Source organism: Candidatus Mycobacterium methanotrophicum, from assembly GCF_023515995.1.
Taxonomy (GTDB): domain Bacteria; phylum Actinomycetota; class Actinomycetes; order Mycobacteriales; family Mycobacteriaceae; genus Mycobacterium; species Mycobacterium methanotrophicum.
Window position 1 is genome coordinate 110,949 of record NZ_CP097321.1, and the last position, 171,782, is coordinate 282,730.

Consider the following 171,782-nt stretch of genomic DNA (forward strand, 5'->3'; position numbering starts at 1 on the left):
ACAGGCTCGCGGTGCGCGGGCCGATTCGTGTCACACTGCACACCTCGGGTGACGAGATCGCCGCGGGCGGTGAGGTCGCAGACCCGAGGCGGCCGCTGCTGCCTGAGACGGCCGCGGGGCCCGTTACCGCCCGGCTGCGTGCTCTGGGCGCAACGGTCACCACCGGCGCGCACCTGCCGGACGCGCCGGGCGCGCTGGAGGCGGCGCTGGCCGGTGACGCAGATCTGGTGGTCGTCATCGGCGCCACCGGCCGAGGCGTCGCCGACCACCTGCGTGACGCTATCGCCCGCGCCGGCGGCATGGTCGTGGTCGACGGGGTGGCCGTGCGGCCCGGTGGGTCGGTGCTGGTCGCGATCCTGCCGGGTAATCAGGGCCGTCCGGGCGGGCGGGTGCTACTCGGTCTCGGCGGCAACCCCCTGGCCGCGGTCGCCGGTGTCGCGTTGCTCGGGCCGGCGGTCGTCGACGCCCTGACCGGGGCTGCTCCTTCCCCCGTCGACCTGTTCTCCGTGCGCGGCTTCCCGCCGACGAATCGATGGCGCGTCACCGCCGTCGAGCCCGACGGCGGTGGGCAGTGGGTGGCGCCCGGCCACGCCGCGACGTCGCATCTGGCCGCCCTCGTCGGGCGGCGTGGCCTCGCACTGATCCCGCCCGACACGGCCGACGGAGCCCTCGTCGAGCGCCTCACCTAGCCTTCCGCCCTCACGCGCCCACCCGGGACGAAGTGAGAAAGGCGTGACCGTGCGGCAACCGTATGCCACGCCGCCGCAATACCGGGCTCCTACCGTCAATCGACAAACCGGACGGGAGGAGCGAAAGGGTGCGCGTACGCACGGTCGTGGTCATCGGGCACGGCATGGTCGGACACCGATTCGTCGAGGCGCTGCGGACGCGGGACACCGACGGCGCCTGGCGGATCGTGGTCCTCGCCGAGGAGGCCGACGCCGCCTACGACCGCGTCGGCTTGTCGTCGTACGTGGGTGCCTGGGACCGCTCGCTGCTCGCGCTCACCGGCAACGACTACGCTGGCGATGCTCTGGTCGACCTGCGCCTGAGTACTACGGTCACGGGTATCGACCGGGATGCCAAGCGGGTGACCGTTGCCGACGGCTCGGCCGTCGACTATGACGCCCTGGTGTTGGCCACCGGCTCGTACCCGTTCGTTCCGCCGGTGCCGGGCAGTGACTCCGACGGCTGCTATGTGTATAGGACGCTGGACGATCTGGATGCGATCCGTGCGGATGCCGAAGCCGCGCTGGCCCGCGACCCCGAGGCCGTCGGCATCGTGGTCGGCGGCGGACTGCTCGGCCTGGAGGCCGCTAACGCGCTGCGACTCTTGGGGATGCGACCGCACATCGTCGAGTTCGCGCCGCGGCTGATGCCGCTACAGGTCGACGAGGCCGGCGGCGAGCACCTCATGCGCTTGGTGCGTGGACTCGGTATCGACGTCACCATCGGGGCTGCTACGTCCGCCATCGAACAGCTTGCCGATGCCGAGGGCGATGGCCTTCGGGTAACACTCAGCAACGACGAGGTGATCGAGGCGGCGCTGCTGGTGTTCTCGGCCGGGGTCCGCCCGCGCGACGAGCTCGCTCGCGAGGCCGGCCTCGACATCGGTGAGCGGGGCGGCGTGATGTGCGACCTGACCTGCGCTACCAGCGATCCCGCCGTCTATGCCATCGGGGAGGTCGCCGCGATCCAAGGCCGCTGCTACGGCCTGGTCGGTCCCGGCTACACCAGCGCCGAAGTGGTGGCCAGCCACCTCCTCGGCGGTGATGCCGAATTCCCGGGCGCCGACCTGTCGACCAAACTGAAGCTGCTCGGCGTCGACGTCGCCAGCTTCGGCGACGCGATGGCCACCACGCCGGGTGCGCTGGCGGTCGTAGTGTCCGATCCGATCGGTGGGACCTACTCCAAGCTGGTGCTCTCCGACGACGCCCAGACCCTGCTCGGCGGCATCATGGTCGGGGATGCATCCAGCTACGGCACACTGCGGCCGCTGGTCGGCTCGCGGCTGCCCGGCGACCCCGTCGCCCTGATCGCGCCTGCCGGCTCCGGCGACAGACCCCGGATTGGCGTGGCCGCGCTGCCCGACGACGCCCAGATCTGCTCCTGCAACGACGTTTCCAAGGGCGCGCTGCGCTCGGCCATCGCCGACGGTTCGCGCACCGTCGCAGACCTCAAAAGCTGCACCAAAGCCGGCACGTCGTGCGGCTCCTGCCTGCCCCTGCTGTCGCAGCTCCTGGCAGCCGAAGGCGTCGAAGTCTCAAAGGCATTGTGCGAGCACTTTTCCCAGTCGCGGGCCGAGTTGTTCGAAATCGTCCACGCGAGCGGTATCCGCACCTTCTCCGGCCTGATCGAGCGGTACGGCGCCGGCGCCGGCTGCGATATCTGCAAACCGGCGGTGGCCTCCATCCTCGCGTCCACCAGCTCCGACCACATCCTCGACGGAGAACAGGCCTCGCTGCAGGACACCAACGACCACTTCCTGGCCAACCTTCAGCGCAACGGCACCTACTCGGTGGTGCCGCGCGTGCCCGGCGGCGACATCACCGCCGAGCAATTGATCCTGATCGGCGAGATCGCCCGGGATTTCGGCCTCTACACCAAAATCACCGGCGGGCAGCGCATCGATATGTTCGGCGCCACCGTCGACCAGCTGCCGCAGATCTGGGCGAGGCTCGTCGAGGGCGGCATGGAGTCCGGTCATGCCTACGGCAAGGCGCTACGAACCGTCAAGAGCTGCGTCGGCACCGACTGGTGCCGCTACGGCCAGCAGGATTCCGTGCAGATGGCCATCGACCTGGAGCTGCGCTACCGAGGCCTGCGGGCGCCGCACAAGATCAAGATGGGCGTCTCGGGCTGCGCCCGCGAGTGCGCCGAAGCCCGCGCAAAAGACGTCGGCGTGATCGCCACCGAATCCGGCTGGAATCTGTACCTGGGCGGCAACGGCGGCATGACCCCCAAGCATGCCCAGCTGCTCGCCTCCGACCTCGACGACGAAACTCTGCTGCGCTACATCGACCGCTTCCTCATCTACTACATCCGCACCGCGGACCGGTTGCAACGGACCGCGCCGTGGATCGAGGGCCTGGACGGCGGCCTGGACCACTTGCGTGAGGTCATCATCGATGACTCACTGGGCCTGGCCGCGGATTTCGAGGCCGCGATCCAGCGACACGTAGCCGGCTACTCCTGCGAGTGGAAGGCCGTGCTCGACGACCCCGACAAACTGACCCGGTTCGTGTCGTTCGTCAACGCGCCCGACGCACCCGACCCCACCGTCGAGTTCACCCAGAAGAACGGCCGCAAAGTCCCCGTCCTGATCGGAACCCCCGCCGTCCCGTCCCGCCGAAATCCGTCAGGAGTTTCTCGATGACCGATGCATTCGACACACGCCGCTGGCGAGGCGACTGGACCGCCGCCTGCGCGCTGTCTAGCCTGCAGCCGCTACGCGGCGTGGCGGTGCTGCTGCCGAACGGCGCCCAGGTCGCCCTGTTTCTTTTGGCGGACAACAGCGTCCGGGCCATCGGCAACATCGACCCGATCGGCCGTGCCGCGGTGCTCTCGCGCGGCATCGTCGGCGACCGCGACGGCTGCCCCGTGGTGCAGTCGCCGCTGAAGAAGCAAGCGTTCAGCCTGCTCGACGGCCGATGCCTCGACGCCCAAGGCGTGTTCGTCCCGGTATACGACACCCGCATCACGGTGGACGGCGCCGTTTACGTCGCCAACTCCCCCGGCATCCGGTTCGGTCACCGCCGCGCGCGGCCGCCCGCCTGACCGACGGACATCGCCAGCGGCGGCCCGAATGGCCTGAAAGGTCAAGCGCACAACGTGCCGATCTCAGGCGTAGGCCGGAACTGCGGCACGCCGGCGGTCACCATGCTGACGCAAAAACTTTGTCAAAGTCGTTGTCAGGGACCGCGTCGCGGAGCCGGTGAGCTGCGACTCCTTGGCCTGCAACAGAACCGACCCGGCCACCCGCAGGGACGCGAAAGTGACGGCGTCGACGCCACCGAGTGCGACCTTTTCGACCGGAGCATCCAGCGCAGCCAGGTACAGGACTCAGCGGCAGGCGATTCTCCTCACGGCGGACGCATTGCGGCAGTGAAATCTTCGTAGCGCTTCGGCTATCCCTGGACAACCACTCGGCAATCGTCGTGTCGTCTGATGATGTGCAACAACAACGCCGAAAGGGCGAATGAATGTCGAGCATCTATATGCAGATCGGCGTCGCGGAGGCACTAGAGACGGTCGTCGAAGGCGTTTATGACCAAGCGCTCGCCGGGCACGTACTGGCCAACTCATCACCATGGCCGCGGCAGATTGGCGTGCGGCAGTCCCGGCATGTAATCGCTGCCGGCTGAGCAACTAGAGGTTAAGCACATGGATTTCGGAGTGTTACCGCCGGAGATCAACTCCGGGCGCATGTATGTCGGTCCGGGGTCAGGGCCGATGTTGGCGGCCGCGGCGGCCTGGGATGGGCTGGCCGCCGAGCTGCGGACAAACGCAGCCGCATATGGCTCCGAGGTCTCGGGTCTGACTGCGGGGTGGCAGGGTCCGTCGTCGGCGACAATGGCCGCCGCTGCTACCCCCTACACGGGGTGGATCAGCGCCACCGCTGACCAAGCTGAGCAGACGGCCGCTCAGGCTCGGGCGGCGGCGGCCGCCTATGAAAGCGCACTTGCTGCGATGGTGCCCCCGCCGGTGATCGCGGCCAACCGCAGCCTGTTGATGTCGCTGATCGCGACCAACATTCTGGGTCAAAACACCCCGGCGATCGCGGCGACCGAGGTCCACTACGCCGAAATGTGGGCCCAAGACGCCACCGGGATGTACGGCTACGCCGGCTCCGCGGCGGCCGCCACCCAGATGACGCCGTTCACCGCGCCGCCGCAGACCACTAACCAAAGCGGGGCGGCCGCTCAGTCAGCCGCAGTCGCCCAAGCCACCGGCACCTCGGCCGGCAGCAACGTGCAGTCGACGCTGTCACAGCTGGTCTCGGCGGTGCCGCAAGCGCTGCAAAGCCTAACATTGCCAGCCGCATCGACATCAACGGCGTCGGGACTGCAGTCGAGCCTGTCGAGCCTGGCCACACTGGTGACGAACCTCACCGGAGGTTACTCGCCGTTTACCCCCTTTGACGTGGCCGGCGCGCCTTACCTCTTAGGCATACAGAGCGTCCTCTTACCCCAAAACGCGCAAGGTGTAGCCACGGTGCTCGGCGGTGGGGCGATGAAGTCGTTGTTACCGGCTTCGTTGTTACCGCCGGCGGCTTCGGGGACCGGACCGCTGTACCCGGCGGGCTTAGGAGGGGGAGGGGTATCGGCGGGTATCGGCCGCGCGGGCTGGGTCGGAGGGCTGTCGGTGCCCAAGAGCTGGACCGCCGCCGCCCCGGCGATCAGGTCGGTCGCCGCGGTGTTGCCCGACGCCGACCCGGCGATCGCCGCAGACGGCCGGGGAGGCCTGTTCAACAACGCGGCGTTGTCGAGTCTGGCCGGACGCGCTATCGCCGGTACTGCCACACCCTCCATCGGTAGCACCGCTACCCGTGTTATCGGGGGCGCTGCCGCCCCAGGTGCCCCCACTACGGCCACCATCATCGTGATACCGCCGATGGAGACATGACTGTCGATATTACTGCGCACCAGCCACGCTTTTACCCGTTGGGAGAACATAGTCGATGACGATCTACGACCAGTCAAATGCGCACGACGTGCATCGCGGCACCCTCCGGGCGCACGAGATCGTTCGCAATGTGCTTGCCGCTGAGAGCTTTTGGGACGGTGACCAAATGGGCGCGAACCCATCGGAGAAGGAGGACAGATGTCTTTCGTGACAACGCAACCGGAAATGTTGGCGGCGGCAGCCGCCAATTTGCAAGGTATCGGCGCGACACTAAGTGCCCAGAACGCGACCGCGGCGACCCCGACGACGGGGGTGGTACCCGCGGCGGCAGATGAGGTGTCCGCGCTGACCGCGGCGCAGTTCGCCGCGCACGCCCAAATGTATCAGGCAGTCAGCGCCCAGGCCGCGGCGATTCACGAGATGTTTGTGAACACCCTGGGTACCAGCGCCGGGTCGTACGCGGCCACCGAGGCCGCCAACGCGGTGGCGACGAGTTAAGAGGTATGGCAATGGATTTCGGGGCGTTGCCACCGGAGATCACCTCCGGTCGAATGTATTCTGGCGCGGGATCGGGGTCGATGCTGGCCGCGGCGGTGGCCTGGGATGGGCTGGCCGCCGAGCTGCAATCCACGGCTACCTCCTACAGCTCGGTGATCTCGAGGCTAACCAGCGGGTCGTGGACGGGTCCATCATCGGCTTCCATGGCAGTCGCAGCCGCACCATATGTGGCGTGGATGTCGGACACGGCGGCACAGGCCAAGGAGGCGGCACTCCAGGCACGGGCGGCGGCAGCCGCGTATGAGACCGCGTTTGCCGCGACGGTGCCGCCACCGATGATCGCGGCCAACCGCAGCCAGCTGGCATCGCTGGTGGCGACGAACATTTTCGGGCAAAACACCGCCGCGATCACGGCCACCGAGGCTCAGTACGGCGAGATGTGGGCCCAAGACGCCGCCGCGATGTACGGCTACGCCGGCTCGTCGGCGGCCGCCACCCAGGTAACGCCGTTCACCGAGCCGCCGCAGACCACCAACGCGGCCGGGCTAGCCGCCCAAGGCGCGGCGGTCGCCCAGGCTGCCGGCAGCTCCACGGGCACCGGTGCGCAGTCGATACTGTCCGGGATCCCCCAATTGCTGCAAGAACTCGCATCGGCCAGCACGTCGTGGAACACAACGATCGGCGGACTCCTCAACAGCCTCACCGGGTCATCATCGGCGGCATCGGTCTATCAGTCCCTGTTCGCGATCGGCTCTGGGGCGAAGGCCGTCCTGCCGATTAATGACGCCATGATCTCCACCATCTTGGGCATGGTGGAGTTCCAGACGTTCTTCTACCCGCTCGGGTTGGGCGGGGCGCTGGGTGATTTGTTGCCGAAGCTGGGCGCCGGGATGGGTGAGGCCGGCGCGCTCGGCGCAGCGCGCCTGGGCGTGGCCGCATCGGCGAGTGTGGGCCGCGCGGGCTTGGTCGGCATGTTGTCGGTACCGCCCAGCTGGGCCGCGGCCACCCCCGCGATCAGAATGCTGGCCGGGGCCCTGGCGGACACCAATCTGACCGCCCCCCCGATGGTACTGGAAGCTGACCCGGGAGGGCTGTTTAGTCAGATAGGCCTGGCGAGCTTGGCCGGATGCGCGCTTGGCAGTAGCGCCTCCCGGGTGGCCGCGACCTCGTTCAAGGGAAGCGCCAAACCGGCGCGGCTTGAGCGCGTAGTCGCGGAGTTGGCGAAACAACCCGACAATCCGGCAGTGCAGCACTGGCATACCGACTCGGCCGGACTCGAGAGTCTGGTCGCCGAACTGTCGCAGAAACCGGGCATCCATGCGGTGCACCTGTCCTCGGGCACCCAGACCAGGCCCACGCCCAAGCCACAATTGTTTTAGCCACAATCCAATTCACGCTCCGAGCCCAGCCAGTTGAGGACTGGTAGCAGAGGACGCTGTCAGCTGTTGCCTGTCGGTCCGTCCCGTACTGCTGGGATCACTGCGGCGGCCGCGGGGATCGCCGCGCCGCAATCCGATGTTCGTCATGGGCCGACAGCCATCCCTCCAGACGTGATCGCGCTCATTCAAACCACCCAGTTCTGCTCATCGAGCGGATTCGCGCGCGTTGAAACGCTATTGGCGCGACCGGTTGATCACGATGCACTCGGTGGTCGCACTCGGGCGACGGCACACCAACCAACCTGGTGAGCGAGTCGACTGCGTATGCGATATGTGTGACCTGGATGCGTTACGGCACAGGGCCGCTGCGGTCGAAGCGCTCATGTGTCGCCTCGAGCGCGTGCGGTTGCCCGACCGGCCGCCGGAACGACTCGGGGGTTGGCGCGACCACAATCCCCTGCGGCACAAAATACGCCATGCATTATTAACACAATTAAGAGCATGTAAATACGTCCGCGAAAGGGTTTTCGTTGAAATCATCGCATAGTAGCGTCGGTATATAGGTGTCGGCGAAGGGAAACATCCCGAATGACAAGGCGTATGACTGACAAAGCATATGACAGTCGCATGGATCACATGCCGACTGGACGGGATCGGCACGTAAATGGTCAGCGGGGAAGACACAAGCGGAGGGAAGGAACCTTGAAAATCACGGCCCTAGCCTCGACGATAGTTGCGGGAGTCGCGCTAGTGGCCGGGACGGCAGCCGCTGCGTCAGCGCATGCCGACCCCGGTCCCGATATCGACGAAACAGGTTTCAACGAAGCAGGTTTCCTTGCCGCACTCAACAACGCTGGCATCATCTACCACAGCCCATCCCATGCCGTCGCAGCTGGCCAAGCGGTGTGCGGGCTGATGGACAATGGCTTGTCGGGCATCGAAGTCATCGACCACGTGAAGAAGGCCAATCCGGCATTCACGCTAGACGGCGCCGCCAAGTTCGCTGCGGTTGCAGCGAACGAGTTCTGCCCCCAGCGTATGCAACATGGGTAAAGGGGAGCAGGGGCTAAACGCGTCCAGCCATCTAGGCTCTTCAATTTTAAACGGGCGGTTGTGATTTCGCTCACATAGGGCGTGTCGCTGCATAAGGAGGCCCTTGGCCTTCCGAAGTCTGAAGGTAAACATTCAGCCCCGACGTTGACCTGTGGTTCGACTTGTGTGATTGCGCCCCGCGGCGCCCCCGCCGGAATGGTTGGATTCGGTGGTGGCGGTCGGGCCGCTGTCGCGCCGCGGTCAGGCCGGGGCTGGGTCGGGTGGCATCCAGGGTTGGCCGATGATGGCCTCGCGCAACGTGCCGAAAGTGTTGCGGCCGTGCTTGGCCGCGGTGGACAGGTAGCCGCGGATGCGGTAGCGGTCTTCGGTGCGTTTCTCGCTGGTGAGCCGCCCGGAGATGTTCTGCTGGATCTTGGCCGGCCGCAGGTCGCGTTCGGCCTGGTTGGAGGTGGGCGGCACACGCAGGTCGAAGGCGAAGCGCAGCGTGTCGGCCTCGCGGTCGCGCAGGGTTTCCAGCAGCAGCCGAGCCTTGCGTTCGCCCGGACGGTCGCCGCCGCTGGTTGTCTCCGAAAGCCCTACCAGCACTCCGTGTTTGAACTCGCCGACAAGGTTGTCACGCACGGCGGGGTCGATGCCGTCGGCACCGGCGGCGCGGGCGAGGTTGGCCTGGTGGATCAGCGAGCGCAGCGCCCGAGCGACCTGGGGCGGCCATTCCGCGTCGGGGTAGACCTCGCCGGCATCGCCCAGATCCCGCCCGAGGTGCTGACAGCACAGCTGATGGGTGTGATCGCCGAGCGCGGCAGAGTCGTAGTTCTGGTAGCGGTCGTGCACGAGCACCGCGCCGTCCAGCTCGGTGATCACGGACCTCTTGAACGTGTCCAGATCCCGGTCGCCGACCAGATAACTGGTGCACCACTCGGTGCAGGCGACCAGCAGATACTTCTCGGCCTTCTTCCGGCCGAGCTTGGGGGTCCTGGGTCCGACCCGCAGCGGGGTCTCGTCGCAGCACACCGCGTACGCCAGGGTGATCAGGGCGCGGATCCGTTTGTCCACCTCGGCCAGCAACGCGGAGGCGCGCGCGAGCATGCCGTGCACGAACCCCACCGAGGGGGCGGCGCCGGTCAGCGAGTCCAGCAGCTCCACCACCCGGTGCGCGGGGATGAACTGCACCACCATCAGATACACCGCGAGAGCCTGCAGGTTCGGCCCGTACCCGACCGGCCCGGACCGGGCACCGTCGGGGCGGGTCGCGGTGTGCACCCGGCCGCAGCCGCACATCACCCGATGCTGGTCGTACTGGGTGATCCGCACTTCGATCGCGGGGATCTCGTGCTGCTGGTAGCGGTCCACGATCCCCAGATCCGCCGCCCCGGCCAGCTCCGCGCCGCACCCGCACCGCCCCTGCGGGAACCGGTCCACTCGCTCAGCCGGGCCGTCGGTCCAGGCCAGATGCGTCCCCGGGGCTCCGGGCTGCTTGCCCCTCTTCCGCCCCGACCCGCTCCGACGCTTCGGCTTCACCGGCGCCACGCGGCCTGGGGCATCGTCCTGCGACGGCGGCATCGACGAGTTGCCGCTGTTGCGCGAGAGCAGATGCTCCAGTCTGGCCAGCCTCGCCGCGGATTCCTCGTTGGCCGCGGCCAGTTCGGCGATCCGCGCGTCCTGTTCGGCGATCCGCGCCGCCTGGCCAGCGACGAGCGCGATCAGCTCCTCACGCGACATCTCCTCGGGCGCGGCCACTCCGAGATCACACCAGCCCCACCACCAACATCACCGGCGACACGCCGAGACCACACCAGCCACACCAGCACCGACAGTCACCACTGTCGCAGCGGCGCGTTCACACCCCTGACGTCGACGCGGCTGCCAATCAGCCAGCGCATCGACCACTGCACGAGCTTCCCTGATAGCCACAAACACCGACCATAGCTACGACCCGTAACGGCCTCGGCGCCACCACCCAGGCGCAGATGCCGCGACCTCACCGCCTCCGCGAAACGGCTGAATGTTTACGTCTGAAGTTGCGAATTACTCAGGCGAAGGAAGGAAGCCAAGGGCCGTGATCGACGGTACGACATTGTTGTTTGGGCTGCCAGGTGTACAGGTTGAGCGTGTCGAGCGCTGGGCAGATGGGACGCGGGTGGTGCACGTGGTGACCGCGAGCGAGACCGCGGCGGCGTGCCCGTCGTGCGGGGTGGTGTCCACCTCGGTGAAGGAGCGGGTGAGCGCCTCGCCGCGTGACATCCCCTACGGCGAAGACCGAATCATGCTGCGCTGGAACAAGACCCGGTGGCGCTGCCGGGAAGACTATTGCGAGAAGTCCTCGTTCACCGAGGCCATCGCGCAGGTGCCGCCGCGGGCGCGCACCACCGGGCGGTTGCGCGCCGCGATCGGTAAGGCGATCGGGGATGCGGCCCGCTCGGTGGCCGAGGTCGCTTCCGCCCATCAGGTGTCGTGGCCGACCGCCCACCGCGCCTTCGTCGCCCACGCCGAGGCGCTGCTGGCCGAGCCCGAGCCGGTCCGGGTGCTCGGCATCGACGAAACACGGCGCGGAAAGCCCCGCTGGCAGCGGTGCGCCACCACGGGCCGCTGGGTGCGGGTCGACCCGTGGGACACCGGGTTCGTCGATGTGGCCGGCGATCAGGGCCTGCTGGGGCAGCGCGAGGGCCGCACCGGCGCCGCGGTGATCGACTGGCTGCGCGAACGCAGCGAGGAGTTCCGCGCCGGGATCGAGTTCGTGGCGATCGACCCGGCGGCGGTCTACGCGGCGGCGATCCGCACGCCGGGGTTGTTGCCCAATGCGACGCTGGTGGTCGACCATTTCCATTTGGTCAAGCTCGGCAACGACGCGCTGACCAAGGTGCGCCGCCGCGTCACCTGGGACCTACGCGATCGTCGCGGCCGCACACTCGACCCCGAATGGGCCAACCGGCGCCGCCTGCTGCGTGCCCGGGAACGCCTGTCGGACAAGAGCTTCGCCAAAATGTGGAACGCGATCCTCGCCGAGGACAACACCGGCCAGATCCTCTCAGCGTGGATCGCCAAAGAAGAACTACGCACCCTGCTATCGACCGTGCGCGTCGGCGGCGATCCGCACCTGACCCGGCACCGGCTGCACCGCTTCCTGTGTTGGTGCATCGACTCCCAAATCCCCGAACTGCTCACCCTGGCCACCACCGTCGACACCTGGTGGTCCGAAATCAACGCCTTCATCACCACCGGCATCACCAACGCGGCCACCGAGGGCTACAACCGGCTGGTCAAACAGGTCAAACGGGCCGCCTGCGGATTCCGCAACACAGAAAACTCGGCCCGCCGGATACGCTTCCACTGCACCCGCAGACAGCGGGCCGCAACCCAGACTTCATGCTGATTGCCCGGTCAAAATCGAAGAGCCGCCATCTATGCGCTTGTGCCCGATTGAGCCAGTGCCACGCTTCATTCTGCTCTTCGCTTAGTCGCTCTCGGCGGAGTTTCTAAACAGTTACGCGCTCACCTGTAAACGGTCTCGCACGATCTCATCCAATAGCGAGCGATCCGCATCCACGCCGTGCACTTGTCCACCAAAGGGCAAACCCGTGAAACGCACGTCCCAGTCGGGTCAGACAGCCGCCTGAGTCAGCGGTTGCGCATTGCGGCAAGCGCACACCATGGGTGCCGATCTCAGGCGTGGGCTGGGACGGGCAGCCCAGCGTGCCGGCGTCGCCGGCAGGCGAGCCGAAGCACCGCGGGATGCAGGCCGAGCGGCGCCCCCACCGCGTCGGCATCGGCGTCGTGCAGTTGTCCCTGAAACACGCCGTCGGCCAAAAGATATGACGCCACCGCCACCCGGCGGGCGCCCAAGCGGCGGGCCCGCGCCACGGCGTCGGGCACCGACGGGTACCCGGAGCCGTCGCGGCACGGCGCGGCGAAGGCGATCGAAACCCGCTCGCCGACCAGCGCAGACAGCATCGCGGCCGCGGCCCGCACCTCGCCTTGCGCGTGGGGGTCGCTGGTGCCGGCGGCGGCCAGGACCACGTGATCGTCGCGACGCCAGCCCGCCTCGAGCAGCCGGTCGAGCATCGCGCGGGCCAGCTCCGACGAAGGACCGAGCGCAGGCGTCACCGTGACTGCCGGATGCCCGGACGCCGCGACGTGCCGCGGCAAATCGCAGCGGACGTGGTAGCCGCTGGACAACAAGGCGGGCACGAGCACGATCGGCTCGTCGTGAAGGGTCCCGAGCAGGTCGGCGGGGGCAGGGTCGAGGACGTCGACGAACGCGACCCGCACCGTCTCGTTCAGGACGCCTGCCATGGCCGCCGCGAGGTCGCCGATCATCCTGACGCCCCGGGGGTTCCGCGTTCCGTGGGCCACGAGCAGCGTGGTCATCTCAGTTTCCCGATCCCAGGTCCTCGTCGGGCATGTATTCCACGGCGAGGCGGTATCCGCGCTTCACTGCCGTGGCGATGAGCTCCTTGGCGCCGAGCGCGGACCGCAGCCGGGCGACTGCGGCCTCGACTACGTGCGGGTCGTCACCGCCGAGCGCCTCGAGCAGCACATCCCGCGACACGACCGCGCCGGGCTCGCGCGCTAGCAGCTTGAGCAAGGTCAGCGAGTTGGGCGACAGGTCACGCACCTGGCCGTCGACGACGGCGCAGGTGGCGTGCACGCCGAGCGTGTGCCCCGCGACGGCGAGATCTGGTTGCCGGCGGGGAAGTTCGTCGGCGACGATGCGGGCCAGCGCCCCGAGCCGCATTCGGCCGGGCAGCACGGACGGCACCCTGACCTGCTCCAGCGGGCGCGCGGTCACTGGCCCGACGCAAAACGGTGTCACGGTCGTGGTCAGGGCACGTGCCACGGACTCGCTGAGCCGCAGCTCCTCGGCCCTCATCAAGAACGAAGCGACGGCCGGCGCGGACGTGAACGTGACAGCATCGACGCTGCCGAGTGCGACCTTCTCGACCAGATCATCCAGCGCGGCGAGGTCCGCGGGCGGCTCCCAGCGGTACACCGGCACCGCGACCACTGCGGCGCCCCGCTCGGAAAGTGTGTCGCGAAAGCCCGGCATGGGGTCCCAGGCGTCGACGGCGCCGTGTAGCTGCACTGCGACCCGCCTGCCGTCGAGATCGTCGGCGCTGAGATGCGCCAGCACCTCCTCCGACGACTCCGACACCGGCGACCACTCCTCTCGCAGACCGGCCGCGCGTAGGGCGCCGGCGGCCTTCGGCCCCCGCGAGATGATCCGGGCACCGCTCAAGGCGTCCAGCAGCGCCTCAGCGACGCCCCAGCCATGGGCCGCCTCGACCCAGCCGCGGAAACCGATGCCGGTGGTCGCGATGAGGACATCGGGCGGCGTCGCGATCACGTCGTCGGTGGCGGCGCGCAGACGGGTGTCGTCGACGAGCGGCACCATCTGGATGGCGGCGGCGGTCACGACGTTGGCACCGCGGCGACACAGCATGGTCGCGAACTCGCCCACCCGACGGGAGGCGGTGATGGCCACGGTGAAGCCCGTCAGCGAAGACGCTTCCGGGCTGGTCATACAGTCGCTTTCAGTCAGGAACCGAGGCTCCGGCAGCCGCCCGGTCGGGCGGCTGCCGGACCGGTCAATGGTAAGTGACCGCTCAGGCACGGGCCGGGGCCCGCACGGGCTGATCGGCAGCCGTTGCACCTTGGCGCAGCTGCACGTACACCCGCCAGGTGACCAGAGCTGCGATCACGTAGAACGCGCCGAAAGCCCAGAAGGCGACGGTGGCGCTGCCGTTGGCCAGATACGAGGCGCGGAGCACCAGATTGATCGCCACGCCGCCGAGGCAGCCGACCGCGCCGGCGATGCCGATCACTGCGCCAGACATCGAACGCGAGTAGTCGGCCCGGGTCTTCTCGTCGGCGTCCAGCGAGCGCGACGCGGCCTCGAAGATGCACGGAATCATCTTATATACCGCGCCGTTGCCGATGCCGCTGAGTAAGAACAGGACCACGAATCCGACCACATACAGGGTCATGGTCACCGCGGTGGTCTGACGGCCCGCGACCGTCGCGGTGACGCCGAGGATCCCAACGCCACCGATCATGCCCGCAAACGCCCATAACGTGACCGTTCCGCCGCCGATCCTGTCGGCGAACCGGCCGCCGTAGATCCGCGAAATCGAGCCCAGCAGCGGGCCGACAAACGCGATCTGCGCCGCGTGCAGCGACGCCTGCGCCGCACTCTGCCCGCCCGACGCGAACGAGATCTGCAGCACCTGGCCGAACGCGAACGAAAAGCCGATGAACGAACCGAAGGTGCCGATGTACAGCAGGCTGACCAGCCAGGTGTGGCGGTTGCGCAGCGCCGCCCGCATCGCGGCGGTGTCAACGGACACGATGTCGAGGTTGTCCATGAACCGGGCGGCGCCGATCGCGCCGATCACCAGCGCCACGAGGTAGAACGCGCACACCCAGTACGGCTGTCGGTTGCCCGCGATCGCGATCACGAAAAGGCCGACCAGCTGGACGGCGGGAACGCCGATGTTCCCGCCGCCCGCGTTCACGCCCAACGCCCAGCCCTTGAGGCGCTGCGGGAAGAACGCGTTGATGTTGGTCATGGACGACGCGAAGTTGCCGCCGCCTAGGCCGGTGAGCGCCGCGCACACCAGGTAAACCCACAGCGGCTGACCGGGATTCGCGACCACGACGATCGTCGCAACCACCGGCACGACGAGTACGCAGGCGGAGAAGATGGTCCAGTTGCGGCCGCCGAAACGCGCGGTGGCCATGGTGTAGGGCAACCGCAGTACCGAGCCGACCAGCGTCGCGGTCGCGGCGACCAGGAACTTATCCGCCGCGGTGAGACCGTACACGCTCTGCGGCATAAATAGGACCATCACCGACCACAGCGACCACACCGAAAAACCCACATGCTCCGCCACGACGGACCACAGCAGATTGCGCCGAGCGATCCTCTGTCCGCCCGCCGCCCATGCGGCCCGGTCCTCCGGGTTCCATCCTGTGATCGTGTGCGATCGCGCCACCGCGGTCTCCTCCTGGTTCGGCTGTCTCGCCTCTTGAAAGTAGGGACGCAATGTTGCTTCCCGGCTGCCCGCGGTGTCGCCCCCGTGAAATCACTCTCACGCCCGGGCGCGGCGCGTTGTGAGCGAGGCGTGCTGCTCGGTCCCGGATTGGCCGCAGCCATTTCATGTGTGGGCAAGCTAAGCCACCGGGACGGTTTCGCGCGCCGGGCGGCCGTGTGTGGCGGGGCGCACATATGCCAGCCACGTCAGGGCGACGCACAGCACATAGAAGCCGAGAAAAACCCAAAACGCCATCGTCGCCGATTTCGCCGCACCGGCGTAGGAGGCCCGAAGGACCAGGTTGATGCCGACGCCGCCGAGCGCTCCGACCGCGCCGGCGATGCCGATCAGTGCGCCCGACATGGTGCGTGCCCAGGCGGCTGCCTCGACCGAGGTCATATCGGTTAGCCGGATCGATTTGGCGGCGAAGATAACCGGGATCATCTTGTAGACCGAGCCGTTACCGATACCGGAGATGATGAACAACGCCACGAACCCGATGACGTAGGCGACCATGATGCCGCCGCTGGTTGCTCCTCGGGTGGTGCCGTCGTGGCGGGTGCCGGCGATTACCAGGATTCCGGCGAACACCGCCATGGCGACAAACGAGTACAAGGTGATTTTGCCACCCCCGAGCCGGTCGGCGAGCCAGCCGCCGATCGGCCGGCTGAGTGAGCCCAGCAGCGGGCCAATGAACGCGATCTGCGCCGCATGTAACGCGGCGCCGGCGGCGGTGGTGTCAGGGGCGGCGAGGAAATTGATCTGCAAGATCTGCCCGAACGCGAAGCTGTAGCCAATGAACGAACCGAAGGTGCCGATGTAGAGAAACGAGATCGCCCAAGAATCCGGGAAGCGTAGGACCTCCAGCATGGAGCGCGCGTTCGACTTCTGGTTGTCGAGGTTGTCCATGAACAGGGCTGCCCCAAGCGCCGCGACACCGACGAGCACCAGGTATACCGCGCACACCACACTCGGCGACCGGTTGCCCAGGGTGGCGATCACCAGCAGGCCGACCAGTTGGATCACCGGCACACCGATGTTTCCGCCTCCCGCGTTGAGGCCCAGCGCCCACCCTTTGTGCCGTTGCGGGTAAAACGCGTTGATGTTGGTCATCGAGGACGCGAAGTTGCCGCCACCGAAACCGGCGACGGCGGCGACGATCATGAACGTCGTGAATGAGGTGCCCGGATGCGCCATGAAGTACAGGGTCAGCAGCAGCGGGATCAGCAACACCAGGGCGCTGACGATGGTCCAGTTGCGCCCGCCGAACCGGGCCACCGCCGTGGTGTAGGGCAGCCGCAACACCGCGCCGACGAGCGTGGGCATGGCGACGAGCAAGAATTTGCCGGCGGCATCGATGTGGTAAACGGCGGTGGGCATGAACAGCACCATCACCGACCAGATAGACCACACCGAGAAGCCGATGTGCTCAACGAATATGGACCAGATGAGGTTGCGGCGGGCGATCTTCTTGCCGCCGGCCTGCCAGGCGGGGACGTCTTCGGGGTCCCAGTCAGCAATGTGATGCTGGCCCGGCCTGGTCCGGATTTTTGGAATCGTGTCGGTCGTGGCCACCGCGGGCTCCTTAGGGTCGAACACGTCAACCGTAGGAAGGCGGCGTTGCGGTGGCGTTGTCCGCGATGAATTCCAGGTGACGGTAACCGTGCGGTGTTACCGCCGTGTGTGCTCGGGAGGTGCAGCAGTTTCGACAAGAATGGTTCCGTCGTCGGCGGCGCTGACGGCGTAGGCGCACACCGCATCATCGCCGCCGACTTCGGTGCCGGTGATGAGGTCGTAGGTGTGGCCGTGCAGCGGGCACACCACGACCCGGCCGTCCATCAGTCCGTCGGCGAGGGGACCGCCCTTGTGCGGGCAGACCGCGGCGAGTGCTCGTAAGGACCCGTCGCGCAGGCGGTACACGGCGATCTCCGTCCCGTCGACCGCGAACGCGCGGCCCTCCCCGATGGGGATCTCGTCGAGGGTGCCGACGACGTGGGAGGTCATCGGACCGGCACCTTCGGCAAGACAGTTAGTGGTAGCGACGTGCGGAATTGGCCCGGCGTAACCGGGTTTGCGCCGTCCTTCCATGGATCGCGGTAGGAGTCGATCGCCCTCTGCATCTCGGTGTCCAATCGCTGGGCGATCCCGTCGCTGTCGTCGACGACGACCGCCCGGATTCTGTCGATGCCGAGCCGCGGCACCCACGCGTAGGTGCGTTCGAGCCAGTTGGCGTTCTCCCGGTAGTACTGCAGGAACCGCCCGGTCAGCGCGATCACCTCGTCTGGGCTGGCGACGGTGGCCAGCAGATCGCCCTTGCGCACGTGCGCGCCCGCGGCGCCACCGACATAGATCTCCCAGCGTCCCCCGTCTACGGCCACCACCCCGAGGTCCTTGCATAGCGCTTCGGCGCAGTTGCGGGGGCAGCCGGTGACGGCGAGTTTCATCTTTCCCGGTCCGGCGATGCCCTGAAACCGTTCCTCGATCGCGATGCCGAGCGCGGTGGAATCGCCGACGCCGAAGCGGCAGAAATCCGTTCCGACACAGGTCTTGACGGTTCGGAAACTTTTGCCGTAGGCGAATCCCGACGGCATGTCCAGGTCGGCCCACACCGCAGGCAGGTCTTCTTTCCGCAGGCCGAGCAGGTCGATGCGTTGGCCACCGGTGAGCTTGATCATCGGCACCGCGTACTTGTCGGCGACGTCGGCGATCTTGCGCAGCTGCGCCGAGTTCGTTACCCCACCCTTCATCTGCGGCACCACCGAGAAAGTGCCGTCGCGCTGGATGTTGGCGTGCACCCGGTCGTTGACGAAACGGGCGTCGCGCTCGTCGACGTACTCGTCGGCCCACATCATCTGCAGCAGCGATGCCAACCCCATCTTCGAGTGCGCGTCCTCGCGCCCGTCTGGTGCCAGCGCGGCGAACACCGAGGACACCGAGTGCAGTCCGAGGTCGCGGATCAGCCGCATCAGTTCCGGTTTGTCGTACGGGATCCCCGGCACGTACCAGTTCGCCGACGGGTCTTCCTCGGTCACACCGCCGGCCGCCCATTCGACGATCTGTGCCACGAGGCCCTTGCAGGAACCGCATCCCTTGCCGGCGCGGGTCGCAGTCATCACCCCGGCGACCGACTTCTCGCCACCGACCACGCAGGCGACCAAGGCGGACTTACTGACGCCGTTGCAGTTGCAGACTTGCGCGTCATCGGCCAGCTCAGCGGCGCCGACCGCGGCTTCGGGGGTGCCGATGTCGAACATCAGCGAGATGCGCTCCTCGGGCAGCGGCAGCCCGCGGTCGAAGGCCTGCATGAGGAACGCAACCTTGCGGACGTCGCCAACAAGGGTGGCGCCGACAAGTTTGCCGTCGCGGATCACGATGGTCTTGTAGATGCCGTGTTTGGGCTCGGAGAACTGGACGAATTCGTCGTCGTCGTGTTCGGGTGCTTTGAGTCCCATCGCGGCGACGTCGACGCCGGCGACCTTGAGTTTGGTCGCCATCCGGGATCCGTGATAGACGGCACGCTTGTCGGTTCCGGTCAGGTGGTCGGCCAGCACGACCGCTTGTTCCCACAGCGGCGCGACCAGCCCATAGACCTGGCCGCGGTGTTGCGCGCATTCGCCGACGACATAGATGTCGTCGTCATCGATCGAGCGCATGTGGTCGTCGACGACGATGGCCCGCTCCACGGTGAGGCCGGCGCGTTGGGCGAGTCCGACATTTGGCCGGATGCCGGCGGAGACGACGAGCATGTCGCAGTCGATTTCGGTGCCGTCGGAGAAGGCGATCCCGCACACCGAACCGTCGCGGCTGAGGGCCCGCGTCGTCCGCTTCTCGGTGTGAACTGTGATGCCGATGTTCTCCACTGACCGGCGCAGGATCGCGCCAGCAGCATCGTCGAGTTGCGCGTTCATCAGGGTGGGCGGGGAGTGCACGACATCGACCGTCAAGCCCCTGTTCTGCAGGCCGCGAGCAGCCTCCAGACCGAGCAGGCCACCCCCGATGACCACGGCCTTCGACTTACCTGCCGCGTAGTCAATCATCGCGGTGCAGTCGTCGAGGCTGCGGAACCCGAACACCCCCGACGTCAGCGTCGTGTTGTCGGCCCACATGCCGTCCATGGGCGGGAAGAAGGAGCGGCTTCCGGTGGCGATGATGAGCCGGTCGTAGCGCATCGACGTGCCGTCGTCGGCTTGCACGATGCGGGCGAACCGGTCGACCCGCACCACCCGGACGCCGGCGCGCAGATCGATGTCGTTGTCGGTGTACCAGTCGACCGGGTTGAGATAGATTTCGTCGGTGTCGTCGGCGCCGGCCAGCACGTTCGAGAGCAGGATGCGGTTGTAGTTGCCGTAGGGCTCATCACCGAACACGGTGATGTCAAACAGTTCTCGGCCGTTGCGGGTCAGGATTTCTTCAACAGCGCGCGCACCGGCCATGCCGTTGCCGATCACAACCAGCCGCGCTTTCGCGGCCGGCTGCCGGCCGTCATGGTTGGCGGAGGGTTGCAGGAGGGTGGTCATCTCGAATGTCCTTCCGTTCGCAGCAGTCTCAGATTTCGACCAGGCCGAGGTCGACGATCACCGTGCCGCTGGCCCCTTCAGGGGCAGCGATGAAGACTTCGATGACGGTGTCGGCCAGCAGATCCTCGACCACCCGCAACGCCACATGGGTGGCGCCTTTGGCGGCGATCGGGAAGTAGCGCATCGGTTTGCCGTCGCGGACCAGGATCACACTGATCATCTCGTCGGTGCTGTTTCCGCCGCGGAAGTACACCGGCTGCGCGGTCGCGCCCGGCGGCACCACATAGCTCAGCGAGCCGTCCAACAGAAACGGATCGTGCAAGCCCTTCCCTTCGAACTCGAAGATCCCTTGCAGGAATCGGGGGGTGCTGCTGTCAGGCATCGGCTGTCCCACTTTCGTAATAGGGGTCGGGGTCGGTGACGTCGGCGCGATCAAGGGCGACCGCGCACACCTTGAACTCGGGCATCCGCGAGTACGGGTCCAGGGCCGGGTTGGTGAGAATGTTGGCGTTGCCCTCGCCGCCCCAGTGGAACGGCGCGAATACGGTGTCCGACCGGATGCCGGACACGATGCGGGCCGTCATCACCGCGCTACCGCGCCGGGTCCGCAGCCGCACCAGGTCGCCGGCCTTGACGTCTATCCGTCGAGCCAGCGTGTCGTGCATTTCGACCACCGCTTCGGGTTCGGCCTCGGCCAGCGAAGCGACCCGCCGGGTCTGGGCACCGGACTGGTACTGGCGCAGCAACCGGCCCGTCGTCAGGTAGTACGGGTAGTCGGCGTCGGGCAGCTCGGCCGCCCCGATCTGCTCGACTGGATGGAACTGGGCCCGCCGGCCCCTGGTCGGGAAGTCCTCGGTGAACAACCGCGGTGTGCCGGGATGCAGGGGGGACGGGCAGGGCCAAAACACGCCCTGCTCGGTTCTGATGCGCCCATAGCTGATCCCCGCATAGTCGGCCTTGCCGCCCGCGCTGGCGCGACGCAGCTCGTCGAACACCTCTTCGGGAACGTCGGAAAACCCGGTCCTGCCCAGCCGCTCGGCGAGTGCCCGCATCACCTGCAGGTCGGTCCGGACCCCCGCCGGCGGGGGAAGCGCGGCCTCGCGCAGGATGACCCGGCCCTCGAGGTTGGTCATGGTGCCGGTCTCCTCGGCCCACTGCGCGCTTGGCAACACCACATCGGCCAACTCGGCAGTCTCCGAGAGGAAGAAGTCCGATACCGCCAGGAAATCCAGCGCCTGGATCCGCTCGGTGACGTGCGCCGAACGGGGGGCCGACACCACGATGTTCGAGGCCATCACCCACAGGGCGCGCACCCCGCCGTCGGTACCGAGTCGGTCGAGCATCTCGTAGGCGGACAGACCGGGCTGCGGCAGGTCGTCGGGATCGATGCCCCAGATTCGGGCGACGTAGGCGCGGGCAACCGGGTCATCCAGGCGTCGGTAGCCCGGCAGCTGGTCGGCCTTCTGCCCGTGTTCGCGACCGCCCTGCCCGTTGCCCTGTCCGGTCACCGTGCCGTAGCCGGAAAAACGGCGCCCGGGTAGCCCAAGGGCCAGAGCGAGATTGATGAATGCGATGACGGTGTCCGAGCCGGACCGGTGTTGCTCGGCGCCTCGCGCGGTGAGGATGATCGCGTGCTCGGCGTCGGCCAGTATTCGCACCGAGTCGTAAAGATCCTTCTCGGGGACGCCGGTGATTCGTTCGACCCGGTCCGGCCAGTACAGCCGCACCACACGGCGGACCGCATCGAAACCGGTTGTGCGGTCGGCGATATAGCTTTCATCGATCAACTTTTCGCGGATCGCGATATGCAGCATGCCGTTGGCCAGGGCCAGGTCGGTGCCCGGGACGGGCTGCAGGTGTAGCGCAGCGACACGCGCTGTGCCGGTGGCACGGGGGTCGATCACGATGTGGCGGGCGCCGCGGGCACGGCCGGCGTCGAGGAACTGCATCGCCGGTGGCATCGTGTCCGCCGGATTCGACCCCACCAGCAGCACCGCGTCGGCTTCGGCGAGATCTGCCAGCGGGAACGGCATCCCGCGGTCGATGCCGAAAGCGCGTGTGGCTGCGTTGGCGGCCGAAGACATGCAGAACCGGCCGTTGTAGTCGATCGCCGACGTACCCAAGGCCACCCGCGCGAACTTGCCGAACTGGTAAGCCTTCTCGTTGGTCAATCCGCCACCGCCGAAACACCCGACACTGTCGCGACCGTAAGTGTCCCGCGACCGGTTGAATGCCTCGACGATGCGGTCCAACGCGTCGTCCCAATCCGCCGGCCGCAACGGTTCACCGCGCGAATCACGCACCAACGGCTGAGTCAGGCGGGCTGGATGATCCAATAACTCCGCCGCGGTCCAACCCTTCGCGCACAACCCGCCCAGATTGGTCGGAAAATCCTCCTGCGCCGCCAAAGTTACTGGCGCGGTGGTGGCGTCGAGTGTGATGCCACACTGCAGCGAACAATATGGACAGTGCGTCTTAGTCGGCCCCGACACCGGCGTCACCACACCAATCTCCCGCACAGTGCTCTTGGGCCATGGCAGACGTCTCCGAAGTTCGAACGCGGGTGTATAGAAGCAAAGCTAGATCTGCGGCGTTTCCGCCGTGTTGCCTACACGAGTCGGAGATAAATCCAGCCGTTTGATCAGCCGCTATGCGACCCGTGCTCTATGCCACCGGACCGGGCACAACATCGACATCCATGCCTACCCGGTTAACGTGATGGTTCACGTCGGTCTCGCCGGTGAGGTGAGCAATTTTTATCGTGTCGATCACATTGCCGGAACGTTATCCGAACAATGCCGGTTCATGGTGGGACAACGCACCGCGACGGCTCAGACATACCGGACGCAGGGCGGCCAGAATACGAATAACCAACCGCCGCAGCAACATTCGCCGAGACAACGGGGTCCACAATCCTAGACAACGTATTCCTGACGGAGAAGGCAGGGGGCTTTGTTTGCAAGCCGGAGTTGCTGGCGGCGCCACTGATGAGATGTTCGTGACCGGTATGGGGTCAGTTCCGGTTCGTATGCGGCCCAACACGAATGCGCTCACGCCTCATGGCGAGAGAGCTGGCGCACCCGCGGCCGCTGCTGGGTTATCGAGTTGTCGGCCGTGACGAAGGTCGATCCCGCCGGCGTTGACGTCCTGGTGTTGGCCGCCGCAGCAGGCAGGCGAAGCGGACATCGCATTTTGCCTTGCCGGAGTCCGAGGGACGACCAGTTGAGACCGCACTGGTAACCGTTTCACCTAAAAGGATCTGTTCGCAATCTTCCATTCCGTCGAGGATGCTGACACGGTCCGCCGTGCCTGACGAGTCCTCAGATCTGACAGCAACGGTTCTCCTCACGGCGGACGCATCGCGGTGGTGAAGTCTTCGTAGCGACTCGGCTACCCCAGCACAACCACCCTGCAACCGCCGTGTCGTCTGCTAATGGGCATCACAACGCCAAAAGGATGACGAATGCCCAGCATCTATGCGCAGATCGGCGGTGCAGAGGCACTAGAGACGGTCGTCGAGGACTTTTATGACCGGGTACTCGCCGATGACGAATTGGCCAGCTTCTTCACCGGCACGAACATGGCGCGCCTCAAAGGTAAACAAGTGGAGTTTTTCGCCGCCGCCCTTGGCGGCCCCGAACCCTACACCGGAGCGTCGATGAGCCAGGTCCACCAGGGCCGCGGAATCACCATGCATCACTTCAACCTGGTCGCCGGACATCTCAGCGACAGCCTGAGCGCGGCCGGCGTTCCGGGTGACACCGTCGAACAGATTATTGGTGCGATCGCTCCGCTGGCCTCCGATATCGCCAGCGTGCACGCCTGACTGCCCAGGCGCTCACCACCGACTGCGCGATTCGACCCAGGCCGCGGGCTGTTCCTGACCACCGAGGCCATTGTTGCCGACAAGCCGGAGAAGGCGGCCGCTCCCGCGGCCGACCCGACCGGCGGCATGGGCGGCAAGGACTTCTAGGTTCGGCTACGAAAGCCCGGTCCCCATCTGGCGACCGGGCTTTCGTTTCGCGTCTAGCGCCGTGGACCCGCCGCTCTACGGCTCGGAGAACACCACGCAGTCGTGCAGGCAGCCTTTCGCGCTCGCGGGCGAGTCCGCGTTCCGATGCAGCAGCGCGCGGCTCGGCACGACCTCGAGCGCAGTGGTGTCATCACCGGAGTCCGTCACCTCGGCCCGTCCGTCGACGATGAGCGAGTAGCCGCCCGGCTCGCGCGGTGGCCACAACAGGGTGACGTCGTTACGATCGGCAAGGTTATTGCGGGTACGCCCCCTGATGAGCCCGACGTCCATTTTGCCGTCGCGCAGCACCGGTTCGACCGTCACCGTATGCACGCGATAGCCGTCATCGACGGTGATGAGATAGGCAAACCGGTAATCGCCCAAGGCAGCGGCCAGGCGTTTGAGATCCACTTTCTTCGCGCTCTTCGCGCCCATGTTGCAACCCTAGCTGTAGCTAGCGATCCTCGGTCGCTAGAACTTCGACAGTGCCTTGAGTTTTCCGCTGTTTCGGGTAGTAGGGCGAGCCTGGTCGATGGTGTCTGTGAGGTGAATGTCGATGGTGTGCAAGGCCTTTCGTAGCAATAGCGCGGCGAGGAGGGGGCGCAGCAGCCGGTCGTGCAGTTTGGTCTAGAAGATCGCGAACCGGAGTGCATCGCCGGTGAGCCGGTAGCGATTCTTAGCGGAGATGCGGGTGACGAGCCCGCTGATACGCAACCGGGCCAGATCGTAGCTGGGATGCGCGTGCCGAGTCTCGCCCGGGGGATATGCGATGGACAGCGTGAGTGTTGACTGTCCTGCCCGGATTTAGGTTGCGGTCGCGCACCGAGCGACCGTGATATCACGCGGGTGACCGACACTATCGGCGTGATCAAAAAGCGCCAGCCACACGTCGAAGTGTGCGTCTGCCGTGGAGTCCTCAAACCAGAGAAGGCCGAGAGACTGCGAGATGCCGGTGACCTTCCACAGTGTGGTGCCTGCCGACCCACACGGAAGCACTGTCGGTTGAAGTGAGCCTGTGCCGGCGGCGCCAGGGGCTACCCTCGCGGCCAATAAGCGCGGTAGGTGCGCCTGGCCTGCCACCGCGTGATAACGCCAGGCATCGCGGTATCGCTCCGAACTGCGGTCCGGCACCGCTTCGGCGTCAGCCAGGGGAAGGTTATGGGATGTCGATGACGGCGCGTCGAGGTGTGCGAGGGCCTTCGCGCCGCGCGAGAGCGGAGGCACGCACCGCCAGTCGGCTTCTGGCCACGGTGGTTTCGGTGGCCGGTCTTGTGGTTGCGGCGTGCGGTGCCCAAACCTCCGGCAGTGACCACCAGACCCGCCACCCCAGTGGCGCGGCGATCCTCAATACGACGACCGTCGGAGAGCTCGTGGCAGCCTTCACCGATGCGGGGCTCGCGGTGCCGAACGCCCACGATGTCGGGCCGCAGAAATGTCCGCAGATCGGCTGTATTGACGCCGTGGACACCGACACCGTCGATCGCCCAACTCGCCATGGGCGTGTCCGCGATGTATTGAGCAAGTTCTGAGAGGCGGCGAGACGAGTCTGTCCTACCACGTGGCGCGACTGCGGCACGGTCGAGGCCGAGGGTTGATATCGCGATCAGGACAGCCGCTGCAACTTGACGCGACCAGTCGGTGCGCCATTCCCAGCGCCCGGTCCGGATTCGACGGAACTGGTTCGACAGTGCGCTTGGCATAGCCACTGATCAACTCTTTCGCAAAGTCGATGGCACGGTCGTTGGTGGCCTGACGGGCGTCGACGAAGTGATCGTGCGCCACGTCGGCAGGCAGGGCTTCATAAAGCGCGTCCCCAACCTGGTGGATGATGTTCGCAGCAACAGCCTCTAACTGGCGATCACCGTCAGTCATTCGGGCGCCGTTCAGCTCATTCATCTTGTCTCCCTTCTGATCTACCGTTACCGGAGAGCTCATAGGCACTAGCGAGGCTGGCTGACGTTCGATCGACTGTCCAAAGACCGCATTCAGTACAGATGCCCGTATTGAAAGATCATCTCTCGCAGTCGTGAACATCTCGCCCAACTCCTGTCTTGTTGGTACCGCCACCGGAGCGGCGTTGAGTGTCCTCGACGAGGTTCGTCGAGGACTGCGGGGTCTATCGCTGATTTGGTGTAAGTGGTTCTGACCGCCCCGGCGTGGGGCAGAAGGAATCGCTGTGATGACGAACACACTCAAGGGCGTGGATGCCCAGGTGAAGGAGTCGCCGGCCCAGGCTGGCGAGAACGTGGATGAGGCGGCCGTTGCGGCCCGTGAGCTGTCCGGGGCCGAGCGGGTGCTGGTGGGCGATCTGGTACGCCAGGCGCGCGCCGAGGGGGTCGCGCTGACCGGTCCGGCGGGGCTGCTCAAAGCGCTGACCAAGACGGTGCTGGAAGCGGCACTCGAAGAGGAGATGACCGAGCATCTCGGTTACGACAAGCACGCCGCGGCCGGCCGCGGAAGTGGCAACTCGCGCAACGGCTCTCGCACCAAGAAGGTGATCACCGATGCGTGCGGGCAAGTCGAGATCGAGGTGCCCCGCGACCGCAACGGGACCTTCGAGCCGGTAGTGGTCGGCAAGGGTAAACGTCGGGTCTCCGACGTGGATCGGGTGGTGCTGTCGCTGTACGCCAAAGGCCTTACCACAGGCGAGATTTCGGCTCACTTCGCCGACGTTTACGGGGCCTCGGTGTCCAAGGACACCGTCTCACGGATCACCGACCGGGTGATCGAGGAGATGCAGACGTGGTGGTCACGGCCGCTGGAGAAGGTGTACGCCGCGGTGTTCATCGATGCGATCATGGTCAAGATCCGCGACGGCCAGGTCCGCAACCGGCCGGTCTACGCCGCGATCGGTGTGGACCTCGACGGCAACAAGGACATCCTGGGGATGTGGGCCGGCGACGGCGACGGGGAGTCAGCCAAGTTTTGGCTGGCGGTGCTGACCGACCTGAAGAATCGCGGTGTCAAGGACATCTTCTTTTTGGTCTGCGACGGGCTAAAAGGGTTGCCCGACAGCGTGTCTGCGGCGTTCCCGCTGGCCACGGTGCAGACCTGCATCATTCACCTGATCCGCAACACCTTCCGGTACGCCTCGCGCAAGTACTGGGACAAGATCAGCGTCGACCTCAAGCCGATCTACACCGCGGCCAACGCGACCGAGGCCCGGATGCGTTACGAGGAGTTCGCCGAGAAGTGGGGCAAGCCCTACCCGGCGATCAAGCGGCTGTGGGACAACGCGTGGGACGAGTTCATCCCTTTCCTGGACTACGACGTCGAGATCCGTCGAGTGTTGTGCTCTACCAACGCAATTGAGAGCCTCAACGCGCGCTACCGACGGGCGGTGCGAGCACGTGGACACTTCCCAAACGAGCAGGCGGCACTCAAGGCGCTCTACCTGGTGACCCGGTCACTGGATCCCAAGGGTACCGGGCAGACGAAGTGGGCCGTACGCTGGAAACCAGCGCTCAACGCCCTGGCGATCACGTTCGCCGATCGCATGCCAGCTGCAGAAGAACGCTGACCGAGAAAATCCGAGAAATGCCACTTACACCGAATATCGGACAGTCCCGGACTGCGATGCCAAGTGGCCTATGTAGTCGATCCTTGAGGCCTGTTCAGGCGGTTTCAAGAGGACCTTGCGGTGGCTCGGGGCCTGTCAAGGATCGTGTAGCAGGCGCGGCAGGATTGCTTGTTGCTTGTTGCCCGCGGCGGGTTGGGATCTGGTCGGGTAATTGCGTCAGGCCCGTAGCGCTGAGGTTGATGGTCATGCCCGGTTGGGACGTGTGCGTAGTCGATTGACGGCATATTTCGTGCAGGTGATACTGGCAGTGTGCTGGGCGGCTTTCTTGACCAGGTGGTAAGTGCTTCGGTGATTCGCCGTGCGTCGGGTCGGACGCGGTCCGCCGCCGCACCTCGGTTGGCTGGCGCGGTCGACGGCAGTGATTTCGCGTGGCCCCTGGCTGGCTGTGATGGTGAGTGGCGATGACGTTTTTTTCGGGGTCTGTCGAGGCGGTTATCGAGGCTGCACGGCAGCTCCTGGGTAGTGGTGAGGGCCCGGTGGATTGGCCTGCGGTCGGTGGTGGTCAGCCGTTGGTTGTTCCTGACGGTTGGGAGGGGCCCGCTGCCGAGGTTGTGGCGGTGCCGGCTGGGCGTCTGGCGGGGCAGCGTTCGGATCTTGATCTGGCCCGTAGTGGCGCGGCGGGGGCTGTCGCTGCCGCGGGGGCGATCTCACGGGAAGCGCATAGTGCTCTTGATGCGCTCGAGGCTGCGTGGGCTCAGGACAAGTCTGCTTTTGCTGAGCAGTCGGGTTCCGTCGCTGGTAAGGGTTCGTTACTCCAGGCTGGAATCGCCCGGATCGATGAGGCGCGCGCGATTGTCCGAGAGGCTGCGGAGCGGTTTAGCGATGCGGGGCAGCAGCTTCGGCGTTTTGCGAGTGGTGACCACTGATCCGATGAGGCAGTCTCGGATCGTTGATCATCGCGGGGCCGTGTAGCCCCTCCCCTACCGCCAGTAAGTGGGAAGTTGCTGGACGGTGTCGCGATAGTTGGGTTCTAGTGTCATGAGGTCGAGTTGGTAGTCGCGGCGGCGTGTGTCGGTCCAGTTGCCGACGCGGTCGATGAGCCAGTCGTACCAGTCGACGTCGAGGCCGCCGGCGGCCAGGCCGGCGCGGTAGGACGCCGTGGCGAGGTCTTGGTCGATGCTGGTGTTGACGATGTGGGCGGCGATGGTGATGCCGGTTTGAGCGCGGAGTTGCTGTTCGGTGTGTTCGATGTCGGTGAAGCATTGTTTGATGGCGTCGAACCATGCTTCCAGCGATTGTCGCCAGCCCACGCCCTGGTCAGGTTCCCAATCGGCGGGTGGGGTGGCCGCTAGGTCTTGAATGGCGTTGGCGTGGGCTTGGCGGTGTTCGTCGGGAAGGCTGTCGTTGGGACGGCTGCCGCCGGGGGGGTTTGCGGTCTTGGTGAGTTCGTCGCGCCAGGTGCCGGTCAGTGTTCCGTCGCGGGCGCTGAGGAGATGTAGGCGTAGGAGGGTGAGTTTTGTGCTGTGGTAATGGAATTCGGTGATCGATGCCTCGGTGTGGGTGAGGTGGCCGGCGAGGTCGCTGCTCCAGGTAGGTGGGGCTTGCTCGTCGTTGCTGGTCATCGCAGGTTGAGGCCTTCGATGGCGGTGAGGTTGTAGGGCGGCAGGATTGCGTGGGTGCGGCGGATGGCGGTGATGATGCGGGCGAAGGTGGTGGCGTGGTCGCCTCGGCGTTTGGGCGTGCTTGTGTCGAATTGGGTGTCGGCTTCGGTGAGGCCGAGTGTGGCGGGGGCGAGTGTTCCGCGTTCGCCTGCGGCGCTGATGAATTCGATGCGGTAGCGGCCTTTGTGGTCCCAGCGCACGTGCTGGCCGTCGGACTGGGTGGGTGTGCCGTTCCACCGTTGCGGGCAGTAGACGAGGAGTTTCTCCCCGGTGCGCTGATGGACGAATTCGGCGCCATCGGTATCGAGTGTGCTCACCGGCAGAGGGTAGTCGATGTCGTCGATGTTGTTGTTGAAGATGACGTCCCTGCTGGAGGTGATGGTTTCGGATTCAAACCATGTGCTGGCGGCCAGGCGGGCGGTGCGCCAGAGTTGCTCGATTTGTGAGCGCGATACGTTGTGTTCGAGGGTGAACCATCGGATTGCTTTGGCGTATGACTTGAGTTCGGTTGGTCTGTGACCAAGTTGGCTGGCGGCGTAGTGGTCGCTGAATCCGTGGCGGCGCATCGCCAAGTAGGCCAGGCCGAGGATCTCGCGTTCGACTAGTTCGGCTTCTTCGCGCCGTCGCTGGGCGTCGGCTGCGGCCGCGTGGACCGCGTTCACCGCGCCGCGCAGGTTGTCAGGGATCGCGGCGTCTGGGGCGGCGGGCATAGTTCTTGACGTTAAGCGCGTGATGGGGGGTTTTCCACAGGAGCTCGGCCGGGCGGGGGCTGGTTGTCCAACGGGGGCCGGCCGCGGTCTGTGTCATCGGAGCCGGCTTCGACGTCATGCCCGGCGTTGGGGGCTGTGGCTCTGTTTTAGTGTTTCACGCGGACTTCGACTTGCAGGCCCGCAAGAGTGGCCATATTCAGTAAGGCGTCGACGGTGAAGCGCTTTGTCTGACCGCTAACCAGGTGTGAAATCCGAGGTTGTTTGACGCCAAGACGCAGGGCTGCTTCGGCTTGGGTCCAGCCGTTGTTGACGATTTGCTGATTGATCGCCTCGGCGAGCTGGGCCCTGACGTCATCGCAGAGGGCGTGAATGTGGCCTGGCATCCGGCTTCCCGTGTCGTTTGACATCCTCCACCGCTTGAAAGCGGTGGATTCCCTTGGCCGTTAGGCGGCGTTGGGTGGTTTGCGGTTCATCGCAGATGCCGCCGGCCCAGGGGCCGGACCCGTGAGGGGGTCGGTCTTACTCTTGCTCCCCGCCTGGCTGACGGCTACGCCGCCCGGTGAGAAACCGGATGTCCCAGCCAGTTGTTCGGTTCGCTCCGCTGCCCAGCGTGTGAGGGCTTCCTCACGCACGTTCACCGCGGCGTTGGTGTCAGCGTTGCCGGTCCAGGCACACACCTTGCAGGAGAAGACTGCTTGGCTTTCGCGGTTCTCCCGTGCTGTGTGCCCACACTTGTGGCACCGCTGACTGGTGTAGGCGGGCGGCACCTCAACGAAAGCCACCCCCGCCAGATCGGCTTTGTACTCGATGCACTTGGCGAGCCGGCCAAGCGCGGCGCGCGCCAGCACCCGGTTGAGGCCGCGTTTGGCCGCGGCCCCTTTGCCTTTACCCCGCCGGGTCATCCGATCCAGCGACAGCTTCTCGATCCCGATGAAATCATGCCCACGCACCAGGCCGGTGCTGAGCTGGTGCGCGAATTCCTCACGCACCAGCGCCTGTTTAGCGGCCAGGCCCGCGGCGGCGGCCTTGTGCGCCTGGTAGCGTTTCGACTCCCAAAACCGGCGCCCCTGCACCGCGGCGACCTGCTTAGACTTGGCCATCCGCCGCTGATGAAACTTCCGCCGCTTCTCGAGGGCGGCGGTGTCGGGTGCGTCGTAGAACCGGCCGCGGTCATCGGCGGCGGTGTGCACCACACCGCGGTCGATCCCGATCACCTCACCCGTGCGAGCCTTGCCGGTGACCGGTAGCGGCTCGTTGACGAGCACCAACTCGCGGCGTGTCCAGTTCACCCGCACTGACGTGTAGTCCCGGATTGGTTGCGACAGCCGCACATGCAGTGTGACTTTCCAGGCCGGCTTGTGCGGCTTGCCATCCGGTCCAACCCCGGGTGCGCGGTGCGGTTTCGGGTTGGCCCCGCTGATCGTCACCATGCCAGAGCGGCGGCCCGTCTTGGTGAAGACCGCGTTGCGGCCACCGTTGAACCAGCACACAAACCGCCGATCAGAGTCCTTGCGCCGGAAGCCGGGCATCGCCCCGGCCTTACGGCCGTTAGCGACGTTGGTTTTGCGGCGTTTGGCCGCCGAAAACCAGTCCGTCGCCTCGGTTTTCAGTGTCGCTTCCAACACATAACCGGGCATCGCCGCCAGGAAACTGTGCCGGCTGCGGGCTTGCGCGTCGGTGATGTCGGTGACGGTGTTACCGATCGGCACCAGCACCGGCACGTCGGCCGGATCGCTCACCATCACCGGCTGCCCGTCGCGGTCCTCGCACGTTAGATACCGGCAGCGGGTCGAGCGGCGCTGGTTGAACCGGAACCGGAACCCATCACACAACCAGCCCACCACCCGAGCCGGATCCGCCGACCACACCGGCGCAACCGTGCCATCCGGCCCAGTCACATCGCCCAAGTACACGGGGCTGCCGTGCAGGCGGGCGCGGGTGATTTTCACCTTCTGGCTCATGACGCCAACACCGCATCCCACTGATGCTCGATGTAGCGGCGCACCGTCGTCTCCGACACATACCCGACCGAGGCGGCGAAATACGCCGGCGACCACAACACCTTCGCGCGGCTTCGCAGATACGGAAATTCTTGGCGCAACACGCGCGCGGTGCGGCCCTTGAACGCGCGCACCACCGACGCTGGCGCGTCGGCCGGCCCGACCCGCACAAACAGGTGCACGTGATCGGGCATCACCTCTTTGGCGACGATCTGCCAGCCGTGCTCGGCGGCGATCTGCTCCAGCAATTCGTCCAACCGGGCCGCTATGCGCCCGCCCAGAATCCGGCGTCGATACTTCGGGCACCACACCAAATGCAGCCCAAGCGAGCACACGCCTCCCGGCGTGCGACGAAACCGCTGACCTGACACACCGCGCAACGACACCGACAAAACTCGCCTCACCCCGCTGTTCACCTACGCCCCGATTCCCCCGGCCGCTAAAGCGACCGGCCCCCTCGGGGCTCACCGGTGGTACTTCACCGAAAACACCGCTTTACGCGTTGACCGGTACTGCATAGATCTCACGATAAACCGTTCCTAAGCACTGAGCGAAACTGAGTTTTGCTCGGTGTTGCGGCCCGAACGGTGTTGGCCGCTGGCGGTGGGTGTTGTCTGGTGGACCGGCATGCCTCGTCGTCGTGGTGGGCGTGTCGGTGAGCCAGAACTACGGCACCGTCGTGTGGTGCTCGGTGGCTGATCGGGTCTGGCCGGTGGAGTGCCCGCACGCATCCGCTGTTGGGTGCGGGGTCCTGCCGGCCGCCGCCTGATCGGCTGGCCGAGTCCACGTCTGCCGATCGCAGCCGCCGCACCGTGATGCACGGTCACGACGTCTGGATCGGAAGTCTGCTGCTGCAAGGGTTTCCGCCAATGTTGGCGGCCCCACATGCTGGTGTAAGCCGGGTCGACGCCGATCACCGCAACACCGCGGCGGGCGGCCATGGCGGTGAGCCGGTCCCGGAAACGCCGAGTGGGGATGCCGGCAACGGTGCGACGAAGTCGTTTTCCCCGCCTGCCGCGGCCGAGTGTTTCGCGTCCGGAGGAGCGGGCGTCGGCGAAATCGAGGTTCTCGACCACGACCGCGCTGCATTGCTGCCGATCAGCGATATCAAGCACCGCGGTAATCGCCGCACGGACCCGCCCATCACGCCGTGACGCCCGCAGCCCGGCAGTCTCGACCGCGATGGTTGCTGGTTCACCGATCGGATTTCCTGAGGAGTCCAGGGCACAGGCGGCTAGGTGATCGGCGTTGAGATCCACCCCGAGCACCCGGTGATCGCGTAGCTCGTCGAGTGTGGGGGCTGGTTCGCGGATTGTGATCCAGGAGGCGTCCAGATACCAGCGGCTTTTCGCTGGGTCGAAGCTGATGTCGTAGCGCACCGCCCGCCGGCCGGCCGCCCGGGCTGCCCACTCGTTGCCACGGTGGTTGAATGTCACCGGGTCGGCAATGTGTAGGTGCGTGCCGAACCGGATCGCGAGGGCGGCAGGAACTTTGATCCGGAGATGACCTGACTCGTCGACGCGGATCGTTTCGTTACCGCCGGTCTTGCCGGATTCACCGTCGGCGGTCAGGAACATGCGGGCGGCATCCCAACGGTCCCGCCACTGCTGCTCGCTGTACTGCGCGGCGGCCAGGTTCTGCCGGGTGCGCCATAACCTGTTCCCGCCCACGGTGATCGACGGCCGGCCCGCGGCCAACGCGGCCTGCGCGGCGGCCAGACGCCCGAGTAGGGCCGCCAGGCGACGGGTCTTGGAGAATCGCTCGGCCGCCGAGCGATAACCGCGCACCGCTCGCCGTGACCGCCGCCGCGGCCCACCAGCAACATCCCGATCCAGGCCGCCGACCTCACCCGGGCGCAGCGCACACCGGGATTCCAGCACGACGATCGCGGCCTGCAAATCGGTGACCTCGGCGTCCAGGGCGCGCATCCCGAGCTGGTACTGGTCTTCGACCGCGCGGGTGATCGCACCGGCCCACCGCGACGACGCCACCGCCGTCACCGCCTGCTTACGCTCGGCCCGCCAAACGCTGTGCTGCTTACGGTCCATGCGGCCCAGCGCGATCCGGTGCGTCAGCTCTCGCCGATATACCGAACCCAGGTACCGGCCAACCTCACCAAGAGCTGCAGCTTCCTCCTCGGTCAGATGCAGCCGGGTGCGCACGCGAACACCGCGGGGCCCGGCCGCCACCACTGGATCACCGATCCGCCGCAACGCACGTTTACTCACGGCCGTTATCTTTGCTCGCGGCACCGACAACCGCCTTCGGGCCGATATCACGCTGCGCGCAGCCGACCGCCTTCAACGCACGGTTTCGAGCACTGCGGCGACCATAGAGTCGCGCACAGAAACTTGTGAGCACCTCCACCATGTCGCGCACCAGATCGTCGTCGACCTCACCGTCGTCGAGCACTACCAGCCGGCGGCCGTGCGCGGAAAGTGCCGCCTCCACCAGCTCGGTGTTCATCCGCCCCAACCGATCCCGGTGCTCGACCACCACTGCGGTCACCTTCGGGTCGGCCAACAGCCGCCGTACTTTGGCGCGTGATCCGTTCATCCCGGACCCGACCTCAGCCTCCACCCGCACCACCGCACCCCCCGCCCCGGCGGCCCAGCTGGTCAGCCGCGCCACCTGACGATCCAGGTCTGCCTTCTGATCATGAGACGAGACTCGTGCGTACAACCCGAACGCGGCAACCGTCGAACCTAAGGACACTTCCGGGGACACCAACACCGTCCGGGCATTGACCCGCACCGCCGGCACCGGCAGCGTTCCCTCCCGAAACCAGCGATACGCCGTCTGCGGATGAACACCCTGCCCACGCGCCCACTCGGTCAAGTTCACGACGTCAGCATACTCACTAGAACGTCCGTACGCTCACTATCACTCAGTATTGACGGAACAGTTCGAACCCTGCCTACGACAACAACGGTCCGCTACGCGGACCCAACAGACGGGATCGGCTATCCCCCGACTTCGAGGGCTTGCGCCGAAGAAAATTTCGGTCAGCGGCGTCGTTGATCGCTTGGCGCATGGTGGCGGGCCAGCTGACGGCTGCTGCGCGAGAGCCATTGCGGCCGCGCAAGATTCCGACGATGACGGGCGTGGAGCCGGTGGCGTCGGTGTAGGTGAAGACTGGGCCGCCGGAGTCGCCGTGGTCGCTGGTCATGGTGCCGGCCTTCATGGTGAACCAGCCGCGGTGGACCTCGTCGATTTCGCCGCACGACGACGGGGTTGCAGCGCCGTGATGACAGACCACCATTCCGGGTGTGGGCACGACGCCGGGCTGTGTGATGAGGGGGTGGGCGAACGTGGGACCCATCTCGGTGGTGGCATCGACGTCTGCATTGAGGCTGATGGTTTCGTAGTCGACCACGGTGTCGTCTGGGCCGGTGGTGGCGTGGTTGGCCCGGTTGTTTCGCGACGACATCACGGTTCCGATGGTGTTGCCGTTCGCGTCGGTCACGGTGCTGGCTTCGTTGCAGTGGCCGGCGGAGTAGCCGATCTGGTGGATCGCGTCGATGAAGGCCAGCGTGCACTTGGCGTTGCCCTGGACGATCGTCATCCCTGGGTAGGCCATGACAGCGCTGTCGGTGATCGCGTCGGCCGGCGGGCTTGCGGCGAGGGTGAGCAGCGCCGTGGCTGCCGCAGTGGCGGCTAGCGTTCGGTTCATAGTGGAGGCTCTTCCCTCAGCTTGCTCTCTTCAGCGATGAATTCGTTGATTTTTTCAGTCAGGACCGATACTGCGGTTGCTTTCTGCTTCATGCGTACCGACCGATAGACAAGGGCGAGTTCGAACTCCCGCTTGAGGTCGGGGTCGACGCGGAAGCTGAGCTGGTTGTCCTTAGCCATAGGCGCATCTCGTTTCGGGGGCCGGGCGGCTACCCGCCGCCTCGGGTTTGCTTGCTTTCTTGCATGTCTACTCCCCCTTTTGCAGGTTTGCTAGAAGACTAGCGTGGCCCACTTGCTTGCCATCCCGTTTCATCGGTTACTCGCACCCCTGCTTACCAGTTTACGTGTTTGCATTGCTGCACAGTTACTGTCTTACGCTGTTTCATTGTTGCTGTCAATCCGTTTGTCTAGCTTGCTAGCACGCTGGGTGTGCAAAAGTGCTTTTTGAGCTGTCGGTGGTTGTTGGTTACGCCGCCGGCGCGAGCTTTAACCTTCCAGATACAGGCGTAGTGCCTGCTCAACGAGGGCGCTGCGTGATGGAGCTGACCAACGGCCGACCAAGTCGTCGAGGACTTTTGCGTCGGTTGGGTTCAGTCCGGTTAGCGGGACCCGCGCCGGGGGCTCCGCGTGTCGGCGGCGGCGTGCTGGTGCGGCCGGGCGGCGACTGAACAGACCCCCTCCCCCGCCTGCGGCGTCTTGGGTTGTCCAGTACGTTGAGAGGGCGTCTTGGTGGGCTTCGATCGCGTCAAGGACGACTTGGGCGTACGTGCGGGCAGTGATCGGGTCGCGACTCTTCTCCTTCGTCGTCAGACGCCGCAAATGCCGGTAAATATTCGGTGCGACCTCCGCTGTTGGGACGCTGACAGCCACACGGCGTCTCCGTGGCGGGGCGGGGCTGGTGACCGCGGCGCTACGCTGAGCCTCGCCAACATCGGTCGACGCGATGGACTCCTGCTCGGCCGGTTCGTCGTCGGGACGTGGAATCGGCGGTGGCATGATCTCATCGATGTCATCTAAACCGTCAACGAAGACCCCTTTTTTAGCCATCGGATGTCAATCCTTTCTTCAGACGGCGGTTTGCACAGATGCGGTGAAGACACGCTGCAGGATTTCGCGTGTCAGATTCCCGTAGTCGTTGGCGACGGGTACCGGATCCCGCGCGCGTAGCCGGGGCAGATCGGCACTGCGGCCATCTCTGAGCGCTGCCAGTATCTCCGATTGGCCCTGGTCGGCCATGCTCGCAAGTTCTTGCATCGTCAGATGTCGTTCACGAGCTTCCAGCGCCGGCGAGGGAGCGTGACGGATCGCCGCGGTAAATGGCTCTGCGCCGGAGCCCTCGAGCAAATCGCGGATGCGTCCGGTAATCACCGCATTGCGGGCTGTCGCGCGTGGGTTGACCTCGAATAACGCCACTCCCAGTAGGGAGATCCGCGAGCCGCGACTCTTAGCGCGTAGGTAGCTAGCGGCGAGCTGTTCGACACCCCTGAAAGATGCGGAGTCCTCTCGAGCCGGCACTACCAGGTGCGAGCACACCGCCAGCAGCGCCAATAGCAGCGTCACGTCACCGTGTCCGGAGTCGACCAGTACGATGTCGTACTCTTCACGCCGGCATAGATCATGTAGGGCGCGGCGGAAGTTGTCCGCGATGTCGATCCCAGCGTCAGCGGCGCGGTCGGCCGCGGTCGCGACCAGGCCTAACGTAGGCCCGCCCATGACAACGTCGAGATTTCGCCTGATGCCCTTGTAGGGCTTTAGGTCGGCCCCGAATTGCAGTACCGAGCCCAGGTTCTTGCCTCTGTCCCACTGGTCTATAGGGACACCGAGATCCTCCGTGGTCAAATTTCCCTGCTGGTCGACGTCGAAGACACACACTTTGCGGCCCTTGCGAGCGATAGCCGCAGCGACGTTGGCGACGATAGAGGACTTCCCGACTCCACCCTTCTGGTTTCCGACCAGAATCGTTGGCGGTCCTTCTGGCTCTGTCATGCATCACAATGTACAGCATCATGCGCATGGCACTGCCCCTATGGCATGGGTCTGTAATGCGTTTGTTGCGCGGTCGTTTCACTACGCATTTGCGTATGCATGCTTACTGTCGTTCTCATGGGCTCCTGCCGGTGTCTGGCACGTGACCTGTTTCAGCACCTGTGACCTGCCGTTTACTCGTGCGTTGCCGCGCCTGTGTTGCTGTGTACCATCACGTACTTGCCCGAGTAAATGTGCCCGCTCATGCCACCGCCCGTGCCGAATAACGTGCTGTTGGCCAATGTACACGTGCTCGACTCCGTACTTCTGCCGCCACGTGTCCTCGCGCGCTTACACGGTCCTTCTCTCCCACCTGTGCGCCCGCTGTGCCATCTCTTACCTTAGCAGCGTGACATGTGGCGGTTTCCCGCTTGTGTAGCTACCAATAGCCATGTGCATGTTCATGCGCGTTGTCATGCGCTTGGTGATGTCCGTTTGCATATGGTGCTTCAGTGCGTACACCAGGCGCTTTATCCTGGCCCTGCTCACGTCTATGTGCACATTCCTGGCCCCGTTACAGCCCAGTACCGTCCGCATGTTTAGCCGCCGGCCTCTCTCCCCGCCCGTTGCCGCTAACATTCGCTGCTCCAGTCCACCGCACGTGTTGCCCCGCCTTAGCAGCCCATTCCGCGTTCGCTGCGCCAGCCCCGTACCACGGCCTGTTGTACGTCGCATTGCCAGCTTCGTGGCCACGCCGCAAACCTCCAGATAGACGGCATAATCAGGGTCGTTCACGATGCACAACCCTACCCAAGTGCACGCTCACGTGCCGTGACGACGCGCCTGGTTCGGGAAGCGCGCGCCGCATACCTCCACGAGCGGTGTCGCGTTCTACGGCCAACCTGCAATCAACCGAACAGGTGTCAACCAGAACGCCCTATCGGCATCAACCCGCAGCGGGGGAGACACGCGCTGCCCGGACCATCAGACGCGGAATACACCCAGAACACCAGCACCGCCGGGTCTGTCTCCCGGGCCCAACATCTAACCGGTTGCTACCCAACGGGCCAGACCGCAGCCCGGCCCAGCCAGCGCCTATTCGTCATGACGCAGCCCACATCCTCGGAGGAGACCAGTTCGATATCGCGCGACGCCTGGCGCATCTACGCCATGCCGTTCTGGACGCACATTTGTTATCTGCCGCGACGCGCATCCGACGAAACTATCCGTGGGTAAATCCCACCTGTGGCATCAGCGACACGTCATGTTTGGTCTCGTCCGTGTCCAGGGGCTTCGCATGGGAACTGTTAGAGCTGCGCCGCAGTCACAGTTCACGTAACGCCGATCTAACAAGTCGCGATCCACAAGTGGCCCGAATAACTGCTCGCAATTCGCTGCGTGCTGATGGGCGGGTCGCTTGCACAGCGGGTGCCACCCGGCTGGTGGCGTGAGATGCTTGACGCCTCGCATCCTGGGTCGTGCGCGCACATCGGAACAGACGCATCGCGATATCGATCTCTACTTCCGGTGACGGGAATGATCAGCTCGTGTGCGTCAGGGGAGCGGACGCGGGGGCGGGGTTCGGTCACCGGGCGTCGGCGGATGCCCGAGTGGTGTGTTGGGCTTGGCCGGCGATGGACGACTTGGGGGGTTGCGTAGCCGCCATCACGTGCTCGTGTGAACCCCAGTCCGGGGTCCGCCGCGGTAGCCGGCTGGATCGACATGAATTCCACCCGGTTTGTGCGTCGACCTGGGGTTTTACGCCCGTGTCATCTGCCGATGTCGGTGCGCCGAGCCGGAGGCGCCCCTGACTGGCTCGGTGAGCGTCGAAACTGGCCCGCGGCTGCCGCTTGTCGACCGGGAGGCAGATCGGGGCGCTCCGTCGCGTTGAGCGGGTTTACGCAGGTCGCCTGTGCTGCGATGACCATCACTTGGGGCGTGAGCGCAGGTCGACTGGGCGTCCAGGTGATGTCCGGGCTCGTTAGACGACTCGTTTGACGACGAACGCGCTCGTGGGTGCGGGACTGTACTTGACCGGGACGCCATCTTGTTGCGCTTCGATCACGCGGCCATCGCCGGCATAGACCTGGACGTGTTCGGGAACGCCGGGTGCGGAGAAGTTGGAGAAGACGAGGTCTCCGGGACGCGCGTCGCGCGGATCCACTGTCTGGCCGACGTGGATTTGATCGTAGGTGGAGCGCGGGAGGATCACGTGGCCGTCAGTGGCTTGTGCGACCGCGAATTGGGCTAGGCCGCTGCAGTCGAATCCTCCGCCGGTCGGTCCGCCGGCGCCGCCGCCGCCCCAGACGTACTTGAGGCCGAGCGCGCGAGCAGCGTTGTCCACCACGCGGCTTCCGGTGCTGGGGTTGCTGTTTGTGTCGGCGTGGTCGGTGTCGTGGGTGCTCGAGTCGTGGTTGCTGGTTGCCGCCGATATTGCCTGAGTGAGCGGTTGTAGAAGTGACGCTAGGCCTGATCCGCCGGGCATTGCGCCGCCTGCCCCCATGGGCATGCCGCCGGTCGGCAGCCCCTGGGGCATCATCGCTGACATTGGCATCATCCCGGCAGGCGCGGCCAGGGTTTGTGACGGCGGCAGTCCGGATCGTGGAGTCAGGCCTGCCGAGGCCGCGGCGCCGGCCAGCGGGTCGTCGTCATCGGGGTCGGTGGATGCGGCGGGGGTGTCGTCGGGGCGGTGATCGGGGTCGCTCGGGTCGGTGTCAGTGGGGTGGTCCTCGGTGTGGGGGAGTTGGGCGGTGGCGTCTTTTACGCGGCGGGAGGCGTCGTCGTATTGGCCGGCAGTGTCGTACACCAACGCCTGGGTGTCAGTGATGCGTTGCATGCCTGCGCGGGTGAGAGCTGCTTGTCCTTCGGGGGTGTCGGCGTATGGGCCGAGGGTGTCTTTGTCGGTATTCCAGTCGGTTTCGATGGTGTCGAGGTTGCGGTGCGCGTCGGTGGCAATGTCGGTGCCTGCCGACATTGCGGAGGTGGCGGTGGTGTGGGCGGCGCCGAGTTGGTGGCGGTGCCGGTGTAGGCGATCCGAGGTTGTCTGGGCGTTATCGGCTGCTGTGCCGTCCCATCCGTGCGGTGGCGCTGGCGGTGGGCCAGGTGGCGCCGGCGGGGGAGGGGTGGCGGGCTGGCCGCTGCCCAGCAGGGTGCGTGCTTGGTGGATGACCGCATCGACGGCGTCGATGACTCCGGTCATGGCTCAGTACCCTCCGCCGGAGGAGCTGGCGTTGGCTTGTGCGACCTTCGTCGTGAGGTCGGCGCCAGTTGGGGAAACGCCGTGGGTGTGCATGACGTAGTTCATGGAGGCCGCGATGTTGGCGATGGGGTCGAAGATGTCGTCACTGGTACCGGGAACGTGGAAAGAGCGGAAGGTGCTCGGGGTTACTTGAGCGAGTCCGCGAGAGGAACCGCTGTAGCCGCCGTCGGTCATCATCGGTCCTGTGGCGTTGGAATCGCCGTTGTTGATCGCGCCGATCCGGTCGCTGGATTCCCGATGGACGAGGATTTCGTAGCCTTCGCGCCAGTTTTCGCGGGCTTGTGGGTCGGTGATGCCCAGAGCGTCGAGGGCGCCGTCAATGGCCTGGTCGATAGAGCCCGGCTGGGCTAAGTGGCGGGTGGTCGAGTGTGAACTGCTGGGCAGGTCGTGGTCGCCGGGAGAGCTGGTGGTGGCGCTTTGTAGGAGGGGGCTCAGGGCGCCGCCCAGGGGGGTTGCGGCGGCCGACGGGAGCGCAGCGGCCATCGGAAGAAACGAGCTGGGCAGGCCCATGGCGCTGCCCATCGCTGTTGGTAGCAGGCTTGCCGGCGACGTCGTGGCGTTGCCGGCGGAAGGTGTGGGTGCCGGTCCTGGCGTTTCTGTGGTGGCTGCCGCCAGATCGGATCCCGGCGGCGTGGGCTCGTCGTGGTCGGTCGGGGGCGTCGGGGGCGATTGGACGTCGGGGCCGTTGCCGGGCGCGGGCAGGTTGGCGGCATGTTTGCGGACGGCGGCGGCGGCGTCGGCGTATTTCGTGGTGGTTGTCGATATGAGTGCGACGGCGTCATTGATGGTGCGCTGGGCGTGGGGTAGCAGCGCTGCATCGCGTGAGCTTGGACTCGGCAGGGCGATCACCGAGGATTTGGCGTGCTCCCAGTCGGTCGTGATCGCCGCCAGGTGGGTGGTGGCGTCAGCGGCTATGTCACGGGCGGCTTGCGTGGTGGTTGCGACGTTATCGGCGGCCGCGCGTAGCTGGCCGCGGGCTTGTTGCAGCGCTGAGGTGGCCGCGACGGCAGCTCGGTGGGCGTCGCCGGTCCAGTCGAGGTCGGGGAAGGTCGGCGCCCGGTCCGGTGGCGGCGAGCTGGACCCGGGCGCGGGGGATGTCCCGATGATGTGACGCACGCCGCTGAGGTAGTCGTCAACGACCTGCTCAATGCTCATGGCTGGGCTGGTTGGACATTCCGAAGCCGGGATTTGGTGGCGTCTTGGCCTCGGGCGGTGCGGCGGGGCTGGCCAGGGTTGTGGTCTTGGGGTTGGTGGGGTCGCTGCTGTGCAGCGGCGGGGCGGTTGGGGTGGCCCCGGTGGTTTGGTCGGGTGCGTCGGCGGTGGCGGTGGGGTCAAAGAAGCCCTTGAAGTCGGGCCAGTCGTTGATTACGCCGAGTGGCTGCAGTTTTCCGTCCGGGCCGATGAGCTGGCCGTTACCGGCGACGATGGCGGTGTGGTCGGCGCACACGGCGATGTCGCCGGGTTTGACGTCGGCGGGATCGACTTTGCGGCCCGGGTCGGCGCCGTCGGTGGGGATGTTGACGCCGGTCCCGGCGTAGGCGGCCGTGGCGACGTCTCCGCTGTCTGCGGTGCGGGTCAGGGCTTGGCGGACTGCGGTTGCGCCTTGGGGGGTGCGCGCGGTGACCACCGTGCCGGAGGGCAGTGTGACGTCCTTTCCGGCCGGGGTGGTGGGGGGAGCGCCGGGCGGGGGTGCGGCTGGCGCGGGGGGCGCGGCGGGGCCGGCGCCTGGGGCTCCCGGTGGGGCGCTTGATCCTGTTGGCGCGCCGGCGGGCGGTGCGGCGTTGGGGTTGTTGACCGGTGAGGGTTGCAGCGGATTACTGGATGTTGTCAGGTCCGCTGGCTTGAGCGGGTCTCTTCCATCCGAGGGTGAGCTTAGGGGGGCCGGTGCGCCCAGGCCCGACCCGCCCAGCGGTGACAGCCCTGACCCTCCTAGACCACCCAGACCCGGGATGCCCAGGCCTGAGCCGCCGCCCAGACCGGGCAGGCCCCCCGTTCCGAGGTTGCGCAGGCCGTCGGCGATCCCGTTGGCGTTGCCAGCTTTGTCCTGCACGTTTTTTCTGAGCTCGTCGATTTGTTGTTGAACAGCGGCGAGCCTGCCGGCGTCGGATTCTGGCGTGCCGCCCTGCGCGTCTAGACCTGGACCTAGCTGGGCGCCGTCTCGCAGGATCTGGGCGTGGGCGTCGCGGCCGGCGGCGGAGTTGGCGGCGGCGTCTTTGGCTGCTTGTTCCCCCGCCTTGTGGAGGTCCTCGATCTGCTTTTGCATATCGGTAAGCGTTTTGGTGACCTTGTCGATCTGGTCTTGAGTGGGCCCTTGCCCGTTGGTCGGTGCTGGTGGCGGCGGTGTTTTCGGCGCGGCCGGCATGTTGGGGTGGCCACCGGACCCGAACAGCTTGCCTGCCTCCTGGAAAAGATGGGTCAGGCTCGGTACCAGCACCATGCCGGCCGGGCCGAAAATGGGTGCGGCGACGAGGGTGCCAAGCAGATCGCCGGGATCCAGCAGGTCATCCAAAGACATGGGGTTCGGTGCCCTTTCCTGATGGCCCCGCTGCCGGGTCGGGCGGGTTCGATTACGACGTTAAGGCTGCTAGCTGGGGGTTCTCAAGAGGAGTCACGCTGGACCGAGACCCGGCTGTCGGGGCTAAACGTCGACACGCACAGGCAGCCGTCTTCCTCGTCTTGCCACATCACCGTGACCACGCCGGCGTCGGCGATGTCGATGCCGTCAACTTCACCGACATGCCCGTCGTCGAATGACACGACGTCTTTGGGCTGCAGGTCTCGAGGCGCCAGTACCAGCTCGTCCATCGGGTGGTTCTCGGCTTCGCGGATGAGCTCGGCGACGTCGAACCCGAGTCGTGGATCCCCGTCGAACGACGTGACTTTCCGGAGGTAGTTCGTGGGATCGAGGTCGGGACGCTCCGACAGCGGAAACCATGGCGCGTCAGCAATCTCGTTCCACGTAATGCCTTTGAGCATCGGGGGTAGCTCTGGCACGTACCGTGGGACAAGCGTCACCGGCGGCCGGAGTTGCTCGATGACGGCCGCTTCCTCGGGGACCGTACTGTTCGCCGGCGGGGTGAAGTAGTACTGGGTTTCGCGGGGATCCTGGTGCGTGCCCGTCGCCATGCCGCGACCCTTGATCCGCGGGATGTAGCGGCCGATATAGCTGTCGTCCCAGAGCATTTCGGCCGCGATCCGCGATATCGGGCCGACCGAGACGCGGTTGCCGAAGTTGTCTCGCGATTCGGTGTCGATGAGGGTGTGGTCCGGGCGCTGCATGCCGAGAACGAGGTGCATACGCGCGCTACGCGCCAGGCGCGCCAGTTCGCCGAGCTCGGCCAATGTGGGGCATTCCTTGAGGCCGTCCTTCGGTTTCAGGTTGGCCCACAGCCGTTCAAGGACGACTTTGAACTGTGCTGCCTCGTCGACGATGATGAGGTAAGGCAGGTTGTGTTCCCACTGCGATTGGTCCCACCGTGCACGCGCGTTGCGTTCGTCCATCAGTTTGTACATGCGGTGGATGGTGGCGATCGACTCGAAGGGGTCGCTGCTGATGATGTGCACGTTGGGCCAGCCCACGAAGTCGGAGTACGAGCCGCCTTTGAAATCGACGAGAACAACCGCCCAGCCACGGAGCGCGGCCATCATGATCAGTCCGCGTAGGTAGACCGTCTTGCCGGCTCCTGTTTTCCCGCTGACGAGGGTGTGTGGTGAATCCAGCGGGTCCCATTCCTGGATGCCGAGGTCGAGGTCGACACCGTAGGCGAATCGTGTCTGGCGGTACTGGCCGATCGCTTCTTCGATCGTGCGGACAGCGGGAATTGGCTTGGTGAACAGGGGGAATGGCAGCACGGGTTTGGGGGCGAAGGTGACGGTGGAGTTGGGCATGTCCCATTTGACGCGCCATGTTCCGCCGACTAGTTCGGTGAGGTTCTGTTCGGCGACCCGCTTACGGAAGTCGCCCATCAGTTTCTTGGCGATCGTGTGCTTGATGGTGAAGCCATCGGAGCGGGTTCCTGTCACGGTGGCGGTGGAGTCGAAGACGTCGCGGGCCTTGCGGGTGAGGTCGGCTAGCTCCTCATCCATCTGCTCAGGTACGAACTGAGTGGCGGTGAACACCAGGGCTGAGGGGTCTGAGCTGACGCGGTAGTGGGCGCCGCAGTGGGTGTTGAGGAGCTGCCTGATGGTGGTGGTCGGGTCGGGACGCCGAAGCGCTGAGCCGGCCATGGTGTCGAGGTCGAGCTCGAGTCGGTGGTCATCAGATGTCTTAGGCGTTGTCGGTAGGGGGCGGGCCGCGCGGATGGTGATCGTCTGGGGCGCCGCCGTTGTGGTGTCCCACTGGGCGGCAGGGATGACGTTGGTGCAGGGTTGCTTGTGGCCGAGCGGGGTGTAGAGCGCCTGGATGAGGGTGGTGCGTAGGCGCATGCGGGCGCGGCGGGTATGGAATGGGTCGACGGTGAAACCTGCGCAGGCGGCGGCTGATGCGGCAGCGAGGCCGATAGCGAGCACGGTGGGCATGGTGAACAGCCATCGTGCGGCGGCGGCGGTGACGGCGAACGCTGCGGCCGTGGTGCCGGTTGTGGCGGTGATCACCGGTAGGTTCAGCGCCCACTTTTCCGGCTCGGACGGCGAGGGTTCGCCGGGGTGAGTTGCGCGCCAGAGCGCCAGTGCACTCACCGCGGCGATGAGCGTGGCGGTGGCGACCGCGATGGCGGTAGGGGCGTCGAGGCGGTGGAGCAGGTCAGGGTTCTTGGCGAGGTGACGATAGGCCAGCCATCCTGCGCCGGCGACTATCACGGTGATCGCCAGTAGCACGGCCCCGGCGTCCTCCTCGGCGTCGTGCGGTTTTTGTCCTGGTTGGGTGGCCATGTCAGGCGTTCTGTGGACGCCACACAGCCTGGTGGGTGGCGCGGTCCCAGGTCACGACGTAAGTGGGGGCGCTGGGGTGGCGCAGCCGATCTAGGACGTGTCGAGGTAGCTGGTCGGCGGGGACGCGGAATTCACGGGCCGGTAGGTGGGTCGGTTGCTGGGCTGGCGAATGGGTGTCTGCGGCGAGGTGGGCCCGGCGGGGAGATCTCATCTGAATAACTCTTGAGCCCACCGGCGTGGTTCTCAAGAGGACCGGGCGGTGCGGACGGTTCGGCGTGTGATGCGTTGGCGCGCTGTGGTTTTCGGGTGCTGCAGGCGCGTGCCAGGCCGCTACCGTTGTCGCGGGGGTCGGGGATGCTGGCGTGCTAGCGGTTGTCGAGAGTGGCCAGCAGCGCGCGTAGCGCCGCGTCGAGGCGCAGGGGTGAGATCGGCGCATAGGTCAGGTGTGTTTGGCGGTCCGGGCCGAGGTGGGGCCACGCTAGAACGCGGCCGTATTCGTTGGTGTCGAGCAGCGAGATGGCGGTTTTGGTGCGTCGGGTCAGGTTGTCGACGCGGCAGGCTGCAGTGATTTCGGTGGCCACATCGGGCTGGGAGCAGGCGTTGAGGATTGCGGCGTCCAGGGGGGTCAGCCCGTAATCGACGAGCCGGTCGGTCGCCTTCCCAGGTGGGGTCTCGGCGATGCGTGCGGCATCGGCGGCCGTGAGTTGTATGAGGTCGCTCAGCGGTGCCGGCGGGGTGTCGCCGAGTAGGACGGCCAGTACCGATGTGGTGGCGGTGAGCCAGTCGGCGGCCGGTACGCGTTGGACCAGCAGGATGTCTCGGGTGCGGCTGGCGACGACGAAGCGGTTGAACCGGGTGGCGATCGCCACGCGCAGCATGGTGTTGGGCTGGCGGAGGGGGATGATGCGCAGGCAGAGGGTTTCCTCGGCGTAGGCGATGGTGTGCATCAGGGTGGTGACGTCTGGTAATGCGCCGTCGGTGGTGAGGATGCCGCGTTCGGTGAGGCGGTTGTGTTGCAGTTGTTTCCAGGCCGCGGCCAAGTCGGGGCCCGTCATCGGGTTGTAGAGCGCCAGCACTTCCGGTAGCAGGCCATGGAGGTCGAGGTGTTCGACAAGGTAGGCGCCTTCGTCGACGCTGATTTCGAAGCCGTCGGTGGTCGTGTGTTCGTCGGCGCCGATCATGCGAGGGCCTTTCCCGGCTGGTGTTGCATCGTTTTGTTATAGAACGCGTCGGGCTTGTGCGCCGGAGGGCACGTTGCTGATGTGGACCGGGACACCGAAGGTGGGTGCTTCGATGACGTGTCCGTTTCCGATATAGATGGCGACGTGTTCGGGCACGCCGGGGGACGACCAATTGGAGAAAACGAGATCGCCGGGGGCCAGGGCGTTGAGGGGTACGGCGGTGCCGGCGCGGATCTGTTGGTAGGTGGTGCGGGGCAGGATCACCCGGCCGCCGGACGCTCGGGCGATCGCCCATTGAGTCAGTCCGCTGCAGTCGAATCCGCCTCCGGTGGGACCTAAGGGTCCGCCGCCGCCCCACACGTATTTCATGCCCAGGGCATCGTGGGCGATGCGGGCGGCGTTGGCGCCAGCGGCGCTGCCGAGCGCTCCTGCGTGCAGTGTGTCGGTGGGTCCGGCGGCGGCCAAATAGTTGTGGATCAGGGATCGGACGAATTGGGCGTCGGTCAGCTTGGCTTTGGCGGCGGCGCTGACGACGTCGCCGGCGTCGTTGAGGGCCTTGCGCGTGGCCGACAACACGGCTGCTTGGGCTTCGGGGGTGTCGCCTTGGGCGCCGGCTGAGGTCAGCGCTGTCTCGACGTCTCCGATGATGCTGTGGATTTTCGCGCGGTCACCTTCGGTGCGGGCGGTGGATAGCCCCAGAACGTCGCCGAGTTTGTGTTCGACGTCATGCAGCGCGCTGGCTTGGCGGGCGAGTGCCTCGTTTTTGGCGCGGGCCCGGTCGGCGGCGTCACCTTCGCCGAGCATCGATCCCATCGGGCCGGCTAGGGCGTCGGCGCCGCCGGGGTTCAGGTGTGGGTCAAGTCCTGCTGGCGGGGCGCCGCTACCGAGTTGGTTGGCCAGGGCTGCCAGTTGCGGTAGGACCGCTGCGGCAAGGGCGGGGATCAGGCTTCCCGCGCCTTGCAGGGCGGCCGCGGGCAGTGCGGTCGCCGCGCCTAAGAGCGGGCCGGCAATTTGTGGGCCGAGGTTGGCGAGTCCGTTGAGTGCGTCTGGGGTAGCCGGTGGCGCATCAGGTGAGGTGGCGCTGTCAGCGTCGTGGTCGTGGTCGCCGTGGTGGGTGGTGGAGTGGTCTTTGAGTTTCCCGTCGGTGGTGGCGCCGGGTTGCCCGTTGGGGTTGGGGGAGGCGGGGACGGTTCCTGTCCCGTTGGTGGTTTGTCCCGGCGTGTTGGCGGTGGCCCCTGGTGTCGTGGACGACGGCGCGGCGGGGCCGGTCCCCGCGGGGGCGCCGGGCGGCGGCGGCGTTTTGAGTGGTACCGGCCCTTGGGATCCCGGTGAGCGGGGCGTCGTGAGGGTCGTGGGGCTCGCGGGGTCGGCCGCTGGATCTTGCGCGGTGGCGATCGGGGTCATTCGGCGGAGCCTCGTTGGATGCGTCGGATAACCCGGTTGGGTCCGATGCGGGCCCATTCGGGGGTGTGGTGTCCGGGTAGCACGGTGACCATGGTGTCTGGGGCCACGGCGATGCCGGCCAGGTGTGGGCCTTCGTCGGCGCTGATGTCGGTGTAGACGACGTCGCCGGGTTGGGGATCGGCGACGACGCGGTATCTGAGGCGCAGTTGTTCGGTGATCGTCGCGGGGCAGACTGTGCCGAGGGTCGTGGACAGAATCGAGGCGACGAATGCGGCCGAGTCTCGAGTGGATTCGGCGGCGGGTTGCGCCCGTGTCGGCGGTGCTGACGGGTCATGGCTGGTGGCGGCGTGGTCTACGCCGACAGCATGTTGTGCGGCTGCGGCGATGTCAGGGCCAGCGGGGTTGCTGCTGCGGGCGAGTGCGGGCAGGGCAGTGGACAGCGCGTGCAGGCAGTTCGCGGCAGCTGGGGCCGTGGACAGCGCGGTGCTGGCTTGGGCGGGGTCGATCACGGGCGAGTCCGGTGTTGGGGACGGTGAAATCCGTGCCGGGGAAGCTGTTGGGCGCGTTGTGGTGGGGGCGGCCGAGGTCAGCATCGCCGCAGACGTTGGCGTGGTTGAGGCCTCCCGCGGCGCGGGTAGTGCCGCCAGGCGTGCCTGCGCTTGGGCGACCGGTTGCTTGAAGGTGTCTGCGCTCAGACCGGTGATGCGGGCCGCCAGGTCACTGGGATCGGTGTCACGCCAGCGCGGTTCAGCGTCGACCATGTGGTCGAGGGCCAGAGCTGTTGAGACTTCGGGTGTCATGATTTCAGCGGCGGTTGCCCACGGCAGCGGCAGCCCGAGTGCCCCGGCTCCGACGCGGAGCAGTGCACTGTGCGCGTAGCGCAGTGTGTCGCGGTTGGCCGGGTTCGCGGCGTTAGCCAGCCCGGTCGCGTGGATGGCGATCGCTGCGGTCACGGTTGCTCCCTGTCTGCCGAATCCCAGTGTTGTGGCGGTCTGGTCGATCTTCAACAGGACCTCGGCAGCGGACGGGGCAGTGCGCGGCGGATTTGCCACCACGGCTCCGCGGGTGCCGAGCGCGGCGGTGCAGGTGGCAAAAAACTGTTGGGAATCCTGGCCGGGCATAGCCATCGTGAAGATCACGATGGGCAGTGCCAGCACACATAGCAGGGCGGCCGCCGCGACGGCCAGGGCAATTTTTATCATGGCCGGGGTTACCGCTGGCCGATGAGTTCGGCGCGGATATCGGCGTAGATCGCGGGCATGGATTCTGGGGCGTCGTGCGCGAGGGCGGCGATAGCGGGGTGAATCGCGGGGGCGGGGTCGGTGCGGTGGTGGGCAAGGCGCTGCCGGTGCTCGGCGGCACTTGGCGGTCTGCCGTCATGTCCGTGGCGGGATTCCGGTGGTCCGGCCAACTGCGGCGGCTGGTCTGGGGTCGCGGCCGCGTAATCGGGCCCGGACGGTGCGGGAGCTGCCGGCGTCGGTAGCGGGTTGGGTGGTGGCGGGCGGCGGCCGGGCGCGGGGTGGGTTGGGCCCTCGGCAGGCGGGGCCGGCGCGCTGGCGGGGATGACTGGCGCGCTGGATCGCACGTAAGTGGTGGGTAGGTCGGTGGTGGTGGCGTCTGCTGGCGGCGCCTCATAGCCGCGTGGTGCGACGTCGTAAGCCGTTGACGGTATGTGGGCGCCGGGTTCTGCGGTGGGTTGGTGTCCGGATGTGTTTTCGGTGCGCCGGGCAGATCTGAGGTTTTTGATGTGCAGGCGCGACGCTAGCTGCTCGCCGGCGCCGAGGAACGGGGCGGCTTCGGGTGCCGCGATGGCGACGCCGAGCTTGGCGGCTGTGCCGGCGCCGTGACGCGTCAGGGTGGCCACGCGGTGAGTTGCGTTGGGGATCGCGGTGAGCGGGTCAAGGCGCGTCAGCGGGTCGACTGGGCCGCTGGTCGCGGCGGGCTGGTCGCCGGTGAAACGCCGGACAGCGCCCGCGGCGCGTTCCCGGGCGTTGACCAGGCCTTTGCGGACTTTCCTCAGGGCGACGAACAGGGCGACGAGCAGCAGCGATACCAGTGGCATCGCGACGACGAGGTCCCCGCCGGCCGCGGAGAACATCGCCGAGGCCAGGTTGCCGGTCAGACCGACAAGGGCGACCATCCCTGTCATGCCGAGGAACGAGAACAGTGCGTCGAGGGCGGCTTTGAGGGCGAGGGTTTGGCTGGCGCCCGGGATCCAGCCGGTGATCAGGGCGATAATGCCGACGATCGCCCAGAACACTGACGACAGTCCGAGAATGACCACCTGGGCGCAGAGGTAGGTGAAAACGACCAGAACCGCCAGCGCGAAGACGATGGCCACGAACGCCACGATTCTTCTGCTGGTGGGATCGCTCATGGCGTAGTCGTGCAGTGCCTGGCCGTCGGGGCAGGATTGGGCGACTTTGTCTTTGACCTCGTCGATCGGTCCGGAGACGATGGCGTCCGACCATGCCTGCCCGCAGTTGTACGGCGCAGCGTCGAGATCTTGGCCGAAATTCCAGATCAGAGTAGGTGTGCGGGCGAAGTGATCGACGAGCGAGGCCGCCATGGCGTCGACGGCTGGTTGACCTTCCAGTGACTTTCCGGAGAGCTCGCTGCTGATACCTACACCGAAGTCGCGGCCCATGGAAAGGACGCCATCGGGGCCGAGGAGGTCGCTGATGGGCTTGTTGGCCAGGGCGGCCGAGACGAGTGCGAGCGCGATGGCGACGGTGATCTGCGCTGCGGCTCTGCTGATCTTGCCCAGCGCGAAGGTAATCGCGATGACGCCTGCGGCGATGAGTCCGATCGCAGTCAGCACGGCAGGGCTGTGCACCATGGCGGTCATCTGGTGGCCCACGTAGTCCAGCGGCTGGGAGATCACGGCAAGCCACTTGAACGACACCACGTTTTCGACCAGCCAGATCGGCGTGGCGATGATGCACAGGAACGCGCTGTAGAACCAATGCGTGCACAGCGCCGCCGGGGCTGCGGTGGGATTGGTGAGCGAGCCGTTGTCCAGCGAGAGCCCGTAGGAGCCCAGTGGTACGTGTGAGCTGTCGGCGACACCGATCCACAGCATGGCCGCGGTGACGCCCGTGGTGGCCCAGGCCGGGGCGGCGGTGGCGATGTTCAGGATGGCCGGGGTCACGAGCAGCGTGATGCGCCGGCGGGCCGCAATGAATCGTGCAGTGGTGGGCATCAGGCAGCTCCCGGCGTGGTGTTGACCGCGGCGGCTCGTTCCCCGCGGGCCGGCATTTTGATGGCGATTTCGACCAGGCGGCCGCGCAGATCCTTCATTAAGCAGTCGCCTGGCTCCGCGTCGGTCAGCTGTTTGACCAGGTGGGGGTTACGCCCGGCGTCTTGGCTGGCCATCGCGAGTTGCTCGGCGGCCAGTCTCTCGTCGACCTGCCGGAACAGGAACAGCGTCGGGATGAGGCGGGTGAACCGCTTGAAGTGGGCCGGGTCCTGCGATGCCAGCCCGATCGCGCAGTGATGTTTGCGGCCGTCGATGACAAAGTCCTCGATGATGGCCTCGCCGATGGGGGAGCGGGTGAGGTGGCGGGCCTCATCGAGCAGGAACAGCCCGAAGCGCCGCTCAGGGTCGTCGGGCTCGGAGAACAAAACCTGTCGGGCGATGGTGGCAAACAATGTGTAGATGACGTCGCCGAAGAGTTTGGTGGGGTCGTGCGCGGCGCTGTCTTTGTCGTCGGGCAGGGACAGCTTGTTGGTGCGCAACACCACGAAGGGCGCATCCAGCGGTAGCGGTGGCAGGTCGTTGGCGAACAGCACGCGCGCGTAGGTGCGCTGCGACCAGAACCGCAGCTGGGACGCGACTTTCGCGATGACCTCGGGTGAGGCGTCGCCGATCGGGCCGCTGACTTGTGAGGGGTCTCGGACCAGGGTTGCGGTGTGGGTGACGAGTTCGGGTAGGCCGCGTAGTTTGTGGCGCGCACGGTAGTTGGGCTCGATCAGGTCGGACAGCAGCGTGGATTCGGGGCTGCCGGAGGCGATTTGGAACAGTCGCATCAGCACCGGCAGGATGCGTTCGGCGACGTCGGCGCCGGGCACGACGCGGAGCAGATCGAGTGTGTAGGCGGGGTTGGTGGGGTCGATCACGACTGCGTTGGCGACCGAACGGGCGAATGAGACGTATTCGCCCATCGGGGAGCGGTCAACGGCGAACGTTTGGCCGTCGTGGTCGACGGTGTCGCCGCCGAAAATCTTCAGGAACACCGATTTCCCTGAGCCGAGGTCTCCGATGAGGGCGAAGCTTGCGGATTTGTTGCGTGCGGTGACGCCGAGTAAGTCGAAGAAGACGGGTTCATGCAGGCCTGAGAGTCGGCATTCGCCGATGCACAGTCCGGCGTCGTCGCCGACGCGGGCGGCGGTGATAGGGGCGAATTTGGCGAAGAAGTCGGTTGAGGTGAAGTGGTCGTAGTCAGCGCTGACCCGTTGTTCGGGATATCCGGGTTGGCAGGCTGCCCATGCTTCCTCCTGGGCGCCGCGCGGAGCCACGAGTTTGATTGGGATGTCTTTGAACGTGCGTTCGATTTCCTGGACGCGGTCTTGCAGTTCGGCGTGGCTGGGCGCTGAGACCGCGATGATCGGGCGGAAGTGGATTTCGGTTTCGGAGGGATTGGCCTCGAGGTGGGTGTTGTAGGCCGACAGTTGATGGCCGCGTTCTGTGAGGAAGTTCTGGGCGAAGCTCAGTTCGCTGTCGCGTTCGTCCATCTGTTCGGCGAGCTGCTTGAGCGAGCTGGTGTTGTCGGCCAGGGCGTCGGCGCGGTTGCGGATCCAGGTGTGCAGTGTGTAGTCGACGCCGGCGCCCCGGAAGTGGTTGAGAAGGGCGAATATTTGGTCCGCGACGCCGGGCCAGGCGAGTTTGGCTGGCGGTTCGTCGAAGAATAGGAACGTCTGGTAGCTGGGCGGGATATCGCTGTTGGCGAATGACAGTTTGACCGCGCCGGGGAAGCGGTGGTCGAGCTCGCCGTCGAGGCGGAATCCGCGGCCGCGGTGTAGCGCAGTTGGGCCGGCGGTGAGGTGGGGGAATGGTCGGGGAGCCGACAGGTTGGGTTGGGCGCCGGCCAGGGTTTTGAGGTAGGTGCGGTGATCGACGCCGCGGGTGTGGCAGCGTTCCCACAGCCAGTGCATCTGGTTGTCGTTGACGCGTTGAGGCGCGAAGCCTGGGGGGATTTTCCGCTCCGCTTCAGCGCCCAGGACGCTGAAGGCGTGGACGTCATCGGCGGTGGGCCGGTAGCTGTCGGGCAGCTGCCCGCTGCGGGCCGGCCCGCACAGCGGTACCGATAGCCAGTGCAGCCGTTCGGCTGGCGGGGGGTCTTGTTTTTCGAGCTCGGCCAGGCGGGCGGAAGCTTCGATGACTGCGTCGGGAAACATCGTCAAGAAGTCCCCGGCGGTGGGGGCCCCCGCGCCGGTGCGGGCGGCGCGGTGCCGCGCGGCGCGTCGGGCCGGGGATGTGATGCGCTCGGCGATTGTGGGAATCCCGATGGGCGCGACAACGCTGGTCAGGATGGTGGTGCCCAAATCGGTGAACAGGTGGCGGTGTTGGTTGGCGATTTGGGTTTTTTTGCTGCGTTCTTCGTGGCCGTTGGGTAGTGCGTCGAGGAGCCACTCGGCGTAAACGACGCCGCTTCGGGTCCACCGCAGGTTGTCGGTTACCGCGAGGGTTGGTTGTTGCAGCGACACCATCAGCGGAGGAACTTCAGGTCCAGGACGTGGCCGTCGCCGCCGGTGGAGGTGGGGCCGGTGGATTGGCGTTGCGGTGGCCGGCCGCCGGTGCTGTGGGGCGTGCGTCGCAGCCAGGGCCGGATTAGCCAGATCGTGCGAGAGCTGGTGCGGGCCATGGAGAACCCGAGTCGTCGGGCCATGATGACTGACGGGATGGTGATCGCAGCTTCGATGAAGAGCGTGATCAGGATCGGTGGGTGGAGAAGTTCGAACACCAGCATGGACAGGCCTGATGCGGCCACGAGGACACCGCACTGGATTCGGGTGAACGGGCCGAACGGTATTGGTTGTCCGTTGGGGAATTTTCCGATCAGCTTCGGGAACTTGCGCGCCAGGGTGTAGATGGAGACGTAGACGATGTCGGGGGAGCTCATCGGTGGTGGACCGTCCTGTGGTCGGGGCGGGGTGGGCGGGGGTGTTGGGCGTCAGTCCGAATGCACACGGATTGGTCATTGAAGGCGATCATGTCCATTCCTCGATACGTGCCGCTTCCTGCCGCCGGGAGGAGGGAGTCAAGGTGGAGTCCCCGCAGCGTAGCGAGGAGAACCGACCTTGACGCCCGACGAATGGTGGCGATGATCGGCAGCGAGGAATGGCCTTGAAGGTGGTCGCCTTGAGTGTCCGTTGGTCGTCATTTTCAGCGTCGCGCAACAGCGGGGTTAGTAGCGGCTGTTGATGCCTGTCAGGCCGCCGCTGTCACTGGCAGCTCCGCGTAGGAGGTCGGGGAGGATGACGACGAGCATGACGGCGCCGACAGCGGCGCCGACGACGATGACGACTTTGGTGAGCGAGCCGTGGTGCTTGGCGTAGAGCAGGGCGATCAGACCCAGCGATACGAGGATGATGAGCAAAATGATGGTGGTCTTGCCTTGGGAGATGGTGTTGAGTAGCACCTGGTTGATGTAGTTCATTGTTGGTTCTCCAGTTTCTCTTTATCGATGGCTGCTGTTGCGTTACGCCGCAGTGCGCTGGCTTGTCTTTATTTAGTCGGCGTCGGTGTCGGCGTTGTTGGTTGTGTTGCGGTGGGTTTTGTGATGCGGCCCCCTAATTGCGGTGTGAGGTCGATATCGGAGATGAACCATTTGTCGCTTTGGCGCACCATCACGAGCGGGTAAGTGAGAGTTTGATTGGCTTTGTTGTCGACGGAGCCCTCGGCGGTGACAAGTATTTTTGTGGTGAAACCGTTTTTGGCGTCGGCCGGAATATCGCTTTGCGCGTCGATTGAATCGACGGTGACGTTTGTGAATGGGGCGTTGTCGAATGGCTGTATTTGCGGCGAGACGCTGTATCGGCTGATGTCACCGCTGGCCGGGTGCTGTGCGGTTCCTTTCAACCAGGTGCCCAAGAATGCCGTCACGGTGCTGTAGGCGTCGCTGTCCTGAGATACCTGTGAGGGATAGTTCAGGTCGGCGTCGTAGCCGATGTCGGGTCCGTTGATGAAGGCCGGCGCAGTGGAGGCCCGCGGGAGGCCTTGAACGACCACAACGGGCACTTGGTAGAAGCGCAGCTCCGGCGCTTTGGAGATGGGCTTGACGAACGCGCCGATCACCACCGACCAGTAGTCGACATTGGCGAATCCGCTGGACTGTCGAGTGACTGACCAGGGCGCGGTCTTGATCACGCTGACGGGAACCGGCGAAGGCTTGATTTGGGCTGAGGTGAATGCGGCCAAGGCGGTTGCCGATCTGCCGGCGAGGAACACGTTGACGTAGGCGTCGGCGAAGCCGCCCACCGAGGTGGCGCGGTTGAGCGTGGAGTCGAGTTGGCGTGCATTGACGACGTCCTCGCTGGAGCAGCTTGTCGCGATCTGGCCGACGCCGCCGATCGCGCCCAGGGCTAAGCAGGCGAGGACCGCGGCGCGCGACAGAGTCTGGCGGTCGGGGTGGTGCTGGGTCCACGCGTGGCGAAGGCGGTCACCGGTGCTTGGTCGAAAACTCACAGGTCAAACGATGCAGAAGGGTGGGCTGGTTTTCCAGAGGACCGGCGTTGACGTGCGGCGATGGGCGGGGTGTGAATCCGGTCGGCGCGGGCAGTCGTCAGGCCCCGACGTGGTGGCCGATCGCCGCGGTTTGGCCCGGAGTCGGCTCTGGGGACGTTGCTGGGCTTGACAACCAGTGTTAGGCTCGGCGCAACTGAGCCCCTAGGCGAAGGCAGCGCCGAGAGGTTCACACCGGAAATTTGCTGCTCACTTGCTAGCATTCTGTGTAGGTAGCGATGCCACAAGCGCGGGTGTCAGGGCTCTAGCTTGGGGGGCCGTGAGCATTCCGGCTGTGCTAGATACCTAGCTGACCAGCACCGATAGGTTATTACCTTGGTTGGCTGCACACAGCGTTAGCCTGCTACCAGATAAGCGTGGTAGCAGGCTAACGAAGCAGTAAACGGAAGCTCAGCCAGCCGAGGGGTGGCCGAGGATTTCAAGGTGGCTGACCGCGAACGCGGTGTAGTCCGCGTTCGTACTACCGCCGCTGGGTGTGACCACCGCGCTGGGGTTCGACGGCTGGTCGGTCTTGCGGATTGTGATGGTCACTGCGCTGGCCACTACCGGCTGCCAAGGGCCTTGGTGATAGCAGTTGGCCGCCGTGATATCCAGCGAAGCGGTTTGGCGCTGACTGCGGGTGTCCTGCTCGCAGCGGGTATGCGCGACGTCGTTAAACGACCAGGTCAGCAACCGAACCGTGCGGTACTTGTCCCACATGTCCTGGTCGCCGTCATCGCCGTCAGCGCCGGGCATGATGCTGACCTGCGAGATCACGTATGCCTTGTCGAAGACGATCTCGAGGATCTGGCCGACCGTCCCCCAAGCCTGCACGCAGATCCAGGGTTTGGTGCTGTCGGCACGCAGTGCGTTCATCGGGTCCGAACTCGGCGCTGGGCAGCGGGCGGTGGCCGTAGCGGCGACGATCGGCAGGTCGGCCGGAGCCGGGGCCGGGGTCGACGATGTGCCCTTGCTTGCCGATGGACTCAGTTGCGCGGTGGGAGCTTGTGGCCCTTCGCCGGCCGACAATGTCCACTGACCCAGCGCGGCGGCAGCAATGATCACGGCTGCCGCGGCGCCGATAGTGCGGGGGCTTTTCCAATTCCGGTTTTGTAGCCATTGGTGCGCGGTGACGAATCCGGCAGTCAGTGCATTCCGTTTCGCGGCGATGTCATCGAACGCTAAAGGTGCGGCGGCGGGATCCGTATTTTCGCCGTTGTGCGATTCGCTATCGGGTGGCGCACCTGCGGTCGCGTCGCCGTCCTCTGACGTTTCCGCGGTGCGGTGTTGGTCGTCTGGTAATTCGTCGACCGTCGGCGGCGGGACAAAGCCCAGTCGGTCGGCTTCAGGATCGCCGGATGACGGTGGGTGCCCAGTATTCTCGTCGAGGTATGGGCGCAATGCCTGAACCGCTGATTGGTGCTCGTCGTGGCGGTCCGCTGATATCGGCGGCGCCGTTTCTTCGAGCGCCGCGCAGGCGGGCGGCTGCGGTCCATCTGCGGTCTGTCCGGGCGGCTCGCCGTACCGCGGCCATTCGCCTAGCTCAGGGTCGGCCAGAATCTGCTGTAACAAGTCGGTCATGTATCAATGCTGGCAGCAGCTTTTATCGTTCTCCAGAGCATCTGGTAGAAGCCGCGCGTGTCGACGGTAGTGGCGCCGGCGCGCGGGGTTTGAGCTGGGCCGGTAGTCGCGGTAACAGCTGCAGTAGTCGGCGACGGACCGGGGTGGTCTTGCTCGTCCTTCGGGTGCGGCTATAGCCTTTTGACATGGCACTACGGGTAGATGAGGACGGGCTCCTTGTGTTCGCTGCGGCCAACGACCAGGTCGCCGGCGAGGTTGAAGCGGGCTGCCAGCCCGACCCTGAACTGATCGCGCAGATGGTGACCGGTTACGGCCCTGTCGGCGCAGAGTTCACCGCCGCTGTTGCAGACTTTCAGGCGGCGTTTCACCAGTCAGGGACGGCGCTCGCACGCCGCTTCTCGGCGCACGCCGAGGATATTCGGGCCGCGCACGGCCGCTACGTCGACGCCGACCAGTCCGGGGCTGACCGCGTCGCCGGTAGTTCCTCGGTGTGAAGTAGGACGGTTGCGGTGGCGCGCCGTTCGGTGGATGGGTGTTGCCGAACGATTGGCGCGTGATGGCGTCTGTCGGCCGGGCGTGGGGATGCGGACGTTAGATGGCTGACAACACCTCCGATTTTTTTTCGGCCGCGGCGTTGCGGCAGGCATGTAAGCGAGCCGGAACGACCCAGAAGGCGATCGCTGCGCAATTGGGTGTTACACCAACGACAATGAGCAGCCTTCTCAGCGGGCGATCGACACCTTCGATGAAGCTGTTAGCCAAGATGGTGGACGTTTTCGGCGGCAGTTTGGTCGATTTCTTGGAGATGCCGCCGCCCGGGAAATGGGAATTGAAGCACTATCGTGTGGCAGCGGGGCTGACTCAGGCGGCGCTTGCTCAGGAGTTGGGCGTTGCGCCCTCGGCGGTGTCGAGCTGGGAGCTGGGTAAATACCCGCCCTCGGCGGCGGTCATCCCTCGAATGGCCACGTTGTTCGGGATTACCGAGGAGCGGTTACGCGCGGTCGGAGGGGCCGGCGCCGCTGCGGCGGCGTCCGACGCCAGTTCGGCCGACGCCGCCGCGGATGCGAGGCTGACTCTCGCCGAGACGCTAGCCGAGACGGTTCTGGGTTTCGCCGCAACCGGAGCGGCGCTGGCCGCGTCGGTTCCCGATGAGGCACGCGAACAGATGGACGCCGAGATCCGCGCCCGCGCCGAAGACGCGCTGGCCTTGTTGGGTACTTTGATTCCGCAGCTCCCCGAATCCTCGAAATCCAAAGCCGTTGGCCTGGTGAAGCGGTTGACGGAAGTCCATGAACAAGCAACTTCGATCTAAGTGTTGCCAACATGTCGTTCACTTTGATACTTTGAGTCGGTACGGCCGTCTCTCGCGCCAACGAGGGGCACACCCCATCGAAGGGAGCCACACCCTGAGGACTCGCCAGTAGCCGCAGCCCGCGGAGCCGGTATCGCCACCTGAATGCTTTCCAGGCCAACCCCAACCGCGACTTCTTTTCTCTAGCTTCACGTTTCGCCCTCACGGTCGATTATCCGCAGGGCGGTGCCGCTTTCCCCGCGGTACCACAATTCCCAACCGCTTCAGTGTGTGGGGCCTTGCTGCGCCCAATCGGTCGATCGCCACTGTTCCATACTTTGAGGAGTACGTCTGTGTCTATTTCCCGACTAACCCCGGCATCAACCACGACTCAACCGCTTTCGCGGGGTGGCCGGCCGCCGAGCCGGCCGCACCAGGCAGTCCTACCTAATGTCTACGAGGAGCCAGAACGGCCCACCCCCTGCTTCTACGACCCCGAGCGCTGGCACCCTGATGCACAGCTTCCCGACCCTGAAGCCATGGCCGCGTGCTGGTCGTGCTTTTTCCAATCGCGCTGTGCCCTCAAAGCTCTGGCGACCGACGCGGAGTTTGGGATCTGGGCCGGCTACCGCCTCGCCCCTGGGCCCGGGCTTAAACGCAGCCGCGCACAGTTGGAGATCATCGCCGGCATGAAGATGGGGCCCCCCATGTCACCGGGTCGTGAAACTGACGAGGTGCTGGCCGCCAACCACCGCCGTGAGACACGCCGCAGCGAACCGCAGGAGGTTACTCCTGCAGCCCCACCGGAGCAGGACACCACCACCCCCGACATCAGCGCTGACGACACCGGCGACGAAACGTCTGCGGTGATCCCGCTCGGCGACCGACTCGCGCCGCCGCGCCAGTGCATGTCTTCTTCTCTGCAGTTGGCGCTGGCCCTGCACGGACAGCGTTCCTGCGCCCACGCCGGATAACACCACTGACCAGCCCGGCACACCCCGATAACGAGATCGGTAACTTCCATGAGCGTATCTACCGGCCACTCATCGCCCAGTGATGACAGGCGACAGCGTGAAAACCTCGCTGCGCCTGAGGGATTGACTAACGCAGATCTGCTGGCTTTTCTGCTCGAGCACCTGCGTGGCACCGATCGGGCCGTCTCCACACCAGAGCTGAGGCATCGCGCCGTCGAGCGGGGCTTCGCTCATGATTTGGCCGAGCACGTGTACCGCAACCTGCGGGCCCTGGAACATCAGGGCCAGGCCCGACGCGTCACCGCGCGCGGCCGCACAGTTTTCTGGGCTGCAAGCCAGGCGAACCCGCATCCCGCCGCGCTCCTCCAAAGGCCACCGTCATGACCGCGCCCGGCGGCCACCCACCCGGCTCCGCAGCCCCGCACAGCGCGGATCGGGAACTGTTTACGCCGTTGCTCGCTCAGCGAGTGCCAGAAGTCGCCAACGGCACGATCCGGATCGTCGACGCCGTGCGCTATGCCGGCTACTACGCCAAAGTCGCCGTCACGGCCACCGTCGAGGGTGTCAATGCCGCATCGGCCTGCATCGGCCCGCGGGGCTCGCGCATTCACGACGTGGAGGCCTTGATCCCCGGTGAACGCATCTCGGTGGTCAACTATGACCCCGATCCAGTTCGCTATGTCGCCAATGCCCTCGATGTGGAAATCGATTCCGTCACAGTGACTTCGATCGACCTTCGCGATATTCGTGCCGTGGTTTCGGTCGACCACTTCGCTACCGCCATCGGGCGCGGTGCGCGCAACGTCCGATTGGCCAGCGCCCTGACCGGGTGGCGCATCGCGATCTGCACGGCGCGTTGCACAGCACGCCGCCACGTCCACCCGCGCTTTGACAATGCGACGGGGGTTTCGGTGTGGGACCCGTCCGTCCTGACCGCCGGTCAGCCCGAAGCCGTCAGCGGGGGTCGGCCATGAGACACATCATCGACATCCACCACGACGGCGGTGGAGCGTGGGCGCCGCAGGTGCGCGGTGACGAGCACTATCGGTTCCGGTTGTCGCTGCAGTGGGATCGGGGCCCCGTTTTGGGAGTGGTCGGGTTGTATCCGACCCCGGGTGCGGTTCGGCGATGGGACGCCGGCCTGTGGCGGCTGGGCCGGATCGCGAAGTCCTGGGGCTATGCAGGGTTAGCGATCGCGAACCTGAACGCGCGCATCGTCGAGAGCAGCGATGAGCTGGCCAATGCCGACGACCCTGTCGGCCCGGGTAACGATGACGAGCTTCGTCAGTTGGCAGCCGAGCACGAATTTGTCCTCTTGGCCTGGGGTGAGCAAGCCGAGCCCGCCCGGGCGTGCAGTGTGGCCGCACAGTTGTGGCGCGAGCTGACGACCCACGGCGGGGCGCTGGGTGTGCTGGGTTGGGCTGCCAACGGGCAGCCGTGCGCGCTAGCCCGAGGCAGGACCGCGCCGATTGTCCCGCACAGTTTGACTGCAGGGGCGCATCCGGGATTTGTCGATGTCGATCAGCACTGGGCGAATCTATTCTGTGGCGCAACGTATTCCCCGGCGGCCGGCGTAGGCGGTGGTCGGTATGCCTAACGTTCTCGCGCGCCCGGGCGGGGGTGAGGCAGCAACTCGGTATCGGCCTACCCCCGGCAGCCGTGCTCGCTACACGCAACGCAGACGCCGATTTGTTCGAGCCAGCGACGGTGTCAGCCTGGCGGTCACCGGCCATGGGCCAGCGATATCTGGCTCTCCTGCCGTTGTTTTCGTGCACGGACTCTGCTTGTCACAGGCTGTGTGGGCACACCAGATACGGTTGTTGAGCAACTGCTACAACGGCGCGGTCTGGCCGGTGGCTTACGACAACCGCGGGCATGGCTGGTCTGGGCGGGCGCCCGGCGCCAGTTACCGCCCCGACCAGCTCGCTGACGATCTAGCACAGGTATTGCAAGCTCTCGACCTCAACGGATCACTTGTCCTGGTGGGACATTCGCTGGGCGGGATGGCGATACTCAGCTATATGGGCCGGCCTGCTTGGGCTCGCCCTGTTGAGCCGGACGGCCTGGTATTGGTCGCCACGGCGGCCGGGAGGATCGCCGAGCGTGGGCTGGGGCGGCTTCTGGCGGCGCCGGGAATCGGATCGCTGTGCCGGATCGGTGAGTACCTGCCCGAACGGGCGTTGCGTGCTGCTGCTTCACCGGTCTGTGCTGCCGTAGGTCGCTGGGCTGGGTGCGCCCCATACCAGCAGGCAACGATGGCAGGTGTCGTGGCGTCGGCGATCAAGACGACGCCCGTGGCGACCGCGTTGGGATTCTTGCCGAGCCTGCGGACTTTCGATGCTTATCGGGTTCTCGGCCAGATCCGGGCGCGGACGGTGATCATCAACGGCGATGGGGATCTGTTGGCCCCGGCTGAGCATTCCCGTGAATTAGCCGCCGGTATCCCTGGCGCCGAACTGGTTTCACTCCCAGGGGTGGGGCACATGGTTCCCCAGCAGGCGCCGCAGGTGATTCACCGCGCGATCAGATCAACTCTCGACAGCGCTGGGGCGAGCGCTCCGGCAGCGTGTTGCGCTGACGGGGACCGTGATTCGGACATCGCCGTAGCCGGGAGGACCTATGCCGGCATCTAAGGAGCAACCGCCTCGCCGCAGTGCCGCACGGCACGACGCCGCCGGCGGCGCGGCTCATAGGCGGTCCTGGCTGCCCTACGCGGGTGCTTCTGCTTGCGCTGCGGGACCGATGAATCGCAACGAGAATGCCCGCGTCGCAGGTGATTCGGCGCCCAACGACAACAGCCGCGGGAACATACCCCTTTCGTCCAAGCGCGAGAGCCAGAACGCGGCGAGGGTGGTGATGCCGCTGCTGGTGTAACCGCACCCGCCGTTGGCCGGGTGCATCGAGATGTCCACCAACAAACGGGGACCCGCCCCAGAAAAACGGAAACCCCCCGAAGGGGGTCCGCTGGATCGGACAGCAAGTAGACGCTTGATATCCGAGGTCTCCTCATAACAAGGAGAGATGACTTTGCCAGGTCGATCTCAGGGTAAAACGCGTGCGCCTGCCGACGCAAGCGTTTCGGCCCTTAACTCACAAATACCTGCCGCGACCTCACCGAACGGCGTCGCATCGCGCGGACACCCGGGCGCCGCTGGCGCAGCCGATGAGGTTCGCCAACCAACAGGCAGCCTCTTTGGCGGCTGCCCGTGCTGTGAGGGCGTCCCCCGCGAACCGGTGCTGCTGGACGGTCAGATGGCCTGCCGGGTCTGCACGTCGTCGTGCGAACTGTGCGGGCACGTGTGCTTTCCCGGCGATGAGGCCTGCAGCGAGTGCCGGCGGCATCTTGGGCGGGAGGTGGCGGCGTGATGAGGACACCGCACCTGCTGGCCGGGGCTTGCGCCACCAGTGATCTCGAGGCCCCGTACCGGCATGCCGAGCTCGCGGTGTGGGACGAGGTGCAGCGCTGCCTTCTCGCGTATCCGCGGGTCTGGGCGTCACTAGAGGAGGGTGCGATGCTGCTCGGTGAGGAAGTCGACGAACTGTGGGACGAGGTCCGGTGCAACCGGATCGGGCGGGCCCGGGCCGAGGCTGTGCAGGTCGCTGCGATGGGGATCCGGTTCGTCGCTGATCTCTGCTCGACGAGCACGGGCGCACCGATCCGCCGCTGCCGGCAGGCAGCTACGGCTGCCCGACGGCTGCGGCCGGCGCTAAACCCGACGCGGCCGTTCGCTTCCAGTCATGAGGCCTTCGGGTTCATCAAACGCGAGTACGACGCCTTGTGGCTGGCCGTCGCCTGCGGGGGCGACCCGCGGCCCGCGGCGGAGCGCACCGCAGCGACCGCAATCCGTTTTGTCGCCGAAATCCTCTCCGCTGAAAGGTCTTTGGCATGAGCGAGCGAACCGTTATCTCCTTGCAGGAGGTCGCCCAGCAGACCGAGGAACGGTGGCGGGATCGTGCGCTGTGCTGCCAAACCGACCCCGAAGCATTCTTCCCTGAGCAGGGTGGCTCCACCCGTGCGGCGGAACGGGTCTGTATGCGTTGCGAGGTCAGGTCCGAGTGCCTGGGCTACGCGCTGGCCCACGACGAGCGGTTCGGTGTTTGGGGCGGGCTCTCTGAGCGGGCGCGGCGCGGGCTGCAGCGGGGGATCGCATGACGGTTACCTCTGTCGGCGCCGCGGCGGGCCCCACCCGAATCCCGTAACGCGCGTGGCGCTGGCGCCACCGCCCAGGAAATAGGAAAGAAAGGACATCCCTTATGAGCGGCACTGAACTGGCGATCACTGGGTGGGCGCGTGACGCCCGCGGCGCCTACATCGACGCGTTGTCCCCCGAGCAGCTGTTCGTCGACTACACCTACCAACGTCCACCCGACAATGCGCGGGCAGGGGCGCTGGCGGCCGGGTGGAACCGCAGGTTGGCCGGGGTGATCGAAGTCAGCGATCGGGGCGGCGATCACCACCCGCGGTATGCCGTGATCGACGGCCAACACCGGTGGCTGGCAGCCCAACGGCTCTCACCGTCGCCCATGATGGTGGCCACCATCCACGACGGCCTCAGCGTGGCCGACGAAGCCCGGCTGTTCGATCGGCTCAACCGAGAGCGGCGTCGAACCTCCACATGGGATCACTGGCGGGCCCGTAAAAGCGCGGGCGATCCGCTGGTGCTGGACATCGAAGCGGCCGTCGCCGCCGTTGGACAAGCCCACCAACTTGAACTCCGGATCGACAACGCGCCTCGGGAAGGCAATGTGCGCTGCACCGCCACACTGGAAAAACTCGCGGCCCTCGGCGGTGTCGACCTGATCCGCGACACCATCGATCTGCTCGTCGACGTGTGGGACGTCCGCCAAGACGGCTTCGACGCGCCGATCGTGCACGGCATCGGGCTGGTGTTGCACCACCTCGAGGAGCGCATCGACCTCGAACGGCTCACCGACACCTTGTTGGGTGCGATGCCGCTGCAGCTGAAAACCCAGGCGCTGGCTTTGGTCACCACCGGGCGTCAACCGGTGCGGATCGCTCTCACTGTGATGGCCCTGTACAACCGCAACCGGCGTGTGCCCGGCGCTCGGATCGACGTGACGCCGCGCACCTTCGGAGGCGGGGCACGCAACGCCCGCTCGCTACCAGCGTTGCCCGAATCGGCCTGACCGTCAACATATTTCACTAGGGAGCGAACGATTATGGCAGACACACCCCGAGCCGTTATTTCCGTTCTAGCAGGCCCGTCGGAACGCGACCGGTGGCGGGATCGTGCGCTGTGCGCCCAAACCGATCCGGAGGTGTTCTTCCCTGTCCCGGGTGGTTCCACCCGTGCGGCGAAACGGGTCTGTATGCGTTGCGAGGTCAGGTCGGAGTGCCTGGACTACGCGTTGGCTCACGACGAGCGGTTCGGCGTGTGGGGCGGGCTCTCTGAGCGGGCGCGTCGGCGACTGCGGCAACACCCAGGGGCTGAAGTCGCATGAACGTCGGAACAGCTGCGTGTGGCCGGCGGGCGAGGACAGATCTGGTGGCCGCGGGCGCGGGCCCGGCTGGGCGGGGTGGGGATCGGCCGGTTGTGCGGCCGCATCAGGCTGAGGCGCTGGTCGCCCTGGACGCCGCTTTGGGTGTGGGGCCGCGCGCGCGTGTGATCATGGCGTGCGGGACTGGTAAGACGCTGGTCGGCCGCTGGTATGCGCAGCGGGTCCGTGCTGGTGTGACGGTTGTGGTGGTGCCGTCGCTGGGCCTGGTGGCTCAAACCCTGAGCGAGTGGCGGTCGGCGGCGGGGTGGCCGTTCGAGGCGTTGATCACCTGCTCGGATCCCAGCACCGCCGACGGGGTCGGTGAACGCGCGGCCGACGACGGCCGCGACGTCGGCGCGCCGTTCTGGGCGCGGCTGCGCGCTCGGGTGACTACCAGCGCCGGGGTGGTGGCCCAGCGCCTGGTGGCCCATGATGCGGCGCGGCCGCTGGTGGTTTTTTCGACCTATCACTCTGTGCATGTCGTCGCGGCCGCGTTGCGCTCGGCTGGTGTGATCGCCGATTTGGTGCTCGCCGATGAGGCCCACACGCTGGCCGGCCGGTCGCGGCGTGAGTTCCGGGTGGTCCTCACCGATGAGCTGCCCGCGCGGCGGCGGGTGTTTATGACCGCCACCCAGGTGACCGCCGCCGCCGGGCAGGGCGGCGCGGTGTCGATAGATGACGGTGAGTTGTTCGGTCCGGTGGCCTATCGCCTTGATTTCGGCGACGCGATCGCGCGCGGTCTTCTGGTCGACTATCGGGTGTTGGTGTATGAGACGCCCGGCCAGTGTTTGGTCCCGGATCTGTTGGCGGCGTTGGCCGCCGCGGCCGGCCATGGGGTCGGCAGGGTGCTCAGTTTCCATGGCCGGGTGGCCAAGGCCCGCGCGTTCGCCGCCGCGGCGGACGGAGTTGTGCTGGCCGATGGGCGCACCGTGGTGGCGCGGTCGGTGGCCGGCGCTGATCCGGTCAAGCAGCGTGAGCAGGCGTTGGCGCTGCTGGAGGCCGCCCGGCCCGATGAGCTGGTGGTGGTCGCCAGCGCCCGATGCTTGAGTGCCGGCATCGACGTCCCCGCCGTCGACGGGGTGTTGTTCGCCGACCCTAAGCACTCCGACGTCGACGTGATCCAGTCGGTGGGGCGTGCGCTGCGCACCGCGCCCGGTAAACACGCCGGGCTGGTGATGATCCCGGTGTGCGTGCCGGCGGGGCTTGATGACGACACCGTGTTGTCCACCGGGTCGTTCGCCCCTGTGTGGCGGATCCTTCGGGGTCTGCGGTCGATGGACCAACGGCTGCGCGCAGGCGTGGGTGTGGTGCAGTACAAGGCTTCTCGGCGCGGCGTGGCTGACGGTTCACGCGGCCCGTGTGTGCAGTTCGACATCCCGTCGCTTGATTTGGCCTGTTTGCAGGCCCGTGTCGTCGACTTCTTCTCACCGGCCTGGGATGTCGCTTTGCGGGAGGTGGAAGCATTCGCCAACCAGCACGGGCACCTGCGGATCGGGCGCGGCACCCGGTTGGGGCAGTGGTGTGACCGGCAACGCCGCGCGCAGCGGGCCGGGATGCTGGCGCCTGAGCGCGCCGAACGGCTCGGTGCGATACCGGGATGGGCGTGGGATCTCGCCGAGCAGCGCTGGCTCGAACAATGGGCCCAGGTGCTCGCTGTTGCCCGGGCCGGTGACGGCATCGACGTCGCGGATCCGCACACCGCGCAGCGCGAACTGAGCCTGCCCGAAGCCCGCTCCCGTGTGCGGACTGTCGGGCGGTGGTGTGCGCGGCAACGCCAGCTCGAGCGCCGCGGGGAACTCGACGAATGGCGGCGCGCCAAACTGGCCGACATCCCCGGCTGGGACTGGCGCTGTATCGGTGAGCAGGACGCTCGGGGGGTGGATCTGCTCGCCGAGTGGGTCGCCTGGAAGGGGGACGCCAACCCGGCGACCGATGTGGTCGAAGACGATGTGGCGCTCGGCGCATGGCTCAACGATGTGCGCCGCCGACGCGCCACCGGGGGGCTGTCGCAAGTTCTGCTCGACGAGCTCGCCGTCGTCACACCCAGCCCGGGATCCCCGGGCGCTTTGCGCTGGTATACGTCAGCGACCGTGTGGCTGCTCGGGCTGGAAGCGTCGCGGCAGTTCGTCGCCCGCGAAGGTCACTGCCGGCCGCCCTACTCCCATTACGAGGACCTGCCCGACTACGGTGTGCCGCTGTATGACTGGTGTGTCCGGCAGCGGCACCTCTACCGGCACGGCCAGCTGCTGGCGGCCCGCGCCCGGATGCTCGCCCAGGTACCTGGGTGGCGGTGGGAACGCCAGCCGACACCGCGGATTCTGCTCGACATCGGCGACGCCCGCCACGGCACCCGCACCGGCTACGCCAAAGGCTGCAAATGCGAGGCCTGCACGCAGGCTAACCGGGTCGCGCAGGCCCGGCGGGCCCAGCACCGACCTCGTCGACGCCGCAGCGGCCCGCGCCCACCTCGCCGGCCTGAAAAGTCCCGGCGTTACCCAGAAATCGTTGGCGCGCGCGGCCGGGGTGAACGTGAAAACGATCGCCGGACTGATGTGCGGTGATACCCGCCGCATCCTGCCTAAGACCGAGTCGGCGATTCGCGCCCTGACAGCCGCCGACGTTCGGGCCGCGGCCGCGCCTGGCACGCAGGTCGACGCGGCGCCGACCTGGGAACTGTTGGACGACATGATCGGGCGCGGCTGGCCTAAAGCGTGGATCGCCCGCGAACTGCGGCTCGGGGCTTCGTTGCAACTGAGCCGAGGCACCGTCACGGCCGCCAACGCCGGCAAAGTCGCCGCCCTGGCCGAGCGCCTGGGCGATCGTGTGCCGCCGCCGCGGCGGCGGCGTCAGCCCGCGCCGCCCCTCGACGAGATCCTGGCCACAGACACCCGGCAACCGGCCGGCGGCGGGGAAGCGGCCGCATGCGCGGCGCGGTCCTTGTTCGAGCACGGCCACCGCCTCGGCCAGGCCGCGCAACGCAACACCCTGTCCGTCGAGGCCATTGCAGCGTTGGGCGCCACCGCCACGTCACGCCGCGCATCCTAAGGAGGTTTGCCATGCGGCTTTTCGGCACTAAGAACAACGGCACACCCGTGCGGTCAACATCCAAATGCGCTGCTTCACACGCTATTCGGAAAGCGGGAAACCACCATGTCTGACGACAACGCGGCGCACCGGGATGTGTTCACAGCGGTGCGCCCGCTGCTCACACACCTGATCTACGCGGCGGCCGGCGCGTGGGTGGCTGCCACCGTGCTGACCGGCCGGTTACCCGCACCCACCGCGACAACGGTTCCGGCGCCACCTAATTCGGGTGTCGTTCGAGTCGTCGTCGTCGTCGACGCTCCGGGACGTGACCATGACATCTGCCCGGACCGGCCACTACCCCCAGTGACCCCGGGTCTGGTGATTGGCCGCGTTCCGGCCATGACGAGCCCGATTCCTCAAGCCACACCCCAATCCCGTAACGCGCGTGGCGCTGGCGCCACCGCCCAAGTAAGGAAGTAGAGAACCATGAACCCAGGAAAAACGGCTGCAGAGCCACCCGTGTACGGGGCGCCCCTCGGGGAGATCCTGGCGCACGTGTGGTTCGACGGCTTCACCTCCGGCGCGTCGAGTGGCTGCGGCCTTTTCTTGCCCGGTGAAGCGGCGGACATGAAAGCCGTCGAACTCGCATCCGCGGCAATCCGGTCACCAGAGATCCGCGCTCAGGTCCACGTCGAAATCCAAGAACGTATGCGCATTTTCATGGCACAAGCGATGAAAACCGCCGAAGCTGTCCCCGGCCTCAAACCATCAGACCTCGGACACTTCGCTCAGCAACCCACCACCGCGGACAAGGAGTCTCGATGAATTATGTAGTGCAACCGCACCACACGCCAATCACATCTGCTGCCGGCGGAGATGGCGCGGCGGGCTTGCGGCCGCTTCCCGCCGGCCTGTCCACCACTGCATTCCGATCGATGAGGGCAATAGTAGCAGGTGAGGCGGGCTTTCCTGACGTTGATCCGCTCGCACAGTTCGGGGTCAGCGCGTGAACGTGATCATCGATCAGCGCACCGGCCGCCAACTGCGCCGGTTCGCGTCCTACGCCGAGGCGGCGGCGTATCGGCGGGATGTCCTGCGCCCGGCGCTGGATCCGGATCAGCCGTGCCCTTTTTTGATCCGCGGGGTGCCGCCGGCATGAGCGACCACGCAGCACGGGATGTCAGCTGGGACACCTGGTCGTCCGGTGGTAACGGGGCGGGGTTTCTTCGATGGGCTGAGCACGCGGTGATTTGGCGGTGGTTCAGCTTGTTGGCCCGCGACTGCTACCAGGCGGTCGGGTTTGGCGGCGCTCTGGTTGTGGCCGTCGTTGTCGTCGGCGCGCACTTCCTGTGGCGATTCCGCCGGCGGGTTTCGGCTTACCTTCGCAGGAACGGCGTTCTGCGGTGAGGGGTATTCGGCACACCGTCGAGGATCGGCGGCTCATCACCGTGGAGTGCCCGCTGAACACCGAACGTGTTGTGCTCAGTCGCGCTGGGGGCCTATTCCGACCTGTGCGCATTGTCGCGGATTGGTCGACCCATCGGGTCGACAGTTGTACGCGTCACATCCCGATCTACACGCTCACTGGCCCGCGCATCCTCAAGAGCGGGCTCGAGGGCCGCAGCGTCTGCCGGGTGTTCTCGCTCACCGATGCTGAGCCGCACTGGATTACCGACTGCACCGACCGGCATCGGCCCTCATGGGCGATGCGATGAAAGCCCAAGCCCGTTCGGCGGCGAGTACCGGCATGACTTCTACAACACGAGGCGTCCAGTTCCCTAACCGTGCCGCTGCGGCCATCGATGAGGTTGTCGATGCTCTGGCCGGGTACCGGCACCGGGGGGCGACCGAGAGACATATCCAGGACTCTGTCGAACGTGTCCTCGCCCACCGCGGGTGGGCGTATCACCGCGAGCATGCCCTATCTGCCCACGACCGCCCGGACTTCTTTCTGATCGACAGCGGGGTTGTCATCGAGGTCAAAATGAAGGCGTCCCGCTCGTTTGTGCTGATGCAGCTTGGCCGCTACGCGGTCCACGACGAGGTGTCGGCGGTGGTGCTGGCCTCACCCCGCTGCACCGTTGTCGCCGGTCTTCCAGCGGCCTTGTACAGCAAGCCGCTTACGGGTGTGCGGCTGCCGGGGGTGGGTCTGCTATGAACCAGAGAATTTGCGGGGAGTTGTCGTTGAGGGCCGGCAGGTGCTGGCATATCCGTGCTGAGCCCGATGTGATGATCCGGATCAAGCGGATTTTCCCAAGGGTGCAGCCGACCAACAGGGGCGGGATTCTCCTTTCGGCCACACCGGAGGTTGCTCGTGATCTGGAATGGGTGCTGGATCGATGGCCGATGCAGGTCCGCGGCTGTGATCGGGATCTGTTGCGTGTTGCCGCCGAAGAGCACCGGCGCGCGGAGCGTCGCGTCCAGGAGGCTTTAGCTGGGCGACTTGCGCTCCCGCGCACGGCGGGGTGGGTGGAGTCGGCGGTTCCGTTGCGCCCGTACCAGATTCAGGGCCGGGACTTGGTGCGTGCCGCGGGCGCCACGCTGATCGTTGACGAACTCGGCCTGGGTAAGACCGCCACCGCATTGGCGTTGCTGGAAGACCCGGCGGCGCGGCCGGCGCTGGCGGTCACATTGACCGCGCTGCCGGGGCAATGGCTGCGGGAGCTGGACAAGTTCTATCCGGGCCTGGTGGGGACGCAAATTTGTACCGGCAAGCCGCATGGGCTGGCCGTCGATGGGAAGATGCCCGATCTGGTGGTGATCAGTTACTCCAAGCTGGCTAAGTGGCAGCACCACTTGGAGGGCTTGTTCAACACCGTGATATTCGATGAGATTCAAGACCTTCGGCGCTCGGATTCGTTGAAATATGCTGCCTCCCAAACGATTGCGGCGACCGCTAAATACCGGACCGGGTTGAGCGCGACACCTGTGTACAACTACGGCGGCGAGATGTACTCGATCATCAATGTCCTTAAGCCGGACGCGCTCGGGGATCCCGGCGAGTTCGGCCGCGAATGGTGCGGGTCTGCCTACGGGCTTGGCCCCAAAACGGGTATCGATGACCCTGCTGCGCTGCGCCAGCATCTGATGGCGCAGGGGCTGTTTCTGCGGCGCACCCGCGCCGATGCCGGCATCGACCTGCCGCCTATCGAGGTCATCGAACAAGACGTTCCCTCCGACCAGGAAGTCCTCCGAAAATTGGAGGGCGGCGCTATCGAGATGGCGCGTCTTTTGCTGGAGCAGAGCGCCACCCCGCAGCAGAGATGGCGGGCGGCAGGTGATTTCGACTGGCAGATGCGGCAGATCACCGGCATCAGCAAAGCGCCGTTTGTCGCCGACTTCGTGAAGTTGCTGCTCGAGAGTCAGGAACGCGTAGCGCTTTTCGGCTGGCATCGCGCTGTCTATGGAATCTGGATGGAGCGGCTGGCCGATCATAGCCCGCGGCTTTATACGGGGTCGGAAACACCCAAGGTCAAAGACGAAGCTGTGCAGGCCTTCGTCAAAGGGGAGAGCCGGGTGTTGATCATGTCGCTGCGGTCGGGCGCCGGCTTGGACGGGCTGCAGGACGTGGCCTCCACATGTGTGTTCGGCGAGCTGGATTGGTCGCCTGGTGTGCACAAGCAGGCTATTGGCCGACTGGGGCGTCCCGGACAGCGGCGTCACACCCTCGCCTATTTCTGCACCACCAACGACGGCGCGGATCCGGTGATGATGCAAACCCTGGACATCAAGGCGATGCAAGCCGACCTCTTGATCGAACCCGATGCATGCCGTGACCTTGAACCAGTCGCCCACGGCAACCGGATTCAGATGCTCGCCCAGTCCGTGCTCGAACGCCACAACAGCCGTGCCGCCGCCGACGCACTGGCGCTGTTCGAGGGTGTGGCGTAATGACCGAATACATCGACAGCCCAGCGCTCGCCAAGTTCGTCACCGGCGCAACACATCACCCCAGGGCTATCTACGCCGCCCGCGGCGGGGGCGTCATGGCGTCGGCTGTGATTGCCAGTGCTGTTGGGCTGCGGCGCTCTTCGCGTTTGCCCGACAAGTACGGCATCTACCGGACCCCGGTGTGCCGCGAGTGCGGCCGCGACGAGTGGCCATGTGCCACCGCCCGCCTGCTGGGAACGTGGCCGGGCACAAATCTCCCAGCGTCGATACCCGCCCGCGGTGTGCGGACCCGCACATCTACCCCCACCACGTCCACCTGCGCTCACAGAGAGGGTGAAGCCATGCCACACAGCGCATCCCGCATCGGCTGGCTCGTTGTAGATCCGGCCGGCCGGCCCTACGCCTGGTACAGCCTGGCACTAGCGAAGACTGAAGCCCGCGCGTGGCGACTCCTTGAGCGCAGACGAAAGGCGCGCGCGCAGATGGTGGCCGGGGGCTGGACGGTGCGCGCCGGTCACGCCCACGGACTCGTGCCCGGCGCTGCCGATCTCGTCAAGGCCACCGCATGACACGCCTCGCCGCGGCCCCGGCTCACGCCGGGCCCCTCACCGCCACCACATGCGGCAACCGGCCCGGTGCGACGGTTGGGCGCAGCGGGGATCGGCCGGTTCCACGGATGCATCAAACCGAGGCGATGAACGCCCTGGACAGCGCCTTGGGTGAGCGGCCCCGCGCCCAAGTGATCATGGCTTGCGGCACAGGTAAGACGCTCGTTGGTCGCTGGTATGCCCAGCGGATCCGCGCCGGTGTGACGGTCGTCGTGGTGCCGTCACTGGGCCTGGTCGCCCAAACCCTCACCGAATGGCGGTCACCGGCGGGATGGCCGTTCGAGGCGTTGATCACCTGCTCAGATCCCAGCACCGCCGACGGGGCCCGTGAACGCGATGCCGGTGACGGTCACGACGTAGCCGCGCCCTTTTGGGCGCGGCTACGCGCACGCGTGACCACCAGCGCCGGCGTGGTCGCCCGGCGCCTCGTGGAGCATTGCGGAGCGCGGCCACTGGTGATCTTTTCCACCTACCACTCCGTGCACGTCGTCGCCGAGGCGTTGCGTTCGGCCGGCGTGGTCGCCGAGTTGGTGGTCGCTGATGAGGCCCACACGCTGGCAGGTCGGCCGCGGCGCGAGTTCCGGGTGGTCCTCACCGACGAGCTGCCCGCGCGGCGGCGGGTGTTCATGACCGCCACCCACGTGGCGGCCGCACCGCAACCGGGCTGCCCCGTTACCGAGGCGGTGTCGATGGATGACGTCGAGCTGTTCGGTCCGGTCGCCTATCGCCTCGATTTCGCCGACGCGATCGCCCGCGGCCTCCTGGTCGACTACCGGGTGCTGGTATATGAGACGCCCGGCCGGCGCTCGATCCCAGATCCGTTGGCGGCGCTCGCCACCGCTGCCGAGCACGGGGTCAGCAGTGTGCTCAGTTTCCATGGCCGCGTCGCTAAGGCCCGCGCGTTCGCCGCCGCGGCGGACGGAGTTGTGCTGGCCGATGGGCGCACCGTGGTGGCGCGGTCGGTGGCCGGCGCTGATCCGGTCAAGCAGCGTGAGCAGGCGCTGGCGCTGCTGGAAGCCGCCCGGCCTCACGAGCTGGTGGTTGTCAGCAGCGCCCGATGCTTGAGCGCCGGCATCGACATCCCCACTGTCGACGGGGTGTTGTTCGCCGACCCGAAGCACTCCGACGTCGACGTGATCCAGTCGGTGGGGCGCGCGCTGCGCACCGCCGCCGGCAAGGATGCCGGGCTGGTGATGATCCCGGTGTGCGTGCCGGCGGGGCTTGATGACGACACCGTGTTGTCCACCGGCTCGTTTGCCGCGGTGTGGCGGATTCTTCGCGGCCTGCGCTCGATGGACCAGCGCCTGACCGCTGGACTGGATGTGTTGCAGTACAAGCCTTCTCGGCGCGGTGTGGCTGATGGGTCGCGAGGGCCGTGTGTGCAGTTCGACATCTCGTCGCTGGCGGATCCGGCTCGCTTCCGCGCCCGCGTCGTCGACTTCTTCTCACCGGCCTGGGACATCACCCTGCGTGAGGTGGAAGCATTCGCCGCCGAACACGGCCATGTCCGGATGAGCCGCGGCACCCGGCTGGGGGAGTGGTGCGAACGCCAACGGCGTGCGCAGCGGGCCGGGATGCTGCTGCCCGAGCGCGCCGAACGGCTCAGCGCGATGCCCGGGTGGGCTTGGGATCTCGCCGAACAACGCTGGCTCGAGCAATGGGCACAGGTCCTGGGCGTTGTCCAAGACGGCGCCGGACTCGACGTCGCCGATCCCGGCGCCGCGCAGCGTGAACTGCGCCTGTCAGAGCCCCGCTCCCGTGTCCGCACTATCGGGCGGTGGTGCGCCCGGCAACGCCAGCTGCGGCGCGGCGGCGCACTCGACGAGTGGCGGCGCGCCAAACTCGCCGAGATCCCCGGCTGGGACTGGAATTGCATCGCCGAGGACGACGCCCAGGCGGTGGACCTGCTCGGCGAGTACGTCGCCTGGAAAGGCGACGCCAACCCGCCCGCCGACGTCGTCGAAGACGATGTCGCGCTCGGCGCCTGGCTCAACGGCGCGCGGCGCCGGCACGCCACCGGCCGCCTGTCGCAAGTCCTGCTCGACGAGCTTGCCGTCCTGACACCCAGCCCCGGATCCCCGGGCGCTCTGCGCTGGCACACGTCAGCGACCGTGTGGCTGCTCGGGCTAGAAGCGCTGCGGCAGTTCGTCGCCCGCGAAGGCCACTGCCGGCCGTCCTACTCCCATTACGAGAACCTGCCCGACTACTGCCTGCCGCTGTATGACTGGTGTGCCCGACAGCGGCACTCATACCGGCATGGGCAGCTGTTATCGGCCCGCGCCCGGATGCTCGCCCAGGTCCCCGGATGGCAATGGGAACGCCGGCCCGCACCGCGGGTCCTGCTCGACATCGGCGACACCCGCCACGGAACCCGCGCCGGCTACGTCAAAGGCTGCAGATGCGACGCCTGCACGCAAGCGAACCGAGTCAGCCAGGCACACAGAGCCGCGGCCGCCGCCGCAGGCGGGCCAAGCACCGATCTCGTCGACGCCGCAGCTGCCCGCGCCCACCTCATCAGCCTCAAAGGCCCTGGCGTCAACCAGAAATCGCTGGCGCGCGCCTGCGGGCTCAACGTCAAAACGATCGCCGGCGTGATGTGCGGCGATACCCGGCGCATCCTGCCCGACAGCGAATCGGCCATCTGCGCCCTCACAGCCGCCGACGTTCGGGCCGCGGCCGCGCCCGGAACACAGGTCGACGCGGCGCCGACATGGGAACTGTTGGACGGCATGATCGCCCGCGGCTGGCCCAAAGCATGGATCGCTCGCGAACTGGGATTCGGCACCTCCTTGCGGCTCAGCCGAATCGCCGTCACCGCCGCAAACGCCGACAAAGTCGCGAAGTTGGCCCAGCGGATCGGCGAGCGTGTGCCACCGTCGCGGCGCGCGCGTCAGCCTGTCCCGCGGCTCGACGCGATCCTGGCCGCCGATACCGGGCACTCGGCTGGGATCAACGGCGAAGCGCTCGCATGGGCGGGGTCCTTGCCTGAGCAGAGCTACCACATCAGCCGGGTCGCACAGCGCAGCGGCCTATCCGTCGAGACCGTTCTAGCGGCGGGCGCCGACGTGTCTCGTCGAGATCAGCGCGCAGCGTCGTAAGGAGGTTTGTTATGTGGCTCTCTGACAATCAGGGCACCGTGGCCCACACGTTGGCCGATCAGGTCGTGCAGGCGCTGGCCGGCCATATCTACGTGGGACGCTGCGAGACCCGGCTCCAGGACCGGGTCGCCCAGGTCCTCGGCGAGGCCGGGCTGGTGTTCGAGCGAGAGTCCCGGCTTTCCGAGCGGGACCGCCCGGATTTCCTCATCGCCGGCACCGTTGTGGTTGAAGTCAAGCTGAAAACCCCGCGCAGCGCGGTTCTGCGGCAACTCGGCCGCTACGCCGGCCACGAGCAGATCGAGGCGATTGTCCTTGCGTCGACGTCGACTCGCGCTGGACGCAATTGGTGTGCGCTGCCCCACAATTCGCCTCGTCCGCGGTCGGTGGTGAGCGCTATGCCTGACGACTCTTCGCGGCTGTTGATTGCGTGCCCAAAGGCGGTTGCCAGTCTGTTGACTGCCCGGCCGGTCGCTGCGCTGCGCGGGCAGCGTCCCGATGCGATCGAGGACCGGTTATTGGCGGCAACCTCCGGTGCCGGCGACACAGATGCCGTTCACGACGCCGCCACTGTCGTTGTACGGCTGCGTATCCGTATCGAGGATGCCGCCAAGCAGGAGGCCGCGGCGATGGGCAGCCCTGTTGCGATCGGCGTGATCGAGGGGGCGCTGGTCGGCACAATCGTGAGCATCGTCGCCAACGCGGCCGCTGTCGCGCAGCTGCGCGACGGCGAGGGCACGGCGAAGGTGGGCTATCTCATGGAGCTCGCCAGGCTGGACGGCGGCGCCGACATGCTAGGTCAAGGCACTGAGTCCGATGACAACAGGATCGCCGAAGATCACCGGCGCGCGGATCGTCGCGTCCAGGAGGTTTTAGCTGGGCGGCTTGCGCTGCTGTCGCCGCTACCCAGCCTGGATCTCGATCGCATCGATTGGGTGATCACCGGCGGTGAATCCGGGCCCCGTGCCCGACCGATGGATCCGCAATGGGCGCGCACCATCCGACATCACTGCCGCGCCAAAGGCATTGCGTATCTGCATAAGCAAAACGGTGAATGGGCCCCCACCGGCAGCTTTGCCTGGGGACAGCTGCAGCACGGTGAAACCTACGGCTCGGCCTTCGAGGAACATCACGGCCTGCGCGCACACGAGGTACTCAAACGGGTCGGAAAGAAGCGTGCCGGCCACGCCCTCGACGGGCAAATCTGGGATGAGTTCCCCCGGACGGTTCCGCGATGACGACCACTGCGCCCCCGATGTCGTACTTCGGTGGGAAAACTCGGCTTGCTGACCGTATCGTCGCGATGCTGCCGACCCATCACCACTATGTGGAACCGTTCGCGGGCAGTCTCGCGGTGCTGCTGGCCAAATCTCCGAGCCGGATGGAAACGGTGAACGACCTTGACGGCCAGTTGATGACGTTTTGGCGTGTATTGCGTGAGCGCCCAGACGAATTAATGCGGGTGTGCGCTCTCACACCGCACTCTCGCCGTGAGCATGAGTTCGCGTTCGGTATTGACGTGGACGCCCTGGGCAACGAGGTCGAGGTCGCCCGCTTGACATGGCTGAAGATCACCCAGGGCCGCAGCGGGACGTTACGCAAGACCGGGTGGCGGCACTTCGTCGATCCACGCGGATCATCCAGGAGCATGCCTGGGTATCTGGACAGTTACGTGGAGCGCATGACGGTCGCGGCCGAGCGCCTGCAACGCGTCAGTCTCGAATGCCGGCCAGCACTGGACATCATCGATAAATACGGTGCGGCGCACCAGGTGTGCCTCTACGTCGATCCCCCCTATCTCGGCTCCACACGCACAACCAGTGGATACCGAACCGACATGCGCGACGCGGTCTCCCACACAGCGCTCATCGATGCCCTGCTGCGCGCACGGGCGGCCGTTGTGCTCAGCGGCTACGCCAGCGACCTGTACGACGCGGCGCTCGGGTCCTGGTTCCGGGTTGAGATCCCGACGATCACCGGCCAGGGCGGTACCAAACAGGCACGAACAGAGGTGATCTGGTCCAACCGACCGATCGGCCAATTCCATCTGTTCGACCAAGTCGAGGCCTGCGATGCCTGAGCGTATCCCGTTCCCGAAATCTCTGGACGTCGCCAAGGCAATCGACAAGGCGGCCGGCGCCCAACGCGACGTAATCGGCCGCGGCGCCCCAGTCAAGCGGATGATCCCGGGTGCCAACCAGAACCGCACGGGTTCCTGCATCAAAGATAACGGTCGAGAGTACGTGCCGACCCAGACTGTGCCTGCAACACCGGAAGCTGTGCGGTGGCAGGGATGGGGAACTGCCCTCAAGCCATCGTTCGAACCGATCGTAGTTGCTCGTAAACCGTTGGCGGGCAAGGTTGCTGAGAACGTGCAGGCGCACGGGACGGGTGCACTAAACATCGACGGATGTCGGGTCCCGACCGCCGGTGAGGTCAATCCGTCGATCGCTCGGCGCAAGGGCCCCGCGAATCGACCGCAGCGCCGTTCAGCTGTCGATTCCGAGGCGGCTGGACGCATCGAGTCGCGAACCTTGCAGGACCGGTTCAGCAAGCCTCGGGAAGGGGAGGAGATGGGTCGCTCGCCGATCAATGTCGTGCTCGATGAATCACAGGCCGCCGACCTCGATCAGCAGAGCGGCGCGCGAGCCGCTGGAAGAACACCCGGCAAGCGGGCGGGCATCGGCTATGGATCTGGTGCTCAGGGCACCACAGGCGAATTCATACAGCACGACAGCGGCGGTGCGTCCAGGTTCTTCCCGACGTTCCGCTACCAGGCCAAAGCCGATAACACAGAGCGTCCACGCGTCGACAACGGGCAGCGTCCAACCGTCAAACCGCGAGATTTCACCCGCTGGCTCGTGCGGCTCGTGACACCTCCGCACGGCATCGTTCTGAATCCATTCGCGGGATCGGGAACCGCCGCCGAGGCGTGCATCCACGAACACATGCGCTGCATCACGATCGAGCGTGAGGCCGACTACCCACCGCTGATCAAACACCGACTCACCAAGCCTATGGACATCGGATTCGACTTCGGAGAAGCCTCGTGAAGCGAGCATCTCTTGCCAGGCGGCGGGTCGTTCTGCGCCGCGGCGGGTGGTCAAGTGCAGAGAAACGGTCGAGGTGCATGAGGCGAATCGCCCCATGCCGACCCATTGGATCGCTGACCTCGTCGACACTGAAAATGCCGACTATCACTCGCCGCCGGACTTGCCTGCAGCGGACCTGTTCGCGGCCGGCATTTCGTGGGTCAATCAGTGGAACTCGGGCATCGACGTCGGCCTCCCAGCACGCTGGAGCTGCATCGTGAGCCGCACTGTCACCGCACGCACGGTCGCCGTTCGACACACCATCCTCGCCGTACTGCGATCTGAGTGGCCGTTGCCGGTACCTACGGGCACCGTGTTGCTCGGCATGGCTGAGGCGATCGGCAGTTGCAATCGCCCGCTGCGGGCCGACGCCGAGTGCCGGCTCCTCTCGTCGGGATCGAGCTGTCGCGCGTGGTGCTGGTACGGCCCTGTGTACGCCCAGTTGCGTGCACTCAGTCGATTGGGTCTCGCTGAGCAGATTCGGCGCTCCGAGATGCCCAGTGCCTATTGGCGATACGTGCCTGACGACCGATCTGACTCCTACTTCAACGCCGCCGTGGCCGAAGTGGCAGACAAGGAGGACGACTGATGGTGCGAGACGTGCCGAACTTGGACCAGCCCGTCCGCCGGCGACTCCACGGCAGTGTCCGATGACCGGCGTTGCGGAGTCCGCGAATGTGGACTGCCTAGTCGGTCAGGCGGTGCGCGTGCTCGCGACAGGCGAGGTAGGCGACGTCACCGAGGTGGTCCGCTTCACCGACACCGGGCAGTCGTTGTGCCGGGTGCAGTGGTGGGCACCCGACGACAAGACCCCGGGCAGGCAGCGCCAGATCACCGCCTACTGCTATCCCAACCACCTCGAGCTCGTCCAAGACTGTGCGGGCCGCTCGTGACCGGTCCGCACGCCAAACACCCAGAAAACCCTATTGCCGGTCGACAAGTCCGGGAAGTGAAAGGAAGACAGGTCGATATGAGTGAATTACCGCAGGCTGCAGTAACTTTCGGTGCCAGGCTGACGGGCGCACCACGCGAGATGGTGCTCGCAGGGTTCAAGCTGGGTACCGAGATCGATGCGCGCTACGCGGCGGGTCTGGCGGATGCTGATCGCTGCGAAACAGGCATCCCACGGGTCGGGTGGTGTTCGTGATGCGTATGGAGGCGGTGTGTCCTGCCGGGATCCGGGTCCTTCGCGTGCGACCATCACCTCGGATAGCGCTCACGGGAAGGAGACCCCACCAAGGCACGCGGCCCACCGGTTGGTGGCGCGTCGACACAATTTTCTGTCTTTTACCGCTTGCGGGCGTCGTGACAGCGCCTGGCTGGAGCGCGATTACGTTCACCATGCCTGCGTGTCTGGGCGACGGTGTTTTTCAGCGCGCAGTTTCGGGCCGTATTCGTTTTTGTGGCTCTATTGTGCGCTGTCACTGCGCATTTCAGCCAGAGGGACTGTCGCGGTGAGGGCTGCGTGGTTGTCGTGCGCCCGCAACCTGCATAACGCGCTGTCGTCAGTTATGGCCCAGGACAGGCGTTTCCGTTTCGCGTACTGGCCGCGGCGGCGGCGGATCGGGAGGTGACCTGCTGACGCAACTCCGGCGCTGACAAGCGCTTCACACAACTTCACAGTGAATCAGTTGAGATCCCCAACCACAAGCCCGAGTAGTTACGGGTGGGAGTCCGCACCAAAGCAGGGCGCCACGAACGCCCTGCGGGTGCCGACAGAACCGAAGTTCCGGGATCTCCGTAAACAAGGAGAGTTACCGTGACAGGTAGACTTGATGATAGCACGCGCCCTTTTTCGGGCGCGAAATGCCAGGTCAGCAGCGGCGAGGCGGTTTTTGGCCCTGTGCGGGCGGCTGCCCGCACGTGTGGTCGCGAGGGTGTTGCGGCGGCGGCCCCGCCGCGGGTCGGTTCGCTTAGCGGCGGCCTGCGCTCGCCGCGCTGGCGTGAGGGTCGGCGCCGGGCTCAGGTGTCGGTGGCGCGCCGTGAGTGGGTGTGCGCGCATGCAGCCGTCTCCCCGGCGATCCCGGTGTGGGGTTCTCGCAGTGCGTGGATTGCTGACGTGCGGGCATGGACCGTGGAGCGGGATTTCGGTGTCGTGCGCGACAGTGTCCGGGTATCAATCACGTCCGCCACACTGGTCGCGGTAGCGGGGGTGTGGGCGGCGTTCGCCAATCACCACACGGGACGCAACGCCGCCGTGACGCGCGAGACGATTGCTGCCAGAGTCGGGTGCGACGTGCGCACGGTGAGCCGGGCGTGGAAGGTGCTCGGCGCGGCCGGATGGGCAATAGAAGCCCAACGCGGACATGGCTCAGCCGCTACCCCGAGTGCCGGTAAGCGGCCCTCTATTTGGCACTTGGTACCGCGGCGGAAGCCCGTGCCCCAGCCTGTGCCGCCAGCCGGCGATCCTGTGGAGTTTGTCCACCTACCCCCGAAGGGGGTGAGTACTTCTCTACCTCTCGTAGAGAATTACTCACCAAGCGCGCCTGCGGCCGCGCCCGGTCAAAGTTTGCCTCGATCCGCTGACCGCCGCCCGCAACGGCGGCGGCGTTCGCGCACCACGCCGCTCCCCATGGCTCTGCAGCGCCTGGCCGGCCAACTCGTCACAGCATCACACGGGCTCGATCACGGTCACATCGGCGGGATTTGTGATGCGATCACCAGCGCCGAGATCGACCCCCACGCATGGACAGCGCGCCAGCTCGGCGACGCACTCAACGCCGACATGCGCGCACGGGGCACGTGCTGGCCCGACCACATCGAGAACCCTGCAGCGTTCTTGGCCGCCCGGCTACGGCGTCTACCAGCCCGCCCCGACACCGTCACCGACCTCGCCGCGCGCCGGGACGCCAGTAGCCTGCCCCGCCAGGAAACCACCGCGCCGCAACCAGCCCGCAGGCCGGCAACTGCCCAACAGCGCGCACACGCCATCGAGATGTTCGGTGCGATGGCTGCACGGCGACACCACGCCCCCGGCCGCGAGCCCTCCCGTCACGGCATGTCTGCCCGGCCGATGTCGCAGGAGTCAGCCGTCACCGGCCACGACATGCGCGTGCGGGTCCGCGGGTCCGCGATGACAGTCGGTGAGTTGTTGGCGCTCACGCCGGCGGGCCGCTGTGTGGGCTGCGGCTCGATCGACGCCACCATGCGCACCGAACTTCCGCTGCCGTGCCTGGCCTGCGATGCCTGCTACCGGTCCGCCTGCACCGAACCCGGCGGCGGTAACGGTGACGGCTGCCCAGTGGACCACGGCCCCGGCCGCGCTTGCCGAGACGTCACCGCGGCCGCCAGCTAACGTTGCCGTCGCTTCCGTAACACCGGATTCGCTTACTACCCAACACCATCCGCGACGCCGACGATCACAGAAAAGGGAAGATCACATGTCACATCGTCACCATCGCCCCGCTGTAGGGATCGAGACCGCACACCTTGGCAGGCTGCTGATCCTGGCGAATGGCCGGCCCTACGCCTGGCATCGTTTCGACGAGTCCACCGCCGGGGATCGGGCGGCGGCCGCGGCCCGTTTACTGCCTGACGCCGCCGAATGTGACGCGGTCCTGGGTGTGGGCCGGACCGTCGCCGCTGGGCGCCCCCAGCGTCTGCTGGCGGCTTCGCAGGCGATGGAGATATCGGCGTGACCACGCTCGACGACACCCCCCGCCGCGCCACCGCCCCCCACCAGGCCGGCGCGGTCAATCTCGACCGGCAACCGCCCCAGGATAAAACCGCTGAACAGTCCGTCCTGGGGGGCATGCTGCTCTCCAAGGATGCGATCGCCGATGTCGTCGAACGGCTGCGCCCCGACGACTTCTACACCCCCGCCCACGAGCTGATCTACGACGCGATCCTGGATCTCTATGCCCGCGGCGAGCCCGCCGACGCCGTCACCGTCGCCGCGCAACTCGACAAGCGGGCCACGCTGCGCCGCATCGGCGGCGGCCCCTACCTGCACACCCTGATCTCCACCGTGCCGACCGCCGCCAACGCCGGCTACTACGCGGGCATCGTCGCCGAAAAAGCCGTCCTGCGGCGCCTCGTCACGGCCGGCACCCGGGTCGTGCAATACGGCTACGCCGGCGCTGAGGGAGCCGACGTCGCCGAGGTCGTCGACCGCGCGCAAGCCGAAATGTACGACGTCACCCAACGCCGGACCTCTGACGACTTCGTCGCGCTCGAGGAGCTGCTGCAACCCACGCTCGACGAGCTGGACCTGATCGCCCAGCACGGCGGCACATCTCGCGGCGTCCCCAGTGGCTTCATCGATCTCGACGACCTCACGAACGGGTTCCAACCCGGGCAGATGATCGTCATCGCGGCGCGGCCCGGGTTGGGCAAATCGACACTGGCAATGGATTTCATGCGGTCATGCTCGATCAAACATCAGATGCCCAGCATCATCTTCTCACTCGAAATGAGCAAATCCGAGATCGTGATGCGGCTGCTGTCCGCCGAAGCCAAAGTGAAACTCGCCGACATGCGCTCAGGCCGGATGAGCGACGACGACTGGACCAGACTGGCCCGCCGAATGAGTGAAATCAGCGAGGCGCCACTGTATATCGACGACTCGCCGAACCTGACCATGATGGAGATCCGCGCCAAGGCCCGCCGGCTCAAACAGAAAGCCGACCTACGGATGGTCGTCGTGGACTATCTGCAGCTGATGTCATCAGGCAAGAAAGTCGAATCACGCCAGCTCGAGGTGTCTGAATTCTCCCGACAGCTCAAACTTTTAGCCAAAGAACTCGAAGTCCCCGTCGTCGTCCTCAGTCAACTCAACCGAGGCCCAGAGCAGCGCACCGACAAGAAACCTCTGCTGTCCGACCTACGTGAATCAGGCGCGATCGAGCAGGATAGCGATATAGTGATTCTGCTCCACCGGCCCGACGCCTTCGACCGCGACGGTCCCCGCAGCGGCGAAGCAGACCTTTTCGTGGCGAAAAATAGGGCGGGCCCAACCTTGACTTTGCCCATCGCGCACCAGTTGCACGTGTCCCGCTTCGTCGACATGCCACGACACACTAATCACGTTGTGTCCCAAGCGATTTAAGTAGATCACGGTCGATTACATCTAGGGCGTCGGTCCAGAGTGCCAGCGGCCGAAACCCCGAGACCAACTCGGTTGGGTGTGAACGTCGGTTCCCGCGGTTTCACCACCAACACGGAAGCCGCCGATGACGACTGACGTGGAAAAACGACCCAACTGGGGCCAACTCAGGTGATCACACGCAGCCACCGCGCGGCGCCGCTCACCCTCGGTGACGAACGCCCGGTCGAGCAGCTCGCCAGCACTGGTGGCCACCGCCACGAATTGCCGGGCGGCTTGGGCCATGTCTTGGTTTAGATGGCTTCGCCCGGGGCGGAGCCCCATCGGGAGGCTGCCGCCACCGGGCGAGTGAGCCGGTGAGGCCCTTGCCGGGAGAGGCCCGGAGGTGGATAGCGCTCGCGGGATGCCCTCTCGGATGCCCTTAAACAGACATGCAGTACGACCTGCGAGAATGTCTCATAAGGAACATCTGCGGCCAATGATAGACGTTCGGTCCCATACACGCCGCAACCTAACGGGCGTGTTGATGTCCGTTAAAGGGCATACCCGCTGAACAGGGCGTCGGGTGCGATGTCGGCTAAAGAACAAAACCGCAGGTTGACGATTCGCGTACGATATTGCGCAAATCAATCCCCAGGGAAGGCGCTGTTGCATGGCGGGCACTAGGGAGCCGAGGCAAGCTCCGGGCCCCTGTGCGCCTGCTGCGCAGGCAAAACGCCTTCTGGGCATCGATCCTCGGACGGCTCGGAAACGGATCCGTAGCGGAGAACTGCCGGGCTTCATTACCGCAGGCGACAGGTACTTCTTTTACACGGAAGTTTTTCACGGGACCGCCAACGCGGGTTCTGCTGAGTTTGGGTCCGGGGAGGAGTTGGCGGCTCTACGCGCCCAACTTGATGCCGCGAATCGTTCGCGCGAAGAACTCCACACGGAGTTGACGTCGACGGCCGCGAAGCTCGTGGCGGCCGAGGAGGCGAAGAGGGTTCTGATCGCCGCGAATTCGCTTACGATCGATGCCGCGAAGAAGCTTCGTGAGGGTAGTGAGGACCTCTTCAAAGTTGTCGAACTGCAGCGAGATCTGTTGGCTCAGATCGTTGCGCCGGATGACTTGCGGGACATACACATAAGCAGTTGATGGCGTCGACGAGATCATCCGGGGCGCCCGTGGCCGTGCCCGAATCGGCCATTGACCTGCCAGCTCAGCGCCGCCCACTGAGGTAGCGGAACTTGAGAACCTACATTCTACTAGTAACGCTAGTAACAGATGGCATATAAGCCGCTGAAGTAGATGTAGTATGGGATCTACTGAAGGAAGGCGGTAACGCGGTGGCCGATAAGCTCAAGACGATTTGATCGACACCCACGGCCGCCGAGGCTGCCATCGACGCCATCGACGCGCTCGTCGACGAAAACCGCGCCGCGAATGGGATTGCGTGAAAATCGCCGACGACTACCCCGAACCCAAGCCCAACACCGATGGCGCTAGCCCGGCGATTGGCCGCGTCGACGCCATGCTGGCCTACGTCGCGGTCACCCGGGCCCGCGCCCAACTCGACCGCGGCGGTCTGGCCTGGATCGAGCGCTATTGCGGCGGTGAAGCCGTCGACCTCGAGGCGGGAGCCGCGCTGTGAGCGTCGAGCCGACCAACGCGTTCAGCGCGCGGCTGGCCGAACACATCCGCACCGTGGTCGCCGACCCGCGGGCGCGGGTCGTCGTCGGGGCGCGGAGGCGCCCGCAAGCGGTGTTGATGTCGCTGGCCTCCGACGTGCCCCCGTCGATTCGCCGGATCCTGCTGGCCGGGTCGGCTGCCGCCGAAGCCGCCGCCGCCTGCCGCGCGGACGGCAGCTTCGCCGGGGTGAGCGCCGCCGCCGGCGCCGTGCTGGCGTGGCTGTGGGACCACAGCCCCAACGAGGCCCTGATCTACCTGGACGAGCTGATCGGCGGGATCGCCGCCCGCGCCGGCGCCTCGGCTGAGGCCGTTGCGGCATCGCTGGCCGAAGCGCTGCCCGAGGACATGCCGCGCGCCGAGGCCAACCGGCTCATCGAGGCCGCTGCCGGCCACCGCGCAGCAAGGGCCGCACCGCGCGTGGCCGGCGGCGCCGGCCCGACATCCGTGACCGCGTCGGGACGCCGAGATGTCACAGGCCGGCGCGACACTCGATCTCAAACGGGCGCCAGCAAACGCAAAGGAGGCCGTCGTGGAGTGTGATCAGCACAGGCGGTTGATCGTGGTGGACGTGGAGACCACCGGGCTCGACCGGCGCCGGCACGTGCCGGTGGAGGTCGCCGCGGTCAACGTCGCCACCGGCGAAATTCTGCATTTCGTGCCGCATTTGAGTGGGAAGGACCTCTCGCGGGCCGCCGGGGAGGCGCTGCGGATCAACCGGTATTTCGAGCGGGGCGTGTTTCGGCAGGCGCTGCCCGAGCAGCAGACCGTCGCGTGCTACAGCCAGTTGTGGGAGATGCTTGACGGCAACGTGTTCGCCGGCTGCAACCCGCGGTTCGGCGCCGCCATGCTGTGCAACGCCTACCGCGGCCTGCTGGAAACCGCCGATCACGACTGGTTGGACGCCGGCGAGGTGTGGCATTACCGGCTGGCCGACTTGTCGGCGCACGCTGCCGGGGCGCTCGGTGTCGGCGCGGCCGATCTGGCGGGCCTTGCCTCGGTGTGCCGGTCGCTGGGAGTGGTCAACGCCGGTGAGCACACCGCGCTGGGGGACGCGAACTGTTTCCGTCAATTGGCGGCCAGACCGGACCGAGCGGCCGGGCAGGCCGCGGCCTTTGTGTGAGGGCCCTGTGTCGGGCGTCGGGCGTCATGTGGTGATTGTGGCCGCGGCGGGATCGTTCGCCGCGGCGGGCGGGCGGTTGAGCGGGCCGGTCGACACCGCCGGCAAGCTGGCCGCGCTGATCGCGTGGGCGCGGGAAAGAGGTGGACTGCGGCCGATCCCGGGCCCTGGAGATCGGCCGGCGCGGGTGTGGGTGGTCGGGTCGGCGGTGGGGTTGCTGACCGGTGGGTGCGGCGATGATGGCGGTGATCCGGGCGGGGGTTTGGGCCGGGTGCTGGCGGCGCTGGTCGACGACGGCTGGGAGTTGGCTCCCGGGGCCGCGGGGTCGGCGGTGGTGTTGGCGCGCGGGCGCGGTGAGCGGCGGCTGGCGGTGGAGGTGGTGGCTGAGCGGTGGCCGTGGCTGGCCGGCGGGGACGCCTCGGTTGCCGAGGATGCCGTCGAGTTGGGTCGCCGGCTGGGCTGCTGGTATGCCGAGCTGGGTGTGCTGCCGCGGGAGAACGGCGCGGTGTCGGGGGCGGCGCTGGCGGATCGGATCATGGCCGGGCGGGCCGCGGCTGGGCGGGGCGCGGTGGTGGGTGAGCCGGGGGAGCTGCCGGGGCGGGCGGTCCCGGAGTTGCGGGTGCAGCCGGCGTGGGCGGCGTCTGGCGAGCAGGTGGAACGCGAGTTGGCGCACTGTGAGGAGCTGGTGTGTGTGACGCAGGCGTGTCCGGGGTTGGCGTCGGCGGGGATGCTCACCTTCGGGCACGGCCGCCCGCAGCAGCTCGAGGGGCAGGCCGCGCACATGGCCGCGGCATCGCCGAAGCGGCCGTTCGGGCTGTGGCTGGTGGAGCTGCCCGCGGCAGCAGAGGTTCCCGGGTTGCCGGCGATGCTGCCGGTCCCGCATCCGCAGATGGCCGCCGGGCATCGTGTGCAGGCGTGGGTGAGCAGCGAGGATCTTGATGGGCTGGCCAAGGATGTGCGTGACGGGGGGGCCGGGCTGGGCGTGGAGCGGCTCGGCGTGCACGGGGCGATCGTGTGGCCGCGTAAAACACGGATCCTGGAGGGTTGGGCGGCCCGGTTGCGGCAGGCGCGGGAGGCGTTCGCCGGCGATGCGCCGGTGCTGGCGTCAGCAGATGCCGCCGCCGCCGACTACCTGGCGTCGCTGGGCGACCGGCACGCCTGGGCCGAAGAGATGCGGCATCACTTCCAGCCGGCGTGGGCCGCGGCGATCGCCGCCCACACCAGGTTCCGGGGACGGCGGGCGGCGATGCGCATCTCTCGTGAACACCACGCCTGGCCGATCTACGTCGAGAACACCGCGATGGTGTACGGGCCGTCCGCCGGCGACGATGGCACGCCGGACTTGTCAGACACCCACACCCGGCTGGGCCGGCTGGTCACCGCCGCCCGCGCTGAACTGACCGATCAGACGATCCTGGCTCTGCTGTTGGCCGAATCGGCCGGCGATGCGGCCGCCGCGTTGAACACGGCCCTCGGCGACGCCGCGCTGAGCGCCGCGCCCGCCGAACCCGCCGCCGGCCCCCACACTGGCGGCGCGGGTGAACACGCCGCGCCCGGAGCCTATTCCGGCAGCGTTGCGGGCGACGGTGAGCCGGGGGCGGGCGGCCCCGAGACCGGCCCGCCCGCCGCGGCGGCGGCGAAGCTGCCTGCGCGGCGGGCGGGGCGCCACACAACAAACCGCGCCGGTCTTGGCGGCACGCCGGCGGCGGTGTTGCACACCGATGGGCTGTGGATGCCCGATGGTGTGAAAATCCCGGTGCCGCAGCCGATCACACATGCAGGGCACGTCGCGCAGCTGGCCTACACCCATCAGCTGGGATACCAGCTGACGCCCGATCGCCCCGACGGCAAACCCGGATACGGTGAGCCGGGCCAGGTTTGGATCACCGATCAGGCGTGCCGGGCGTTCGGCGTCGACGTGGACGCCGTCGTGGAGAAAAAACCCAAGGACCGCGACACGGCGGTCCGTGCGGTCACCGAGGGTATCGGGTTTGTCGCCGACGCGGCCGCCGAGGGATGGCGGATCGGCGGGGCGGGCCCCGACGCCAGCGCCACCCGCCTGGGCGTGTGGACGCGGGTGTACCGCGACGACCAGCAACGCAAAGGCGTGTGGCTGGTGCTTATTCCGGGCATGGCGGCTGTCGGCGATGCGCCCCAGGACCTGCGCAACACGCCGATCCTGATCGGCGGGCACACCGAAGACGGCATCGAGATACCGTCACCGGATCGGATCGCTCGCCGGCTGCAGCTGCTGGCCGACGCGCTCGGCTACCCGTACAAGCTCAACGCCGGGGTGACCGCCATCGACCTCATGGTGACGGCCCGGCCGAAAGGCGCCACGATCGCCGAATGGCGCAACGGCCCGCTGGCGCCGTCGAGTTTTGAGCCGCCGTTCACCGTCGGCGATGTGGAGCGCGACTTCAATTGGACGCGCACACCCACCGCCGCCGAGTCGACATGCCGCTATGTGCACGCCTACGACCGCGGCGGCTCGTATCCGGCGGCGATCGCCGGGCTGGAACTGCCGATCGGCGAGCCCGTGCACTACCCGGATGGGGCGGTGTTCGCCGACCCGGCGCGGCTGGCGGAGCTGCTCAAAGCACCCGGTCTGGCGACCATCATCGTGCCCGAGGCGGCGGACTGGCGCGCGCCGCACCTGCTGAACCCGGCCGGTTTACGGTTTCACGCGCCCAAGCCGGTCACCACCGCCCGCCTGGGGCAGGCGATCGAACTCGGCTACACCCCGACGATCGTGGAGGCCTACAGCTGGCCGCAGCACGGCCGGGTGCTCAAGGGCTGGTATGAGCGCATCCGCAACGCCGCCACCGCGCTGGACACCGACGACCCCGACGCCCAGGCCGCCCGCGACCAATCCAAGGTGGTGCGCTCGGTCGGCATCGGCCTGATGGGCTCCCAGCAGCACATGAAAGGTAAGACCGGCTATGACCCGATGAAGCGGCTGTCGATCATCGGCAAAGCCAGCGCCAACATCGCCTACCGCATCGACCGCATCGGGCAGGCCACCGGCCGCTGGCCGGTGGCGGTCGAAAAAGACACCGTCCTGTACGTCTCAGACAACCCGGATCCGCAGTCGGCCTGGCCGGGCGGGCCCAAAACCTGGGGCCGCGGTTTCGGGCAGTACAAACACGAGGGCTCCGTGCTGTTGGCCGACCACACCCAATACCTGTCCGGTGGCGCCTACAGCGGCCGCGCCGCGCTGCTCGAACCCCACGACTGGACCCAACTGGCCGCCTCTGCTGACACCACGGCGGGCTGATGGCCCGGCCGCGCCGACGCCGCCGGCGCACCCTCACCGGCGACGACCTGGGAAGATACGGGTCCGTCGCGGCCGGCAATGTCGACGCCGACCGGGCAGCCGCCGGCCTGGGCGTTCCCAAAAGCCAAGTGCGCGAGGCGATCACACAATACCGGCAAACCCAGCGGCAAAGCTTTTTCCGCGCGGTCTCCGGGCGGCGCGACGCCGATGTCACCAGCGCGGCCAGCACCGCCGGGATGCTGCTGGCCGCGTTCGGGCGCGGCGTGCGCGGCGCGGCGGTCAACGCCAAGGCCGCCGCCGCCAAACTCGGTGTCGCGGCCTCGACCGTGCGCCGCTGGGCCGCTGGAACCCAGCAGCCCTCCCCAGCGCACCTGGCCGCGCTGCAAGCCGAATCGACAAAGGCGGCCACCACCAAATCCGGCCGCGCCGCGGCCACCGACGATTTTCGGGCCAGCCCCGCCGGGCGCGCCGCCCTGACGGGGGGGGCCACGCTGTGGATCAGCGGCAACCAAGGCCCCGGCGGCAACGTCTCCGACCAATACACCCGCGATCGCACCGTCGCTTTCGGTGTTGACGCCGAAGACATCGACGCGCTGCTGCGCGCCTACACTCAAGACGGCGACGCCGGCGTGCACGCCTGGCTCACCCAGGTCACCGACCAAAAATATCTCGCCGACTGGGGATTCATCACGATCGAAGACTTCGGCTTCGGCGAGCGGCGATGAGTGCTGCTGTCCCGCCGGTGGCGGGGCCGCGCTGGACCCGCGCCCGGCTGGCCGGCATGCTCCTGGCCTGCTACGGCCCCACCGCCCGGGGCAAGGTCAACGCCGCCGCCGCCGCCGAATACGCCGGCGTCACCGCGGGCACGGTGCGCCGCTGGATCGCCGGCGGCAAACCCGCCCGCCGCCGCGCGACATCCTGCCCGCCGGCGCGGATCGCCCGCCTGCAGCGCGGACCCGACCTCGCCGAACACCGCAACCAGCAGCGCCACGCACACGCCCTGGCCGCCATCGACAGCCTCGCCGCCGGCCGACCGCCCCAACCCGGCTGGCGCAAACAAGGCTGGCTTGATCAGCACACCGTCGCCATCATCGCGATCCACCAAAAACCTTGGCGCCAAGTGGTGGTCACCAAAGCCAACGATCGCGCGCTGGCCGAACTCGCCCGCCGCGGCGTCATCATCGACACGATCAAAACCCCGACCAGGTTTCACGCTGTGGCGCTGGCCCACACCGTGATGGCCCGCCAGCAAGCCTGGCGGGTGCATCCCGCCGCCGACCAGCTGGCGACCGGCCGCACACAGGTGTGGATGAACGACGCCCCACCAGTCGACCTGGCCGCCCTGGCCGCCAGCATGCGCCGCTGATCGCGGCCGGCCGACACGCGGGATAGCTGTGTCCGCGGGCGCGTGGCCGCCTCGGCTAGCGTGGGGCAGTGGCCCTAGAGCCGGCGAGCTGAGGCGAAAACACGGTCACGACAAGCAGCGCTGGAACACCTTTCTTATCGAGGCCGATTCTTCAACGGCGTGTCGTCTGGGGTGAATGAGACATGGTGGCGCAATCCTGGAGCTTCGTCGATGATCGCGACGGGCCAGTTTTCAGTGTCCCGCGGCCGTCGAATCGGATCTTTACCGTTTTTCGGAAGCGCCCTGCCTTCATCGTCCAGCACGTCGACGAGGCCGCGGTATGGATGTGCGACGCACCAGCACCCCAACTCCGGTCCCTGGCCGACGAGCTCGGGTTCACCGCCGACCCGACGGCAGAAGACCGGCGATGACCCGACATCGAGGTGACCGGGCCACCCGGGGTACTGAGGCCGGCAGCGCCGATACCGGCGCGGGGAGCAAGGCCGGCCGGCGGACCACGTCGGTGGAGTGGCCGGTGGAAGTCGACGAACGGCTACGGCTGCTGGCCCGGCTCGCAGTGGTCGACGACGCCGAGATCGACCCTGCCCCTACCGGCGGCAAGTCGCGGCCGACGCCGTCAGCGGCACGGGTGTTGAGCAACCTGATCTTGAGCCACCCACTGACCGGGGTGGCCCACCTCGGCGTCGAGCCAGGCCCCGAGGCGCTGGCGCGGGCACGCGAAGTCAACGAGTCGTTCGCCTGGGTCCACCGGGAGCCTTGGTTCGGCAGACCCCGGTCCCGGGTGTATGAGACACCGCCTGAGCGGGTCGTGCTGCGCCGCGGTCGGCCGTTGCCGCCCAACACCGTGTCGGTGGCCCGGCCGTCCCGATTCGGCAACCCGTGGAAGATCATCCAGCGTGACGGGGCGTGGTGCGTCGAGCAGCCGCGCGGCAACCCCAAGCCCTACGCCAGCCGCGCCCGGGCGCACACCGTCGCGGTGGAGCTGTACCGGGCCTGGCTCGACGGCGACCTGGGTCACGTCGACACAACCCTTGAGGCCCGCCGGCAGCGCATCCTGGACGACCTGGGCAGGCTGCGCGGTAAAAACCTCGCCTGCTACTGCACCGAAGACCTCGAATGCCACGTCGACGATCTCCTCGAGCGCGCCAACCCGGTGCCGTCGTGATCACCCATGACGTCAGAGCGCCCTGTGTCAGGGGCGGGAGAGGGGACGTCTGCGATGTCGAAGACAGTTACTGGGGTTGCGGTCGCCGTGGACGACCAACCAGGCGCTGGCGGCAGGGATGGAGATGTTACCGGCCCTGCGGGCTGACACGTGGGGGTTTGTGTACTGGCGCAGGTGTTTCGGGGTGTTGGTTATTGGCCGATGTAGGTGATGTTCAGGCGGCCGGATAGGCCCCAGCGCAGGCGGCCGGCGGTGGCCCGGTACCACGATGCCAGCAGGAAAGCGCCTCGGGGCCCGACAAGTCGCATCCGCTGGCGAGTCGCTATTGCAGGACTGTCATGCGGCTCGCTGGCGGATCCGCGACAGATACTCGTCCCGGCTTGCGGCCGCACCGGCCCGGTCAGCCGCGAAAGCCCGCGCAGCGAGGCGCGCCGCCAGGCGAACCGCCTTCTGGGACATCGCAATACAGGTCTGGTAACGGAAGTCGTTGGTTAGTGGCACGTAGTCGTCCACGCTGGCAACCTCATGATTAAAGCGCCGACCGCTGAGGCACACGCCCGCTACGGCCGCGGGGCCGCGGCTCGTTGTGGGGTGTGCGCGCCGAAGAATCACTCGCGCGCCGCCACCTCTACCGGGCACAGAAGGCGTGGTCGAACCCTGGCGCAGCTCGCGCTTGCCTGGGTGCTGCGCAACCAGACCATCACGTCGGCGCTGGTGGGAGTATCCAGTGTGGCCCAGCTTGACGAGAATCTCGGGGCGCTCGACAACCTCGACTTCACGTCTGAGGAACTGAGCGAAATCGACCAGCATGCGGTCGAATCCGGCATCGACACCCATTGGCGCTCGAGTTCTGACCTGTAGCCCAGTCGTCGAGCCGATATCGGCGATCGTGCTGCGTCTGTCGGCGCCGAACTTCAAATCCATGGTCAGGCTGCCGACCACACAGACCTGTGCCATTCCCGCGAATAGCGGTCGCGCTGGGCCAGGAGTGCCGCTTTGCGGTAGCCGGCCGGCGTCTCGTAGTGGACCTTCGAGGCGGTCGTCGGTTCGATCTGGTCGGGATCCGGCTGTCGAGCGCGGGGCCCCGCCGAGTGGGCGGCGCAGCGCCCGGTTCTTCGCGCTCAGCGCGCTTCTGCGTGCATTTCCGGGTACGGCCCACCAACGGATGATGCCGCGGTCAAGATCTTGTCGATGGCGGCGAGAACGGCATCGGTCAGCGTGACGTCGGCCGCGCCGACACTGTCGTGCAGGTAGGTGATGTGCTGCGCGCCGACGATGGCGACGTCGACACCGGGTCGGGCGATGGTCCAGGCTATGGCCAACTGGCTGACCGTCGCGCCGAGATCGGCGGCCAGACGCTGAAGTCGCGTCACCACGGGCAAGTTATGCGCCAGGCTTTCGCCGCCGAACACATCGCTTTTACTGCGCCAGTCCTGTCCTCGGGCGCGAACGTGGTGTCGGGTTTGACCGTTCCGGTCAGCAAACCGTGCGCCAGCGGCCCGTACACCATCACCCCGACGTCGTGTGCGCGGCAGTAGGGCAGCAGCGTGTCCTCGATGCCGCGGCGGAACATGTGGTAGGGCGGCTGCACCACTTCCACCGGCAGCGTGGCCGCAAATTCTTCCACCTGTTCGGTGTTGTAGTTCGAGATGCCCACATGCCGGATTTTTCCCTCCGCCGCCAATTCCGCGAGCGCTCCAGCGGTTTCGGATGCCGGGAGCTTGGGATCGGGCCAGTGCACCAGATACGCGTCGATGTAGTCGATTCCCAGTGCGCTCAGGCTGGACTCGACGCCCTTGCGGAGCCATTCCGGGCTGGCGTCGCGGACTAGGCCGTTGTCGGTGGCGCGCAGCCCGCCCTTGGTGGCGATGACGATCTCGTCGCGGGCTTGCTTGAGCTCGGCGCGCAGCGCCTTGCCCAGGACTCGCTCCGACTGCCCGAAGCCGTACTGCTGTGCGGTGTCGAAGAAATTGATGCCGAGATCGCGGGCCCGGCGGATCATCGTGATCGCGGCGTCTTCGTCCGCGTGGCCCCAGTCGCTGGAGAACTCCCAGGTGCCAAAGGCCAGCCGGGAAACTTCGAGTCCTGTCTTACCGAGTTTGGTGAATTTCATGTCAGCCTATCATTCCCTTAAGTTGGTTTCGTCGTCAGCCCTACCGGGGCCGCGCCCCAACCCCACCCTGCGAGAAACTCGACCTCGTTTTCGATCGCTTTAGATCGGCAGCAGGCGGATACGTACGTATTGCCCTCTCGCCGAGCACAACGACGGCCCCCTCCACTAGCTCCTCCTGCACGGGGTCTCCGGTCCATCCGGTGCAAAAACAATGCGACGCTTGGAGCGGGGCTGACTGAAACGACGCCGGCTACAGGGGTGTCGTAGGCGAGTTCGGTTCTGCCAGTGTGGGGTACACAGTCGGTCGGGAGACTTTAACAGTTCGGTGCGGTCGGTGATGGTGTACGCGGGTGCCGTGCATGCGGCGAAGTTCGTCCTGCTGCGCCAGCCCGCACGCTGAGAGCGATCCCATGGACTACCGCCAGGAGGAAAAGCGGCGGGATCGCGGCAGTGCCGATCTGAATGAGAACAAATGGAATCAAATGCCAAACGGCGTGCACGACGTTGCCGATGAGACTCACTATGGTGGCCCCGATCAGGAAGCTCCAGAAGAACCGGACGGCACGTCGGTGATTCCTCTGGGTGATCTCGGTCTGGGTAGTCATCGTGTTTCCCTCCCCGGCGTGAGGCCGTAGGTCACTGTCTCTTTGCCTACCTCAACGACGAGCGAGGCATTAACCCCCAGCGCCGTGAGATATGCCGCCAGAGTGCCGACCAGCATGTCGTTCTGACGCTCGATCTTGCTGATCTGCGCCTGTCCGACACTGAGTTTGGCCGCCAACTGAGTCTGGGTCAGGCCGGTTGCGCGGCGTATTGCGGCAAGGTCCAGCATACCGCAATACTACCGTCAAGAAATACTACTTTCAAGGAATACACACGTTGGGGAGTCGCTTGACTTTCGCAGTTATGCAGCTGCTGCGGCGCAGGCCAGTTGGTAGTCGCGGTATTTGTCAGGGTCGGGTTGAGCTGGGCTAGCACCGTTAAATCGGGCGGCGATCAGGGTGCGGCGAAGCTTGGCGAGCATGTCTTCGAAGGCGGGTTCGGACTTCTGGTCGTACCAGGGCTCGGCGGCGTGGCGGGCGGTGAGGTCGTCGGGATGGTATCCCGACAGGGTGTACCAGACGATGACCAAGGTCTGCACGAGGAAGGCGAACGGCACGGTGCGCTCCACGGCGCGTTGCACGCGGTTGCGGGCCTGGCCGACCCCGAGCAGTTGTTTGCCGGTGGCGTTGGCGGGCTCGATTGACCAGCGCTCGGCGTGGCGGGCGATGATGCCGGCGGCGTCGGTGGCCGGCGTCGGTGGTGAACACCGCGAGGTCATAGCCGCTGGCGGTGTCGGGTTCGCGGGCCAGCACCACCCGGCCGGTGGTATCGCCGAAGGCTCCGTACCACAGGCAGTCGGCTTCTGCGATCGCGATGGTGTCGGTGCGGCCGTAGCGGTTCACCGTGGCGGTGCGCCAGGTCGCGGTGGCGGGCAGTTCGATCAGGCGGGGCAGTCGTCGGCCCTTTTTGGCGGGCCGGCCGCGGCGGCGGGTACGCGGTGGCGCCGGGGCGTGCAGGGCGGCGTTGGCGGGCAGTCGGGTGGTGATGGTGGTGTCGGGGACCAGCAGCGGCCTGCCGTGGTAGGCGGCATCGCCGACGGCGTGGATTTGTTTGTGCGGGAACGTTTCCGCAAGCACGGTGAGCATCGCAGCGGCCAGCTCCACCGGGGAGGCGGCGCCTTTTCCGGCCCAGAGCCGAAACAGGATCGGCAGACACACTGGATGGCTGCAATACGGCAGCCGGACCACGATCCCGGCGATCACCCACCGGTTGCCCCGGCCGAGTTTGGCCGGGCCTTGGGCGGCGCCGTCGTGGGTCCAAAACGCGTGGTGGACCTTTTTGCCCCAGCGGCGAAACAGGGTGTCATCGACCGCGACGGCGATCGCAGCGTCGGCGTCGAGCAACCTGTCGACGATCAGCCGCGCGATCGCCAGGCCCAGCCGATCGGTGTCCCAGGCGTAGGTGGAAAAGAACCGGCACGCCGAGTGAAACGACACCAGCGCGGCCATTCCCGCCCCGGCGAGCATGCCGACCACGGTGCGCCGCATAGTGCGGGCGACCAACCCGGCTGCCAGCAGCGCGAACATCGCAAACGTCGAGGACCGGACAAACACCGGTCGCAGTGTTGCCAGCAGTTCACGCCACGAGGACGGTAGGGTCGGTGCCGAAGCATCGGCGGCGTCTCGAACATCTGGGCGAGTACTATTCATCCGCCGATGCTTCGTCATGGTCACCGATCGATCACGCCGACACGCCGATCAGGTCACAACCGCCTCAGAAATCACACCCGCCACACTGATTAAACTGCGAAAGTCAAGGAGTCGACTACACTCGATTATTCGAGCGGGCGGTCTCGTCGCGGTCGGTGACTTGCGCCAAATGATTCCGGGCTGTTATGGCTTAGTGGTCGCGCCCATAAGTTCGTCGGGGGTCATGTCCAGGCGGTTGGGTCGCCGAGGTAGAGGCCGCAGGCGGTGTCGAGGGCGTCTTCGGGTGAGCCTGCTGTGTGGCCGGTGGTGGGTAGTACCGAGTCTTGGTAGCCGTTCTTGCTGGCCAGGTAGCTCGCGAAGCCCCAGCGGGAGGCTGATCCGCCGTAACGCAGCCGCATCAGTGGCATGGAGTCACCGTCGGGCAGGCGGGCGGTGACGTAGGCGAACGTGCCACGGAAACGCACCTCGACACCGTTGAGCTGGGGCCATCGTTGCCGAGCATGGGCGGACAGGCGTTGTTGCAGGGAGGTTTTCGTCGATGCGGGGGGCGCGGCCATGGTCAGTGATCGTGCCCGACGGCGTGTCGCTGGGCGACAAACCATGAGTGATGGGTGAGGCTGAAGTGTCTAGTGTTATCAATTCGCGATCATTGCCTCGTGGAGTAGCCCGCCATGCCGCCCGCCGACCGGATCACGTTGACCGGGTCGCAGCGGCGCGAACTGCGCCGCCTGGTGCGGGCCGGGCGCACCGAGCAACGCCTGGTCACGCGGGCCAAGATCGTGCTCGCCGCGGCCGAGGGCCAGCCGAACGCGGTGATCGCGGCGTCGCTGCGGGTGTGCGAGGACACCGTGCGCAAGTGGCGGAACCGCTGGTGTGCGGCGCCGGGTGTCGCGTCGCTGTCGGATGCAAAACGGTCCGGGCGGCCACCGGAATTCAGCCCGGTGCAGGTCGCCCAGGTCAAAGCGGCGGCGTGTGCGCCACCTGCGGACAGCGGGCTGGCGCTGTCGCGGTGGTCGTGCCCGGAACTGGCCCGCTACGCCGTCGCCGCCGGGTTTTGCGAATCGATCTCGCCGGCCACGGTGCGCCGCTGGTTGTCCGAAGACGCACTCAAACCCTGGCAGTACCGGTCGTGGATCTTCATCACCGACCCCGACTTCGCGCCCAAGGCGCAGCGGGTGCTCGACCTCTACGACCGCACATGGCAGGGAACACCGCTGGGGCCGAACGACTTTGTGATCTCCGCCGACGAGAAGACCTCCGTGCAGGCCCGCTGCCGCTGCCATCCCACGCTCCCGCCCGGGGTGGCGCGCACGATGCGGGTCAACCACGACTACGACCGCGGCGGCGCGCTGGCCTACCTGGCCGCCTACGACGTGCACCGCGCGCAGGTGTTCGGCCGCTGCGAAGACACCACCGGCATCGAACCGTTTCACCGCCTCGTCGAACAGGTGATGGCCCAGGAACCCTACGCTTCGGCCAAGCGGGTGTTCTGGATCGTCGACAACGGCTCCTCGCATCGTGGCCAAGCCGCGATCGACCGGCTCACCGCCCAGTTCCCCAACGCGATCCTGGTGCACACTCCGGTGCATGCGTCCTGGCTCAATCAGATCGAGATCTACTTCTCTATCGTTCAGCGAAAAGCGCTCTCGCCCAACGATTTCACCGACCTCGACGCCATCACCGACCGCCTGAACGCCTTCGAGGCCAGCTACAACCAGTCCGCACGGCCATTCAAATGGAAATTCACCACCACCGACCTCGACGAACTGCTAACCAGGCTCGACCACCATCAACACGAGCACAGCCCCATCCAGCCCCGCGCCGCTTGAACGCCACCCCCGACGAATTTACGAGCGCGACCACTTAGTCAGCGTTTCTTCCTCGGAGGTGGTGGATGTGGGTCTCGGAGGGAAATTCCGGCTCGATCTGGAAGCGTTGGCGCACTCGGCGGCGCAGGTGTCTGGACAGGGTGAGGATCTGGCCACTGCCCATTTGTCATCGGACAACCGCATAGTGGCCGCACAGTCCGGCTGGGTAGGCAGCTCGGCTGTGGCGTTGAGTACGAAGACGGCGACCTGGTTGGAGGACTCGCGCAGGCTGGTCACCAGGGTCGGCGGTCATGCGTTGGATCTGACCAACGACGGGATTGACTTCTCGGCGATGGACGGCGGGAACGCTGAGATGCTGCAGGCCGTTCAGCCTGGCGCTGGCGGCGTAGCGGGTTCGGCCTGACCCGTGACGCTGACGGTGGCCGATATTGACCGGTGGAGCGCCGAAGCGGCACGGGAGGTGTTCCACGCGGCCAATGCACGCGGCCAGGCCACCTTGGAGGCCTCCCGTCAGCTGAGTTCCCTGGCGGTCTTCGATAGCTGGGAGGGTGCTACCGCCGAGGCCAGGAAGCACACCAATGCCTCGATCCGACAAGACCTTGACGCCCACGGCAACGAGTCGCTGGCGGTAGCCCGGGCGGCGGGCAAAGCCGCCGATGACATCGAGCACGTCCAGTCTCAACTGCGCACGTTGCGCGCCGACGCCGCCGAGCTGCACATGACGATCGACGGGCTGACCAACCAGGGAGCAGCAAACACGGCTTGCCACGCGCGGTTGTCGGTCAGCATGACATGTTCAGTGCGCCACGCATTCTCGAGCTCCTCATTGACAAGGTCTCTTTCCGCCGAAACCTTCAGTGTCTCAGATGATCCGGCCGGCGCACGGCTGGTCATCTTGTTACACACCCCGGCCGCTAACTTCGTCGCGCCTGTTGCACCACCGTGCATGCGCTGTGTCTCCAGGTCAGCTGCCAGCGCGTTCGCGTCGTGGTCGCCCTTATAGCCGGTGTTGGGATCGGCGGCAGGCGGATCGGCGTGGGTGCATAGGTGGATATCCGCCTCGATCACGATGATTTCGGCTTTGTCTTCGGTCACGCTGCCGCCTTCGCTTGCCTGGACGATTTCATTCCAAGATTCGCCGCTGTTCATGGCCTTGCAGACCGTGTATCCCAGTGTCACTATTGCCTGGTCGGTCGCCGTGTCTTCGCCCACAACGCCGTTGGCGTACAGGGCGGCCAAGTAGTCGCTAGCGCTGTCCGCGTGCGCTGTCCCGCACATCGGCAGCGCCAGAGCTGCTGCGCCAGCGGCCATTGAAGCTGTGATCCACTTCATGACTCCACGCCCAGACCAGTCGTCGTTCTTTTATGGCGCCCCGGTCGTGGACCACTTCCGGGCGTGACACCGCCGCCGACAACCTCGCGGTGAGTCCGAGCCCATCGGCCAGCATCCGCGGCAGTACGCACCCGGCGTGCTGCGCCACATCGTCGCCGCGGACCTCGACTCGCAGATTCTTCGACCAATCACTGATAGCCTGCATCTGTTAGGTGCACTCCCGTGTCGGGTACCGGAACCATTAACACTACGATTATCCTTGCGGCAGTGCACCTTTCGTGTTAGCGACACCCACCAACACCGAGTTAGTTGAAAAACCGAGGCACGTTCGGCCCTGACTCTGCTGTGTTCGATGAGGATAATCTCGTGTCGTGCGCGGGCCTGGTCCCGGTGATGGCCCTGGCCGAGCAAGCAGGCCTGACACGGTTGTTGGACAACAAGATTCACATCGAGTCGACGCGGGTCAAGTCCGGGGCGGCCAACCCGGCCCCGAAATTGGCCACCCTGATCGCGGGCATGTGCACCGGCGCGGACTACATCGATGATGTCGACCTGGTCCGCGCCGGCGGGATGAAAACCCTCTTCGGGCCGGTGTATGCGCCCTCCACCGTGGGAACCCTGCTGCGCGAGTTCAGCTTCGGTCACGCCCGCCAACTTGACTCGGTACTGGCCGAGCATCTGGCCGGCCTGTGCGGGCGGGTGAATCTGCTGCCCGGATCAGATGCGCGCGCCTTTGTCGACATCGATTCGCTGGTACGCCCGGTCTATGGACACGCCAAACAGGGCGCCTCCTACGGGCACACCAAGATCGCCGGCAAGCAGGTTCTCCGCAAAGGACTGTCCCCGCTGGTCACCACGCTGAGCACCGACACCGCCGCGCCGGTGATCACCGGCATCCGGCTACGCGCCGGCAAAGCCAACTCCGGTAAAGGCGCGGCCCGCATGGTGGCCCAAGCGCTGAGCACCGCGCGCGCCCGGAGTCGGCGGACAGATCATCGTCCGTGGTGACAGCGCCTACGGATCGCGGGCCGTGATCCGGGTGCGCCGCCGCTACGGCGCGGTGTTCTCCCTGGCACTGACCCGCAACGCGGCGGTCCAACGCGCCATCGGCGCCATCGACGAGCACGCCTGGACCCCGGTGCGCTACCCCGGCGCCGTCCGTGACCCCGAGACCGGGGCCTGGATCTCTGATGCCGAGGTCGCCGAAATCACCTACACCATGGCCAAATCCGGCACCTATCAGGCCGTCACCGCCCGCCTGATCGTGCGCCGCGTCAAAGACGCCACCCAACCCCGAAGACGGCCTGTTCCCGATCTGGCGGTATCACCCGTTTTTCACCAACTCCACCGAATCGGCCGCCGGCGCCGATATCACCCACCGCCGCCACGCCATCATCGAAACCACCTTCGCCGATCTCATCGACGGCCCCCTGGCCCACATCCCTTCCGGGCGCTTCGGCGCCAACAGTGCCGGGGCCGTCTGCGCGGGGATCGCCCACAACCTGCTGCGCGCCGCAGCGACCCTGGCCGGCGCCCGTCACCGCACCGCCCGAGAAGCCACCCTGCGCCGACACCTCGTCAACGCCCCAGCCCGCCTGGCCCGCCCCCAACGCAAACCGATCCTGCACCTACCCACCCACTGGCCCTGGGAACCGGCATGGAACACCCTGTGGCACAACATCATCGGCTACCAATCCAGCGCCTGAACCACCATCCACCCGCCCCGCCAACCAGGACCCAACAGGAAAAGCTGGACAGACCAGCGGCCCTGCCACACCCACCACCAGCCAACATCAAGATCAACAACTCAACCGCCGACCGCAGGGTCCATCGGTGGAATCAGGCTAAGGCAGGCATCGCGTTCACCGAGCTGTCCAACGGGTTTGCCAGCTGCGCCGATCCCGAGGCGCTGCAAGCCATCTGCGACCGGCTGGGCCCCGGCTCGATTCGAGTGTTCGCCGAGCGCTGGTGGTCGGTGCTGCCGCTGCCGCTGACCGAGGCCGACCGCGCCGCCGGCTACTGGTGGGAGTTGGCGATGCGCCAGGTCGAGACCTCACGCACCGTGGTGTTCGACGCTCCCCGGCGAGCGCGTTCGTTCTTTGAGGCCCTGGTGGTCAACAACCTCGATGTCGGTCGCCCGGAGCTGATCGAGTTAATCTTCAAACGCGGCCAACGCCGCGGCGCCAAGGCCGGCGGGCAGTACAAGACCAAGGTCGTCAGCTACGGCACCGAAGTCAACGTCACCGCCTTCTACCGGCACTCGCGCATCAAGCAATATTTGAAAGACGGACGGGCGCTGCGCATCGAGACCGTCGTCAACGCCCCAGAAGATCTGGGCTGTCTGCGGCGCCTGGTTCATCTCGATGAGCTGCAGGCCAAAGCCCGTGACATCAACTCTCGGCTGCTCGATACTGAACGTGTCGGTCAGGGCTGCGTCCTTGCGAGTCCAGCCTTTGAGCGGATCGCACAGCCCACCCTCACCGAGGATGGCAGGAGGGCCCCGGCCTTGCGGTTCGGCGACCCTCGGGTCCAGTCCCTGGCCGGCGCCTTATGCACCAGCGTGCTCGCCGTCACCGGCATCACCAACAAGAGCCTGCGCGCCTTGATGACCGGACTGCTCGGCGGCACCAACTACACCATGAACCAGGCCAGCTACGACCTGGCCCGGCTGGCCCGCAACGGGCTGATCACCCGCATCCCCGGCAAGAACCGCTACCGCCTCACCGACGACGGGCTGCGGTTCGCGATCTTCTACACCAAAGTCCATGACCGCCTGCTACGGCCTCTCCTGGCGGCCGACCAGCCACCCGCGCCGCTGCTAATACGAAAAGCGTTGCACGCCATAGATAATCACATCACAGAAACCATCGACCATACCCGACTATTGCCAAAGGTAGCCTAAAAACTCAAGACAACTCTCAAAGTTCTAACGACCAAGGTTCCCTAGGGCCAACTCGGGTGATCACACGCACTGGTTGGCGTGTATTCGTTGTTCGCCTACAGCCTCACCCTTGGCGGCCCGCCTGCGATGTGGTGGATCATCATCGTCGGCTGCGGCCAGTTCCTCGTCGCCCTCGTCTTCGGTGAGGTCGTCTCGCAGTACCCCATGGCCGACGGTATCTATCCGTGGGCACGACGGCTGTGGGGTCGCCGATACGCGTGGACGGTATCGTGGGTCTACGTGTGGGCCGTGATCGTCGCCATCGCTGAGTTCGGTAGTGATTTCGTGGCTTCGTTGCTCGGGATAACTCTCAGCAGAGAGGTCGGTCTGGCCGCGGCCGTCGCGCTGCTTGTGTTGGCATTCGCATGCAATTTCAGTGGAACGCGAATCCTGGCGTGGGTAGCCGCGGTCGGACTGGCGGCAGAGCTCACCGGGGTGGGTGCGCTTGGGCTATATCTGCTCATTTTCAAACGCGCGAACTCGTTCGCCGTCTTCTTCGACGCGATGGGTGCCGGCGGTGCGAAGCCTTATGCCATCACGTTCCTCGGAGCGGCGCTGAGCGGTTTGTTTCTGTTCTACGGCTTCGAGGCGTGCGGTGACATCGTCGAAGAGGTCGACAACCCCACCCGGCGGATACCTGAGCGATGATGCTGACGATCCTTGTCGGCGGCGTATCGGCCTCGATGTCATACATCGGATACGTGCTCGCGGCACCAAACCTGCAGGACATCGTCAACGGCAATGACCCCGATCCGATACCCAGCATCCTGGAAAGCTCACTGGGACATATCGGTTCGAAGCTGTTCCTCTGCATTGCCATCACCGCGTTCATCTCCTGTGTGCTGTCGTTGCAAGCCGCTGTAAGCAGGCTGCTCTATGATGCCTTCGGCCGCGACCGGATGCTGCCTGGCAGCGCGTGGCTGTCGAAAATGACGGAGCACCAGGCAGTCGTACTTGCTGCCCTACGCCAGCGGATCTGCGGCTGGCGTAGGGCCGGCGACTGGAACCTCGGCAACTGGGGCATGATCGTGAACGTCCTCGCGCTGTGCTACGCCGTGTTCGCGATGATCCTTCTGCTCAAACCCGTCGACACCGGCAGTTTCCTCGACAAGTGGATCGTGGCCATCGGACTCATTGTCGTCCTGAGCTCCGGGCTGATCTACATGCTGCTGGCGCGCGCCTACCGGCACTCCGACGACATCGGTGAAGGCGACGCCATCAAGGTGGCGCACAAGCTAAGCGCGATGAAATCGACTGCCCCTAAAGCGGCTTACCCCACAACTCGCGACAATCCAGGAGAAGTAGACGTATGAGGATTCATCCTGCGCACCTGATCGTTGTATTGCCGGCCGCGCTGGTCGCGGCCGGATGCGCCAAGGGCGAGGACCAGAAGCCGAGCACGCTTTACGTCATCGAGCACGCCGAGACCGATAAGGTTCAACATGTCGGCCCTCCGAATGAAAAGGACTCCGTGGGCGACATCCTCACCTTCGCCAACCCGCTGTATGACGAGGCGAACACGAAAAAAGTCGGTTCCGACAACGGGGTGTGCTTCCGCACCGCGGTCGGCAGCGCCTACGAATGCTTCTGGACGGCCACACTGTCCGACGGCCAGCTGACGGTGGAGGGCCCGTTCTACGATGGGAAGGCCTCGGTGCTCGCCATCACCGGGGGGACCGGTGGCTACCAAGCCGCCCACGGCCAGATGGCGTTGCACGCGCGAAACCCCGAGGGCACCGAGTACGACTTCACCTACACGATCGACAAATAACAGACTCCGTCGCGGGGGTGCCCGTGCCCGTCAATGGCCGAGTGCGCGCCCCTGTGTGACGGCACGCGAGCCGACTCAACAACGGCCTGCTCGAAGGAATCAACTCTCTCGTCCAGGCCGCCAAGACCCGCGCCCGCGGATACCGCAACAAGCATGATCACAATCGTCTACCTCACCGCCGCGAAACTCCCGCTGCCGAGCGTCGCCAACCCCACCCCGGCATACCTGCCCGCCGCGGGCTAAAGACCACAATCCAGAATCATCCAGGTAAGGCTAACCAACCCACTTGAAAGAGCGGAGAACCGTCTTCAGCCGAATGGACAAGAACCGAACTGCTGCCGACAACCGCGAGGTCGTAGCCGCTCTCCGCGTGCTGCGTCTCGTCGACGCCCGTTGCTTCGTCTTCGGCGTTCAGACGTAGCCCGATGGTGTATTTCAGCGCCAGAGCCATGATAAGTGTGCCGATGGCCGAATACGCCAGAACGCTCGACGCGCCGATAGCCTGGCGGGTCAGCTGGGCGAAGCCACCACCGTAGAACACCCCTGCGGACGTGCTGCCGCCGCCCAGGGCGATGGCGGGTGATTGCGGTGCTGCGAGCAGGCCTATCAGCAGCGTGCCCAGAAGGCCGCCGACCAGGTGCACGCCGACCACATCCAAGGAGTCGTCGAATCCCAGCTTGAACTTCAGGCCGACCGCCAGTGCGCAGACGATGCCGGCGGCCACACCGATAATCAGTGCGCCGAGCACGTTGACCGACGAACACGAAGGGGTGATCGCGACCAGCCCGGCCACGATTCCCGATGCCGCACCGAGCGTGGTCGCGTGCCCGTCGCGGATGCGCTCGGTGAGCAGCCAGCCCAGCATCGCGGCGGCGGTGGCGACCGTGGTGGTGATGAAGGTCGTCCCGGCCACCCCGTTGGAGCTGGTGGCCGAGCCGGCGTTGAAGCCGTACCAACCGAACCACAGCAAGCCCGCGCCCAGCATGACGAACGGCACGTTGTGCGGTCGGGACGGGTTCTTCGGCCAGCCCTTGCGCTTGCCCAGCACGATCGCCAGCACCAAGCCCGCCACACCGGCGTTGATGTGGACCGCGGTCCCGCCCGCGAAGTCGATCGTGTGCAGTTTGTTGTTGATCCAGCCGCCGTGCGCTGCGGTGACGCCATCGGCGGCCAACACCCAGTGCGCGACCGGGAAGTAGACGACGCTCGCCCAGAGCGCGGCGAAAACCGTCCAGCTGGCGAACTTCAACCGGTCGGCCACCGCCCCGGAGATCAACGCCACGGTGATGATCGCGAACGTCAGTTGGAACGCGACGAAGACGGTCTGCGGCAGTGTGCCCGCCAACGCGATCTTGGTCTCGGGGGTGTTGCCGCTTGCGGCGACGCCGTTGACCCCGATCAGGCCCCTGAGGCCGAAGTATTGGGTCGGGTTGCCTGCGACGTTGCCGACGTCGTCGCCGAAGGCGAGCGAATAACCGTAGACCACCCACAGCACGGTCACGACGCCCATCGCGATGATGCTCATCATGATCATGTTGAGCACGCTTTTGACGCGAACCATCCCGCCGTAGAAGAACGCCAAACCGGGCGTCATCAACAGCACCGACGCAGAACTCGCCAGCATCCAGGCGGTGTCGCCGGTGTCCGGCACTCCCATCGTGGGGAATTGGTCCACTGCCCCTAACCTCCTTCGGCGAGGCCGCAGCCACCAAGGCTGCGACCGATGACGGTTTCTTGCCATCAGGTTTGATCGACTCGCTTCCCCTAGTAATATTCCGGGATTGAGTCTGTCCAACACATCAGGGGTAAGGCCCCAGTATTCAACCGTGATGTGTGTCGGTGCCGCACCTTGGCGTGAGATCAATCGGTGCAGCCGTCAATCTTGTTTTCCTCGACTGTGATGTGATTACTTACCGCGTAAATAGGAAATAACGTCATCGCGGTAGTCGAGGAATCCCTTGTGGATCTACTGACGTTTCCGTGGGTGGCTTTCGAGGCCCGGACAGGCTTGTTCTCTGGGCCGCGCCAGTGGCCAGGGCAGGTCTGTGACCTGCCCTTTCGCCTGCCGGGAGGGCGCATAGAGGCTCGCGGGTCAAGGGTGGCCAAAGGCCATCGCGAAGCGACGCGCAGCGCCCTTGACGCGTGAGGGGTGCGTCCGTAGCAGGCGCGGCCCAGATCCGCGTTCACCCAACCGAACCCGTGACCAGCGCTCCGTCGGGCACCCACGGAAACAGCAGAAGAGCCTCCCTTGTATGCAGCGATCTGCTCGTCGAGTGTGTCGATCACAGTGGCCAATTGCGTCGACCAGGCAGGGATTCTGCGGACATCCCGCAATGAAGCCATGAAGGTGCGGATGTTGAACGTGACCGCGCCCGTCATCGGCAGCCGAACAAAATGTTCAAGTTCAATCCGTAACCGAGCGCGGCCGTAGTCTCTTTCACGAACCATCCGGGGTATGTCCCGTCCCCATTCCGGAAGCTCTTCGAGACTTACATCAAGCTTATGTGAATCAGATGTTGACAGCGTCCAATTCACCCGCCGGTAGGCCTCATCTGCACGCAATTGTCGTAAGAACTGCTCGGCACGGTTTACAACCCCTGTTCGGATCAGGTGCGGTACCGGCGTGTGGATCTCATACATATCCATGCCGACGTCAAACGAGACCGACCATGCGGCTGCGAAAGTTACCGCGCCAGCATCAAAGTACAGCCGCCCGTCTCGTTCTATTACCAGAAGTAAATCGTCGGGAATTTCCCGAGCAAGAAAGTCCAAGGGTCCATGTGGCAGCGTATTCCAATCGCCGAATGAGAAACGTTGATCGGTACCAAGTATGGTGTTACGCCAATGAAATTGACCGCCCGGCTCGTCAGTCAGATGCATGATCTGCGGATAAGACAGGTCAAGGTCACGCAGGTAATACAGGAGCAGGTCCCAGCATGCCAGTTCCATTCCGGGCATGATCTTGACCCGGTGTGGGTCGGCGTCGAGTATCCGGCGGCGTTCGGCCATGATGGTCGGGTATTCCGCGCCGCCGAGATCGACTAGGTGGCGACCCCACTCGCCTCCGTGGGTGACGCATGGCACGCGCGCGGGCTCGACATTCACGGCATATTCGAAGGTCGTATCGTTCTCGGGAAACGGCCAGGGCAAATTGCTCAGATGGTCGACAGGCTGGGTGAGATAGGCCTCGACGGCGCCCGTGTGGTTCAGCACTCTGGCATTCATAGATCTACCTCGATGATGTCCTGGCCGCGAGACACGCAGCACAGCATGGTGGTGTTGGTGGATTTCTCCTCGGCCGTGAGGACGAAGTCGCGGTGCTCGACGGTTCCTGCAATGACAGAGATGCGGCATTCGCCGCAGACGCCGCGGCGGCACAAGTTGCGCACCGGTAGGCCATGGTCGAGTAGCCGCTGAAGTAAGGACATCCCGCCCGGTACGTCGATGATCTCCCCGGAACTGGCCACAACGACAGTGAACGGGTCGCCCGAGTCTTGAGCGGGTGCGGTAAACCGCTCGAGATGCACACGCGCGGAGGGCCATCCGGCCTGACGAGCGGCTTGCAGGTAAGTGTCGAGGAGCGCTGGCGGGCCGCAGGCGTACGCGTGTGTGCATCTCGAGCGGTTGTACCCGAAACCGTTCCAAGATCATGCTGATCGTGTCCTCGACCGTAACGACTTCATGCAATGTGACGCCGGGAAATTCGACGACTTGACGGAGGTCGTCGAGGTGGGCGGCATGGCCGGGGCGGTATGAATAAATGATGTCGGCGCTGCCGCCCTGGCGTGCGATTGCGCGGGCGTGGGACAAAATCGGAGTTACGCCGATGCCGCCGGCGACTAGGAGAGCGTTGCGCTGGTTGAGGATCGGGGGAAACATTGAGCGCGGACCCTCGACCTGCAGAAGATCGCCGGCTTTCAACTGGTCGTGTATCCAATCTGACCCACGGCCTTCGCCGCGACGCATTACCGAAATGCCGTAGCTACCCGGCAGTACGCCGTCGTCAACGAGCGAGTAGGCGTTGCGGTGCTGGCCGGCAGTAACTATCAGGTGACTGCCCGGCTGGTAGGCGGTCAATGTCGAGTCGTCGTCGGAAACCAGGCGATAGTGGTTGATCTCTGGCGTCAACGCTGTCAGCGAGGCAACCCTAAGCGACCGGACTGCTGTGGTGTAAGCTGGATGTAGGTGTGGCCGGTAGGCCACGTCCGCTGCGGTCATGGCAACGTCCTTGCCTCAACGCTGGATGCCAGAAAACTGCCTCGGACAGCGGAGTGGTGTGAATGAATTTCCACTTGGCTTCGACAGCCTGGGCACTGGACTAACTCACCGGGCTGTCCGACGACACGGTGGGTGTCGCGGCAGTGTGCGCAGTACATAGGCAAGTCACGGGTGTGGGTGACAAACGCCGTGAGTTCTTGGGGCAAGACCCCGGCGGCACGTGCAGCGGCCAGGATGAGTAAAACGTTATGCTGACCGCCAACCACCATGATGCGCACTCCGGTGCGCGCCTCGGCTACTGCCTGCTCGACTGCTTGCCGGTCGTTGTCGTCAGCCAGTGAACCCACAACGAGCAGTCGGGTCGGCGCCGTCAACGCAGCGGCAGTGAGCCACATCTGCGCCACGTCACGGCTCTCTGGCTCGGCGCCTGCCATAATCACCAGAAAGGCCGCGCCTTTGGAGTCGATGTCACCGGGATTGTCAGGCCAGACCGGCAGGCCCAGCTGCGCAGAGGTCACGATTGCACCCGTGCGTACAGCCGTCCGCTGCGATCGGTTCTACAGGCTGAGGGGGCACTCGTTTCAGTGGTGTCGGCGCAGACTTCCTGCGCAATATCGCTGTCCTGCACGGGGATTAGCATCCGATGATCGTTCGCCACAGCGGCTGTGCCTTCGCTGCAAACAGGCTTACCGTTCTGGCGCCCGTTGACAGAAGTGGGATGGGTCGGGTTGCGGGCGAGGATGACCCGTCGCACAGCGCTCGCTAACCTCTCGGCCGGGGAAAGATCGCCGGCAACAGGATGCGGCTGGTTTTGTCGAGCTGAGCCAGCCGCGCACTCTGATGGCCCGCGGACGGTCTTCGCGGTGGTCATGTCTTTTGGCCCCTGCGGGTTGGTCGGGTGAGCGGCCGGCTAGCGCGTCACACTCACGTAGTGAAATCTGGTCTATCGGTATGAAACGTTAGGCGTGTTGCCGAATTGTGTCGTCGGTGTTGAAAACGGGGAACATCGCGATGCGTGCGCAAACGGGCGACAGGACAAAGTTACGATGTCTAACTACCGTGGTAGCAAGGCTCTTTCACATCTGGGCGCGTGGATGTGCGCAACGGTACGACGTCCATGAAACTCGCAGCAGTCCGGTTGGCGCGCCGACATGGCGGGTGCTGCCCGGTGGGTGAGTCATAGTGGTACCAGCCGACTGACAGTAACCAATATCGGCCGGAAATGCTTTGCATCTTGGGCAGAGACCACGATCGCACGGCGCTTGGGGCCCGGCAACGACGGAACTTCCGAATCACGCAGTGCCCCTGTGCGTTCCGACCGCAGGGGTCGAGGCGGTATCCGTGGAGCCAATATGTGCGTTCCGCGGTGCGGCATCTGATCGGATGCTCATAACCCGATTGCTACGCTCAGTAACCGCGACGCGGTGTTCTCCTCATCGGGGCGCAGGCCACGCTGCCCGGCGAAGTAGCCGGCCGGCGGTCAGCGCCCGCTTGGTCTCGACCCAGGCGACCACGTGCCGCCGGCCCACCCGTTGGCCCTGATGATGGTAGTCCGTGGGCGGCTTTTTGCGGCCGCAGACTTCCACGTCGGTGGCGAGCGGTTTGCAGCCTCGACTCCGCCTCGCGCGCCGGTAGCTGTGGGCTAGGCGGAGTCCGATGGCATCGTCCGCACCAAAGACCCCGCTCAATAGCTGAAGGGGCCCCAGGCATGCCGCTTCAGCGCGGCTGGCTTCTTGCCGAGTTTACCGGCGCGCACCATCACCGCCAGACTGTCCAGGATCACGCGGCTGCTCATCAGGGCAGTTTGCTCGGCCCAGTCGTAGCGGCGGATCGGCAGCTCGCCCTCGGCCTGCTGAGCCCACGCGCCTTCCCTGTTGAGTATGTCAGCCTGACCCGCGAAGGGATTAACCATCGATGTTCCTCTCGTCGAGATTCAACTCACGGCGGAGGATGCGCTGGCGACGGCACAGCAGTCGGCACGGACTGCGGGCCCCTGTGTGACAGGGTTGGGTGAGACAGCAGCAGTAACCGATCATCGCTACAGGGCGAGACAGGATCACCGTTTTCCGTGACTATGACGATCGCATCCCTGCAGGGGTGCGCTGATACTGACCAAGTGGACGACGCGCCGGATCCAGGCGCTCGGGCCCGCCGGCGCACGTTTACCGCCGAGTACAAGGCCCGCATCCTCGATGAGTACGACGCGCTGCCGGCCGGTTCGTCCGAGCGTGGTGCGTTGCTGCGTTGCTGCGCCGCGAAGGCCTGTACAGCTCGCACATCGCCGAATGGCGCAAGGCCCGTGATGCCGGTGCCCGTGCCGGGCTGACGCCCAAGGGCAAGTCGAAACGCACCGCTGAGCAGGTGGAGCTGGACAAGCTGCGGCGACGCACCAAGCAATTGCAGGCCGAGCTGGACCGGACCAAGCTAGCCCTGGAGATCACGGGAAAAGGTGTGCCACGAACACGGGAGGCTGCGTGATGTAGGAGATCGCGGAGGAACGTGGTGCTGTGTGAATGATGAAGGGGTTGTGGCCCTTCGGAGTCGCCCGTCGGGTGGGAGGCTTCAAACCGCCTCATGCTGCGTTGGCTGAAGACCGTCGTGGTGAGCGATGAGGAAAAGGCGCTGTTAGAAGCGTCAGGTGGGGATCAGGAAGACGAACGCGAGTGAATCGCTGACGACGTGTCGAAATGGATGAGATGGCATCGAAACCGGGGCTTCTTTTTGGCGCCGGGATGAGTTTGGCGGGTATCCCGATTTCTGGCCAGGCGGTGTCCGGCATGGAGGCGACGTGATCCTGGTCTGCGGCGTTCACGCGGAACGTGGGAAGGCATGCCCCGATACAGTTTTCGCTTCGGTGAGGGCGAGAGGGAGCGCGGCGGGCAGCAGAAACTGTGAGCCGTTGAGTACCGACGCGGGGTGTGCTGGCGGACCGGCTCGTAGTAGCGCTGAACCGCCTGTAATGGGCGCGGAGCAAAGGGGCCGGACCATTCGGGTTGGTGAAGCAGTCAACCGGCGGCAGCCGGGAGGAGCTGGATGAAGCAATCGAAATCGCTGGGAAAGCCGTTCGAGATATCGAAATGGGCTGTTGCGGAGGCGTATCGCAGGGTCAAGGCCAACAAGGGTGCCGCCGGTGTGGACGGGTTGTCCATCGAGGGCTTCGAGTCCGACCTGAAGGGCAACCTCTACAAGGTGTGGAACCGGATGTCGTCGGGGACGTACTTTCCGCCGCCCGTGCGGGCGGTGGAGATCCCGAAGGCTGGCGGCGGTGTGCGGGTGCTCGGTGTGCCGACGATCGCGGACAGGGTTGCGCAGACGGTGGTGGCCATGGAACTGGAAAAGCGGGTGGAGCCAATTTTCCATCCGGGCTCCTACGGCTATCGACCCAAGCGTTCGGCGCTGGACGCAGTCGCGTCATGCCGACAGCGGTGTTTCAAGAAGGACTGGGTGCTCGATCTGGACATCCGCAAGTTCTTCGACACCGTCGACCACGAATTGATGGTCAAAGCGGTTCGGGCCAATACCGACCAGGACTGGGTGGTGTTGTATGTGCGGCGGTGGCTTTCGGCTCCGCTGCAACTCCCGGACGGGACGCAAGAGGTGCGGCATCGAGGTACCCCGCAGGGGTCCGCGGTGTCGCCGATTCTGGCGAACCTGTTCATGCACTACGCGTTCGACATGTGGATGGCCCGGAAGTTCTCGGACGTCGACTTCGAACGGTACGTGGATGACGCGGTGATCCACTGTGTCAGTGAGCGTCAGGCGCTGATGCTGAAGGCCGCCGTTGGGGAACGTTTCGCCGCGGTGGGGTTGGAGCTGCATCCGGACAAGACGAAGATCGTCTACTGCCGGGACGAGAACAAGCGCACGCTCGATTCCGAGCACACCTCGTTCACGTTCCTCGGCTATGAGTTCCGAATGCGGTCGGCGCGCAACAAGTTCGGGGAGTTGTTCACCTCGTTCTTGCCTGCCATCAGCCGCGACGCGGAGAAACGCATCAACCGGGAGGTCCGCAGCTGGGGCCTGCACCGACACACGGATTGGACTCTGGGCCGGATCGCACGATGGATCAACCCCATCGTGCGAGGCTGGCTGCGATATTACGGTCTGTTCTATCGGACGAAACTGTATGCGCTGTGCAAACGCATCAATACCTACTTGGTGCGGTGGGCTCGCAAGAAATATCGACGGTTGCACGGGTTCAAGAAGGTCAACGCCTGGTGGAAAGCCTTGGGGGAACGATATCCTCGAATGTTTGCTCACTGGGAATATACCTGTGGCTTCATGGCGACTGGATGGTAAGAGCCGTGTGACGAGAGACTGTCATGCACGGTTCTGTGAGAGCCCGGGGGTGAGATTCCCCCGGGCCACTCGACCACGCGCTCTTGGAGATGCTCTGCGAGAGCGCGGATTTCGAGCCGAAGTCGAAGCGCTGATCGGCGAGCACTTGCCCGCCCTGGAGGCAGCGACGTCCACGAAGCGGGCGTGTGAATTGCTGGGCGCATCACGGTGTGCATGAAACCGGGGATGCTTCAGACTTCTCTATCTGGGACCGGCCCTTCGGGTTGGAGGGTAGCCGGTTCTGGTTGATGCTGCTGGCTGGACCGCCAGGCAGCTTCGAACTCGTCGGGGGAGAGTCCGCCGAGTCCGGCCTGGATGCGGCGTGGGTTGTATCAGCCGTCGATATAGCGGAACAATGCTGCTTCGGCTTCCGCTCTCGTAGCACAAGTGGTTGCGGGCCAGTAGATCAGCTCGATTTTCGAGCGTTGACCACAGGTTCTCCGCCAGCGCGTTGTCGAAGCTTTAACCGGGTAATTTTCGTTGACTCGTGTGCTGTAATTTGGCTGCCGCCTTTGCGGCCGTAGGCGCGCATGATCTGCTCGACACGCTTGCGGCCGACCCTCACACCCCGATTACGTAGTTCCAGCCACACCCGCGGCGATCCGTAGGTGGCGGCGAACTCGCTCTCGCCACGGATCTCATCGATGAGCACCAGCAGCCCGGCATCGCCTTCGCCCGCCGCGACGGGCGCTGTCGCACCTTGCGCCACCCGTAATAGGCCGATGATGCGATACCCAGGACCCGTAGTAGGAGACCGACCGAGAAGTCATGTGCATCAGTGAAATTCATGACCGCCTCCGGGTCGGGTCGATCTTTGATGCGAAATACGCACTCGCCGCCCGCAATACCTCGTTGACCCGCCGCAGCTCGGCGTTCTCCTTCGCCAGCCGCCTGTTCTCATCGACCATCGCCGTCGTCGGGCGATCGTCACGCTCACCGCGGTCGGCCTCGTCCTGGCGGATCCAGTTCCGCAAAGCCTCCGGGTGCACGTTCAGCTGGCGGGTCAACTGGGCGATCACCGGCTTAGGGTCAGATTCCCGATACAGCCGCACCGCGCGTTCACGCAGCTCGTCCGGGTACTTCCTGTTCGGAACATGTCAAGGCCGGTGAGACAGTTTCTTACGCGGATTTGATGAGTGCTTCGGGGGTTGGCTGGTTGATCCAGGCGATGGTGGGCAGTTTCGGCGGGGTGGGCCGGCGATGCCGGAACCTGGCGGGGTTGGCGGCATAAGCCGCGTCGAGTGTGGCGGCGCGTTGGGCCTGTACCTGGGTTGCAGTGCCGTAGTGCACCGAGGCCGCGGTGTGTAGCGCGACGCCGCTGTGACGATGTTCATGGTTGTAGTAATCGAAGAATGCGCTGCAGAAGGCGCGGGCGTCTTCGATTGAGTGTGGTCACCTGACTTGGCCCCACTTTGGTCGGTGTTCTTCACGAATTTTGGCCCCGGCGGGGTGGTGAGCATTCCGCTTGGGTGGGGTGCGGTGTGTCGTCACCAATGTTGGCCCCACCCTCGTTCAGATCGTTCCTGTCGCCCGTCGTCCCTGGCGGCCGTCAGGGAGGTCGGTCAGGATGCGGTCACGCGTGGAACTGTTCGAGAACATCAGGAGAGATCACCGGCTCGATGAGCGGTCGATCCGCGAGTTGGCGGATCGGCACAAGGTGCATCGTCGGACGGTGCGCCAAGCTCTCGCCGACGCGGTCCCGCCGCCGCGCAAGTCCTATCCGGTGCGTCCCCGCCCAGCGATCGACGAATGGGCGACGGTGATCGACGCCTGGCTGATCAAGGATCAGGACGCCCCGCGCAAGCAACGCCACACCGCCCGGCGGGTTTGGCAGCGCCTCGTCGCCGAGCATCAGGCCGCGTGCTCGGAGGTGACGGTGTCGCGGTACGTCGCTCGCCGTCGGGTGGAACTCGGACTGCTCCAGCACGAGGTGTCGATTCCGCAGACCCATCTGGCAGGGGCTGAGGCCGAGGTCGACTTCGGCGAGTTCTACGTCACGATCGCCGGGTTGGTCGTGAAGTGCTGGATGTTCGTGATGCGACTGTCGCACTCGGGCAAAGCGTTTCACGTCGCGTTCGGCACCCAAGCCCAGGAGGCGTTCCTGGAGGGCCACGCGCTGGCCTTCGCGTATTTCGGCGGGGTCCCGGGCAGGATCCGGTATGACAACCTCAAGCCCGCGGTGATCCGGGTCCTCAAGGGCCGTGACCGCACCGAGTCCGACCGGTTCACCGCGATGCGCAGCCACTACGGGTTCGACTCGTTCTTCTGCCGCCCCGGCATCGAGGGTGCCCACGAGAAGGGCGGTGTGGAGGGTGAAATCGGCCGCTTCCGACGGCGCCACCTCGTCCCGGTCCCCAAGGTCGACTCCCTGGCCGAGCTCAACGAAGTGATCGGCGCCGCCGACCGGGCCGACGACGACCGGGTGATCACCGGGCGCCCGGTCACGATCGGGTCGGCGTTCGCCGCCGAGGTCACCGTGCTGATGGTGTTGCCGGCCGAGGCGTTCGACTGCGCGCGGCTGTTGAACGCCCGTGTCGACAATCGGGCCAGAGTGTCTGTGCGGCAATGCTTCTACTCCGTCCCGGCCCGCTACGCCGGGCGACGCCTCCCGGTGCGCCTGGCTGCCCGAACCGTCGAGGTCTACGACGGAGCACGACTGGTGGCCTCCCACGAACGGGCGGTCGGACGCTACGTCGAGGTCTTGGTGCTGGATCACTATCTCGAGGTCCTCAAGACCAAACCCGGGGCGCTGCCCGGGGCGACCGCGCTCGCCCAAGCCAAGGCCCGCGGGACGTTCACATCTTCTCACCAAAGCTATTGGGATGCAGCCCGAGTCACCTCTGGCGACGCCAAGGGAACCCGCGCCCTGATCGCCATCCTGCTGGCGCATCGCACCATGCCCGCCAGCGCGCTGATCGCCGCGATGGACCGGGCGGTCGCCTCGGGCTGTCTGAACCCCGAGACGGTGCTCATCGACGCCCGCCGCCACACCAGCCAGATTGCACCCGCGGTCGGAATCGCCGGTCTGGCCCGCTACGACCGACCACCGCCCTCGCTGACCGATTACGACGACCTACTCACCGGAAGCGACTCATGACCACCACAGCCAGCAAAACGACGACCGTAGATGCCGCTGCCCAAGCCTCCATCGGTGCCGCGGCCCGCGAACTGCACCTGCCCACCGTGCGCACCGAAGCGGTCCGTCTGGCCGAGATAGCCGACCAGCAACGCCACACCCACCTGCGTTACCTCGCCGAAGTCCTGGCCGCCGAAGTCGACGACCGCACCGAACGACGCCGCACCCGACGCATCAACGACGCCAAGTTCCCCAGGCTGAAACGGTTGGCGGAGTTCAACATCGACGCCGTCCCCGGCATCGCACCCGCCACCCTCGGTCAACTGGCCGGCGGGCACTACATGGACGCCGGCGAGCCCGTCGTGCTGCTCGGCGACTCCGGCACCGGCAAGTCCCACCTGCTCATCGGGTTGGGGTTGGCGGCCTGCGAACAAGGCCGACGGGTCCGCTACGTCACCACCGCGCAGCTGGTCAACGAACTCGTCGAAGCCGCCGACGAGCGGGTCCTGTCCCGCGTCGTGGCCCGCTACGGGCGCCTGGACCTGCTCTGCCTCGATGAACTCGGATACGTCCAAATCGACCCTCGCGGAGCTGAATTACTGTTCCAGATCATCACCGAACGCGAAGAACGGGCCTCGGTCGCAATCGCCACCAACCTGCCCTTCAGCGAATGGGGCACCGTGTTCCCCGACCCACGCCTGGTCGCCGCCATCGTCGACCGGGTCACCTTCAACGCCCACATCATCGAAACCGGCACCAAGTCCTACCGACTCCGCACCAGCAAAACCACCACCCGAACCAAACGCACCAGCTGAGCAAGGTGAGCCAAAATTCGTGACGACGGTGGGGCCAAATCACTTGACGAAACGCATTCGATCGAGCCGAACCGGCCCGGGAACGCCGGGCAGTACTTGAGGGTCTTGAAATTGGCCTCCGAGTAGGGGTTGTCGTTGGACACGTGCGGGCGGCTGTGGCTGCGGTCCACACCCAGGTCGATCAGCAGTTGGGCGACCGGCTTGGAGGTCATCGAGGTGCCGCGATCAGCATGTAGAGCCAGTTGACCGGGTTCGATGCCGTGGTGGGCCAAGGTGTCGTCGATGAACTGCTTGGCCAGCTCGCCGGTCTCGCTGGCAGCGAGGGTCCAACCGACGACGTAGCGCGAGAAGATGTCGATGATCACATACAGCTGATAGAAGATACCACGTTGTGGCCCTTGCAGTTTCGTTATATCCCACGACCAAACCTGGTTCGGCGCGGTGGCGATCAACTCGGGTTTCTTGCGCGCCGGGTGGGTGCGCTGACGGCGCCGCTCCCGGTTCTCCCCAGCAATGGCCAAAAGCCGGTACATGGTGCGAATCGAGCACAAGTAGATGCCGTCGTCGAGCAGGCGCGCCCACACCTGCGCCGGCGCCAGGTCGCAGTACTCGGCCGATCGCAGCACCGTCAGGATCTGCTGGCGTTCGGCCTCGGTGAGCTTGTTCGGCGGCTCGGGCCGCCTCCGCGGCGCCGGCCGCGGTGCTGGGTTGCGGCGCCGATAGAGCGTGGCCCGTGATGCACCCAGCAATTCACACGCCCGCTTGGTGGACGTCGCCGACTCCAGGGCGGGCAGGTGCTCGCCGATCACGGCTTCGACTTCGGCTCGAAATCCGCGCTCTCGCAGAGCATCTCCAAGAGCGCGTGTGCTTTTCCCGTGATCTCCAGGGCTAGCTTGGTCCGGTCCAGCTCGGCCTGCAATTGCTTGGTGCGCCGCCGCAGCTTGTCCAGCTCCACCTGCTCAGCGGTGCGTTTCGACTTGCCCTTGGGCGTCAGCCCGGCACGGGCACCGGCATCACGGGCCTTGCGCCATTCGGCGATGTGCGAGCTGTACAGGCCTTCGCGGCGCAGCAACGCACCACGCTCGCACGAGCCGGCCGGCAGGGCGTCGTACTCGTCGAGGATGCGGGCCTTGTACTCGGCGGTGAACGTGCGTCGCCGAGCCCGAGCACCCGGATCCGGCGTGCTGTCCACTTGGTCAGTATCGGCGCACCCCTGCAGGGATGCGATCGTCATAGTCACGGAGAATGGTGATCCTGTCTCGCCCTGTAGCGATGATCGGCTACTGCTGCTGTCTCACCTAACCCTGTCACACAGGGGTTCGCTGCCACTGAGACATCCTTCCTCCAGGCTGACAACAGCAAACCTGGCTTGGAAGTCTCTGAGAAAGCGGGGGAACCTCACCGGCCTCGTTGCGCTCGTCGACCCGGTCGATGTCGATCAGCGTGCCGTCCAACGTCACATGCGACCACTGTTTCCACTCGGCCCGCTCGTGCACGTCGGCCTGCGCCGCGATCACCTCGATCGCCTCATACAGGTAGCGGCGGCTGGAAACGTGACGATCACGCCGGCGAGGCCCAAAAAGCCCACCGGTGCAAATCTGGCCCGCGTGGCGCCGAGCGGTTCCGGTTCGTTTGTGGCTTATCGACGTGGGTGGGTTCAACCGGCCCGGAAGCGCCGCCGCCGGTCATGGGCGACGTGCCGAGGACTCTGCCTCGCCTCCGACAGCTCAGATGTCGGCGCGGTCATCGGGGTATGCAGTAACCGCCAAGAATCGAATCGGCAAACGCATGAATTGATGTGGGCCGTGCATCGTCTCGCCGTCGATCAGGAGGGTGTCGCCGGGCCGAAGCGCGTATTCGGCATCGCCGTGGCCGTAGACCATGGCGCCTTCAAGCATGTAAAGAACCTCAGTGCCCGGATGCTGGAACTGCGGAAAGACTTCACTGGCCTCCGTCAAGGTCACCAGCACCGGTTCGAGGCGTTTGTGCGGACCCCGCAGCGCTCCTAGCAGTTCATAGTGGTGTCCCACTCGCGTGCCACGACCGACGATCTGTGATCCGCGCCCGTTCTCGGTGTAAGCCGCGTTGTGTCCGGTATCGGCGCCACGGAGCAACATCGTCACCGGGACGTCCAGGCCCGCAGCCAGTTTCGCCAGTGTTGACAGGCTGCACGACGTTTGAGCATTTTCGATCTTCGACAGCATTGCCTTAGAAATCCCGACCTTGGCCGCCATATCGGCGCTTGACAGGCCGGTTGCCCGCCGCAGACTGCGCACCCGCCGCGCTATCGCTTTCTCTAGGTCGTTGCCGGTGAGCGCCTCACCTACTACCTCACGCTGCACCGGTGCTGGATCGTCAGTGTCGCGCACAATCGTCAGTTCGTGGTCCTCCACAGCGTGCGAGACTAACAGAGGTGGTTTCCTGTCAGGTGGTTTCCTGTCAGACATCCCAGGAGCTTAAATGTCAAGCGGCGGTTTGTTGATCTTGATTGTGGGACGGCCAGGCGGTGGCTTCGTCGTAGAGCGTGCGGGTCTTGAGGCAGCCGTGCAGGATTCCGACGAGCCGGTTGGCGAGCTGGCGCAGCGCGGGGTTGTGGCCGAGGCCGCGGGCGCGTTGCTTGTCGTAGTAGGCGCGTGCGCCGGGCGAGGCGCGCAGCGCGGAGAACGCCTGCGTCATCAGCGCGTCGATGAGCCTGTCCTGATGCACGAACCGCGCGAGCACGACCTTCTTCTTGCCGGAGGCGCGGGTGATCGGGCTGGTTCCGGCGTAGTTCTTGCGGGCCTTCGCGTCGGCGTACCGTGCTGGGTCGTCGCCGAATTCGGCGAGCACCCGGGCGCCGAGGATCGGTCCCAGGCCGGGCTGCGACAGGATGATCTCAGCGTCCGGGTGCCGGTGAAAATGCTCCTCCACCTGCTCTTGCAGGATCGCGATCTGCTCGTTGAGGGTGGTGAGCACGGCCACGATCGAGCGGGTGGCAGCCGCGTACGCGGTGGTGATCACCGGGTCGCGGCCGAGCTGCTCGCCGCGCAGCGCGTCCTGGATCCGGCTGGTCTTGGTGTCGATGTCGCGGCGACCGGCGTGTTTGAGCGCGGCCCGGATCTGGCTGCGGTTCAGCTTCGCCGCCGACGCGGGGTCGGGGGCTCTGCCGAGCAGTTCCAGCGCATCGGCCGCGTCGAGATCGTCGAAGGCTTCCAGCGCGGCGGGGAAGTACTCGCGCAGCGCGTGCCGCAGCCGCTGGGTGTGGCGGGTGCGGTCCCAGATCATCGTCTTGTGCGAGCGGGCAACAACTTTCACCGCCTCGGCTGCCGCGCTGTCGCCGGCCACCGGGCGCAGCTGGTGCGAGTCGGTGCGGACCATGTCGGCCAGCGTGTGTGCGTCCGCCGGGTCGCTCTTGGCGCCGGAGACGCTGTGCCGCTCCCGGTACCGGGCCACCGACAGCGGGTTCACCGCGTACACGGTGTATCCGGCCGCGATCAGCGCGGCCACCCACGGGCCCCGGTCGGTCTCGATTCCGATCGCCACCTCGGCCATGTCGGCGTCGGCGCCCAGCTCGGCGCCGATCATCGCGTGCAACCGCGCGATCCCGGCCGCGCCCTCGGGCAGCCGCGCCCTGGCCAGCCTGCGTCCCGCCGAGTCCATCAGTTCGACGTCGTGATGATCTTCCGCCCAATCGTCGCCCACGTACAGCAATTTCGCCACTCCTCGCTCCTGTCTGCAGTTGTCCGGGTTACAGCCGGCAGCGTGCGGGAGAGCTCTCGGCGACCTAATGAAGCAGTGCTCACGCCACGCGGGCGGGCACGACATCCCATCAGCGATCCCTTCTCCCGGGCGAACCGGTGGGGGCGACGATCTGACATCAGGACTCGAAATCCAGGAGGCATCAGTGCTCACCCACCGGCCGCTACCGATAGCAAGTCTGCCCGAAGGCCGCACCCGCTAATACTCATTAGGTGGTTTCCTGTCAGACATCCCAGGAGCTTAAATGTCAAGCGGCGGTTTGTTGATCTTGATTGTGGGACGGCCAGGCGGTGGCTTCGTCGTAGAGCGTGCGGGTCTTGAGGCAGGCTCTTCTGCTGTTTCCGTGGGTGCCCGACGGAGCGCTGGTCACGGGTTCGGTTGGGTGAACGCGGATCTGGGCCGCGCCTGCTACGGACGCACCCCTCACGCGTCAAGGGCGCTGCGCGTCGCTTCGCGATGGCCTTTGGCCACCCTTGACCCGCGAGCCTCTATGCGCCCTCCCGGCAGGCGAAAGGGCAGGTCACAGACCTGCCCTGGCCACTGGCGCGGCCCAGAGAACAAGCCTGTCCGGGCCTCGAAAGCCACCCACGGAAACGTCAGTAGATCCTTGAGGCAGCCGTGCAGGATTCCGACGAGCCGGTTGGCGAGCTGGCGCAGCGCGGGGTTGTGGCCGAGGCCGCGGGCGCGTTGCTTGTCGTAGTAGGCGCGTGCGCCGGGCGAGGCGCGCAGCGCGGAGAACGCCTGCGTCATCAGCGCGTCGATGAGCCTGTCCTGATGCACGAACCGCGCGAGCACGACCTTCTTCTTGCCGGAGGCGCGGGTGATCGGGCTGGTTCCGGCGTAGTTCTTGCGGGCCTTCGCGTCGGCGTACCGTGCTGGGTCGTCGCCGAATTCGGCGAGCACCCGGGCGCCGAGGATCGGTCCCAGGCCGGGCTGCGACAGGATGATCTCAGCGTCCGGGTGCCGGTGAAAATGCTCCTCCACCTGCTCTTGCAGGATCGCGATCTGCTCGTTGAGGGTGGTGAGCACGGCCACGATCGAGCGGGTGGCAGCCGCGTACGCGGTGGTGATCACCGGGTCGCGGCCGAGCTGCTCGCCGCGCAGCGCGTCCTGGATCCGGCTGGTCTTGGTGTCGATGTCGCGGCGACCGGCGTGTTTGAGCGCGGCCCGGATCTGGCTGCGGTTCAGCTTCGCCGCCGACGCGGGGTCGGGGGCTCTGCCGAGCAGTTCCAGCGCATCGGCCGCGTCGAGATCGTCGAAGGCTTCCAGCGCGGCGGGGAAGTACTCGCGCAGCGCGTGCCGCAGCCGCTGGGTGTGGCGGGTGCGGTCCCAGATCATCGTCTTGTGCGAGCGGGCAACAACTTTCACCGCCTCGGCTGCCGCGCTGTCGCCGGCCACCGGGCGCAGCTGGTGCGAGTCGGTGCGGACCATGTCGGCCAGCGTGTGTGCGTCCGCCGGGTCGCTCTTGGCGCCGGAGACGCTGTGCCGCTCCCGGTACCGGGCCACCGACAGCGGGTTCACCGCGTACACGGTGTATCCGGCCGCGATCAGCGCGGCCACCCACGGGCCCCGGTCGGTCTCGATTCCGATCGCCACCTCGGCCATGTCGGCGTCGGCGCCCAGCTCGGCGCCGATCATCGCGTGCAACCGCGCGATCCCGGCCGCGCCCTCGGGCAGCCGCGCCCTGGCCAGCCTGCGTCCCGCCGAGTCCATCAGTTCGACGTCGTGATGATCTTCCGCCCAATCGTCGCCCACGTACAGCAATTTCGCCACTCCTCGCTCCTGTCTGCAGTTGTCCGGGTTACAGCCGGCAGCGTGCGGGAGAACTCTCGGCGACCTAATGAAGCAGTGCTCACGCCACGCGGGCGGGCACGACATCCCATCAGCGATCCCTTCTCCCGGGCGAACCGGTGGGGGCGACGATCTGACATCAGGACTCGAAATCCAGGAGGCATCAGTGCTCACCCACCGGCCGCTACCGATAGCAAGTCTGCCCGAAGGCCGCACCCGCTAATACTCATTAGGAAACACGGGTCGGCGGTGTCATTTGCCACGAGGATGGGACCACCGGTTGGCCACCAACTATGGAGCACCTGTTTGGCTCATTGGGGATGATCGGCGGTCGTTGGGGCTGGTGTCAACTGAGGGCTTCTGGCGGCGCCGGTAGGACTGGCCCTCGATGATCAGTTCGTGCGCTGTCGAGGTAATCCTGTCGATGGCCGATTGGGCAAGCAGCGGGTCAGTCATGACGGCCAGCCATTCAACTGGAGCTGGCACATGTTCGTTGTAGCCGATTTCTGCTGCTAGCTGGGCTTTCGACCGTTCCGCGTGTCTTACCGATCTTCAAGGCATGATCGCGATATATTAGGTACTGCCTTAGCCAGTTAGGCGGGAAGAAGGTGCGCGGGGAGTGGAGGGTCTGCGGCTGATTCCCGGTGGCGCTGCTGCGGTCGAGCCTGTTGCCGCGGATCCTGTTGTGTTTCAACGTGAATGCATCGATGCGTTCGTGGCGTCGTGGCGTGCCCGAGGATTCAGCCCGGTGACGATCGACAACGATATCGGACTGCTGGAGCGGACCCTGGCCGCGCTGGGGCGTCCGGCGTGGGAGGTCACCAGTGAGGACATCGATCGGGTGGTCGGTGACCTGGCGGTGGTGGGACGGGCGGCGTCGACGCGGCGGGGGTACGTGCAGATCTTCAAGGGGTTCCATCGGTTTCTGCAGACCCGGAAGGCCGCCGAGATCGAGGCCGCGTTCGGGGTGCGGCTGGTGTGCCCGGTGGATGAGTTCAACGCCTCGCGGCACGTGGGCGACGACTCGCCGGCGGTCGCGGCGCCACCGACTCCGGAGCGGGTGAGCGAGTTCTTTGAATTCTTGAAGACCAGGATCGCAAGGGCGCGCAAGTACGCGCCGGCGGCGCGGGATTATGCGATGTTCCGGGCGCTGTATCACGCCGGGCTGCGCTCGGAAGAGGCGGCGCTGCTGACGGCAGCGGCAAAGCGGCCACCGGGGCCGGGGCGCAATGTGGCGAAGCGGCCCCGCAAGCCCAGGGCTGTGAAGTTTTCCTACGACGCGCTCAAGGTGCTGCAAAGGGTTTGGGCCGCCTCGGGTGGGCAGTGCGGGAAGTATTTGGCTGCTTCGATGCGCTTGCAGCTCGACGGCCTGCAACGCCACGATGAGCTGGCCTTCGGTCGTGACCGCTACAGCCCGGACGTGCGTGCCGAGCTGCTGGAGATGAGCGCGGCGACGATTGACCGCTATCTGGCGCCGGCGAAGGCCAGGGACCAGATCAGTGGTGTTTCGACGACGACACCCTCACCGCTGCTGCGGAATTCGATCAAGGTTCGCAGGGCTGGCGATGAGGTAGAAGACGAACCCGGTTTCTTCGAGGGTGATACGGTCGCGCATTGCGGCCCAACACTCAAAGGCGAGTTCGCCCGCACCCTCAACCTCACCGATGTCCATACCGGCTGGGTGTTCACCCGCACCGTGCGCAACAACGCCAACACCCACATCCTGGGCGCACTGAAAGCAGGAGTGCATGAAATACCTTATGAGGTAACCGGTTTGGACGTCGACAACGGGACCGAGTTCCTGAACAAGGCTGTCATCAAGTGGGCGGCGCAGATGGAGATCTTCTTCACCCGCTCACGGCCCTACAAGAAGAACGATCAGGCCACGATCGAGGTCGGGTGGCCGGAGGGAGTCTCACCCTCCGGCTCCCACAGATCCGTACGTGAACCTCTCAGTTCATACGGCTCCTGTCATCTTGATCACCAGACGGCAGGCACGGCGGTGGTCCAGGCCCAGTGCGCAAAGTACCGCGGATACGCTTCGGCGACCCGCCGCCATGCTTGGTGGACATCGCGTCGTCCCTTGAACCGGCGGTATTTCTTGCGGACCCAACGCATCAGGTAGGCGTTGATGCGCGTCAGAAGGGGATACAGCGCCGACCTCGTAAAGGCCCCGTAATACTGCATCCAGCCCCGCACGATGGGGTTGATCCACCGTGCGAGATCACCAAAGGAGTGACCGAGGCGGCGGTGCAGTCGCCAGGACCGCACCTTCCGCCCGATCTTGGTCAAAGCGTCCCTGCTGATCGCGGGCGAGAACGACAGGAACAGCCTGCCGTCTTGGGCCCGCGCCTTGCGTGGCCGGAAAGTGAAACCGAGGAACGTAAACGACGTGTGCTCATAGTTACCGCGCCGTTTGCCGTCCTTGCAGTACACGATCCGGGTGAATCTACTGACGTTTCCGTGGGCGGGGTTTCATGCTGCCCGTCCGGGTAGAGAGGGGCACAGGCCGCCTCGGGTGAGCAGCGCCATGGCGATGAGCGCGTCAGGGCTATGAAACCCGTAGGCACGTTTGGTCAGTGCTCGCAGGTGGGTATTGGTGGCTTCGGAGAGGGCATTCGAGAGCCCATGGTCAAGGGTGTTGGCGATCAGATCGCGGTAGCGGCGGATGGTGCGGGCCAGGGCGACGAACTCGGGGATGCGCGAGTGGCTTGCCCACGACAACCAGCCGGCCAGCAGTTGGTGTCCGGCGCGGCCTTTGACTCGAAACACTTCGCGGAGTTGCTCTTTGAGCAGATACGCCCGGTAGAGAGCGCGGTTGGTGTCGGCGATCGCTGCGAGGCTGCTGCGTTGCTCGCCGGTCAAATCGGCCGGGTTTTTGCGGGTTGCCCACATCGCGTGCCGGTCGCGGACACCGGCTTTGGTCATGGTCCGCGCCCGCACCTTGTCTAGCGCTTTGAGCGTCCAGGCCACTACATGGAATGGATCTAGGCAGATCAGCGCCTGCGGGGCACGCGCTCGCACCACGGCGTGGATCCATTCCGCACCGTCGCAGCTGACATGGCTCAACTGCGCGGCGCGTTGGGTTCCCAGCTGGTCAAAGAACGCCCCCAGGGTGTCCTGGTTGCGGCCCTCACGAGCCCACACCAGCCTGCCTGTCGTGTGGTCCACGATCACCGTTAAATAGCGGTGCCCCTTGCGGTACGAAATCTCGTCGATACCGATCCTGGTCAGCCCGACCAGCAGGTCGTTGGTGTCGCGACCGTCGGCGACCACCCGGGTCACGATCGCCGCCACGGTGCGCCACGCTATCCGCAACAGCACGGTCAGCACGCTGAGCGCGGTATGGGCGGCCAGCCATGCGCAGGTGTCCTCGAATGCCCAGGTGTGGCGGGCGCCGGCTCGCGCCCACGGCACATGAGCCACCACCACTCCATGCTCACTGCATTGCACCCGTGGTGCGGCGGCCTGCAGGTATGCCTTGGTGGCGCCCACGTCCAGGGTGCGCCACCGCCGCGAGCTCTCTCCGCCGTCATATCCGGGGCAGCGGCGGCGGCAGCGTGAACAGCGGCTAGTCTGCGAGGCCTTGGGACGCACCGAAAACACCAGCACTTCGCTGCTCACCGGCGTCTTGGCGCGTGAGGTCTCGACCTCTATCGATACGTCCTCGACCACCATGTCTTGGCCACCGAGAGCCCTCGCGAATACCCTGGAATTGCGCAACGCCGTACCCCTTCTTCGTCTTGAACCTCCAACAGTCCAAAACGTAAGCAGGACACGGCGTTGCGCCCAAACCCTTCAGGTCGCAGACCCACAACTATGTCAGAAGAGCCATCCGGGTCTTGTCGGGATGCAACCGCAGCCCGACTTCGACCATCCTGTCGTGCAGCGCGGCCAGCACTTGGCGGGCTTGGCGCTCGGTAACGCAGTGGATGACCGCGTCATCGACGTAGCGTTCGAACCGGACGGCCGGGAACTCCCGAGCCATCCACATGTCGAACGCATAGTGCAGGAACAGGTTTGCCAACACGGGCGAGACCGGCGACCCTTGCGGGGTGCCCCGGTCGCGCTGTTGCAGGGTACCGTCGGGCAACTGCACCGGGGCTTGCAGCCACCGGCGCACATACAGCATCACCCACGGCAGATCGGTATTGGCCCCCACCGCCTTGAGCATCAGCTCCCACGAAACGCTGTCGAAAAACTTTTGGATGTCCAAATCGATCACCCAATCGGTTTTCCAGCAACGTTGCCGGCACGCACCCACCGCATCCAACGCCGAGCGGCCCGGCCGGTAACCATGAGAATCGTCGTGGAAGATCGCCTCGACCCTCGACGTCAACTCCTCGGCCACCACCGTTTGCGCCACCCGATCCGCGATGGTAGGCACACCTAGCATTCGGGTCCCTCCGCCGTGCGGCTTGGGTATCTCCACCGCACGCACCGGTGGCGGGAAGTAGCTTCCCGACGACATCCGGTTCCAGACCTTGTACAGGTTGTTTCCCAGGTCGGCCTCGAATGCCTCGATCGTTACTTCGTCCACGCCCGGTGCGCCCTTGTTCGCCTTGACCTTCTCCCATGCCTCCTGGACCGCCCACTTCGAAATCTCGAACGGCTTGCCCGGCGACTTCAACTCGTTCACGCGACTCCTTCCGAACCCCGACGGGTTTGGTTGATCTAACGAACACAGTCACAGATGACCCGGCCCCTTGGCTCGACTCCCATTACAGGAGCTTCATCGCTACTACGAACCGGTCCGCCAACCGGACCCGCAACAGTACTCACACCCGCGTGACGCGCGGGCTACTCCCTGTCGCCCACCGGAAACCCCGGACGGGCAGTGTCGCGTCCGGCCTTCTCCCGTTCCATGCAAAAGCCGCAGACCGGGCTCGCGTCGCCTCCATGCCGGACACCGCCTGGCCAGTCAGCGGGCCCCCGCCAGACTCATCCCGGGATCCTTGGAACACCCCGGTTTCGATGTCACCTGTGTAGTTTTCGACACGTCAGCAGCGAATCGCTTGCGCTCGCCTTCCCGATCCCCACCTAATGAGTATTAGCGGGTGCGGCCTTCGGGCAGACTTGCTATCGGTAGCGGCCGGTGGGTGAGCACTGATGCCTCCTGGATTTCGAGTCCTGATGTCAGATCGTCGCCCCCACCGGTTCGCCCGGGAGAAGGGATCGCTGATGGGATGTCGTGCCCGCCCGCGTGGCGTGAGCACTGCTTCATTAGGTCGCCGAGAGTTCTCCCGCACGCTGCCGGCTGTAACCCGGACAACTGCAGACAGGAGCGAGGAGTGGCGAAATTGCTGTACGTGGGCGACGATTGGGCGGAAGATCATCACGACGTCGAACTGATGGACTCGGCGGGACGCAGGCTGGCCAGGGCGCGGCTGCCCGAGGGCGCGGCCGGGATCGCGCGGTTGCACGCGATGATCGGCGCCGAGCTGGGCGCCGACGCCGACATGGCCGAGGTGGCGATCGGAATCGAGACCGACCGGGGCCCGTGGGTGGCCGCGCTGATCGCGGCCGGATACACCGTGTACGCGGTGAACCCGCTGTCGGTGGCCCGGTACCGGGAGCGGCACAGCGTCTCCGGCGCCAAGAGCGACCCGGCGGACGCACACACGCTGGCCGACATGGTCCGCACCGACTCGCACCAGCTGCGCCCGGTGGCCGGCGACAGCGCGGCAGCCGAGGCGGTGAAAGTTGTTGCCCGCTCGCACAAGACGATGATCTGGGACCGCACCCGCCACACCCAGCGGCTGCGGCACGCGCTGCGCGAGTACTTCCCCGCCGCGCTGGAAGCCTTCGACGATCTCGACGCGGCCGATGCGCTGGAACTGCTCGGCAGAGCCCCCGACCCCGCGTCGGCGGCGAAGCTGAACCGCAGCCAGATCCGGGCCGCGCTCAAACGCGCCGGTCGCCGCGACATCGACACCAAGACCAGCCGGATCCAGGACGCGCTGCGCGGCGAGCAGCTCGGCCGCGACCCGGTGATCACCACCGCGTACGCGGCTGCCACCCGCTCGATCGTGGCCGTGCTCACCACCCTCAACGAGCAGATCGCGATCCTGCAAGAGCAGGTGGAGGAGCATTTTCACCGGCACCCGGACGCTGAGATCATCCTGTCGCAGCCCGGCCTGGGACCGATCCTCGGCGCCCGGGTGCTCGCCGAATTCGGCGACGACCCAGCACGGTACGCCGACGCGAAGGCCCGCAAGAACTACGCCGGAACCAGCCCGATCACCCGCGCCTCCGGCAAGAAGAAGGTCGTGCTCGCGCGGTTCGTGCATCAGGACAGGCTCATCGACGCGCTGATGACGCAGGCGTTCTCCGCGCTGCGCGCCTCGCCCGGCGCACGCGCCTACTACGACAAGCAACGCGCCCGCGGCCTCGGCCACAACCCCGCGCTGCGCCAGCTCGCCAACCGGCTCGTCGGAATCCTGCACGGCTGCCTCAAGACCCGCACGCTCTACGACGAAGCCACCGCCTGGCCGTCCCACAATCAAGATCAACAAACCGCCGCTTGACATTTAAGCTCCTGGGATGTCTGACACGTCGAGCGTGCCTTTCCCACATCGCTCACCACGATCGCGTCACCGCTTTCGCAGCATGTGGCGGTTTGAAGCCTCCCCCGCAGGGCGACTCCGAAGGGCCGACAATCCTTCATCTCCTGCACAGCACCGCTTCACGAGCTCTACCTACATCGAACTCCTTCCGCACTCGGGACACACTCCAAGAACAACCACCTGGTGCGCCGATACGGGTTCTACTACCGCTACGACACCGACGAGGAACGCGCGGTGCTCAACCGGCTCTGGCACCTGGTCAACGACCGGCTCAACTACCTGACCCCGACCATCAAACCCATCGGCTACGGCTGCAGCCGCGACGGTCAACGCCGCCGGCTCTACGACAAGCCCATGACCCCGCTGGACCGGTTGCTGGCCGCCGGGGTCCTCTCAGCGGCGCAGAAATCGGAGCTGCTCACCTACCGACACAGCCTCAACCCGGCCGCGATCGCCCGCCAGATCGCCGACCTGCAGGCTGCCCTGCTCAGACCCGCCAAGGACAAGACCGAGCAGCTCTACCTCGCCTCTATACCCGCCGCCCTGCCCGACGTCAGATCCGGCATCCGCACCACGAACAAGACGGCCAGCTGACCCTGATTTCGCGGGCATTCCTACGTGAGGCATGGATCAGGTTTCGCGGGCATATTTACATGAGGCATTACGATCGGTCGCTGCGGTGGTCAGGCCGCGACGAGGCCAATTGACGCCTTCGCTGCGTCTCGGCCGCGCTGAACACGCCTGCGATAGGACGGGCCGGCCACGAGCACGACCCCGCCGACCAACATAGGAGCGGCAAGCAACCAGTATGGGTGCATGACGACGAGGATCACCGGCAGCAGTAGCGCACCACCCACCAAAATCGCCATATCCCGTCGCAGCTTACGCAATTCGGTAACTCCCGCCAGCGCCGCCGACACGGTGTCAGCGTTGGCCTGCCAGCGCTGTGGGCACGACGGACACCTCCACACCAAGTCTATGGTGCTGACATTCTCGGTGGTGGCGGCACCGCAGACGCACCGGAAACGCAGACTCACGGACGGGCTCATGCCGTCGCCTTCGCTGGCGACGGCATGCTAGCACCGTCCGCTAACGCGGGTCCGACATCACGCAGAGTAAACGGCTGCTTGTCCTGCACCACGCGCCGGTACATGTAGAGAACGCACCCGATGCCCAGCAGCGCCAGACCAATGAGGAACTCGCGGATTCCGCCGTATCCTGTCATCGAGAACGAGACTGAACCAACCGCGACAATTAAAACGTTGAACGCCGCTAAGATTCCAGCCAGCCAGAGCCAGGGTCTGGACAACGCCAACGGGCGGCGCAGGTTGGGTCTGTCCTTGCGGAGCAGTGGCACCGCCGACAGGGCAAAGACGTGGCAGATGACATAACCCATGTTGCAAGCCGCTAAGACGGCGACCGTCGTGGGCAGGAAAAGCACGGCCAGAACGTTCACCGTGACGTCGACGAACATGCCGCGGTTGGGGACGTTCTGCTTGTTTAGGTGGTCGAACCAATTGATCGTTATGCCGGTGCGGGACATCCCGTAAAGGGTGCGGGCGCCGCCGGCGCTGGCCGCGTTCATGCCGAGCAGGAAGCTGCTGATCATGAAAAAAATAATTATGTTCGACCATGCACCTCCCACCTCGCGGTGCAGCAGCTCGGCGTAGAATCGGAGCGGCGCCCGTGCCATCGCCTGCTGGCTGACCGCTCCGCCCAGGGCGATCGGCAGAATCGCGTAGACGGCCAGGCAGAACATTGCCCCCCGGATCAGCGCCTTGCGGGTGTCCTGCTCGGTGTCGTGGTATTCGGGCGCAAAGGTCGCGCAGACCTCGATACCGTAGGCAGACCAGGAATTCAAGTAGAGCCACACCAGTGCGAGTTGCACCGCGCCCCAGGTGCTTCCGGCAGCGCCCACCAATCCCCAACACAGGTGGGAGAACGCGAAATCTGACAAGAAGAACGGCGCGACCATAAACATGAACAATGGAACGAACAGCAGGCCGCCGGTCAGATATCCCAGGATCTTCATGGGTCGCACACCCATCGAGTTGATGATCCACAGCGCCACGATCAACGCGACCGCAATCACGCGAGGTAGGTCGAGATGCACGATTCCCGAGACGCTCCATGTCTGGCCGGGCAACCACTGCGCCTGTACCAGGCCACCAACGGTCAGGCCGAAGATCGCCAGCACTGACGACCAGCCGGCCCAGTATCCGATCGCAGAGATCGGCCCCGCCAGGCTGAACCGTGACCGCCAGCCCTCGAACGCATACATCGCGATTCCGCCGCAATGCTCGGGGAACATTGTTGCCGGCTCGGTGTAAATCTTGTTCTGCAGCACGGCGATTACCATCGAACCCAACCAAACAGCCAGTGCGCCAAGGGCGCCGATTTGACCGGTGGTGTAGCCCAGGTTAGCGATGATGAGACCAGGATTCGACAGCGTCATCACGAAGCCGTCGTACCAGTGCATTGTCTTCAGCAATTTCCGCTCGTCGACCTCAGCCACGGCCACGCCGTGTGCCGAGGTGATCAAATCAGGGTGCGGGGTATCGTTCATGAGGGTTTGCGCTCTCCAATCGAGGGTGGGACACCGCAACTGGCGGGCGTCGATCAGCCTGGCGTCTGTAGCGGCGCCGATGCCGAAACGGTGCGCAGTGCAAGGCTTTTGTTGAGGCGCGCTGGGGGCACTCCTCGTCCGTCCGCGACGACCGGACGACCGGCCAGCCACGCCGCGGCGCGGTCCTTGTATTTGATGACGCCTTTGTAGTCGGCCATGTCGTGGGGCAATTCGGCCAGTACTGCCGCGGCGCGGACGCGCCAAGGCTCAACCGTGGCCAGCTGCTGCAGCGGCAGCATATGAGTGCGGATCAAAAACATGATCGCCCCGGAGCGCGGCAGCCTAATCAGATGCTGGAGTTCGACGCGCAGGTGCACTAGAGCCCCAAACGTTTCGTCATCTACGATCTGGATCCATTCCCGATCCGGACCCCATTCCGGATAGCGCTCAGTGGACACATCCAGCCGCCGCCGGATCGTCATCGTCCAGTTGGTCCGCCGATAGGGTTGGTGGGGCTGGAGCCGTTTGAGGAATTCATGAGCGCGAGTGATCACGCCTTCCCGCCTGATTCTCGGCACCGGGCCGTGGAGTTCCAAAAAGCTCATACCGACATCGAATCCGAAGCTCCAATCGGCGGCGAAGGTCACCACCCCGGCGTCGGCGAACAGGGAGTCGTTGCGCTGGTCGAGCAACACGATGTCTTCTTGGACCTGTCCGGCGATGTAGTCCAACGGCTCGACCGGCAGCGTCGACTCGTCGCCGTAGACGAAGGCACGGGTCTCGCCGAGAAGCTGGTTCTCCCAACACCAGCTGCTATCATCGTTGCGCGACAACCGCATTGACTGCGGATATTCGGTGCTCAGATAGCGCATGAGCGTCAGCATGGCGTCCCATGCCGCGGGCCGCATGTGCGGCAAGACGGCACGGCGGGTGGGGTCGGCGGCAAGGATCTCCCTGCGCTCAGCCAATTCATGGCGGTATTCGCTGTCGACGCCGAGCACCGTGGCGCCCCACTGACCAGCTGTGGTTTGCACCGCGACCCGCGCGGGTTCGACGTTTGTGCTGTACCGGTACCGGTCATCGAGAAATGGAAACGGAAAGCCGCGCAGGAGATCGTCGTTGGCCGGCACGGTCGTCATAGAGGCACCTCCAGGCTAGGTCCCGCGGCCCGGGACACGCAGCACATCATCGTGTCCCCGCGCTGTTTGGTCTCGTCATCGAGAAAAAGGTCACGATGCAGGGGGACACCACCGCTGACCGGGATCCGGCATTCACCGCAAACCCCCTGACGGCATAGGTTGGGCACGTCGAGACCGGCACGCTCTAACGCCTCCAGAAGTGAAATCCCGCTTGGAACATCCAGGGTGCATGCGCTTTTCGTCAATGCCACCTCGAAACGCTCACCAGGATCGAGGGCGTTCGCTCCGAAACGTTCCAGATGCAAACGCGATGGCGGCCACCCCGCTTCGGCGGCAGTGTCTAGGACGTAGTCGATCATTGCTCCCGGACCGCACACGTAAAGATGGGTGCCGACCGGCTGGTCGGCGAGAACCTTCGCCACGCGCACGCACAACTCGTCCTGATCGACATATAGCTCGGCATCGAAACCCGCCAGAGCCAGGACGTCGTCCACATGTGCGCCGAACCCCTCCCGGTGGCCGTAGAGCACCTGCACGCGGTGATTCCACCGGCGGGCACTACGCAGATGCGACACGATCGGTGTGATGCCGATGCCGCCGGCGATCAGCAGATGTTTGGACGCGCGCGGATGCGGCGCGAAGGCGCTGCGCGGTGCCAGGATGTTGACCATGTCGCCCACCGCGAGCTGTTCGTGCACCCATCGCGACCCGCCGCGCCCGTCGCGCACACGCAGAACCGACACGCAGTATTCGCGCGGATCAAGGCCATCGTTGGTCAGGCTATAGGCGTTACGCTTGCCGCCACAGTCCAATGTCAAATGACTGCCCGGGATGAACGGTGGTAACGCTCGCCCATCCGGCGCGCAGAGCTGCAGGCTGCGGATTCCCGGCACCGGTTGCTGGATGTCGGCGACTATCAACGCCAGGCATGTAGTCATGGCACCAGTACCTCGGCGTCGTCCATATAACCCAGGAACTGTCCGCTGCGTCGTGAAACATGTTGGTAAACAACGAGGGAACGGTTGCAGCCGCTGCATACCACAGTATCTCCAACGTCGACAGTCGCTGTGGTGGCCGCCCGGCAATGCGCGCAGAACACGTTAAGCTGCCCCGTCCCGGCCGTGACCGCTACAAACTCATCGTCCTCGAGGCCAAGGTTAAGGGCGGCGGCCCGCAGGGCCAGACATGCCCCCGCAGGCCCGGCCACCGCTACGCGTACGCCGACACGGGCCCGCGCCAGCGCCTCGACGAGCACCGCGCCCGCGGACCACACATCCTCGCCGACCCAGGACTCCACTGAGCGATCGGCGACGTCATCGCGCCACGTTTGCAGGATCGGCGCCGCGGCGCTGCCCACGCCGATGAACACGTACGCCGCACCGGCGGCGTACAGGGCCGGCTCGCCCATTCCGAGCGCCCACGACGGGATGCTGGTGTCTGCCGGATCTATCATCGCTGATCAGCTCGCTCAGAGCAGCTCTGCGCCGCGGTCACCACAGTAGAAGGCCAACGCATAATTTGGCGTCGAGAAGTAGATTCGCGAGCCCTTCGGAAAGAAGATGACATCTTTGGCCTTCGCCACGAGCGTCTGGCCAGTGTCCTTGTTCTCTAGGAGGAACTCGCCTTCCAGGACGACCTTCATCTCGTCGTAGGTGTAGGTGTAGAGCAGCGGCTCCTCGGTGTGCTTGAGTTCGAAGAAACCCGAACACATCCGGCTGCCCTCAGGATTTTCGTAGACATCCCTGATGAACCCCTCGGTATGCGGGATCTCCATCGAAGGCAGGTCCTTCCACGCATCCGAGGCCACCCGGAACGGCGCTTGTACGGTGATCGGCTCCATCTCAATTCCATTTCGCTGCAGGTAACGATTGCAACTAACAGGAAACCAGGCGATTATTACAAACACATCAACCGCTTGTTTCCTTACGCGACCTCAAACATCTTCGTGGTGGATTCTGCGGCGCGACTAGTTAGAGAGGGTGTTTCGTAGGTGTTTACCCTGCAGCCGTAGCGACTTCCGTGGCGATCGCCTGCAAGGCTATCGATCGCCACCCGCCGATCAGATTACCGCCCGGGAATTAAATTCACCACCAGTAGACATGAGTTTAGCCGTTAGATCCCGTCGACAGGTGTGATTTCTGGATCGTTGTGACCTGATCGGTGTGTCCGGTGTGACTCGGCCGCGACCGCGACGAAGCGGATGAATGATGCTCGCCCAGATGTTCGAGGTTCCGCGGCTTCGGCCCTGACCCTGCCGGTGGCGTGGCGCACGGCCAAACCCGCAATCGGCTCCACCGCGCGGCCGAACGCACCATACCCTTCGAGTTCGCCGTCTACAGCCTCGCCGTTTGCCCGGTACACCCTGCACGGCTATCACCCCGACAACCTCTATATCCGCCGCCGCGGGCAGCACGGATCTCGGCACAAGCAGGCGGAAAAGTGTTCCAACAGAACTCACGCCGGGCGTGTCGACCGCCACGATGATGGGACCACCTTGACCAGGGTTTAGCCAGCCTCATTGGACCACCCGTTTGCCAGTTATGGGACCACCGGCGTGTCGCGCCGGTGGCTGCTCGATTACTGGGTCGGATCGCTTCATGTCAATCGATGTGAAGGAGGTCCGCTGAATGTATCGGGAGGTTTCGGTGATCGAGGTACGTGAGCTGTTGCGGGTGTGGATGTCAGGGGTCGGCTTGCGCCGGGTGGCTTCATTGGCCGGGGCGGACCGCAAGACCGCACGCGACTATACGAACGCGGCGGTGTTGGCGGGGCTGGATCGTGGCGGTGATCTGGATCAGCTCACCGACGAGTTGATCGGCGCGGTGATCGAGGCGGTGCGTCCGGGCCGGCCGGATGGCCACGGGCAGACGTGGGAAGTGTTGCGCGCCAACCATGATCAGATCGTCAAGTGGGTGGAAGAGGGTCTGACGGTAGTCAAGATCTGCGATTTGTTGGCGCGGCGTGGCATCATGGTGCCGCAGCGGACCCTGCACCGGTGCTGCACGCAGTGCACCGGCTATCGGGGCCGCGGGGCCGCTGGCACGGTGCCGGTGACCGACGGTGAGCCTGGTGTGGAGTGCCAGATCGGCTTCGGCCGGATGGGCAAGGTCTTCGACGCCGAATCGGGGCGCAACCCGGTGGTGCACGCGCTGATCTTCACCGCGGTCTACTCGCGGCACATGTTCGTGTGGCTGACGTTCACCCAGACGCTAGAAGCGATCATCGCCGGCTGTGAGGCGGCCTGGGCATTCTTCGATGGCGTCTTCAAGGTGTTGATCCCGGATAACATGACACCTATTGTGCCCAAGGCGGATTCAACCGACCCGCAGTTCAGTATAGGGTGGACGGAGTACTCGCAAGCCCGCGGATTTTTCACCGACCCGGCCAGGGCGGCCCACCCGTGCGACTATCCCGAGGATTTGGTTATCCCGAGTGTCCGGCGTTGATGCAGGTCGAAGCCGTCTGTAGTGACGTTTTCTCAGTAATTTCCGCGTTGGAGAGTCGATAGTACGATCGCGGCGGCAACAACTGCGCCAATCCTGGTTGGGCACAGGCGGATTCGACGGAGGCAGCGCCAACGCTGTTTGAGTTCGGCGTTGGCGCGTTCACCGATGGCACGCGCCGCGGTGAGCAGCATGTTGTAGCTCTGATTCTCCACGGCCAGGCCGCGGCCCTTGACCGGAGTGTGCACCCCGATCCCCGCTCCTTCGTAGCCCTTGTCGGCCAGCGTCGGCACCCCGTCGGCCGCGGACTTGTACAGCGCGCCCAGGCAGTGCGCGCGGGCGGCGGTGATGTCGTGCACGCTGCCCGGCTCGACCTCGCTCGACCACACCGGGAACCCGCCCGGGTCGGCCAGTATCTGCACATTGACGTTTTCTCAGTAATTTCCGCGTTGGAGAGTCGATAGTACGATCGCGGCGGCAACAACTGCGCCAATCCTGGTTGGGCACAGGCGGATTCGACGGAGGCAGCGCCAACGCTGTTTGAGTTCGGCGTTGGCGCGTTCACCGATGGCACGCGCCGCGGTGAGCAGCATGTTGTAGCTCTGATTCTCCACGGCCAGGCCGCGGCCCTTGACCGGAGTGTGCACCCCGATCCCCGCTCCTTCGTAGCCCTTGTCGGCCAGCGTCGGCACCCCGTCGGCCGCGGACTTGTACAGCGCGCCCAGGCAGTGCGCGCGGGCGGCGGTGATGTCGTGCACGCTGCCCGGCTCGACCTCGCTCGACCACACCGGGAACCCGCCCGGGTCGGCCAGTATCTGCACATTGCCGCCCTGGGTTTTGTGCTTGCCCGAATACCACCGGTGATGGCCGGCCTCGTTGCGCTCGTCCACCCGGTCGATGGCGATCAGCGTCCCGTCCAGCGTCACGTGCGACCACTGTTCGGCCTTGGCCCGGTCGAGCACTTCGTGCAGGTCAGGAGCTTGTTCGGCGATCACGTCGATCGCCTCGTGCAGATAGCGGTAGCTGGTGGAGATCGGCAGCCCGGCCTCCATCGCCAACAACCGGATCGGGGCGTCGTCGCGGAACCACCGCAGCACCAGCTTGGCCTGCGTGCGCACCGTACCCGACCGCCGCCCGGCCCGCGTTCTGATCTCGCGCCGGTGAACGTGCAGCAGCGCGGTCACATGCAGCAGGGTTTCCTCCGGCACGTCGCAGATGGCAGAGTAGGTGAACACGTGGGGTCCTTTGCAGCGGAGCGGGTTTCCTCGTCGAAACCGAATCCTTGAGCAAGGACCCCACGCCCAGCCACTACGACACGCCTGAAACTCCAGTCACAACAAACTCACAAGCCCCAAGTGAGAAAACCTCATTGCCGCCCTGGGTTTTGTGCTTGCCCGAATACCACCGGTGATGGCCGGCCTCGTTGCGCTCGTCCACCCGGTCGATGGCGATCAGCGTCCCGTCCAGCGTCACGTGCGACCACTGTTCGGCCTTGGCCCGGTCGAGCACTTCGTGCAGGTCAGGAGCTTGTTCGGCGATCACGTCGATCGCCTCGTGCAGATAGCGGTAGCTGGTGGAGATCGGCAGCCCGGCCTCCATCGCCAACAACCGGATCGGGGCGTCGTCGCGGAACCACCGCAGCACCAGCTTGGCCTGCGTGCGCACCGTACCCGACCGCCGCCCGGCCCGCGTTCTGATCTCGCGCCGGTGAACGTGCAGCAGCGCGGTCACATGCAGCAGGGTTTCCTCCGGCACGTCGCAGATGGCAGAGTAGGTGAACACGTGGGGTCCTTTGCAGCGGAGCGGGTTTCCTCGTCGAAACCGAATCCTTGAGCAAGGACCCCACGCCCAGCCACTACGACACGCCGAAAACTCCAGTCACACCAGACTCACGAGCCCCAAGTGAGAAAACCTCAGTACGGATTCCTCGGGATAACTATTCGTGCTTACGCTGCCCGTCTCTGTCGTGTATCTGGAGAGGAGCAGCAAATGAGCGGATCTGTGGGCGGGGTGATCGGGCGGGCAGACGACGTGGTTGCCGGGCTGGGGCATGCGTCGTCGACGTTGTGGCAGTACCGGTGGGCGTGGTCGCAGTTCGAGTCGTTCTGTTCACGCGAGGGCACGGACGAGGTCACGGACGACGTCGTCGCGTCTTTCTTACGGTTCGTGGCCGAGGAGCACCGGCAGGGGCGGATCAAGGATTGGAAACGCAAGCTGCTGCGCAAGTCGGCGTTGGTGCTGGCCGAGGTGGCGGTGACGGGTTCGTACCGGTGGCGGCAGTCGCGCCGGTCGCACCCGAATGACGTGCTGAACGTTGCGTTCCGGCCGGTTCAGGAGCAGTTCGAGGCGTGGCTCGATCATCGCAGGCTGGCGGCGGCGACGCGGGAGCTGTATGCGACGGTGTCCCGCACGGTGTTGGCCTGGCTGCCCGAGCGTGGTGTGTCCGCTATCGAGGGCCTCTCGCGCGCGGACGTATCGGCTGCGGTGGTGTTTCTCGGCAGTCGCTACCAGGTGGGGAGCATGCGGACCGTGGTGTCGGCGTTGCGGGTGCTGTGCCGCTTCTTGGAGGATGCCGGCTGCCGTGCGGGACTGTCCGCGGCGGTGCCAGCGATGTTCGCTCGGCGTCGCAGGTCGGTGGCGGTGCTGGCCGTTGATCGGATCGAGCAGCTGGTCAACTCCCCGGATCCGGCCACGGGGCAAGGGCTTTGCGACCGGGCGTTGCTGCTGTTGGCGGCCAGGACGGGTCTGCGCCCCGTCGACATCGTGGGTCTGCGCCTGGGTGATATTGATTGGCGGCAGGGACAGATCACCCTGACCCAGCACAAGACCGGGACGGTGTTGACGCTGCCGCTGCTGGCCGATGTCGGTGACGCGATCGCCGGCTACCTGTTGTACGGCAGGCCCGCCGGTGCCGCCGACGAGCACATGTTCCTGCGAACCAAGGCGCCGTTCACCGCCCTGTCACCGGTCAACGATCTGTATCACGTCGCGGCCCGGGCCTTTGCCCGCACCCGGATCCCTGCGCAGGGCGGCGCGGGCCACGGTTTTCGCGTGCTGCGAGCATCGCTGGCGACCCGGATGCTCGAAGGCGACACACCGCTGCCGGTGATATCCGGCGCTCTGGGGCATCGGGGAATCGACTCTGCCAAGCACTATCTCGCCGCGGACGAGGAACGCATGCGGGCCTGCTGCCTGGACTTCACGGGCCTCGAACCGTCGGCGATGTCATGACCGGGTTCATCAGCGGCCTGGCCGCCCCCATCAGCAGCCTGCTGTTGAGCGACGCTGTGGGTGAGCACGACGGGGTCGTGGCGCGTCACGTGAGTTGAGGACGGTCCGGACTGGGGGGGTGTCGGGCGGGTCGGGCGTGAGTGGTGGCGTCACCGCGAGGACGGCCGGTCTACGGTTCGGGTGATCTTGAAAGTCGACGGCCCTTCCCACGGGCTTTGGCAGGACTGCGGGAAGGGCCGTCCGAATACGCCCGGAGGCGCAGTGCTCAGTGTAGGAGCAGATCCCGTTGTGGTTGAACGCCAGTTGTGCTCGGGCGGGCTGGGGTGCCCGCAGTGCGGGGGGCGGCTGGCGCCGTGGGGGCACATGCCGCGCCACGGTTTGTGCGCCGGGCCGCGGCGGTGGTGGCCCGGATTCGGCCGCGGCGGGCGATCTGTTCGAGCGCGGCAGGCTGTGGCCGCTCGCACGTGTTGTTGCCCCGGCTCTGCCTGGGACGACGGGTCGATCCGGTGGCGGTGATCTGGGCGGCGCTGTTGGCCCGGGCGTCGGGTTGGGGGTGGCGGCGGATCTGTGCGGCGGCGGGTCGCCCGGCCTCGACAGTGCGGGGCTGGCTGTCGCGGTTCGCCGAGCATGCCGAGCCGATCCGGGTGGGGTTCGCGCGGCTGGAACACCTGGCCGACACCGGCGCCCGACATGGTTCGCCTGACACCGGCGGCGAGCCCGCTGGCTGATGCGGTCGCCCAGATCGGGGCGGCGTGCGCGGCGGTGCGCCGCATGGCCGGTTCGGCGGTGTTCGAGGTGTCGGCGGCGGAGTTGGTGGCGGCGTGCTCGGGTGGCTGGCTGTTGGGGATGCGGCCGCCGACGGTCGCGGTGTTGCCGATCGACACAAGCTCGCATCTGTGACTGGCCGCCGTGATGGGTCAGGGTCGACCGCGTCACTGCCGTCGAGCATGGAAAGCGTTGAGGCGTCGAACCAATGCCAACTCCGAAGAAGACACGGGCGGATCGAGCGCGTGATATCGCTCTGTATCGGTACTCGCTGATCCGGCCGCTGGCCGATCCGAACCTGTCTGCGACTGAACGAGGCCGGCTGGTGCGGGATATGGCCGCCCAGGTCCATATCGGGCCGTTCGGGCAGCCGGCGGAGGTGTCGCGGGCCAGCCTGGACCGCTGGATTCGAGCGTGGCGGGCCGGCGGGTTCGACGCGCTGCTCCCAGCGCAGCGCCAGATCACCCCGCGCACCGAGGCTGAGGTGCTGGAGCTGGCGGCGCGGCTCAAGCAGGAACACCCCGCACGCACCGCGGCCCATATCGCCCGCATCATCGCCGCGCAGCAGGGCTGGGCGCCCTCGGCGCGGACCCTGCAACGCCACTTCGCCCGCCTGGAGCTCAACACCCGCGGCGACGGCAACCCGCCGGCGGCGTTCGGCCGGTTCGAGGCCACCGAACCCGACGAGATGTGGATCAGCGACGGCCTGCACGGCCCGATCATCGACGGGAAACGGGCGGTGCTGTTCGCCCTGCTCGACGACCACTCCCGTTTCGTGCCGGGGCATCGGTGGGGCCACGGCGAGGACACCCCGTAATGCCTCATGTAAATATGCCCGCGAAACCTGATCCATGCCTCACGTAGGAATGCCCGCGAAATCAGGGTCAGCTGGCCGTCTTGTTCGTGGTGCGGATGCCGGATCTGACGTCGGGCAGGGCGGCGGGTATAGAGGCGAGGTAGAGCTGCTCGGTCTTGTCCTTGGCGGGTCTGAGCAGGGCAGCCTGCAGGTCGGCGATCTGGCGGGCGATCGCGGCCGGGTTGAGGCTGTGTCGGTAGGTGAGCAGCTCCGATTTCTGCGCCGCTGAGAGGACCCCGGCGGCCAGCAACCGGTCCAGCGGGGTCATGGGCTTGTCGTAGAGCCGGCGGCGTTGACCGTCGCGGCTGCAGCCGTAGCCGATGGGTTTGATGGTGGGGGTCAGGTAGTTGAGCCGGTCGTTGACCAGGTGCCAGAGCCGGTTGAGCACCGCGCGTTCCTCGTCGGTGTCGTAGCGGTAGTAGAGTCCGTATCGGCGCACCAGGTGGTTGTTCTTGGACTCGATCGTGGCCTGATCGTTCTTCTTGTAGGGCCGTGAGCGGGTGAAGAAGATCTCCATCTGCGCCGCCCACTTGATGACAGCCTTGTTCAGGAACTCGGTCCCGTTGTCGACGTCCAAACCGGTTACCTCATAAGGTATTTCATGCACTCCTGCTTTCAGTGCGCCCAGGATGTGGGTGTTGGCGTTGTTGCGCACGGTGCGGGTGAACACCCAGCCGGTATGGACATCGGTGAGGTTGAGGGTGCGGGCGAACTCGCCTTTGAGTGTTGGGCCGCAATGCGCGACCGTATCACCCTCGAAGAAACCGGGTTCGTCTTCTACCTCATCGCCAGCCCTGCGAACCTTGATCGAATTCCGCAGCAGCGGTGAGGGTGTCGTCGTCGAAACACCACTGATCTGGTCCCTGGCCTTCGCCGGCGCCAGATAGCGGTCAATCGTCGCCGCGCTCATCTCCAGCAGCTCGGCACGCACGTCCGGGCTGTAGCGGTCACGACCGAAGGCCAGCTCATCGTGGCGTTGCAGGCCGTCGAGCTGCAAGCGCATCGAAGCAGCCAAATACTTCCCGCACTGCCCACCCGAGGCGGCCCAAACCCTTTGCAGCACCTTGAGCGCGTCGTAGGAAAACTTCACAGCCCTGGGCTTGCGGGGCCGCTTCGCCACATTGCGCCCCGGCCCCGGTGGCCGCTTTGCCGCTGCCGTGAGCCTGCGGCGGGCGTTGTCGCGCGACCAGCCCGTCACCTCAACGATCTGGTCCAGAATCTGCCCCCTGTTCTTCTTCGAGGCCTTCACATACGCCTTGGCGTACCTGGTGGTGATCTCGGCACGAGACGTCATCGACAACCCACATTCCATGCCTAACGACGGTCACCGTTTCGCGGGCATTCTTATGTGAGGCACCGAGGGTGTTTCGCGGGCACTTTTCGTGAGTCAAGTCGCACCCTGGGCATGCAGGCCGCGCTGCACGACGCGGTCAAAACCCACGGCTGCCCACGAAACCTATACTGTGACAACGGCTCTGCGTATTCCTCGAATCAACTGGCTTGGTCGGTGGCGGTGCTGGATATCCGGCTGGTGCACAGCAGGCCAGGAAGACCTCAAGGGCGCGGAAAAATCGAGAGATGGAACCGCACCGTGCGCGACCAATTCCTGGTCGAGATCCAAGCCGCCGGCGGAGTCGATTCGCTCGATGAGCTGAACCGGTTGTTCACCGCATGGTGCCACCAGCAGTATCACCGGGCCGTGCATTCCGAAACCGGCGCCACCCCCGCAGCGCGCTACCACGCCGAAGGCCGCACCCACCCACCCCGACCGGATACCGCGCTGCTGCGGCGGGCATTTTTGTGGCGTGAGCAGCGCAGAGTCACCGCCACCGCCACGGTTTCACTGCACGGCAACCGCTATCAGGTCGACGCCGCTCTGGTCGGGCGCGTCGTGGACCTGCTGTTCACCCCGTTCGACCTGACCATCATCGACGTCGAATACCAGGGCAAGACGATGGGCCGGGCCGTACCGCACACCATCGGCCGCCACACCCACCCCGCGGTCAAACCCAGCGCCACCGCCCCCGCCGAAGCCACCGGAATCGACTACCTGCACCTACTCGAACAAGCACACCAAGCCGACGTGGGCCAGGCGATCAACTACCTCGCCCTGGCCGGCGACGACCCCGAACCAACCCAACACAACCAGGATGACCAGGAAAACACCTGACCCACAACACCATTCACCTCAACCACCGGGCCAGCCCCGGGGAACGGACCACCACCATGCTCGACAAAATTCAATCCTATTTCGGCTTCACCACCATGCCCTTTGGCCGCGCACTGGCACCGGGCATGCTGTTCCGCAGCGGTGATCACGCCCAAGCCGCCGCCCGCATCGGCTACGGCATCGCCACCCGCGGCATCACCGTGATCACCGGCGAAGTCGGCGTCGGCAAGACCGTCGCCGCCCGAGCGGCGATCGACCGCGCCGAACCGGCCCGCCACCACCTGATCTACATCCCCGACCCCACCGTCGGCGCCCGCGGCATCCACCACCACATCGTCTCCGCGCTCGGCGGGCGGCCCAGCTTCCACAACGCCTCCCTGGTCCCGCAAGCCCGCGACACCCTGGCCGCCGAAGCAGCCGAACGCGGTCGTGTTCCCATCGTGTGCATCGACGAAGCCCATCTGCTCTGCCACGATGCCCTCGAAGCACTACGACTGCCCACCAACCACCGCCTCGACACCGAATCCCCGTTCGCCACCATCCTTCTCGGCCAACCCACCTTCGCCGCCAAAATGGCGCTGGGCACCCTGGCCGCACTCGAACAACGCATCACCGTGCGCCGCACCATGACCGGCATGACCAGCGAAGAGACCGCCGGCTACCTACGCCACCACCTCCAACTGGCGGGCCGATCCGATCCGCTATTCACCGACGACGCCATCGCGCTCATCCACCAATCCAGCCGCGGCAAACCCCGCGGTATCAACCGGCTCGCCATCGCAGCCCTCATCGCCGCCTGCACCGCCGACAAGAACCTCATCGACGAGGCCAGCGCCCGAACCGCGGTCACCGAAACCAACCACGACCTCCAGCCCGCGACACCGTGACCACCACCGCGACACCGCGACCACCGACAGCCCCGCCCGACACCACCAGGAGGGGTCGAATCACACCCAAACCAGCCTCAACGACAGTGACGCCACCATGTGCAAGATCAGTGACGCGCAACACCTGCTCGAACTCAAACACGCGATCGGCCTGCCCTATCAGACCTCCGAGCGGCACCTACGCGCCTTCGACGCGATGTGCGCGCGGGACTATCCCGGGCAGGACGTGCTGACCCGCCAGATGGTGATGGCATGGGCCGCAGGCCGGCCCGGCGAGCACGTCAACGGCCAGATGCGGCGGATCACCCCGGTTCGGCAGCTGGCCAAACACATGGCGGGCCTCGGCGCGGCCGCGTACGTCATCCCGCCCGGCATACCCGGCAAGCAAGTCCGCTACCGGCCGCACATCTTCACCCATGACCAGCTGCGGGCGATCTTCGACGCCGCCGACCGCATCCAGGCCAGCCCATTCGGTGGCCGGCGGCACCTGATCATCCCGGTGATCTTCCGGATGATCTACTGCCTGGGCCTACGACCGGGCGAGGCCCGCAGGCTGCACCGCAACGACGTCGACCTGGCGCGCGGCACCGTACGGATCCGCGAGTCCAAAGGCCACACCGACCGGCTAGTTTTCATGTCCACCGACCTGCACGACTACTGCCGGCGCTACGACGCCGCGATCAGAGCGTATCTTCCGGATCGGGTGCCGTTCTTCCCGAACCGGCGGGGACAGTTCTATAACCATTCCAGCATCAACTACTGGTTCCACGAACTGTTGAACGCCGCCGACCCAGCCGTCGCGGCCGCCCCAGGGTCGCCGCCGCGGCCCTACGATCTGCGCCACGCCCACGTCATCGAGATCATCAACACGTGGGCCCGCGCCGGGCAAGACCCCGAAGCGCTCGTCCCGTATCTGAGCCTGCACCTGGGGCACGCCAACACTGAGGACACCTGGGTATTACTTCCACCTCGCCGCCGACTTTCACCCCGACCTGCGCGCACTGGCCAACACCGTCATCGAGTCCGTCCTGCCGGAGGCGTCCCATGGCAGCCGATGAGTTCTTCACCCTGGTGCGCAGCTGGCTGACCGTCCACCTTCCCCGTGCGCGCAGGCTCAGCCCGCACACCATCCGCTCCTACAAGACGGCGGTCAACACGCTGCTGACCTACCTCGCCGAGACACGGCAGGTGAAGCTGGCCGAGGTCAGCTTCGAGGTCATCGATCGGGCCACCATCACCGCCTTCACCACATGGCTACTCGACACCCGCAACCTCAGCCCGTCCTCGGCGAACCAGCGGCTGGCCGCCATCAAATCGTTCCTGTGCTACTGCGCGGGAGAGAACCCGGCACTCGTCGCAATCTGGCTGGACGTCAAACAAACCCGACCCGCCCGCACCCCTACCCGCACGCCCGACGCGTTGAGCATGACCGCCGTCGACGCGCTGATCCGAGCACCCAGCCAAAACGGCAGCCGAAACGTCAGGGACACCACCATGATCCTGCTGATGTTCGACGCCGCCGCACGCGTCCAGGAAGTCCTCGACCTGACCGTCGCCGACATCGTCACCACACCGGGAGCCGGCCGCGTGATACTGACCGGGAAAGGCCGAAAGACCCGGGTGGTTCCGATCATGGACAAGACCGGCCGGCACCTCGACCAATACCTGAACCTGTTTCATCCTGGCCGGCGCGACGTCGACGCCTTGTTGTTCTTCACCATCCGGTCCGGGAGGCGCTACCCGATGAGCCAGGACAACGTCGCCTACCTGCTCAACAAGCACGCTGCAACAGCGCGTGCGGCCTGCCCCGAGATCCCCGAACACGTTCACGCCCACCAACTCCGGCATGCCCGCGCCATGCAGATGCTTCGGGCCGGGGTGCCGCTGCCCCACATCAAGGAGTTCCTCGGCCACGCGAACATCGTCACCACCAGCATCTACGCCTCAGCGGACAATCAGATGGTCCGGGACGCAATCCAGAAGGCAGCCAGCACCACACCCGAACCCGCCCCGATCTGGAAAGGAGACGACGCCCTGATCCTGCAACTTGCCGGGCTCAAATAGTTATCCCGAGGAATCCGTACTACAGACGGCTTCGACCTGCATCAACGCCGGACACTCGGGATAACCAAATCCTCGGGATAGTCGCACTAATCCCGAACTCGGGATTAGCGTGACAAACCGCGAGTGGAACGCATGGTCCAGTACGTGCGCGGCAACTTTTTCGCCGGTGAAGATTTCACCGATCTGGCCGACGCCCAGGCCCGAGCGCAAGCGTGGTGTGCCGATAAGGCCGGCCAGCGTATCCACGGCCACCACCTGCGCCCAACCGGCGGTGGTGTTCGCCGAGTGTGAGGCCGCGCTGCTGCTGCCTGCCCCGGTAGCGGTCTACCAGGTGCCGATCTACGGGCACGCCAAGGTCCACCGCGACTACCACATTCAGGTCGGCCGGGCCTTGTATTCAATCCCTGAGCACCTTCGGGGGCAAACGGTTTCGGTTCGCGCTGACGGGGAGTTGGTCAAGGCGTTCCACCGCGGCAAGCTGGTCAAGACCCATCCCCGCCAGCCCGCCGGCGGACGTTGCACCGACCCGGCTGATCTGCCCGCCGACAAGACCGGCTACGCGATGCGGGATCTGACCCGGCTGATCACCACCGCCGCCGGCCACGGGACCGATATCGGCAGCTACGCCGAACGCCTGCTCGACCACCAACTGCCCTGGACGCGGATGCGGCAGGTGTATCGGCTGTTGGGGCTGGTCAAACGATACGGCCCGGCCCCGGTGAACACCGCCTGCGGGCGCGCTTTGGAACTTGATGTGGTCTCGGTGTCCAAGATCGCCGCCATGCTGGCTAAGGCCACCGAGAACACCCCCGCCGAGGCGCCGCGGGCGGCCACCGGGCTCGCGCCGGCCCGGTTCGCCCGCGACCCCAGCGAATACCGCAGCCAAGGCAGACAACGACCCGACTGGCTCAGCGTCATCGACGGCGGCGGCGCCACCCCAACCAGCGGCGACCAGAGCCGGGGGCAGTGATTCATCATGGCGACCAAACCCGTTGTCACCGATCCGATCTCGACTGACCTCAAGCGTGTGATGCGCCAGCTCAAACTCGGGCGGATGCTCGACACCCTGCCCGAGCGGCTCACCCTGGCCCACCAGCAGCGCCTATCGCACGCGGCGTTTTTGGAGCTGGTCCTCGCCGATGAGGCTCACCGCCGGCGACACCAGCTCAGCCGCCCGCCGCGCCCGCGAAGCAGGCCTGGATGCGGCCATGCGCCCCAACTCCTGGGACGAGTCCGCCGCGGTGCGCTACGACCGCGCCCTGTGGACCGACCTGACCAGCCTGCGGTTTCTCGACGGCCCGCACGGCGCCCTGCTTCTGGGTCCCGTTGGGGTAGGCAAAACGCACCTGGCCACCACGCTCGGGCACATCGCCGTGCGCCGGCGCATCCCCACCTTGATGCTGCGCGCCGATGCAATGTTCAAGCGACTCAAAGCATCCCGACTCGACAACAGCACCGAAGCCCAGATGCGCCGCCTGGCCCAAATCCGGCTGCTGCTAATCGACGACTTCGCTCTGCAGCCCATGGACGTCACCGCGACCGCCGACTTCTACGAGCTTGTCGTGGCCCGCCACCAACGCGGCTCGACCGTGCTCACCTCCAACCGCAGCCCCGATAAAGCGCACTTGTTCGCGCGAACCTGTGCGGAAGTGGCGTCGAAACGTGACACGTTCGCACTTATCAGGGTTCAGCGAGCTGGTCGGGCAATCGGCCGTCGTCGATGTGATCGGCGAGGTAGATCATCGCTCCTTCCGGTCTCATCCCGAATGCGGCCGCTACGAGTTTCGGGTCGATCGTATTGACCAGGTCGGCCAGTCGGGTGGTGCGCAGCATCTTGGGTGGCAGGCCGCAGGGGTCGAGCAGGTGACTCATGAATGCCTCGGATGCCGGTCGTCGGTCGGCCTTGGTGCCGCGGGTGACGATCACATGTGGGTTGTTCGTGCGCAGGGTGCCGCGGTAATCGAGGGCCCGTTGCAGCGCGGTCCAGCTGACCGGGTCCAGTGGCCACCAGGTGGGGACGTTTGCCGAGGCGGATCGAGCGATCACTCGCGTCAATGTGGTCGATCTCCAGCAACCGCAGCTCACGGCTGGAGGCGCCGTGCAACATGGCAAGGAGTCCGAAGAGGGCCTCGTGCGGGTGCGCCGCGGAGTCGGCGCTCCAGCGGCGCAACAGCGCACGTTGTTGCGTGATGGTGAGGGTGCGGCCACGAAATCCCCTGTACCGCTTGGCCGACATGCCTCGCGTCGGGTCGACGAGCACCACGTGGTGATGGCGCGCGAAACGGAAGAATTGACCCAACACGGTCAGACGTCGGGCCCGGTTGTTCGGCAGCTCGTCGAGGAACGCCTCGATGTCGCCGACGTCCACGAGTGCCCAATCCTGTTTGCCGCGTTGGGTATCGAGGAAGCAGGCCAGATCGCGCACGATCGCCAACGCCGACTCGATGGTGCGGTCTGCGCGGGGCCGGGTGCCCGCACGCCGAGCCCGATCGCGGGCGCGCAGCATGGACTCGGCGAAGGCCGCGACAGCGGCGCGCATCCGGGCTGGTGCGCCGTCGATCCGCTTCTTGCGTCGCCCGGCAGCGAGCCGCTCGGCCTGGTCGGTGGCCATCGCCGTAAGCCTGCGGTCGGTGAAGAACGTCTCCAGGGCACGTGCCAATGACCCCATCGACCGGCCGGGTCGGCGGGCCCGCTCGAGCAGGCTCTGCGGGTGGTTGGGGTGCTCGCCGTCAAGCAGCCGATCCAACGTGGTGATCAGTTTGCACGCCTGGGCCGGGCAGTAATGCGCAGCCAGATACGCGACCAGGTCCTCGAGCCAGTCCGGTGGTTCGGCGAGCCGAGCAGCCAGCGTCTCGCCACGCACGAACGGCCGGTCCGGGTGGCGCTGCCAGCATCGCCCGCACATTCCGTTACCGACATGGCGGCGCAACTCTCCGCAGACCACACAGACCCGGGGCGGATCCTTTGGCGGGCCGGGCCGCGAGCACGAACCACACCACCCGGTGGATTCCCGTAGATAGCCGGGCTTTCCGCAACGCGGACACGGCGACTTCGCGGCGGCGATCGCGGCCCGCTTCCGGCACGGCCGGCACACCACCTCACCGCGGAACCGGATCGGCCCGCCGCATTCGCGGCAGCGGCGCGTGCACAGCACGCACCGGCCCGTCTGCGACAGCAGCACCCTGTCCAGACCGCAGCCCGGGCATCGCGCCTTGGCCGCCTGCGCCCGTAACCGGCGGGTGCACCGCCAGCAGTGCTCGCGGTCGATGTATCCCACCGGCGCTCCGCAGTCGATGCAGTCTCGTTGTCGTTTCCCCATGAGCCACAACCTGTTCCGAAGCTCTGGGGGTTACATCGGCGGCATCGACCGGCCCCGCGCGGTAGCGGTCTTCAGCTCCGATGCGACCGGACGCGGCGGCGCCGCGGGCTGTTCGACAGGGGTGGTATCGATCTCGAACAGGTCGTCCGGGGTGCAGTCCAGCGCGGTGCACAACGCGATCAGCGTCGAGAGCTTGATCTGGCTGGGCTCCTTGGTCAACAGCGCCGACACCGATGCCGCCGACAACTCCAGACCCGCTCGCTCGGCCAGCAGCCGCCGCAGCTCGGTGCCGGTCCACACCTCACGTTGGGCCGCGGCCATGCGCAGCCGCCATCGAATCTTCATACCGTTCCGTCCTCTCCGCTCAGCTCGGCCAGCGTCGAGGTGACAGCGCGCCGGTAGGCGTCCTCGATGAAGGTCGCCGACGGCCGCTCTGGCGACATCAGGTATTGCAACTGTCGGAATGCCTCTCTTTAGCGGTATGTTCGGCGGCTGATTTCGGCGGCGTAGTCGGTCCAGTCGCCTGCGGAGGCGCGTTGCCAGGCTGCGGCGACGCTGATGTGGATGCCGAGCATCCGGGCCAGCACCGCGGCGGGCAGCTCGGTGGCGAGCTGGAACAGCGCGGCGGATCGGGCTCGGCTGGCGTGGATGCCGAGTTCGCGGAGCCGTTCGGCCATGCGGAAAGCGCTGAGGTGACGTCCCGGCTGCCCACCCGGGAACAGCCACGGCGTGGCCTGACGGCTGCCGACGACAGCGTGGGCAGATCGTGTCGCGACGAGGCAGCGGATGAGCTGGTCCAGCGGGGCGGGGATCAGGATCGGGTCGCGACCCAGTCGAAGCCGTACTTGCTCGTTGGTCAGCTGGACGTCATCGATGGTGAGTTGGCTGATGGTTGAGGCGGTTTGGGCGTAGAGAAGCACCAGCAGCCCGGCGACTCGGTCCGCGGTGTCGATGGTGTCGTCGTGGAGCAGCCAGCGGGCTTGTTCCCAGCGGGTTTCGGTGTCGATAACCCCTGTGGGGCCGTCCCATCGTTGGGCGGCGTGGTCGAGTTGGGTGAGTTTGTGTCGGCGGGCCCAGCGGACGAAGTTGCCGCTGTCGCGGCGATCGCCGGGTGCAGCGGTGGTCAGCCAGCGGTCCAGGTCGCCTTGCCTGGCGGTGGCTAGCGTCAGGTCGTGTGCCACGAGCCAATCGAATAGGGCGGCAGCGGACTTGATGGAGCGTTTGGCGGCGCGGGCCTGCCCGTAGGTGGTGTCGCCGTCGCCGATACGGCTACGCAGCCGACGGATGACGTGCCAGACGGCGTAGCGGTGCAGGAGGCTTCGTTCCTCGGGATCGGTGCGGCTGGTGATGAGTTCGGCGGTCCAGCGCTGCAGCCTGAGCATCTGTTCGTCGCGGTGCGGCAGGGTGCCGATGGCGACCAGCACGCTGCGTAGATGCTCGACCGGCTTACCTATGGGCAGTTCGTCGAGCGTTTCGTGCGACAGGACACGCTGTCCGGCCTGGAGTTGCCGCAGAATGGTCGGCCCACCGCCGCGGTCGAGCCAGGCCGCGAGCGTATTCGGGCGTTCGGTCGCGGTCAGCGCCTCGAAGAGCTCACACAGGTCGGGTCGGATGTGGCCGTGGGCGTCGCCGAGTAGCTCACGCAGCCGCTGGTGCAGATTGCATCGGGTGCACCGGTTGGTGTGCAGGCGGCCGGGTTGGCCGCATCCGGGGCAACTGCGCCAGAATCCGGGCTCGTCCCTGGCGCATTCGGCGCAGCGTGGGTCGTCGAGGGTGCCGCCACGGATCGGCCGCGTCCGGCTGCAGACGGCGCACCGAGCCCAGCGTTTGTGGCAGGTCAGACACCACGGTCTCCCGGTCGCGGCGGACACGGTGCAGGGTCCGTCGTGTCCGCAGATTGAGCAGGTCATCGTCCTCACCGGCCGGCAGACTGCACAGACCGGCCCGCTGTCGGTGCGCACGCTGACCGGTCGCCGACGGTGACATTCGACGCACACCTCCTGGTTGGCTGGGTCTCGGCTCAGGCAGGTCGGACACAGGGGTCGGCCATGTTCGTCGCGGGTGGCAGCCTCGCGGACCGCTCCGCAGCGGGCGCATGGTTGTGCCCGGGACTTGGCGGTGCAGTTACGGCACAACCATTTTCCGCCGATCGGCCGATGCAGCTGAATCACCCGTGCGCAGCCCGGGCAGGCCGGGCGGGTGATCGCGGATGCTCCTGCGTCGCAGAGCCTGTCGATCAGTCGCAGCACGGTCGGCGCCGGCGCCGTCGCGGCGGATCCAGTGAGCAGATCCGGGCGATCCTGCAGCGCCCAGGCCAGGCGGCGCCGTTGCCCGGCTTGCGGCGCCGCCGCAGCCGCCGCGGCGGCGATCACCTCGGCCGACAGTGTCGGATCTGCTTGTGCGACCACGTCGACGATCAGCGGGGTCGGGTCGCGCCCTTCATCAGGCGGGCACTGCGAACACCGCGGTGCTCCGTCGCGATCGCGGCAGCTGACCCGCCGCAGCTGCCCACAGGCCGCACACGGCTCACGGTGAGGGCCGCAGACCCCGCAGTACCAGTGCTCACCGCGACGTTGAACCGTGCGCAGCTCTTTGCCGCACTCGGCGCACATCGGCGCTGAAATCTCCGTTGCACCAGCCTTGTTCAGCGCGATCAGCAGATCAGCGACCGCGCGCGGCGCCGGGGAACGCCCGTCGGCGAACACACCCGGCCGGTCCAACAGTGCCTGGGCAAGCTGGCGCCGCTTGGCCCGCCCACCGGCTACGGCTTCAACAACGCCGGCAACCATGGGGCGGTCCCACTCAGGCTGCTGGCCAAGCACCAGGTCGACAATGACGCCGATCGGATCGGCAACCACCGCGGGCGCAAATACCCCAGCCAACGGTCAGCTCTCGACCGCGGTGACGCGAGCACGTTTGGGACGCAGGTCGCCGATTCCGGTGTCGGCGCCGCCGGCGGTGCGCTTCTTCCCAGACGGTGCCGCCGCGGCGATCGGTTCGATCAGCTCGTCCATCGTGCAGTCGAGGATGTCCAGCAGCGCCATCAGGATTTTCAGGCTCAGCCGCTCTGGGCGTTCCACGACCAGCCGGTAGACCTGGCTAGAGGACAGATGGATGCCGCGCTGCGCCAGTGGTTCGATCAGGTCGGTCGTGGCGAACAGCTCGCGCGTGGCCATCACCTGCCGCAGGTGCCAGCGGTAGTCGAGTTTGCGCGTCATTCAGCACTCCTTACCGGCGCGGAGCTGCCTGGTCGTCGAACGCTGGGTCCAGCGCCTTGCGCAGCGCGGTGTTCATGAAGTCGCCGGACACGTGAGTATAGATCGCCGTCGACGTGTCACACCGGTGCCCGACCGCCTCCTGGATGAACCGTCGATCAACGCCATCCTCGGTGAGATGTGTAACCCACGAGTGCCGAAGACTATGTGGCGTAAGAACTTTCGGTAGTCCCAGCGCGTCGCGGTAGGCGACGAAACGGGCGTTGATCTCCGCTGGACGTATCCGGCCGCCCCGTTCGGTCAGCCACATCGCCGGATGCTCTGCGCCGCCGAAACGAGGCCGGATGTTGTCGAGGTAGTCGGCGACCGCCTCCACCGCCCAACCCATCACCGACGGCACATTGCGCCGCCGCGGCGGCTGCCCGCGCACTGCCTTGCCATACCGCACATGCAACATCCCGAACCGGCCGAACTCCGGCGTCGCCGGGTTACGGCCCCAGTCAACGACATCGAGTTTTGACGTCTCGGTACGCCTTAGGCCCCACGCATACACCACCTTGAACAGCGTCGCATCCCGGTAGGCCGCCAGCGCGCCCTTGCGCCTAGCGCGCACCGCGCGCTCGACCTGCTCATCGGCGTAGTCGAGGAACCGTTGCAACTCCGCGCGGGTGAGCGGCCGCGCCTCCGGATCGCCTTCGTAGTCGTTGAGGTGGGCGATCGTGTTCCACTCATGGCAGATGGCCACCGGATGCACACCTGGACCAAACTCCCGCTCGCACACCGCGACCCAGCCGTAGCGGGCATCACACAGATACTCACTGAATAACCGCAGCTCGGTTTGGTAGCCGCGGATCGTCGACGGCGCGAGATGCGACTCAGCCATCAGCGACTGCGTCCATTCGTCGACATGTCCAGGCAGCCAACGCCACGGATACTCGTTGGTGAACGCGACGAACCGGCGCACCAACCGCTCCCGCGGCACGATGGTCTCTTCACGCAGCCCACGTGCCGTCTGCTGGGCACGCCAGCCACGCAGCATCGCCTCCAGCACGGCGTCTTGCGGGCGCAGCTGCACCACGCCCGAGACCAGCTCCAGATTTGCTGCACCCGCCAAATCAGCCCGTCCCACATCGCCTCCCACGCCCCGCCAAGAGCACACCTTAGACGCGATGATCATGCATCCAACGGGCGCACGAGGGAAGCACCGCACGTCACCCGGCGTGTCGGCTCACCGCGCCAGCACCATTGCCCCAACCGACTGAGCAGGCGACCTGGGAAAACGCTCCCGTCTGATGCAATTCCCGAGGGTTCACATACCGCATGGTCGAGCTCACCGTCCAATGCCCTAAAAGCTGTTGAATCGCAACCAGATCCACGCCACGCTCGTAGTTGTGGGTGGCGCAGGCCCGGCGCAGCGCGTGCGGGCTGAACCGCTCTGTCGCCGGCCGCCCCTCCAACTCCATCAGATACCGCAACCGATTGCGGATCGTGCCACGATGCAACGCGCCGCCGGACTCGTCGGCGAACAGCACCGGCGACTCCGGAAACTTCGGCCGCACATCGGCCAGAAACCAGCGCAACAGCACGTCCAGCCCGTCCAGCATCGGCACCCACCGCGGCCGGGGACCGGACGTGAGCGCGGCCTTACCGAACCGCACATGCAACTTGCCGAACGGTCCACGATCGAAATGCACATCCGAAATCTCCCGAGCCTGCGGCGGGCGTTGTCGCGCGACCAGCCCGTCACCTCAACGATCTGGTCCAGAATCTGCCCCCTGTTCTTCTTCGAGGCCTTCACATACGCCTTGGCGTACCTGGTGGTGATCTCGGCACGAGACGTCATCGACAACCCACATTCCATGCCTAACGACGGTCACCGTTTCGCGGGCATTCTTATGTGAGGCACCGAGGGTGTTTCGCGGGCACTTTTCGTGAGTCAAGTCGCCGATTGGTATGGCCACTACAACGGTACTATGATCACTGTGAGTAAACATCGAGGGAGGAACCGCCATGACTGTCACCCATGACCTCGCAGCGCTGTGTCAGGACACAAACACCGCGTTCGTGTTGGCGCTGTTCGTCGACCTCAACGGAAAGCCGTGCGCCAAGCTAGTTCCCGTGGCGGCGGTTGACGAACTCAGCGCCGACGGGATGGGATTCGCCGGATATGCCGTCGGCGCGATTGGCCAAACGCCGAAAGACCCCGACTTGGTCGCCATTCCCGACCCGGCGTCGTTCACCCCGATTCCGTTCGTCAAACCTGGGCTTGCGATCGTGCACTGCGACCCCCACGTGCTGGGTCGCCAGTGGCCATTTGCGCCGCGCAATATTCTCAAGGCCGTCCTGCAACAGGTCAGCGACGCTGGATTCGAAGCGTGGGTCGGCGCCGAGGTCGAGTACTTCCTGCTCAAGAAAAAACCTGACGGGACTTTGACCACAGCCGACACCGCCGACACCGCCGCACAGCCCTGTTACGACGCGCGCGCCGTAACGCGCATGTATGACCACCTGACCTCGATCAGCGACGCGATGAACTCCCTCGGCTGGGGCAACTACGCCAACGACCACGAGGACGGCAACGGGCAGTTCGAGCAGAATTTCAAGTTCGCCGACGCCCTGACCACCGCCGACCGCGTCGTCACGTTGCGCTATCTAGTGTCAGTGCTGGCCGCCGAACGCGCCATGATCGCCACATTCATGCCCAAACCGTTCGCCGACCGCACCGGCAATGGTCTGCACCTGCATCTGTCTTTGACCAGCGCGGGATCGGCGGTGTTCCCCGGCGTTGAAGACGAGCGCGGGCTCGGACTGTCAGAAGCCGCGTACGGGTTCGTGGGCGGCATCCTCGATCACGCTGCGGGACTGCAGGCGCTGATCGCCCCAACTGTCAACTCCTACAAGAGAACCGGGACGGTGTCAACGGCCTCGGGGGCGTCCTGGGCACCGCGCGCGCCAACCTACGGCGGCAATGACCGGACCCACTATGTCCGGGTGCCCGATAACCAGCGCATCGAACTGCGAGGGGGAGACGGATCGGCGAATCCCTACCTGGCCATCGCGGCAGCCCTGGGCGCCGGCATGGATGGCATCAAACGCAACACCGACCCAGGCATGATCGCTGCGCTCGACGCCGCGCGGCCAGCCTTGCCGCTGACCTTGCTGCACGCCGTCGAGCATCTCGAGTCCGACGCAGTGATGACCGGCGTCCTCGACGCGGCACTGCCCCCAGGCGACTGGGCCGAAGGCGCACGGGTTTCGGACTACTACGCCGCACTCAAGCGCGAGGAGTTCTTCGCCTGGCACTCCGCCGTCAGCCCTTGGGAGATCGACACCTACCTGACCGCTTTCTAGCAGCCGGTTTTCAAAGGACGAAGGGATCCACAACGATGTGCGGAATCATCGGGTTACACCTGCGCAACCCCGATCTCTACCCACGGCTAGGCTCCTTGCTCAGTGCGATGTTGAGCGAGATGCAGGACCGTGGCGCCGATTCTGCCGGGGTGGCCGTTTACGGCAACGCAGTTTGGTCACCGAGCGGACAGGGCTGTGTGAGCCTCATCGGCATCACCGGAAGTGCGCAGACCGCTGCGGCTGCCGTCGGCACCGAACTCGGGCAGCCCGCCGACGCCATCTTCGTCGATGACACACTGGTGTTACGCAGCGCCGCCTGTTCGCTCGCGGTGCTCGATGCCGCCCACGCCGTGTTCCCAGACGCGGTAGTCGCCGGTTTCGGTCAAGATCTCACCGTGCTCAAGGGAGTTGGGCAAGCGCGGGAACTGGTTCAGCGCTGGGGATTGGCCGCCGCGTCGGGTTGGCAGGGCGTGGGCCACACCCGCATGGCCACCGAATCGGCGGTGAACCCCTCGGGTTGCCACCCCTATGCCGTAGGGCCCGAACAGTGCCTGGTGCACAACGGGTCGTTTTCCAATCACGCCACCGTGCGCCGGGAATTACAGAGGACCGGTGTGCAATTCGATTCCGAGAACGATAGCGAGGTGGGCGCGCGTTATGTCGCCAAACAGCTCGCCGACGGCCTGGACATCGAGACTGCGCTCAAGGCGCTATGCGCGGCTTTCGACGGTTTCTACACGCTGCTGGTGTCCAATCGTGATTCTTTCGCGGTAGTACGCGACGCCATCGCTTGCAAGCCTGCGGTGATCGCCGAAACCGACGACTGGGTCGCGATGGCCAGTGAATATCGCGCGCTCGCCGACTTGCCCAATGTCGAGTGCGCTCGAGTCTGGGAACCCCAACCCGAGGTGGTGTACGCATGGACCAGATGATCACGCATTTCGATCTACGCGAGACTCCACTGCGCCAGGTGAACGCGGCGCTGCATGCGCCGAACATGTTCGGCGAGTTCGTGATCCATAACCCGGCCGGTGTGCACAACATCGCGGTCGGTCTCGATGCTCCGGTGAAAGTGACCATCGAGGGGCACGTCGGCTATTATGCGGCGGGCATGAACCAGCGGGCCGAGGTCTCCATCGTCGGCAACGCCGGCACCGGCGTTGCCGAGAACATGATGAGCGGCACCGTCTGGGTCAACGGCGATGCCTCCCAGTCGGCCGGCGCCACCGCCCATGGCGGTCTGCTGGTGATCGAGGGCAATGCCGCAGCGCGATGCGGCATTTCGATGAAAGGCGTCGACATCGTGGTGGGCGGCGACGTCGGTCACATGAGCGCCTTCATGGCCCAAGCCGGACGGCTGGTGGTGCGCGGCGATGCCGGCGAGGCACTCGGTGATTCCCTCTATGAGGCCCGGATCTATGTGCGCGGCGACATCGCATCGCTAGGCGCCGACTGTGTGGCCAAGCAGATGAACGACGAGCACCATGCCGAGTTGGCACACCTGCTCAAGGTCGCCGGATTCGACGAGGACCACACCGCCGATTACACGCGCTACGGCTCCGTTCGTTCCCTGTATCACTTCCACGTCGACAATGCGAGTGTCTACTGATGACCACATCCCGGCCCGCAACCACTAGCAGCAGCGATTCTCGTGCTCGGATGGGACTGCGTGAATCCGCCACCTTCGACCGCACCGCCATCGCGGCAATTCAGCGCGCGGCCGAGACCGGGATTTACGATATCCGCGGCGGGGGCGCCAAGCGGCCGCTTCCACACTTCGATGACCTCCTATTCCTTTCCGCGTCGATGTCGCGCTATCCACTGGAGGGCTATCGCGAGCGCTGCGGAACCGATGTGGCGCTGGGGGGCCGGCACGCCCGGCCTCTTCACCTAGCCATTCCGGTCACTATCGCCGGTATGAGCTTCGGTGCGCTATCCGCGCAGGCGAAAGAGGCCCTCGGCCGCGGTGCCAGCGAAGTTGGTACGTCGACCACTACCGGCGACGGCGGCATGACGCCGGAGGAACGAGGACACAGCAAACAGCTTGTATACCAATACCTTCCGTCGCGATACGGGATGAATCCCGACGACGTCCGCAAGGCCGACGCCATCGAGGTGGTGCTGGGGCAGGGTGCCAAACCAGGCGGCGGCGGAATGCTGTTGGGTCAAAAAATCTCCGACCGCGTCGCCGCAATGCGCACGCTGCCAGCCGGCATCGACCAACGTAGCGCCTGCCGGCATCCAGACTGGACCGGCCCCGACGACCTCACCATTAAGATCAATGAGCTGCGCGAAATCACCGACTGGGGAAAGCCTATTTACGTCAAAGTCGGCGCAACTCGCACCTACTACGACGTGAAACTGGCCGTTCATGCCGGCGCCGACGTCGTGGTGGTCGACGGTATGCAAGGCGGCACCGCAGCCACGCAGGAGGTGTTCATCGAGCACGTGGGAATCCCCACCCTGGCCGCCATCCCGCAAGCCGTGCAGGCGCTGCAGGAACTCGGGGTGCACCGTAAGGTCAACCTGATCGTCTCCGGCGGTGTACGCAACGGCGCCGACGTGGCCAAGGCGCTTGCGCTGGGCGCCGACGCCGTCGCAATCGGCACGGCTGCGCTGATCGCACTGGGAGACAATCACCCTCGCTATGCTGCTGAGTACGAGAAACTAGGTAGTGCGGCCGGTTTCTACGACGACTTCCAAGACGGTCGCGACCCAGCGGGCATCACTACACAGAACCCCGAATTGGCCGCGCGGTTGGACCCAGTCGAGGGTGGTCGGCGATTGGCCAATTATTTGCGCGTGCTGACCATGGAGGCTCAGACTATTGCGCGGGCATGTGGGAAGGCGCACGTCTGCCACCTCGAGCCCGAAGATTTGGTGGCGGTCACCATCGAAGCGGCCGCTATGGCCCGAGTGCCGCTGGCGGGCACCGATTGGATTCCCGGAAGCAGCATCGACCTATGAGCATCGAGACGGCGGAAGTAGTCATCGTCGGCGGCGGTATCGAAGGCGCCGCGGTAGCCTGGTCGTTGAGCCAACGGGGCATCGGCGACGTCGTTGTCGTCGAACGCAACACCGTCGGTTCGGGCATGACCGGAAAATCCAGCGGCATCGTGCGCTGTCACTATGGGGTCAGCTCGTTGGCGGCCATGGCGGCCATCAGTCTCGAGGTGTTTGAGAAGGCCCACGAAATCTTCGGCCACGATATCGGATTCCGGCAGATCGGCTATGTGGTCGGCGTCGGCGAGGAGAACGCGGATAACTTGCGCAAAAGCCTTGCCGCCCAGCGTGAGGTCGGCGTCCAAACCGAGGAGATCGACAAGTCCGAAGTCGCCAAACTCTGGCCATGCGCCGATCTTGGACCGTTCGGCGCATTCGGCTGGGAGGCCCGCGGCGGCTACGGCGACGCCTACCAAACCGCCCAGGCGATGATGGTGGCCGCCCGCGCCGTCGGGATACGCCTACGACAAGGCGCCACGGCGGCCCGACTGCTACTGGCCGGTGATGGCGTCTCGGGTGTGGCGTTGGCCGACGGCACCGAGATCCACGCCGACGTTGTCGTGGTGGCCGCCGGCGCATGGACGTCGCCTTTCCTGGCGCAGTACGGCATCACGGTCCCGATCGCCGTGCACCGCGCGCAGATCGTCCTGGTCGCGCCGGGGATCGCACTCGAAGCGGCACCGGTGTTCTCCGACTTGGTCTCGTTGCAGTACATCCGCCCAGAGCCTGACGGCGACATCCTCTTCGGCAACTCCGATCACGCCGAACTCGACATCGCCGACCCGGACCGGTATCTCAACCGTGCGGACGAAGCTTTTCTCGATCTGGCCGTCACCAAGATCGGTACCCGTTTCCCCGGTCTGGGCGCTGCGTCGGTCAGCGGTAGTTACGCCGGCTGCTATGACGTGACCCCTGATTGGAATCCAGTGATCTCACTCTGCGATATTGACGGGCTGATCATTGCCGCCGGTTTCAGTGGGCACGGATTTAAAATCGCCCCAGCGGTGGGAAGACTGGTCTCAGATCTCATCATCGACGGGCGCGCCAACGACCCGCGTACCCCAGAAACCGATTTCCGGCTGTCACGCTTTGCTGAAAATAAGCCGCTAAAAACCCGTTTCCCGTACGTGGGTGCCGGAGAGATGCGATGACCCCACCGCAATTCCCGCCACCCCCTAAATCTGGCTCTTCTGCTGTTTCCGTGGGTGCCCGACGGAGCGCTGGTCACGGGTTCGGTTGGGTGAACGCGGATCTGGGCCGCGCCTGCTACGGACGCACCCCTCACGCGTCAAGGGCGCTGCGCGTCGCTTCGCGATGGCCTTTGGCCACCCTTGACCCGCGAGCCTCTATGCGCCCTCCCGGCAGGCGAAAGGGCAGGTCACAGACCTGCCCTGGCCACTGGCGCGGCCCAGAGAACAAGCCTGTCCGGGCCTCGAAAGCCACCCACGGAAACGTCAGTAGATCCCTAAATCTTCGGAAATACGAATACTTGACCGTACAAACACGTGAACGGCGTCGTCGCCCGCGCTCAGTGCTACAGTTGTAGATTGGGTTCATTGATGCTCTGACCTGCGTTGATAGTGCAGGCGCGGGCGGTGGCTTGGTGTTTTCGTCGCCAGAGTGACCATGCCCAGATGGCGTCTGTGGTGGCGGTTCGGGCGAGGATGAGCTTGTCGAAGAGACGTCGAATCTCGTTGAGGGTGAACGGGATCAGACCTTGTGGGGTGGGTGTGTTGTCGCGTTCGTTGGCGCAGGTGACGGCCAGGAAGGCCATGGCGAGCATGGACAGGATCACCCAGCGTCGCCAGGAGGTCCAGGTTGACCCGCCCGGCGACTTTCGGACACCGTCTTGACTATTGTTGAGGCCGAGCCGAATTGGAGTCGCAAGTATGGAACGTCGTCGGTTCTCCGCCGGGTTCAAAGCCAGACTGGTGCGCTGCTCGCCGGACAGATCGGCAGGATTCTTGCGGACCGCCCACACGGCGTGGCGATCCCGGGTCCCGGCAGCCGCGGTGGTGCGGACGCGGACCTTGTCGAGGGCTTTGAGTTGAGCGCCCAGGCCACGACGTGAAACGGATCCAGGCAGATCAGCGCCTGCGGTGCGCGTGCTCGCAGCGCGGCGTGAATCCACTCGGCCCCATCACAGCTGACGTGGGTCAACGCTGCGCAACGTTGGGCGCCGAGCTGGTCGAAGAACCGGCCCAGGGTGTCTTGGTTTCGGCCTTCGGCTGCCCACACCAGCCTCCCGGTCGTATGGTCAATCACGCACGTCAAGTAGCGATGTCCCTTACGGTAAGCGATCTCGTCGACGCCGATGCGGGTCAGCCCGGCGAGCAGGTCGTTGGTGTCGCGTCCATCGGCGACCACCCGAGCGACGATCGCGGCGATGGTGCGCCAGGCCACCCGCAAAAACACCGCGACCACACTGATGGCGGCGTGCGCGCTCAGCCACGCGGCTGTGTCCTCAAACGCCCAGGTGTGGCGGGCGCCGGGCCGCGCCCACGGCACGTGCATCACCACCACTCCATGCTCTGGGCGCGCCGCCCGCGGCGCTGCGGCCTGCAGATAGGCCTTCGTCGTCCCCAGATCCAGGCTGCGCCAGCGTCTGATCCCGTCCCCGCCGTCATAGCCGGGGCAGCGTTTCCGGCACCGCGAGCACCGGCTGGCCTGGTTTGCTTTGGGCCGCACCGCAAACACCAGCACCTCACTGGTCACCGGCCGTTTGCCGCGCAAGGTCTCAGTCTCGATCATGACGTCGTCAATGACCATGTCCTGGCCGCTGAGGACTGTCGCGAATACCCTGGATTTGCGCAACGCCGTACACCCCTTCCGTCTTGAACCCGATTGCAGTCCAAAACGTAAGCAGGACACGGCGTTGCGCCCCAAAACCCCAGGTCACAGACCCACGACTATGGCAGAAGAGCCACCGGTAGTAGGCGAGTTCCCCGGTGGAATCATGGCGGCGCACCATAATCTATTCACAGCCGGGCAGGGTTGAGGCGATGTCGATCAGCAGCCACGAGTACCGGCGGGGCCCCTTGCTGCCGGGACCGGCCGACAGTCCCGACTTCCGCAGTTCGTAGGCATATTTCGGGGTAGCGCGGGGCGATTGTGCTGGTAGGAGGCTTGCACAGTCACCCAAACGCCGAATTCGTGTAGGCACACGAGTTCGGGCGTGTCGCTGGACGTCACCAGCGAATATGTGCTAACGGTGTAGGGATGTACCTGCGGGAGACGAAGCGACGCAACCGCGACGGGTCGACGGTGTCGTATCTGCAGCTGGCGCACAGCGAACGCCACCCGGTCACCGGGGTGCCCTCGGCGAAGGTGATCCACAACTTCGGCCGCGCCGATGCCGTGGACCGCGACGCGCTGGCCCGGCTGGTCGCCTCGATCTCGCGGTTCCTCGACCCGCGGCAGGCGATCGAAGCCGCGCACACCGGCGAGATCGAGATCCTGGACTCGCGCCGCTTCGGCGGCGCATGGCTGCTCGGCCAACTCTGGGAGCGGCTGGGCATCGGCGCTGGCAGGCCCTGCGCAGCGCAGTGTCCGCGCCGTACACCTCATCACCGGCGACCCACGACGCCGGCACGCCCGCATCCAACGCATCGGCGATCATGCGTTGCGCCAACACGGGTTTGGTGGCGAACTCGACATCGTCAGGAACCCCAGCACACACCCGCCGGGACAGATCTTCCGTCCAGGACTTCGGCAGACACAGCGGAGTGTCGATCAGTGGGTGCCCGCGGACAACCGAACGGAACGTCTTCTCGCTCGGGCAGTGGAACCGAATCCCCAACTGCGCCGTCACGTCTGCTGGAGCAGTCCGCGACCACGTGGCGAATCCCGCGTACCCGCGCATTCCGGCCGCCGTCGCCAGGATCGCGATCGCCAGCAACGCCATCAGCGAGTAGCGGCATCCACGCCGATCGCGCGGGTCCGGCGCCGACGCCAACACGTCGAGGAACGTCGAACTCACCACGTCGACACGCTCCCCGGAGCGCCAGCGATCCAGCGCCTCCGCGACGGACGGCTCGGGTGACGCTGAACGGGCAGGCACGGGCGACTCCAACCGGACGATCGAGCACAGGAAACTTAATCGTCCTCGAGAAGCCCGTGTCTGCCTCGCAGCGAAACGCCGAACTATCCAAGTCCGTCACCGCAGGTCACAGAGCCGGAAGTCAACAACGCCGAAACCCTGCCTCCAACTCGTAAAGCGGATAGCTCGCGGCTACGAGCGTAGCAATCGGGCGCGATTCGGAAGTTCCGCCGTTGCCGGGCCCCAAGCGCCGTGCGATCGTGATCTCTGCCCAAGATGCAAAGCATTTCCGGCCGATATTGGTTACTGTCAGTCGGCTGGTACCACTATGACTCACCCACCGGGCAGCACCCGCCATGTCGGCGCGCCAACCGGACTGCTGCGAGTTTCATGGACGTCGTACCGTTGCGCACATCCACGCGCCCAGATGTGAAAGAGCCTTGCTACCACGGTAGTTAGACATCGTAACTTTGTCCTGTCGCCCGTTTGCGCACGCATCGCGATGTTCCCCGTTTTCAACACCGACGACACAATTCGGCAACACGCCTAACGTTTCATACCGATAGACCAGATTTCACTACGTGAGTGTGACGCGCTAGCCGGCCGCTCACCCGACCAACCCGCAGGGGCCAAAAGACATGACCACCGCGAAGACCGTCCGCGGGCCATCAGAGTTGCGCGGCTGGCTCAGCTCGACAAAACCAGCCGCATCCTGTTGCCGGCGATCTTTCCCCGGCCGAGAGGTTAGCGAGCGCTGTGCGACGGGTCATCCTCGCCCGCAACCCGACCCATCCCACTTCTGTCAACGGGCGCCAGAACGGTAAGCCCGCTTGCAGCGAAGGCACAGCCGCTGTGATTTGAGTGGTCAACTAAGGAGGTAACAGTGTTGGATTTTGCGGCGTTGCCGCCGGAGGTTAATTCGGGGCGGATGTATGGGGGGGCGGGTTCGGAGCCGCTCATTACGGCAGCCGCGGTCTGGGATCAGGTGGCGTCGGAGTTGAGTTCGGCGGCGACCAGCTATCAGTCGGTGGTCTCTGGGCTTACGAGTGGATCGTGGTTGGGCCCGTCGTCGACTGCGATGGCGGCAGCAGCGGCCCCTTATGTGGAGTGGATAACCACCACCGCGGCGCAGGCTGAGCAAACCGCGAACCACGCCCGCTCAGCCGCGGCGGCTTATCAGGCGGCGTTTGCGGCTACGGTGCCTCCCCCGCTGATCACCGCGAATCGGACGTTATTGGCGTCCTTGGTAGCCACCAACGTACTTGGCCAGAATGGCGCTGCGATCGCGTCCACCGAGGCCCAGTATGGCGCGATGTGGGCCCAGGATGCCGCCGCAATGTATGAGTATAGCGCCGCCTCAGCGGCCGCAACCCAATTGGCCCCGTTTAGCGCACCGCCACAGACGACTAACCCGTCGGGATCGGCCAGCCAGGCCGGGGCGGTCAGTCAGGCGAGCTCAGCGGCGAGCCAGTCGGCACTTTCCCAAGTGGCCGCCCAAAGCACCAACCCGTTACAGGAGTTGGCTGACTTGTTCAATGAATTCCAAGCCACTCCGTTGGGCAGCGCCCTAAACGCACTCGGCCAAGCGGACTCGTCTAACATCGATGCTGCGGCCGGCCCCGTGTTAAATACTTCTGGTTTCTCGTTTTTTATGCAACCACTTTATGCTCTGGCGTTACCGAACATGGGAGCCGCCGGGGGGCTGGTCGCACCCGCCCCCGGGGGGCTGGCCGCAGCCGCATCGTCGGTGACTGCGGCACCAGGGGGCGCGTCGGTGTTGGCGGGTTCGTTAGGCGCCGGTGTGAGCTCGGCGGGCCTGGGTGGCGGTGAGGTGGCGGCGGGTTTGGGTCGCGCGGCGTCCGTCGGCGGGCTGTCGGTGCCGCAGGCGTGGGGTAGCGCGGCACCCGAGATCCGGCTTGCTGCAAAAACATTACCGATGGCTGGTCTGGACGCGCGGCCGGCGGCCGCGGCGGCGGGCCCGGGTGGCTGGTTCGGTGGTGTGCCGCCGATGGCAAGCGTAGTCAATGCGCCACGCACCGGCGTATCCGCCCGGTCATCCGCAAGGGGCAGGGTCGTTGCGCACCTTCCTGGTGAGGGGAGCGGTGTGTCGGCGGCGACCGGTAGTCGTGAACCAATACCGGATTGGCGGGCCGTTGAGGTCGAATGCGCGATCAGTGACCACGACCGCGACGACCTCAACCGGCTGCGTGATGAGTTGGCCGACTTGGTCATGGAACGTGACGCGGCGGCCCGGCTGATCAAGGAGGCGATCCGGCCATGATTGTGATGGACTTTGCGGCGTTGCCGCCGGAGATCAATTCCGGACGGATGTATGCAGGAGCCGGTGCGGCACCGCTGATGGCGGCCGCCTCGGCCTGGGACGGGGTGGCTTCGGAGTTGAGTTCGGCGGCGAGTTCGTACCGGTCGGTGGTCTCGGGGCTCACGAGCGGATCGTGGCTGGGCCCGTCATCGATGTCGATGGCCGCGGCGGCAGCTTCCTACACGGCGTGGATGAGCGCTACCGCCGCGCAGGCTGAACAGACGGCCAACCAAGCCCGCTCGGCAGCGGCAGCCTACGAGGAGGCGTTCACTGCGACCGTGCCGCCAGCGGTGGTGGCGGCTAACCGGGCCACGCTGGCAGCGTTGGTGGCCACCAACATTCTTGGCCAAAACACCGCCGCGATCATGGCGAATGAGGCGCAATACGCGGAGATGTGGGCCCAAGATGCCGGCGTGATGTACGGCTACAGCGCCGCCTCAACGGCCGCAGCTCAATTGATCCCGTTCAACGCGGCGCCGCAGACCACCAACGAGCCCGCGTCGACCAGCCAGGCCGCCGCAGCCAGCCTAGGGACAGCGGCTAACTCTGGCCAAAGCCTCGGGTCAGCCAACGGGCCATTTGGCTGGCTAATCAACGCTTTAAACAGTCCCTGGGTCACGGGCTATGAAGCTCTGACCTCGACCGATCTTATTAGTACCCTTACGGGCCTAGATGGGAACATCAACGACATGGCAACTGGTCTCTGGTTCATCGTGGACCCGGCGACAGATTCGGCGTTTATCCCGCTTATCATGATGATCCAAGCGACGGTTACCGCGCATCTCGGCGGGGGGCTGACCGGGGGGCTGACAGGCTCGGCGACGGCTACCTCAGGGCTAGCAGGCTCGTACGGCTCCGGTGCGGGTCCGATGGCTCTTGTGGGGGCCGATACGTCGGCCAGTCTAGGTCGGGCCGCGTCCGTCGGCGGGCTCTCGGTGCCCCAATCGTGGGGTAGCGCCGCGCCGGAAATTCGGCTTGCCGCTAACAGTTTACCCCTGTCGGCTCTCGACGCAACGCCGCCAGTGGCAGCTTTGCCGGGCGGCCTCCAAGGCGGCACGCCCATGGTGGGTCCGATCGGCAGTGTGGTTAACGCACCGCGAAGCGGCGAGAACCATAACCGGCCCCGTTCCTGCGCGGAAGGGATCGCGCAGACCGCTAACAAAGACGGCGGTCAGGAAGGCACGCGCGCACGCTGGGTGGGCTTCGACGAATACACCGAGACCGGGCGCCCATTAAGTGAACATGAAAAGTTACGCAAGGCCATTGCCACGGTGGCCAAGGAACGCGATCTGCTCAAACGCTCAGCCTCCCTGCTGATCAAGGAAGCCCTACAGTAACTGGTCAGGTTATGCGGGCAGCCAGGGTCGGCCCTCTGCGAGCATGACGAGGGCGTCGAAGGATGGCCGGCCGTTTTTGGCGGCGGTGGATAGGTAGCTCCGGGCGGCGCAGAACTGTTTGGCGCCGGTGAGGGTGCGTAGGCAGCCGGATACTTTCTGGCGGACTTTGATCATCCGGATGTCGCGTTCGGATCCGTTGTTGTCCGGAGGTATTCGCCAGTCGGTGGTGAATCGCAGGTAGTCGTCTTGTCGGTCGATGAGCCTGCGGGCGAGCGCGTTGTGTTTCTTCATCAGCTTGTCCGAGCGGGTGGCGGTCTGGCTGAGTCCGGTCTGGGTGCTGCAGCGGTAACGATGCACTTGTTGGGTCAGCGCATCCTCATCGAGGGTGTCGACGCCGGCGGCGAGGGCTTCGGTGACCAGTCGCCGCCCGTCCGCCAAACCGCTCCACGAAGACTTCAGGTGGGGCCAATTCGCGTCGTCACGGTGGGGCCACTTCAAGTTGACATAGCCACAGAGCTGATGGGCGGCATCGGTGTAGGTGTCATAGGGCGCCCATGCGTCATGGGGCGGGCTGACCGCGCTCACTGAAATTCCCCACTGACGCTCATCGAAATTCCCCACCCGCGTGGCTCCGCCGATGAGGGCGGGCCTCCCTCGATGCTGCTGGTGTCTGAAGTCTGCAGCACCTGTCGAAGGAGGCCCGCTTTCTCATGCTCACATGGGAAGACGATGTGGAAGTACACGCTTTGCGTAAACGTGGTTGGTCGATCTCGGCGATCGCCCGTCACGCTGGCCGGGACCGTAAGACCATCCGGGGCTATTTGTCCGGGGAGCGAACGCCTGGGGTGCGGGCGCGACCGTCACCGGATGGGTTCGGCCCGTTCATCGATTATGTGACCGCCCGGTTGGGTGAGGACCCGCACTTGTGGGCCCGCACCCTGTGCGACGAGTTGGAGGAGCTCGGGTTCGCTCTGTCGTATCAGAGCCTGACTCGCAATATCCGCGACCTCGGTCTGCGCCCAGACTGCGCGGTCTGCCGGGGCGCGACGGAGCGGCCGAACGCGATCATCGCGCATGAGCCGGGTGATGAAACACAGTGGGACTGGCTTGATTTGCCGAATCCACCGCAGTCGTGGGGGTGGGGTCGCACCGCGCATTTGCTGGTCGGGTCGCTGGCGCATTCGGCCAAGTGGCGCGGCTGGCTGTCGCCGCGCACCCAGCAGCCGCATCTGGTGGAAGGCCTGGACCTGGTGACGCGCGCCCTGGGCGGGGTGACCCGGACCTGGCGGTTTGACCGGATGGCCACGGTGTGCGACCCCGCGACGGGCCGGATCACCGCCTCGTTTGCCGGGGTGGCCAAGCACTACGGGGTCTCGGTCGCCATCTGCCCGCCGCGGCGCGGCAACCGCAAGGGCGTGGTGGAGAAAGCGAATCTCACTGCGGCGCAACGTTGGTGGCGCACCATGGCCGATGAGGTCACACCCGGGCAGGTCCAAGCCGACCTCGACCGGTTTTGCAGCACACGTGCTGACACCCGGATGCGGGCGACCCCTGATGGTAAATCCACGGTCGCCGCGGTCGCCGAGCGCGAGCCGCTGGCTGCGGTGCCGGTCACACCGTATCCGGTGATCATCGCCGAGCAGCGCACCGCGTCGCGCCAGGCGCTGGTGTCCTACCGCGGTAACCGCTACTCGGTGCCCCCGGAGCTGGCCATGGCGCAGGTCACGGTCACCCATCCACTGGGTGGGGAGTTCATCGACATCGCCGCCAGCAGCGGGATCGTTGTGGCCCGGCATCGGCGCTTGGCCGACGGGCTCGGCGCCACGGTGCGTGATGGCGGGCACGTGATCGCGTTGGATGCCGCGGCGATGGCCACCGCCAACACCGGGCGTCCGCACCGGCGTAAGGAACGCATCCCACCGGGAGCCGCCGCCCTTGCCGCCGCCGCCGAACTCCGCAAACGCATCGACGTCGGCGGTGTCACCGATGTCGCCGAATCAGCAACCACGACAACCACTTCCACTGTCATCGATCTGTCCGTCTACGAGCGGGCCGCACAGCAAAGGAGCACCCTGAAATGACCGCCACCGACAACGTCAACACTTCACTGACGATGCCTGCCAGCGCCGAGGCCGCCAGCCGCTATCAGCGGCTACGCGGGCATTTGGCCGCGCTGGAACTGCACGCCGCCGCCGAAGCTCTGCCCGCGGTGCTCGATCAGGCCGCCGCCGAGCAGCTGTCGCTCACCGCGGCACTGGAGCGGCTGCTGGCCATCGAGGTCGACGCCGACACCGCCCGCCGGTTGGCCGGGCGGCTGCGCTTCGCCAGCCTGCCCACCCCCGCCACCTTGGAGGGCTTCGACGTTGATGCCGCCGCCGGGGTGGACCGCAAGCTCATCGACGAGCTGGCCGCCTGCCGCTACCTGGAATCAGCCACCAACATTTTGCTGGTCGGCCCGCCCGGGACAGGCAAGACCCACCTGGCAGTGGGACTGGCCCGCGCCGCCGTACACGCCGGCTACCGCACCTACTTCACCGCCGCCGCCGATTTGGCCGCGCGCTGTCACCGCGCCGCGATCGAGGGACGCTGGGCCGCCGCCATGCGTTTCTACAACGGGCCGAGCTTGCTGGCCATCGACGAACTCGGCTATCTGCCGCTGCCCAACGAGGCCGCCTCCGCGTTGTTTCAGGTTGTCTCGCAACGATATTTGAAATCCTCGATCGTGTTCACGACCAACAGGCCGGTAGGGTCGTGGGGAGAAATCCTGGGCGATACCACCGTCGCGGCCGCCCTGTTGGATCGGGTGTTGCACCGCTGCGTGGTGCTCACCCTCGACGGCGAGTCCTACCGGCTGCGTGACCATCACGCCGCCGCGCAAACCCTGCGCAGAGCAACCACCGCAACCAGCCGATGAAGACCAACACCAACACCAAACCCCTCTCCGAGGAGAGATAAGAATGAATATCCAACCCACACAAGAGATTCCGAATGCCAGTCACCAGCCCGGCCCCGACCGAACCGCTATACCGATCAACGCCGCACAGCTCTGCGACATCGCCGAGCTGCTCACCATCCTCGACGGGTTCCTGCGCCACGCCGACGGCATCGCCAACCGCCTGGCCGACTACCTGCACGCCACCGGACGCGACCGCCCCCAACTCCCCGACGGGACCGCCTACAACGCCAACCTGCTCATCGACCAGGTCAGCTTCACCGCCCACAACCTGCGCGCCCATCGCCGAAAACCGCTACAGTAACCGCAGCCCGCAGGTGGGGAATTTCAACGAGCACCCCTGGGGAGTTTCAGTGAGCGCCATCACAGTGTGCGCGTCGACAACGTTCACCCGTTCCTGGTGGGCGGATCACCGCGAACGGTGGTCGCGCACAACGGCATCTTGCCCAAGGGGGCGCATCCGGTGGCCGGGGACGACCGGTCAGACACCCGCAAGTTCGCCGAGGAAATCTTGCCGCGCCAGTACCGCAGGCTGGACCGGGCCGGGGTGCGGCGAGCGTTGTCGCAGTGGTGCGGGCTCGGCAACAAACTGGTCATCCTGACGGTGGACCCGCGCTACCGGAATCATGTCTACATCGTCAACGAGGACGCCGGTCAATGGGACGCCGCGACCGGGATTTGGCACAGCAACGACGATTACGTCCATTACCCGAACTGGTCGCGGCTCGGAGCATCATCGGCACGGGCCGATGCACGGGTGGGATGCGGTGACGTGTGCGCGGTCTGCGGCGACGGCCTGGCCGCCGCGCACGGGTACTGCGACTCGTGCCGGTCGTGCCAGGACTGCTGGGAGGACGCCGGGGCGTGTATGTGCTGGAATCGCAGCGCGATGCTGTCGGACGACTATTGGCAGTCGGTGCGGCGTTGAGATAGCCGCTGTGCTGCCGGGGGTCGGGGTGCCGTTTGGGCGCCCGGCCCCCGGCTGGCCGAGGTCACCACTGTCACCCCACCCCGTCCATTACAGGGGTGGGGTGACAGTGGGTCAGATTGGGGGATCGCGGTGTTCTGATGAGGGCGGCCAGATCGCCGACGCGGTGATCGATCATATCCGCACCGTGCCCCCGGCCTGCGGGCGCCGCCGTGTGTGGCGGCAGGCCGGGGGCGGCGCGCAGCGCCGGAATCGGTTACGTGTGGAATCATAGTGGGGTGCAGTATAATTCGGTATATCGGTGCAGTATTGAGAGTTGTAGGGTGGCAGGCAAGGCGATTCGGGAGTGCCGCGTGAGGCGGTAGCGCAACCGCGAAAGCAGGTGCAGCGTAACATAAAACATGCTATGGTGAGTGAAAGCAATTGGTAGACAACAAGAATAAGAGCAGCAATCGTGAGTATTACAAATTGCAGCCGTAGCGGAGCGCGGCGTAACATGTCACTTATTGGAATCGCGAAAGCGATTCAGCCACAACGGATAAAAGAGCCAACCACAGCGCCGCGCCAGCGGCGCAAACACCAAACACATTGCGGTGCAAATGAATACAAGACAACCGCGAAAGCGGGTGGCGGACAACAGGACT

At 65.9% G+C, this 171,782-nt stretch carries 151 protein-coding genes and 25 pseudogenes (1 of these 176 only partly in view); 93 read left to right on the plus strand and 83 right to left on the minus strand.

What is annotated here, in order from left to right; genetic code table 11:
* The 9 genes from M5I08_RS25225 to M5I08_RS25265 all read left to right on the plus strand — a co-directional run.
* Nucleotides 1-689, plus strand: the end of a protein-coding gene (locus M5I08_RS25225) for an NTP transferase domain-containing protein (protein ID WP_219069596.1). Its footprint begins 1,081 nt before the window's first position; 689 of the gene's 1,770 nt are visible here — the last part of the coding sequence; the start codon falls outside the window, past its left edge; its stop codon occupies nt 687-689.
* Nucleotides 690-853: 164 nt separating this feature from the next.
* Nucleotides 854-3,376 carry a nitrite reductase large subunit NirB gene (gene nirB / locus M5I08_RS25230; protein WP_249763542.1) on the plus strand — a complete coding sequence of 841 codons (2,523 nt, stop codon included), beginning with the start codon at nt 854-856 and terminating at the stop codon, nt 3,374-3,376.
* Entirely contained in the window at nt 3,373-3,777 is a 405-nt protein-coding gene (nirD, locus tag M5I08_RS25235) for a nitrite reductase small subunit NirD (protein ID WP_249763503.1), read from the plus strand. The genes nirB (M5I08_RS25230) and nirD overlap by 4 nt, the downstream gene beginning before the upstream one ends.
* A gap of 425 nt (nt 3,778-4,202) precedes the next feature.
* Nucleotides 4,203-4,364, plus strand: a complete 162-nt coding sequence (locus M5I08_RS25240; protein WP_219070718.1) for a hypothetical protein — start codon at nt 4,203-4,205, stop codon at nt 4,362-4,364.
* A 19-nt stretch (nt 4,365-4,383) separates the two neighbouring features.
* Entirely contained in the window at nt 4,384-5,625 is a 1,242-nt protein-coding gene (locus tag M5I08_RS25245) for a PPE family protein (protein ID WP_219070720.1), read from the plus strand.
* Between the two features lie 55 nt (nt 5,626-5,680).
* The gene (locus tag M5I08_RS25250; RefSeq protein WP_219070722.1) at nt 5,681-5,836 is read left to right on the plus strand and encodes a hypothetical protein; all 156 of its coding nucleotides are present in this window, start codon (nt 5,681-5,683) and stop codon (nt 5,834-5,836) included.
* Nucleotides 5,824-6,123: a PE family protein gene (locus M5I08_RS25255; RefSeq protein WP_219070724.1), complete on the plus strand. Its 300-nt coding sequence runs from the start codon at nt 5,824-5,826 to the stop codon at nt 6,121-6,123. The genes M5I08_RS25250 and M5I08_RS25255 overlap by 13 nt, the downstream gene beginning before the upstream one ends.
* An 11-nt stretch (nt 6,124-6,134) precedes the next feature.
* Nucleotides 6,135-7,502 carry a PPE family protein gene (locus M5I08_RS25260; protein WP_219070726.1) on the plus strand — a complete coding sequence of 456 codons (1,368 nt, stop codon included), beginning with the start codon at nt 6,135-6,137 and terminating at the stop codon, nt 7,500-7,502.
* Nucleotides 7,503-8,204: 702 nt separating this feature from the next.
* On the plus strand, nt 8,205-8,555 hold the full coding sequence (locus M5I08_RS25265; protein WP_219070728.1) for a DUF732 domain-containing protein: 351 nt from the start codon (nt 8,205-8,207) through the stop codon (nt 8,553-8,555).
* 240 nt (nt 8,556-8,795) lie between these two features.
* On the opposite strand, the gene tnpC is transcribed toward M5I08_RS25265, so the two are convergent.
* Complete coding sequence (gene tnpC / locus M5I08_RS25270) at nt 8,796-10,292, minus strand: IS66 family transposase (RefSeq protein ID WP_249762852.1); 1,497 nt, start codon at nt 10,290-10,292, stop codon at nt 8,796-8,798.
* Nucleotides 10,293-10,557: 265 nt separating this feature from the next.
* On the opposite strand from tnpC, the gene M5I08_RS25275 reads away from it, so the two are divergent.
* Nucleotides 10,558-11,925, plus strand: a complete 1,368-nt coding sequence (locus M5I08_RS25275) for an ISL3 family transposase (protein WP_249763504.1) — start codon at nt 10,558-10,560, stop codon at nt 11,923-11,925.
* 290 nt (nt 11,926-12,215) lie between these two features.
* Here the strand turns inward: M5I08_RS25275 and M5I08_RS25280 are convergent, their stop codons facing one another.
* The 8 genes from M5I08_RS25280 to M5I08_RS25315 form a co-directional block, all read right to left on the minus strand.
* Nucleotides 12,216-12,920: a sirohydrochlorin chelatase gene (locus M5I08_RS25280; protein ID WP_219070148.1), complete on the minus strand. Its 705-nt coding sequence runs from the start codon at nt 12,918-12,920 to the stop codon at nt 12,216-12,218.
* 1 nt (nt 12,921) lies between these two features.
* Nucleotides 12,922-14,073 carry a uroporphyrinogen-III synthase gene (locus tag M5I08_RS25285; RefSeq protein ID WP_219070150.1) on the minus strand — a complete coding sequence of 384 codons (1,152 nt, stop codon included), beginning with the start codon at nt 14,071-14,073 and terminating at the stop codon, nt 12,922-12,924.
* 82 nt (nt 14,074-14,155) lie between these two features.
* Nucleotides 14,156-15,544: a nitrate/nitrite transporter gene (locus M5I08_RS25290; protein WP_219070152.1), complete on the minus strand. Its 1,389-nt coding sequence runs from the start codon at nt 15,542-15,544 to the stop codon at nt 14,156-14,158.
* Nucleotides 15,545-15,721: 177 nt separating this feature from the next.
* The gene (locus tag M5I08_RS25295) at nt 15,722-17,140 is read right to left on the minus strand and encodes an MFS transporter (RefSeq protein ID WP_219070167.1); all 1,419 of its coding nucleotides are present in this window, start codon (nt 17,138-17,140) and stop codon (nt 15,722-15,724) included.
* A 114-nt stretch (nt 17,141-17,254) separates the two neighbouring features.
* On the minus strand, nt 17,255-17,587 hold the full coding sequence (locus M5I08_RS25300) for a Rieske (2Fe-2S) protein (RefSeq protein WP_219070153.1): 333 nt from the start codon (nt 17,585-17,587) through the stop codon (nt 17,255-17,257).
* Nucleotides 17,584-20,100, minus strand: a complete 2,517-nt coding sequence (gene nirB / locus M5I08_RS25305) for a nitrite reductase large subunit NirB (RefSeq protein WP_219070155.1) — start codon at nt 20,098-20,100, stop codon at nt 17,584-17,586. The genes M5I08_RS25300 and nirB (M5I08_RS25305) overlap by 4 nt, the downstream gene beginning before the upstream one ends.
* Nucleotides 20,101-20,128: 28 nt before the next feature.
* Entirely contained in the window at nt 20,129-20,482 is a 354-nt protein-coding gene (locus M5I08_RS25310) for a molybdopterin oxidoreductase (RefSeq protein WP_219070157.1), read from the minus strand.
* Nucleotides 20,475-22,619: a molybdopterin oxidoreductase family protein gene (locus M5I08_RS25315; protein ID WP_249763505.1), complete on the minus strand. Its 2,145-nt coding sequence runs from the start codon at nt 22,617-22,619 to the stop codon at nt 20,475-20,477. Before M5I08_RS25315 ends, M5I08_RS25310 begins: the two co-directional genes overlap by 8 nt.
* 944 nt (nt 22,620-23,563) lie before the next feature.
* Here M5I08_RS25315 and M5I08_RS25320 point away from each other — a divergent pair.
* A complete protein-coding gene (locus M5I08_RS25320) occupies nt 23,564-23,926 on the plus strand; it encodes a group I truncated hemoglobin (protein WP_219070159.1) in 363 nt (120 codons plus the stop codon).
* 45 nt (nt 23,927-23,971) lie between these two features.
* Nucleotides 23,972-24,073 (plus strand): annotated as a pseudogene (locus M5I08_RS27195) (hypothetical protein); the annotation flags it as partial.
* Nucleotides 24,074-24,148: 75 nt separating this feature from the next.
* Here the strand turns inward: M5I08_RS27195 and M5I08_RS25325 are convergent.
* Nucleotides 24,149-24,547 carry a pyridoxamine 5'-phosphate oxidase family protein gene (locus M5I08_RS25325; protein ID WP_219070161.1) on the minus strand — a complete coding sequence of 133 codons (399 nt, stop codon included), beginning with the start codon at nt 24,545-24,547 and terminating at the stop codon, nt 24,149-24,151.
* 815 nt (nt 24,548-25,362) lie between these two features.
* On the opposite strand from M5I08_RS25325, the gene M5I08_RS25330 reads away from it, so the two are divergent.
* Entirely contained in the window at nt 25,363-25,641 is a 279-nt protein-coding gene (locus M5I08_RS25330; RefSeq protein ID WP_249763506.1) for a hypothetical protein, read from the plus strand.
* A 22-nt stretch (nt 25,642-25,663) separates the two neighbouring features.
* Here M5I08_RS25330 and M5I08_RS25335 read toward each other — a convergent pair whose 3' ends face one another.
* Nucleotides 25,664-26,146, minus strand: a complete 483-nt coding sequence (locus M5I08_RS25335; RefSeq protein WP_219070165.1) for a hypothetical protein — start codon at nt 26,144-26,146, stop codon at nt 25,664-25,666.
* A 145-nt stretch (nt 26,147-26,291) separates the two neighbouring features.
* On the opposite strand from M5I08_RS25335, the gene M5I08_RS25340 reads away from it, so the two are divergent.
* The gene (locus M5I08_RS25340; RefSeq protein WP_249763507.1) at nt 26,292-27,632 is read left to right on the plus strand and encodes an IS256 family transposase; all 1,341 of its coding nucleotides are present in this window, start codon (nt 26,292-26,294) and stop codon (nt 27,630-27,632) included.
* 980 nt (nt 27,633-28,612) lie between these two features.
* Here the strand turns inward: M5I08_RS25340 and M5I08_RS25345 are convergent.
* The 24 genes from M5I08_RS25345 to M5I08_RS25460 all read right to left on the minus strand — a co-directional run bounded on the left by M5I08_RS25345 (nt 28,613) and on the right by M5I08_RS25460 (nt 57,657).
* Nucleotides 28,613-29,254 carry a hypothetical protein gene (locus M5I08_RS25345; RefSeq protein WP_219070660.1) on the minus strand — a complete coding sequence of 214 codons (642 nt, stop codon included), beginning with the start codon at nt 29,252-29,254 and terminating at the stop codon, nt 28,613-28,615.
* On the minus strand, nt 29,251-30,003 hold the full coding sequence (locus M5I08_RS25350; protein ID WP_219070658.1) for a hypothetical protein: 753 nt from the start codon (nt 30,001-30,003) through the stop codon (nt 29,251-29,253). Before M5I08_RS25350 ends, M5I08_RS25345 begins: the two co-directional genes overlap by 4 nt.
* Before the next feature lie 146 nt (nt 30,004-30,149).
* Nucleotides 30,150-30,410: a helix-turn-helix domain-containing protein gene (locus M5I08_RS25355; RefSeq protein WP_249763508.1), complete on the minus strand. Its 261-nt coding sequence runs from the start codon at nt 30,408-30,410 to the stop codon at nt 30,150-30,152.
* 36 nt (nt 30,411-30,446) lie between these two features.
* Nucleotides 30,447-31,964: an RNA-guided endonuclease InsQ/TnpB family protein gene (locus M5I08_RS25360; RefSeq protein WP_219070654.1), complete on the minus strand. Its 1,518-nt coding sequence runs from the start codon at nt 31,962-31,964 to the stop codon at nt 30,447-30,449.
* Nucleotides 31,961-32,395 (minus strand): IS200/IS605 family transposase, encoded by a 435-nt coding sequence (tnpA, locus tag M5I08_RS25365; RefSeq protein WP_370328681.1) that lies wholly within the window; start codon nt 32,393-32,395, stop codon nt 31,961-31,963. Before tnpA ends, M5I08_RS25360 begins: the two co-directional genes overlap by 4 nt.
* A 147-nt stretch (nt 32,396-32,542) precedes the next feature.
* Nucleotides 32,543-34,231 (minus strand): transposase, encoded by a 1,689-nt coding sequence (locus tag M5I08_RS25370; protein WP_249763509.1) that lies wholly within the window; start codon nt 34,229-34,231, stop codon nt 32,543-32,545.
* Nucleotides 34,224-34,847, minus strand: coding sequence for an IS607 family transposase (locus M5I08_RS25375; RefSeq protein ID WP_219070934.1), 624 nt, complete (start codon nt 34,845-34,847; stop codon nt 34,224-34,226). The genes M5I08_RS25370 and M5I08_RS25375 overlap by 8 nt, the downstream gene beginning before the upstream one ends.
* 73 nt (nt 34,848-34,920) lie before the next feature.
* Nucleotides 34,921-35,676 carry an Rv1815 family serine proteinase gene (locus tag M5I08_RS25380; RefSeq protein ID WP_249763510.1) on the minus strand — a complete coding sequence of 252 codons (756 nt, stop codon included), beginning with the start codon at nt 35,674-35,676 and terminating at the stop codon, nt 34,921-34,923.
* Entirely contained in the window at nt 35,673-35,855 is a 183-nt protein-coding gene (locus M5I08_RS25385; protein WP_219068175.1) for a hypothetical protein, read from the minus strand. The genes M5I08_RS25380 and M5I08_RS25385 overlap by 4 nt, the downstream gene beginning before the upstream one ends.
* Nucleotides 35,856-36,161: 306 nt before the next feature.
* Complete coding sequence (locus tag M5I08_RS25390) at nt 36,162-36,722, minus strand: hypothetical protein (protein WP_219068176.1); 561 nt, start codon at nt 36,720-36,722, stop codon at nt 36,162-36,164.
* 18 nt (nt 36,723-36,740) lie between these two features.
* The gene (locus M5I08_RS25395; protein ID WP_219068177.1) at nt 36,741-37,661 is read right to left on the minus strand and encodes a ParA family protein; all 921 of its coding nucleotides are present in this window, start codon (nt 37,659-37,661) and stop codon (nt 36,741-36,743) included.
* Nucleotides 37,662-39,621: 1,960 nt separating this feature from the next.
* On the minus strand, nt 39,622-40,839 hold the full coding sequence (locus M5I08_RS25400) for a C40 family peptidase (protein WP_219068178.1): 1,218 nt from the start codon (nt 40,837-40,839) through the stop codon (nt 39,622-39,624).
* Between the two features lie 3 nt (nt 40,840-40,842).
* Nucleotides 40,843-42,054 carry a hypothetical protein gene (locus M5I08_RS25405; RefSeq protein ID WP_219068179.1) on the minus strand — a complete coding sequence of 404 codons (1,212 nt, stop codon included), beginning with the start codon at nt 42,052-42,054 and terminating at the stop codon, nt 40,843-40,845.
* Nucleotides 42,044-43,414 carry a hypothetical protein gene (locus tag M5I08_RS25410; RefSeq protein ID WP_219068180.1) on the minus strand — a complete coding sequence of 457 codons (1,371 nt, stop codon included), beginning with the start codon at nt 43,412-43,414 and terminating at the stop codon, nt 42,044-42,046. Before M5I08_RS25410 ends, M5I08_RS25405 begins: the two co-directional genes overlap by 11 nt.
* A gap of 83 nt (nt 43,415-43,497) precedes the next feature.
* Nucleotides 43,498-45,768 carry an FtsK/SpoIIIE domain-containing protein gene (locus M5I08_RS25415; RefSeq protein WP_219068181.1) on the minus strand — a complete coding sequence of 757 codons (2,271 nt, stop codon included), beginning with the start codon at nt 45,766-45,768 and terminating at the stop codon, nt 43,498-43,500.
* Between the two features lie 365 nt (nt 45,769-46,133).
* A complete protein-coding gene (locus tag M5I08_RS25420) occupies nt 46,134-46,949 on the minus strand; it encodes an ESX secretion-associated protein EspG (RefSeq protein ID WP_219068183.1) in 816 nt (271 codons plus the stop codon).
* Nucleotides 46,950-46,985: 36 nt separating this feature from the next.
* Nucleotides 46,986-48,353 (minus strand): C40 family peptidase, encoded by a 1,368-nt coding sequence (locus tag M5I08_RS25425; RefSeq protein ID WP_219068184.1) that lies wholly within the window; start codon nt 48,351-48,353, stop codon nt 46,986-46,988.
* Nucleotides 48,350-49,555: a hypothetical protein gene (locus M5I08_RS25430; protein ID WP_219068185.1), complete on the minus strand. Its 1,206-nt coding sequence runs from the start codon at nt 49,553-49,555 to the stop codon at nt 48,350-48,352. The genes M5I08_RS25425 and M5I08_RS25430 overlap by 4 nt, the downstream gene beginning before the upstream one ends.
* Nucleotides 49,556-49,563: 8 nt before the next feature.
* A complete protein-coding gene (locus tag M5I08_RS25435; protein ID WP_219068186.1) occupies nt 49,564-51,555 on the minus strand; it encodes a hypothetical protein in 1,992 nt (663 codons plus the stop codon).
* Entirely contained in the window at nt 51,555-54,062 is a 2,508-nt protein-coding gene (locus M5I08_RS25440; protein WP_249763511.1) for an ATP-binding protein, read from the minus strand. Before M5I08_RS25440 ends, M5I08_RS25435 begins: the two co-directional genes overlap by 1 nt.
* Nucleotides 54,062-54,475: a hypothetical protein gene (locus M5I08_RS25445; RefSeq protein WP_219068187.1), complete on the minus strand. Its 414-nt coding sequence runs from the start codon at nt 54,473-54,475 to the stop codon at nt 54,062-54,064. The genes M5I08_RS25440 and M5I08_RS25445 overlap by 1 nt, the downstream gene beginning before the upstream one ends.
* Before the next feature lie 285 nt (nt 54,476-54,760).
* Nucleotides 54,761-55,012 (minus strand): hypothetical protein, encoded by a 252-nt coding sequence (locus M5I08_RS25450; RefSeq protein WP_219068188.1) that lies wholly within the window; start codon nt 55,010-55,012, stop codon nt 54,761-54,763.
* A 68-nt stretch (nt 55,013-55,080) separates the two neighbouring features.
* Complete coding sequence (locus M5I08_RS25455; protein ID WP_249763512.1) at nt 55,081-56,040, minus strand: conjugal transfer protein; 960 nt, start codon at nt 56,038-56,040, stop codon at nt 55,081-55,083.
* Nucleotides 56,041-56,487: 447 nt separating this feature from the next.
* On the minus strand, nt 56,488-57,657 hold the full coding sequence (locus tag M5I08_RS25460) for a hypothetical protein (RefSeq protein ID WP_219068189.1): 1,170 nt from the start codon (nt 57,655-57,657) through the stop codon (nt 56,488-56,490).
* A gap of 185 nt (nt 57,658-57,842) precedes the next feature.
* On the opposite strand from M5I08_RS25460, the gene M5I08_RS25465 reads away from it, so the two are divergent.
* From M5I08_RS25465 to M5I08_RS27505, 3 genes are all read left to right on the plus strand, one after another.
* Nucleotides 57,843-58,151 (plus strand): type VII secretion target, encoded by a 309-nt coding sequence (locus M5I08_RS25465; protein ID WP_219068190.1) that lies wholly within the window; start codon nt 57,843-57,845, stop codon nt 58,149-58,151.
* Nucleotides 58,152-58,252: 101 nt separating this feature from the next.
* Nucleotides 58,253-58,969 (plus strand): helix-turn-helix transcriptional regulator, encoded by a 717-nt coding sequence (locus M5I08_RS25470; RefSeq protein ID WP_219068191.1) that lies wholly within the window; start codon nt 58,253-58,255, stop codon nt 58,967-58,969.
* 332 nt (nt 58,970-59,301) lie between these two features.
* Entirely contained in the window at nt 59,302-59,922 is a 621-nt protein-coding gene (locus M5I08_RS27505; RefSeq protein WP_219068192.1) for a WhiB family transcriptional regulator, read from the plus strand.
* Between the two features lie 69 nt (nt 59,923-59,991).
* On the opposite strand, the gene M5I08_RS25485 is transcribed toward M5I08_RS27505, so the two are convergent.
* Nucleotides 59,992-60,273, minus strand: coding sequence for a hypothetical protein (locus tag M5I08_RS25485; RefSeq protein ID WP_219068193.1), 282 nt, complete (start codon nt 60,271-60,273; stop codon nt 59,992-59,994).
* 29 nt (nt 60,274-60,302) lie between these two features.
* On the opposite strand from M5I08_RS25485, the gene M5I08_RS25490 reads away from it, so the two are divergent.
* From M5I08_RS25490 to M5I08_RS25500, 3 genes are read left to right on the plus strand one after another with little or no spacing between them, the layout of a single operon-like run.
* Nucleotides 60,303-60,896: a transcription elongation factor NusA gene (locus M5I08_RS25490; RefSeq protein ID WP_219068194.1), complete on the plus strand. Its 594-nt coding sequence runs from the start codon at nt 60,303-60,305 to the stop codon at nt 60,894-60,896.
* Nucleotides 60,893-61,519 carry a DUF1643 domain-containing protein gene (locus M5I08_RS25495; protein ID WP_219068195.1) on the plus strand — a complete coding sequence of 209 codons (627 nt, stop codon included), beginning with the start codon at nt 60,893-60,895 and terminating at the stop codon, nt 61,517-61,519. Before M5I08_RS25490 ends, M5I08_RS25495 begins: the two co-directional genes overlap by 4 nt.
* Nucleotides 61,512-62,555, plus strand: coding sequence for an alpha/beta fold hydrolase (locus M5I08_RS25500; protein WP_249763513.1), 1,044 nt, complete (start codon nt 61,512-61,514; stop codon nt 62,553-62,555). The genes M5I08_RS25495 and M5I08_RS25500 overlap by 8 nt, the downstream gene beginning before the upstream one ends.
* Nucleotides 62,556-62,630: 75 nt before the next feature.
* Here the strand turns inward: M5I08_RS25500 and M5I08_RS25505 are convergent, their stop codons facing one another.
* Complete coding sequence (locus M5I08_RS25505; protein WP_249763514.1) at nt 62,631-62,834, minus strand: hypothetical protein; 204 nt, start codon at nt 62,832-62,834, stop codon at nt 62,631-62,633.
* 453 nt (nt 62,835-63,287) lie between these two features.
* On the opposite strand from M5I08_RS25505, the gene M5I08_RS25510 reads away from it, so the two are divergent.
* The 23 genes and pseudogenes from M5I08_RS25510 to dnaB form a co-directional block, all read left to right on the plus strand.
* Nucleotides 63,288-63,812: a hypothetical protein gene (locus M5I08_RS25510; protein WP_219068198.1), complete on the plus strand. Its 525-nt coding sequence runs from the start codon at nt 63,288-63,290 to the stop codon at nt 63,810-63,812.
* Nucleotides 63,809-64,075: a WhiB family transcriptional regulator gene (locus M5I08_RS25515; protein WP_219068199.1), complete on the plus strand. Its 267-nt coding sequence runs from the start codon at nt 63,809-63,811 to the stop codon at nt 64,073-64,075. The genes M5I08_RS25510 and M5I08_RS25515 overlap by 4 nt, the downstream gene beginning before the upstream one ends.
* A gap of 101 nt (nt 64,076-64,176) precedes the next feature.
* Nucleotides 64,177-65,070, plus strand: a complete 894-nt coding sequence (locus M5I08_RS25520; protein WP_219068200.1) for a DUF6551 family protein — start codon at nt 64,177-64,179, stop codon at nt 65,068-65,070.
* Between the two features lie 33 nt (nt 65,071-65,103).
* Nucleotides 65,104-65,385 carry a WhiB family transcriptional regulator gene (locus M5I08_RS25525; RefSeq protein WP_219068201.1) on the plus strand — a complete coding sequence of 94 codons (282 nt, stop codon included), beginning with the start codon at nt 65,104-65,106 and terminating at the stop codon, nt 65,383-65,385.
* Between the two features lie 44 nt (nt 65,386-65,429).
* Nucleotides 65,430-67,982 (plus strand): DEAD/DEAH box helicase, encoded by a 2,553-nt coding sequence (locus tag M5I08_RS25530; RefSeq protein ID WP_249763515.1) that lies wholly within the window; start codon nt 65,430-65,432, stop codon nt 67,980-67,982.
* Complete coding sequence (locus M5I08_RS25535; protein WP_249763516.1) at nt 67,972-68,466, plus strand: hypothetical protein; 495 nt, start codon at nt 67,972-67,974, stop codon at nt 68,464-68,466. Before M5I08_RS25530 ends, M5I08_RS25535 begins: the two co-directional genes overlap by 11 nt.
* Nucleotides 68,467-68,571: 105 nt before the next feature.
* A complete protein-coding gene (locus M5I08_RS25540; RefSeq protein ID WP_219068202.1) occupies nt 68,572-68,928 on the plus strand; it encodes a hypothetical protein in 357 nt (118 codons plus the stop codon).
* 6 nt (nt 68,929-68,934) lie between these two features.
* Nucleotides 68,935-69,273 carry a hypothetical protein gene (locus tag M5I08_RS25545; protein ID WP_219068203.1) on the plus strand — a complete coding sequence of 113 codons (339 nt, stop codon included), beginning with the start codon at nt 68,935-68,937 and terminating at the stop codon, nt 69,271-69,273.
* A 181-nt stretch (nt 69,274-69,454) separates the two neighbouring features.
* On the plus strand, nt 69,455-69,607 hold the full coding sequence (locus M5I08_RS25550) for a hypothetical protein (protein WP_219068204.1): 153 nt from the start codon (nt 69,455-69,457) through the stop codon (nt 69,605-69,607).
* Nucleotides 69,604-69,855, plus strand: a complete 252-nt coding sequence (locus M5I08_RS25555) for a hypothetical protein (protein ID WP_219068205.1) — start codon at nt 69,604-69,606, stop codon at nt 69,853-69,855. The genes M5I08_RS25550 and M5I08_RS25555 overlap by 4 nt, the downstream gene beginning before the upstream one ends.
* 340 nt (nt 69,856-70,195) lie before the next feature.
* Nucleotides 70,196-70,606, plus strand: a complete 411-nt coding sequence (locus M5I08_RS25560; RefSeq protein ID WP_219068207.1) for a hypothetical protein — start codon at nt 70,196-70,198, stop codon at nt 70,604-70,606.
* Between the two features lie 26 nt (nt 70,607-70,632).
* Nucleotides 70,633-72,339: an SNF2-related protein gene (locus M5I08_RS25565; RefSeq protein WP_249763517.1), complete on the plus strand. Its 1,707-nt coding sequence runs from the start codon at nt 70,633-70,635 to the stop codon at nt 72,337-72,339.
* Nucleotides 72,339-72,908 (plus strand): hypothetical protein, encoded by a 570-nt coding sequence (locus M5I08_RS25570; protein ID WP_219068209.1) that lies wholly within the window; start codon nt 72,339-72,341, stop codon nt 72,906-72,908. Before M5I08_RS25565 ends, M5I08_RS25570 begins: the two co-directional genes overlap by 1 nt.
* Before the next feature lie 107 nt (nt 72,909-73,015).
* A complete protein-coding gene (locus tag M5I08_RS25575) occupies nt 73,016-76,045 on the plus strand; it encodes a DEAD/DEAH box helicase (protein ID WP_219068210.1) in 3,030 nt (1,009 codons plus the stop codon).
* Nucleotides 76,046-76,056: 11 nt separating this feature from the next.
* Nucleotides 76,057-77,280 (plus strand): DUF5131 family protein, encoded by a 1,224-nt coding sequence (locus M5I08_RS25580; RefSeq protein WP_219068211.1) that lies wholly within the window; start codon nt 76,057-76,059, stop codon nt 77,278-77,280.
* Nucleotides 77,277-78,122, plus strand: coding sequence for a DNA adenine methylase (locus M5I08_RS25585; RefSeq protein ID WP_249763518.1), 846 nt, complete (start codon nt 77,277-77,279; stop codon nt 78,120-78,122). The genes M5I08_RS25580 and M5I08_RS25585 overlap by 4 nt, the downstream gene beginning before the upstream one ends.
* Before the next feature lie 175 nt (nt 78,123-78,297).
* A pseudogene (locus M5I08_RS27390) lies at nt 78,298-78,469 on the plus strand (site-specific DNA-methyltransferase); the annotation flags it as partial.
* Nucleotides 78,470-78,615: 146 nt separating this feature from the next.
* On the plus strand, nt 78,616-79,095 hold the full coding sequence (locus M5I08_RS27395) for a DNA methyltransferase (RefSeq protein ID WP_440271484.1): 480 nt from the start codon (nt 78,616-78,618) through the stop codon (nt 79,093-79,095).
* Between the two features lie 94 nt (nt 79,096-79,189).
* Nucleotides 79,190-79,723, plus strand: a complete 534-nt coding sequence (locus tag M5I08_RS25595; RefSeq protein ID WP_219068228.1) for a hypothetical protein — start codon at nt 79,190-79,192, stop codon at nt 79,721-79,723.
* Nucleotides 79,724-79,784: 61 nt separating this feature from the next.
* Nucleotides 79,785-80,027, plus strand: coding sequence for a hypothetical protein (locus M5I08_RS25600; protein WP_219068213.1), 243 nt, complete (start codon nt 79,785-79,787; stop codon nt 80,025-80,027).
* Between the two features lie 1,679 nt (nt 80,028-81,706).
* Nucleotides 81,707-82,429, plus strand: coding sequence for a hypothetical protein (locus M5I08_RS25605; RefSeq protein ID WP_219068215.1), 723 nt, complete (start codon nt 81,707-81,709; stop codon nt 82,427-82,429).
* An 85-nt stretch (nt 82,430-82,514) separates the two neighbouring features.
* Nucleotides 82,515-82,772 (plus strand): hypothetical protein, encoded by a 258-nt coding sequence (locus tag M5I08_RS25610; protein ID WP_219068216.1) that lies wholly within the window; start codon nt 82,515-82,517, stop codon nt 82,770-82,772.
* A 65-nt stretch (nt 82,773-82,837) separates the two neighbouring features.
* Nucleotides 82,838-84,181, plus strand: a pseudogene (gene dnaB, locus M5I08_RS25615) (replicative DNA helicase); the annotation flags it as partial.
* A 21-nt stretch (nt 84,182-84,202) separates the two neighbouring features.
* On the opposite strand, the gene M5I08_RS25620 reads toward dnaB, so the two are convergent.
* Entirely contained in the window at nt 84,203-84,463 is a 261-nt protein-coding gene (locus tag M5I08_RS25620) for a hypothetical protein (RefSeq protein WP_219068217.1), read from the minus strand.
* Nucleotides 84,464-84,830: 367 nt separating this feature from the next.
* Between M5I08_RS25620 and M5I08_RS25625 the strand changes: the two genes are divergently transcribed.
* From M5I08_RS25625 to M5I08_RS25660, 8 genes are all read left to right on the plus strand, one after another.
* Entirely contained in the window at nt 84,831-85,313 is a 483-nt protein-coding gene (locus tag M5I08_RS25625; RefSeq protein ID WP_249763519.1) for a MerR family transcriptional regulator, read from the plus strand.
* Nucleotides 85,314-85,611: 298 nt separating this feature from the next.
* A complete protein-coding gene (locus M5I08_RS25630) occupies nt 85,612-85,809 on the plus strand; it encodes a hypothetical protein (protein ID WP_219068219.1) in 198 nt (65 codons plus the stop codon).
* The gene (locus M5I08_RS25635; RefSeq protein ID WP_219068220.1) at nt 85,806-86,387 is read left to right on the plus strand and encodes a hypothetical protein; all 582 of its coding nucleotides are present in this window, start codon (nt 85,806-85,808) and stop codon (nt 86,385-86,387) included. The genes M5I08_RS25630 and M5I08_RS25635 overlap by 4 nt, the downstream gene beginning before the upstream one ends.
* Entirely contained in the window at nt 86,377-86,967 is a 591-nt protein-coding gene (locus M5I08_RS25640; protein WP_249763520.1) for a 3'-5' exonuclease, read from the plus strand. The genes M5I08_RS25635 and M5I08_RS25640 overlap by 11 nt, the downstream gene beginning before the upstream one ends.
* 7 nt (nt 86,968-86,974) lie before the next feature.
* Nucleotides 86,975-90,241 (plus strand): hypothetical protein, encoded by a 3,267-nt coding sequence (locus tag M5I08_RS25645; RefSeq protein WP_219068222.1) that lies wholly within the window; start codon nt 86,975-86,977, stop codon nt 90,239-90,241.
* Complete coding sequence (locus tag M5I08_RS25650) at nt 90,241-90,966, plus strand: hypothetical protein (protein ID WP_219068223.1); 726 nt, start codon at nt 90,241-90,243, stop codon at nt 90,964-90,966. The genes M5I08_RS25645 and M5I08_RS25650 overlap by 1 nt, the downstream gene beginning before the upstream one ends.
* Nucleotides 90,963-91,607, plus strand: coding sequence for a hypothetical protein (locus tag M5I08_RS25655; protein ID WP_249763521.1), 645 nt, complete (start codon nt 90,963-90,965; stop codon nt 91,605-91,607). Before M5I08_RS25650 ends, M5I08_RS25655 begins: the two co-directional genes overlap by 4 nt.
* Before the next feature lie 406 nt (nt 91,608-92,013).
* The gene (locus tag M5I08_RS25660) at nt 92,014-92,772 is read left to right on the plus strand and encodes a DUF4326 domain-containing protein (RefSeq protein ID WP_219070493.1); all 759 of its coding nucleotides are present in this window, start codon (nt 92,014-92,016) and stop codon (nt 92,770-92,772) included.
* A gap of 336 nt (nt 92,773-93,108) precedes the next feature.
* On the opposite strand, the gene M5I08_RS25665 is transcribed toward M5I08_RS25660, so the two are convergent.
* The gene (locus M5I08_RS25665; RefSeq protein WP_219070495.1) at nt 93,109-93,285 is read right to left on the minus strand and encodes a hypothetical protein; all 177 of its coding nucleotides are present in this window, start codon (nt 93,283-93,285) and stop codon (nt 93,109-93,111) included.
* A 129-nt stretch (nt 93,286-93,414) separates the two neighbouring features.
* Between M5I08_RS25665 and M5I08_RS25670 the strand changes: the two are divergent.
* Nucleotides 93,415-93,633: pseudogene (locus tag M5I08_RS25670) on the plus strand (aldo/keto reductase); the annotation flags it as partial.
* A 260-nt stretch (nt 93,634-93,893) separates the two neighbouring features.
* Here the strand turns inward: M5I08_RS25670 and M5I08_RS25675 are convergent.
* From M5I08_RS25675 to M5I08_RS25690, 4 genes and pseudogenes are all read right to left on the minus strand, one after another.
* Nucleotides 93,894-94,885: pseudogene (locus tag M5I08_RS25675) on the minus strand (aldo/keto reductase).
* 601 nt (nt 94,886-95,486) lie between these two features.
* Nucleotides 95,487-95,717, minus strand: a complete 231-nt coding sequence (locus M5I08_RS25680; protein WP_219070501.1) for a helix-turn-helix domain-containing protein — start codon at nt 95,715-95,717, stop codon at nt 95,487-95,489.
* Nucleotides 95,718-95,865: 148 nt separating this feature from the next.
* Nucleotides 95,866-97,137, minus strand: coding sequence for a transposase (locus M5I08_RS25685; RefSeq protein WP_219070503.1), 1,272 nt, complete (start codon nt 97,135-97,137; stop codon nt 95,866-95,868).
* Nucleotides 97,138-97,358: 221 nt separating this feature from the next.
* Nucleotides 97,359-97,694, minus strand: coding sequence for a hypothetical protein (locus tag M5I08_RS25690; protein WP_219070505.1), 336 nt, complete (start codon nt 97,692-97,694; stop codon nt 97,359-97,361).
* Between the two features lie 114 nt (nt 97,695-97,808).
* Here M5I08_RS25690 and M5I08_RS25695 point away from each other — a divergent pair, with 114 nt between their 5' ends.
* From M5I08_RS25695 to M5I08_RS27200, 3 genes and pseudogenes are all read left to right on the plus strand, one after another.
* The gene (locus M5I08_RS25695) at nt 97,809-98,966 is read left to right on the plus strand and encodes an IS630 family transposase (RefSeq protein ID WP_219070507.1); all 1,158 of its coding nucleotides are present in this window, start codon (nt 97,809-97,811) and stop codon (nt 98,964-98,966) included.
* Between the two features lie 67 nt (nt 98,967-99,033).
* Nucleotides 99,034-99,369, plus strand: coding sequence for a hypothetical protein (locus tag M5I08_RS25700; protein ID WP_219070509.1), 336 nt, complete (start codon nt 99,034-99,036; stop codon nt 99,367-99,369).
* 3 nt (nt 99,370-99,372) lie between these two features.
* Nucleotides 99,373-99,711: pseudogene (locus tag M5I08_RS27200) on the plus strand (Rv0964c family protein); the annotation flags it as partial.
* On the opposite strand, the gene M5I08_RS25705 reads toward M5I08_RS27200, so the two are convergent.
* Both M5I08_RS25705 and M5I08_RS25710 read right to left on the minus strand, forming a co-directional pair.
* Entirely contained in the window at nt 99,645-100,298 is a 654-nt protein-coding gene (locus M5I08_RS25705) for a DUF732 domain-containing protein (protein ID WP_307728269.1), read from the minus strand. The pseudogene M5I08_RS27200 and the gene M5I08_RS25705 sit on opposite strands and share 67 nt — an antisense overlap.
* Nucleotides 100,213-100,503, minus strand: a complete 291-nt coding sequence (locus tag M5I08_RS25710) for a hypothetical protein (RefSeq protein ID WP_249763522.1) — start codon at nt 100,501-100,503, stop codon at nt 100,213-100,215. Before M5I08_RS25710 ends, M5I08_RS25705 begins: the two co-directional genes overlap by 86 nt.
* 104 nt (nt 100,504-100,607) lie before the next feature.
* On the opposite strand from M5I08_RS25710, the pseudogene M5I08_RS25715 reads away from it, so the two are divergent.
* From M5I08_RS25715 to M5I08_RS25740, 6 genes and pseudogenes are all read left to right on the plus strand, one after another.
* Nucleotides 100,608-102,004 (plus strand): annotated as a pseudogene (locus tag M5I08_RS25715) (IS1380 family transposase).
* Nucleotides 101,968-103,200, plus strand: a complete 1,233-nt coding sequence (locus M5I08_RS25720) for a helix-turn-helix domain-containing protein (RefSeq protein WP_249763523.1) — start codon at nt 101,968-101,970, stop codon at nt 103,198-103,200. Before M5I08_RS25715 ends, M5I08_RS25720 begins: the two are co-directional and overlap by 37 nt.
* Before the next feature lie 78 nt (nt 103,201-103,278).
* Nucleotides 103,279-103,887, plus strand: coding sequence for an APC family permease (locus M5I08_RS25725; protein ID WP_219070544.1), 609 nt, complete (start codon nt 103,279-103,281; stop codon nt 103,885-103,887).
* On the plus strand, nt 103,884-104,552 hold the full coding sequence (locus M5I08_RS25730) for an APC family permease (protein ID WP_219070546.1): 669 nt from the start codon (nt 103,884-103,886) through the stop codon (nt 104,550-104,552). The genes M5I08_RS25725 and M5I08_RS25730 overlap by 4 nt, the downstream gene beginning before the upstream one ends.
* A complete protein-coding gene (locus tag M5I08_RS25735) occupies nt 104,549-105,010 on the plus strand; it encodes an allene oxide cyclase family protein (protein WP_219070548.1) in 462 nt (153 codons plus the stop codon). Before M5I08_RS25730 ends, M5I08_RS25735 begins: the two co-directional genes overlap by 4 nt.
* Nucleotides 105,011-105,078: 68 nt before the next feature.
* Nucleotides 105,079-105,253 (plus strand): annotated as a pseudogene (locus M5I08_RS25740) (transposase); the annotation flags it as partial.
* A 16-nt stretch (nt 105,254-105,269) separates the two neighbouring features.
* Here M5I08_RS25740 and M5I08_RS25745 read toward each other — a convergent pair.
* The 5 genes and pseudogenes from M5I08_RS25745 to M5I08_RS25765 all read right to left on the minus strand — a co-directional run.
* Entirely contained in the window at nt 105,270-106,685 is a 1,416-nt protein-coding gene (locus M5I08_RS25745) for an ammonium transporter (RefSeq protein ID WP_219070550.1), read from the minus strand.
* 569 nt (nt 106,686-107,254) lie between these two features.
* Nucleotides 107,255-108,235, minus strand: a pseudogene (locus M5I08_RS25750) (heme-dependent oxidative N-demethylase family protein); the annotation flags it as partial.
* Nucleotides 108,232-109,228, minus strand: a pseudogene (locus M5I08_RS25755) (PDR/VanB family oxidoreductase). The pseudogenes M5I08_RS25750 and M5I08_RS25755, both read right to left, overlap by 4 nt.
* On the minus strand, nt 109,225-109,746 hold the full coding sequence (locus tag M5I08_RS25760) for a dimethylamine monooxygenase subunit DmmA family protein (protein WP_219070554.1): 522 nt from the start codon (nt 109,744-109,746) through the stop codon (nt 109,225-109,227). Before M5I08_RS25760 ends, M5I08_RS25755 begins: the two are co-directional and overlap by 4 nt.
* A 1,166-nt stretch (nt 109,747-110,912) precedes the next feature.
* Nucleotides 110,913-111,050, minus strand: a pseudogene (locus M5I08_RS25765) (agmatinase); the annotation flags it as partial.
* Nucleotides 111,051-111,472: 422 nt separating this feature from the next.
* Here M5I08_RS25765 and M5I08_RS27205 point away from each other — a divergent pair.
* On the plus strand, nt 111,473-111,706 hold the full coding sequence (locus M5I08_RS27205; protein ID WP_219070902.1) for a hypothetical protein: 234 nt from the start codon (nt 111,473-111,475) through the stop codon (nt 111,704-111,706).
* A gap of 555 nt (nt 111,707-112,261) precedes the next feature.
* A complete protein-coding gene (gene ltrA, locus M5I08_RS25775) occupies nt 112,262-113,527 on the plus strand; it encodes a group II intron reverse transcriptase/maturase (RefSeq protein ID WP_249763524.1) in 1,266 nt (421 codons plus the stop codon).
* Between the two features lie 445 nt (nt 113,528-113,972).
* Here ltrA (M5I08_RS25775) and M5I08_RS25780 read toward each other — a convergent pair whose 3' ends face one another.
* From M5I08_RS25780 to M5I08_RS25790, 3 genes and pseudogenes are all read right to left on the minus strand, one after another.
* The gene (locus M5I08_RS25780) at nt 113,973-114,275 is read right to left on the minus strand and encodes an IS3 family transposase (protein WP_219070780.1); all 303 of its coding nucleotides are present in this window, start codon (nt 114,273-114,275) and stop codon (nt 113,973-113,975) included.
* Nucleotides 114,276-114,351: 76 nt separating this feature from the next.
* Nucleotides 114,352-114,642, minus strand: a pseudogene (locus tag M5I08_RS25785) (transposase); the annotation flags it as partial.
* 43 nt (nt 114,643-114,685) lie between these two features.
* The gene (locus M5I08_RS25790) at nt 114,686-114,856 is read right to left on the minus strand and encodes a hypothetical protein (RefSeq protein ID WP_219070770.1); all 171 of its coding nucleotides are present in this window, start codon (nt 114,854-114,856) and stop codon (nt 114,686-114,688) included.
* A gap of 277 nt (nt 114,857-115,133) precedes the next feature.
* On the opposite strand from M5I08_RS25790, the gene istA reads away from it, so the two are divergent.
* Together istA and istB (M5I08_RS25800) are read left to right on the plus strand one after the other, a co-directional pair.
* A complete protein-coding gene (gene istA, locus M5I08_RS25795; RefSeq protein ID WP_219070768.1) occupies nt 115,134-116,663 on the plus strand; it encodes an IS21 family transposase in 1,530 nt (509 codons plus the stop codon).
* Nucleotides 116,660-117,457: an IS21-like element helper ATPase IstB gene (istB, locus tag M5I08_RS25800; protein WP_219070753.1), complete on the plus strand. Its 798-nt coding sequence runs from the start codon at nt 116,660-116,662 to the stop codon at nt 117,455-117,457. Before istA ends, istB (M5I08_RS25800) begins: the two co-directional genes overlap by 4 nt.
* On the opposite strand, the gene M5I08_RS25805 is transcribed toward istB (M5I08_RS25800), so the two are convergent.
* From M5I08_RS25805 to M5I08_RS25830, 6 genes and pseudogenes are all read right to left on the minus strand, one after another.
* Nucleotides 117,406-118,266: a DDE-type integrase/transposase/recombinase gene (locus tag M5I08_RS25805; RefSeq protein ID WP_249763525.1), complete on the minus strand. Its 861-nt coding sequence runs from the start codon at nt 118,264-118,266 to the stop codon at nt 117,406-117,408. The two genes, istB (M5I08_RS25800) and M5I08_RS25805, sit on opposite strands and share 52 nt — an antisense overlap.
* Nucleotides 118,263-118,691, minus strand: coding sequence for a hypothetical protein (locus M5I08_RS25810; RefSeq protein WP_249762780.1), 429 nt, complete (start codon nt 118,689-118,691; stop codon nt 118,263-118,265). The genes M5I08_RS25805 and M5I08_RS25810 overlap by 4 nt, the downstream gene beginning before the upstream one ends.
* Before the next feature lie 493 nt (nt 118,692-119,184).
* Complete coding sequence (locus tag M5I08_RS25815; RefSeq protein WP_249763526.1) at nt 119,185-119,850, minus strand: helix-turn-helix domain-containing protein; 666 nt, start codon at nt 119,848-119,850, stop codon at nt 119,185-119,187.
* 70 nt (nt 119,851-119,920) lie between these two features.
* Nucleotides 119,921-121,147 (minus strand): IS110 family RNA-guided transposase, encoded by a 1,227-nt coding sequence (locus M5I08_RS25820; protein ID WP_249763288.1) that lies wholly within the window; start codon nt 121,145-121,147, stop codon nt 119,921-119,923.
* A 654-nt stretch (nt 121,148-121,801) separates the two neighbouring features.
* A pseudogene (locus M5I08_RS25825) lies at nt 121,802-122,959 on the minus strand (IS110 family RNA-guided transposase); the annotation flags it as partial.
* A 318-nt stretch (nt 122,960-123,277) separates the two neighbouring features.
* Nucleotides 123,278-123,463 (minus strand): annotated as a pseudogene (locus M5I08_RS25830) (ATP-binding protein); the annotation flags it as partial.
* A 157-nt stretch (nt 123,464-123,620) separates the two neighbouring features.
* On the opposite strand from M5I08_RS25830, the pseudogene M5I08_RS25835 reads away from it, so the two are divergent.
* Nucleotides 123,621-124,178: pseudogene (locus tag M5I08_RS25835) on the plus strand (site-specific integrase); the annotation flags it as partial.
* A gap of 249 nt (nt 124,179-124,427) precedes the next feature.
* Entirely contained in the window at nt 124,428-125,111 is a 684-nt protein-coding gene (locus tag M5I08_RS25840) for an integrase catalytic domain-containing protein (protein ID WP_249763544.1), read from the plus strand.
* Here M5I08_RS25840 and M5I08_RS27210 read toward each other — a convergent pair.
* The 3 genes and pseudogenes from M5I08_RS27210 to ltrA (M5I08_RS25855) form a co-directional block, all read right to left on the minus strand.
* A pseudogene (locus tag M5I08_RS27210) lies at nt 125,105-125,422 on the minus strand (group II intron maturase-specific domain-containing protein); the annotation flags it as partial. The gene M5I08_RS25840 and the pseudogene M5I08_RS27210 sit on opposite strands and share 7 nt — an antisense overlap.
* A 39-nt stretch (nt 125,423-125,461) precedes the next feature.
* Complete coding sequence (locus tag M5I08_RS25850; protein WP_249762939.1) at nt 125,462-126,709, minus strand: ISL3 family transposase; 1,248 nt, start codon at nt 126,707-126,709, stop codon at nt 125,462-125,464.
* Between the two features lie 109 nt (nt 126,710-126,818).
* Nucleotides 126,819-127,625: pseudogene (gene ltrA / locus M5I08_RS25855) on the minus strand (group II intron reverse transcriptase/maturase); the annotation flags it as partial.
* A 661-nt stretch (nt 127,626-128,286) separates the two neighbouring features.
* On the opposite strand from ltrA (M5I08_RS25855), the gene M5I08_RS25860 reads away from it, so the two are divergent.
* Together M5I08_RS25860 and M5I08_RS25865 are read left to right on the plus strand one after the other, a co-directional pair.
* Entirely contained in the window at nt 128,287-129,513 is a 1,227-nt protein-coding gene (locus tag M5I08_RS25860) for an IS110 family RNA-guided transposase (protein ID WP_249763285.1), read from the plus strand.
* A 222-nt stretch (nt 129,514-129,735) separates the two neighbouring features.
* Nucleotides 129,736-130,146, plus strand: a complete 411-nt coding sequence (locus tag M5I08_RS25865; protein ID WP_249763527.1) for a transposase — start codon at nt 129,736-129,738, stop codon at nt 130,144-130,146.
* Nucleotides 130,147-130,235: 89 nt separating this feature from the next.
* Here M5I08_RS25865 and M5I08_RS25870 read toward each other — a convergent pair whose 3' ends face one another.
* The 6 genes and pseudogenes from M5I08_RS25870 to M5I08_RS25895 all read right to left on the minus strand — a co-directional run bounded on the left by M5I08_RS25870 (nt 130,236) and on the right by M5I08_RS25895 (nt 135,097).
* Nucleotides 130,236-130,601, minus strand: coding sequence for a hypothetical protein (locus tag M5I08_RS25870; RefSeq protein WP_249763528.1), 366 nt, complete (start codon nt 130,599-130,601; stop codon nt 130,236-130,238).
* Complete coding sequence (locus M5I08_RS25875) at nt 130,598-132,118, minus strand: APC family permease (protein WP_219070597.1); 1,521 nt, start codon at nt 132,116-132,118, stop codon at nt 130,598-130,600. The genes M5I08_RS25870 and M5I08_RS25875 overlap by 4 nt, the downstream gene beginning before the upstream one ends.
* Nucleotides 132,119-132,258: 140 nt before the next feature.
* A pseudogene (locus M5I08_RS25880) lies at nt 132,259-133,257 on the minus strand (heme-dependent oxidative N-demethylase family protein); the annotation flags it as partial.
* Complete coding sequence (locus M5I08_RS25885) at nt 133,254-134,195, minus strand: PDR/VanB family oxidoreductase (RefSeq protein ID WP_219070586.1); 942 nt, start codon at nt 134,193-134,195, stop codon at nt 133,254-133,256. The pseudogene M5I08_RS25880 and the gene M5I08_RS25885, both read right to left, overlap by 4 nt.
* Nucleotides 134,192-134,710, minus strand: a complete 519-nt coding sequence (locus M5I08_RS25890) for a dimethylamine monooxygenase subunit DmmA family protein (RefSeq protein WP_219070584.1) — start codon at nt 134,708-134,710, stop codon at nt 134,192-134,194. The genes M5I08_RS25885 and M5I08_RS25890 overlap by 4 nt, the downstream gene beginning before the upstream one ends.
* Nucleotides 134,711-134,725: 15 nt before the next feature.
* Nucleotides 134,726-135,097: a cupin domain-containing protein gene (locus M5I08_RS25895; RefSeq protein ID WP_219070583.1), complete on the minus strand. Its 372-nt coding sequence runs from the start codon at nt 135,095-135,097 to the stop codon at nt 134,726-134,728.
* Between the two features lie 787 nt (nt 135,098-135,884).
* Here M5I08_RS25895 and M5I08_RS25900 point away from each other — a divergent pair.
* The gene (locus M5I08_RS25900) at nt 135,885-136,703 is read left to right on the plus strand and encodes a hypothetical protein (protein ID WP_219070581.1); all 819 of its coding nucleotides are present in this window, start codon (nt 135,885-135,887) and stop codon (nt 136,701-136,703) included.
* A gap of 32 nt (nt 136,704-136,735) precedes the next feature.
* Here the strand turns inward: M5I08_RS25900 and M5I08_RS25905 are convergent.
* From M5I08_RS25905 to M5I08_RS25915, 3 genes and pseudogenes are all read right to left on the minus strand, one after another.
* Nucleotides 136,736-137,125 (minus strand): annotated as a pseudogene (locus M5I08_RS25905) (transposase family protein); the annotation flags it as partial.
* A 9-nt stretch (nt 137,126-137,134) separates the two neighbouring features.
* A complete protein-coding gene (locus M5I08_RS25910) occupies nt 137,135-137,935 on the minus strand; it encodes a transposase family protein (RefSeq protein ID WP_249762759.1) in 801 nt (266 codons plus the stop codon).
* A 73-nt stretch (nt 137,936-138,008) separates the two neighbouring features.
* Entirely contained in the window at nt 138,009-138,482 is a 474-nt protein-coding gene (locus M5I08_RS25915) for a hypothetical protein (protein ID WP_249763529.1), read from the minus strand.
* Between the two features lie 207 nt (nt 138,483-138,689).
* On the opposite strand from M5I08_RS25915, the gene M5I08_RS25920 reads away from it, so the two are divergent.
* The 4 genes from M5I08_RS25920 (at nt 138,690) to M5I08_RS25935 (ending at nt 141,513) form a co-directional block, all read left to right on the plus strand.
* Nucleotides 138,690-139,931 carry a tyrosine-type recombinase/integrase gene (locus tag M5I08_RS25920; protein WP_219070853.1) on the plus strand — a complete coding sequence of 414 codons (1,242 nt, stop codon included), beginning with the start codon at nt 138,690-138,692 and terminating at the stop codon, nt 139,929-139,931.
* Nucleotides 139,932-140,263: 332 nt separating this feature from the next.
* Complete coding sequence (locus M5I08_RS25925; RefSeq protein WP_249763530.1) at nt 140,264-140,659, plus strand: helix-turn-helix domain-containing protein; 396 nt, start codon at nt 140,264-140,266, stop codon at nt 140,657-140,659.
* A complete protein-coding gene (locus M5I08_RS25930) occupies nt 140,622-140,831 on the plus strand; it encodes a hypothetical protein (protein WP_219070851.1) in 210 nt (69 codons plus the stop codon). The genes M5I08_RS25925 and M5I08_RS25930 overlap by 38 nt, the downstream gene beginning before the upstream one ends.
* 73 nt (nt 140,832-140,904) lie before the next feature.
* Nucleotides 140,905-141,513 carry a helix-turn-helix domain-containing protein gene (locus tag M5I08_RS25935; protein WP_219070850.1) on the plus strand — a complete coding sequence of 203 codons (609 nt, stop codon included), beginning with the start codon at nt 140,905-140,907 and terminating at the stop codon, nt 141,511-141,513.
* A gap of 67 nt (nt 141,514-141,580) precedes the next feature.
* Here M5I08_RS25935 and M5I08_RS25940 read toward each other — a convergent pair whose 3' ends face one another.
* Nucleotides 141,581-142,846, minus strand: a complete 1,266-nt coding sequence (locus M5I08_RS25940; protein WP_249763531.1) for an integrase catalytic domain-containing protein — start codon at nt 142,844-142,846, stop codon at nt 141,581-141,583.
* A 111-nt stretch (nt 142,847-142,957) separates the two neighbouring features.
* Here M5I08_RS25940 and M5I08_RS25945 point away from each other — a divergent pair, with 111 nt between their 5' ends.
* From M5I08_RS25945 to M5I08_RS25970, 7 genes and pseudogenes are all read left to right on the plus strand, one after another.
* Entirely contained in the window at nt 142,958-143,722 is a 765-nt protein-coding gene (locus tag M5I08_RS25945; protein ID WP_249763532.1) for a TnsB C-terminal domain-containing protein, read from the plus strand.
* A gap of 56 nt (nt 143,723-143,778) precedes the next feature.
* On the plus strand, nt 143,779-144,609 hold the full coding sequence (locus M5I08_RS25950) for an ExeA family protein (RefSeq protein WP_219069786.1): 831 nt from the start codon (nt 143,779-143,781) through the stop codon (nt 144,607-144,609).
* 97 nt (nt 144,610-144,706) lie between these two features.
* Nucleotides 144,707-145,696: a tyrosine-type recombinase/integrase gene (locus tag M5I08_RS25955; RefSeq protein WP_219069784.1), complete on the plus strand. Its 990-nt coding sequence runs from the start codon at nt 144,707-144,709 to the stop codon at nt 145,694-145,696.
* Nucleotides 145,654-146,673: a tyrosine-type recombinase/integrase gene (locus M5I08_RS25960; protein WP_219069782.1), complete on the plus strand. Its 1,020-nt coding sequence runs from the start codon at nt 145,654-145,656 to the stop codon at nt 146,671-146,673. The genes M5I08_RS25955 and M5I08_RS25960 overlap by 43 nt, the downstream gene beginning before the upstream one ends.
* Nucleotides 146,674-146,796: 123 nt before the next feature.
* A complete protein-coding gene (locus M5I08_RS27400; RefSeq protein ID WP_307728259.1) occupies nt 146,797-146,964 on the plus strand; it encodes a hypothetical protein in 168 nt (55 codons plus the stop codon).
* Entirely contained in the window at nt 146,948-147,643 is a 696-nt protein-coding gene (locus tag M5I08_RS25965) for a Mu transposase domain-containing protein (protein WP_440271483.1), read from the plus strand. Before M5I08_RS27400 ends, M5I08_RS25965 begins: the two co-directional genes overlap by 17 nt.
* Nucleotides 147,644-147,881: 238 nt before the next feature.
* Nucleotides 147,882-148,235: pseudogene (locus M5I08_RS25970) on the plus strand (ATP-binding protein); the annotation flags it as partial.
* Nucleotides 148,236-148,353: 118 nt separating this feature from the next.
* Here M5I08_RS25970 and M5I08_RS25975 read toward each other — a convergent pair.
* The 6 genes and pseudogenes from M5I08_RS25975 to M5I08_RS26000 form a co-directional block, all read right to left on the minus strand.
* Nucleotides 148,354-149,992, minus strand: a pseudogene (locus M5I08_RS25975) (tyrosine-type recombinase/integrase).
* A 30-nt stretch (nt 149,993-150,022) separates the two neighbouring features.
* A complete protein-coding gene (locus M5I08_RS25980; RefSeq protein WP_219069780.1) occupies nt 150,023-150,337 on the minus strand; it encodes a helix-turn-helix domain-containing protein in 315 nt (104 codons plus the stop codon).
* A 128-nt stretch (nt 150,338-150,465) separates the two neighbouring features.
* Nucleotides 150,466-152,850, minus strand: a complete 2,385-nt coding sequence (locus M5I08_RS25985) for a hypothetical protein (RefSeq protein ID WP_249763533.1) — start codon at nt 152,848-152,850, stop codon at nt 150,466-150,468.
* A 27-nt stretch (nt 152,851-152,877) separates the two neighbouring features.
* On the minus strand, nt 152,878-153,210 hold the full coding sequence (locus M5I08_RS25990; RefSeq protein WP_219069776.1) for a helix-turn-helix domain-containing protein: 333 nt from the start codon (nt 153,208-153,210) through the stop codon (nt 152,878-152,880).
* A gap of 10 nt (nt 153,211-153,220) precedes the next feature.
* Nucleotides 153,221-154,384 (minus strand): site-specific integrase, encoded by a 1,164-nt coding sequence (locus M5I08_RS25995; RefSeq protein WP_370328680.1) that lies wholly within the window; start codon nt 154,382-154,384, stop codon nt 153,221-153,223.
* Nucleotides 154,385-154,418: 34 nt separating this feature from the next.
* Nucleotides 154,419-154,913, minus strand: a pseudogene (locus tag M5I08_RS26000) (tyrosine-type recombinase/integrase); the annotation flags it as partial.
* 304 nt (nt 154,914-155,217) lie between these two features.
* Here M5I08_RS26000 and glnT point away from each other — a divergent pair.
* From glnT to M5I08_RS26025, 5 genes are read left to right on the plus strand one after another with little or no spacing between them, the layout of a single operon-like run.
* The gene (gene glnT, locus M5I08_RS26005; protein ID WP_219069774.1) at nt 155,218-156,558 is read left to right on the plus strand and encodes a type III glutamate--ammonia ligase; all 1,341 of its coding nucleotides are present in this window, start codon (nt 155,218-155,220) and stop codon (nt 156,556-156,558) included.
* A 35-nt stretch (nt 156,559-156,593) separates the two neighbouring features.
* On the plus strand, nt 156,594-157,490 hold the full coding sequence (locus M5I08_RS26010) for a class II glutamine amidotransferase domain-containing protein (RefSeq protein ID WP_219069772.1): 897 nt from the start codon (nt 156,594-156,596) through the stop codon (nt 157,488-157,490).
* Nucleotides 157,478-158,167 (plus strand): GltB/FmdC/FwdC-like GXGXG domain-containing protein, encoded by a 690-nt coding sequence (locus tag M5I08_RS26015; protein ID WP_219069770.1) that lies wholly within the window; start codon nt 157,478-157,480, stop codon nt 158,165-158,167. Before M5I08_RS26010 ends, M5I08_RS26015 begins: the two co-directional genes overlap by 13 nt.
* Before the next feature lie 50 nt (nt 158,168-158,217).
* Complete coding sequence (locus M5I08_RS26020; protein ID WP_249763534.1) at nt 158,218-159,525, plus strand: FMN-binding glutamate synthase family protein; 1,308 nt, start codon at nt 158,218-158,220, stop codon at nt 159,523-159,525.
* Nucleotides 159,522-160,712, plus strand: a complete 1,191-nt coding sequence (locus M5I08_RS26025) for an NAD(P)/FAD-dependent oxidoreductase (RefSeq protein WP_219069766.1) — start codon at nt 159,522-159,524, stop codon at nt 160,710-160,712. The genes M5I08_RS26020 and M5I08_RS26025 overlap by 4 nt, the downstream gene beginning before the upstream one ends.
* A 383-nt stretch (nt 160,713-161,095) precedes the next feature.
* Here the strand turns inward: M5I08_RS26025 and M5I08_RS26030 are convergent, their stop codons facing one another.
* Together M5I08_RS26030 and M5I08_RS26035 are read right to left on the minus strand one after the other, a co-directional pair.
* Entirely contained in the window at nt 161,096-161,356 is a 261-nt protein-coding gene (locus M5I08_RS26030; RefSeq protein ID WP_219069790.1) for a hypothetical protein, read from the minus strand.
* Between the two features lie 122 nt (nt 161,357-161,478).
* Nucleotides 161,479-162,375: a transposase gene (locus M5I08_RS26035; protein WP_219069764.1), complete on the minus strand. Its 897-nt coding sequence runs from the start codon at nt 162,373-162,375 to the stop codon at nt 161,479-161,481.
* Nucleotides 162,376-162,780: 405 nt separating this feature from the next.
* Between M5I08_RS26035 and M5I08_RS27405 the strand changes: the two are divergent.
* Nucleotides 162,781-163,104: pseudogene (locus M5I08_RS27405) on the plus strand (IS1634 family transposase N-terminal domain-related protein); the annotation flags it as partial.
* On the opposite strand, the pseudogene M5I08_RS26045 reads toward M5I08_RS27405, so the two are convergent.
* Nucleotides 163,046-163,306: pseudogene (locus M5I08_RS26045) on the minus strand (transposase); the annotation flags it as partial. The pseudogenes M5I08_RS27405 and M5I08_RS26045 overlap by 59 nt on opposite strands.
* Before the next feature lie 3 nt (nt 163,307-163,309).
* Nucleotides 163,310-163,621, minus strand: a pseudogene (locus M5I08_RS27410) (transposase family protein); the annotation flags it as partial.
* 865 nt (nt 163,622-164,486) lie between these two features.
* On the opposite strand from M5I08_RS27410, the gene M5I08_RS26055 reads away from it, so the two are divergent.
* Together M5I08_RS26055 and M5I08_RS26060 are read left to right on the plus strand one after the other, a co-directional pair.
* Complete coding sequence (locus tag M5I08_RS26055) at nt 164,487-165,881, plus strand: PPE family protein (RefSeq protein WP_219070614.1); 1,395 nt, start codon at nt 164,487-164,489, stop codon at nt 165,879-165,881.
* Nucleotides 165,882-165,886: 5 nt separating this feature from the next.
* A complete protein-coding gene (locus M5I08_RS26060) occupies nt 165,887-167,257 on the plus strand; it encodes a PPE family protein (protein WP_440271485.1) in 1,371 nt (456 codons plus the stop codon).
* A 9-nt stretch (nt 167,258-167,266) separates the two neighbouring features.
* On the opposite strand, the gene M5I08_RS26065 is transcribed toward M5I08_RS26060, so the two are convergent.
* Complete coding sequence (locus M5I08_RS26065; RefSeq protein WP_219070610.1) at nt 167,267-167,878, minus strand: IS66 family transposase; 612 nt, start codon at nt 167,876-167,878, stop codon at nt 167,267-167,269.
* An 89-nt stretch (nt 167,879-167,967) separates the two neighbouring features.
* On the opposite strand from M5I08_RS26065, the gene M5I08_RS26070 reads away from it, so the two are divergent.
* The 4 genes from M5I08_RS26070 to M5I08_RS26085 all read left to right on the plus strand — a co-directional run bounded on the left by M5I08_RS26070 (nt 167,968) and on the right by M5I08_RS26085 (nt 171,138).
* Nucleotides 167,968-169,338 (plus strand): Mu transposase domain-containing protein, encoded by a 1,371-nt coding sequence (locus tag M5I08_RS26070; protein ID WP_219070608.1) that lies wholly within the window; start codon nt 167,968-167,970, stop codon nt 169,336-169,338.
* Nucleotides 169,335-170,171, plus strand: coding sequence for an IS21-like element helper ATPase IstB (gene istB / locus M5I08_RS26075; protein ID WP_219070606.1), 837 nt, complete (start codon nt 169,335-169,337; stop codon nt 170,169-170,171). The genes M5I08_RS26070 and istB (M5I08_RS26075) overlap by 4 nt, the downstream gene beginning before the upstream one ends.
* Before the next feature lie 43 nt (nt 170,172-170,214).
* Nucleotides 170,215-170,514, plus strand: coding sequence for a hypothetical protein (locus M5I08_RS26080; RefSeq protein WP_219070604.1), 300 nt, complete (start codon nt 170,215-170,217; stop codon nt 170,512-170,514).
* Nucleotides 170,515-170,580: 66 nt separating this feature from the next.
* Nucleotides 170,581-171,138, plus strand: coding sequence for a hypothetical protein (locus tag M5I08_RS26085; protein WP_219070602.1), 558 nt, complete (start codon nt 170,581-170,583; stop codon nt 171,136-171,138).
* Nucleotides 171,139-171,782: the final 644 nt, after the last annotated feature.

What these genes read in the sequence shown, in the direction of transcription:
- nirB (WP_249763542.1), top strand. Translation starts at nt 854, where the DNA reads ATGGTCGGACACCGATTCGTCGAGGCGCTGCGGACGCGGGACACCGAC.
- nirD (WP_249763503.1), top strand. Translation starts at nt 3,373, where the DNA reads ATGACCGATGCATTCGACACACGCCGCTGGCGAGGCGACTGGACCGCC.
- M5I08_RS25240 (WP_219070718.1), top strand. Translation starts at nt 4,203, where the DNA reads ATGTCGAGCATCTATATGCAGATCGGCGTCGCGGAGGCACTAGAGACG.
- M5I08_RS25245 (WP_219070720.1), top strand. Translation starts at nt 4,384, where the DNA reads ATGGATTTCGGAGTGTTACCGCCGGAGATCAACTCCGGGCGCATGTAT.
- M5I08_RS25250 (WP_219070722.1), top strand. Translation starts at nt 5,681, where the DNA reads ATGACGATCTACGACCAGTCAAATGCGCACGACGTGCATCGCGGCACC.
- M5I08_RS25255 (WP_219070724.1), top strand. Translation starts at nt 5,824, where the DNA reads ATGTCTTTCGTGACAACGCAACCGGAAATGTTGGCGGCGGCAGCCGCC.
- M5I08_RS25260 (WP_219070726.1), top strand. Translation starts at nt 6,135, where the DNA reads ATGGATTTCGGGGCGTTGCCACCGGAGATCACCTCCGGTCGAATGTAT.
- M5I08_RS25275 (WP_249763504.1), top strand. Translation starts at nt 10,558, where the DNA reads ATGTTTACGTCTGAAGTTGCGAATTACTCAGGCGAAGGAAGGAAGCCA.
- M5I08_RS25280 (WP_219070148.1), bottom strand. Translation starts at nt 12,920, where the DNA reads ATGACCACGCTGCTCGTGGCCCACGGAACGCGGAACCCCCGGGGCGTC.
- M5I08_RS25285 (WP_219070150.1), bottom strand. Translation starts at nt 14,073, where the DNA reads ATGACCAGCCCGGAAGCGTCTTCGCTGACGGGCTTCACCGTGGCCATC.
- M5I08_RS25300 (WP_219070153.1), bottom strand. Translation starts at nt 17,587, where the DNA reads ATGACCTCCCACGTCGTCGGCACCCTCGACGAGATCCCCATCGGGGAG.
- nirB (WP_219070155.1), bottom strand. Translation starts at nt 20,100, where the DNA reads ATGACCACCCTCCTGCAACCCTCCGCCAACCATGACGGCCGGCAGCCG.
- M5I08_RS25310 (WP_219070157.1), bottom strand. Translation starts at nt 20,482, where the DNA reads ATGCCTGACAGCAGCACCCCCCGATTCCTGCAAGGGATCTTCGAGTTC.
- M5I08_RS25320 (WP_219070159.1), top strand. Translation starts at nt 23,564, where the DNA reads ATGCCCAGCATCTATGCGCAGATCGGCGGTGCAGAGGCACTAGAGACG.
- M5I08_RS25325 (WP_219070161.1), bottom strand. Translation starts at nt 24,547, where the DNA reads ATGGGCGCGAAGAGCGCGAAGAAAGTGGATCTCAAACGCCTGGCCGCT.
- M5I08_RS25335 (WP_219070165.1), bottom strand. Translation starts at nt 26,146, where the DNA reads ATGTTCACGACTGCGAGAGATGATCTTTCAATACGGGCATCTGTACTG.
- M5I08_RS25340 (WP_249763507.1), top strand. Translation starts at nt 26,292, where the DNA reads ATGACGAACACACTCAAGGGCGTGGATGCCCAGGTGAAGGAGTCGCCG.
- M5I08_RS25345 (WP_219070660.1), bottom strand. Translation starts at nt 29,254, where the DNA reads ATGACCAGCAACGACGAGCAAGCCCCACCTACCTGGAGCAGCGACCTC.
- M5I08_RS25350 (WP_219070658.1), bottom strand. Translation starts at nt 30,003, where the DNA reads ATGCCCGCCGCCCCAGACGCCGCGATCCCTGACAACCTGCGCGGCGCG.
- M5I08_RS25355 (WP_249763508.1), bottom strand. Translation starts at nt 30,410, where the DNA reads ATGTCAAACGACACGGGAAGCCGGATGCCAGGCCACATTCACGCCCTC.
- M5I08_RS25360 (WP_219070654.1), bottom strand. Translation starts at nt 31,964, where the DNA reads ATGAGCCAGAAGGTGAAAATCACCCGCGCCCGCCTGCACGGCAGCCCC.
- M5I08_RS25380 (WP_249763510.1), bottom strand. Translation starts at nt 35,676, where the DNA reads ATGAACCGAACGCTAGCCGCCACTGCGGCAGCCACGGCGCTGCTCACC.
- M5I08_RS25385 (WP_219068175.1), bottom strand. Translation starts at nt 35,855, where the DNA reads ATGGCTAAGGACAACCAGCTCAGCTTCCGCGTCGACCCCGACCTCAAG.
- M5I08_RS25390 (WP_219068176.1), bottom strand. Translation starts at nt 36,722, where the DNA reads ATGGCTAAAAAAGGGGTCTTCGTTGACGGTTTAGATGACATCGATGAG.
- M5I08_RS25395 (WP_219068177.1), bottom strand. Translation starts at nt 37,661, where the DNA reads ATGACAGAGCCAGAAGGACCGCCAACGATTCTGGTCGGAAACCAGAAG.
- M5I08_RS25400 (WP_219068178.1), bottom strand. Translation starts at nt 40,839, where the DNA reads ATGACCGGAGTCATCGACGCCGTCGATGCGGTCATCCACCAAGCACGC.
- M5I08_RS25405 (WP_219068179.1), bottom strand. Translation starts at nt 42,054, where the DNA reads ATGAGCATTGAGCAGGTCGTTGACGACTACCTCAGCGGCGTGCGTCAC.
- M5I08_RS25410 (WP_219068180.1), bottom strand. Translation starts at nt 43,414, where the DNA reads ATGTCTTTGGATGACCTGCTGGATCCCGGCGATCTGCTTGGCACCCTC.
- M5I08_RS25415 (WP_219068181.1), bottom strand. Translation starts at nt 45,768, where the DNA reads ATGGCCACCCAACCAGGACAAAAACCGCACGACGCCGAGGAGGACGCC.
- M5I08_RS25420 (WP_219068183.1), bottom strand. Translation starts at nt 46,949, where the DNA reads ATGATCGGCGCCGACGAACACACGACCACCGACGGCTTCGAAATCAGC.
- M5I08_RS25425 (WP_219068184.1), bottom strand. Translation starts at nt 48,353, where the DNA reads ATGACCCCGATCGCCACCGCGCAAGATCCAGCGGCCGACCCCGCGAGC.
- M5I08_RS25430 (WP_219068185.1), bottom strand. Translation starts at nt 49,555, where the DNA reads ATGATAAAAATTGCCCTGGCCGTCGCGGCGGCCGCCCTGCTATGTGTG.
- M5I08_RS25435 (WP_219068186.1), bottom strand. Translation starts at nt 51,555, where the DNA reads ATGCCCACCACTGCACGATTCATTGCGGCCCGCCGGCGCATCACGCTG.
- M5I08_RS25440 (WP_249763511.1), bottom strand. Translation starts at nt 54,062, where the DNA reads ATGGTGTCGCTGCAACAACCAACCCTCGCGGTAACCGACAACCTGCGG.
- M5I08_RS25445 (WP_219068187.1), bottom strand. Translation starts at nt 54,475, where the DNA reads ATGAGCTCCCCCGACATCGTCTACGTCTCCATCTACACCCTGGCGCGC.
- M5I08_RS25450 (WP_219068188.1), bottom strand. Translation starts at nt 55,012, where the DNA reads ATGAACTACATCAACCAGGTGCTACTCAACACCATCTCCCAAGGCAAG.
- M5I08_RS25460 (WP_219068189.1), bottom strand. Translation starts at nt 57,657, where the DNA reads ATGACCGACTTGTTACAGCAGATTCTGGCCGACCCTGAGCTAGGCGAA.
- M5I08_RS25465 (WP_219068190.1), top strand. Translation starts at nt 57,843, where the DNA reads ATGGCACTACGGGTAGATGAGGACGGGCTCCTTGTGTTCGCTGCGGCC.
- M5I08_RS25470 (WP_219068191.1), top strand. Translation starts at nt 58,253, where the DNA reads ATGGCTGACAACACCTCCGATTTTTTTTCGGCCGCGGCGTTGCGGCAG.
- M5I08_RS25485 (WP_219068193.1), bottom strand. Translation starts at nt 60,273, where the DNA reads ATGCGGGTTCGCCTGGCTTGCAGCCCAGAAAACTGTGCGGCCGCGCGC.
- M5I08_RS25490 (WP_219068194.1), top strand. Translation starts at nt 60,303, where the DNA reads ATGACCGCGCCCGGCGGCCACCCACCCGGCTCCGCAGCCCCGCACAGC.
- M5I08_RS25495 (WP_219068195.1), top strand. Translation starts at nt 60,893, where the DNA reads ATGAGACACATCATCGACATCCACCACGACGGCGGTGGAGCGTGGGCG.
- M5I08_RS25500 (WP_249763513.1), top strand. Translation starts at nt 61,512, where the DNA reads ATGCCTAACGTTCTCGCGCGCCCGGGCGGGGGTGAGGCAGCAACTCGG.
- M5I08_RS25510 (WP_219068198.1), top strand. Translation starts at nt 63,288, where the DNA reads ATGAGGACACCGCACCTGCTGGCCGGGGCTTGCGCCACCAGTGATCTC.
- M5I08_RS25515 (WP_219068199.1), top strand. Translation starts at nt 63,809, where the DNA reads ATGAGCGAGCGAACCGTTATCTCCTTGCAGGAGGTCGCCCAGCAGACC.
- M5I08_RS25520 (WP_219068200.1), top strand. Translation starts at nt 64,177, where the DNA reads ATGAGCGGCACTGAACTGGCGATCACTGGGTGGGCGCGTGACGCCCGC.
- M5I08_RS25525 (WP_219068201.1), top strand. Translation starts at nt 65,104, where the DNA reads ATGGCAGACACACCCCGAGCCGTTATTTCCGTTCTAGCAGGCCCGTCG.
- M5I08_RS25535 (WP_249763516.1), top strand. Translation starts at nt 67,972, where the DNA reads ATGTGCGGTGATACCCGCCGCATCCTGCCTAAGACCGAGTCGGCGATT.
- M5I08_RS25540 (WP_219068202.1), top strand. Translation starts at nt 68,572, where the DNA reads ATGTCTGACGACAACGCGGCGCACCGGGATGTGTTCACAGCGGTGCGC.
- M5I08_RS25545 (WP_219068203.1), top strand. Translation starts at nt 68,935, where the DNA reads ATGAACCCAGGAAAAACGGCTGCAGAGCCACCCGTGTACGGGGCGCCC.
- M5I08_RS25555 (WP_219068205.1), top strand. Translation starts at nt 69,604, where the DNA reads ATGAGCGACCACGCAGCACGGGATGTCAGCTGGGACACCTGGTCGTCC.
- M5I08_RS25560 (WP_219068207.1), top strand. Translation starts at nt 70,196, where the DNA reads ATGACTTCTACAACACGAGGCGTCCAGTTCCCTAACCGTGCCGCTGCG.
- M5I08_RS25570 (WP_219068209.1), top strand. Translation starts at nt 72,339, where the DNA reads ATGACCGAATACATCGACAGCCCAGCGCTCGCCAAGTTCGTCACCGGC.
- M5I08_RS25575 (WP_219068210.1), top strand. Translation starts at nt 73,016, where the DNA reads ATGCATCAAACCGAGGCGATGAACGCCCTGGACAGCGCCTTGGGTGAG.
- M5I08_RS25580 (WP_219068211.1), top strand. Translation starts at nt 76,057, where the DNA reads ATGTGGCTCTCTGACAATCAGGGCACCGTGGCCCACACGTTGGCCGAT.
- M5I08_RS25585 (WP_249763518.1), top strand. Translation starts at nt 77,277, where the DNA reads ATGACGACCACTGCGCCCCCGATGTCGTACTTCGGTGGGAAAACTCGG.
- M5I08_RS27395 (WP_440271484.1), top strand. Translation starts at nt 78,616, where the DNA reads ATGGGTCGCTCGCCGATCAATGTCGTGCTCGATGAATCACAGGCCGCC.
- M5I08_RS25595 (WP_219068228.1), top strand. Translation starts at nt 79,190, where the DNA reads ATGCCGACCCATTGGATCGCTGACCTCGTCGACACTGAAAATGCCGAC.
- M5I08_RS25600 (WP_219068213.1), top strand. Translation starts at nt 79,785, where the DNA reads ATGACCGGCGTTGCGGAGTCCGCGAATGTGGACTGCCTAGTCGGTCAG.
- M5I08_RS25605 (WP_219068215.1), top strand. Translation starts at nt 81,707, where the DNA reads ATGGCTCTGCAGCGCCTGGCCGGCCAACTCGTCACAGCATCACACGGG.
- M5I08_RS25610 (WP_219068216.1), top strand. Translation starts at nt 82,515, where the DNA reads ATGTCACATCGTCACCATCGCCCCGCTGTAGGGATCGAGACCGCACAC.
- M5I08_RS25620 (WP_219068217.1), bottom strand. Translation starts at nt 84,463, where the DNA reads ATGGCCCAAGCCGCCCGGCAATTCGTGGCGGTGGCCACCAGTGCTGGC.
- M5I08_RS25625 (WP_249763519.1), top strand. Translation starts at nt 84,831, where the DNA reads ATGGCGGGCACTAGGGAGCCGAGGCAAGCTCCGGGCCCCTGTGCGCCT.
- M5I08_RS25650 (WP_219068223.1), top strand. Translation starts at nt 90,241, where the DNA reads ATGGCCCGGCCGCGCCGACGCCGCCGGCGCACCCTCACCGGCGACGAC.
- M5I08_RS25655 (WP_249763521.1), top strand. Translation starts at nt 90,963, where the DNA reads ATGAGTGCTGCTGTCCCGCCGGTGGCGGGGCCGCGCTGGACCCGCGCC.
- M5I08_RS25660 (WP_219070493.1), top strand. Translation starts at nt 92,014, where the DNA reads ATGACCCGACATCGAGGTGACCGGGCCACCCGGGGTACTGAGGCCGGC.
- M5I08_RS25680 (WP_219070501.1), bottom strand. Translation starts at nt 95,717, where the DNA reads ATGCTGGACCTTGCCGCAATACGCCGCGCAACCGGCCTGACCCAGACT.
- M5I08_RS25685 (WP_219070503.1), bottom strand. Translation starts at nt 97,137, where the DNA reads ATGAATAGTACTCGCCCAGATGTTCGAGACGCCGCCGATGCTTCGGCA.
- M5I08_RS25690 (WP_219070505.1), bottom strand. Translation starts at nt 97,694, where the DNA reads ATGGCCGCGCCCCCCGCATCGACGAAAACCTCCCTGCAACAACGCCTG.
- M5I08_RS25695 (WP_219070507.1), top strand. Translation starts at nt 97,809, where the DNA reads ATGCCGCCCGCCGACCGGATCACGTTGACCGGGTCGCAGCGGCGCGAA.
- M5I08_RS25705 (WP_307728269.1), bottom strand. Translation starts at nt 100,298, where the DNA reads ATGAAGTGGATCACAGCTTCAATGGCCGCTGGCGCAGCAGCTCTGGCG.
- M5I08_RS25710 (WP_249763522.1), bottom strand. Translation starts at nt 100,503, where the DNA reads ATGCAGGCTATCAGTGATTGGTCGAAGAATCTGCGAGTCGAGGTCCGC.
- M5I08_RS25730 (WP_219070546.1), top strand. Translation starts at nt 103,884, where the DNA reads ATGATGCTGACGATCCTTGTCGGCGGCGTATCGGCCTCGATGTCATAC.
- M5I08_RS25735 (WP_219070548.1), top strand. Translation starts at nt 104,549, where the DNA reads ATGAGGATTCATCCTGCGCACCTGATCGTTGTATTGCCGGCCGCGCTG.
- ltrA (WP_249763524.1), top strand. Translation starts at nt 112,262, where the DNA reads ATGAAGCAATCGAAATCGCTGGGAAAGCCGTTCGAGATATCGAAATGG.
- istA (WP_219070768.1), top strand. Translation starts at nt 115,134, where the DNA reads ATGCGGTCACGCGTGGAACTGTTCGAGAACATCAGGAGAGATCACCGG.
- istB (WP_219070753.1), top strand. Translation starts at nt 116,660, where the DNA reads ATGACCACCACAGCCAGCAAAACGACGACCGTAGATGCCGCTGCCCAA.
- M5I08_RS25810 (WP_249762780.1), bottom strand. Translation starts at nt 118,691, where the DNA reads ATGACGATCGCATCCCTGCAGGGGTGCGCCGATACTGACCAAGTGGAC.
- M5I08_RS25840 (WP_249763544.1), top strand. Translation starts at nt 124,428, where the DNA reads ATGAGCGCGGCGACGATTGACCGCTATCTGGCGCCGGCGAAGGCCAGG.
- M5I08_RS25870 (WP_249763528.1), bottom strand. Translation starts at nt 130,601, where the DNA reads ATGAGCCCGTCCGTGAGTCTGCGTTTCCGGTGCGTCTGCGGTGCCGCC.
- M5I08_RS25875 (WP_219070597.1), bottom strand. Translation starts at nt 132,118, where the DNA reads ATGAACGATACCCCGCACCCTGATTTGATCACCTCGGCACACGGCGTG.
- M5I08_RS25885 (WP_219070586.1), bottom strand. Translation starts at nt 134,195, where the DNA reads ATGACTACATGCCTGGCGTTGATAGTCGCCGACATCCAGCAACCGGTG.
- M5I08_RS25890 (WP_219070584.1), bottom strand. Translation starts at nt 134,710, where the DNA reads ATGATAGATCCGGCAGACACCAGCATCCCGTCGTGGGCGCTCGGAATG.
- M5I08_RS25895 (WP_219070583.1), bottom strand. Translation starts at nt 135,097, where the DNA reads ATGGAGCCGATCACCGTACAAGCGCCGTTCCGGGTGGCCTCGGATGCG.
- M5I08_RS25900 (WP_219070581.1), top strand. Translation starts at nt 135,885, where the DNA reads ATGTATCGGGAGGTTTCGGTGATCGAGGTACGTGAGCTGTTGCGGGTG.
- M5I08_RS25920 (WP_219070853.1), top strand. Translation starts at nt 138,690, where the DNA reads ATGAGCGGATCTGTGGGCGGGGTGATCGGGCGGGCAGACGACGTGGTT.
- M5I08_RS25930 (WP_219070851.1), top strand. Translation starts at nt 140,622, where the DNA reads ATGGTTCGCCTGACACCGGCGGCGAGCCCGCTGGCTGATGCGGTCGCC.
- M5I08_RS25935 (WP_219070850.1), top strand. Translation starts at nt 140,905, where the DNA reads ATGCCAACTCCGAAGAAGACACGGGCGGATCGAGCGCGTGATATCGCT.
- M5I08_RS25940 (WP_249763531.1), bottom strand. Translation starts at nt 142,846, where the DNA reads ATGACGTCTCGTGCCGAGATCACCACCAGGTACGCCAAGGCGTATGTG.
- M5I08_RS25945 (WP_249763532.1), top strand. Translation starts at nt 142,958, where the DNA reads ATGCAGGCCGCGCTGCACGACGCGGTCAAAACCCACGGCTGCCCACGA.
- M5I08_RS25950 (WP_219069786.1), top strand. Translation starts at nt 143,779, where the DNA reads ATGCTCGACAAAATTCAATCCTATTTCGGCTTCACCACCATGCCCTTT.
- M5I08_RS25955 (WP_219069784.1), top strand. Translation starts at nt 144,707, where the DNA reads ATGTGCAAGATCAGTGACGCGCAACACCTGCTCGAACTCAAACACGCG.
- M5I08_RS25960 (WP_219069782.1), top strand. Translation starts at nt 145,654, where the DNA reads ATGGCAGCCGATGAGTTCTTCACCCTGGTGCGCAGCTGGCTGACCGTC.
- M5I08_RS25980 (WP_219069780.1), bottom strand. Translation starts at nt 150,337, where the DNA reads ATGAAGATTCGATGGCGGCTGCGCATGGCCGCGGCCCAACGTGAGGTG.
- M5I08_RS25990 (WP_219069776.1), bottom strand. Translation starts at nt 153,210, where the DNA reads ATGACGCGCAAACTCGACTACCGCTGGCACCTGCGGCAGGTGATGGCC.
- M5I08_RS25995 (WP_370328680.1), bottom strand. Translation starts at nt 154,384, where the DNA reads ATGATCATCGCGTCTAAGGTGTGCTCTTGGCGGGGCGTGGGAGGCGAT.
- glnT (WP_219069774.1), top strand. Translation starts at nt 155,218, where the DNA reads ATGACTGTCACCCATGACCTCGCAGCGCTGTGTCAGGACACAAACACC.
- M5I08_RS26010 (WP_219069772.1), top strand. Translation starts at nt 156,594, where the DNA reads ATGTGCGGAATCATCGGGTTACACCTGCGCAACCCCGATCTCTACCCA.
- M5I08_RS26015 (WP_219069770.1), top strand. Translation starts at nt 157,478, where the DNA reads ATGGACCAGATGATCACGCATTTCGATCTACGCGAGACTCCACTGCGC.
- M5I08_RS26020 (WP_249763534.1), top strand. Translation starts at nt 158,218, where the DNA reads ATGGGACTGCGTGAATCCGCCACCTTCGACCGCACCGCCATCGCGGCA.
- M5I08_RS26025 (WP_219069766.1), top strand. Translation starts at nt 159,522, where the DNA reads ATGAGCATCGAGACGGCGGAAGTAGTCATCGTCGGCGGCGGTATCGAA.
- M5I08_RS26060 (WP_440271485.1), top strand. Translation starts at nt 165,887, where the DNA reads ATGGACTTTGCGGCGTTGCCGCCGGAGATCAATTCCGGACGGATGTAT.
- M5I08_RS26070 (WP_219070608.1), top strand. Translation starts at nt 167,968, where the DNA reads ATGCTCACATGGGAAGACGATGTGGAAGTACACGCTTTGCGTAAACGT.
- istB (WP_219070606.1), top strand. Translation starts at nt 169,335, where the DNA reads ATGACCGCCACCGACAACGTCAACACTTCACTGACGATGCCTGCCAGC.
- M5I08_RS26080 (WP_219070604.1), top strand. Translation starts at nt 170,215, where the DNA reads ATGAATATCCAACCCACACAAGAGATTCCGAATGCCAGTCACCAGCCC.